Origin of the sequence: Stieleria maiorica (assembly GCF_008035925.1) — a bacterium.
Classification (GTDB): Bacteria; Planctomycetota; Planctomycetia; order Pirellulales; family Pirellulaceae; genus Stieleria; species Stieleria maiorica.
This window is the reverse complement of sequence record NZ_CP036264.1, coordinates 1,679,109-1,909,794: the sequence shown is the minus strand read 5'-3', so window position 1 is coordinate 1,909,794 and position 230,686 is coordinate 1,679,109. Positions and strand designations below refer to the sequence as shown.

Genomic DNA, 230,686 nt, shown 5'->3' with positions numbered 1-230,686 from the left:
CGAGCCATCTTTGATCTTGTCCAACGCCGCCTTGGTGACCAGCATTCGCTGCGGCTTGAGCACCGACAGGGCATTCAACTGGCGCACCGGCTGGACATCGACCCCGGGAATGTTCCGACCGCTCTTGTAGACCGCGGCGTCCGCTTCAGCCGTAGCCACAAGCGTGGTGGTCGAACCGAGCCCCAGCTTCTTCAGCGTCAGGGCAAGCTTTGACGTCTTGGGTGCGTCATAACTGAGCTGGTCAATGACCAGCATTTCGCCGTCATCGATCTTACTGCGGATCGCCATCCGGGTCGCACGCTGAAGTGCCTTCCGGGGCAACCGGTAGCTGTAGTCACGGGGCTTGACCGTCCGCGCCACGCCGCCGCCGCGACGGACGTTCGTCCGCTTCGACCCAGCCCGGGCGTGGCCGGTGCCCTTCTGCCGATACATCTTCTTGTTCGTGCCGCTGACTTCACCGCGGGTCCGTGTATTATGCGACCCCTGGCGATTATTCGCCTGGTACATCACCACGGCGTCGTGCAGCAACTGCTTACTGACCCGATCCGCAATTTGAGCGGAGTCAATTTCGTAGGTCCCGACTTCTTCGCCGGACTCGTTGACGATTGAGAGTGTTGCCATCGGGACTAGCCCACCTTGTTCGTTTGACGGATCGAAACCAGGCCACCATTGGGACCGGGGACAGAACCGCGGACCAGCAGCAAGTTGTCTTCCGGCATCACGCGAACCAACTCCAGGTTTCGCGTCGTCACCTTGACATTGCCGTACTGACCTGCCATGCGAATACCCTTGAACAGGCGACTCGGCGAAGCACTGCAACCGGTACCACCCGCATGACGGTGAACCTTCTTGACGCCGTGAGTCGCACGCTGCCCGGCGAAGTTATGCCGCTTCATCACACCAGCAAAGCCGCGGCCCTTACTGGTGCCGGTCACGTCGACTCGCTTGACACCATCAAAGGCTTCGACAGTAACCTTGCCGCCGACCGGCAAATCCGTTTCGCCGCGGAACTCGCGAATAAACCGCTGCGGCTCGCAACCGGCTTTCTCAACAAGCTCAACGCCGGCGTCGGCGCGCTTCTTAGACCGCTTACTATCAAGCTTCGCCACATGGCCACGCTCTGCACGACCCGCAAGGCGACGAGGCTTGTCTTCAAAACCCAACTGGACAGCACTGTAGCCGTCACGGTCAACAGAGCGGATCTGGAGCACACTACACGGGCCGGCCTGAATCACGGTCACGGGAACGACAGTGCCGTCCTCTTCGTAGACCTGAGTCATTCCGATCTTGCGACCAAGTATTGATGGTGACATAGCTCTAGCACCACGGCTTTCGCCGCAGCCATTTATCGCTCGTATCTGGGTTTTGAACTTCTCGCCCCGAACCGGAAGCTTGTCGCCACCTAAAAAGGAGACCGCCAGCTAGGGTTATCGGGAGCGATATCCGTTCATACGGAATACCGGACCTGAAAACTGTTGGGGCATCGACCCACACTGCTCCGCACAGCGAGGCCAAGACGAAAGGTCGCGACAAGCGACGCTTCGCACTATCGGGCCGAAGCTTTGATTTTGATATCCACCCCTGCAGGCAGACTCAGTTTGTTCAGTGCTTCAATCGTCTTCGCGGTCGCTTGGACGATGTCGATCAACCGCTTGTGCGTTCGGATCTCGTACTGCTGACGAGCCTTCTTATTCACAAACGGGCTTGAAAGCACGGTGTACCGCTCGACACGCGTCGGCAACGGGATCGGCCCGTGCACCTCGCTGTGCGTCCGCTTAACCGTGTCCACAATTTCCTGGGCACTCTGATCGAGCACGGAGTGATCGTATGCTTCCATACGAATCCGAATGACTTCGTTGGCTCCGGCTGACACAGTACGTTTCCAGTAAAAAAGAGTGGCGAAACAAGGAACGGGGGCACCCGGCCGCGTGGCCGAGCAAACTCGCGAGACATTTGTCTCACGGGAGGGCGAGAATTTAGGGGCGGCCCTAGTGAGCGTCAACGGCTCTTCGCAAAAACTATCGAAAAGTTTCTCGAAATTGGGTGCGGAGGGATTCTGCGGGGTTTTTCTGGGGATCGGCGTGGCGGAAAACCAAGGGGTCGGGCGATTTGTCCAATCGACATGCATCTTGCGGGCCGGTATCAGATTGGCATGGGTCGCCCCCGCCGCACCAGGCGAGCGCGTTTTTGCCGGAGCGACCGGCCGGGATGCCGGCATTTCAGACAACCTCGATGGAGTAGATGTATCGTGAATCAGCTTGGCGGGCTCTGGCGTGACACCTGGTGGGTGTGGATCGGCTTCGTGGTGCTCACAATCGTCCTGGCGGTCACCGTCGGGCGATTCTTTTACCTGCTAATCCCCTGTTTGCCGGTGCCGTTCGCGTATTTTGCCTTCAATCGTTACGACGAGCAGGGCAACGAGAAAGCGGATCTGTAGGGATCGCTGCCGGGAAGTGGTTCATTGCCGATCGGCCGTTTGGATAAATTGCAAATTGCAAAATGAACATTGCAAATTGGCAATTGGCTTCCGTCGCAACCGGCCGGTGGCGAAACACGAGTGATACCAGCCGATCCCCGCGAGCGTTCGGGCCCCAGCGTGGACCGGAGCCCCATAGGCTGGCGCCCAATGCCATCCACCCTATGAGCCGCCGGCGCTAGCCGCGGGCCTTGGGGTGCCATTCGAAACTTGCAAGGCCCGCGGCTAGCGCCGGCGACTCCGTTTGCGATCGAAAGCAAGGCCCGAGGCTAGCGCCTACGGCTCAGCTTGCGATCGAAAGTGGCGTTGCACGGGCGAATCGCGAGCCTTGACGCCGAGGCTTCAAGGTGCGCTGCATCGTGCTCCCTGTGTGCACAGAGCTCCCTGTGCGTGCGGGAGGCCACCCTTCCTGCTAGGGAGGGGCTGTCTTAACTTATTGCCTAAGGGGCGATGGGCGCTTGGGCTTCTCTAGCGGCGGCGATTCTCGGCCGCGAGGGCGGTTTCCGCTTCGGCTCTCTCGGAATTCGCAATTTGCAATGTTCATTTTGCAATTTGCAATCCTCCTCCTTTGTCCGGAGGCAGCTGAAGAGTGGCGGCCGGAAAAACGGTCGGCCGCGGCCCGCGGAGCCTTTTACCCGAGGCCTTCCTGCCGCCGGAGCACGGGCACGGGCACGGGCACGGGCACGGGCACGGGCACGAAAAAAGGCACCCGCGGCTTGGCCGGGGTGCCTTTTTGCTATCGAGAGCGGCTGATGGGATTCGAACCCACGACAATCACGTTGGCAACGTGATGCTCTGCCAACTGAGCTACAGCCGCATCGCTTTCGAATGAGGGGGAGATTATCAACAGATTCTGAGAATCGGCAAGCCCTGCAGAGAACTTGAGACCGATTGTTTTTGGAAATCGCCTCGAATCTGCTTCAAACGCCCAAAGCGGCGTAAAATCGCTGCGGCGACTTGCCGATTTTGACTCGACCGCGATAGATTACGGGCTTCTCCAGCAAACAAAGCATTTCGCTGCAGCGAAAAATCGCATCGCAGTCGACATAAAATTTTTCCACCCCGTCCCCGTGCAAGGTGCGTTACAGGATGTCCACGTCCATTGATTCTCCCGCAAACGCCGATGAAGCGACCCCACTCCAGCTGGACGTCCAGGTCAGCTCTCCCCAGGCGTGTGTTCGCGACGTTGTCGTGACCGTCCCCGAATCCGAAGTCAAGCGTTATTTGAAGGAAGCGTACGACGAACTGGTCCCCGAAGCCCAGGTTCCCGGCTTCCGAAGCGGCCGCGCCCCGCGGCGTTTGGTTGAAAAGCAGTTCAAAGATCGCGTCGTCGAGCAGGTTAAGGGCAAGCTGTTGATGGACGCCCTGTCCCAAGTCACCGAAAGCCAAGACTTTTCGGCGATCAGCGAGCCCGACTTTGATTACAACTCGATTCCCGATCCCGGCGAAGGCGCGTTCTCGTTCCAGTTCTCGATCGAAGTTCGCCCCGAGTTTGAAACGCCCGACTGGAAGGGACTGGAACTGACCAAACCGGTCGAAACCATCGACGACGAAGCGGTCACCACCGCACTGCAGCGCGTCTTGAAGGACCGCGCCGATTTCGAGGCGACCGACGAGCCGGCCGAACTGGGCGACAAGTTGGTCGTGACGATTCGGTTTAAGGAAGGCGACGAGGTGCTTTCGACCCTGGAAGAGGAAAACATCACGCTCGCTGCGGCACTTTCGCTCAGCGACGGCGTGTGCGAATCCTTCGGCGCCGATGTCGCCGGCAAGAAGGAAGGCGACACGGTCACCACGCCGGTCAAACTCGGTGAAGGTGCCGGCGAAACCGAACGCACGATCACCGCTGAAGTCGAAATCGTCGAAGTTCAAAAGCTGGAAGAGGTCGAACTGACCAGCAACCTGCTGGAAGAACTCGGCGATTTCGAATCCGAAGAGGAACTCCGCGAATTCATCAAGGATTCGCTGGTTCGCCAAGCCGAATACCGCACGCAGCAAGCCGTCCGCCAAAAGGTGACCAACTTGCTGGCCGAGTCGGTCACGTTCGAATTGCCCGAAGACCTGGTCCGTCGTCAAACCAACCGCGAACTGCAACGGCGTGTTCTGGAAATGCGACGCAACGGATTCGACGACACGACGATCCGCGGGATCGTCAACGCACTGCAGCAAAACGCGCGGGCGTCGACCGAAGCGGCCTTGCGCGAGCACTTTGTGCTGGAGCAGATCGCCGAAGAAGAATCGCTGGACGCCGAACCGCAGGAATTCGAAAACGAAATCATGCTGATCGCCCAACAATCCGGTCAAAGCCTGCGACGGACCCGTGCCCGGTTGGAAAAGACCGGTCAAATGGATGCCTTGCGCAACCAGATCGTCGAGCGCAAGGTGATCGAGTTGGTCGTCGAGAACGCCAAGGTCACCGAAGAAGAGGTCTCCGCCGACGCCGACGATCCGACCAGCCAGTCGTACCCGGTATCGCACAGCATCCTGGCGACGAAGGCCGACTCGGAGATCCCGGAAGCGAAGTACGAGGACAACAGTGTTCCTGAGTCGCCGCTGCCGGGGGCATCCGACCAAGAGAAGGACTGATTTCCGGCCGGAGTGTGCGAGCAACGACAACCGATGGGAGTCGAACGGATCGATGGCGTTTTTGTCAACAAGTGTCGGTAGCAGCGCGCTCGGTTCAGGCGTGGACTCCGCCGCTGGCTCAGTCAGCGGCGGGCCGGAACGCTTTGAACTGGTTGACGAAGAGACTTCGATTGGCCGCCACCCCGATTGCAACATCGTTGTCGATGCCGGCGCGGTCAGCCGTTACCACGCCAAAGTCGTTCGCCAGAAAGACCAGTTCACCGTGTTCGATCTGGGCAGCCGAAACGGCACCTTCCTGAACGGCCAACTGCTCTCCGGCGGCCAGATCCTTCGCGAGGGAGACCGCATCCGGATCAGCGACATCGAGCTGATTTTTCACAGCGACAGTGTTCCCGAATTTGCCTCCGGCGGATCCGCGGAAATGACCTTCAGCGGTTCCAGTTTCGGGATCGTGATGGTCGATGACGACTCGGACAGCTCGCGTGTGGTCGCCCCGCAGGTGGAGTTTGAAAAGTCCGGCGACGGCCTGAAAATGCGGGCCACGCCCGAGGCGAAACTCGAAGCCCTGCTGAAGATCAACCGCAACCTCAGCAACACGTTGTCGCTCGATAGCGTGCTGCCGGGCATCCTGGACAGCCTGTTTTCAATCTTCCCTTCGGCCGATCGCGGGTTCATCGTGATGGAGACCGAAGACGGCGGGCTTCAAACCCGTTGGATCAAGACGCGCCAGGCACGCGACGAAACCGAAACCGTGCGGATCAGCCGAACGATCATTCGCCGCGTGATCTCCAGCGGCGAGGCGCTGCTGTCCTTCGATGCGATGCAGGACAGTCGATTCAACAGCAGCGAATCGATCGCCGATTTTTCGATCAAGAGCATGATCTGCGCTCCCCTGGGCGATGCCCAAGGCAACCGGTTCGGCGCCATCCAAATCGATTCGACGCAAGGCCGCGGCCAATTCGTCGAAGAGGACATCGATCTGTTGGCCGGAGTGGCCGCTCAGGCCGGAATCCTGATCACCAACGCCCAAATGCACGAACAGGCGCTGCATCAACGCGAGGTCGAACAGGACCTGAAGCTCGCCACCGACGTCCAGAAGGCGTTCCTGCCCCAGCAACAGCCCGACGCCGACGGTTACGCCGTCGAAAGCTATTACCAGGCGGCCAACCATATCGGCGGCGATTATTTCGATTACATCCAGCTGGCCGACGGAAAGATCGGGATTGTCGTGGCCGACGTCGTCGGCCACGGCGTTGCGGCGGCCATGTTCATGGCCAAGCTGTCCGCCGAGACCCGGTTCTGCCTGGCCGGCGAACCCGACGCCGCGCGGGCAATCGAAAAGCTGAACGACCGGATGAGCGAATTGGGCGTCGATCGATTCGTGACGTTCTTGTTGATCGTCGTCGATCCGGCCAGCAGCCAGGCCACGATCGTCAACGCCGGCCACATGCCTCCGATTTGGCGGCACGCCGGAAGCGGCGAAATCACCGAGCCCGGCGGGGAGGAATCCGGGCTGCCGATCGCGATCGATTCCGGAATGGAGTACGAAGCGGTCAATATCCAAGTCGAACCCGGCGACGTCCTGTTGCTGTACACCGACGGCGTCAACGAGGCGATGGACGCCAAGGACAACGAGTTCGGGATCGAAGCGATCCGTCAGTTGGCCGCGAAGGAACGCGATGCGGGAGCCATCAAAGACCAGATCGTCGATGCGGTGCTCAAGCACGTCGGCGACGCACCACCGTTTGACGACATGTGTCTGGTCGTCATCCAACGGCTCCCGCCCCCCGAGGCTGCCGCAGGGCCCACACCGATCGACACGGTCGGCAACGACGACATCGATACGGCGCTGCGATGAACGTTCGATTGATCGCTCGCTATCGGGGACGCGTTCAAGGGGTCGGCTTTCGCGCGACCGTGTTGTTTCATTCACGGGGATTGGACATCCACGGTTTTGTCCGTAACGAGCCCGACGGAAGCGTGCTGGTCGACGCCGACGGTCCGAAAGGGCAATTGAAGGAGCTGGTCGATCGCGTCGCAGCTCGCCCGGCCGGCTCGATCGACGATTGTGATGTCACCTGGACAGAATCGCTGAAACGGGAAAGTGGTTTCTCCATCGGATAGGCGCCCGCGGTGCAAACGGGTGGGCCTGGCTTCCAGCCTGTCGATCGCCGCATCACCAATCCCGAAACGGCGTGTTGATTTAATCGGTTTCTATGAAAGAACAGGACACCATGGAACAATCCTTTCTCGCCTATCTGAAAGGCCGCACGCGGTCGCTGCCCCAGGTCGATGTCGGAATCGGAGACGATGCCGCTGTCATCCGATCGCCCGCATCCCCGCTGGTCGCCTGCACCGACCAGATCATCGACGGCGTCGACTTCGCCTTCGACGAACACGATTTGTCCGATGTCGGTTACAAGGCGATGGCGATCAACCTGAGCGACATGGCGGCGATGGGAGCGGTCGCGACCAGCGCCCTGGTCACGTTGACGCTGCCCAAACAAAACGCGACGAAGGTTGCCGGTGAGGTCTACGAGGGGATCATCGAAGCGGCCAAGCAATACGATGTCGCCATCGCGGGCGGCGACCTGTCGACCTATGACGGTCCGCTGGCGATCAGCATCACATTGCTCGGTCACGTGGCCGGCGGTGATCCCTGGTTGCGAAGCGGCGCGGTCGAAGGCGACGTCGTGCTGGCCAGTGGCAGCTTTGGAGGAAGCATCGTCGGCCGGCACCTGAGACCGACGCCGCGTCTGGAACTCGCCGCCGCCATCCGCAAGCTGGCCACCGTGCATGCGGCGATCGATGTCAGCGACGGCCTGTCCCTGGATCTGGACCGGATGTGCGCCAGCAGCGGCTACGGTGTCGAATTGGACGTCGACGCGATTCCGATCCACCCCGACGCGATCAAGTTGTCCGCCAAGACCGGCCGCGAACCCTTCCAGCACGCCTGGAGCGACGGCGAAGACTTTGAACTGCTGCTGACCGTCTCACCGGATGACGCCGAGCGATTGGTGACCGCAGATCTACCCGCGCCGTTGACCGCGATCGGAAAAATCGTCGGACGCACCGGGCTGTGGAGAATCCACGAAGGCAAGTATTTGAGACTCTCGCCGCAGGGCTACCTGCATGTGGAATGATGCTGCGGCAGAGCGGTGCAGATTGTTGATCAAAAATGGATTGGTTTTGCCCGCCGACTGACCGGCCTGCCGACATAGTCAGCCGTTTGGCGCCAGCCTACGGGATCAGGGCGTTTTTTCGGAGCATGAGGCCCGTACGCTCGCGCGTGACGGCTGGTCCCACGTGCAATCGGATGAAGTCAATCGGCGTGACACCGCCGGCTGCCCCGCCCACCCGTCGCCCCCCTACGCCGGCTCAATCCCCGATTGCCAGAAGTAATTCGTGTGGACGCCTCCAACAGACAAAACACAGGAATCGGCGATCGGCAAATTTGAAAACGTCCCTGCTTGTCGAAGTTCGACCAACGTCTCGCGAAGCATCTCTCCGACGTATTGATCGTATGCTTCGCCATCGGAATCGGGTTCAATGACGACCTTGCTTCCGTCCTGCAAGGTGATCTTCAACGGCAGGTTCTCACAAGCAAATCGCTCCGTGCCTTCGAACCAGTGATAAAGTTCAAGACGGTCCCCCGTGTCCTCAACAAACTCATGCGCTTCGGCAGCATCGGGGCGCGTATCAAAAACCAGGTCAACGAAGCCTTCGTATTCGAGGTCAAATTCGAGTGCGATCCTTCCGATCGGGTCGCCGGGATCACCCAACGCGGGCGATGGTGATTTGGAATAGCTCTTCACTCGCTTGGTGATGTACTTGCGAATCTTGCGTTGATCCGTCTTCAGATTCAGCCGAGACGTCTTGGGTCGACTGAAGTCTCTCAGGACTTGATCCAGGCAATCCTCGACACCTTGCTTTCGATAATAGTTGTATCGTTGGTGTGCCTCGTACTTTTTCGAGTCATTCCATGAATCGAAGGCCTTCTGGAATTTCGGAAGCCGTTTTCCGGCTGCCTTGTTGAAAGCGGTTTCGAAGTCATTCGGCGGTTGGTTTGTACGCAACATTACACAGAGCCGGGAGGCTTTTGCCTGCTTACAGACGTCGACAAGGCGTCGCAGTGCGTGAAGCGCCGAATCATGATCCGGCGGCGTCGCGTCGTCGAGTTCGACCCAACGGGGAGCGATTGATCCGACATCCTGATTCATCAATGCTGCGATTTCGTCGCGTACTGAATCCGGGATCGCGGCAAGCGTTCGTGTCGCGATCACTTCGTGAGAGGCAAAGCGGGCGTAGACTTCACGTCGGATTTTCCTCCATTCCGAACGATCGTCGATGACGTTTCGATGAATCGCAACGACAGCGACGATGTCGTCGATGCTGACGTTTCCTTTTGGCGTGACATCCAACTCCATCGCATTGCGAACGTCAGCAAGGATCGCGTCAAAGGAGTCCAGACTCGCGACAATGATATCTGATGTCGTGTTCATACCAACGATCCAGCTGTCGTGATTGCTTGCCACTGTCGGGACATCAGGTGCCTGATGGCGTCTGAGATTACGCCGTGCAAATCAGAAGCTCCGAATGCTGAAAGGAATGATACCGGCGCTCGCGCCATTTTCTGCGCACCCCATTTTCTGCGCACCCCATTTTCTGCGCACCCCATTTTCTGCGCACCCCATTTTCTGCGCACCCCATTTTCTGCGCACCCCATTTTCTGCGCACCCCATTTTCTGCGCACCCCATTTTTTGACCACCCCATTTTTTGACCAATCGCGTTCCTCCCCGCTTCAGCCCCGCGCCCGACGCGCATAGCCGGCCCCGACGCTTCGCCAAGACAACCGATAACGATCTTCCAGGCACCACTGGACGAAGGTGTTGCTGTTGGGGCCGGGGACGTAACGGTAAAGCCCGCACCAGGGATACGAGTTCGGTGCGTCTTCGATGCGTTGAGCCAGTTGATCGGCCGGTTCTCCGTGCCACTGGTGCAGCCAATACGCGGGGTGGTTGCGAATGCCGGCCGTCGGGGCCATCAGATTTCGATGCACATGCCCCCAACTGTCCCCGCCGAAGTCCGCGTCCTGCCAGACCTCCCAGCGGTCGACTTGTTCGCCACGACGGACCAGCAGCCAACAGTGTTCGGCAAAGCGAAAGGGGCCGGGCAATCGAGCCGCCCAAAGTTCCACGGTCACCGAAAGCGATGCTGTTTTAGGAGCCGATCTCACCCCGGTCACCCGTTTGGCCGGCGGCGATGTCGGCGGCGAAGCAATCGATCAAGGTGGAAACGTTGGCCATCCGTTCCAGTTCACGGAGTGCGCGAATGCTGCGGTCCAGTCGCGCCAGGGTGATCGGCCGGGCCGAGGCGGCGAAGGCTTCGTCACGCATCGCTTTGCGGAAGTGCCCGACGGCCATGGAAAAGACATCGCGCAGCACGGCACGTTTTTTCGGCGCGTCCTTGCCGGCTTCGTCCACCCGCGTCGTGACGATCCGGCGAATCGCGATCGGGTCGGGGAAGGGCCCCGAAAGTGCACCGATGAAGGCATCGCGGAAGCGGCTGGAATCGCCACCGAGCAGACGCAGCGCCGCCGGGATGTCTCCCGCGGAGATATCGACCGCACGTGAGATCTCCGCCGCGTCGGCCTGGACCTGATGAACCTGGCTGATCAACCGCACGGCGTCTTCATCGCCCAACGGTGCGAACCGGATCACCTGGCACCGCGAACGGATGGTGGGCAACTGTTTTTGCTCGCTGGTCCCGACCAACATGATGACGGCATCCGAGGGCGGTTCCTCGAGCGTCTTGAGCAGGCAGTTAGCACCTTCTTCGTTCAGAAAATCGGCGTCCTCGAGAATCGCAACCTTGCGGCGTCCGCAGTAGGGGCTCAAGCGGATATCGCGGCAGAACCCTTCTTGCATCCGCACTTCGGGGCGACCGATCAACAAGTCGACGGGAATCACCGTCTTGTCGTGCGGTTTGCGAACACGAATCAGATCGGGGTGTGTTTCGGCGTTGACCTGCACACAGGCTTCGCAGGCTCCACAGGGCTGCATCGACTCGGGCGGATTGCGGTTGCACAGCAGCGTCCGGGCCAGCAGCGTGGCGACGCTGCGTTTGCCGATGCCGGGGGGGCCGACCAACAGAAAGCTGCCGCCGAAGCGTTGTTGCCGGATCGAATTGCCGAACCAGGATTCCAGGTGACGGTTCCCGATCAAATCGTTCCAGGACGCGATCATGTGGCCGATGAATCCGCCGCGGCGGGCTGACCGTTGGCGCTGGCTTGACCGTTGGCGCTGGCTTGGCCGTTGGCGCTGGCTTGGCCGTTGGCTTGGCCGTTGGCTTGGCCGTTGGCGCTGGCTTGACCGTTGGCGCTGGCTTGGCCGTGATCGCTGGGCCGGCAACTGCGTTCGTTCACATTTTCCTTTTCGATCTTATTGATCTTGGCGATGCGTTCGGCGTGGCGTCCGCCGTCGAAATCGGTTTGCAACCAGCGGAGCACCAGATCATCGATGGATCGTTCGCCGATCAAGTCGCCGGGCAGACACAGCACGTTGACGTCGTTGTGTCGCCGGCTCATTTCGACCATGACTTCGTCGTAGCAGGGTGCGGCACGGACTCCGGGGAACTTGTTGGCGGTGATGGCCATCCCGATGCCGGTGCCACAGATCAAAATACCGCGATCGGCCTGGCCGTCGCTGACGCGTTTGGCGACCACTTCGGCAAAATCGGGATAGTCGACCGAGGAGTCGCCGTAGGTGCCTTCGTCGAGCACCTCGAACGCGTTGGCGGTCAGGGATTGAATCAGGCGGGCCTTGATCTGCACGCCGCGGTGATCGCTTCCGAGTGAAATTCGCATTACACAGACTCCTCCTTGTCTCCGTCGGAGACTTCAGGAAAAAAGTCGTCGCTTAGACGTTCAAACCATTTTTCCAGCTCGCCTTCCATTTGGTCGGCGCACTGCCGGTAGGCATCGACGGGCATCCCGATCGGGTCGGAGATGTCGCCGCCGTCATGCCGCAAGGTGAACACACGATCGTGCATGTCCGGCCAAGCGGCCAGGATGGTGGCACGGTGGGAACGTGTCATGGTCAGCACGAGATCGGCAACGTTCATGATGTCTTCATTCAACGGTTGGCTGGCATGTCCGGTTAAGTCCAGTTTACGCTCTCCCATCACCTCGATCGATTGCGGGCTCGCGCTTCCTCCGGTCGACGCGGCGACCCCTGCCGATAAAACCCGGACCGCGTCTTCCCGGCCCATCTTTTTTCGCAGTAATTCTCGCATCAGGGTTTCCGCCATCGGGCTGCGACAGGTGTTGCCGGTGCATACCATTACGATAACGGGTTTGACGAATTGGTTCATGGCGGCTCGTTCGATCACTCCTTCACGCAACAGTTCCCAGCGGTTCCCGATCACGCGGGCCACCGTCGACGCCCCACCATAACGAGTTGGGCCGTCGTCGAGCAGCAGTGGTAGCGTCCCGGAGAGTTGTTCCAGCACGCCTTCGGCGGTCGTTTCGGCCGGTTTTCCGCTTAAATTGGCACTCGTCAGGACCAGCGGGGCAGCCATAAATCGGTGGATCGCTTCCAAGATGCGGTGGTCCACCACGCGGAACCCGATTCCCCCGCCCGGGCCGGTGATGCGGCTGCGGACCGACGCGGGCAACTGATGAACGGCCGAATGATCGTTTTGGCACGGGGTGACCAGCGTCAACGGCCCCGGCCAGCAGCGGTGGCTCAACCGCCGAGCGACCGGAGACGCCTCGCAAAAAAAATCTTCGGCCGCCTGCCGGCTCCTCACCGAGATCGCCATCGGTTCTTCGTCGCGGCCTTTGATTTCAACAATTCGCTCCACCGCCTGCACATTCAACGCGTGGGCGGCGATCCCGTACACCGTGTCGGTCGGCAGCGCGACCACCTGGCCTTCGGTCAACGCCTGGACGGTGCGGTGAATGATGTCGCTGGGGTCGTCGGTTTCGCGAAGGTCAAGGACTTTGGTCATGAATACCGACGAATCAGGCTGTCAACTGGTCACACAAAAAAACGCTCGCGGCCGCCGGATCGAATCATCGCTGGGATGGCGGCGAACCTTGGCGGAGCGGTTGTGGACATTGTACGAGCGGCAAAAATAGGTCGACAACCGGACGATTCGGAAAAGCCCTGTAGAATGACGATGCTGCCAGAAAAAACGAGTCGCGGCACCCAAAGCCGATTCCACCGTCGTCAAATAGACACATGAGCCAACCGGACCTGCGACATTCCCCCGCAACGCTGCGCCGTGAAATGCTGCGGCGTGAAATGCTGCGCCGTACCGGACTGATTGCCGCTGCGGCCGTCGGCGCCGCCGCAACCGGATGCGTTCCGGCCAGCGGGCATGGACGAACGGAGTTGGTGTGGGGACGCAGGGGCCAGAGTGCGGGGCGATTTCTAAAACCCCGCGCGATCACCATCGATCGCAACGACCAACTGTACATCGTCGATACAACCGGCCGCATCCAAGTCTTTGACCGCGATGGGAATTGGCTACGGGAGTGGAAAACACCAGAAACGAAGAATGGGCGGCCGACCGGGTTGGCGATTCAGCACCGACGTGCGCCCGAGGACGACTTGTTACTGGTCGCCGACACGCACTACTACCGCATGCTGGTTTACACCCTGGACGGAAGCCGGGTCCAGGAGAAGGAAATCGGGGGCCAGGCGGGCCGCGACCCGGGGCAGTTTGCGTTCGTCACCGATGCCGTTTCCGACCGCGACGGTTGCTACTACATCGGTGAATACGGGGACTCTGATCGGATCCAGAAGTTCGATCCGGACGGCAATTTCATCACCCAGTGGGGCGGCACGGGACGTGAGATAGAAAAATTCGTCCGGCCGCAAAGTCTGGTGATCGCCGGCGACACACTGTGGATCGCCGACGCCTGCAATCATCGCATCCAACGCTACGACATCAGTGGTTCGCAGCCACGCTGGATCGACGCCTGGGGCCGGCAAGGCGAACAGCCGGGACAGTTTCACTACCCCTATGACCTGGCGCTGCTGGGCGACGGAGGGGTGCTGGTTTGCGAATACGGCAACCAGCGGATTCAACGGCTGGCGGCCGACGGCACCCCACAGGCGATCTGGGGGGCGCCGGGATTCGAGATCGGCCAGCTCTACCAGCCCTGGGGGCTGGTCGTCGATTCAAAACAACGAATGCACGTCCTGGACAGCAACAATCACCGCATCCAGCGGACGCGTTTGCCGGTCTAGCCGGCCAGCAATTCGTCCATCGACGCGACCAGGCTCTTGACCGCATCGACGCTCTTTTGGAAGTCGGCCGTTTCGGCATCGGTCAGTTTCAGCTCGATCACCTTTTCGACTCCGCCGCTGCCCATGATCACGGGCACGCCGACGTAGTAGCCGCCGACGCCGTACTCGCTTTCGCACAGGGCGGCGACCGGGATGCAGCGTTTCTTGTCCTTGACGACCGCTTCGACCATTTGGGCACAGGCCGCCGCCGGGGCGTAGTAGGCGCTGCCGGTCTTGAGCAGGGAGACGATTTCCGCGCCGCCCTTGCGGGTCCGCTCGACGATCTCTTCCAGCCGTGCCGGATCGATCAACTGCGTCACGGGGATCCCGCCGACGCTGGTGCAGCTGGGGATCGGCACCATCGTGTCGCCGTGGCCGCCCATCAACAGGGCGCTGATGTCTTCGACGCTGACGCCCAGTTCCATCGCCAGGAACGTGCGGTATCGCGCGGTGTCCAACACGCCGGCTTGCCCGCAGACTTTCGCGCGGTCAAACCCGGTGACCTTCCACATCTGTTGCACCATCGCGTCCAGCGGATTGCTGACGACGATCACGACGGCGTTGGGGCTGGATTTTTTGATCTCTTCGCCGACGCTGGTGATGATCCGTGCGTTGGTGCTGAGCAAGTCATCGCGGCTCATCCCCGGTTTACGCGGGATGCCGGCGGTGACCACGATCACGTCGCTGTCGGCCGCATCGTCATAGCTGGTCGTGCCGACGATTTTGGAGTCAAATCCCATGATCGGCGACGACTGCATCAGGTCGAGTGCTTTCCCGGCCGGCATGTCTTCGGTTTGGGGGATGTCCAGCAAGACGATGTCACCGAGTTCCGCAGCGGCGCACCAATGTGCACAGGTTGCTCCGACGTTACCAGCTCCGATGACGGTGATTTTTGCGCGACGCATGGTTGATTCTTTAAAGGAAAGGAAGGGGGATAGCCTGACAAGCGTCCATCGTCGCCGACCAGCCGCCGCGGTCAAGTAGAGGCAATGTCGCGGCAGGAGCCGTCGCCCAGAATTTCGGTCGATCGACGTGTTCGGTTGCCGCCCCGCCGACCGGAATCAAACGGCCGACGTGAGCCAGTCTGTGATTTTCACAAAAAACGTCCCGCCCGGCGTGATCCGTCACGTCCGGCGCGCCTTTCTATGCAACCCGCCAGTCAAAACGCGGGACAGGCTTCCAGACGTGTCACCGCTGGAATGCTTCCGAACGCCTCCTCGTCTGAACAGACGCCCACGGATTCGTTTCCCCCGATCGCTTCTCTTACCCCAATGAACTCGGAGCCATCCATGCCTGTTCGATGCATCGTGCCCCTCGTGCTGTTCGTCTTCGCCCTCTACACGTCAGCCCCCGCTCAGCAACCCGCACCCGCTCAGGACAAACCGCTGCCGGACGAAATCGACCAACACTTTCAGTATTTGTCCGGAACGTGGGATTACAGCTATCAGGAAAACGGCAAAACCTACCACGGCGTTTGGAGTGTCCGGCGGAGCGGAAACGGTGCGGCACTGCTGAGCCGTTTCCAAGAGGTGGGGCCCGAGGGAAAGGTCTCGGGGAACTATTTGCACGGATGGAATGCCGACTCGAAGCAATTGGTCGACAACTTCGTCAGCGACAAAATCGGGATCGGACAAGCGACCTACACGCTCGTTTCCAAAGACAGGGCCGAAGGACAGGGTGAAAGCACGCTGCCCGATGGAACGCGACGCACGACCAAGCTGCGTTCGGAGTATTCCCCGGACAAGATCGTCTGGACGAATTATCAAACCGTGCTCGCAGGAAAGCCCGAACCGGACCGCGTGTTTACGTTCGTCCGGCGGAAAGCGGATCCTGATCGAGTCACGCCTCAGTCGGCGACCACACGGATCCCCGAAGCGGTGAAAACGCGGATGGCCCGACAAGTCGGGACCTGGACGACACGCGGAGTGCGAAACAACAAAACGTTCGAGGGTCTGTACTTGGCACGCTGGAACGATTCCGAGACCGGCTTGGTGATCACCGGCCGCGAAGGTCACCACGTGCTAAACGGAATGAGCTATTGGGACGACAAGGCCGCCGAAATCATCGAAGTCTGGGCGACGCCCTCGGGTAGTGCCGTGTTGCATTTCAACGAATTCGGAAACGACCGCTGGCGCGGATACGTCGACCTTCGGTACGGTGGTGATCAATCCATCGACGACGTCGGGATCGAACTGGAATTCGAAGATAACCAATTTGACTTTCGCGGCGACGCGGCCGAAGGTAAACCGCCGTTCACGGTCACCAATACGAAGGTCACTCTGAAGCATTCAAAGAAAGCCTTGCAGTCATTCGCAGACCTTCTCGTGGGAGGAAGCTGGGTGAACACCGAACAGGCCCCGGCGGCCAAACACACTTATTCGTGGTTGCCCGGTAAGAAGGTGCTGAAGCTCGAGCGTGACGGTGGAATGTTCCCTGGCATTTCAACCATCGCGGTCCATCATCCCACGCAAAGCGTCCGGTTGATGGAGGTCGACGACGATGGCACCCTTGGCATTGCAACCCTGGACTGCCCAGAACTGGACTCGCAAATGACGCCCGTCCGGCGTGCGCGGACCGCTGAATGCAGGCCGATGTGAGCCGCAAATCGGTTGACCGCCTTTCCGGGCGGGTCCAGCATACATCCAGAGAGTCTCGGTGCATGGCTGAACCATTTTTTGCGGGCACGACTCATGCCGGAAACGACGTCGGTTTTGTTCATTCGTCAGCTGCAGGCGGGCAACGCCGTCGGCCCCTGGCGTCAATTTTGTGAGCTGTACGAGCCGTTTATTCATCGCTGGTTGATCGGACAGCGGCTGTCGGAATCCGATGCCGCGGACATTCGGCAGGAGGTGCTTTGCACGGTTTTATGTCAGATCGCGAGCTTCCAACACAACGGGTCGGTTGGTGCGTTCCGTTGTTGGTTGCGAAGGATCACGATCAATCAATTGCGTCGGTATCGTCGCCGGAAGCGCACCGAACCCGGCGTCGACTTGGACTGGTTGGCAGAGTCGCTTGCAGCGTCGGACCATGAAGTTCACCGGCAATTCGATGTCGAGCACGATCGCTATTTGCTGGCACGGTTATTGGATTCGGTCCGTTCGGATTTCGCCCCGTTGACGATCAATGCCTTTTGTATGACGGCGTTGCAGGAGATGTCACCGGCGGACGTCGCCGATCAGTTGGGGACGACCAAGGCGGCGGTGATCGCGGGGCGATCCCGTGTGCTGTGTCGTTTGCGTGAATCGGCCGAGTCATTTTTTGCCGACGATTCATGAATCGCGTTCGCGGGTGTGTCGAACCGGTTCGCACCTATTCGAGAGGTCGACTTCGGCATCGCCAAGAATCTTGACAACAACGCCCCGGCGATGACCGGTTCGCACGAGATGGTCGGCACGCTTCAGTACATGAGTCCCGAACAATTGAGTGGGAACCCGCAGTGCGACACGCGAAGCGACGTCTATGGTCTGGGGCTGACCTTCTATGAACTGATCGCTTTTCGTTTACCCCTGGAGGCGGCGGAACTGCGCGAGCAGCCCCTGGATGTGGCGATCCGCCGTATTCGAACCGAAGATCCGTTGCTGCCCAGTTTATTGTTGACGCAGTGTGAACTTGGCGAGGGGAACGGCGTGATCACATCGCGAATTCGTCGGCTGCGCGGTGACCTGGATTGGATCGTGATGAAATCCATCGATCGTGATCCGGACCACCGCTACCAATCCGCGGCGATGTTGGCCGAGGACATCCGACGGCACATCGCCGGCGACGTGATCGCCGCGGCGCCACCGTCGCTGAGAATCAAAGCCGGAAAATGGATCCGCAAACATCGCGGCTGGTGCGCCGCCGGCGCCTCATTGGCGTCGCTGGTGGTCATCGTCGGAGGCGTGATCGTCTGGCTCTTGAGTATGACGTTGGCGGCAAACCGGGATCTGGCGCTACGGACGTACATCGGCCAGGTCCAAATCGCCGAGGATCGACTCCGGCGAGGACACACCGCCGAAGCGATCGAGATCCTTCAAAGACTTCGCGACGCCCCATCGCTGTCGCCTTTGCGAGGCCTGGAATGGAAACTGTTGTGGCGGGAAACCCACCCCGACGAGCTGCTGGATCAATTCCCGGCTTTTCACAATGGTGTCGACGATGTCGCGGTCTCCAGCCGATCGCAAGTTGCCGCCTTGTCGCGCAGCGAGCAACGGATCCGGTGCTTTCAGATCGATGCGAACCACCTGCGACCGGACGGACAACTCAGCTCCGACGACTTGCGACTTGCTGCACCCGAGATCGCAGCACACTGGAAACAGCGGGCAACCGGAGCCGATCAGCGGCGTGTCGATTCCATGACCTGGGGACGCAACCCCCAACCCCTGATTTCCTGTCTGGCGTACACTCCCGATGGGACCACGACTCGGGATTGGAGGTGTTGATGCGAGACGGGGTTGGGCAGCATTTCCAACGCGTGGCCACGAACCAACGGAAAGACATCTTGGTCACGGTGTACTCCGGCGGCACGGTCGAAATCGCCACGATCGATGACGATTAGCGTTTTGCCAATCGAGTCCCCCTCAGGATCGAGATGGGCCAATCACTCGAGATCGATCTTGACGGATTCGTAGGCGTTTTCGCGGACCTCGGCGTCTTCCTTGGCGTTGCGACGGGTCCACCAGATGGTGGCGACGATGGCCGCGACGATGGCAACGGCCAGGGCGTACCCGATCACTTGAACTCCGCCGTCCTCCCCGGCCGGCGGAGCCGTGGATTGCCATGCCGACACGACCACCAGTGGGCCGACCTGTTTGCCGCCGCCTTCGCGGGTCATGAATTCGTTCTTGTAGCTCCACAACCGATAGAAAAAACCATCGATCGCGACGGGATGACTGACCATCGCGACGACGGCGCCCTGGTCGCCGAGTTCATTGCCGCCGAGCTGCTCGCTCAGGAAACTCGGCAACGTCGCCGCGACCAGCGTCACCGGATAGGTGCCGCTGATCAGAATCGGATCACCGGTCTCACCTTCGCCACGCGCCAGTTGAATGATCGTGTTGCCCAAGTCGCCGCTGGCATCGATTTGGAAGTAGTGGTCTTGCCCCAGTTGTTCCTGCCGTGCCGGATCGGTCACGCTGACCCGGGTGATCCGCACCGTCGATGCATTCATGCGGATCCATTGGCCGTGATAGTCTTGCGGGGATTGCAGCAAGGCGACCGGCTGAATCGTCAACGGCGTCAGGGGGACGGCCGGATCAAAGGGCTCCGTGTCCAGGTTTTTGGCCGCCGAGAGCATCGAATAAAATGCGTCACCGTCGGCGCTCTCCAACGAGCGGCGATTGCGCGACGCCGCCTCGGCGATGCGGCTCAAGTCCACTCCTTGGCGGGCCAGCAATTTCCAGCCGACGCTCTCGGCCATCGACGGGAACCAGGCGACGCGACCGGCCGCAAACACCTGTTCGGCACTTGACGCATCGATCACAACCGCCATCGCTTTGACGCGATCGCCTTGGGAGATTTTTCCGACCAGGGGCGGTGAAAAAACGGAGATCGAATCTTCCGAACCGGGCAGGGCCAACACCAACTCTTGAAACGTCTTGAGATCCAGAAATTCGGTCAGCGATTCGGGGACATCATACTGTCGCACCGCCGTGATCGTCCCTTCCACTTCGACCGCATCGCCGGTGGTCAGTCCGGCCGCCAGCGTTTGATCACTGATCGATCCCGGTGAGCGCAAGGCCAGCACGTCTTGGTCTGCCTTCCGCAACCGATACAGCAACCGCGACATCTCACCGGCCACCTCGGAGTCGCTGACGGGGAAACAGCCACCGATCCGCGCGGCATCAAAACCGCTCAGCAGGTCGATGGCGGATTCCGCCGTGGCGCGTCGGCCGAAGCACACTCCGCACACCAGCAACGCAATGATCAACAGCGCATTCGATGCGATTGGCGGATCGTGGTACGACGTGAATTGCCCGAGAAACGTAGCTACCTTCGCCAGAAGGTGGATCCTCAGCATCATCCACGCTCTGGCGAGCGTAGCTACGTCAACGTGTCGCGGTCCGGCCAGACACCAGCGCGTCGTTCGTCGCGGCGTTGCGATCATGATTGTGTTCCTTCGTTGGCGGCATCGTGGTCGGCCAGGGCGTCCAGGTCCAGTTTGACATCGTCCCCGGCGTGTTGTCGCAAGGTCCGCGATCGCTTGGCGTCCAGGGCGCTTCGATACATCAAGAATCCCGCCAATGCGATGCCGCCGACGATCGCCAGCAAGACTCCCACCAGCCCGGTCAGGTCACCGCCTGCCGCCGCCGAATCGCCCGTCGCATCACCGCCAGATTGCTCGCCCGACGTCGACGCGAGGCCTTTGGCACCGACCACGCGACCGATCACCACCGGAGCCAGGTCGGCACCGATGGACGATCGGTAGGGCAACCGTTTGATGAACCGACCGACCGCGGCGATCTTGCCATCCGGGTTGTCGGGGTTGGATTGATGGTCCCATTTTCCGTCTGCGGTCAGCGAGTCAGCGATCAAGCCGGGCAACTCGCGCGTCATCAGAATCGTCGGGCGGATCCCGCCGTCGGCCGGGATGATCCACAATTTCCAATAGCTCTCCACGCCGGCACGATTGGACTGGGCCGTCTTCGGCTCGGCCAAGTGCAGTGTGCCGACCAAGCGGATCGTCTGGCCGCGGTAGATCTCGGGCTGTTGCAGCAACGGAAGTGTTCCGGTCGTGACACCACCATCGGAGGGCAAGGCGTCCGACCGTACCAGTCCCAGGTAGAACGCGTCGCTATCGGCGCTGGTCCAAAAGGTGCCGTCGGAGACGCGCCGGGTCGCCGCAGCCTGGAGCGCGTCCAAGGTCGGAACGGCAACGGATGCGATTCGCCCCCACACCCCCGGCGGGCACTCGTCGGCCACGGCACAATCGCGAAGCGTCTGGATCATCGCCAGGAATTCGTCGTGCGTTTCGTGTCCCTGCTGCACCGATGATTGTTGCACCAACTCGGTCGAAGCGTCGAACTGATCGACCGACAATCCGCCCCAGCCCGTTGATGTTTGTGCGGACGACGACTGGATCTTGATCAGCGACTCCGTCCAGGCCCGTTGCAGCGGTACCTCCATCGCATCGACCCACCGTGCGGTGGCACGTCGAATCGCTGCGCCCGACTCGCCCGCACGGGCGTTGACTGTCACGTCGTTGCCCGCCGCAGCGATCCGGTCGGCGGGGGCGCCCGTTTGGGCCGACCTCCCCGTCGGGTCGGCCGCGGGGGCAATCGGGATCCAGTTCTCTTCTCGGGTGTCGAAAAACGTCTGGTACAGGCCGGGGCGACGCGCTTCGCGCATCACCACGACAACCAACAACAACACGACGCCCAGCCGAATCAACCGTCGCCGGCTGTCGGTCGCGCCCGGGACCGACCGATGTTTTTTTGAATTTCCATCCCCTCGCCTGGGGCGATAAAGGCTGGAATCGTTAAATTGCGATGGGATTCGCATGACTCGTCGGACCGGAGGGGGGCGTGCGCTTGAATGACCGCTAGCACGACTTTACGCTAGATTAACCTCTTTCATCAATCTGATCACTTTTCGACAAATCTCGGTATGACGAATTCTTTGCGCCACGGGCGGCCGAAGTTGTGTTCCTACAGGCTGTTCAATCCACCCCGCCGCCTGTCGCTCGTCACGTCCAGTATGCTGCTGGTGTTGGTGATGTCGCACGACGCATCGGCCAAGGGCGAACCGGCCGAAGCCTTCGTCAAACAACTCCGCAACGCCGGTTACTTCGACACCGCGATCACGTATTTGGACCGGGCCGCGACCATGGCCGGCGTGGATCAATCCTTCGTCACCGCGATCCCGCTGGAAAAAGCTCAAACGTACATCGAAACGGCGCTCCATTCACGCAATGCTGCCGATCGAGACATGGCGTTCGCCGACGCCGAATCCGCACTCAGCGATTTCCTGGGCGGCGAAAGTCACCCACGACAAAGTGAAGCTCGCCTGCAGCTGGGCAAGCTGCAAATGATTCGCGCTGCACAATTGCTGGCCGGCGCCCCCGTCGAAACCGAAAAGCAGCAGGCACGCGAGTCCTACTTGGCGGCCGCCAAAACCTTCGACGGCATCGTCAGTGACCTGCGCGGCAAACTGGAATCGATGCGCGGCCAAAAGATCGATCCCAAAGCGGACCCGGAGGCGGCGGCGCTGCGTGATCAATACCGATTCGAGTTTCTGCAATCTCAGCTGAACGCCGCCGACGCGATCAAGCTGGCCGCAAAGACCTATGCCGAACCGGCCGAGCAAGGCAAGGCACAGCTGGAAGACGCCGCCAAGCGATTCGAAGAACTCAACAAGAAATATTCCGGGTACTCCCCCGGCGCGATCGCGCTGTCGCATCTGGGCGAATTGAACGAAACGCTTGGCAAACCGGACGTGGCGCTCGACTACTACCTGCGAATGCTCGAGGAACCGGCCGTCGACCAGCTACGTGAGGCCAAGTTTTCTTCCGCGGCCGGCGTGATCCGAATCAAATTGGCGTCCAAACCGCCGGCCTATCAGGAAGCACTCGACCGCGCCGCGGGCTGGGCCAAAGAGATCCGCCCCAACGAAGAATCCCTGCCGATCGTCCAAGAGTTCCGCATCCAGCTGGCGAAAGCGTATTTGGCCAAAGCGGCCGACGAAAGTTTGAAGAAGGGCGAAATCGGTCGCGCCAAATCCGATGGCCGTGACCTGTTGCGGGCCGCCAGCAAGGTGCCCGGGCCGCACGTCGAACAAGCCAAAGCGATGCTGGCCGACCTGGGGATCGAGCAGGAAACCGAAACCTTGCCGACGGCCGAGCCACCGTCCAGTTTCGACGACGCGTTGGAAAAAGCGACCCAGGTGGTGACGGTGACCAGCGACTTGGAGGAAGCACTGAAGGTCATTCAAGGACAGGAGGAAACGCCGGAACTAAAAAAACAAATCGCAGACATCGAGAAACAGATCCGCGAATCGTACTTCGTCGGCATCCAAGTCTTGCGAGGCGGTTTGGCGATGGTCACCGCCGACACGAATGTCGAATCGCTGAACCAGGCTCGTCAGATCCTGGCGTACTTCCTGTACCAAACCAAACGTCTGCGTGAGACGGTCGTCGTGGGGAATTTTCTGGCACGCAACGCACCCGGAACCGAACTCGGGCTCAAAGGCGGACTGATGGCGCTGACGAGCATGCAAATGCTGTTGAACGAAGTCCCCGAGGATGCCAACGAAGGCTTGATCCGCCAGCTGGAGTCGCTGGGGAACTTTCTGGCCAAAACCTGGCCGGACGACCCCAACGCCGCCGCCGCACAAGGATTGCAGATCCGGCTGTTGCTGAAGAAAGATGACTTCGACGGGGCGCAAGCACTGATCGAAGAAATGAGCGCCGGCAATGAACGGGCCTCCTTCAAACGGCTGCTCGGTCAACTGCTGTGGAACGAATCGATCGTCGCGCGGGCGCAAGAAAACGACGACGCCAAATCCGACGCGTTGCTGGACCGTGCCAGGCAAAACCTGCAATCCGGGCTGGACGAGATCGAAGGCAATCTGGTCGAGGTCGAAGGCATGCAGGCGGCCACCGTGCTGGCCAAGATCCATCTGATGAAAGACGACAGCGCCGCCGCCCTGAAAGTGCTGGACCACTCCAAATACGGCCCGCTGCATTGGATCAGCAAACTCGGCAGCCCCTCGGAATCGTTCACCGGTGAACTCTACAGCACCGAATTGAAGGCGTTGGTCGGCCGGATGCTGGACTCCGATACGCCGGAAACATTTCTGGATCGGATGACCGCCACGATGGAAAAGCTCCGCGGTGCGTACAAGGGCGAAGAATCACAAACCAAGTTGACGCAGACCTACATGCGTTTGGCGGGCGACCTGAAGGAACAACTGGACACCGCCACACCGGCCCGAAAGGTCAAACTGATCGAAGCGTTTCGCGTGATGCTGAAGCGAATCTCCGATGCGACCGATGACACCGCGACGCTCCGCTGGGTCGGCCAGACGCTGATGTCGATGGGCGAGGCGTCGATGGAGCCCGGCCAGGTCAAAGCGGCCGGCCAAGCGGCGGACCTGCTGAATCAATCCGTCGAAACCTTCCGATCGCTGCCCGATCAAAACGATCCGACCACGGCGTACCTGCTGGGCCGCGCCCAGCGGCTGGTCGGAGAGTACAAAGCGTCGATCGATACGTTTGAAAGTTTGTTGAAGGCCAAGCCGACCATGCTGGAAGCCCAAATCGAAGCCGCCAAGGCGTACGAGAGCTGGGCCGGTACACTGCCGCCCAACATCGCCTACAAAGCCTACCGGGCCGCTTTGGAAGGGGCCCGACCGGGAGACGATAAGAAGAATACGATCTGGGGTTGGGCCGAAACCAGCAGCAAGACCAGCAAGCTGATCAACCGCAACGAAAACTTCAAGGAGAAGTTCTTTGAATCCCGTTACCACGTCGCGCTCTGTTTATACCTGATGGGCAAATCCGCAAAACGAGATGCCGACATTCGAAAGGCGATCAAGGTGATTCGAGAAGCCGCGACCTTGTTCCCCGAACTCGGCGGCCCCGAGCGACGTGCCGAGTACAACGCGTTGATGAAGGAAGCTCAGCGCTCCGTCGGGGACGACCCGGTCGGGATCGCCCAACCCGATTCGAACTAGGTTCCTCCCGTCTGACCGGCCGGTGGTTCTACCCGCACCTTCCACCGCCGCCAGCCCCTCGTCACAACATCTTCCACCACTAGCGTTCCAAGAAACTTCGATTCATGACCCAACCCCGACTCCTTCGCTTGGCCCTCGTCGCCGCCGTTTTCAGTTTCACTCTGGCAACCGATCGTGCCCAGGCACAACTCGATCGCGTCTACACGCACGATTCGGGGACCGCCACCAGCGGCACCATCACGTCGGTCACCAAAAACGGCATTCAACTCAAGGTCGGGGCGAACACCAGGAACTTCGTCGAGGACGAAATTCGCAAGGTGGCTTTTCAGGGCGATCCGCCGCCGCTTTCCCGAGCCCGTGAATTCGCGATCGATGGCCAGTACGAACAGGCACTCGATGAATTGAAAGGTTTGGACTTTAGCACCATCTCTCGCGATCTGGTCAAAACCGACGCCGCCTACTATCGGTTGCTCGCACGCGCCAAGCTGGCGTTGGCCGGACAGGGGGATCGCAAAGCCGCGACGGCCGAAGCCATCAGCTTCGCCGGCCAAAACCGCGACTCGTTTCACTTTTATTCGGTTGCAAAGTTGTTGGGCGATCTCGCGCTAGCGCAAAAAGAACACGCCAAGGCGCTGCAGTTTTATAGTGCACTCGCACAAGCACCGTCCACGGAGTCGAAGATCGAATCGCGTTACCTGATCGGCGTCACGATGCTGGAACAAGATGACATCCCGGGAGCGGAAAAAGCGTTTTCGGATGTCGCGTCGGTGGAGGTCAATTCGACCAGCGCGCTGCGGCTGAAAACGCTCGCCAAGGCGGGCCAAGCGGTGGCGCTGGCCAAGGGAGGCAAGGGCAAAGAGGGGTTGGAGCTTGCCGACAAGCTGATCAGTGAACTCAACCCCACCGACATCGAAATGTCCGCCAAAATCTACAACGCCCAGGGGGCCAGCTACGAAGCGGCCGGTGATATCGAAGGCGCCATTTTGGCCTATCTGCACACCCACCTGATGTTCTCCGGCCAACCCGACGCGCACGCCAACGCACTCAGTCGGCTGGTCGAATTGTGGCCCAAAGTCGGACGCACCGAACGCGCCGCCGAAGCCCGACAAGAACTGCAAACCCGCTACCCCGGTTTTGTTAATTAATCCGTGCGATAGGCTTACAGCCTGTCAAATCCCAACGGCAAAGCATCCAGTCAAGAAATAACCCTCCCGTGTGGAGGTCGTGCGGTTTTTAACCTTAGAGATACTAGGCGTTTACACGTTTCACCCCCCTTGGCAGGAAGATTGCTTTGAGGTGGTGCGTTCAGGCAGGCGGTCTGAAGAATCAAAAAGACCCACGGATAGCAGCGCGAACCCACGGATGTGGTACGGCCTGGGATCCGTGGGTTCGCGCTGCTATCCGTGGGCAATCGACCTCCATGTGGTTCAGGGCAGCCGGAGAAATTTGCAAAAACCCCTTAGGATGAAGGACTTGTAAACCGCACGACCTCTGTGCGGGAGGGTCGAGCGTAGCGAGGGGAGGGTTCCCACCGATCATCACCTTTCAAGCATGCCGATGAAACACTCGATCCATCACCGTTCACTTTCTCTCGGCATTTTCGCACTCACCGTGCTGGCCTCTTGGATCTCCAACCGCCACACGCTCGGCGATGACTTGACGGATGCCTTTGCGAAACCAACCACCGTCCAAATCGCGGATCAATCCGTCACGCTGCCCCCGCCGACGCTGGCCGCGGATCTGGATTCCGACGCCCAGCAACGTCGGATCACACCGTTGTTGCGTGGGCTGAGCTTCAAACAGTTCGCCCGCGATTCGGTTGTCGCGCCGGTGCGAATCTACCTGCGATACATCACCAACGAAGCGGGAGATCGTGTGGGGCATGACGTCCACATGATCTTCATCATCCACGAAAGTCTGCAGACCTTCTCCGACCAAAACATCGCCAAACGGCTCAGCGGAGAAGCGTCCGACGACGCCACGGCGCAAACATCATCAGACGTTTCGGCCGAGACGTTACAGAGTCTCGGCATCGACGACGCCGGCCCGGAAGTCCGCTATCGCAACGTCGAATTCGAATTGTTGGACAAGATCCAATTGACGGGGCTGTTGCGGATCGCACAACAATCCTCGGCAACGCAAAATCGAATCGACGTTTCGCTGGTCGAAACGTTCGACAACCGCTGGCGGTTCACCGATGGACGCGAAAGCGATGCCACAGGCAGCAGCGGCGAGTATTCGGGGTTCCAAGGTTGGCTGACAGCGACCTCGTTGGCCGGAATGGATGCGGTGTTCGTCGAAGCACGCTTCGTCATGCATGAACCGAAACGGTGGTTCGCCGGTTCCAACTACGTCCGCAGCAAACTGCCCCTGGTCCTGCAAGAAGCCGCCCGAGACCTGAGACGCCGTTTTAAAGCGGGACCATAAAAGAGGGACGGGGGTGAATGGCACGGGCAGAAGCCAATAGGCTGAGCCGTAGACGCTAGCCTCGGGCCTTACCGCCACGTTGAAGGCGTATCAAGGCCCGCGGCTAGCGCCGTCGGCTCACTAAGGGGTTGATTCGGCGACTGCGTCGGAGAGAGGACCAATAGGACACAGACGACCGATAGGTTCCGTGCGTCCTGTTGGTCCTATCGCGGGGCCCCGGCGATTGCGGCATGCATGAGCGCCACCGTCGAGTAACGCCTTGGACGTGAGCACCGCTCCATCCCCACGTTGCTGTCAGACTGAAGGACTCGCGGAATACCGTCCCCTAAACTTTGTCGTCGCCGATCACCAGCCCCTCGCGATCGGTGACTACCTGCGAACCTGTATCGCCACGGTTCGGCTCGTCATGACACACTTCGGCGTCGCGTCGGATGCCGCGAAGCATGACGGGGAACACCAGACCATGTAACGGCAGCACGCTGTACCAGTAGGCCAAGCCCAGCAAACCGCTGGGACGAAACCGCGCGGTCATGGTGACCCTTGTGGAATGATCATCGATCGGGCTCAATTGGAAATCGAGTTCGGCGTCGCCGGGCAGCCTCATTTCTGCCCGCAATCGCAACTGTCGGTTGGGCTGATGAGCCGTCACCCGCCAAAAATCCACCGCTTCACCGAAATGAAGTTCGTCCGGGTGTCGACGCCCACGTCGCAGCCCCGGTCCGCCGACCAATTGATCCATCCAACCGCGCACCCGCCACAGCCAGCCGGCTCCCCAGTAACCGTGTCCGCCTCCGATTCTTTCGATCACGGCAAAGACTTGTTCGGCAGTGGCGTTGACGACGACCGAGCGTTCGTCGGTCTTGGTCGTTCCGCCGGCCCAATCGGGATCGCCCGGCATCACCCCCGCAGTCGACCAACGTGTTTCGATGTCATGGTTCTCGATCTTTCCGAGCGCTGCATCGAGGGCTTGTTTCACAGTGAATAGGTTCCCCGGCATCAATTCCGTCGCCAAATCGTTCCGGCACACAGTACGGTTGCGAAGTCCTTCGGCAAGCGGCCGTCCGATCTCGCTGCCGACCGGCGTGACCAATGAAATCCACAGCGAACTCAATCGCGGTGTCAACACGGGAACGGGGACGATGACGCGCCGCGGCAGTTCGATCGCCTTGGCCATCGCTTGCATCAATTCGCGATAGGTCATCACATCCAAACCGCCGATATCGATCGTCTTGCCGCGGGTCTCGGGGACACCGATACACTGCACCAGGTAACGCAAGACGTCACGAATGGCGATCGGTTGCGTCTCGGTGTTGACCCACTTGGGCGTCACCATGACCGGCAGTCGTTCGACCAGATACCGCAGGATCTCGAACGACGCCGATCCGGAACCGATGATCATTGCGGCGCGCAGCACGGTGACCGGCACCGTGCTGGTTTGCAAGATCTCCGCCACCTCACGTCGGCTTCTCAGATGGCGGCTCAAATCGGGGCCGAGTTCCCCAAGCCCTCCCAGATAGACGATTTGGCGGCAGGGCGATTGGTCCACCGCCGCGACGAAGTTCTCTGCCAGTTCACGGTCGCGCTGTGCGTACTTGTCACTGGCGGCGATCATGCTGTGCACCAGGTAGTACGCCACGTCGATTCCCCGGACGGCCGCCGCGATCGCCTCGGAGTCTTGCAGGTCGCCTTCATGGACCTCCAGTCGAGCGTGGTCACGCCAGCTGAATTTGGTCAGTTTTTCCTTGTTTCGGACCAGACAACGCACTGTGTGTCCCTCGTTCAGCAACATCCGAACTAGACGTCCACCGACGTACCCGGTCGCTCCACACACAAGAATGGTCAATGAGGTCATGGGAAACGGGCGTTGTGAGCCCAAAGCAGGAGGACGGAGGTAGCTACGCTCGCCAGAGCGTGGCACTCCCAGGAATGCAGTTTCTGGTGAAGACTGACGCGCCGTAGATAGAACTGGATCACGTGCAGTGTAGACGGGAAACAAGACCCACGGATGAACACGCCTTCGGCTCGCATCCCGCACAGTCGACCGATCATCCGTCAATTCCGCGACAGTAAAGTTTTACCAATCCCTGCTGAGACTTCGTGGAGTTCCGATCAACAACCCCGCAGCGACTAAACTCGATTTGGACCGGAGTGGTTTTTGGGTTCGTGTCGATCAGCGAGGCAGGTTGCAATGGGAACTCTACTACGACGCCGCAAACCAAGGATCGATCGTCGGGCACGTTGCCGAAGACAACGGCTGGAGGTGCTGGAGGCACGTCACCTGCTGGACGCCGCGCTGGCTTCCGAGACGACTTTGCCGGACATCGACACGCCTGGGTTTGATTCCGACAGCGTGCTGGTGCGATACCATGCCGGCGCGGCGAATCCGTCAAGCCATCCGATCACCGAGTTTTCATCCGTGCCGGGGCTCCGGCAAGTCGAACTTCCCCAAGGGTTGGACGTCGATCAGTCGCTGGAGTTCTATCGCCATCACCCGGGCGTCCTGTATGCCGAACCGAATCACGAGATTCGGCTTTCGGCGATCCCCAACGACCCCGACTTTGATCGCCTTTGGGGACTTCACAATACGGGACAAACCGGCGGTATCGCAGGCGTCGACATCGACGCGACCGAAGCGTGGGACGTCACGACGGGCGACGCGAGTACGGTGGTCGCCGTCATCGACACCGGCGTCGATTACCTGCATCCCGATTTGGCGGCCAACATGTGGTCCAACCCGGGCGAGATCCCCGGCGACGGGATCGACAATGACGGAAACGGATTTGTCGATGATGTTCACGGGTACGACTTCGTTTCCGGAGGCGGTGACCCGATGGACGACCACAATCACGGAACGCACGTGGCGGGGACGATCGGTGCGGTGGCGGACAACGGGATCGGAGTGGCCGGTGTCAGCTGGAACGTCCAGATCATGGCCGTCAAATTCTTGAGCGCCTCCGGCAGCGGGTCGATCGCCGCCGCCGTGAGCGCGATCGAGTACGCCGTCGACAACGGCGCGACCCTCTCCAATCACAGTTGGGGATTCAACGGCACCGCATCTCAGGCACTCGCCGACGCCATCGAATACGCACGGCTGGCCGATCATGTCGTGATTGCGGCGGCTGGCAACGGCGGGGCAGACCAAGTGGGCGACAACAACGACTCGCGTCCCTTCTATCCGGCAAACTTCCCGCACGACAATCTGATCGCGGTGGCGGCAACCGATCATGAAGACGCGTTGGCGACATTTTCCAATTACGGCGCAACCCAAGTCGACGTCGGAGCGCCCGGCGTGGGAATCTACAGCACGACGCGCAATAACACCTACAGCACGTTCAACGGAACGTCGATGGCGACGCCGCATGTCGCCGGCACCGTCGCGCTGCTGCGGAGCCAACATCGCGGTTGGTCGTACGAAAAGATCCGTAATCGACTTCTCGACACGGTCGATCCCATCGCGGCGCTCGATTCGCGCACCACGACCGGCGGCCGACTGAACGCCGCCACCGCAGTCGCGCCCGATGAAAACGGTCCGGCGGTGATCACACAGGTGCCCAGCGGCGATGTGATGAAAGCGCAAGACCGAATTAAAGTCCGCTTTGACGAACGCATCGAAACAGGCACCTTCACGCCGCAGGACATCGTTGCATTCCACGGTCCGCTCGGCGAGATCGCGGTCACGACCGTCACACCGATCGCCGGTTCGGCCGGACGCGGTTTTGAAATCACGTTCCCAGCACAAACCGCACTGGGCGACTACACGATGACCTTCGGGCCGGCGATCGCGGATCCCTTTGGCAACCCGATGGACCAAAACGACAACGGCATCAATGGCGAATCCAGTGCGGATCGATTTGACGCAACCTTCACGATCGTGCCCGATACGGTCGGTCCGTCTGTCGTCGCGGCGTCTCCGGATGACGCCGTGGATGTTCCGGTCAGCCACGTAAGAATTACCTTCGACGAACCGATCGCGGCGGCATCGTTCACGACCGATCGCATCAGCGATTTCGTGGGACCGGCCGGTCCGATCGGAGTTTCAGGCATCGTGGCGGTTTCACCGACAGAGTTCGACATCGTGTTCCCGACGCAAGATGTACTTGGGACGTACCTCCTGACCGTCGGGGGTGCGATCACCGATCCGGCCGGAAATCTGATCGACCAGGACCGGGACGGGATCGGTGGCGAGGCGGACGATGATCGATACGAGATTCAATTCTCGCTTCAAAAGTGGTTGTACGCCGACGAAGTGATCGATTTCAGTTCCCAGTACACGACAACCGCATGGTCCGCCGCTCAGTCGCTCGGCCCACCGGACACGTTCAGCTACGGCGACCTGCAAACCGCCTGGGCACCGCGATCGGAGAACGGGACGGAAGAGTTCTTGACGGTCGGATTCGCCGAACCGTTGCTGGCCAGCGGCGTGGTGATTCGGGAGACCTTTGGCAACGGGTTCGTCCGAACCATCGAAGCCCGCAACGCGACGACGGGAGAATTTGTCACCGTCGCCCAACCGCAGGACACCAGCGTCCCCGATGTCCCCTTTGATTTCCTGGTCACATGGCCACAGACCGAATATGGCGTCGATGCGATTCGGATCACCATCGATACCGATCACAACCTTGACGCCTACGAAGAGATCGATGCGGTTCAGTTGCGTGGCGTGACGGTCCCCGACACCGATGGGGCTCGGATCCTGGAATCCTCACTCCAAGGCGGCGTCAACGGCCCGGTCGACCGAGTCGAGCTGACGTTTGACGAGCCGATTCTTGATGGAACCTTCACGTTGCAGGACGTGTTGAGTTTCGATGGCCCCGACGGCGCGATCCAGGCCACCGCCGTCCATCGTTTGACCAGCACACGCTATGAAATTCAGTTCCCGTCGCAGAATGCGTTCGGTGATTATTCGCTGTTGATCGGCCCCGATCTGCTGGATCTGGATGGCCGGCCGATGAATCAGGATCAGGATGACATCGATGGAGAACCCGTGGACGATTCCTACCGCGTCCAATTCACCGTTGAATTATGGCAGTTTGCCGATTCGTTGATCGACTTCAGTTCCCAGTACAGTCCGACGTCGTGGTCGGCCGAGCAAGCATTGGGCCAGAGCGACACGTTTGTCTACGGGGATTCACGCCAGGCCTGGGCGCCACGCAAGGCCAACGGCACCAGCGAGTCATTGACGGTCGGGTTTGCGACACCGGTGCAAGCCAGCGGTGTGATCATCCGCGAAACGTTCGGCAACGGGTTCGTCCGTGCGGTTCACGTCCGCGATGCCGACACGGGCATGTTGCATCTGGTTTCCGACGCACCCGACGACAGCCAACCCGGGACGCCGGTGGATCACAACGTCTCGTGGCCGACGACCAGCTACCTGGTTGATGCGGTGCGAATCACCATCGACACCGATCATTCACTGTCGTTCGAAGAAATTGATTCGGTGCGATTGCGAGGGGTCGTGCCGCCGGACGTCACCGGTCCTCGCGTGGTCGCTTGGTCCCCCGACACCGGGCATCCCGGGCCGGTCGATCATGTAGAAGTGACGTTCAATGAACCGATCGACGCCCAGAGTTTTACGGTGGATGATCTCGTCGCGTTTGATGGTCCGGACGGACCGATCGCGATCGAAGCAGTCGAAACGCTTACTCCGACGGTCTATCGCATCGGTTTCGCGTCGCAGACGATGTGGGGCACCTATTCAATGCTGCTGGGGCCAGACGTTTTGGATTTGGCGGGCAACGCGATGGATCAAAACGGCGATGGCATTTCCGGCGACCCATCGGCCGACGCCGCCGAAATCTCGTTCGATTTGGAACTCTGGCAAGACGCGAGTTCGGTGGTCGATTTCAGTTCGCAGTACAGTGCGACGTCCTGGTCGGCCGCACAGACGCTGGGGCCGCCGGACACGTTCGCCTATGCCGACAGTCGCACCGCGTGGGCGCCGCGATCCGCCAACGGAACGACGGAATACCTGACGGTCGCGTTCCAGACGCCGGTGCGGTCGACCGGGGCGATCATTCGGGAAACCTATGGCAACGGATTTGTACGAACGGTGGAAGCCCGAGACGCCGAAACGGGAGCATTCCACGTCGTTTCAACGGATGTCGACGACAGCCAGCCGGGTACGCCGGTCGACTATGTCGTCTCGTGGCCGATGACCGCGTACGACGTCGATGCCTTGCGGATCACGGTCGACACAAGCCACTCGTTCACGTTCGAGGAAATTGATTCGGTGCGTTTGCGTGGCGTGGTCGCTCCCGATACGACCGGACCGCGAGTCATTGCAACAGATCCGGACACCACGCATTCCGGGCCGATTGCCCATGTCGACGTGACCTTCAACGAACCGATCGATCCGGCCAGTTTCACTGCGGATGATGTCGTCGCGTTCACCGGTCCAGGTGGAGCGATCTCGGTCGATAACGTCGTGCAACTGGCCGAAGACAGCTATCGGATCCATTTCGCCACGCAAACCGAATTTGGTGTTTATGCCTACACGATCGGACCGGAGATTGATGATGTCGCTGGCAACCTGATGGATCAAAACGCGAATGGGATCGGCGGGGAGGTCTCTGACGATAGGTATTCATCGTCGTTTGTGGTCGAGCTATGGCAATACGCATCGACCGTGATCGATTACAGTTCCCAGTACAGTGCCTTCGGCTGGTCGGCCGCCGATGCCCTCGGCCAACCGGACACGTTCGCCTATGGTGACGCGCGGACCGCTTGGGCACCGCGTTACGCCAACAGCGGCGACCAATCGCTGACGCTGGGCTTTGACACACCGGTCCATGCATCGGGCGTGGTCATCCGCGAGACCTTCGGCAACGGGTTCGTGCGAACCGTCGAAGTCCGCGACTCGGTCAGCGGACAGTTCCACGTGATGCCGATCGGTCCCGATCCCAGCCAGCCCGGCACACCGGTGGACTATGAAGTCGCGTGGCCGCTGACCAGCTTTACCGTCGACGCGGTTCGCATCACCATCGATACGACTCATTCGTCGGGCTACGAGGAAATCGATGCGGTGCGTCTGAGGGGCGTTCGGTGAGGGCGTGCCCTCCCGCATGGCGAATCCGCGGCTGAGCAATCACCAATGGGCAGAATTCGCATCACTCGGTGGAAAAGCGTATGAAATAGGGGTAATCGGCGTGGAAAAGTGGGCTCCTTCCACCCTGTAAGCAACCTTTTTGCTTCCAAGGTTCCGTCGAGACCCATCGCGATGTCTGTTTTTCTTGCACTCACGATCGTTTGGATCATCGTCACGCTGGTCGGCCACCTCTCCTGGCTGGCCCTGGCGGCACTGTTTCGGGCGATCTTCGGGACAGACGGTCCGCCTGATGTCGTTGACCGGAATGACGATGCCCGGGCGGCGGAGCGTGTGATCAGTCGGATGGCCGAGCAACGGCTGATCAGCCCCGCCGAAGCACGGCGGTTGGTCAGCAAGATCGAAGAACTGGACGAAGTGGCTTGGCGAGTCCCCGCGACGCAGGCCGCGGCCGGGGCGGAACGCGCGTCGTCTTCGGTCAGCGATCAAGAGCGTCACGAGCACCGCACCGACCGGCATCCCGCTCCCGCCGCCGCGTTGAATTCCGCCCAGGATCAGGTATCGGATGCGGCCCCTGAAGACTTGCAGCACAGCGGCGCGACCGAGCGTCAACAAACGCTGGACGAATTCCTGGCGCCACGACCAACAGTCGTCGCAGTGACCGCCGGCACCAGCCCCTCCGGTATGGCCGATCAACCGGCCGCTACCGGCCAGGTCAACACTGCACGGGTTGTCGCATCGCCGCGCGCCTCGCTGGGGCAATCGCTCGCCGAGTTCTTGGCCGCCCACAACATCCGTTGGGGGGAATTGATCGCGGGGTTGCTGATCGTCGTCTGTTCGATCGGTTTGGTGATGAGTCTGTGGACGACGATCACACAGATGCACCGCGTGATTCCCTCGTTGATCTTCTTGACCGGCAACACCGCGATCTTCGGCGCCGGGTTGTACACGCTGTTTCGTTGGCGATTGCAGGACACCAGTCGGGCGACACTGGTGATCGCGACGCTGTTGGTTCCGCTGGGAATCCTGACCGGTTTGTCGACCGGTGGAATCGACAACACGTCGGTGTTGTTGAACGATCCGATCACGATCGTGTCGATCCTTGGTGCCGGCGCGATCTACATCACGTTGATTTGGCAATCCAGTCGTGCATTGGTCGGTTCGTCGACCGCGTTGCCGATGACGATCGGCGTCGCCGGGCCGGCCGCGGTGCTGCCGTTGGTTCCCGCGGCGGTCCGCACCTGGGAGGTGTCTGCCGGGTTCATCGTGTATGCCGGTTCGCTGGCCGTCGCCGCCGCGGTCACGATGTTGATTCCGCGCAACCCCGTGGAAGGAAGCAGAAAAACGCTGAAAGGGAACGCTTCGTGGCGTCGTGCGTTGGTGATCGGCGTCTCGGCGTTTAGCTTGGCGGTGCTCACCGGCTATGTCGCGTTCATGCTGCGTGCTTTTGATACCGGGTGGTTGCGGATCGCCGTTGCGACGCTTACCGGCGTGGTGCTGCTGGCGGCCGCGGCGGGATCGCTTGCCGACGATCGGCGACGTCCGAAACTCGCGCTGGCGGGGACGGTGATGGCATCGCTCGGGTTGCTCGCCGGTGTTTCGCTTTTGATCCCGATGATGACGTCGGCCGGTTGGATTTGGACGTGGGCGCTGACGTTTTCAGTTGCCGCAGGCTTGGCCGCGCTGGTGTTGCGGGATCATCGCTGGACCGTGCTGTCGACCGTCCCGGTTTCGATCGCGTTTCTGTTGGCTTCGCCGTCCTGGGCCAGTGATCTGGCTTGGAATCAACTTCCCGTCTGGAAACGATTGATCGGCGGCGAACCCATGCTGGCATCGCTGGGCATCGGTCTGGTTCTGATGGGGATCGCGTGGGTGATGCGATCGGCCGATCAACGCACGGCGATGCGGTACACCTCCGGGACCTGGCTGGCTTACGCGACGATCAACGCCGGTATATTGACGGTCGCCCCGGTGAGCTGGATGGGGGCAATTCCCGGCGGGGTTCTGCCGGTGCTGTTGGGATCGGCCGTTGTCGCGATCATCTTCTCGGCTGGGCGAATGCCGGAAGGAACCAATGCCGACTTGGTTGCCGGGGTGGGCAGCGCGGTTAGCTTTGCGTTTTGGTTGTCGATTCTGAAACCGCTGGTGATTGGACAGCCGTTTCCGGGGTGGTTGCCGGCCATGTGGACGCTGCTGGCGACCGCGGGCACGGGGATCGCGGCGGCGGAGTTCGTGCTGCGGCGAAAGGCGACCGCGAAGGCATTTCGCATGATCGCATCTGGATTTCTGCTCGGTGCGGCGGCAACGTCGATCGTGTTGGTGATCGACGCGACCGGGGTGGCGGCCATCGATCGGTCCAACACTCAAAAGTCGATCGCGGTGTTGTTTGTCAGCGTGCTCGCCTGGCTGTGGATCGGACTGAGCGATCGCAATCCGCGGCATCTGATGTTCGCCCGAGTGTTTTTGGTCATGACGGCCGTCATGGTGGGGCATTGTTATTTCCATGATTCGCTGATGACCGTGACGGCGTGGCGCAGCGGCGAGGCATTGTGGGCATGGTCGGCGCTCGGTTGGTCCGTGGTCGCCGCGATCGCCTGCCGGGACGCGGGACTCGGCTGGATCAGAAAGCGTTCCAACGCCGGCCCGGTCCCATCACTCGTCGATCGCCTGAATTGGTACGATCCGGGCAAGGAGTCGTGGGATGTTCTCTCAGCGGGTTTGCTGATTCAGACGTCGACGATCTTGCCGGGATTGGCCTCGGCGGTCGGGTTCGGATCGTTGGTGGTCGGCTTCGGCAGCGAGCCGTCGGCAAACCTCTACAACCTGCTGTCCCTGCCGATCGCCGTGTTGGCGGCCGGCGGGCTGGTGTTGCAATGGCGCAACCACGGCGAAGAAGCATTCTTCGGTCAGCGATGGATCCTTCCGTGTCTTCACCTTGCCAGTGTGTTTGTCTGGGTCGGATGGCAAGCCGGGATTCGCATGTTGGTCGATCCGGCGGAACAACTTGTCCTGGCGACTTCGTTGGCGGCGGCCGGTTGTTTTGCGATCGATTTGATACGGCGTGAATCCAAATCAGTTGAACGCGTTTTTTCCTGGGGTGGATCGAACGGCGCCGGCGTCCTGACCGCGACCGGGTTGGCACTGATCGGGATCTCGTCGGTCGCACTGCTGCACAGTGGATGGGTTCCGATGGTGCAGCAACGGTTGCGTCCGGAGTTATTCACTACGGTGTCGGTCGCCATTTGGTGGTCGGCCGGCGCGAGCATGTCCGCCTGGCTGGGGCACCGTTATCGATCGACGGTCCTGGCCGTCGTCTCTGCCGTACTGGTCCCGGCTGTGGTCATCCTGTTGATGCCGCTGTGGTTACCGACCCAGTGGTGGGTTTGGATTCAATCCGCGGCGATCGCAAGTGGAGTCTATGCCGTCACGCTGCGTTTCGTGCCGGTTCGTCGACACCAGAAATCCGATCACCCCATCTTGCCGAGTGCCATTGATGTGTCACTCGTCGGATGTCTGGGCGTTGCCGTGATGACGTGCCTGGGATTAGTCGCGGGCATCGTGCTGGACGAGCCATCGTGGATGCAATTGCACCATCCGGCTGGGCTGACGTTGTCGACAATGGCCGCGATCCTGATTCTGTTTTGGCATCGGCTCGCGGGCGTGGGGCTACGATCGGGTCCGGCGGTCTCATGGCCGATCACGCTTAGTTTGACCTCGGGTCACATCGCGCTGTTGCTGTCACAGTTTGTCGCGTCATCGCTGTCCCCTCAGCAATGGTTGCCGCTGGTTTGGACGGTGGTCGCAGCGGTGTCGGTCGTCGAAAGCTGTCGGGTGGCGTTGGAGCCGACACAAGCCGTTCGTTTCTGCCGCTGGCACGCGGGGACGGTGATCGTCGCGGCGTCGTTGTGGTGCTTCTTGGATGGTTCGGGCAACAGTGACTACACGATCGGTTTGGTCGCGAGCATCGTCGGCGGAATCCTGGTCACGACTCGCGCGGTTCTGGCATCTTGGGAGAATCATCGTGGATTGCCGGTCACCAGACGCTCCACGGTGATCACGCGGGCATTGGGTTGGTACGCGGTCGCGATCGGGTTGGTGTTTGTATTTCAGTTGGTGGAAGCGAATTCGCGATCGGAATTTCTGCTTTGGACGATGTTGATGACCTGGGTGGGATCCTGGGCGATCGTTTGGCGGATGGCCTGCCCCGATAAAGCGGTGGAAGCATCGATTGGACAACGGTTCCGCGGGATGCTGGGCGATAGCGAATTGTCAGTTTTGGTGCTGGCGGCACTGTCACTGGAAAGCTTCGGCGTGATGAGCTCGCCGGTGGACTTCGCGCCGCTGGCGGTCGTTGACGACCCGCTGCTGTGGCTTCGATTGGGCATCGCTTTGGCCGTCGCGTTGTCGGTCTGTTTCCGATACGGGCGACGATCGGTCTGCGAGACGGCGGTGGCAACGGTGCTGGTGTCGGCGACGTTGCTGGGGATTAGGATCGCAATCGGCCAATCGGCGCAACCCCAAACGCTGGTCACGGTGATTTGTCTGGTCGCACCGATGTCACTGGCCGCGATCGTGTTTGCCGCCGCTGGGATCTGCCGCGTGATGAACTTGGCTGCGGCGTCATGGAACGGTCTGGTGCCAGCGGACCAGACCGCCGTCGTCCTTTCGGTCCGACGATTTGCCGATGTGTTGACGCGTGTCACCGCCGCTGCGGTCGTTTTGGTGATCGGGCTGGCCACCTGGTTATTGGTCGACAGCAACTCCGACAGCATCGTACCGGTGGCGATCTGCGGTGTCGCGTTGTTGTCCGCCGCGTTGGCCGAATTGGCCGAGCGGACGGGGCGTGGCGTGATTCGTCACATGGCCGTGTGGGTCGGCCTGGGATCGGTCGCGCTTTTTGCCAGCGTGAACGTCGAACAAGCGTCCTATCCGATGGTGTCGCTTTCGACGCGATGGTTCGTCGGCTGGGTTTTCATCGCGGCCGGATTGTCATTCGTTGTGCCGAAACTGCTCGGTGCGACGATTCTGGAACGCTGGCGGGATGCGATTCGCAGCGGATTCGTGCTGGCGATTTCACTGGCGATCGGATCACTGATCGCGACCCTGGTCCAAGAAGGCTTCGTCCGTGTCGCCGGGCAAACGGATCTGTTGGTCAAGCCGTTGTACTTGGGGATGGCGGCGACACTGGCGATGCTGAGTGTGATGTCCACATTGGCGGGGATCGTGAGCGGCCCGGGATACTCGTACCGCGATGCCTGGAAATTGTCTGACCGACACCGCGCCGCCCTGGTCGTCGCGGCACAGGTCTTTGGCGGATTGACGTGGTTCCATCTGTTTCTGTGCAAAAGCCCGCTGGCAAATTTAGGGCTGCGTGCCTATTGGCCCTACGTGGTGATGACACTTTCGTTCGCAAGCGTGGGGGTCACCGAGTGGGCTCGGCGCCGCGGTGACGAGGTGCTGGAAAAGACGCTCAAGCAAACCGCTTTGTTCTTGCCGTTGGTGCCCGTGATCGGGTTCTGGCTCAGCGGCGCGTGGATGACATCGCTGTTCGGCGAATCGGATGCGAGTCGATGGACTTACATCCAAGGGCGGGTGTCGTATCAGGCGTTGCTGGTCGCGGCGGCTTTGTACTATGGCGTCGTGTCGTTTCTTTGGAAGAGCGGTCGGGCGCGGTTGGTTTCGATCATCATCGGGAACGCCGCGTTGTGGGTGGTCCTGGTTCAAACACCAAACTGGGACTTCCTGTCACATCCACAGGCCTGGTTGATCCCGCCGGCGGTGTGTGTGTTGGTCGCGACGCATTTCCAACGCGAATCACTGGGGGCAAAAACCGCGACCGCGATCCGTTATGCCGCGACGCTGACGATCTATGTGACCAGCACCGCGGACATGTTGATTCAAGGCGTCGGTTCGACGATTTGGGGACCGATCGTGCTGGTCACATTGGCAATGATCGGAGCCGGCGCCGGAGTGGCATTCCGAGTCAAACCTTTCCTTTATTTGGGCACGACCTTTGTGCTGATCGGCGTGACCAGCATGGTCTGGCATGCCCAACAACAGATCGACGCGGTGTGGCCGTGGTGGGTGTTCGGCATCAGCACCGGCGTGTTGCTGATGATCGGATTGATGGCGATCGAAAAGAATAAACCCAAGCTGCACCGGATCGCAACGGCGATGCAGCAGTGGGATACTTAAGGCGTGCGAACCGCGGAAAGGAGGCTGTCCGAATGGCACGGCCTGAAGCGTTGGTGTTCAGGCTTTAGCCGCCCGCTGTCGCTGCAAAGCAGCGACCGGGAATCGCCTAAAGGCTAGACACCAGCGGTTGCGGCGGCAATGCCTGCTCTGATGGAACGATTCGAACAGGAGTCCGTTGCCGAGCGCGTGCCCCTGAGTCGAGTTGCCGCTGTGCCCCATAATGCATCAACGGCGAACGAGGGCCGTGGATTGCCGCTCGCCGGTGATACCATCGGACACAGCGGCGCGTCTTCGCTCGTGCTGACGGGGTGGTCTCAGCGTCGTTCGAAAAACCAAACCGTCCCATGCCGGCGATGCGAACGATTGCCGTGTGCGGCCCGCCACGCCAACGCGCATCGCGACCTCAAGTGATCCAGTTCCTTCATCCGGATCGCTTTGACCTCGTCATCTTCACCATCGACAGACCGCTGCAGATGATCAAGGTCCCGGCTTAATTCTCGCTCCAAAGCTAACGCGTCACGCCGGCGTTCGACGTCCGCGTCGGACAGCTTGGCCTGATTCGATTTGGAGACCTGACTGGCCCATGCGTCACCGACCAACAGGTCCAAGTCTCCGTCCATGTCGTAATCCATCACCGCAATCCGAACATGGCCGGCAGGACGATCCGGACGGAAGTCTTCTTGTTCGGAATCGATCTGTATCAAACGCGGCATACCCGGGGCGACCAGCTCCTTTGCCGGAGCGAGCATCTGGCGTTGCAGCGGAACATCAGTGTCATCCTCACCAATGTTCCGGTACCAGGCGATGCTGCCGTCCCAGCGTCCGACGACTAAGTCGGATCGCCCATCACCGTCCCAGTCGGCGGTCACGCTCGACGAAAACGATTCTTCGCCCCCCGCGGGAGTCATCAATACGACCGGAAGACCGAATCGGGGCTGCCGCGGCGATCCTTCGTTGGGAATGATCCAAACGGTCGTCATTCGAGTCGCCAACAGGTCTTGGTCGCCGTCACCGTCCCAGTCAAACAAGAACAATCTCACGTTGTGACGAAGGCGATTGGCGAACGGCCCGACAGCGTAGGTCAGTTGAACTGGGGAACCGAACGAACCATCGACCAGTCCGGGGAATACATTCAATCGGCCGTCCTTCGATCCGGAAACGAGATCGGGCAGACCGTCACTGTCAAAATCGACGATCTGTGGACCGGCGCCGGTGAAGCAGAATTCGTCGACGCGGGCGTCGCTTCCGTCCGCTCGCAACCAATCGGACGCCCTATAGACCGGCAATTGATTCGAGCCTCGATTGCGAAACCACTTGAACCTCGCGCCCGTGTAGGGATCGTCGCGGTACAACCCGACGACCAAATCACGCACTCCATCCCCATCGAGATCCGCCATCGTCGGCGCCGCGTGCGGCAGGTCCTCGTCGACCAGACGGACCGGATCGACAAGTTCTGCATGAACGAAAACCGGGATCATGCAAAGCAGCGAGAGCAACGCGATCTTCATCGGTAGATTCCTCCGGCAAGGGTTCGACGACTTGATTAGAACCGTTCGGCTCGCGCCCCGCCAATCAAATCTCAAACACCAGACACACTTTGCGGAGCAGCAACCCTACCGTGTGGAGGATGTGTGAAGCGAGGTGCGGGTCGATTCGTGGTTGTTGGGTGCTGCTGAGCCGCACGGTCCCTCCCCGGTGGCCCCCAACCACGAGGATGATGAATACCCACGGATAGCAGCGCGAACCCACGGATCCCAAACCCCATCACAAGCGGAGGGCAAAGTGGTGAACGACCAATAACGCAGAGGTGCAAACCACGCGACAGGTCGAGCTCTACTGGACCAACGATCCCGCTTCGGCCGTGACGAGCGCTTCGTATTGGGCGATTCGCTCGGCGTCGCCGATCCGCCGCAGGTTCTCGGCCAACAGCACATTGTCGGCGACTCTCAGGAACCGATCGTATTTGACGTTTTGTTTCGCCCGATCCGGCGAGGGGCGGTCGGCCAGTTCGCGATACCGTTTGTAATCGCGGTGGTTTTCAATCGCAGCGATAAACTCCTCAGCTCGTGACGTCATCAACTCGACCGAAACGGGATTGACCACATTTTCCAGTTGTGGCCATTTGCGCTTCAGATCGCCGGCGATTCTTCGCCGCAGCGATTCCGACGACGGCCCTTCGTTTCGTCGACGGGACCGTCCGCGTCGGCGGCCGTCTCGTAGCGCCCTCCAGGCGTCGACCAGGCGGTCATTTCCATTCAAACCCAGCTGTTCGGAAAGCCCCTCGAGAATTGCCCGCTGGGTTTTGGTGGCCAGCCCCAAGACGACGTCGTACGGTTCTTCGTTGGAAAGTAGTTTTGAATCCCCATCACTAAACTTGCTGTACTGGCTCAGGAACTCGCCGGAGGTTTTGATGGGCAGGTCGATCGTGTCGGCGGTCAAGATCGTATAAGCGTGCGCCTCATCAAACGAAACGACGCCGTCATGGTTGTAATCGGGCAACTGGATCGGGTCACCGGTCCGCAACCGACCGGACAATGCGGCCCAGAAATAGGTGCTGTATTCGACGTAGCTCGATTCGTCCACTTCAGGCGTGCAACCGGCGGCCGGTCGATCGTGAACGGTTGCGAAGAACGCACAACGTTGCTGCGACGACAGTCCTTGGTCAGGATCGCCACCGTTGTAGATCAATTTGGCAAATCCGCCGGAGTGGCATTGGACCATGATCGCCACGACATTCACTCCGGCCGGCAATCCATCGAGCAGGTCCACAAACTCGCGCATCTTGATCGACGAATTGTTCCACGTCGCGATCGTTGTGTTGTAGGGATCCTCCGAATCCGCACTCTTGTTGCCGTGTGCCGTGACAAATAGCAACAGCCGATCCCCCGACATCATCGTGCTGCCGACTTGATCGAACCAGTTGCGAATGTTGTCCGGTCGTGTACTGCCGCGTACATTCGGGACGCGATGGTTCCGGTAGGACAACCCGAGGGAGTCTTGGTTGCCAAAGAACTCGGCCATCAAGCGATTGGCTTTGGGGACCGATTGCAGATCCATGACCTGCAGGTCGGAACCGTCTGAAGTGCCGTCTGCGAAGTAGACGTCATTGTGGGTCTGGTCCAGTTTCTTTTCGTCGAGAACCCGCTGGAAGAATAAGACGTTGTTCTCCAGTGACGCCTGATTGCCCGCCGGCGCATATCCGCCTCCGATCGTCAGAAAGTAATCCGCCGCCAATCCCAATCGCTCCGTCGCGAACATCAATCCGATCATGCCGCAGAACAAACGAGTCGATTGAGTCAAGGTTCGGCGCATCGATTTACTGCTTGTGCATCACTATGGGATTCGGACCAGCCCGTGGCAGATGTTGCACGGGCCCGTCAATTGTAACCCGGATCGATCACGAGCGACGAATCTCAAATGTCAACGAACACCGACTTCGGCATCGCGGCCGAGCGGAACGAGCTGAATCGCGTTGAACATCGAATAACTGCTGCCGTCGCGATGGCTGATGAATTTCACTTCGTTGCCCTGCCAGACGTCGAAGTCGAACGTGACGTATTGAACGCCTTCGCTCATCGGCTGCTTCCGGTAACCACCGGTGCCGTCATTGGCGGTCGCCTTTTGGCCCAGGCTCTCTGCACCGACCAGCAGTTCGATTCTGGCGTTTTGATCAGGGGCGTCGCCGTGCGCGTACACGTACGCGCGATACCGTCCCGGTTCTAAATCGAACAGCGTGACGTCCAGGTCCTTGCAGCGGCAATTGTCGTAGATGTAGCCGTGAAAAATCCCCGATTGCCCGGCGATCCCCCATGCTCCGTCGTGCCGAGCGATTCGCAATCTGGCTTTGCTGGGACGTTGATCGCTGAATCGCATGAAGTCCTTGGCCGTGGTGCCGACACTGACGAAATTCCAGACGTCGCCGGGTGTCCCGACAACGCCATCGTAGTGCCCCGGGCCCGGATCATGCGCAAAACCGATGTTCAACAGCCGAGATTGCCGGGTCGGCTCGGCCGGCGGCCACGCCAAGTCGTGTTGGCTGAGAACTTCTTGCCGGCCCTGCGCCGTCGCGGCGACACCACAGGCAAGTGACATGAAGATCGCGACAGCGAACTGCAGGCTTCTGTTTCGAGTGAATGGAGAATCCATGGCTTTTCCGTGTAGACATGAGGAACGACGGGGAGTCCAGCGTCTCTAAGCTCGTTCCCGGGCAGAGGAACGCATTGCAGGTAGTAGTGGACGACGCGAGGAGTCCTTGCAGTTTGCGTTACGAATGGACTCGTCGCCTCGCCCACTACCAGAAAACCAGGTTGCGGCCATTAGTAGACAACACGCGACCCGTCGCCGTTGGGGGAAAATCGGCAGAACCAGAAAGCTTTTACATTTGACCGGGCACCGATCAGCGGCGCCGAAGCTGGATTCCTGACAGAACGGCCTTGCCCTGTTTGGGGACTAAACGGACGTGCAACTCGTTTTGGACCGAAACGTTCTTGAGCTCGATCGTCGCGACGGCATGTTCGACATCGCCACCAATTGTCACGTTTTCTTCGACACGTTCGTCTTGGACATAAACGTCGAAAACCCGGACGTTTTGATCGTCCGGTTCGGGATCGGCAAAGATCAGTTCGACGTCGTACTCGTGCATCGCGGCGTCAGCGGTCGACCGACCCGCCTGGTCCTTTTCGCCTTGGATCGTCATTCCCAGTCGCAACTCGGTGATGCCCTCGGCTGCCGACGCCGTCACCCAGGGGCGCTGCGAGGGCGCGGCGCCGGAAGAATGACGTGCAACGAAGCGGGTTTCCGGATTGATCGCGATCGTGAGCGGCGGTGAACTTCCCGCGACGACGGGATGTTCCAGCCACAACGTGCCGTCTTCGTCACGACGATCCCCGGGCGCACCGAAGTTGATCGCCAAGTTCTGAATCGATTCTCCAGGTGACAAGTTCGCCACACCGTTGTGGACACTCCACATTTCGATTTCAGGCATGTGGACCAGTGCCAACGAAGTCTGGTTTTGGTAGGCACAGCTACACGTCCGCGTGTAATCGGGAGCATTCAAGACACCGCCGGCGACGACCAGATTGGACGTGCACCCGGATTTAAAACCGCCCAGGTTTCCGGTACCCGAATCGGTCAGCAAATCGTAGAAACCGGCGGCGCCGGACCGAAACGTCAACAGGTTTTCGCTGGCGATGATGCTGTTGCATCCGTACGCCCGCGTGATCTTCCAAGGCTGCATCTCGCCGGTCAGCGGGTTTTCGACCAACTTTGGTTCTCCGGTTTCCAAGTAAAACGCGCCCGCCGATTCGGAATAAGAATTGGAGTTGGTGATGATCAGATCGTTGTGCAAGATGCAGGGGCCGGAGTACTTTAGCGAAAGGTCGCTCCATTTCACGCGACCGTCGTCGGCGTGGTAGACGGTCATGCCTTCGGCGACTTCGTCGGCCAATCGGTCACTCGCCTTCGCACCGGCCTCGAGCAGCAGATCGTATTGTTCGGAATAGCCCAGCCAGCTGCCAAAGATATTCTCGTGGGCCTCCCACACTTGCCGGCCGGTTTTGAAGTCGAACGCCACAATGCGATAGGTGTCGCTGCGTGATCGACCACGCCGCAGCAAGGCGTCCGCGATTTGCTTGGGCGTGCGATCCAGGCAATAGATCTTTCCACCACCGGCGACGATCCCGTTGTGCCAAAAACTATGCTCCGCGTCGACTTTCCAGAGCTGTTTGCCGCTATGGCGATCAAAGCCGACCAACGCAACGCTGGCCGCGCGATCATAGCTTTTCGATCCGAAACCGGCCTTGCTTGATTTTAACTTTTTATCGCTATCAAACGTCAAACTGTTTCGGCCGCGGTACATTGCAAACCCCAGGCCACCGATCAACACGTCCTGATAGACGCCCAGATAGCCCCATTGCTCTTGTTCGCCGCTGGCCGAGGGCGGAAGCTGGAAATCGGCAATCAACTCTCCCGTCGCCGGGTCCAGTGCGTGACAAACACTTCCTTCGACGATGTAAACCCGGTCGTCGGTCACGACGTAGTTGGTGCCGCGAGCATTCGCGCCGGGGATGTGGACCTGGTTGTACTTTGGATTCAGCGGCAGGTTCTCGTAGGTCTGGTCATAGTAGACGTCAAAGGTTCCAAGGTCATCAAACTCGCGTTTCCAAAGCACGCGCCCGGTGTAGACGTCTCGGGCACTGAGCGAGTTCATGCCTTGGATAAACAGTCGCCCGCCCACCACTTGTTCCGGTGGGCCGTGTCCGTGTCGCGGCAATACATCCATGTTGCTGCTGCCGCCGAACCAAAGCACGCCCAACGGCAGCTTGACTCGTGAGTCGTTCGATTTGACGGTGTTGGCGATGTTGCCGTACTGGTGCGTCCAGTCGGCCGATCCCGGCAGGGCACCGGCACGCCGCACGACGACGCCATGCGTGCCGGCGGTGATGACCGCTTGTTCCAAGTTCATCGCAGCGATGCGCCGGACCAATGTGTCCTGGTCATCCGTTCCGATCAGGACCATCACGCCGCCGTAGGGACGCACACTTTGATAAACGGACTCAATCGCAGCGTCATCCAGGCGCTGGGCGTCTTGGACGAAGACCATGTTCGCGGCGTAACTGGGGCCGCGAAAGGATGCTGGATCACAGTGATGGACCGTGACACGCCCGTAAAGTCCTTCGCCATCGAGTCGACGGCGCACGGGATCGATCGCCGAGGAGTCGGAATCCACGATCGAAAGCTGAACGAACGGTGAATTGGTCGCCAATGCCATCGCAGTCGGGTGATCACAGTCGCCGAACCAGAATGCGTAACCCGATGCGTCGCCGAGCGCCAGTAAGTCGCGAGCCATCTGAGGCGCCTGCACAGAACTGCGTTGCGGTCCAGACTGAGTGAGTTTTGTCGGTTGATCGGTGTAATGACGGCCGTACGCGATCAGATCCCCGTCGATCGAAACGGCAAACAGCTTTCCGTCGGCGACGATCAAACGTTCGATTCGCTTGTCGGTCGGTATCGTTTTCACGATCCTGGCGTCAGCGTTCTGTTCCGGCAACTCGATCACGGAGATTTGGTTCTTCCCTGCCGCGACCAGATGGTTGCCCGCGAGAATTAAATCACCGCTTCCGTCGGCGTCGATCTGCCAGCGGAGTTCTTGATCGGACCGGTAGGCGCGAACAACGTCGCGGTCGTCTTCCGATTCGGCCGAATAAACCCAACCGTTGTGCAGCACGGGCTCATTCGGCATGAACGCGGTCTTGACGCCGTCATCCAAATTGAATGCGCGGGTTCCCTTGTAGCGGGTGTGGACATAAAAGTGTTGATCGTCAGCGGCGACAAACGAACCGCCGGTCCCCTTTCCGCCGGCATTCAATTCGAAGTAACGCAGGTCTCCGTTGCCACGCTCAAACACGGCCGGGACCGAGCGTCCGCCCGGCACGATCAACAGCGACTCGGTCGCGACCAACGCCCCTTGCGGCGCCACGCCGGCGAACGACGGGGCGCTGTGCGGTTGTTTGATGTATTGGGATCCGGTGCGATCGTTGACCCAGCGGACTTCACCGGTCTGAGCGTCCAACGCATAAACAAATGTCCCCATGAAGGGCCAGATGCTGGCGGCAAAGTACACGGTGTCGTCGCGGACGACCGGGCCGCCCCGGGCCGGCCAGGCCGACGTCAATCGTCGATTTCCGATCGCCTGTTGCGAACTCGGCGCGCCGCTGAATTTCCACTGGAGTTTTCCGCTGGCCGCATCGACGCAGTACAAAAAGCCGTCATCGCTGGTGAAATAGACTCGGCCCGCCGCTCCCACCGGCGGCATTCGCACCGGGGCTTCGGTGTAAAACGCCCACAATTCCCGGCCGCTCGCCGTGTCCAACGCCACGACTTTGTCGCTGTCGTTGAATCCGAGGAACAACCGTCCGTCGACCACGATCGGTTCGAAAACGCGATCGTAGGTCATCAGGTCCAGATTCAGCGGATCATCCCAAGCCTGCGATCGGGCGGAAAACGATTTTTCCCACAACAGGCTCAATTCGTCGTCCAGCCGATTGGGACTGGCCGCCGAGCGCACGGCGTCATAACGCCACATCGGCCAGTTTTCGGCAGCACTCACGGGCGAGGTCAACAACGCCAGCGTGGCGAGCAAACAGAACGGGTTCGCGATCCAGCGAGCGGTCATATGAATTCCTGGACGGTCCTAAAGCGGTTGCGTCGGTGTGATGACGCCGATCGTGAGACGACTCCTGCGGCACCGAGCTGTTCGCGCACCGCAGGATCGAAGGGGCGGGTAGGAAGATTTGGGAGGTAGGAAGATTTTAGGGAGTGCGGCGGCGAGGGACAGCCGAATCGGTCCTGTCGATCCGGTTTTCTTGCCATCGATCAGCGACATCTTATCCAAGATCGACTTGGCAATCCGGCGGAAACGACAAGAATGAAGGCGTCTACACATTCGATTCGGATGTTTTCGATTCCGCTAGCAAACTTGCCTATGTTTTTCTCACGATCCCTCATGCTTTCCGCCGCGTTTCTTGGCTTGTGTACCGGACCATTGTGGGGGCAGTCCGGCAGCGACACTTCCTCCGCCCCGGCAGAGCCGGCCGTCAAGATCAGCGATCCCGATATTCCGATCGATCAATTGGAAATCATGGTCAAACCGATGACCAGGGCGGAACTGGAGCGTGAAGCGGATGCATGGTTTTCGCTGCTGCGGGCCAAAGGGGGACAAATCGCCAGGGCGCGGCTCGGTGTGAAGCGAGTCATCAGCGACCAGGAAACCACGGCCGCTGCGACCGTGGCCGAAGACGCCGCTGCGATTCCAGACTCGGGTGACACTTCAGTCGATTCGGGAGTTGCCGCACAGGAAGCCGCCCAACAAGAAGCTGCCGAACAGCAGATGGCGGAGGAGAAACAGACGCTGCTGGAAGACGTCAACGTGCTCCAGGAGCAGCGAACCGCACTGACCGATCGGTTGGAAGTCGTGCTCGATTCGCTGGAGCGCAAGGGCGGCGAGGCCGAGGAATACCGCAGCTACATCACCGCGGTCTCGGGGATCGAACTGGACACCACCGATGTCCAATCGGCGTGGTCAGGGTTTGTCGGCTGGCTGTTGTCCAAAGAGGGCGGACAGCGTTGGGCGTGGAATCTGGCCCGGTTCATCCTCATCGTGTTGGTCACGTCCTTGGTGGCAAAGGTCATCGCAGGCAGCGTCAACTGGCTGCTCGACCGCAAGGTCAAACTGTCTCAGTTGGCCGAACGCCTGATCGCCAACTCGATCAAGAACGTCGTGTTTGTGATCGGATTTGCCGTCGCATTGACCGCCTTGGAAATCGACATCACGCCGATCGTGGCGGCGATCGGGGCGACCGGTTTGGTCGTCGGTCTGGCGCTGCAGGGCACGCTCAGCAACTTTGCCAGCGGGTTGATGATCTTGATCAATCGCCCCTTTGATGTCGGCAACGTCGTCACCGCCGGAGGCATCACCGGGACGGTCGACAAAATGAATTTGATTTCGACGACCTTCCGCACGTTCGACAATCAAACCATTCACGTGCCGAACAATTCGATCTGGAACAACGTCATCACCAATATCACGGCCAACGAAAACCGCCGCGTCGACATGGAATTCGGGATCGGGTACGGCGACGATTTTGAAAAAGCCGAACAGATCATCTTGGAAGTGGTCAAGTCGCACGATCTGGTCTTGGACGATCCCGCGCCGGTGGTCGTCACGCATGCCCTGGCCGATTCCTCGGTCAACATCGTCTGCCGCCCCTGGGCCAAGACGAGCGATTGGTGGCAGGTGAAAACCGACATCACCCGTGCGGTCAAACAGCGGTTCGACGAAGCCGGGATCTCGATCCCCTTCCCCCAACGCGACATCTACGTGCATCAAGTCGCCGCGCCGGCGGAGAAAGCGTAGGGGAGCGTCTCCCCGTACGATGGCCCTTCCGGGCCGTCGGGAGTCTGCCATCCAAGCCACCAAAAGGTCTCGGAGTCCAGACAACTTACAATGGCACCCTTCTCCCCCGGCTTTGCGGGGGAGAAGGGCTGGGGATGAGGGGCCGCAGCGGCCCGGAAACTGGTCGGAGGTTCGGCCCCTCACCCCCAACTCCTCTCCCCAAAACAGATCGCGGTCATCTTCACTGGTCGATCAAAGTCTTTTGCGCGATCTGTATTAGGGAGAGGGGAGCGATGTCCGAGATTGCGAGCAGACTCGTGTAGACACCAATGCCTGCCAGGAGGGTAGATTTGGAAAACCTCACGACCTCCCAAAAGAGGTCTTCGGGCAAGTCTAAATCTGACCCTCCGGCGAGATCTGGGTTGCCAACTCGGCAAACGTTTTCGTTTTCAACTGCGTGTGCGACGCTTCGGGAACGTCGGGAAGCGATTTCAAAAAAGCTTGCCGGGTCGAATCAAAAACATCCTGTGTTCCCTCGGTCACCGACCAGCCGGAGCGGATGAACATGTAGTAGCGCGCGAGCATTCGCAAATTCTTCAATTGTGCACGCGTCAGACGCTCGTTTGATGGATCCGGTCCAGTTTGATGGAGCTGGGCAATCAAATTCAATCGCTTTGCGTCATTGCCGAACCGGACGACATCGCGACGCAACGTATGATTGACTCATCAAAGCACTCGCATGCGGGACATCGCGTCTAAACTGATCAAGCTCCGTCTCCCACTAACGTACCATCGGCATCAGGCAAATGTCAGCATTCGCAGTTCAAAACCACGTCGCCCCTTTTCCGTTTCGTTTGCTGGACCAGACGCGACTCACCTTGCTCGGCGGCCTGTTGGGTTGTGCCCTGTCGTTCAATGCCGCTGGCGCCGCCGCGCAAAACCTGTCGGTTCCCGAAGCCCAGATCGTCCTGTTCACCCCCAGCGATATTCAGCCGCCTCGCTCGGACTATCGCAAGCGGCTGGACCAGTTCGGCCGCTACGCCGAGCAGTTTTTTCACGACGGACTGACCGATTGGGGCTACACGCCGGCCCGGAAAGAGATCTTCACTCGTGGTGACGATGGGAAGATCTCGGTGATTCACGTCAAAGGCGATCTGCCGGCCGCCGGCGGGGCCTATAAAAAACAGTGGATCAGTCGGCAGGTTCACGACAAGCTGAAGAGCGAACACGGCATCAAGATCGCCGGCAACCTGTACTGGATCTTCGTCTACGTCGGTGATCCGCCGGCCAAGCACGACAACTATCGCGGATCGGGCAATTCCAAAGACGGCGGCTGGGCCGTTCTGAATTACACCAACTTGCCGGGGACGATTTCACCGCGCAGCGAGATGGTCTCGCCGCTCAATGACAAACTCACACTCAAGGGTTGCATTCACGAATTCGGCCACGCGCTCGGCCTGCCGCACATCGGGCCGAAGGTGGAACTGGGCAAGGGCAACACCCTGATGGGACCGGTCAACCGGATCTATCGCTATCACAAAATGCCCGATCGAACCAAGGCGTACCTGTCCGAAGCCGGTGCCGCGATCCTTTCCACACATCCGGTGTTTACCGGCAATCCCGCGTCGCGAAGCAAACTTCCACGAACCGGATTTCAACGGCTCACCGCAGACTATGACCGCAAGACTCACGCGATTGTCGTTCGCGGGAAACTGGAATCCGATTTCCCGATTCATCGCATCGTGGTGATCGACGATCGCGACGACAAGATCGGAGGCTATTGGGTGAAGGGATTTGTCGCCCAGGTCGACCCCCAGGCTCGGTTTTCTCTGTCGATTCCGACGCCGGGACGCAAGGGACAATTGAAAATCCTTGCCGTGTACGCCAACGGAGCCTTCACCGGAGATGGCCGGAAACGCGGGATCGAGAGTGCAACTCTGCTGCCGTATTCGTTTGGTCGGTGACGTGCCGTATTTGAATGTGTTTGTTCCTGCTGAAGATCGCCGCGACCCACCGTGCGATCTCCGAATTCAACTCGTTCGGGACGTAGGTCAGACGGACCACGTGTTTCTCGCCGGGGACTTCATGGATCAATGCAGCGATGGCGATCGTGATGCCTTCGCTGCGTGACCCGTCGGCCAACTGCCAGTCATAGTGAAACTGGTGGTCGAATTGGTACCGGCCATACCGCTGCGAAGAACCGGAGATCGAGTGGCTGACCGCCATCGGAGGATCGATCGGGTTGGCGGCTTGAAGCTCCGCGAGCACGGCGGGAATCTGCAGCAGATGACGCCTCAGGGGCGCGTCTAATCCTGCGACTTGATCATCCATTGCCTCGAACGACAAGCGGTGCTGACGGAGTCGTTCATTCCGCAGGGCAACGCGTAAACCCAACGCCGCGACAAGACCGCAAAGCGTGACGAGGGCCAACAACGTTCGCAAACGAAATTTCATGGGCAGGTTCCGAGGGGTGGACCATTGTACGCACACAAGTGTCGCCGGCAAAGATTAGACGCCTTGTCTTGCAATGGGGCTTTCCAGCGGCTACGTTGGACGGAACGCGAACGTGTAGCGACGGAAAAGTCCTTTACGCTGACCACAGGCTGACCATGACTTCATCCTTTTGGCGACGCACGCCGACGTCAGAATCCGTGTCGATCGGGCTCGTGGCGGCCTTGTTCATGTTTGGTTGCGGTCGTGGCGTGTTAGCCGAATCACCCGGCGACAAGGATGCGGCAACCGGCGATCGTGTTGCCCAAACCCTTCGCATCTCGACCGCGGCGGCGCGGCAATACGACTTTCGACTCGCCGGAACACCGCCGCGAAAACTTGAGCTGCACCCCGCGTCCATTTTGAACTGGTCCAATCCGGTCGCCGGAGAAGTCTATGGCAACGTGTTTTTGTGGACCGATCGGGGACGTCCGCAGCTGATCGGATCGATCTTCCAGTGGTATTCGCCGATGACACACGGTTCGCATGAATTCCATTCGCTTTCCACCGAGCCGCTGACGGGTTCACGCGATGGAACCCACGTTTGGGAATCACCGGCCGCCGGCGTGACGTGGCGTCCGGTTCCCGACGCGCCTGCGGTGGCAGCCACGCCGGCGCAACGTCTGCGGCACGCCCGAGCGATCTCCCGCGGGTTTGAGATCGAGAAATTGGACCGGGAAGGCGTGTCACGGCAGTTGCGTCTGCTCGCCCAGCCGATTTTCCGCTACGGCGATGAATCCTCCGACGTTCGCGATGGCATGCTGTTCGTGTTTGTTCAAGGCACCGACCCGGAGGTCTTCTTGATGATCGAAGCGGAAGGCAAGGGGCAACAGCCACAGTGGAACTATGCGCTCGCGCGGATGAACAGCGTGCAATTTGTGGCGTCCTACCAGGACCGGGAAGTCTGGCGGACCGAAATCTGGCCGTGGAGCAAGGTCAAGAACGGAAGGGAGGTGTACACCACCATCGGGCCCTTCGAACTCGCCCCATCGAAGTAGCTCGGCATCCAGCAACCGTTGGTGTTTAGCCTTTAGGCGATTCCCGGTCGCCACTTCACAGCGACTGTGGGCGGCTAAATCCTGCATCCCGGCGATTGCTGAATCCGTTCTGCCTTAAGCCCGCACCATTGGTTTCAGCAGCGTTTTGGGCTGCCGGAACCCTTTTTTAGATTCCATTCGCTTTTGCCATCGGCGTCCGTTACCTTGGAAAGATGCTTCGCGCCTTGCTCGCGCCGCGGGCTAGGCTTTGTCCCTAAACCCGTAGCGGAAGCCGCCAAGGCTTTCGTCTCGCAGCGGTTCACACGGGAAAAGCCGAAATTCTTGGCGAATTCCGCTACCACAGACGACCCTTGCCGGGTTTAGGGACAAAGCCTAGTAAATTAACAGGCCGGCGAAGCCTTCTGCTGCGTGACAGGTTTCAAACTCTTTCCGGAGAAGAACGATGCAGTGCAATGATCGCCGTCGGTTTTTGGCCAATGTGGGACGCGGAATGTTGGTGGGCAGTTTGGGCGTGTCGCTGGCGGAGGATTTGGGAATTCGTTCCGCCTATGCCGACGATCACGACGACCGGCTGACGTTTGGCGACATGGAACCCTTGGTCGCGCTGATGCAGGAGACCCCGCTGAATCGGTTGCAACGCGTGCTGATCGAACGCGTCGATCAGGGGACGGATTTGCCGACGCTGATTGCCGCCGGGGCGCTCGCCAATGCGCGCACCTTTGGCGGACACGACTATGTCGGATTCCATACGTTCATGGCGCTATCGCCGGCGCTGGAGATGTCGTCGGAACTTCCAAGCGAGCGCCGCTTGCTTCCGATCTTGAAGGTTCTGTACCGCAATACGGATCGGATTCAACAATTCGGCGGCTCCAGCGGCGAAGTGCTCAAACGTCTCGATGCGATCAAGCACCAGGGGGATCGCGTCTCGGCAAAGGCGTTGCAAGCGGCAACCCGACGAGGCGACGTCGAGGGCGCGGAGCGGATCATGGCATCGATCGCCGATCAGCCCGCCAAACAGATTTTCAACAAGGTCCAGTTCCCGGTCCAGGACGAAGCGAACGTGCACCGCGTGGTGCTGGCCTGGCGGGCCTGGCTGGCGATCGATCTGATCGGCCAGCAGCACGCCGGCACACTGCTGCGGCAATCCGTTCGCTTCTGTCTCCAGGACTCCAAAACCCGTCTGCAACGGGGCCGACCGGATCCGGAACTTTGGACACTCCTGCCGAAGCTGCTCGACCAGTACAAGCTGCCTGGTAAAGCGATCGGAACGCGTCAGGGAGACGACCGGTGGCTCGACGAATTGGCCTGGACGTTTTTCCGAAGCGACCGAGGTCAGGCCGCCGACGCCGCCGCCCAGGCCCTCGCCGACGGTTACGCACCGGACCAGATCGGCGAAGCGATGTCGGTCGCCGCCAACTTGCTGTTGTTGCACGATCCGGGACGGTCGAAGGATCAGGACGGAGACAAAGTGAAGGGCTCGGTCCACGGCGCTTCGGTCGGCGTCCATGCGTCCGACGCCGCCAACGCGTGGCGCAATATTGCCGCGGTCAGTAATCGCCGCAACACCGTGGCCAGCGTGATCGTCGGCGCCTACCACACCGCCGGCCAAAGCCCTGGTGTTCGCCCGGAGCGATGGCCACTGAAGACGGATGCGGTCGAGGCAATCGACGATCATTCAGAACTGATAAGGACAACCGGTGACGCGGTCCGCGACCGTGATCAGGCACTCGCCGCCGCAGCGGCGCAGCGTTACGGCGAACTGGGCGGATCACCGCGGGCGATGTTTGACGTGCTGCTTTCGTTCGCGACCAGCCAAGACGGCGCGTTGCATGCCGAAAAGTATTACCGTACGGTGACCGAGGAATTCGCCAAGACACGGCCTTCGATGCGTTGGCGTCACCTCGTGGGGTTGGCGCGCGTTTCGGCCAGCGAGTTCGGAACACCCGCACCGGGGTACCAGGAAGCCTGCGAGCTGATCAACGTCGACGCCTAGCGATTCACCGGACCATCGCGGCGTCCCCAAAGAGACGGTTCGTCGCGATCCAGCGACTTCGTGACAGAATCAATTAAAGGTCGGTACAGGGCAAATGGAAGGCGTTGGCGACGGCTTGGTTGGTGATGCGGCCTTGATGAACATTGACCGCCTCGCGTAGAGGGCCGGCAGCGTCGATCGCAGCTTGCCCGCCGATTTCGGCCAACCGGATCACCCAGGGCATGGTCGCGTTGCACAGTGCAAAGGTGCTGGTCCGGCCGACCGCTCCGGGCATGTTGGCGACGCAGTAGTGGACGACTTCGTCGATGATGTAGGTCGGGTTGCTGTGCGTGGTCGGATGACTCGTTTCGATGCAACCGCCTTGATCGACGGCGACATCGATGACCACGCTGCCCGGCTTCATCAACTTTAAATCTTCTTTGCGGACCAGTTGTGGGGCTTTGGCGCCGGGAATCAAGACGGAACCGATCACCAGGTCGGCCCGCTGGATTTGCTCCAAGATGGTGTGGCGATCGCTGTAAAGGGTGTTGACGTTGGCGGGCATGATGTCGTCCAGGTAACGCAATCGATCCAGGTCGACGTCCAGGATCGCCACGTCGGCTTGAAAGCCCGCGGCGATCTTGGCCGCGTTTGAACCGACGATCCCGCCACCGAGAATGGTGATGTGCGCCGGGGGAACGCCCGGCACACCGCCCAGCAAGATGCCGCGGCCCATCTGGGGTCGTTCGAGATACTTGGCGCCTTGCTGAATACTCATCCGACCGGCGACTTCGCTCATCGGCGTCAACAACGGCAATCGCCCTTTGGCGTCGCGCAGCGTTTCGTAAGCGAAACACGTCGCGCCGGAGTCGATCATCGCGTCGGTCAGGCCACCGCTGGCGGCGAGGTGGAAATAGGTGAACAGCAATTGTCCCGGACGGATCATCGCGTATTCTTCCGGCTGCGGTTCCTTGACCTTCACGATCAAGTCGGCTTGACCGAAGACGTCCGCCCCGGAGGCGGCCAGCTCGGCGCCGGCGCGAAGGTACTCGTGGTCGGGCAAACCCGACCCGAGCCCCGCCGAGGATTCAACGATTACTCGGTGTCCGCGGGAGACCAACTCCTCCACACCGACGGGCAACATCGACACGCGGTACTCATCTGATTTCACTTCCTTGGGAACGCCAATGATCATCGATCGCTTCTGGGGTGGGTGGTTCGCAACGTCCGCCGCAACAAGCAGGTTTCGTCATCAAGGTAGCAAAACTTGCGGGCAGCTTGTTGATTGAACCAAAGCCCTGGAATCTAAATGTCCTTGCCAGGCGCAAAGCGTGAACGAGGGGCGCTGAGTGGCCCCTTGCTCACGGTGTGGCCCCTTGCTCACGCGTCGGGCTAGGCTTTGAAGCGTTGTATGTGGTAGCGGAATTCGCCAAGAAATTCGGCTTTCCCCGAGTGGACTGTTGCGAGTCGAAAGCCTTGGCGGCTTCCGCTACGACTTGGGGGACAAAGCCTAGCATCGGCAGCCCTTCGCGCGTCGAAAGCACACGCAGCCTCGCACCTCAATCCACCGCTTGCCAGCGGACCAGCACGGCCAGATGCGGCAGTGCCTCGCCGGAGGTGATGCTGGAGGTCGGGCTGGTGACGGCGACGCTGCCGGCCAGGGTCCAGGTGTTCGCGGCGGTCGCGATGGAGGTCGCCAGTTGGGCGGTTTCAAGCTCCACCCGGTCGATCGATTGCCCCGTCCCGAACGTCGCCGCGACGACTTCTTCGGGGCCCGAGGCGAGCTGGATACCCAGGTGGATCCGCCCGCTCTTGCCTTCGGCATCGACTTCCGGCTTGATCCTTCCGAACAAGCCCAGCAGCGGCGAATAGGTCTCCGGCCGGTACGCGGTCTGATTACCGGTCGTGACATCGATCGATCCGTTGGACCCCACCACCGGCGTCAGCGAAACCACATAGCTTCGACGCAATCCTGACGAAACGGTCGCCACGCGATGGTTGTCACAGCGGAGCGACAGTCGCGCCGCAGACGAGTCATTGGCAAGGGCTTCGAGCGATTCTAAATCCTTGGTCAGATCGGACACCGACTGGTCTGACGCCACCTCGACGATCCGCACATCGACTTGAATGGTCGGGCTAGTGTGGTTGCCGACGCGTAGCAATTCCAGAAACTCGGCGACTTTCGTATGGGTCGCCTCGGTGTGCGTGACAATCATCATCGACGCGACGATGGAGAGCTTACCACCGACGCCATCAAGGTCCAGCCACTGAGTGTTTTCGTTAGAAAGGTGATCGAGCGTCAGTTGCTCGAGCGCTTCGCGGGTCATGCGATTGGGCAGCACGTGAACTCCACCGCCGCCGCCCATGCCGCCCATCCCGCCGGCAAACTGCGGCAAGATGTTGTCGGGGATTCGAAAGAACCCGCCTCCCATTTCCGCCCCCATCCCATCGGCACCACCAAACCCCATCCCGCCGCCGCCAACGGTCGTTTCGGCTTGCTGTGTGTCACCTTGAAGCATGCTGGGCGCATCCAAGAGGTCGGCGATGTTGTAGACCTTGGTGACAAAGTCCGGGGCCGGTTGATCGACGTTGCCCTGGGCCTCAGCCGACCGGGGCCCCAGCGTCAGGCAAGCCAGCACAACGACGGCGATCATCGTGCCGCCCAGCCAAAAGTTCCGGTAGTCGCCGCTGTAACGTTTCGGATTGTTCATGATGGGGTCCTTTGGAGTCTGCGATCCATTGTTGAAGGGTGGGTTGAATGGTTGCAAAGTGAACACGAGCCGAAACCAGGGCCGCACTGAGATCACGACGGTTGGCGGCTTGAGCGAGAAATGCTTTGGCCTGCGGCGTGTTTCGCGACAGCAATGCCAAGTAGGCGGGTTGTTGAAATCGACCGCGCAGGATCATTGATGCGAGCACTTGATCGAGCTGGTTGCCGGGAACCGAAGCCAACAGAAACGCGGCGGCGGTCCGTGCAGGGACATTCCGCTCTCGCATCCGCAGGATCAGTGATTGAATGTGTGACGGGTGCAATTCTCGAGCTGCCGCCGCGACCGCCGACCTCCAGACCGGATCGTGGGCCAGCTCCAACAACAAGTCCGCGCCATCGGGTTCCGGCGTTACGGCCAGAGTTCGACAAAGCAGCATACGTTCGGCGTCGGTCAGCGCCAGCGGAAGCAACTCGATCGCTTGCCGCAGCGATGCGTCGGAGGCCAAACGATCGAAGGCCAGCGCGCGGAGTGAAGGTTGAGCGAGCCAATGACGCATGACGTTGCGTTTCGATTCGGCCGCCGCGGCGCACACCAATTCGAACGCTCTTTCGCGCCGTTGTGGGGCAACCAATTTCGGTACCAACGCGATCGCCGCTCGTTGCGAACGGGCGTCTTGACGGGCCAGAAAATCACACGATTGATGCCACGTGTCACTCTCGAATTCGCCTGCGCGGTCGATGAACGCCGCGAACTGGACCAATTGCCGGGCATCTTCGTCTGGGACCGTTCGTTTAGGAGGAACCGCTGGCTCGAGACGCTCGCCAGACGCAGCCCCGTCGGACATGGCCGCATCGGCCAACTTGGTCTGGTCGCTCGCAGCCGCGGTCGCAGCATCGATCGAGGCGGCCTGTGAATTCGCAGCGGCATCGGCATCGTGAGCAGGAATTGCCTTTTCGTTTACCGGAGCATCGACCGCAGCGAGGTGAGAGCTGGTGGTTGTCGACTTCATCGCCACCCACTGCAGCGTTCCACCCAGGATCACAAACAGCCCCATCGCCGCCAGTGACAGCGTCAGGCGTTTTCGAATGATGATGCGTCGCGCCGCCAGCCCTGCCCACTGTCGCTCACTTGCACGCAACAACGGATCGGCAGCATCGGATCGCCGAGCGTCGGTTGCCGGATCGCTGCGTCGGATCAGTCGGTCGAGTTCATCTGGGTTCATCGCAATCAATCCCGCTGGTCGTCAACGAAGTCCCCTAACAGCTGGCGAAGTCGCTTTCGCGCGGCGTGCAAATTGGCGTGGACCGTTTGCGGTGTGATGTCCAGCAACCGCCCGACCTCGCCTGCCGTCATGTTTTGCCAGACCATCAAACCGAACACCTCCCGTTGACGATCCGGCAGCGACCGCACGGCCGTCGCCACGACCGAACGGATTTCCGCATCGAGCACCTGTTGTGACGGCCCACGCTGCGGTGCGACCAGAGTTTCGCGTTGTCGATCGCCGGGGGCATCGGGCTGTGGATGAAGGTTTTCGGTATCGCGGCGCCGTGCCGCGATCACATCGCGGACGGCATGGATCACGATCCGGGTCAGCCAGGTGTCGACATGCGACTGGCCGCGAAACTTGCGCCATGACTTGGAGGCCTTCAGCAACGCGTTCTGGACCGCTTCGGCCGCAACCTCGTCGTCCCCGGACAACCGTCGGGCGACGGCGATCAGTTTTGGCAAGCCGACCGAGACCGCTCGGGCAAACTCGGGTTCGGTCAGCGATTTTTCCATCGATGCCCGCCGCGTGGAGGTGCGTTGACAGACCCGACGATCGTCAAACAGACTGTCAAACGCGGCATCCATCATGAAAACTCGGTGGTTAGCGACAAACCCTTAGACCGGCCGCGACGGAGCAACCTCAAACAGAAAACCGGCGAAAAATCAATTTTATCCGATCGTCAGGCGACCGGGCTTGCTGATCGATCGGATTCGACGTGCCATCGCCGATGGCGCAGCAACGAAAAAACACCGATGGCAACGGCCGATTCAGGCAGACGCCCCGTCGTTTGGATCGTTGCGGAAATGGGGTAAGAAGATTTCGGAGGTAAGAAAATGGTCAAATGCACGATCCAACGGGTTTACCAATTTTCTTAACTCCGAAATTTTCTTACCTCGTTCCCCGGCCAAGGCGTTGGATAAAACAGAGCTCTAGTCTGTCACGCCACAAAAGAATCGACCAACCCAACAAGCAAGACCATGAGCAAAAAGCTATTTCTATTGTTGCTCGGATTAACACTGTTACTCGTCAATGCACCTGCGGCGGTTGCCCAAGTGCATCATCTGACCATCGGTTTGATCGGCGACTCGACCGTCGCGACCACCTATGGATGGGGACCCGCATTTGAAGAGCAGTGCACGGGGGAGGCGAAGGTGCTTCATTTCGCCAAGAACGGGGCGACGCTGGAATCCTTGTCGAAGCGAATGGACGAGTTACTGCAATACCGACCGGACTACGTGATCATCCAGTTCGGTCACAACGACCAGAAAAAATACGGCCCGGATGTCTACCGAACCAAGCTGACCTCGTACATCCAGCGGGCCAAGCAGGTCGGCGTCAAACCCATTGTTTTTAGCTCCGTCACCCGTCGGAATTTCGGCGACGACGGAAAGATCCAGCCTCGGGTCGCCAACCTGAAAGGCGATTTACCGTCGTTCGCCGCGACGGCCGAAGCGGTGGCGAAGGAGCAGGGCGTGCCGTTCGTTGATCTGTATCGCATCAGTGTGAACCATCACAACACGATCGGCCCCGGGGCTAGTCAGGCTTACAATTTCAACCCGACCGACACCACGCATTTCAGTCCCGAGGGGGCCGACGCGACCGCGAAATTGATCATCGCAGCACTCCGCACGGAGGTGCCCGAGCTTGATCCTTTTTTCGATTGACGCGGTGGCCGAAACGCCTCGCCTTATTGAACCTGCGGTTGATCCAGTGGGACGGCGACGACTCCGTACATGTTGACCAACCCTTCGCGTCGTGCGTGTTCGGTCGGCACGTTCCCGTTGGGTCCGAGCGACACAGCGCCGCCTTGCTTGACGACTCGCTTGTAGATCGAGTGGTTCCGGTCGATGCTGTGCCCGGCGCCCACCTGGGGATTATCGTCCAAACGCTCCCACGTGAATTCTTCGGTTCGCGGCACTTCATCGATCCCGATTTGGTCCCCGGTGTCTTCAAACGTTGCCAGCAACCAATCGGGCGGTTCGACTCGGTTGTCCAGCAACACATAAAGGGTGGCCGGCCGCTGCAGCGTCAGGTCGACTTGAAGATCGTCTGCGACTTTGTCGTTATTGAACGTTTTGATGTAATCGCCGCCGACCAGGTAAGCCGGCATTCCGCCCGTGTCCACTCCGTTCCACTCGTGCGGACGATCGACAAACGCTTCGGCGTCCTCGCCCATTCCACCGGGAACCACTTCGTAAAAGCTGTAAAAGTCATCCCGGACATTGTTGTCTCTGACCGAAGCGATGACGAGTTTCGTCGGATCGAATTCGCGTTGGCCTTGGATGCTGGATCGTTGAACGCTGACGATTCGCGAGAGCGTTCCGTCTTCGCCGACCTGCACCGCTTCTCCGGCATGAATCCGTCGCTTGGATTCCAACTGTTGGTCGGTGCCGGCGACGGGCGTTGTCGTGGACTTCAAATCGACCTCACCATCAAAAACAACGACTTCCGTCTTTCGCCCGGCCAGCCTGACCGAGTAGATCGTGCCGATATCGATCACCTCGGTGGAAGCCGTTTCGACCGCTACGCCCTGCGCCCCTTTCGGGACATCGATCATGATCCCGCCGCGAATCAGACGGACGCGGTCCTTGGAAAGCATGTTGACGGTCACCGGGGCGTCGAGGATCGCGACCGCCCCGGAACGAAAGCTCAGTTTGATCCCGCCCGCGTCCAGCGACACGGTGTCCCCCTGTCGAAAGACGTTCGGCTCGGCAACGGCAGATTGGCCGATCGACCATCGGCTCTGCGGAACAAGCTCGGTGACGCTGCCCAGAACGGCAGCCTTCGAATCTGCGTCATCGATTTGAGCAATCCTTGCACCGGGGCCGTCTCCGGGACGACTCAACCGCCACCACGCTCCCGCGGCCATCAACAGGATGGATGCGGCGATTGCCACCATCCACACCATCGGACGCGTTGAATCCGCAGACGACGGAGACGGCAGGCGAGCGTCTGCATCTTCCAGCTGTTCCTTGAGCAGCGAGGCGACCTCGTCAGACACCGAACCTAAATCCCAGTCCAGCTGGGAATGGACGGTCGTCAGTTCAAAATACGTGCGTCTGGCGAGGTCAGACGAAACCAACAGCTGCGACAGCCGCTCGGCGCCTTCTTCGGTCAAATCACCGTTACATTTTTGCAGCGTCAATTGCCGCAGCAAGTTCATGTCGGGGGATGGTTCTGGTTCAGCCACTCTGGCGGAACTCCTTTATTTATTGGTTGGATTGAATTTGTGTTCGCTTGACGCATTCGCACAAGGCCTCGTGGGCGCGGCCCAAGATCTTGTAAACGGTGCTGATGGGCTTGTCGGACTCCGCCGCAATTTCTTTGACCGACAATCCCTTGGTGTATCGGTCTTCGATGATTCGGCGTTCTTTGCGACCGAGTTTTTGAATACAGGTCGCAAGTGCGTGACGACAATCGTCGGCAAACGACACCGTATTCGGCCATTCGCCGGCGAGCGCTTCGATTGCATTGTCGCTGAAGCAGAGTTTTGACTTTGCCGATCGGCTCCGAAAGCTCCGCACCTCCAGCGATGCAAAGCCGGTCGCCCATCGCATGAATTTTTGATTCTTGTCGTACAAGTGCCGTTTCCGCCAGAGCGCAATGTTGACTTCTTGAAGCAAGTCGTCCGCATCGCCCTGGTGAGGGACGAGGGCAAAAATGAACGCCTTCAATTCTCGTTGGCTCCCCGTCAAGCGAAGGACGAATTCGTCGTCAGAGATCGTTGTCATGATTGGAGCCCGCCTTCATGCGAAAGTCTTGTTCATGCCACGGCAATCGTGCGCCGAACAAGTTGGTTCTCGTTGACGCCTGTCGTTCGCAGCGTGTCGTGGCAAGTGCGACGCTCCGCAGATACTCGTGGTGCAACTCACAATTATGCCAAAAAAACCGGGGAAAAGCAGCGTTTTTATACCTATCGGCCGGGCTTTGTGATCGCAGCACCGCACGCTGGCGTGAATCCGCCTCGCCGGACCCGCGACACGCTTTGAAGAATTCTTTCCATTTTTCATGGAAAAATCAGACAGGGTGATGCGAGTACTTGCAACCGACGCCCGTACGTCTCCTTTTCCTTTTCTCATCTCAAAGGACTCTATTTCATGAACACGGCCAAGCGGAATCAGGGTTTCACGTTGGTGGAACTTCTCGTCGTGATTGCGATCATCGGCATTCTTGTGGGCTTGTTGCTTCCCGCGGTTCAAGCGGCTCGCGAAGCGGCGCGCCGAATGAGTTGCAGCAACAACTTCAAACAGATCGGATTAGCGCTGCACAACTACCACAGCGCCTACAAACAACTGCCGAAACAGATGGGAGGCACGTATGATCTGACCGGCGGCGCAACCGACAGCAACACGAACAATCTAAGTTGGATCCCCGCGATCCTGCCCTTCATGGAGCAACAGGGTTTGTGGGACACCATCGCAAATCCTTACGCCTACAATCGCGACGGCACCACCAGAACGCCGGCCTTTCCTGCGATGGGGCCCTCACCGGTGGACACGAACTACGTCCCTTGGCTGACCCAAGTCCCGATGCTCCGCTGTCCCAGCGACCCGACGGAGAAGATCGGTGTCGAGACCGCCTACACCAACTACGCCGCATGCATGGGCGACTCGATTCACGAAAATCACTATGGCGGCGTCGGTTCGAACGGCAGATCGGACACGTCGACCGGAAACACGTGGAACGAAAGCTACCTGAAACAGTTCGATCGCGGTTTCTTCTTCATTCGTCACACCGCGAAATTTCGCGACATCCTGGACGGGCTTTCCAACACCATCATGTGTGGCGAAATCATGACCGGCAACCGAACCGGCGAGCGACAAAGCCACATGCACCGCGACTCCAGCGTCACCCACTACGGTCCGTCCCACTGGGACACGTTGCTCGATCCGGATCGGCCCGCCTTCTGGGACTTGACCGCCGCCAACGTGAATTTGAACCAACGGCGAGGCACCAACTGGGCCTTGGGACGATGCTTCGACACCGGTTTCACCACCGTCGCGGCGCCCAACGGCCCCTGTGTCGGACGAAATGTTGATCGTCAAGCGAACTGTCCTGCCGGAAGCCGCCACCAAGGTGGATGCCACATCCTGATGGGCGACGGAGCCGTCGTGTTCATCACCGACTCCATCGAAGCCGGCGATCGCTTCGCCGTCCCCGTCGGTTCTCGCAATCCGACTCCCGGTGTCGAAAGTCCGTACGGATTGTGGGGCGCCCTGGGGACCAAGCGGTCTCGCGAAACGATCGAAGAAGCGCTCAATCAATAGCCGCCGACGGTGCCCCTTGACCTGGGCGGGGCCGATGCCTCGTCCAGGTGCATTTCCCCCTTCTCACTCTTCTACCCCTCTTCTTATTTGATTCCGATGTCTGGTAACTCAAAATCTGTGAAACGTGTGCTGTTGTTCTGCTTGGTTGCATCGATGTCCTCTGTGATGGGATGCGGCAGTTCCTCCGGCCCGGTGGAGCTGCAAACCTATGAACCGATCACTGAAGCGGAAATCCAAGTGATCGAGGAACAAAAGGAACGCTTGAAAGACGAGCGTCGGGGCTGAGCGATCTGCCGGTCGTGGAATGTCTTCGCCCGCTCTGATGGTCGGGTGCGGGTGGAGACTCCGCCTACCTTCTGGATCCTTTCAACCCCATGAATGAAGCACACTCGTGGATAAGATTCCTGGTCTGGCCGATGCTTTGCGTCGTCCTGCTGTCGGGCTGTGGAGGTCGAAATTCGGTCGAGCCTGACACCGAATTGATCTCCCTGGCCGCGAGCACGGATGAACCGCAATCCGAGCCGGTCGAATCACGGCAATCGCTCCTCAAGACGGTGCTCGCCGCAATCGATTCCGATGACCTTGCCGCGGCCGACGCCGCGGCGCGGAAACTGTTGATCGCGGACCCGGGCGATCTGCAAGCCCTGATGCTGGCGGCCAAGATTGCAGAAAACCGCGATGACTTTCAGGGCAGTTTGCAGCTCTATCGTGAAGTCATCGAGCGTCTTCCCACGGCGGACTCGGCACCGTTGGATCAATTGGTTGCGTCCTTGGTCCGGTCGGGGCGTGTCTACGACGCGATCGAAGTCCTGACGGCTTGGATCGATCGTTTTCCGAATTCCCCTCAACCCCGATTGGATCTGGCCGGGTTGGCGGTGATGGTGGGTGTCCCCGAAACGGCCATTCCCTCATTGCGTTGGCTTTTTCAACACAACCATGGTGACATGGAAACATTGATGTTGATGGCCAATCCGGCCCGCATCGAACCGGATCTCGAGTTCTGCGAGCAACTGCTTTCTCGATCCGGCCAGGACATTCGGCTGCGTTTCGCTCAAGCGCGCCGTGATGCGATTCAATTGCGGTGGGAACGTGTGCTGGAACAGCTTGAGCCGGTCGTGCGACGCCACCCCAAATTCCTGCACGCCCAGTTGCTGTATGGACGGGCCCTGGTTGAATCGGATCAACTCGCCCAGTTACCGACTTGGATCGACACTCTGCCGGCAGATGTCGAGGAACTGCCGGGATACTGGATCGTGATCGGCCGCTGGGCAGAAACAGCCGGTCGACCCGATGTCGCCGCGCACGCCTTCCTGGAAGTCCAGCGGATCGACGCGACGTCCTTCCCCGAACACTTGGCCGGCCTGCATCGCAGCCTGCTGGAATTGGGACTGCAGAACGACGCCCGCCGGGTCGAACAACAGATCGCGTGGCAGATCGGATTCCGTGATGCGTTCAAAATCTATCTGGATCGCGACAGTGAATCGCAAGTGTCCGCGTTGGCCGTTGCAAATGCCTTGGTCGACTTGGGGCGAATCTGGGAAGGCGAGGCTTGGGCGCGTCACGCGGTCGCATTGCCGAACGATCGCGTCGACGATCTCAAGAGTCGCTATCTGAGCATCCGATCGAAACTGCAACCCAGCACGCCTTGGATCCTGCCTGAATTCAATCTTGCCGCCGTGATTCGATTGTCCGGTGATGCCGATGCCCACAGCCTGATCGGATCGGAACACCGGCGCCCCCAAAGTCCCCGCTCGCTTCGCGTGAAAAGCCGCAGCCCGAGGTTTGAGAATGAAGCGGTTGCCCGTGGATTCATTCACACCTGCGAACTCGCTCCCGATGCGGAGGAGAAAGGACACTGGCTGCACCAGAGTTCGGGGGGCGGAATCGGCGTCATCGACTTCGATTTAGATTCCCGCCCCGATGTGGCGGCGGCGATGTTGGACGGTCGACCGTTGCAGCGCAATTCGTCGCCCAATCGCTTGTTTCGCAACCTCGGCGAAGAATTCGTCGACGTAGGGGAGAGCGCCGGGTACAACGACAGCGGTTTTTCCCAAGGCATCACGGTCGGTGACATCAACGGCGATGGATTTCCCGACTTGTTCGACGCCAACATCGGCCGCAATTGTCTGTTCATCAACAACGGCGACGGCACCTTTCGCGAGGTCGCACAGCAAGTCGGATTGGACGACGACTCTTGGAGCGTTTCCGCCGCGATCGCGGACTTGGATTCCGATGGAAACGCCGATCTGTTCGTCACCAACTACTGCGCCGGATCGCGACCGTTCGAGCAGGCCTGCTTCGAATCCGGTCGCTATTCGGCATGTGCGCCGCTTCTATTTGAAGCTGCCGGCGACCGGGTTTGGAAGGGCGTCGGCAACGGCAAAATGATGGAGATGACAAGTGAGTGGATCTCCCCGACGACACCGGGGCGAGGGCTGGGGTTGGTCGTCGGACAGATCGACCAGCGTGACGGTCTGGACGTCTACGTCGCCAACGACATGACGGTGAATCATCTTTGGTCCCCCGAGAAGCGCGACGGAAAATTCCACATGATCGACATCAGCTCGATACGCGGTGTGGGGGTCAACGGAAAATCCGAATCTCAAGCATCCATGGGCATTGCGTTTGGCGATGCCGATGACGACGGTGACTTTGATCTGTACCTGACCCATTTCGCGAAGGAGTATCACACGTACTACGAACAGGTGACGCCCGGTTACTGGTCGGACAAGTCCTATCCCAGCGGGCTTGCACAGCCCACCGTCCCCTTACTCGGGTTCGGTACCGAGTGGTGCGATTTTGATAACGACGGTGCCAAAGAATTGATCGTGACCAATGGGCACATCGATGATTTCCATCAAGCCGATGTCGCCTATCGCATGCCCGGCCAAGTCTTTCGCCGAACCACGCAATACCGCTGGGAAGAATGCGAACGCGACGACCTGGGCGGCTACTTTCAACACGATCACATCGGCCGGGCCTTGGCGATTGCCGACCTTGATTGCGACGGCCGAAACGACGCCCTGATCACGCACCTTTATGAACCGGTCGCGATGTTGATGAACCGCACACCCGATCCGGGCAGATTTATCCGCTTCAATTTGCAGAGCACTCGAACGCATCGAGACGCCATCGGTGCGATCGTCACGGTGACGATCCAAGGGCGCCGTTCGGTCGCGATGGTGACTGCCGGTGACGGGTACATGTGCAGCAATCAACGGACCGTTTCTTTCGGCGTCGGGCAGGCGGAGTCGGTGGAAGAGGTTTCGGTCCGCTGGCCCTCGGGCCAGACACAGGCGTTCGGGTCCCTGGATTCGTCGAACGAGTACTTGCTCGTAGAGGGATCGGAGGCGTTTCGGTATTGAACGTAGCGTCGCGGACAACAAGTCAGCATTGACGCCGTCGTTCCGACTCCATCGACGCCTCAGATCCGATCCACGATAATTGTCTTAAGAAACGCGCCGCCACATCACTGCGACCAGCCAAAACGAGAAGAAGAGCGTCGCCGTGTTCTCCGAACTCGGCGCACGCGAAAAAGCGAAGCTTTGCCCGCGCCGACCTCGGAGAGGACGGCGACTGTCCAGCCCACTCGAAAACGATGCTGCGGTAGACTACTAGTATCGTTCGGATTTCGAACGCTTCAGTTGATTGCTGCGAAAAAAGGTTGCCCCCATGGCGTCTGCCGGATCTACCGATTCATCTTCGACCAACAAACGCATCATTGTTGTGCTGATCGTGCTTCTTTCGCTGGCGGTCTTGCTGTGTGGCGGTCCGCTGACGTGGTGGTTTGCGCGGCGTTCCAACGCGACCGCCGAGGTCGCCGAGCGCCGCGAGGAGATTCTCTCGCGGGGCTTGCCGATCGACGATGTTTCGATGGAGGCGTTTCGCGCGCGCATGATGGGACACGAGAAATCCGAACGCTGGATGCGGGTGCTGGACGAAATCGATTCGCAGGTGTTCCACGAATCATGCCGCGGCGTCCCGGTGGTCGGTATGACCGAAGATGACGCCGATTACGTGTACGGCACACCCTACCGGTACAACGACGAAGTGCGCCAGTTTCTCGACCAATGGTCCGCCCTGCGCGCCGAGATTCATGAAATCACCGAGGGGACGGGGCCGATCTGGACGCGGGTCGAAATGGAATCCTTCAATACGCTCCTGCCCTACGTCCAATCGACACGCAGCGTGGCCCAATTACTGCAGCTAGAGTTCGAAGATGCACTCCGACGCGACGATCGACAACAGGCGTTTGAGAGTGTCCTGGCCGGTCTTGGTGTCGCCCGGACGCTTGAGAAAGAACCGCTGATCATCGCGCAATTGGTCGTGGTCGCCGTCCATGGGATGGCGCTAAAGCAATTGAAGCTTGCCATCGAGCTGGATCTTTTCGACGAAGAACAATTGAAACCAATCTTCGAGCAGTTGCGTGCCTTGGACGAATTCGGATCACGATACCGGCTGGCGATCGTGGGCGAACGGGCGATGTCGCAGCCGGTGTTCGACGATCTGCAACGTTTCGGCGATAACCTATCGGTACCGTCTGGCGGGTTCAGCCAACGGCCCATCGACGCACTCGCATCCCTCGACGTGATGGCCCAGGCGGAATCGATCGACACGGAGGATCTGTCCGAGTTCTTTGCGCAGACGACGGCACTCGATTCGCAGTTCAGCCAACAGATCGCCCAGGCCGGCTGGCTCAGGCGATTGGAGACCGTGTTGACCAGTCTGACCGTCCCGGCGCTGGGCGCCGTCGGCAAAGCTTTCGCACGGTCCGCGATGGAGAACCGAATCGCAAAAATCGGCGTCGGCCTGCGGCTGTACGAAAAACGCAACGGCGACTGGCCCGACGATCTGGACGTGTTGACCTCCGCGGACTTGGGCATCGACTTCGGCCCCATCGATCCCGTCGGCGGCAACCCGTTCGGATACCGTGTGGTCGACGGTCGCGCCGAAGTCTGGGGCTTCGATCCGCAACTGCCGACCGATGTCACGCCGCCAGAGCCGATCGACGTGTCGTCGCTCTCCGAGCATGAGCAGTACTTGAAGTACTGGTGGTGGACGTTGCCAGCGACCGAGTGATGCTGTCGTCGGGATCTGGCTGTATCGGATCGGTTGATCTACTAGCCCGCAGCGTAAGCAAGGGGCAAGGCGGATCCACTCGCTTGTGTTTCGCGCCGGGCCGGGCAATGCCACCTTGCACAACAAACATCGTGAATCACCGGTCCGTAGCTACCTTCGCCAGAAGGTGGATCCCCAGCTTTTCCACGCTCTGGCGAGCGTAGCTACGCCGAAGCGGATCCCCCGGGAGTTTCCACGCTCGCACCGAGCATCGCGACGTCATGGTCACCGCAAGTATTGCGTGTTGATCCCATAAACGCGGATCGCATTGTCACGCATGCCTTTCTTGACCGCCGCGTCGCCTTTGGTCATTAAAAACTCCTTGACGATTCTCACCACGTCATCGACGCTGCCGAAGTGGGTGCTGACGCCCCAATTGGTCGCAAAGATCACGCGGTCTTCGCCAAACGCCGCAAAACAGGGTTCCAGCACCGGAAGGTACGTCTGCAGGTCCGACGGGGCTTGTTCGACAAAGGGTTTGGTGCCGGCAAAGTTGACGATGCTGGAGATTTTCATGTAAACGTTTTCAAACTCGGCACATCGGGCGACGGCCTGTTTCCACTGGTCGCTGACGACGCCATCGACCATTTGTGCGCGAAAGCAGTGGTTGATTACGATCTTCAGTCGCGGAAAAGCTTGGGCCAATTCGACAACGTCGTCCGCGTGGGCGGAGGCGATCAGCAAGTCGACGACCATGCCCTCCTTTTCGAGTGTTGCGAGATTCTTGCGAGCCGTTTCATTGTTGAGGTAGCCGGCGAGTTCGTCGAACCGAAAACGGTAGCCGTTTAAATAGCCTGATTTCTTGTAGCGTTGATGATGCGTGGTGAAATCGGCGGCAGACAAATCACCCCGTGCGACGTAACCGCAAACCAGGTCCGACTTGGCTTGGTCGAGTAACCAGTCATTGAATTGATGCTGGTCCTGATCAACGGCCTCAACGACCAACGTTGATTGAATGCCCAACCGATCGGCGAGTTCGCGATAGTCTTCGGGGACGACGACCTGGCCCAGCGTATTCTTCGGCTCACGCTTGACCGTCCGGCTCTCCAACGCGATCTGCTCGTGACCCTTGAAGTGCGTGTGCGGGTCGATGATCCAAGGCTGCTGGGCCGAAGCGGTGACGCTCGTCAAAGCCAGGAAAACAAACGCGGCGGCGCGCGGTGAAACTTTCATGGGGATGCTTTGTCTCAATGGGAGGTGTCGTTCACACACGCCTCTTAATGTACTCACGTTCGCCCGCTCATGTGGGCAGCGTCCGGCACCCATCATTCCCACAGATCCCGGGCTGCTCCTCATCCGTGGGTACGCCTTGCCATCCGTGAGACGAACTCCGCCAAAGGTAGATCTCCGGCGTTTCCCACGCTCGCACCGAGCGTCGCGACGTCGAAGAAAGGCGAGACAGCTAGCCGGGCGATCGGTGATCGATCACAATTGTCGCCATGCACGAAATCTTTCAAATCGATCCGAATGCTTCCGAACAGGGACTGTGTGAGCAAATCTCGGCCGCGTGCGAGCGGATGGAGGAGATTTACGCCGACGGATTCTATTCCAAATTAACGGTGTACCGGCACTGGTCCAAGCACAACCCGGAATTGTCCGGCAAGATCGCTCGCCCCCGTGCTTATCGATGGTACTTGCGCCGTGAACTGTTGAAATTGGCTCGACGCGGGGCCGAAATCACGATCACGCGTTCACGTCCGCGGGTGGACCTGAATTCTCCGCAGTTGTTGGAGATGATCGATGAAACCGATTTCGATTTGACTCGTAAGAAAGTGTTCCTGTTCGGCCCCGAACGCAGCGAGCTTTCGATCAAGCGGTTGGAACACTACACGGGGACAAACGCGGAAGATTTCCAGCGTTACGTGCTGTTGACCAATTACAACATGCACATCGCGGCCTTCATCCGGCAGTTCCCCGATGCCGAGCGATCCAACCGTGACGACGTGCAAATGCCGACGCTGCATCATCGCGAAGAAGACAACCGCGGCATCAGCATCGTCAACATCGGGGTCGGCCCCTCCAACGCCAAGAACTTGACCGATCACCTGGCCGTGCTCCGTCCCGACGCGATGTTGATGGTGGGGCATTGCGCCGGCGTTCGAAACCACCAGGAGATCGGGGACTTTGTGTTGGCATCGGGGTACATGCGCGCCGACCATTTGCTGGACGAAGCTTTACCCCCGGCGGTCCCGATCACGCCAAGCTTTTTGCTGAATCGCGCGCTGGCCAACGCGCTCGACGCGGCCGAGTTGCCGTACCGGATCGGCGCGGTGTACACGACGGCTGATCGCAATTGGGAGCTTTCTTTGCGAACGGCATTGGATCACTTGCGGGTCAGCCGCAGCATCGCCGTCGACATGGAATCGGCAACCGTCGCGGCAAACGGATTCCGCTATCGAATCCCCAACGCCACGTTGCTATGCGTCAGCGACAAACCGCTGCACGGACAGCCGAAGCTGCCCGGAACGGCCAAATCGTTCTACGACGAAACCAAGCAGCAGCACTTGGCCGTAGCAACCGCCGCCATCACTAAGATCAAACAGGAGTATCCCGACGGGTTACCCAACAGCGATATTCGTGCGCCCGATGAATCTCTGCTGGAAGGTTCCGATGAGAACTCGGGGGTGAGTTGGTGAGTTGTTTAGGATTGCGGGCCGACCGCTGGGGTTTCCGGCAGCGCGTCGTGAATCGCCCGGATTCGTGCAAGATCCAGTGCCCCCCCCGATTCGGGAGACGCGTTCTCGTGCAACGACCAGATTTCGGTGAACGATGCCGACTCACCCGGCCGCAGCGTTTCGGTCGGTCCGATCGGTTCCAGTTCAACCGTGTGGCCGGTGGCGGGGGTCCACGTTGAAATTGTCAGTCCGGCCAGTTCACAGTAGTTGCGGTCGGGGTAGGTCGGAAACTGTTTGATAAACAATAATCCGCTCGGTTGTTGATGTGCCAGCCAACCGGCATAGCTGTCCATCCCCAGCTTCGGTGACGACGGTGGTCCGATGATCTCCAAAAAGCCGTCACGGATCCGAATGTTGTCATCCTGGGGCGCCATGCGAAGTCCGCCGCCGTCATAGCGGACATATCGATTGGGAAAACGAGGAAAGCCTTCCAGGGGGATCAACACGATGCCCGCTTGGTTTGCGAACGTGCGACTCCAGTGACAGTGCTGGACCGTTCGATCGGAAACATTGACGATGGTCTGGACGCAAACCAGACGCGAAGAATCTGGGGCGAGGGTGAATTCACGCTTTAGCGTGACCCCCGTCTGCTTGCCCGGCTTGCTGACCATCACCAGCGACAACGGTCCCGTTCGTTCCGTCGTCCACTCGCCAAAAAATGACTCGGTCCGTTTCGCGGCAATCTTCTCCGGACCGATGTCGAACCGACCGGCCGACGGAGCAGTGCCGCCGATTTCGGATTCCTCGCCGGTCAACTCATACCGAGAAACGAACAGTGCGTTTTGGCCACGCAGCGAATACTCCAACACGCGACCTCCGACTTGAGGACAAAACACAACCCGCGTCGAATCATTTTCCAACAACGGGCAATCTTGATAGATACCGAAGTCGACCGTCTGCGGCGTTGCGGTTTCCGCTTGGATCGGAGATGCAACGCACAGGGCAAACAGGAACAGCCCGCACAGGCAGGCAGTGCTGTGCAATCGGGTGTGAATCATTGCGGGTGACAGTGGAGGACGGTCGGGGCGGATAGAATGACAGACTGCAAGCCGATCCCATCTTGGTGACAACGACAGGCTGGAAGCCTGTCCCAGATTCTATGATCTACGAACGTATTGTACGCCCTTTGTTGTTCCGTTTTGACCCGGAATGGGCGCACGACCAATCGATCACCTGGGCAGACCGGGGAACGCGTGTTCCCGGATTGATCCGCCTGTCGTCGCGTTTGCACCGTGTGCCCGATCCCAGACTGAACATCGAGGTCGCCGGAATCCGATTCGAAAACCCGCTGGGATTGGCCGCCGGCTATGACAAATCCGGGCGTGCGATCGGCGCGCTGGCGTCACTGGGGTTCGGACACGTCGAAATCGGCTCGGTTTCCGCGTCACCGTCGGCGGGAAACCCGGCCCCGCGGCTTTGGCGCCTGCCAGCGGACGAAGCGATTTGCGTACACTACGGATTGCCCAACGACGGTGCCGCCGAGGTTGCGAATCACCTGGCACGACAGCCGATCACCGTGCCGCTGGGGATCAATCTGGTCAACACCAATCATGGCATCGGTGCAGAAGCCGACAGCGCCGACGAGGTGTTGGACGACTACGTGACTTCGGCGCGGACGCTGCAGCGGCACGCGTCGTACTTCATGCTGAACTTAAGTTGTCCGAACACACAGGATGGACGAGCGTTCTTTGACCAGCCGGGGCATCTGCGAGAACTGCTCGACCGATTGGCGTCGATTCCGATCGACGTGCCGTGCTTCTTGAAGCTATCTCCCGACTGGAACGACGCCGCGATCGATCGGATGTTGCAAACCGTTGATCCGTTCGAATCGGTGCAGGGATTCATGTTCAACCTGTCACCGAGTCGCAGGACCGGACTGTCGACACCACGTGAGGTTTGGAAAGAATGGCCCGGCGCGATTTCGGGACCGCCGACGGCCGATTGGATGGACCGGAGGATCGCAAACCTCTACCGACGCATGGATCGACAACGCTATCGAATCATCGCGGCCGGTGGAGTCCGCAGCGCCGAGGACGCGTACCGGAAACTCCGCTCGGGCGCGTCGCTGGTCCAATTGTTGACGGCCTTGATCTACCAAGGCCCCGGTGTGGTCCGGCGGATCAATCGCGGATTGTTAACAATCTTGAAGCGGGATGGCATCTCGCATTTGCAGGACATCGTCGGTGCCGATGTAGGGACAATGTAGGCATGTTGAGCATGCCATCCGTCACGCACCGCCTTAAGTTTATTGCTGACCAATCCCCTTGCGATCAACACAATGTTGGCAGACTCGTTTCACGGTTCCCCGGGGAGGGTTACTTTGAAAAACCGCACGACAACGTTGCCAGGAATTTCGCGATCGGTATCCGGTCACTTCAGTCGCAGCCACCGCAGCCCATTGAACATTTCGACGTGGTGCGGTTTGACCCGCAGCAACCAGCGGCCGCTGCGGAAGACGACGGTCGATCGCGTCCGGCTGACCGGCTCGTCAAACGTATTCGTCTTGGTCGTCGTGTACGGGGTCCATTCGGCACGGTTGCTGGCCTTGCAGACTTCCACCTGAATCCCCTTGCCGATTCGAAACGACTGCATCGCACATTCCTCCCTGGTTGGATGATCCGTCGAGCATCCACCGAGTCTGCGACACGGTTGGTCAAACGCTATGATGTGCGGCTTCGCGGCTCTCACGGGCAGCCGCCAAACCCCGCCGCGCGCGTTGGAGCATCGTGTCGTCTGCGACTCGATGTGGCTCGCCGACAGATGGGGAAACGATCACCGACGCGGCAACAATCAATGAAGAAAGGGAACTCACCATGATCCACAACTCGATGACAATCGTCTTCCGTCATTGGCTGCCGGCCCTCCTGACGCTTTTCTGCTTTGCGTCTGCCGGACTCGCTCAGCAGTATCAACCGCCTCGGTGCGAGATCGTGCCGTTGGCCGATCATGAAGTGTCACTGCGGATCGATGGCCACGAAAAGTTGCGGTGGCATTATGGTGATCAGTATCCGCGACCATTCTTTTATCCGTTTAACGGACCGTCGGGAGAAACGTTGACGCGGATGGGGCACCCGGGTGCGCAAAACCATGACCATCACCGATCGGTGTGGTTTGCCCATCACAAAGTCGACGGCATCAATTTCTGGGGCGATGGGACGGGAACCAGAATCCGTCAAACCCATTGGTACCGCTATCGCGATGGCGATGATGAAGCCGTCATGGCGACGCACCTGGTCTGGATCGACCAAGAAGGAGTCGAGCGGATGCAGCAAGACGTCGTCGTCGCACTGTTGCCGATCGAGGGCGAGCAGCACGCCGGAGAACACGCGATCGAGTTTCAGTTGACGTTTCGGCCTGGAGAAGGCCGCCAGAAAGTGACGTTGGAGCAAACCAATTTCGGCGTCTTGGCCGTCCGCGTTGCCGCCAGCATCTCGGCCTACTTCGGCGGCGGACGATTGACCAACGATGCCGGCCTACAAGGGGAACCGAAGCTGCACGAACAACGGTCGCGATGGATGGACTACTCCGGGCCGATCGCGGTGCCCGGGTCACAGGGCAGAACGATTGTCGAAGAAGGGATCACCTACTTTGATCACCCCAACAATCCGGGCTACCCGACGCACTGGCACGTGCGTCAAGACGGCTGGATGGGGGCGGCACCGGGCATGAAAACGGCGATCGATGTCAGCGACGAGAGTCCGTTGGTGCTTCGCTACCTACTGTACGCCCATTCGGGACCGGCTGAACTGGAGCGTGCCGAACAGGTGCAGGAAGCTTTCATGAAACGTCCGGGGTTTCGCGTCCGTGCGCCTGGCAAAGACGAACCGCACCGGCAATATGAAGTGGAACGGGTGCGGGAGTGAGAAAGGGGGCAAAACGATGGGGGCAAGACAATAGGGAAGGCAGAATGATGGGGGGCAGAATAATGGGACGATAAATGATGTGAGGATGAATGATGTGGAAAGCCAGCCTAACGTCATCGTACGACCGAACAGCGAGGATTGATCGCACTCGTTATTCCCCCTTCGTTCTGCCCATCATTTTGCCCCATCATATTGCCCCATCGTTTTGCCCTCATCGTTTTGCCCCCTCGTTTTGCCCTCTTCTGCAGCACATCATCATTCTGCCCCGAATCATTCTGCCATCCGATGAAGGATTCAGAGCTACGGTCAAAATGAGATTTGCCATAGACGACCGCCGGACATTGGCGCGGGCCTGCCACTGGTTGGGGATCGCCGGAAAACGTGTTAAAAGTATGGCCGGTTGGATTACTTGAGTTTGTTTCCCGAGAGCACTTCGATGCAGCAACGTAGACTTGGACGCAGTGGAATCGTCGTCAGTGACATCTGTATGGGCACGATGACGTTTGGGCTTCAATGCGACGAAGCGCTCAGTCATCGCATTTGCGACACGGCCTTTGACGCCGGGATCGATTTTTTTGACGCTGCTGAAATCTATCCTGTCCCGCCGTCGGCCGAACGCGTCGGCGTGACCGAACAAATCGTGGGCCGCTGGTTGAAGACGAAACCACGTGAATCGGTGATCGTCGCGACCAAAGTGACCGGCCCCGGTCACGGCTGGTTTAAGCCACCGGTTCGCCACGGAAAGACCGCACTGGATCGAACCCAAATCATTCAGGCGTGTGAAGATTCACTCCGTCGACTCGGCACGGACTACATCGATTTGTACCAGACCCACTGGCCCGATCACGGAATGCCGTACGAAGAGGTGCTGGGGGTGCTGACGGAGCTGCGCGACGAGGGCAAGGTGCGTGCGATCGGCGCCAGCAACGAGACCTGCTGGGGCATGATGAAGGCGTGCTGGGCGGCGGACGTCTGTGACGTCGACCGCTACGAAACCGTGCAGAACAATTTCAGCCTGATCAATCGTCGCTGCGAAAGTGAACTGGCCCAGGTCTGCCGTCGCGAAGGCATTTCGCTGTTGCCCTATTCGCCGCTTGGCGGGGGCGTGTTGACGGGCAAGTACCAGGACGGCCCACCGCCGGGGGCCCGCTTTACCGACTACCTGACCGGCGACGGCGAACGACAAAAGCGGATGGCAAAGCGGTTCGTCAACGACCGCACGCTGGAAACCACCAGGCGGTTGACGGAAATTGCCGAAAGCATCGGCGTTAGCGTCACGGCCTTGGCGGTCGCTTGGAGCCGCCAGCACGATTTCGTCGCCTCGACCATCATCGGCGCCACCTCGGTCGAACAACTCAACGAATCGCTGGAAGCCCGCGACCTGATCCTGACCGACGAAACGCTGGCGCGAATCGATGAGGTGGATTTCGAAATCCCCAACCCGATGACCGAAGACGGGCTGCGTCGGCTGTAGTCGTACCGCGGGCCCGCGAAGTGATCACGGCGCCTCCATCTCAAACGCGCCGTAGGACCAGGTCACCGTTGTCGGCGGGTGCAACACGGTTTGGCCGATGCCTTGGTTGGCGAACTCTCCGTCGACCTTGAACGTCCAACCCTGCGTGGCGTCGGTTTGCACGTCGCCGATCGAATCGACAAACGCGGTCGTTCCGCTGCCCGAGACGCTGACCGGGACTTGATCGACCATCCGCATCACCGATTCCAAGGTCGCCCCGTCGGCGACATCAGGGACTTGGATCGATTGCTTGTCCGTGTCACCGGACCGGATCTCGATGGTGACGACGCCGACATTGGCATCGGCCGCCGGTGGCGGCGGGGTACGATCGCAACCGACAGCGATGAATGTGATCAGGAGGCCGGTCGATAGGTTGAAAAGTGTGCGCATTAAACGAAACCGCCGTTGAGATGCGAGGGAGAATTGTGGGCGCTAATGCCAGCACGCTGCGTAAGCAAGTGGCCGGCGGGGCGTGTCTGAGCGGATGATTGGCCGCTCGCTGACGCGTCCCGCTGGCAGTTCATGCTAGCACGCTGCGTAGGTAAGTGGCCCGGCGGGGCGTGCCTGAGCGGATGATAGGCCGCTCGCCGACCGGCTTGTTGATTTAGTGAGCCGACGGCGCTAGCCGCGGGCCTAGCGGTGCCAGCATCGCCCTTCGAGGCCCGTGGCTAGCGCCATCGACTCACTCTTGTTTCGGTTGCGATTAAATCAACAGACCGTGACACGTCCCGCTGGCGGTGCGCTCAGTTGGTGTGGATCGAACTGCCGTCGGAGAGCTTGCTGAGGAAGTCCGGCATGATGCCGACGTAGCAATTGCAGTGCTTGCAAACGCTGGCCGCGGCACTGATCGCGACGCCGCAACGTGAACACGGACGCAGCTTGGGTTCGCGTTTGACGGGCGGTGCGGGTGCCGCCGGTGCATCACCGAGGATTCGCACCACGGCGGTGTCGGTCACGTCTTGACGCACTTGATATCCGAAAACGAATTTCTCGCTGCATCGCGGGCAGCGGACCGTTTCACCGATCAGATTCGTCCCGCCACGCAGCTTATGTCCGCGTGGGCATCGGCATGTGATTCGTTCTTGTTTATCCACTTAATCGTTCCCCTCGTAATTGATGCGAATCCCTTCACTCTCCTTTCAACCCCGATGATCCGGGCAGGTTTCGGATGGATTCGGGGCGCGGAATCATCCGGCGCCGCCCATTCAGTCGTGGCGGATTCAACCAGACCAGCCTTCCTGCCCGCAAACCCCCGCATGGGTGTCCACGTCTGCTGCATCCTTTCGTCGGACAGGGGTCTTTATCGGACACTGGGCAGCGGTTTCTTTGCGGTGCTAGACTGAACTACACTGACGGAAACCATCCTGCCATAGCACCGGTCGAGCCCCGTGATGAAACCCCGAAATCGCACCTTACCCGCCGCCATTCTGCTGTCCGGTTCGATGCTCTTTTCCGCACACGCGTACCTCGCATGGGGCGAAGAAAAACGTGCCCCGGCGCCAAAATTTTCTGCCGATGCCACCCAAGGCATTTTTTTCGACTCCGTGGGCGATGCGATCCGCGGCGAGCGACCAACCCTGCAAGAGCTGCGAAAGAAAATCGCCCCGCCTGCAGCGGCGGCGTCCACCACCCCCGAGGACGGTAGCAAGGCGAACGCCGGGCCGTGGGACAAGTTGATTTCCCCGACTTCGATCGAGGACGAGATCAAACGGGTGAAATTGCATTACGATTCCGTCGTCACCCAGCCCGGGCCGTTCAAGAGCGGCGGCTACCAGGACGCGCGGTTGGACTTGATGGTGATGAGCAGCCTGTTTGCGATCATCACCGAGTACCAGGGCGACGTGCGGTGGAAGGACGACGCGGCCATCGCCCGCGACCTGTTGGGACGAACGGCGTTCAATTGCAACGCCGGCACCAACCAGGTGTTCAACGAAGCGCGGGCGAGAAAGGACGATTTGCAGGACTTGATGTCGGGCACCGGACTGCGTAGTGGAAAAGCAGAGGAGAGCAACGATTGGGCGTCGATCGCCGACCGCGCGCCGTTGATGGAATACGCCGAAATCTTGAAGGAACAACTTCGCACCGCCACCAACAGTGCCGACGACGTCAAAGCCGAACCGAGCGATGTCCGCCGTCCCGCCGAATTGCTGGCGATCATCGGCCGCATCCTTGTCGCCGAAGGCATGGATGATGCCGATGACGACGACTATGTCGCGTTTAGCAATGCGATGACGAAAGCCGCTCAGGGTGTCACGCGTGGCTTGGAACTGGACGATTACAATGTGATCAGCCAAGCCGTCGGCGCGGTCACCCAGTCCTGCGATGACTGTCACGGCCAGTACCGCTGATCAGCCTTTCTTCTTGAGCGTCATCATGTATTCCACGATGTCGACCAATCCTTGCTGACCGGTGATGTGATGCAGATTTTCCGGCATGATCGATGTGTCGCTCTTCTTGATCGTCACCACCTCTTCGCCGGGGATCGTTCGATCGATCGCATCGGCCGTTCGGATCACGATCTCGTTGTCGGTCTGTGAAATCTTTAGCCCCGTGATCACTTGGCCTTCTTCGGTCAACACGCTGAAGTTTTCATAGTTGTGGCTGATCCCCGCGCTGGGGGCCAACACAGCCGTCAGCATCGCTTCGCGTGAGAGCTTGGTTCCGATCTCGGACAGATTCGGCCCGACGTCTTTGCCGTAGTCATTGACGATGTGGCAGTTGGCGCAAGTTGCTTCGCCCCGAAACAACTTCAACCCCGCCGCAACATCGCCGCGCAGTTGGGCCAATTCATCGATCGGCGGCAACGGTTTGGCGTCCTTCAATGCCGGTTGCGGTAACACTTTGGCGGCAGCATCACGGATGCCGCCGTCCTTGCTGCGTGCCAGCAACGCGCCGGCGACAAGGAACGTGTCACCGACGAGTTTTTTTTCGGTTGCCAATGCGACCAACCGTTTTTCCCCGTCGTTGGATTTCGCCAATCCGGTGACGGCGGCACGGCGTTGGTCGTAAGGACGCTCCGCGTCGCTGACGATTTCGGCAAGGAAATGGTTCGCGCGCCCGTTGCCGAGCAAACCCAGCGTCTCGATCACCGCGACCGCTTGGCCGGTTGAATTCAACCGACGGCGGATCGCTTTGCGTCCGGCGTCCAGTTCCAACAACAATGCGGCCGATTCGACCGCCGCCGATCGGTCGTCACCGACCAACGTTTTGACCAACTGGGTTTCAATCCCATCGGGTTTGAAACGCTTGACCAATCGCATGAACTCCGGCGTCCCCTGGCTGCGTCGGATCTGCCGCATCACCGCCTCGGCGACCGCCGGATCCGACCGATAGTCGTAATCGCTGATCCGCTCAATCGCGCGAACGATCACAGCGTCTTGGCGGGCCTGGGCCTGGTCGGCCCGTGAGTCGTTTTCGGCAGACCGCGCCTGCGGCGGGACAAGAAATAGGAATGCAACGGTCAAAATCAACGAGTGAACTTTCATCGTCATCGGGGGAAGGTGGGGACAACGGTCGGGCAAATATCAACGAACCCAATGCGTTCAGGGAAGTAGACGCTTCAGCGCCGCGTCTCGAACGTCCGCGCCATGAAATTCAAGACTGCGGAAGTAGCGATCGGTCTCGTTCAACGGGCGTTTCGGATCGGCGATCAATGCGACCATCGCATCGGCTGCCTTGGGGGCCCGCACGCGCCACACCAGGTCTCGGCCGGCGGGGGTGTCCCAGCGTCCGTCGACGGCTTCCAGGTAAGCATCGAAACACTCGGCGGCGCGCACGTCGCTGCCGATTCCCAGTGCTTCCAGATACCAACGATCTTGTCCATCGTAGGACGTCGCCAGTTGGGCCCACAGCGACGGCATGGCATCGCTGGTGTCATAACGCAGTGCGACCGCAAGCTCGCGTCGGACCGCCGCGGACGGGTCATCGACCGCATCGGCCAACCATAGCGAGGGTTGGTCGGTCAGCTGCTTGGCCAATCGGATCGCCGTGATTCGGAGATCGGAATTCGCATCGGCCAGTGCCTCGGCGACGTAATGTTCGCCACGTCCATCGATCTTGCCCAGCAACCACAGCGCGCGGGCACGCAGGCGTGGATTCGAATCGGCGTAGAGCTGCAGTAGTGCGGGTTCAGCCTTTGGGCCCATCGCGTGCAGCGACCGCCAAGCCCGCGCCCGCACCGCCAGAGTCGGATTTCGCAGCGCTTCGACGGCTCCGCCGGGCGTCGTGAAATCAAACGTCGGGATCTTGTAATCCGTTCCCGGTGGGGCCAATCGGAACAGCCGTCCGCGATCGGAGTCGCCTTGGCGGTGTCCTCCCACGCCGGGATCGTACCAATCGGTCACGAACAGCGAACCGTCCGGTGCGGTGCAGACGTCGGCGGGCCGAAACCAGCGATCGACGGTTCCTGTCATCAGCGGTTCGATCGTCGCGGAGTATCCGGCGCCGTCGGGTTTGGAGGGGTAGGCGCGAACCATGTTGGGGCCGGGGTCGCAGTGGATGATCTGGTCCCAGAATCGCTCGGGCAACAAGCGGCCTTCGTAAAAGCAGATGCCGCTGGGCGACCCGGCGCCGGTTTGCAGCATGTTGGGGACGACGCCGGGGTCGTTCAGGTGCCAATGGCGGTGCATGATTTCGTCTTCCTGATTGATCCGCGGTTCGCGCCAGCCGCCGCCGGTGATTTCGTCACGATAGCCGTAATTGCCGTGCTCCATCACAAAATTGATTCGGGTGCCACGGTTTCCGTCATCGTCGTTGTCGCTTTGCCAAAGCGTGCCGAACGAATCGACGGTCGTTTCCCAGTTGTTGCGAAAGTTGTGGGCCAGGACTTCGAAGTTGCCCCCGTCCAGATCACAGCGAAACGGCATGCCGCCCAGCAGCGGCGCCCCGTTGTCGACCACCGCCCGACCGTGAATGTCGATGACCGTTTCGCCGTCGGAGTCTTTGACCTGCTCGCCGGTGTTGCCGAAATTCCAGTAGAGTTTTCCGTCGGGGCCGAACAAGAACGAGTGACCGGAGTGGTCGTGTTGCGGATTGCCGACACCGGTGAACATCGCGTTCTTGCTGTCCGGCACGTCGTCACCATCGGAATCGACGAATCGCCAGACGTTGGGCGAAGCGGTCACGATGACATCCGCCCCGGTCGCATTTTCGAGTACGCAAATGCCCATCGCCGAATCGATGTCACGGCCCTGGTAAAACGTCTTGGCATCGTCCATGACCCCGTCGCCGTCGGTATCTTCCAGGATCAGGATCCGATCGCCTTCGGGACGCGATCCCTGGTTGCCTCGATAGTTCATCACGTCACAGACCCAGACGCGTCCGCGCGAATCGATGTCCAGATTCGTCAGGCTGCGGAGCATCGGTTCGCAGGCGGCGAGCGTTGCTTCCAGGCCGTCGGCGATGGTGATTCCCTTGATCGCATTGCCGGGGTCGCGTTGGTCGCCGTCGATTGCATTGTCCGGGGCGCTGCCGAGGGTTGCGGGGGCGGCACCAGAGTAAACCGCCAAACGAACGCTCGTGGTTGCCCCTCCATTCTGGCTCGTTCCGCCGGTGTCCAATGCGCCGGTCACCGTCAGCCGATTGAAACCGGAGGGGAGTTTGAAATGGATCACGCTATCGGCGTGCGTTCCGATGGCATTTTTTCCGATCACCTGGCCGTCGACCGACCAGGGTTTTCCGCTGCAATTGGCGTTCTTCCTGACGCTCCCCCAACCGCTGGTCGCCGATTGCCAGCCCAATTCGACCAGCGACATTGATCCGTCCGGACCGTGAATGGTCGGATCAACCCAGTCCACCCAATCGCATGCAAAGCCGTCTCCGCCGTCGTCAATGATCAAATACAAATCCGACACGCCCTCGATCGACGCATCGATCTCGACACGGTGCCGCTTCGTTTCGCTGGTCAGTCTTCCGGAGAGATAGATCGGCTTGGCGGATTCACGTTCACTCGTCTTTTTTTTTTCCGCCGTCAGCTGAAACCGCTCCGCAGTGGCTTGCTCATCAAAGTCCTTGGGACGGTCGTAGTCTTGATTTTCCAGCAACCGTTTGATCCCGACCGGTTCCTTGCCGAGTGAAGACCCATCCGGACCGATGGTTTCCCCGGCGGTCCAGCGGATCGCGTTGGTCACCAGGCGTCGAACGTCGTCGTTGCCCCAGTTCCAATGGTGATGACCACCGGTGAATCCGAAGGACCGGCCGCCATCAGGACGCTCGTAAGCCCAGGCGACCGTTTGGGGCTCGCCCGCGGCGACGCTTTTGCGGACGTGCGGGTTGCCGCTGTGATCGCCATCGGGTCGCTTCATCGTGTGAGCAGGGGCGACCGCGGACAAGATCGGCGTCACCTTGCCAAGCTCGGTGAATCGTAAGTGGAAATACCACTCATCGTCGGTCGCAAACGGCTGGACGCCACGTGTGATCGCGTGGTCGGGCAGCGACTTGAACTCCGCCACCCAGTGCGGATTGACGCTGTAGTTGATCTCGAAGTGCCCGCCCAGCAGTTCCTCCCAGTCTTTGCCCGATTCGCCCGGCAGCATCTCGACCGCGTAGTGCAAACACACCAGCCCGACGCCTTCGGAGAGACGTTTGCGGAGCTGGTCGCGGTGGTCCATCGCGACGTGACGTCGACCGCCATCGCTGTAGATCACGATCGTGTCCGCTGTGGCGATCTGTTCGTCCGACGGCCAGCCGCGGACCAGGGTGACTTGGGCAGCCTCACTGCTTTGCTCGATCGCGTCTTGCAGGATTCGCAGCCCGGCGAAGTGTTCGTGGGCGCCGTAGCGGTGCGAGGGTGCCCCGGCGACCATCAAGATCTGTTTCTTCTCAGCATCGGCCGCAACCGCGGATGCCGCCAGTCCGCCGGCACACACGCAAAGCATCACTGGAGCGAGAACGAGAACCAGCCGAAGTCGATGTCGACACATCATTTCAAAAAGTCTCAAAAGGCGGGGCGGGGAAGGGGGCGGAAATCGCACAAAGTCGCGGGTGATCGATCAGTTTAGCAACAACCGCAGCAGAGGTGGGGCCACTGGTTTCAGGTTTCGGGTTTCAGGTTTTCACCCGACCTTTTCTTGTCACGCATTTCCTCGTCCGGTTCCCCTGCTCTTGGTCGCGTTTCGACGCCCCCCCAACTCCCAACTCCCAACTCCCAACTCCCAACTCCCAACTCCCAACTCCCAACTCCCAACTGACGCGAAACTTGAAACTTGAAACCCGAAACTTACATCCTGGTTGACTTGGGACGCTCGATGCGGTCGAACTAATGCATGGAAATCGACCGACAACGTATTCAAGACGACTTGCGAGGGATCGTTCGCGGCGACGTGATGTGCGATTCCGTCTCGACGACGTTGTACGCGACCGACGCAAGCATTTATGAAATCCAGCCGATCGGCGTGGTGCGGCCGCGTTCGGCGGCGGACGTGGTCGCGTTGGTGCAGTATGCCAGCGAACAGGATCTGCCGATTCACCCACGAGGCAGCGGCAGCGGCGTATCGGGGGAATCGGTCGGCCCCGGACTGGTGGTCGATTTTTCGCGATACATGCGGCGGATGCAATTCGATCCGCTGAAATCGGTGGCCATGGTGCAAGCCGGCCTGACCATCGCCGAACTCAATCGCAATTTGAAACCACTGGGCCGCTGGTACGGCCCCGATCCGGCGACCCGCAGCATCACGACGATGGGCAGTGTGTTGGCGATCAACGCCTCGGGCAGCCACTATCTGCGTAGCGGTTCGGCCCGCGACAACATCGAATCGCTGCGATTCGTGACCGTCGACGGCGAGTTGCTGGATGTGTCGAAACATCATCCCAACGATCCGGGAACGCTGGGACGTCTGGCGCGCGGATTGATGGAGATTCAAACGCAATATCAAAGCTGCCTGGAACACCTCAACGACGCGCCGCCGGCGCGGGGGGGCTATCGATTCGACTCGCTGGTCGACGATTTGGGACGCGTCGATTTGGCCAAATTCCTGGTGGGGACCCAAGGGACGCTGGGACTGATCGTCGACGCGACGGTGAAAACCGAACCGATCCCCAAGCACCGCGGCGTGGTGATGCTGTTCTTTCACCGCTTGGAATCGGCCGCCCGATGTGCCGTGCGTTCGTTGGGTTACGGGCCGGTGGCGTGCGACTTGATGGGGCGACGGCTGCTGGGGATTGCGCGGGAGACTGAACGACAGTTTGAGAGCGTGTTGCCGCAGGAAGCCGAAGCGATGCTGTTGCTTGAGCTCCAGGGAGATTCACTTGCGGAACTGACCGACCGCATCGAAATCCTGCGTGAAGATCTCTCGCACGGTCCCGATTCGGCCTTCGTCGCCCACGCGGCGACCGATCAAGCGACCCGTGATCGATACTGGGCGTTGTGCCGGCGGGTCACGCCGCGACTGAGTCGATTGAAGGGCCCGGGGATGCCGATTCCGTTTACCGAAGACATCGCGGTACCGGCGGAGAAGTTGCCCGAGGCGTTGGCGGCGATTCAAAAAACCTTGCGTGACAATGAATGCACGGCGACCGTGTTCGCCCATGCCGGCCACGGTCATTTGCATGTCCGCCCGTTTATCGATCTGTCGTCCGCTGACGAACGCAAAAAGATTCGGCTCGTCGCCGAGCAGGTGGCCGAAGTGGTCTGGAAATTCAAGGGGCACGTCAGCGTCGAACACGCCGCGGGGTTGAGCCGCAGCGCGTTGTTGCCGAAACAGTTCGGCGACTTTTGGCCGGCGATGGGCCAAATCAAACGCCTGTTCGATCCGCATCACCGGCTGAACCCCGGCAAGCTGTTTGGCGCGGTGCTTCAGCAGCCCAATGAAAACATCCGTCCGATCGGCGAATCGATCGAGGTGTCCACCGAAACGCGAACACTGATCAAAGCCACCGACCGGATCGTCCAAGTCGCGCGACTGCAAAACAGCGCGGTTCCCGAGCTGCCGGTGCTGCAACAGTGGTCGCCGGGCGAGATGATCGACGTCGTCGCGCAGTCCTGCAACGGATGCGCGCGGTGCAGAACGACGGCACGCTCGGAACGTCAGTGTCCGGTGTTTCGAGCGACGCGAAGCGAAGAGGCCTCTCCGCGGGCCAAAGCGAATTTGTTGCGTGGCGTGTTGAGTGGAAAGATCGACGTTGAAGCACTCACCGGTGACCGCGCCAAAGCGGTCGCGGACCTCTGTTTCAATTGCCATCAGTGCCGCGTCGAGTGCCCGGCGACGGTCAACATTCCCAAAATCGTCGGCGAGCTGAAGGCCCAGTATGTGGCCACCAACGGGCAACCGCTGTCGGACCGATTGCTTTGTCGGCTGGACACCATCGCCGCGATCGGGTCGCGGTTTCCCTGGATCGCCAATCTGCTGATCCGCAACGGATTCTCACGCTGGCTGGCGGACAAATTGTTTGGCTTGTCCGCGGCGCGGGAGTTGCCATCGATCGCATCGGGCAGCTTCATGCGATATTCCTCGCGCCGACGCTGGACGAAACAGCCGGCCGGTGACGGTGCCAAGGTGCTGTATTTTGTCGACCACTACGCCAACTATCACGATCCCGACCTGGGACGTGCGCTGGCGGAGGTCTTGCAACAAAATGGCATTGCGATCTACGTGCCCACGTCCCAGACCGGTAGCGGCATGGCGCGGATCACCGCTGGCGACTTGAAAGGTGCCCGACGGATCGCCCGCAAGAATGTGCGGATGTTGTCCGAAGCAGTCCGATCGGGGTACCAAATCGTCGCGACCGAACCCTCCGCCGTGCTGTGTTTGAAACACGAGTACCCCAACTTGCTGGACGACGAAGACGCCCACCTGGTGGCCCGCAACTCGTATGAAGCGTGCGAGTTTCTGCGCGGGCTGCATGCCGACGGAAAACTCGATCGCCAGTTCCAATCGGTCGACCTGGAATTCGCCTATCACCGCCCCTGCCACTTGCGTGTTTTGGATCCGGACATCGCGTCGATCGAGTTGTTGAATCTGATCCCGGGCATGCGGGTCGATCACGTCGAAGGCGGATGCAGCGGGATGGCGGGAACCTGGGGATTGCAGCGCAAGAATTATCGCAATAGTCTGCGCGTCGGCTGGCCCATGATTTCGGCGATGCGCGGCAGCGGACGGCGGCTCGCCTGCACCGAGTGCAGCGCCTGTAAAATGCAGATCGAACATGGCACCCAACTCCACACCATTCACCCCCTGAAACTGCTCGCGTACGCCTACGGCCGACTGCCGAAGGTCGGCGAGGAACTCGGATTGCCGCCCCGATGAGCGCCACAGTGTCGATGCAGATTTTGCTGTTTGCCGGTGTCCGTGACGCCGCCGGCTGTGACGTCGTCGAAGTCACGGTCGACCCGCCGGCGACCGCGGCGATGTTGATCGATGCCGTCGCGGCACAGGTCCCCGCGGCGGCTCCACTGATCGGCGTCAGTCGGCTGGCCGTCGATGGCCGATACGTCGCCGGCGATCACATCGTCGAGCCTGGCGACGCAGAACTCGCATTGATCCCGCCGGTCAGCGGCGGCTAGGGGCGACCGAAAGCAATGATTGACATTCGCCTGGTACAGACACCGATCGAGCTGTCGGATTGGTCGTCCAAGATCGACGACCCGGACACGGGCGCGCACGCTTGGTTCGCCGGTGTGACGCGGCGGAAAACGACCACCAAGGCCGGGCGCGTCCGCATCACCCAAACGCTCCACTACCAGGCCCATGAATCCATGGCCCTGGTGCAATTGCAACAACTGGCCGAAGAAGCCAAGCGGACCTATTCCCTGGCCGCCGTGGTGATCGTGCACCGCTTGGGCGAAGTCCCCCTGGGCCAGGCGAGCGTGCTGGTCGGATGCAGCAGCGCCCACCGCCGCGACGCCTTTGCGGCACTGCCCTGGATCATGGACCGGCTGAAAGCGGACGTGCCGATCTGGAAACGGGAGACCTTTGCCGACGATTCGACCGAGTGGATTCATCCATGACGCGACGGATCTACTTGGACCATGCCGCGACGTGCTATCCGAAATCGCCGCTCATCCTGGACGCGATGCACGAGTTTTCGACACAGCACGAGGCGGCGGTCGGCCGGGGAGCGTATCGGGCATCGCAACAGGCCGGCCAGATCATCGCGCGGTTGCGGCGCGAGATCGCTGCCTGGATCGGCGCCGCCGACGACCAAGAAGTCTCCCTGCACTCCGGCGGCACGGCAGCCTTGAACGCAGGCCTGCTGGGGATCCTGACAAGCGGAGATCACGTGGTCACGACGGCGGCCGAACACAACAGCGTGCTGCGGCCCCTGCAACATTTGGTCGCCAACGGTTCGATCACCTGGACCGTGGTGCCGGTCGATGCACAGGGTCAAGTCAGTGTCGATGACGTGCTCTCGGCCGTCACACCCCAGACACGCATGGTCGCGGTCGTCCACGCCGCCAACGTCAATGGTGCCGTCCAGCCGGTCGAAGCGATCGGCAGGCGGCTGGTCGATCAGTTCGATCCACCGGCCAAGCCGCTGTTGTTCATTGACGCCGCCCAAACCTTCGGTCACCTGCCGCTTTCGGTCACCCAGGCCCACATCGACGTGTTGGCCGCCCCGGGACACAAGGGAGGCTCCGGGCCGCTGGGAACCGGATTCTTGTACGTCCGCCGCGAAGCCCAAGACCGGATCCGCCCCACCGTGTTTGGCGGGACCGGCACGCGTTCGGAATCGCTGGAGATGCCGAACGACTATCCGGCAAGTTTTGAAGCCGGCAATCTGAACGTCCCCGCCTACGCCGGATGGCTGGCCGGCCTCCGCAGCCGACGCGCTGGCACATCGCCGCAGAAAGCGCTCGAGACATCGCGCGACCTATTGGCCGAACTGGCGAGCGAACTCTACAGGGGGCTGGAACAGGTTCCCGGCGTCCGTGTGATCGGACGCCCCCGCGTTCCCGTCCTGCCGGTGGCCAGCATCGCGATCGACGGGTTTGCGGCCGGCGATGCGGCCATGATTCTGGACAGCGAATTCGGGATCGAAGTCCGCTCGGGGTTGCACTGCGCGGCGTTGATCCACCCGGCGATCAAATCGCCCGACGACGGAACCGTGCGAATCAGCTGCGGCGAAACGACGACACGAGAGGAGCTGGAACTGCTGTTCGATGCATTGGACCAGCTCTGTCGGTGAAACGTAGCTACCTTCGCCAGAAGGTGGATTCCCATTCGGCTCGTTCCATGGCTCCGCCTTGGAACGCAATGCCAGAGTGGCTCCGCCACCCGCGATCATTCGTCGACTCACAGCAGCCATCGGCCGACGAAACACGAGTGACATCAGCCGATTCGTGCAAGCGTTCGGGCCACAGCAGCGTTCGGGCCACATCGTCAGTGGAGACCCGTAGGCTGGCGCCAAACGGCTGATCCCGGCAGGGTTTCGCGGAATCGAAAACGCGACCGAATCGAACGATTTTGAAACAGCCCAGGCGGAGCCTGCAGAACCAATGGCCCAACCGAGCCGACTTGCGTTCTGCCCGCCGGGTCACTCGCCGAACACGACGGCTTGGTACAGGTGGAACGTGCCTTCGCCGTCCAACCCGATCCGCACGTATTGGGCCTTGGTGCCGTCGGGAAAGTCGATCATCCAGTCGCCCTTGAGCTTGTCGGCTTTCCAAACCTGTCGGTAATCCTCACCATCGGGACTGACCCAAACCGTCAATCCTTTGGCACGCGAGTGGAATTGACTGGACAATCGATTCCGCAACAGCAAGTGCTTTAGCGTTGCCGTTTCGTTCAAGCGGATCGTGACGTAAGGCGACTTTGCATCGTGGTCGCTGTGAAAGGCAAAATCGAAACCCTCTCGCCCGACGGGCGTCAGCAACAGATGGGGATCGGAGTTCCAGGAGTTGTTGCCGAAGTGAGGGCCGAGTTTGATCGCGGCGTCGTGAGAGATTTCGACGGCGCCGTTGTGCGTCCGCAGCTTCGGTTCATTGCGATACTTGGCGCTGGTCCAACCCCGGCGAGAGACCTTGGTGATGTCGCGTTGGGAGGACAGGTAAGCGATCAAGTCGAGTGCCTGGATCGGCGCGATTTGTTTCAGCAATCCTTCCGGCATGGAGCTGGCTTTCATCGGTTTTTCGATCTCGATGTCATCGATCGGAATGTCGACTTGCTTTCCGTTGGCGATCCCCAGGGAAAGCGTGTCATCGGTCTTCGCGATCACAAATCCGTTGAAGGTATCGCCATCGACGGTCAGGATGTTGACCGTCTCGTAGCCTTTACTGATCTCGTCGTTGGGCATCACGATCGACCGAATGATCTTTTGTTTGTCGAACCGTGATCCGACGTCGGACAGATCGGGGCCGAACTTTTTGCCCAGGTCACCGATTTGGTGGCAGGCCGAACAAACTTGATTGAACACGTCTTCGCCTCGCCCGGCGTTACCGCCCCGGAGCCCGGCCAAGGTTTCGATGGCCGCGTTGCGGTCTTGCGACGACGCATCGACATCGTCGGCGATTTCCAGGGGAACGACCGCCGCGCCGCCGGGGCCGGACATGCGTTGATATCGCAAAAAGTACGCCTTGGCTTGCTCGGTGCTGCCGGCCAGGAAGTTATCGGACTTTTGGGCCCGCGACCAAGCGGGCTCGAGGGCGTGCAGGGTGTGTTCGAGTGTGTAGTCGATCCAATAATCCATCGGGTGATCCGTCACCGACAATGCCAACTCGGTCGCGTCGGGGGTTTCCAGAAAGCTGATCCCGCGGACGGCTTCCAGACGAACCCGCGGGTGCGGATCCGAGGTCGCGGCGGCCAGATAATCGTGGGCGGCGTCGATCCGCAACATCTCGTTGGTGACGGTATGGATCGCCGCGGCTCGGGCGCGATAGTCGTCCGACGCCAAAATCCGATCGATCAGGTCCGTGTCAACGTTTCGGAAACTCTCCTGAATCCACATCGCTTCGCACAACCGTTGCGGGTCGTCCGTGTCGACAATCCAGTCGGCGATCGCCTCAAACACCTGTTGCTCGGGCCGATCACGCAACACCCGTCGGACGCGATAGCGGGTTCGCAACTCCGGCACCAACAACTGGTCCAGCAGTTCGGATTCGCTAAGTCTTGTCAGATCGACGATGTCCAACAGCGGCTTGTTCTTGTTGACCAAGCGGTAGACGCGGCCATGCGTGTGATCACGGTTGGGGTCACGTTGCGAATACTGCATGTGTCCGATCAACGCGTTGCACCAATCGCCGAACCAAACCGCGCCGTCGGGACCGATTTTCGGATCGACCGGTCGGAAGATCATGTCGGTCGATGACAGCAGGTCTTCGACGCGTTCGCCTTCGTAGCCGGCACCGTCGGACTCGAATCGCAGATTGAATCGCGGCATCCCGTGCATGTTGATCACACAGGCATAAATGAATTGTCCTTGCATGTCGTCGGGCAGATGTCGCGACAACAGAAACTCGTTGCCGACCGCGGGACGCAAGCCGTGGTTATCGAACACGGGCTGCAGCGTTTTGCGTGAATCGACCTCTTTACCGGCCAGCGGCGCGATCCAGTGTTGCTTGGCGTTGGTGCCGTCACCGACGATACCATTGCCCCATTGGTCGAACACCAGGCACCAGGGGTTGCCGTAACCCGGAGTGCGGTAGTGGCTGACCCGCTGGGAAATCGGGTCGTAAACGTAGGCGCCACCGGTATTCTTGTTGCGGAACGGCCCCCACGGTGTTTCCAGGGTGGTCGAAAGCGAGATGCCTTCGAGCATGTGCAGGTTGCCGCCGTGGGAAAACTCCCACGCGCCCATCGTGTGGTGCGTGTCGTCGGTGGCGATGCCGTCGATCAATTGAATCACTTGGTCGGCCTTGTCATCACCGTCAGTGTCTTTGAGGAACAGGATGCGCGGTTCGTCTACGACCAGGACGCCGCCGTCATAAAACTCAAACCCGGTCGGACAGATCAATTTGTCATAGAACGTTTTACAGACGTCCGCTTTGCCGTCACCGTCGGTGTCTTCGAAAATCAGCAGCCGGTCGTCCGGCGGTGCGGCACCGGGTTGCCACTGCGGGTAGTTGGCCATGCAGGAAACCCACAAGCGGCCTTTGGCGTCGAAGGCGATTTGGTTGGGGTTGGCCAGTTCGGGGAACTCACGCTCGGACGCAAACAACCGGACCTCCATCCCCTCGGGAACCGTCATCATTTCGATCGACTCTTCCGGGGTTGGATAGACAAGTTCCTTGGGCTCGCGCATCTCGCGAAAACTGTCGCTCCGGGTGCCAAACATGGTCTCGGGAACGACGACCTGGCCGGTGCCGGAATCATCCGGTCGATCGGCGACGGGGTTGCCTTGGGCGAGATCCCAAACGTATCGGTCTCGAACGGCGACCATTTCACGGATCTTGCGGTATTCACTGGGGAAGGTTTCCGTGTCCCAGGTCCGTCGACCGCCATAGACGTACCAGCCGTTGAGCATGCGATAGTCTTGCAGGTGCAGCCAGGATTTGTCGTTGACCCATTTACGCACCGATTCGAACTGCGATTCGTCAAACGTCGGCGAATCGCCGAACAGCGACCGGTCGAGTAACCGCGCGACCCAGCGGTCACCGGCTTCGTTCAGGTGCAGCCCGTTGATCGTGTATTGATTGCCAGGCTCCGCATCGAAGGCCGACTTGGACTCGGTGAACAGGTCGACGAAGGGCAAACTCTCTTCCGACGCCAGTTTCTCGATCGCATCGCGGTAAATCTTCAACGCCTCGTTCCGCGTGCTCGCATCGGGATGCAACCGATGGCCACTGGACTCAAACGCAATCGGGCTGACCAGGACAAATTGAGCTTTGCCGCCGGAGTAATTCGAGTTCAGCAGCGACAGATAATCGCGATAGGAGGCGACGAACGCGGCCACGGCGGCATCGTCGGTTCCCGCATAGGACTCATTGGCACCGAAGAAACACAGGTAGGCCTCGGGGGCGAAGACCGCCAGCGGGTCATCGATCGTGGTGTAGCTGCCCGGGCGTTGGCGGTTACCGACTTCGTCGGCCGGCCAACAAAAGTTGCGAAACCGAAGGTTTGCCCCCGCGTGACGCAACTGCAGCCGAGTCTCGAAGTTGCCGTACAAATTCATCCGCTCGCCGAGCGAATTGCCGACCGCAGCCAGCTTCAACCCCTCACGAATCTGAAGACGCGATGATTGGGCGGTGGCCCATTGCGACGTCGCCAATGACTGACAGACAACCAAAACCAAAAACAGTGATATCGAACGAGAGCCGAGACGTTTCATGGGGTCCCTGAGATAGGAATGTCTTGGACGAATTACAGGTGGGGTGAAGCAACATAGACGCGGAGCCGATGTTTCGCTTCCCCCCAATATAACCGGCCGCTTCCGATTACTTCTTTTTTTCTCCTCGTTCGCATTAGGAAGCAGCTATGCTTTCGGCGATTACCGATCACGCCACGCGTCGTCCCCACAACGCTCACCACCAACGTCAAAAACAGCACCAAGGAAAGTCATTCATTCATGGGCCCTGATCAGGAAGCAGCCGCCGCACCTAACGCGCACGATGCGCTCGCGCGTCCGATCGGCTGGTTCCGAGCGATCATGATCGGCGCCCTCGGGGCGGGTGTGCTGGCCGTCGTGCTGGTCACCTGGGCGGGGATTCAAAGCGGGCGGTCTCCGGCCGAACGCACGGCGACCAGTTTGGTCATGCCTGTTGCCATGATCTGGTTGTCTCTATTGGCCGCCGCCATTGCCAGTGGTCTGCGGAAGTGCGGGCCGCTGACAATCATCCTCACGGTCGCCTGGTTGACCTTCGGACTCGCGTTCAACGGCCGGGTCGCCGGTCGTTTGCTACGATCACTGGAGTACCCCGCGGCGGCAGATCCGGCCAGCCAGCTTGTACAGCCGCTCGATGCCGTGGTCTTGCTCGGCGGGTTCGCCCACGACAATCGATTCGACGTCCCGCAACTCGGCCACGACGGCCAACGATTGCTACTGGCCGCCCAACTCTGGCACGCGGGAAAAACAAAAACGCTGATCTGTACCGGAACGGGTACCGAGGACTACCGAGATCCGTCGCGGATCGGCCGCGAGCTGTTGACATCGGTCGGCGTGCCCGATCAGGTCATTTTTGAAGTACCTGGTGTCAACACCGATGCGGAGATGATTTATTTGAAGTCCTTTTTCGAGGCCCCCCCGGGCACATGGCTGCAGCTCGTAGGTCCAAATCGCGAGAAACCGAATGGGGCCTCCCGCGGAGGGGTTTCGGTCGGGTTGGTCACTTCGGCAGTCCACCTGTCCAGGGCAATGCGACTGGCGGAAAAACGCGGATTGGAGTTCACCCCCTTGGGATGCAACTTCAACGGACGACCGATCGCCAGACTCTCGCCACGCGATCTGATCCCGTCGGCCGGGGCGGGCCGGTCGTTTGCGATCGCGTTCAAGGAGCAGCTCGCATGGGTTGTAGGCAGGTAAACAGGTTGTGGGAAGGTGACAGGGGGGGAGTAATACCCGCAAAAGGCGCGTTCGAGAACGATTTCGATTGGGAATTCGAGCATGCCACCCGTAGAATAGAGTGTCCGACTAACGGCGGGGCCACTTGAGAGGTGTCTCAGTGTCCGCCAACCTACCATTAAAGGGCCTTAAGGCGGGCACAGTTCACCAGTAGCATTCCTTTTAGTAATAAGATTTCGAGAAAAAAGCGGAAAGACAGTGATTTCTGGGTACTTGGGTGACAATGGTCGATCAAGATCTCCCTCCATGGGTGTGACAAGGCCGTCCAAACGTAGTGAGCGTACCTGTCTCACGCCGGAGATTTCCGTCATACTCTGCGACACCCGGAATTTCATAGCAAAACACTCCCTAAGTGGATTGATATCCAGTCAGGAGGTGTGGGGCGGAGAATGGCTTCACGCCGACATTGTAGTTCTGACGATGAGATCCTTTCGAGGAACAGAGGAAGGCGAACGGTGTGGCACGATGCCATGTGGTCTACACGCTGCCTAACGCGCCGCTTAACGGAGGTGTCGGGCAGTAGGACGTCAAGAGTGGTGTGGTTGGACGACAACCTGAGCACCGAAGAGTTTTATTTTCACATTTCTTACCCCGCCAGCTGTAAGCCCCCATTGTGAGGTGGGTAGTGTTAGCGGGGCACAGAAAATCCAACCCCTGGTAACAAGCAAGGAGATTCTATGAGTAAGAATCTATTAGTAGTCGACGATCATTTGGTCATCCGGATGGGCCTGAAAGCGATGCTGGAAGGAACGGATCTGGTGGTCGCCGAAGAAGCCTGCAATGCGGCAGAAGCCCTGGCAGCAGTGGAGCGTTCGGTGCCCGATTGTGTTTTGATGGACATCCGAATGGACGGCGGCGACGGACTGAACACGCTGGGACGTTTGAAGCTGGACCATCCCGATCTGCCGATCGTGCTCTACTCGGCCTATGACAATCCGACCTACATCGCCCGCGCGGTGGCTCTGGGAGCAGCCGGTTACGTCCTCAAATCCGCTCCGCGTGAGCGATTGATCGACGCCCTGAACACAGCGGCAAGCGGCGAATCGGCTTGGACCCGCGAAGAATTGCGTCGCGTCACCGGTGCATTGGCCACGCCGCGATTGAGCCAAGAATTGGACGTGCCGTTGACCCATCGCGAAAGCGAAGTGTTGCGTCAGATGGCCCAAGGTCTGACCAACAAAGAAATCGCCAAGATGCTGGGCATCAGCTACGAAACGGTCAAGGAACATGTCCAGCACATCTTGCGTAAGATCGGCGTGACCGACCGCACGCAAGCGGCTGTCTGGGCCGTGCGAAAGAACCTGGTTTGACTGGAACGTCAAATCACTGCACCCAAACGGCCGTCTTTGCCTGTTGAAAGACGGCCGTTTTTTTATTGATCCATCATTGGCGATGCCGCCAACGATGACTGGCCGCCCGGTACACCGTCTTGGCGCCCAGCTTTTGGGACAGCTGATCGACGACCTGATCGACCTTGCGCTCGGCTTGCTGTTGCTGCGGATCATCGAACAACGACAACTGCACCGGGCGATCCGAGCCGACCAGGGATCCGAGTGAAACGCCCAACAACCGCACCGCTCGCGGTTCGTTCCGCCGCATTTCCTCCAACAGCTCCACCGCGACCTGGATGACTTTCCCGGTCTGGTCGGTCGGCGCCGGCAAGGTGCGCGATTTGGTGAATGTCTTGAAGTCCTCGCGTCGATACTTCAACGTGATCGTGGACGTCATTCGCTGGCTGCGACGCAGCCGCATCGCCGTCTGTTCACAGAGAAAACAAACTACGCCGTGTAACAGTTCGGCATCGCTCTGGTCGTCCGAAAAGGTGCGTTCATGACTGATTTGCTTGGCGCTTCGGTCCGGGACCACGCCTCGCGAATCGATCCCGTTGGCCAGTTTCCAAAGGTGGTGCCCCCAATCGCCCAGCTTGGATACCAACAACTCGCGATCGTAGTGTCGGACGTCGCGAATCGTTTTTAACCCCAGGCGATGCAGTCGCCGCAGTGCGACCGAGCCGACGCCCCAAAGTTTTTCGACCGGAAGCGGATCCAAAAACGACGTCAGTTCTGATTCCTTGACCACGACAAAGCCGTTGGGTTTGTCCAAGTCGCTGGCAATTTTTGCGACAAACTTCCTGGGAGCGATGCCGACGCTGGCGGTCAGGTGCAATTCAGTTTCGATCGCGTCTTTGATGCTCCGTCCGATCGTTTCGGCATCGCCATGCAACCGCTCCGTACCGGCGACATCCAGGAACGCTTCGTCCAGCGACAAGGGCTGGATGATCGGTGTGAACCGCCCAAAAATCTCACGCACCTGTCGTCCTACGTCGGCGTAATGATCCAGACGCCCCCGAACGAACACGGCGTGCGGACAGAGCTGGGCGGCCCGTCGGCCCGGCATCGCACTGTGAATTCCGTACTGACGCGCTTCATAGCTGGCCGCCGCGACGACGCCGCGCCCTGTCTTGCTACCCCCGACGACTACCGGCTGACCTTTCAATTCCGGATGATCGCGTTGTTCGATCGACGCATAAAACGCGTCCATGTCGATGTGCAAGATCATGATCTGACCGATGAAGGAGGTGCGGACAAGGAATCGTTGTACGACGTCCTTTCTAGGTCGTCGCGTCCGGGGTCCCGCGGACGACGGCCCGGAAGGGCCATCGTACGGTAAGACGCCCTATGCCGAACAAAATCGAACGCGTCCTTCCAAGATCGTCGTTTCGATCCAACGATCATCCCAAGCAAACATCAACGTCGCCAGTGGCTGGCGTGAATCCAACCACGCGATATCGGGCCGGATGACCAACAGATCGGCACGCTGATCCACGGCGATGCGGCCCACGTCGTTCCACCGCAGTGCGGCGGCGTTTCCAGCGGTGATTTGGTGCCAGGCTTCGGCGGCCGACGGGATTCGCACCTGATCATCAACCCCGTGCCCCGCGGCCAGCGAGATCCGCATCGCCGCTTCGATCATCGCCCGTCCGACGCGGACCATGCTGCGTTCAAATCCCGCCCCGATGTCGCTGCCGAGCGTCAACGGGATCCCGTGGGAAAGATGTGAGTGACGATTCATCGTCCCGCTGCCGAGAAAGGAATTCGCCGTCGGGCAATGAGCGATGATGCTGCCGCAGCGTGCCAGTCGGTCTTGGGACTGCGAATCTAAATGGATGCCGTGCCCGAGGATGCTGCGCGGCGTCAGCAGTGCGGCACAGGCATAAACATTAACGTAGTCTCGGCCGCCGAACCGTTTGCCGACCGCGTCACATTCGGCCACCGTTTCGGCCAAATGAGTCTGGACGATCGCGTCATAGGATGCGGCCAACCGCCCCGCATCCTCCAGCAACGCCTCGCTGCAGGAAAGTGCGAATCGCGGCGTGACCGCCGCGGCCATTGGCCTGTCGGGCGGAAATTGATCCAGCGTCCGTGACACCTCGTCGATCAATTGCCCTCTCGGACGCAGTAGCGGCGGCGGCGCGTCCCGATCCATCATCACCTGCCCGATCACGCCGCGAAAACCGATGTCGCGAAACGCCGTCAACGCAGCGATCGTGGCTTCATGGTTGACGGTGGCATAGGCGCAAACGCCGGTCGTTCCCACCCCAAGGCACTGCCTTGCGACGCGATCGATCATCGACTTGGCAAAATCGAGATCGTTCCAGCGTTGTTCGGCCGGGAAAATCACGTCTTTTAACCAGGGCAGCAGCCGCATTCCGGCGGCCCCGATCGAGTCAAATTGGGGGAGATGCAGGTGGGTGTCGATGAATCCGGGGCAAATCAGTGCGTCGGGACCACCGTGATCGACCCGGTTGGACACTTGGCCAAACTCCACGCCGACGATTCGGCCCTCGGCGATTTCCACGACTCCCGGCCGGATCGTCGCGTATCCCTCAGGTTCGGACTGCAGGATTTGGCCGCCAAGAGTGATCATGTTGCTCCGCCAAGGACGCTGAATGGACGAATCGGGCAGAATTCCAACCGGCGCATTATCTACCGGATCGGTACATCTTCCCTGGTTTACCGAAACTTTGGGTTCGTTACTCGTTGTGGCAATCATGCCTGATGGAACGATCCGGTACCAGTATCGCGGTCAGTTTGACTGTAGGGGATGCAACGGGGGAGACGATCACCAGGGATGAGCGGAGGAAGCGCTCTCGGAGCTCCGTTCTGTCTGTTGTTGACCCTGTACGCCTAAAGGTGTTGCCCGTGCACCGTTTGAAAACCATTGTCTCCCCAGTCGCTGCCGGTCTCAGGCGAGCGTTAAGCGTAAAGCTTGTCGCGGCGATTGCCGTGTCGACCGCGTGTGCTCAAACGCCGCACACCCGTCCATCGCAGGTCGCCCCCGGCAGTGGGCCGTCGCGAATGCCGTCGATGAACGCCGAGGCCTACCATCGATACATGCAAGCCAATACCGGAGTGTCGCCCCAAGGGCACGTTCGTACGGTTGCCGCAACAACGCCGGCATCGGCGGTCGCTGATTCTCCGCAATTGCGAAAACTGGCGGTCCCGTCGATCCATGCCGATGCGATCGCAACGGCGCTCAGCCTTCGCTACCAGGACCTGCCGGGAATCACGATTTCGCCCGACCCGGCCAACAGCCAATTGGTGGTGATGGCGCCGGCCAAGGACCAGGCGGTGATCGCATCGCAAGTCAAGTCGCTGGTCGCCGGTGCGGTCCGCCAAGCGTCTTCGGTTTCGGCCGGCCCGATCAGCGTGCGGCTGCAGAACATTTCCTGGCGCGAGTTCGAACGCGACTTGAAACAGGCCGCCGGTCAAGACGTTCCGATGACGACCCGCAACAACGGCAACCAGGTCACGTTCCAGATGAACGTCCCGCCGATGCAAGGGACGTTGGTCGAAGTGGACCGCCGGCAAAACCAAGTCACCGTCCGAGCCCCCGATCCCGCGATCCCCGGCTGGGAAAAAATGATCAGCGCCTTGGACCGAGTGCCCAATCGTTACGACGACGTCACCCAAGTGCACCGCTTGCAAAAGGCGGACATGGCACCGGTGCAACGCACGATGCGATTGTTGCGTGCACTGCGTGGCGATGACATGCCCCAACCCGGTACCAGCGTTTTCCGCAACGCGGTGATGCAAGCCGATCAAGGCAGCACGCCCGATACCGCTGGCCCGCAAGACGGACCATCCGCCGGCACGGAAGGCGCCGGCCCGCTGGGCGATGTGCAAATCGAATACGTTCCCGAACTGGGACAGATCATCGTCAAAGGTGCAACCCGCGACGTCCAGCGGGTGATGGAATTGATCAAGGAGATCGAATCCAAAGCACAACTGACCCAGCCCGATTCCAAAGTCGTCGCGCTTCAGCACGCCGACGCCAATGCGGTCGCCGAATTGCTGACCCAGCTGTACGACGACGTCCTGTCGACGCGTCAAGGTGATGTCAGCATCACATCGCTGGACAGCCCCAACGCGTTGCTGTTGATCGGCCGTGCCGAAGCGATCGCGTCGCTGGAAGAATTGATCCGCAAGATCGACCAGCCCGTCGAAGAAGCCAGCCGGCTGCGGGTGTTCCGATTGCAGAACGCCTCGGCCGTCGACGCCCAGGACGCCATTTTGACGTTCTTCAGCAACCGTCCGGGCATCGAAGAAGACGTTCGCAACGGACTGGGACCACGCGTGCGTGTCTCGGCCGATTACCGCACCAATTCATTGATCGTCAGTGCCGCACCGCGGGACATGACCGAGGTGACGCGATTGATCAACGAGCTGGACGTGGAGAAGACGCCGGCGACGAGTGAATTGCGAGTCTTTCCGCTCAACAACGCGGTCGCCGAAGACCTGGCCACCACCCTGCAAGACGCGTTTGCGACCGGCGAAGTCGCCTCGGCCGGTGATGCCACCGCGCCGTCGACATCCCTGTCGATCCTGACCGTCGACAGCGACGAACGACGGATGGTGGAATCCGGCATCTTGGCCGGAGCCACTATCACCGCGGAAACCAATTCCAACTCGATCGTCGTTCGCGCCCCGTCGTCCAGCATGCCGCTGATCGCCGAATTGATCCGCCAATTGGACAAAGCCCCCGGCATCGACTCGCTGGTCAAAGTGTTCACGATCGAAAACGGCGATGCGGCTCAATTGACCGTATCGTTGGAAACCCTGTTCGGTTCCGATGCGGCGACCAGTGGAACCAGCATCGGTGGTGCCAACGCCGCCGGGCTGCCCTCGTCGACGGCCGCAGCGGAAAGCTCGCTCGTGCCGCTCCGCTTTTCGACCGACATCCGCACCAACAGCATCGTGGCCAGCGGATCGTCGTCGGACTTGGAAGTCGTCGAAAGCATCCTACTGCGACTCGACAGCGAAGGCTTTGCCGAACGCATCACCGAAGTGATTTGGCTGAAGCACAACGAAGCGGTGTTGGTCGCCGCGGCGATCACCAACTACGTCAACGAACGCCAGCAATCGCAAACCACGATCCAGCAGTACCAGCAAGGTCTGGGACCCTACGATCTGTTGGACCGTGACATCGTTGCGATCGCCGAAGAGAACTTTAACAGCATCCTGTTGAGCGTCTCGCCGCGACTGTACGAAGAAGTCCGATTGCTGATCGAACGACTCGACCGCCGCCGCCCGATGGTGTTGATCAAGGTGATGTTGGCCGAAGTCGCATTGGAAGACGCATTCGAAATCGGGACAGAGCTCGGCCTGCAGGATTCGCTGGCGTTCAGCCGCGGCCAGGCTGCCGGAGCCTTCGCGGACACCATCAGCCCGGGTGATCCGGGGTTCAATTTCAACAACGCCGGCGTCCCGGATACCAATGATTTCGGTCAGGGCAACTTGGCGGCCACCACCGTGTCGACCTTCGGGCTCGGACAGAGCAACCCCGCGATCGGCTACGGCGGTTTCGTGCTCAACGCCGCAAGCGAGTCGGTCAGTTTGCTGTTCCGAACGTTGCAGGACGCCGGTCGGGCACAAATCATCAGCCGTCCGCAGTTGATGACCGCCGACAACTCCGAAGCCCTGATCAACGTCGGTCGGCAAATCGCACGATTCCGCGGTAGCACCGTGACCAACAACAACGTGACCCAGAACATCGAAGACATCACGGTGGGATTGATTCTGAACATTCGGCCGCGTGTCGGAAGCGACGGAACGATCCTGATGGATGTCGACGTGACGCGATCGGACCGCGACGAAGGAAACGGCACCGTGGTTCCCGACGGCACCGGAGGAACGGTATTGATCGAAGACATCGTCGACACGACCGCCCAAGCGACGCTTTCGGTCATGAGCGGTCAGACGGTGATCATGGGTGGATTGATTCAGAAGAGTCGCGCCAACAACAGCCGACGGCTTCCGTACCTGTCGAACATCCCCGTCCTGGGCAACCTGTTCAAATACGACTTCGAAGCCGAGCGACGCAACGAATTGTTGGTCGTGTTGACGCCGATGCTGGTCACCGGCGAAGACGACTTGGAGTACATCAAGCAAACCGAATCGAGCCGGATGAGTTGGTGTCTGGCCGACGTGGTGGAAGCCCACGGCGACGTCGGCTTGAGCGGCGGCTATGGCCTGTGGGGACCCGCGATCGGGCCGACGATCTACCCCGACATGCAGCCGACCATCGACGGTGAAATCGTCGTCGGCGAGTTGCCGCCCGGCGTGATCACCGACCAGAAGAAACCCGTCGTCGGTCGGCCCGCCGGAGAATCGATCCTGAATCAGGGATTCGAAACCGAGACGCTGCCCCCGGCACGTCCCGCGGACTCGCTGCCCACGCCGCCACAGCCCGATGTGAATCAGTCGTCGTTCCGGTTGCCCGCCGGGATGATTGGAAGCGAAGGAGATCAAACGCTGCCGGCCAGTTGGATCAAACCGTCCGGGCAGTAGGAAGAGAGAAAACGTAGCCACCTACGCCAGAAGGTGGATCCCTACGCTCTGGCGAGCGTCGCTACGTCAGTGAATACCCACGCTCTGGCGAGCGTAGCTACGCCAGTGCAAGGCACTCTGATCAATACTCACGTTCACGCGATCCATCACCAACGAATTGAAACGATATGTCATACACCACACGCAGCGCCAAAGCCTTGGCTGTCGCCGTTCTTGCTGCCGGATCGCTTGTCGCCGGCGGATGCACCAGCCCGGCGACACGGGGCGATGCCAAACTCGCCAGCTTTTTCGACGCACCGGAATGGATGAAGAAGGCCCCCTGGTCTAAGAAGGAAGACGAGCCGCCGGTTCCCTATCCTGGACCGGTCAAGATGGCCACGACCTGGTCGCCCGATGTGCTGGTTCAAACCGGCAAGACCCCGACACGCGGGTTCGGCGGCCGGCTGTTCTTCTTCGATGAAAAAACCAAAGCGGTTCCGGTCGAAGGCACCTTGACGATCCATGGATTCGAAATGGGGACCGACGGCAACGACGCCCAGGTCAAACCGTTTAAATTCACCCCGGAACAATTCACCAAGCACTTCAGCCAAAGCGATTTCGGGGCCAGCTACAACATCTGGATCCCCTGGGACGCCGCCGGCGGAGAAGAAAAACGCGTCTCGCTGGTTCCCACGTTCCAGACCACCGCAGGCAAGATCGTCCAAGGCAGCCCGACCACGGTGATCCTGCCGGGCCGCAAGGCGGAACGTGCGATGGAAGTGGCAAACAATTATCTGTCGCCGCAATACCGCGGGCACAAGAACGCGATCACGCAACATGCCACGCGTCCCAGCGGACTGGTGACGACCACGATTCGACGTCACACCACGTCGCCGGATGGAACCAACACGTTGCCCAGCGGTTCACTGCAGGACCGCGTCAACGCGATGGCCGCGTCGTACCGAAACGCCACCAACGACGGTGCGACTCCGTTCATCGATGTTCCGTCGACCACGCCGCCGGTTGTGGCACAGACACCCAGTAGAACGCCGGCCGGGGTGATGCCGGCCAGTGCCGTCATGTCCGATCGCGAAAGCAACTCGGTACGATCGGCCGGCGCCGCGGTGACCGCGCCGCGGCGAATCCAATCGCCGGTGAGTTCCACGAGGTAGCGGATTTGCGATGAGCCGACGTCGATCGAAAGCCGAACAGCGTCCCGAGGGACCGCCGTGGCGCGTGCTGATGCACGACGTCATCTTCGAATCGGACACGCCCGCCGGCTGGGTGTTCGACGTCGCGCTGCTGCTTGCCATCCTGATGAGCGTCACGGTGGTGGCGGTCGAAACCATCCCCTCGGTCGCCCAGCGAAATTGGCTGATCTTGGGACGCTTCGAATGGTTTCTGACCTTCCTGTTCACGATCGAATACGGCGCGCGATTGGCCTGCGCCCGCCACCCGCTGCGCTACGCGTTCAGCTTTTGGGGCGTGATCGATCTGCTCAGCGTTCTGCCGACCTACATCGGATTCTTCTTTGTCGAAAGCGACGCAAACTCCTTTGTGATCCTTCGCAGCATCCGTCTGTTGCGTGCCTTTCGCGTGCTCAAGCTGTGGCGGATGATGGATGACGCCGAGGAACTGTCTCAGGCGATCTGGAAGGCCCGGCACAAGATCATCGTGTTTCTGATCGTGGTGTTGGTCGCCGTGACCATCAGCGGCACGTTGATGTACTTTGTCGAAAACGTGATCCCGCGGATGGCCCGCGGCGAAGGCCCGTTGGACGATTCGGAGTTCACCGCCAGCCAATTCGATTCGATCCCCCAGGCGATGTATTGGGCCATCGTCACGATGACCACGGTCGGTTATGGCGACATCGTTCCCAAGACGACGGTCGGAAAGTTCATCTCCGCGACGCTGATCCTGCTCGGTTACAGTTTGATCATCGTCCCTAGCGGATTCGTCACCGCCGAGCTGACGTCGAAAAAGCCGGTCGAACCCAGCGACGAAACCACCTGCCCACGCTGCGCGAGCACCGGGCACCATGATGACGCCGTGTACTGCTACCGCTGCGGAGAGCGACTGTCGGTCGACCAATCCCAGCGGGAAGCGTCGGCGAGCGGCACGTAACACCATCCCTCTCTTCTTGTTCCCCGGCTCCGTCTGGGGAAACACTGAATCGGAGGCTCCGCCTGGGCTGCGCGAAATCATTCGATTTGATCGCGTTGTCGTTCGTAGGATTTTGGCGTCTTCGATTCCGCGAAACCCTCGTGGGATCAGCCGTTTGGCGCCAGCCTACGGGCCTCCATCGGCGCAGGGTCTCCATCGACGCTGCGGCCCGAACGCTTGCGCGAATCGGCTGATGTCACTCGTGTTTCGTCGCCCGATGGATGCGGTGAGTCGAACATCGATCGCGGAATGACTTCGCTTGAATTCTGAACCACCGCAGATTCCAGATTTTGCGTAGTTCAGGCTCCGCCTCAGGGGCCGTGTGGCGGAGCCACTCGGGCATTACGTTCCTAGGCGGAGCCTAGGAACGAGGAGGAGTGCTGGCGTGTGATTCTCGAACCACGCAACATGCTAAACTGCAGCTTTCCCCGCCCGTCGAATCGATTGATACCGATGTCCATGAAACCTCTGTTCCGAATCCTCTCCACGATCCCGCTGCTGTTCTGCTTTTGCAGCCTCGCATCATGCGACCAGCCATCAAAGAACGCCGCCACGGGCGAAACTTCCGCTGCAACCGCAACGGCTTCCGCAAACCACGCCGGTGATTTCGATTGGCCGCGGTTGCTGGGGAAAAACTTTGACGGTGTCGCGGAAACCTCCGGCATCGAACTCGACTGGACGGAAACGCCCGAGGTCATCTGGCGGCTGCCGGTCGGCGACGGATACGGACTGGGGTGCGTGGTCGACGGGCGTTACTACCACGCCGACGCCGTGCGCAGTGACCAACCGCTCGGGCAGCGGGGGTTCATCGAGCGGTTGAGGGCATTTGATTTGAAAGACGGACGTTTGATCTGGTCGGTCGATCGTCCGCTGGAATACCGGGACATGTACGGGTACGAAACCGGTCCGCGGGGGACGCCGGCCAGCGACGGCAAATCGATCCTCACGTTCGGTTGCGACGGCGAGTTGTGTTGTCGCGACATCACCGACGGCTCGCTGAAATGGAGCGTCTCGACCAACCAGGAGTACGGCGTCGTCCAGAACTTTTTCGGCGTCGGGTCGTCACCGCTGATCCTGGATTCGATGGTGATCGTTCCGGTCGGCGGCAGCCCCGCAGAGGACCAACAAATCGCACCGGGACGCCTGGATCGCGTGATCCCCAACGGTTCGGCGCTGGTCGCTTTTGACCTAGCCGGCGGCGACCAGGTTTGGAAATGCGGCGACGACCTGGCCAGTTACAGCAGCCCGCGACCGATGAAGATCGGCGACAAAACGGTGGTGCTGTTGTTCGCCCGCAATCACTTGCTGGCGGTCGATCCGGAGGCGGGCAAAGTGCTGTGGAAACAGCCCCATCGCGCGGACATCCTGGAAAGCGTCAACGCGATGATGCCGGTCGTCGACGGCGATCGGGTTTTCATCAGCGAGTGTTACCAGGTCGGCAGCCGGCTGATGAAGGTCACGCCCGACGGCGCAAACACGTTGTGGCTGGACCCGCCACGGAATCGCCGCGCCCAAGCGATGCGTTGCCACTGGTCGACGCCGGTCTTGGTGGATGGATTCTTGTACGGTTGCAGCGGACGAAACAACCCCGACAGCGACTTTCGCTGCGTGGAACTGGCGACCGGAAAGGTCCGGTGGAGTGACGACCGGGGAATGCGAACGTCGGTCACCCGCGCCGGCGAGCACTTGATCGTGTTGGACGAGTACGGCCGGCTGGAGATCGTTCGCCCCAACCCGGAAAAGCTGGAGATTCTCGCGGAGTACGATTTCGGCGACCAGCTGCAAACCCCCTGCTGGGCGGCTCCGATCCTGGTCGGCGATTCGATGCTGATCCGCGGCGACGGCCACGTTCTTTGCCTGGCGATCGCGACGCGTTGACGCTACACCAATTGAGTCGGGCATGTTAGGATCGGCCGCAAATTGCTGGGCAGCCCCACGTTGAACTCGCTGCGCTCGCCAGGGCGTGGAAAACGCCCAGGATCCACCTTCTGGCGAAGGTAGCGACGTCCCCTCGATCATTTCTGCATTGTTGAAACATTCATGGCAACTCACGAAGAACACGTCCTGGTCATCCCCGCATCGGTCATCGACGCGATCGGCGTGATCGACGGCTTTGAATCGGATGTCGATCGATTCTTGGGACCGATTCTGGAAAGCGACCAATTGTCCTATCGGCCTCGCGGGGCGATGGAAGTCGACCCGAGTTTCAAGCAATTGATTCCCTACGTGGTTCTGGAATGGGCCGACGACGCGGGACAGCGACACGTGTTCGCGTACACCCGCGGCGGAGGCGGCGGCGAAGAACGTCTGCACGCCAAACGCAGCATCGGAATCGGCGGGCACATCAGCCGCGAAGACGCCGCCGACGGCAGCGACGCCTACGCCACCGGGATGCAACGCGAACTGGACGAAGAGATCCGATTGGAAGCACAGTACACCGAGACCCGTGAGGGGCTGATCTATGATCCCTCCAACGAAGTCGGTCAAGTTCACTTGGGGGTGGTCCATCGATTCGTGCTCGATTCCCCGAACGTGACCAGCAACGAAGCCGATCTGGCCGAGGGCGGATTCGTTTCGATCGACCAGCTGCGATCCGAACACCAACGGCTGGAAACCTGGAGCCAGTTGGCGCTCGATGCGCTGTATGGTTGAACGCGTTGTGTCGGTGGGTGTCTCGCCTATAGACGATTCCCGGTCGCGGCGAAACAGCGACAATGGGCGGCTTAAGCCTGGACACCAACACCGATGCCCGTCCCACGAGCGAACGTACGATGATCTACTTGGACAACCACGCGACGACGCCCTGCGACCCCCGCGTCGCCGAGCAAATGATGCCGTGGTTGGTCGAACACTTCGGCAATCCACACAGCACGTCCCACGAAATGGGGCGTCAGGCGAAATCGGCGATCGACACCTCGCTGGGGGTGATCGCGTCCCGGTTGGGAATCGCGGCGGATTCGGTGCTGATCACCAGCGGGGCGACCGAGAGCAACAATCTGGCGATCGACGGCATCTGCCGCCACCCGCGCCAACGTCGGCGCCATGTCGTGACCAGCACGATCGAACACCCGGCCGTTCTGGACGTGGTGGCCAGACTTGAAAAAGACGGCTTTCGAGTGACACGTGTTCCGGTGCATGCCAATGATCACCAGCTTGCCGGACAGATCGATCTGGACCAACTGGCCGCAACGATCGACGATGACACGGCACTGGTTTCGGTGCACTGGGCGAACAACGAAATCGGCGTGATCCAACCGATGGAATCGATCGCCGAAATCGCCCACCGATCCGGGGCGCTTTTTCACAGCGACGCGACGCAAGCGGTCGGTCGAATTGACGTGGATTTAAAACGCGTGGACGTTGATTTGATCAGCGCGTCGGCCCACAAGTTTTATGGCCCCAAAGGTGTCGGCCTGTTGACGATCGCCGGCGGCATGGCGGCGCGCCGTGTCCGATTGAAACCGATGATCGTCGGCGGCGGCCAACAACGAAACTTGCGCAGCGGGACGATGTCGCCGGCCAATGTCATCGCGATGGCCACCGCGCTAGAACTGGCCATCACGGAATCAGCCTTGGTCGCCGAGCGAGTTAGCCAGATGCGGTCGCAACTCTGGAACGGGTTAGTCCAAGGCATCGACGGCATTTCTTCCAATGGGCCACCGGCAAATCCGTCGCGTCGGTTGGTCGGCAACCTGAATTGTCGACTGCCGGGGATCGAAGGCGAATCCTGGATGGCGGCCTGCAGCGACGTCGCCTTCAGCAGCGGTTCGGCCTGCAGCAGCGTCGATGCCAAACCGAGCCACGTGTTGACCGGGTTGGGGCTGAGCGAAAGCGAAGCACGGCGAAGCGTGCGATTCGGGATCGGGAAATTCAACACGCCCGACCAGATCGACCGCGCGATCGATTTGTTGGTCGCCGGCTACCAGAACCTGACCAGATAGTTGCTTGGCCGGATAGTCTCACCCGGTCGGATAGGCGAATGTGATTCGCCAGGTTTTCCCGGTCACCCCATCTCACCTTCGTTTTTCGCGGAACGCAGCAACGGAAAGTCACCACGGATGGCAGAGCGTACCCACGGATTCCTCTCTGGATGACATCCGTGGGTACGCTTTGCTATCCGTGGGCCAATTCAAACCATCTGCGGAAGGGGACGACTTGCTCGCTGAAGAACGATTTGCGTCATCTGAAAACCATTTTGCGTCGCCCCCGGTATCAATGGTGTCACGGTTGTCACAATTCGCGACGGATGAACACTCAATCGGCGTGAGAATCCGCAATACTCCGCATCGTCGGCCCAATCTTCGCTACCGCCTTGCCGATGGTCGGTGCATAATGTGTGGCGATTTCCCACCCGATACTTTTCCCCCACCGATTGCCTACCGACAATGAAATCACCTACCCGGATTGTTTTCCTGGCCGCCGCGGCGCTGCTGGCCGGATTGCTCGTCTCCCCGTTCACCCTGGCCGCCGATCTGAAGCTTCAAAAGGGCGACCACATCTGCCTGGTCGGCAATGCGTTGGGCGAGCGGATGCAGGCCGAGAACGAATGGGAGACGCTGCTGCACACGCGTTTTCCGGAACTGGAACTAGTCGTTCGAAACCTGTGTTTCCCCGGCGACGAGCCGTACATCCGTATTCGCTCGAAAAACTTCGGTGATCCGACCAGCCATCTGACGCACAGCCAAGCGTCGGTCGTGATGTATTTCTTTGGTTACAACGAATCGTTCGCCGGTGAAAAGGGATTGAAGAAATACAAGTCGGACCTGACCAAGCTGGTCAATGAAACCCTGGCGGCGGATTACGGCAAGGGACGTCCACAAGTCGTCCTGGTCTCGCCGATCGCGTTTGAGGGATCCGACGACCCGAACCTTTCCGACGGCAAGCAGCAGAACCAGAACTTGGCCATGTACACCGAAGCGATGTCCGATGTCGCGTCGCAAACCGATGTGGTGTTCGTCGACTTGTTCACGCCGACGAAAGCATTGTTCGAAAAGTCCTCCGAGCGGTTGACGATCAACGGATTTCATTTGAGTGATCGCGGATACGATGCATTGGCCCCGATCCTGGATCAGGCACTGTTCGGCAACGAACTGAGCTCGGCAATCAATCCCGATCTGAAAAAGGAAATCGACGACAAGAACTTTCACTGGTTCCATCGCTATCGCGCGGTCAACGGATATTCGATCTACGGTGATCGCGGTCTGGCCGGGCAAGACGGCGACCGCAAGTACAACAACCGCGACGTGATGGAGCGTGAACGCGCGATCTTGGACGAGATGACGGCAACCCGCGACGCGCGGATCTGGGCCGTGGCCGCCGGCAAACCGGTCCCCGAAACCATCGATGATTCTCAAACGCTGCCGTTCCTCGAGCCCACCACCAACGTCGGCACGCCGAACGACAAGAACGCCAAGGCCGGAAAACTCGGTTCGTTGGAATACCTGCCGGCGGCCGAACAGATCAAGTTGTTCGATCTGGCCGACGGTTTTGAGATCCAATTGGTCGCGTCGGAAGAACAATTCCCCGAGCTGTCCAACCCGGTCGCGTTGAACTTCGACAGCAAGGGCCGCTTGTGGGTCGCGACGATGAAGTCGTACCCGCACTGGAAGCCCAAGTCGCCGATGAACGACAAACTGTTGATCTTTGAAGACAACGACGGCGACCATGCCGCCGACGTCTGCAAGGTGTTTGCCGAAAACCTGCACCAACCGACCGGTTTCGAACTCGGCCACGGCGGCGCCTACGTTTCGCGCCAGCCCGACATCTGGTTCATCAAGGACACCGACGGCGACGACAAGGCCGACGAGGTGACCCGGCATTTGATCGGATTCGACTCGGCCGACTCGCACCACGGCATCGCGGCGTTCGAATGGGGCCCCGGCGGCAACCTGTACTTCGAAGAAGGCACGTTTAAGTTCTCCGCCGTCGAATCGCCCTACGGCGTACGTCGGTTAGCCGAAGCCGGGATCTGGAAATACAACCCGCGGACCGAACGCATGAACGTTCACGCGTCCTTCGCGTTCTCCAACCCGTGGGGATACTGCTACGACAAATGGGGACAAGACTTCATCGGCGATGCCTCACCGGGCAACGCCTACTGGGCCGCCCCGATCAGCGGACACGTCGAGTTCCCCAACAAGCACCCCGGCGGCAGCCAACACCGACGCGTCGCAGAACTTGCCGGCGGTGATCCCAAATACAAGTTCCCGACGTTTTACCCCAAACGGATTCGACCGTTGGCCGGATGCGCGATCGTTTCCAGCCGCCATTTTCCCGACGACATGCAAGGCAACTTCCTGGTCACCAACGTGATCGGAGAACGCGCGATCTTGAATCACAAGATCATGCCCGCTGAAAACGGCAGCGGCTTTGTCGGCAAAGAAGTCGAACCGTTGCTCTCCTGTCGCGACGGCAACTTCCGACCGGTTGATGTTCAATTCGCTCCTGACGGGTCGCTGTACGTCGTCGACTGGCACAACGCCTTGATCGGCCACCTGCAACACAACTTGCGCGATCCCAGCCGCGACCATTCCCACGGACGAATTTGGCGGGTCACACGCAAGGACCGACCGCTGTTGGAACCGGCAAAAATCGACGGCGCCCCCATCGCCGATGTGTTGGAATTGCTGAAGTCGCCCGAGGATCGTACCCGTTATCGCGCACGACGCGAACTGGCCGCGCGCGACAGCGCCCGCGTCCTGGAGGGATTGGATACCTGGGTCGATGGGCTGGACCCGTCCGATCCCAACGTCGAACACCAGCAGATGGAAGCGTTGTGGATGTACCAAACCCACAATCGGGTCCGCACCGAATTGCTGGACAAATTGCTGGCGTCGGAAAACTATCGGGCACGTGCGGCCTGTGTGCGGCTGACCTCACACATGATGCACGCGATCCCCGATCACGCCGATCGATTCGCCAAAGCCGTCCACGATGAACATCCCACGGTCCGTTTGGAGGCAGTGCGCGCGATCAGCTTCCTGGAAGGAGACGAGGCGATCGAAATGGCCCTCGGTGTCCTGGAATACGAGATGGACGACTACTTGCAGTACACGCTGGATGAAACCATGCGTCAGCTGGAACAGTAGGAACTGGGCCTGCTGCAACCGATGACAGACGCACGTTCTTCTACTCGAGCTCCCCTCGCCCCACTTCGGGGAGAGAGGCCGGGGGGAAGGGGAAATCAACGCGTGCGCTGGAGCGAAATTCTTCCGCAATTCTGCAGACTGTGCCCGTCATCCCCAGCCCTTCTCCCCCACAAACCCGGGGGAGAAGGGAGCCAGAATAAAGACGCGAAAACAACACCACCTCCTATCACCTCGACCCTGCCATTCAAACCATGCGTTTGCTTTTATTTCTGTTCGCCGTCGCCCTACTTGAGACCGCCTTCATCGCACCGTGCCCCGCACAGGGGCCCACACCGCCGACAATCTTTCTGGACAAATCGCCGCGGATCGTCGCCTATCAATTGGGACGTCTGGATGACGAACGGTTGTTGCTCGTCCCCCGGTCGACCGATGACGCGAAGTACATTCCGGTCTACGAAGCCATCGTCGGACGTCCCGCGATGGCAGCCGGGATTCGCGAAGAAGCACTCCAGGCGCTCGCCGAATTGAAAGACAGCTCGGTGGCGGCGGAAATGCTTGCGACCATCACCGATTCAAAGCTGGACAGCCCGGACGCGAAACGGTTGGTCGATCTGTTGACCGGATTGATGCTGGAGCGTCCCACGGCCGAATTGACCGCACTCAAGCCTCAACTCTCCGAGATCGCCAGCGATGAAGATGACGGCACGCTGCGTTCGATCGCGATGGCGGGATTGATCGCCGCCGGCGACGCCGCTGCCGCTCAGTCGATCGCCGATTCCGATTCGGACGCCACCATCGCGCTGCTCGACGCGATCCGACGACTGCCGGGCAAAAAGCTGAAGGTCGCTCAGCGTGACGTTGCGATTGCCGCCTTCGAATCCCCTGCGTCAGCGGAAATCAAACTCGTCGCGATCGACGCCCTGTCGCGGATTCCGTCAGACCAATCTGACACCTACCAGCGATTGGTCACATTGGTCAACGATCCCGAAATGCGGATCGCCGTCTGCCGCGGGCTGATGCGATTGCCGGCAGAAGTTTTCCAAAGCGAAAGTTCGTTGGACGCGGCAAAGACCTTGGTCGCGTTTGCCGAAGCGACGCCGGCGGCCCAGCGGACGACCGATGCGTTCATCGATGCCATGCAACTGGTCGATCGCTTGATGACGAAAATCCCGGCCAAAGATGCTCGGGCGTTGCGGAGTCGGCTTCGCGAAGTCACCGTGCGAGTGGTCAAGATCGGGACCGTGGAAGAAGAGATGCGTTACGACGTGCCGTATTTTGCTGTCGAAGCCGGCCGGCCGGTCCAGATTCTGCTTGAGAATCACGATCTGATGCCGCACAACCTGGTGCTCACCCAACCCGGCGCGCTCAAGGGTGTCGCCATGGCCGGTCTGGCCGCCGGACCGGAAGGGACCGGTGGACTGCCCTATGTCCCCGATTCGCCCAACGTGATCGCGGCGAGCGAGATGGTCGCGCCGGACAAGTCGACACGCATCACGTTGACGGCCCCGTCGACGCCGGGCGAGTACCCCTATGTGTGCACGTTTCCCCAGCACTGGTATCGGATGTACGGGGTGATGGTGGTCGTCGAAGACCTGGATGCGTGGAACCAGAATCCGGTCCAGCCGGCCGATCCGCTCGGCAACACCCGATCGTTCGTCCAAGCGTGGACGCTGGAAGATTTCGCGGGCGACTTTGATGACGATCTTCGCGGCCGGACACCCTCGGTCGGGGAGAAAGTCTTCAACGAAGCCTCCTGTGTGGGGTGCCACAAGATCAACAACGTCGGCGGTGCGGTCGGCCCCGATTTGACCGACACGTACACCAAATGGAAGTCCGACCACGTGGGGATCCTCCGCGAGATTCTGGTCCCGTCGCACAAGATCGACAGCAAGTACGCGATGCAGGTCATCCTGACCACGGATGGAAAAACGATGTCGGGAATCGTCGTCGATGAAAACGACGACACCGTCGCACTGCTGACCAACCCCGAAGCGAAGGAGCCGGTGATCATTCTGCAAGACGACATCGAAGTCATCAAACGCAGTGCAACATCGATGATGCCCAAGGCGTTGATGGACCAGTACACCAAGGAAGAAGTGCTGGACCTGATGGCGTACCTCCAATCCGTCGCCCAGTCCGCTGCGAAGTAGATTGCCGTTGGATGACGACTACCGGTAGCGGAAGCCGCGGAGGCTTTCGGTGCCCCGCGGCTTCGCCGACGGTGAGCGAAACTCTTGGCGAGTTCCGCTACGTTAAAACCAGACCTCGGCGTCGCGGTCATCGGTTATAGTTGTCCAATGGCCACGGACAAAATCAATTCGAACGAACCCCCGGTCGAAGGCGACGACGGCTTGGACGAGATTCTGGCAGAGTACCTGCAGCGCCTCGAATCCGGCGAGTCCCCCGATCCGGCAGACTATCTGGCGCGTTATCCGCATCACGCCGACGAATTGTGCAGTTTCTTTCGCAATCACCACTGGATGGGAGAAGGTCCGGCGCCGCAAATCGTCTCATTATGCGGCCAGGAAATCGGATCCTATCGGATTGAATCCGAGATCGCGCGGGGCGGCATGGGTGTCGTCTACCGCGCCCGACAGACGGGGCTCGATCGCTGCGTCGCGGTCAAGTTGATCAGCAGCGGGGTTCTGGCCAGCGAAGAAGAACGCAAACGGTTCCGCATGGAAGCCGAGTCGGCGGCCCAATTGGATCACCCTGGCATCATCTCCATCCATGAAATCGGGACCTGGAACGGCCACGAATACTTTTCGATGACCCTGGTCGACGGGCCGACGCTGCAACGATACGTCGACGACCAATCGCTGGGCGACACCCGGGCCGCCGAGATGGTCCGTGACATCGCACGGGCAGTCGGTTACGCCCACCGAGCCGGCATCGTGCATCGCGACCTGAAACCGGACAACATTCTGATCAACCAGGACGGACGTCCGTTGGTGGCCGATTTCGGACTGGCCAAATGGAGCCAAAAGGGGACGATGTTGACGCGGACCGGCCAAGTCCTGGGGACGCCCAACTACATGAGTCCCGAACAGGCGGCCGGCCGCGCGGGATCGGGTGTGGCGTCCGACATCTATTCACTCGGCGCGATCCTTTACGCACTCATCACCGGCGTGCCGCCACACGAGGGCTCCAATCCCGCCGAAGTGATCCGCAGCGTGTTGCAAGACGAGCCCAGTCTGCCGCGAAGCTACCGGCCGCAACTCTCTCGCGACCTGGAAAACGTCTGCCTGAAGGCGATTCGCTATGAGCCGGAATGTCGCTACCAATCCGCCGACGAATTGGCCGACGATCTGGACCGCTACCTCGCCGGCGACACGATCAAGGCGGCCGGCAGTGGATTGATCGAACGCGTGGCCCGCGAAATCGGTCGCGACCAGCACCAAGATCATTTCCTCCGCTGGCACGGGACGCTTCTGCTGCTGGGCGTGATCATTTTCGTCACCCACGTGTTGATCTTTGTCTTGCTGCGGATGCAGTTTCCGCATTCGATCGCCTATTGGATTCCGCGGCTGACGATGTTTGCCTTGATCTTCGGGACGATTTATCGCGCCCGGGACGGATCGTTGTCCCCGCGCAGCATCGCCGAACGACCGGTGTGGTCGATTTGGCTGGGCTATCTCAGCGCCCTGGCGGTCGTCAATATTTTGCTGTTCCTTGGCGGCATCAATGATTCCGCGCTGTTTCCGCTCGCCTCGGCGCTCAGCGGATTCGCTTTTGTGGCCATGGCCGGTCACATCTGGGGCGGTTCGGCGCTGGCCGGCATCGCGTTTTTCCTGGTCGCCCCGCTGATGGTCTGGTGGCCGCAGATTGCCCCGCTGCTGTTCGGGACGATGTACCTGTTGTCAATTCTCGCGATTAGCCAGCATTACCGTCGCCGCGCCAAATGAATTCCTCTACCGCCGGGGCGGCAGGAACGTGTAGGCTGGCGCGATTGTTGGAATCGTCCAGCTTAGGAACCAAGCGAAACGCGACTCATACGAATGCTCCGTCTGTACGACGTCCTTTCGAGGTCGTCGTCAGGAGTCCTGCGGACGACGGCCCGGAAGGGCCATCGTACTCGAAGAACCGGTCGCCCTAAATCGACACAACGAGATCGAAACATGGACGTGCAATCCCATCGACGCCGCTCTTTCGCGCGGACGGCCTTGGTCGCGATGGCGGTGACCGGCATTACCGGGTGCCAAAGTCTGGTCGAGCGGGGCTGGATCGCACCGCCAGGGCCGATGAATTACCAGCAAGCCAACGCCGTCGTGCATGACCCGTTCCCCCAGGCCGACATCGGCCCGGACGATAAATCCATCCGCCCCCCGGACTATCAGAATCCCTTGTCACTGCCGGTGCGGAACCAGATGAAGAATCAAGTCACACCTTGGTTATCGCCTTAGGGCATGCAGTGCATGCGACCTCGGCGAACGCCACGCAAGGCGTGAAAGACTTGATCGCTACCGAGTCGAAAACTTAAACACGGTTTTCGTTTCGTACTCGTCGTCCGGTTTCAGGATGGTCGACGGAAACGTGGGTTGGTTGGGGCTGTCGGGATAGTGTTGAGTTTCCAAACAGAACCCACCGCGGTGGACATATTTCTTCCCCGACTTTCCGGTCAGCCGGCCGTCCAGGAAGTTGCCACAGTAGAACTGGATTCCCGGTTCGGTGGTTGAAACTTCCAGCACGCGTCCGCTGGTCGGCTCATAGACCGTGGCGGCCAACGTCATCTCGCCGGTTTGGCCTCCCTTGTCCAAGACCCAGTTGTGGTCATAGCCGCCGCCGAATTTCAGCTGTTCGTTATCCGCGGCGATATCGCGGCCGATCGGTTTGGCGGTCGTGAAATCAAACGGAGTTCCCTGGACGGCCGGCGTCGTACCGGTCGGAATCAACGTTTCATCAACGGGCGTGTAACGTCTGGCGTTGATCATCAACTCGTGGCCCAAGATCGTGCCTTCCCCTTCACCTTTGAGATTAAAGTAGGTGTGTTGGGTCAGGTTGATCGGCGTCGCCTTGTCGGTGGTGGCCAAGTAATCAATCTCGATCGCGTTCTCGTCGGTCAATCGATAGGTCACCGAGCAGTTCAAATTGCCCGGGTACCCTTCTTCGCCGTCTTTGGCCAAGTAGGACAGGGTCACTGCGTTGGCTTCGTTGTCGACCTTACCGTCCCAGATGACTTTGTCAAATCCGATGATCCCGCCGTGCAAGCTGTTCGGCGGGTTGTTGATCGCCAGGGTGTACTCTTGGTCGTCGATGGTGAATTTCCCCTTGGCGATCCGATTGCCGTAACGCCCCACGACGGCACCAAAGTACGGTTTGTCGACGGCGTTGGTGTAACTGGCGATGTCGTTGTAGCCCAATGCGACGTCGGCCATCTTGCCGTCGCGATCAGGGACGACGATCGACATGATGATCGCGCCATAATTGGTGATTCGCACGGTCATACCGCTGTCGTTTTTCATCGTGTAGATCTGAATGTCGCCCGCCGTTTCGACCTCGACCGCCTCGGCGGAGAAAGCAAACAATGGGGCAATTGCCAGGGCGAGACAAACGCAACGACACGGCCAGGAGAGCGCGGAGATGGGGTTCATGATGGAGGCGATGAAAAAGGTAGGTAATGAGAAGGGGGAAAGGATTGAGTTTAACGTGGTGAAGGGGTGACCACGGTTTGAGGAAGACATTGCCGGGGGCGACCCCAGCTGATTGCAGCGACCGGCGGCGATCACGCGTGCCGAGCGGAGATCTCAGGCCGACACGCCGGGTTGGATGACCACCTTCATCGCACCTTTCTCGCCGGCATACAAACGTGAAAACCACTCGGGGCCTTCATCAAGCGTCGCCGTTGCCGTGATCAACGGTTCGACCTTGATCGCGCCGCTGCGCATCAATTCGATACACGCAGGGTACTCACCGCAGGACGCGCAGGTGCCAAAAACGTTCAATTCTCGGGTCACAATCGCCTGCAGGGGAACTTCGACGCGGGGTGCCAGGTTGCCGACCAGCGTGATCGAGCCGCCTTTGCGAAGGCATGCGATCGCCGTGTCGATCGTCGCGGTCGCCCCGACGACTTCCAACGCCACGTCCGCTCCGCGACCGCCGGTCAGTTTCCGGACCTCTTCGGCGACGTCGACCTGATCCGCCTTCAAGGCGACATCAGCGCCCAAGGCAAGCGCGGCGTCCAGCCGATCCTGGTCCAGGTCCACCGCGATGACTTTGGCACAACCGGCCAATCGGATCGCTTGGATGGTCAGCAAACCGATCATCCCGCTACCGACGACGACGGCGGTGTCACCCAGCTTGACCGGTGTGCGATTCGCCGCGTGCACGGCCACCGAAACCGCTTCGATCAACGCGGCGTGTTCGAACGGCATTTCCTCCGGCAACTTGTAACAGATGTGTTGCGGCACCGAGACCAATTCGGCGAACGCACCGTGCCGACGGTACTCGCCACAGGAGACGCCCAAGACGGTTCGATTGTCGCACAGGTTGATCTCGCCTCGGCGGCAATGAAAACAGTCGCCACAGGACACCGTCGAATCGAACGTCACGTGATCACCGACGGCAAACCCGGTCACTTCGCTACCGATTTCCGCAACGATCCCCGACGCCTCGTGTCCCATCACCAGCGGCGGGATCCGCCGCCCGCTGCTACCGTCGTACCCGTGGATGTCGCTGCCGCAAATGCCACATGCCTTCACTTGGACCAACAGGTCTTTCGGGCCGATCGTCGGGTTGTCGACTTCGGTGACTTCCAGGTGTTTATATTCTGTCAACAGCATCGCTTTCATGCGTCGAGCTCTCTAGCAGGGGGGGTGGGTGAATGAGGTTCGCACCGTAAGGGTAAAAGATAACCGATGGAACGCAATGAGATGTATCACCGGTGATTTGCGAGCCTTAACCAAACAGGATCGCGATCACGACCGAGATTGTGATCAAAAGAGCTCCCGCGAGGCGTAGAATCATCGTTTTTCCCGACAAATCGGCCTCGCTGCCGCCCCAAATGATCGCCGTCGCCCAGGCCAACAGCACGCCCCAAATGCCCCGCATCGAATAAACGACGTTCACCCGCGGGGCATCGCCGAAGGCGGACAGCGTGAACACGATGCAAATCGCCTGCATCGCGATCAGCAATCCGCCGATCAACAGCGACCGCCGGACCGCGGGGAGCGCAAATTTATCCCGCTGGAATCCGACCAAAAAGACGGTCGAGTAGGCCGCGACGAACCAGAACATGATCGGCAAGAAACGCCCGGAGGACCACGCCGCGATCGGGGACGAGCAGAACCGCTGGACCAACACGTCAAAAATGGAAAACGACGTGCTGGCGGCCATCGCGCTAAGGATGGTGTACCCGATTCGTCCGTGCGTCCCCGCCCCGGTCCACTGCACCAATGCGATCCCGACCGTTGCCAAGACCGCCGCCAACCAAATCGCCGCCGGCAGACTCTGACCACCAATGACCGTTGCCAGGATCGCCACCAGCAGGACCTTCACGCCGAACAGCGGGGCCGCGATCGAGACGTCACCGTGCGTGATCGCGAAAAATGTTCCCATCTGGCCACTGATGTAAAACACCGCCACCAGCGCGGGTTGCCACAGCAACCACGGCTGGACGGGATCGCTTTCAAGCAACCAGAACCCCGAGAACAGCGTCGCGGCCCACAGATTGGCCACCAGTGACACCGTCCATGGATTCGCCCCCTCCAACGTCGCACGCTTCAAAAAAATTAGACCGCAAGCAAACAGAATGCTCGCGGCTAATGGCAACAGCAGGTGAATCGAATCGTCAAGCACGGTGGGATCGAAACAGTGGGATCGAAACGGAGGGAGAGCATTGGTATCTAAACATCTTCTACATCCTCCCCGTGCATTGGCCTGATGGAAATGATGCAGCGACTACCAGACGCGACACGTATCGGAGCCGCAGTTTCACCAGATAAACAAATTCCGGGCCCCCCTTTCCCCCAACAACCTGGCGAGCCCCAGCGAGTCAGGTTGTTGGGGGAGAGGGCCGGGGGGTGAGGGTAGCCTAGCGAACTTGTGATGCTAGGGAAGTGCCCGCTGTCGGTCGATAGGCCGCAACGTACTCATTCACGGACCTCCTCGCAGGTGTACAATCCGTCCATGCACTGCCTCGCCGTCACGATAGAGCGAATCACCATCGCCCGTACCACGATCTTGGCCAGCCTCTGTGCGATCACCACAGTCGGCTTGGTCGGATGTGGCCAGCCGCCTTCGCCTGATCCGATGGTGATCACCGACACCGGATCGGATTTGCGTCATGACCACAAACACTTTCACGGCGATCCACACCGCCATGACCACGACCATCAGGGGACATTCAAGGGAGCGCACTCGCACCCTCATGGGCACGCCCATCGGCACGCGCCGGCACCCCATGGTGGCGTCATTGTCAGCCTGCGGTTGACCGGCCGGCAGGGTGCGTCAGCCAACCAATCGCCGGTGCCGCTGCGGCCACACGTCGAGATCGTGACGGGTTTGCCGGAGCGGCTGAGGTTTTATTTCCTCGCCGAATCCGAAAACGGCCGTTGGAACCGCTGGGACCTCGGGCCGTCGCCGCCGACCGTCGTTTTCACCGCGGGGACCACGCCACTGCATCTGGAATTGACCACGGCCCCCGACGAAGATGGCTACACGGCGCCGCTGTCTGCCGATGTGCAAACGTTGTTTGCCGGGGCGGAGTCAGATATTCCGCTGACCGAATGGGTGATCGACGCCGCGGGGAATTCGTTTGACATTTCCGGCAACGTTGTTTTTCGGCAGGGTGAACTGGACGTCCTTCTAGACTAATCTGTCACCTTAACGAAACGTGTCCGCGTCGTCGGTAATGTTTCTCATCGTCCACAGCCCGCGATTGTTCCATCATGCCCCAGCTACCTTCCCGCCGATCTGCGTTCACTCTCGTCGAACTGTTGGTCGTGATTGCGATCATCGGAATCCTGGTCGGATTGCTGCTGCCGGCGGTCCAGGCGGCTCGGGAAGCGGCCCGGCGGATGTCGTGTCAAAACAATTTAAAGCAACTTGCGCTCGGACTTCACAATTACGAATCGACGTTCAAAGTTCTTCCCTCAGGCTACTTGCACAAGCCCGGTCCCCGCGGCACCGCGATGGAGCCGGCCAATCACATGGGCCTGGCTTGGGGCGCGGCGATGTTGCCCCAATTGGAGCAGAGCCAGGTCGCGATCCTGTTCGATTACAACCGTCCGATGTGGGTGCCGGAAAACCTGGACGCCCGCGAGAAACCGTTGGAGGTGTTTTTGTGCCCCAGCGATACCTATTCCGCCGACGCGTTCGTGATTCGCGACGACACCTCCAACCCGGTCGAACGATACGCGGCAGCCAGCTACGCCGCGAACTGGGGGCCGGCGGACGCCTCGACCAATCTGGATGACACTCCGACGGCCAGCCGAGGCGTCTTCTATCGCAACAGCCGCACCCGTGTTTCGGCGATCATCGACGGGCTATCCAACACCCTGGCCTTTGGCGAACGCCACAACGGGCCGATTCCGATGAGCCAAACGACGGCCGGCGGACACAGTGCGTTTGAGAACGTTTGGAGCGCGGCGATCCGAGACACCGACGAATTAGACGATGACCACGGCCACATGGTGCTGTTCGAAACCCAGTTTCGGCCGAACCAGAAAGACGGCGACGACAAAGGTCTGGCCGCACCCCACGTCGGACTTTGTCAATTCGCGTTGTGTGACGGTTCGGTCCGCGCGATTACTGAACACATCGACGCGGATCTCTACGATGCCCTGGCCACACGCCACGGCAACGAGGTCGTCGAAGACTATTGATCAGACTGGCCAATGAATCTGACGCCGCGCGAATCAGTGAGATCTACAATCACTACGTGCGGACATCGACCTGTACGTTTCATCTGGATCCGGAATCGGTCGATGATCGGCTGGACTGGCTGCGGGCACACGACGATCGCCATCCCGTGACGGTCTTTTGTGTTTCGGGCGAGGTGGTCGGCTGGGCCTCGCTGACCCGGTGGCACCCACGCCCGGCCTACAGCGAAACCGCCGAGGTGTCATTCTATCTGGACCACCGGTGGCATCGACGCGGCATCGGACGAACGCTGTTGACGGACCTGATCGATCGAGCGTCGTCGCTCGGTTTTCATGTGTTGATCGGCGGCGCGTGCACGGAGCACGTTGCGAGCATGGAACTGCAAAAGTCACTGGGCTTTCGCGAGGTCGCCCGATTCACCGAAGTCGGACGAAAGTTCGACCGCTGGCTGGACGTCGCGTACTTTCAATTGACGCTAAACCAATGACCCCCGAACGGATCCAGTCGCTCCTTGAGACCTATCGTGATGGGCTGCTGGAGGACACGTTGCCGTTCTGGATCCGGCACGCTGTCGATCGCCGGCACGGAGGATTCATCACGTCGTTGGATCATGACGGAACCGTGATCGACACCGACAAGGGACTTTGGCAACAGGGGCGTTTCACTTGGTTGCTGGGCGAACTTTATAACCAGGTCGAACCTCGCCAACAGTGGCTGGACCTGGCGATTGCCGGCGCCGACTTCATTGAAAAACACGGGTTCGATCCGAGCGACGGTCGGATGTGGTTCCACGTCACCCGCGATGGCGGGCCGATTCGTAAACGACGCTATGCGTTCAGCGAAAGTTTTGCGGCGATCGCCTTCGGTGAATTGTTCAAAGCTACCGGACGATCACGCTACGCCGACTTGGCACGACAACTCTTCGGGCGATTCATCGACCACAATTTGGATCCAAAAAACACGCCGCAAAAATTCACCGACACCCGGCCGACCCGAGCTTTGGGGTTCCCGATGATCACGATCGCGACGGCACAGGAGCTGCGTGATTCCATCGGATTGCCGGACGCCCAAACGTGGATCGATCGCAGCATCGAAACGATTCGCCGATACCACTTGAAACCGGACTTGAAATGTGTGATGGAAACGGTCGGCGGCGACGGTGCGATTTTGGACCACTTTGATGGCCGAACGTTGACGCCCGGGCATGCGATCGAGGGCGCGTGGTTCATCCTGTGGGAAGGCAAGTTGCGCGGCGACGAAGAACTTGTCCATCTCGGTTGCCAGATGTTGGATTGGAGTTGGCAGCGGGGCTGGGACAGTGAACACGGCGGAATCCTCTATTTCGTCGACCTGCGAGGATTGCCGGTCCAGGAGTACTGGCACGACATGAAGTTCTGGTGGCCGCAGAATGAGACGATCATCGCCACGCTGCTGGCCTATCAATTGACCGGCGACGCGAAGTACGCGACCTGGCACCAGCAGATCCACGACTGGGCGTACGCGCACTTTCCGGATCAACAACACGGAGAATGGTTCGGTTACCTGCACCGTGACGGCAGCATCAGTTCACGATTGAAGGGCAACCTTTGGAAAGGGCCGTTTCATCTGCCGCGGATGCAGTTGACATGCTGGCGAATCCTGAACGAGATGCGAGTGGGATAGGCGGGCACCGGCTCACCGGTATGCAATGCCAACAGGCCGGTCAGCGACCGGCCCGCCCCTTTTCACCCTCACTTGTTCCCAGGCTCTGCCTGGGAACACGCTTTTCTAGAGGCTCCGCCTCGCGTCGGACCGCGACATGTGGCGGAGCCACCGGGGAATTGCGTCCCAAGGCGGAGCCTTGGAACGAGGTCGACGTGCTGGCGAATCCTGAACGAGATGCGAGTGGGATAGGCGGCCACCGGCGCACCGGCATGCAATGCCAGCGGGACGCGTCAGCGACCGGCCCGCCCTTTTCACCCTCACTTGTTCCCAGGCTCTGCCTGGGAACACGCTCTTCTGGAGGCTCCGCCTCGCGTCGGACCGCGACATGTGGCCGAGCCACCGGGGAATTGCGTCCCAAGGCGGAGCCTTGGAACGAGGTCGACGTGCTGGCGAATCCTGAACGAGATGCGAGTGAGATAGGCGGGCACCGGCTCACCGGAATGCAATGCCAGCGGGACGCGTCAGCGACCGGCCCGCTCCATTCACCCTCACTTGTTCCCAGGCTCTGCCTGGGAACACGCTTTTCTGGAGGCTCCGCCTCGCGTCGGACCGCGACATGTGGCCGAGCCACCGGGGAATTGCGTCCCAAGGCGGAGCCTTGGAACGAGGTCGACGTGCTGGCGAATCCTGAACGAGATGCGAGTGAGATAGGCGGGCACCGGCTCACCGGAATGCAATGCCAGCGGGACGCGTCAGCGACCGGCCCGCTCCATTCACCACTTGCCCACCGCCTTCAGTCCCTCGGTTTGCCAAACATGGACACCGCCGGTCTGCCCGGAGGCGAACACACGGTCACCACCGGCACTGATCCCCAACGTAAACAGAAAATCGCCCGCCGCTGATGCCGCGGCAACCGAACCACCGTTGTTGGTCTCATGCACCCGCACCTGCCCGTCGGCACAGCTACTGGCCACACGGGTGCTGTCGCCCAGGAACTCCACCGCGGTGACCTCGTCGGGGAACCCGCCGATCGTGCGTTTCTGTTGCCCGGTTTCGGTGTCCCAGGTTTTGATCGTCCCATCGGCGCTGCCGCTGGCGATCAACCGTCCGTCCCGTCGCCAGGACAGCGACAGAACGTGATGCGTGTGTCCGTCGAGTGCACCGACGACGCCACCGGTCTGAACGTCCAACACGCGGATCGTCTTGTCGGCCGACGCGGTGGCCAGCAGTCGCTCGTCGGGCGAAAACCGCACGCACAACACCGTATCGCTGTGCAGATCGTCGAATCGACGCAACACGTCACCGTTAGCAACTGCGACGACCAGAACCTGGCCTTGGCGACTGGGGATCCCGCTGCCGATCGCGATCGATTGACCATCGCCACGGAAATCCAACGTCGTCACGCGATCGGAAATCAAATCCGATCCCACTCCGCCGATCGTCCGCTCCAGCGTCCATTGGTATCGTCGGTCGAACACTTGAGGCGGCGCGTTGCGTTCGTTGATGATCATTCGATCTTGATCCAGGAAAAACGCATCGGCCGACTCCGTGCCGCGGAAAGGTTGATGCAGGCGATGACGTTCAAGCGGTTTTCCGTCGGCCAGTTGATAGGTCCGCACATCGCCGTCGACATCGACGACCGTGACCGTCGCCTCATCCAGTGCGATGGACGCGATTGCGGCGGAATGACTTTGGCGCTGGACCAGGGCGCCGTGCTGATGTCGCAGATCGGCCAAGCGATTGTTTCGTATCCGCAGCGAATCCTGGTGCGCGGGAATGTTTGCGGCGGCTTTGTCACGCGTCTTGGTTGCCGTCACCAAGGCTTGCTCGCGTTCGGCGACATCAGCTTGCTTCTTCTGCACCTCCGATTCCACCGCAGCGAGAGACTCGCGTTGTTTAGCCAATGCCGCCTTGGTCGTCTCCAGCTGTTTTACTGCCTCGGTCGCATCCGCTTTGGACTTCACCAGGGCTTGATCGGCGTCGGCGCTGCGTTTAGTGACCGATGCCAGTTGTGTCTTCTTTTCCTCGACTTGTCCTGCGATCTCCTGGGCCGACTGTTTCGCGGCGGCCAAGATTCGGTTCGCTTCGTCGGCTTTGGCCTGGGCCAATTCGACTTGCGAGAGCGCGGCCGCGGATTGTTTTTCCAGCGGCTGCAGTTCGGCTTTTAGCGATTCGATCTCGGCCTTGCTTTTCGCGATCAACGCTTCGGCATCGGCCGCAGCCTGATTGGACGCATCGATCTTGGCCTGGGCGTCTTTGATACCCTGCTCGCTGCCGGCGATCTGTTTCGCGACGTCGTCTCGCTGCTTGGCTTTCTCGTCAAATTCCTTAGCGGCCTTTTCACGAGCCTCGTTCACTTTGGCCAGCGCCGCCTGCTCGTTTTCCAGCAGCTTCTTCAGCTCGTCCGTCTTGCCCTCCAGCGTCTTGACCCACGCCTGCTCGCGTTGAACGTCTTGGTCCAACGCCGCGATCCGAAGCACTGATTGGATGTCCCCGGTCAGCGTCCTTTGCAGTGATCCGTCTTCCAGATTCCACAACTTCGTGGTCCCACCTTGCCCGCCGGTCGCGAGGGTCTTGGACGGCGGGTCGATCGCGAGGGATTCGATGGCCGATCCGTGGTCCAGCTCGACCGCGATGTCACCGGAAACCACGTCAATCGTCTTAGCGACACCCGACGCCGTGCCGACGACAAGCTTGCCGGGGCCGAAGAATAAGATCGCGGTGGCGTCCTGGATCGACGCGAGGGCCGGCGACGGGTGTGGTTGATCGTTGTTAAAGAGTCGAACTTGCCCATCCGTACCGAGCGCGGCGGTAAAGTCGGATTCGCTGCTTTGCGCCAGGCACTCGATCGCATGGTCCAGTTTCACCCGCGCCACCAAGGTTCCCGAGCGAGCATCATGGATTCCGATGTCGCCGTGATCATATCCGACCGCAAGTCGCTGGGGATGGGACCAGGCGAGGTCCGCCACCGCGCCAAGACTCTTGATGCTGGCGCGTTGTTCCGACGACGCGAGCTGCCAAATTTCCACATCACCGATCGCATTGACCAGCGCGAGCGCAGACCGATCGGGGCTGATCGCGGTCGGTCCGACGGCATGCCGTAACGCGGGCGGGATCTCGGACGCGATCGGCTGACGCTTCCAAATCCGGACCGTGCGGAAACCACCGGTGGCGATGCGATCACCGAAGGGTGAGAACGCGATCGCTTGGATCACGTCGAAGTCGGCGACACCCGCCTGCGAAAGGTCTGCGTCAACCAACGTGCCGCGAAGGGTACCTGTTTGTGCGTCGGCCAGTTCCACTCGATTGGCATGGCCCACAGCGATCAAACGATCATCCGGGGAAACCGCCAGCGCGTAACTGTTGCGGACCGAATCGTCGATCGGCTGCCACTGGATCACATCCTCGGCCGACAAATCATCGATCACAGCCCCCTGTTCGATCCACGTCCGCAACAACGAGAGTTCCGCCTGCGTCAAACGCTTGGCCCCCACCGTGTTGTCCTCCGGCGGCATCGGGTCATCGTCATCGCTAGCCCGAACGTACAATAAACTCGATTCGGGTTGTTTCGCGACCAGCAACGCCCCACTGTCTCCGCCGGCATCGATCGCCTTGCGACTCTCCAGCGACAGCCCCCCCTCGGCTTGCCCCGCGCGGTGACAAGCCAGACAGTTACGCTGCAAAATCGGTGCAATGTCGCGAGCGTAGCTGACCGATCCGGCGGGATCGGTTTGTTCCGCCGGTGCAGGCGAAGCGAGGAAGCAGAGTACCAAGACGATTGGTAATGATCGATCACGCATCATGACAGCGGGAAGGGGCGGGAGGTGGGGCTTCACTGGACTTCCAGTGTGATCGCCGGGAGCGGGACATAGATGGTAAAATCTCGAGCGGCGGTTTGTGTTTTTAGCGTTTCGATCCGCTTGTCGGCTTCCGCGATGGCTTTGTCGATTTCCGCATGCTGATCGGAGCGACTGGGATCGGCCCGCAGCGTCTTCAAGGCGTCACGGTACTCGGTTTCACGTGTCAGTGACTGCGGGTTGACCGCAAACTTGACCTTCGTTTCGCCTTGACCCCAGAACGTGTAGGTCCCGGCCGCCGCATTGTTCTTCACGTCGATCGTCCACTCTGCCTCCGATTTGTCCTTGGCAATCGTCAACTCAGCGACGCTGACACCCGGCGGCAAATGCTGAGCCCTCAGGACGATGTTGTCCGCACCGCCGTCACGACGCGTCACTTTGATCGGAACCGTGACCTTGGTGCCCTTCATTGCCGTGACAACATCTGGAGTAGCCGTGGCGATGCTGATCGGAGACGTGTCGATTTCCGACGACCCGATCTGTAGCCCATCGATCAGTCGCACATGTGCGGTAGGCCGATAACCGTCTTGCTGCCAGATGACCGACGCGGCGCTGGCGATCCGCGATTCCGTTTGGCCGTCCCGGTTGGCTTCACCGATCACCTGAAGCGGGGCGTGCTGTGTCGGCGTCTGGTCCGACGCGGTGATCACCAAGTCGGCATGGTTTTGGTTGGCCGCGATCCAGCTGGGTCGACAACTCAATCCAACGGGAAGATCCGGGATCGAGACTTTGATCGGCCCGGACATCTGATTGCGATAAACAAACACACGAATCGTCGTCGCGCCCCCACGCATCAGATGCGATCCCGACGGCTGTGATGTCTTGGCATCCTTGTGCGGATAGACGTGGTAGGCCAACAGGTGCCAATCCTGTCGGGGCGGGCCGATGGCGAGTTGATATCGCTGGACATCGCCGAGCGATCGACCAGTATCCAGGTCTGTGACGGTGATCCGATAGTCGCCGTCTTCGGGCGGTTGAAACCGCAGGACGGGATCACCGCTGGCAAGACGAATGATGCTATCGGATAGGTTGGGGCCGTCTTCGGCCGTTGCGACGCGTTGCCAAGTGACTGCGCCCGCTGCGTCGACGCTTCCTCGGTCGATGATCAGCCGGGCATCGGTGGGCTGGCCGATGCGATCCGAGACGACTTCGATTTGAACCGGCTGTCCCTTGACCAATTTGCAGTGGTAGTGGTCGCTGTCATCGGGGCCGTCAAAGGTGGCTTCCACCAACGCAGGAATCTCAAGTTCGACCGCCGCGTCCGATTCGTCGGCCGCGACCGGATCTTCAGTTTGTATGTCATGCGTCTGTACGTCCTGCGTCTGTACGTCCTGCATCTGCACGCTGATCGATTTCGGAAACTCCGGTTCAAGGTATGACGGTGTGGCGGAACCTTCGACCACATTCAAACCATACTGGAACGCCGCGCCGCCCCGAAACAAGGCGTCATGCACCGCGACGGTCACCACGCCGCTTTCGGTGGCGGTCCAAGTGAGTCGCAGATCCGAGTAGTCGCTTCCGATCCCGCTGGCCAGCGTTCGCCCCTTCGCATCAGCAATCGACAGTGCGCCGATCAATTGCGAGTCGACCGCTTGTGCGATCAACCGCAACGTGTACTGCGTTCCGGCATTGGCGGAGAACGAAAAATAGTCACGTCGCTGGGGCGAGGCATGTCTGCAATACGTTTGCCCCGATTCGATGGGTGTTGCCGTCGACGCATCACTTCCCACCGCCGAAACGACCTGGACGCCGTTTTGAACCACGACCGAGCGCGGGTTGGAAATCCCAAAGCGGCCGACCGCGCGGGCTTCATAACGTCCCGCCGGGACATCGGACGCGACCGCCACACTGAACTTTCCGTGCTGTGGCACCCCAGTCGTGGTCAGCGGCCGAGGCGGTCCCTTGACCAGCGTGGCGGTGATGCCCGGATGGGAAAAAACGAGTTCGACAACTTCGTCGGTGTTCGCCCCCTCGGTGACCGTGACTTCGTATGTTTCCCCGGGTGCATAAAACGATTGGGACAGCGATCGCAAAGCGATCACGGGCAGTTGTGCATTCAGTTTGCCACCGGAAATCCCGATCAAGACGCACAGGGAGATCAACCCGCAGTGCAGGGGGCGGACTGCGACGCGCGCACCGGCGCCGCAAAAAAAGGGTCGATGTCGCATCAGTGGTTAAACAGAAACTCTTTGGAGTTCACGAGGGCCCATATGAGATCTTCCCAGGGCTCTTTTTGATCGTGGCGATCCCCCAAATAGCTCAGCGTCGACTTCAGCTCTCCGTCGGTCGGTTCGCGACTGAACGCCAGCAGATACAGCTCTCGAATTCTCTCTTCGATTGCACGTGATGCGTCGGCGGCATACGCAGCGGCACGTCCCTGGTCGTGCGTCAGCTTTTTCTGCATCTGTTCGGAATTCAGCAGATGCAAACTCTGAGCCAGGTTGGCTTCCGAAGACCGCTCGCACTCGCACGCGGTCTTTGAATCGGGTTGACCAAACACGGACAAGAAATACGAATTGAACCCCGTGTCCGGCAATTCCACCGCCCGCGTTCCGGCCGGCATGCCGGAAAAACTGGTCGACGCACCGGTGACGGCGTCGATCGAATCGAGCAACGTTTCCGCTTGCAATCGCTTTGGGTAGTACCGCGAGTGGCTGCGGCGATCGATCAGGTTGTCTCCACTCGCGTCACTGGAGGCACCGTACACGTCGGAATTGCAGATCAACCGGACCAGCGATTGAAGGTCATAGCCGGATTCGACGAAGGCCGCTGCCAACGCATCCATCAATTCAGGATTCGATGGCGGATTGGTCACGCGCAAGTCGTCTTCGGGTTCGACCAAACCGCGGCCGAGAAAATGTTTCCAGTAGCGATTGACCAGGGCTTTGGCAAAGAACGGATTCTCAGGCGAGGTCACCCAATCGCTCAGTGCCCGGCGAGGATCGGTCGCGGCATCGGCTTGGACCGCTTCGGCATCCAACCCCGCGGGTGACACCGATTGCCCCGTCTTTGGATGCTTCGCCGACGGGGCGGCGATGCGGGTCACAAACGTCACATCGGTGCCCTGAGTCTTTTTGGAGATCGTGCTGAAGAACGCCGACATCCGCGCGTAGTCTTCTTGGCTCCACTTTTCATAAGGGTGGTGATGGCAGCGAGCGCATTGGATCCGTTGGCCCAAGAACAACTGGCTGATGTCTTCGACGCGTTCGTTTTGGTCGGTCACTTGCGACAGCCATGCGGTCGCCGGGTTGCTGAACAACGAACCGCTGGCGGTCAACAATTCGTCGACCAGTTGGTTGTAAGGTTTGTTGACGCGGAACGCTTCTTGCAACCAATGATGAAACAGCATGTTCGACACTTGCAACGCCCCGCCGGTGCGGCGGTTGCGCAAGATCACGCCCCACTTGCGGGCGAAGAACGCCGCATAATCGTCGCTTCCTAGCAGTCGATCGACCAAGCCGGCGCGTTTATCCGGCGCGTCATCGGCGAGGAATGCGTTTGTCTCGTCCAGCGTCGGGATCCGACCGGTCAGGTCCAGCGTCACACGCCGCAAGAACGTCGCGTCATCGCTCGGCGGCGAAGCGGGGATGCCCAGCGAATCGAGTTTTTTGCGGACGAATCGATCGACAACATTGGCGGGCTGGCCGGCCGACGAACCACCGGCATCGGCGATTTCGGTCGCCGCATCGATCCGCAACGGGATCTCGGCGCGGAACACCGTCACATGTCCCTGGTAGCGTGCCATCACCGCGACGTCGCCGACCAATTGGCCGGTTCGAACAAGCCCCGTGGCGCTCACTTCGGCCATCTGCGTGTCGTTCGATTCGTAAACCGCCGCCCGGGTGACGTCTTCGACCGAACCGTCACTGAAGGTGGCGATCACGGAGATCTGTTGCTCGCCGTCGCCGGCCATGCGTCGGACCTCGGGGTAACAGCGGATCGATTGAACCGCCAAGATTTCACCTTGGTCATACGGCATGCCCTGGGAAATCCAGCGACGCAGCACACGGTACTCATGCGAATCGCGATCCGTTCTCGCTCCGCCCCCGTGCGGCATCGCATTGATCGTTTTCATCAACAGTAAACTTCGGTCCGGCGACGCCAGAGAAACGCGACGCCCGCGCGACTCGGCAACCAACCGCTTGTGATCTTCGTGTGGTTCAAACCCGAGCAAAGAAAGTCGAAATCCGTTTTGGCCGGCGATCTTTCCGTGACAACCGCCGCCGTTGCAGCCCAACTTGGTAAAGATCGGAACGACCTGTCCGCAAAAGCTGACCGGTTGCGTATGCCCGGTGCCGGAAACGTCCAGCGTTGCCGTCGCGTTCTGGCCGTCATCGGCGGTCGCCGACACCGTGACAGTGCCATCGGCAAGCGGCGTGACCAGCCCCGTCGAATCGATCGAAACCAGGCCCTCCGGTGACGCAGAAAAATCCACGCGCCGCGTCCAATCGGTGGTCATGCCATTGGGTTCGGATCGTGACACGATCAGCTGCAGCCGCGCGTCGATTCCGACCAGTTTCGTCGCCGCGGCACCGTCGACGTTGTCGATGCGGAGCGATTGCCGGGCGGCGGAATCGGTGGCAGCGGAATCGGTGACGGCAAGGCAGACGATCGCGGCGAGCCCTAACAAACAAGGCGCAAGTCGAAACCTTGCGCCGCCTTTCAATGCGTTTCGACTCATGCGACCAACTCGGCGATCGGGTCACTGTCGACCAGGAACTGAGGTCGTCCGGTCGGATCAGCGATGGTCGTCGAGTGCGTGTCGATGCCCAGCGTGTGATACAGCGTCGCAACCACCTCTTGCATGGTCACCGGTCGCTCGACCGCCTCTTCGCCCATCCGGTTGGTCGCGCCGATCGCCTGGCCGGTCTTCAGTCCGCCGCCGGCCAACCACGCACAACTGACCTTGGTCCAATGATCTCGACCGGCGTTGGCATTGATTTTTGGGGTTCGCCCGAATTCGCCCCAGACGGCGATGGCGACATCATCCAACATGCCACGTTCGTTCAAGTCGGTCACCAGCGCGCTCAAGCACTGGTCCAATTTGCCGCCGTGATCGCGGACCAGATCAAAGTTCTGGCCGTGGCTGTCCCAACGTCCGTAGCTGAGGCTGACGACGCGGACTCCGGCTTCGACCAATCGACGCGCGATCAATAGCTGATCGTTGCAGGTCGGTGCGCCGTCGTATTGGTAGTTGTAGGGCTTGCCGTCCCCGTATCGGGCGACGACTTTGGGATCTTCTTTGGACAGATCCAATGCATCGACCAGCTTGCTGCTGGTCAGCACATCGAGCGCTCGTTGGCCGAACGCATCCATCCCCTCCATCGCGCCGGTGATGTCGATGTCGCGGCGCATCGTGTCCAATTCCGAAAGCAATTGGCGGCGATCTTGCAAGCGATCAAATGAGATCCCTTTCAATGTCATGTTCTGCATGCCCGGCCCGTCTGGCTTGAAGGGCGAATAGGCCGAACCGAGAAAACCGGCTTGTCCGGAATCGGACCAGGGGACGTGACGTGTCGGGGCGGCAAGTCCGACGAACGGTGGCACCGAGGGATCGACCGGGCCGAACAACTTGGCCGCGGCGGCGCCGATGGAAGGTCGTCCGCCGAGGTTTTTCAGTGAGTTGTTTTCCCAACCGGTGAAGCATTGAATCCCGTCGTGCCCGCCTCGGCAGCCGACCACGCTGCGGATCACCGCCGACTTGTCCATCAACGCGGCCAGTTTGGGAAACACCTCACAAATCTGGATGCCCGGGACGTTAGTCGCGATGGGCTGAAATTCACCGCGGACCTCACTAGGTGCCTCGGTCTTGATCTCCCACATGTCTTGATGGGGAGGACCACCGGCAAGAAAGATGTTGATCACCGATTTGTGTGACCGCGGCGACGACGAGGACGCTTCGGCGCGGTAGAGATCGGCCAGCGAAAGGCCGCCCATTCCGAAAGACAGTCCGCCGATCTTTAAAAAGCTTCGCCGGTGTTGCCCATCGCAATAGCGACTGGAGGGACCCTTGATCGTTAACATGATCAGGCCGGGGTAGGGGGGAGGGATGATTCAGGTGGGACCCGGGCAGAACAAAGGTGAGCTGCCCGAGCGAGGCATCGCGTCCCAGTATAGCCGCGTAAAGGGAAACTATGCAACCTTTTAGCAAATGCCCCCCGGATAGAGATGCGTCGACGGCAAACGGCATTCAGTTCTGCTCCACCGGATCGCATGTGACCTGTCGTCCATTGACAGGTCAACGTAGCTACCTTCGCCAGAAGGTGGTGTCCCGGCGTCGTCCACGTTCTGGCGAGCGTAGCTACATCAAAACGACATTGATGCCACTAGCGCGACGGCAAATGCAGGAACGGTGCACCACGCTGGTAGGAGTCGTCGTCGGCCTCCGAGGGGCTTTCGATCGGCATCGTCTCGGTCATCCAGCTCATGTCTTGCACTTCCTGGATCGACGTGATCTTGTCACGGACCTTCATCAAGGCGTCTCGAACCAGCCCGGCCCCGCCGGCGCGGATGATCGTGCGGATTTCCGATTCCTGTTTGCGTTTTTGGATCGCATCGCTCAATTCGTCATCGATCACGACCGCTTCGAAGACGCCGATCCGGCCTTTGTACCCCGTTCCACGACAATGTTGGCAGGACCTGGGGCGAGCGATCGTGGTCGGGACCACCAGGTTGTGGGATTCAAACAACGCTTGCTCCTGTCGGGTCACCGGGCTGACCTGGCAACAATGCGTGCACAACCGTCGGACGAGTCGCTGGGTGATCACCCCGGACAGGTTGCTGGCCAAGGTGGCCGAATCGATTTCAAAATCCAGCATCGCCGAGAGCGTGGACGACACGTCGCGCCGGTGGATCGTGCTGAAGGCCCGTTTGCCGCAAGACGCCGCGTGCATCGCGACTTTGGCACCTTCCTGGTCACGGATCTCGCCGACAAACACGACATCGGGATCCATCCGCAAGATCGTCGACAGACCGGCGGCCATCGTGAATCCGTGTCGTTGATCGACATCAATTTGGCGCATGAAGGGGACGATCAATTCGACCGGGTCTTCGATCGAAATGATGTTCTGTTTTTCCGAAAATAGTACATTCAAGATGGAATAAGCCGTCGTCGTTTTCCCCGCCCCGGTGGGACCGCTGATCAAGACGACGCCGGACCGCCGGTGCAACATGCGGTAAACCGAGGCAAAGGAGTTTTGGGACAGCCCCAATTCGCTGAGCGGCCGGCGTGATTGTTCGTAGTCGATCAATCGCAACGCGATCGCTTCGCCCTGGGCGACCGGTGCGGTTGTGATCCGCACTTCGTGTGTGGAGATCGAATCGGGCAAGTCCAGGCGACTTTCGGCGGGCCGGAACGGATCGGACAAACTGACGTTGGCCATCAGCTTCAATTGCTTCATCGCTTGCGTGGCGATGTTGTGATGCATCGTGCAGAACTGCTGCATCTTGCCATCGACGCGAAAATGCACGACGTGTTCATCGCGTGACAGCGGATCGATGTGGATGTCCGTCGCTTCGGCTTCGATCGCCCGACGCAGCAAGCTGATCGCCGTCGTGGTCTCTTCCGCATCACCGCTGTTTTCGTTGACAGGATGGGCTTCTTCGACGGGTGCCGGATCGAGAGACCAGTGCCCCCGATCGGTACTCGGATCGCCGTCCGCTTCCTCAACGGAGTCGCCGTCAGATTCCGCTTCATTCCAGATCAAGATGCCTCGCATTTCCAATTGCGTGACCAGTCGTTCGGCCTGTTCGGCGGGCAATTCCAATTCCGTCTCGATCGCCTGATGCAACCGCTTCAGCGTCTCTTCACGCTCCCCGGCCACGGGGTCCTCAAGCAACGTCTGCAGAACGGCGGACGCGCGATGGATTTGATTCGATTCGCTGCGATTCTCAAACGGTTCGACCACCACCGGGATCGGCAGCACGTCGAGCAAGCGATTGACGATTCCGCGATACTCCTTTTTGCCCGACGCCGCGACACCTCCCGGGGCGATGACGACCAGATTGATGGCATGATCGCGAACATAACCGGAGACACAATCGATCAGCGTTCCGCGCCGAATGTCGCGTATGACCGAGACCTGTTCGTTGGAGATCTGGAGCGAGGAAAGTTTTTCACGCGCCTGTTGCAATCGTTTTTCGCTGCCGAAGCGGGGAATCACCTGCGGAGCGACGACATGCAGCAGGTGCAATTCCGCCTGGTAGCGTCCCGCCATCGCCAGGGCTTCGGCGTACTGGGATTCCGCGGACGTCTCGACGTCAATCACGGTGAGGATGCGGCGCAGATTGATCATCGGAATCACTCGATCAGAGTATTGGGAAGCTCAGCTCATCAGGGAGATCGATCATGGTCCATCGGCGGTCGGTTTGAATCGCCTCACGAGTGTGACCTCATTGCCTTTGGCGTTGAAAGCAACTTGATCCATAAACGATCGCATCAAACGAACGCCGCGGCCGAGACCGCCCTCAAACGGTGTCAAATCATGTTCATCAGGCAGTTGGGCAACATCGAACCCGGGGCCTTCATCTCGGACGACAAACGTGACCGCATCGCCGCTGACGTGCAGGCTGACGAAGATCACCCGATCTCGGTACGGCGGTTCGGTCGACCGACTGCAAAACACTTCGCTCTTGGGGTTGATCCCGTTGCCAGCCACTTCATCGGTGAGTTCGTAATTGCCATGCACCAAAGCATTCAACAACGCCTCCTCCAGTGCCAAGCTGATTCGGATCGTTTCGGTCGCGTCGCAGATCCCCAATCCGGAAGTCGTCTTCTGCACCAAGTCGACGAACTGTGGGATCAGGGTGATGTCGCTGCGCAGGTGAAACGTCAGCTCCGCGTCTGCCAAACATTTGACCACACCCCCGTAGGGATGGCCGGCGTGCTTGAGCAGCAGCACTTGGTGAACGGTATCGGAAAGCCGTTCGGTCAATTGCAGTTTCGGGACGAAGCTGGCCGCCCCGACTTCCAACGCTTCGATAGCGTTGGCGGCCGATCCCATCGCGGTCATCACGATCACCGGCACCTCGGGGGCCTCCTGGCGGATGCAGCGGACCAGCTGCAATCCGTCCATCTCCGGCATCATCAAATCGGTCACGACCAGATCCGGAGCCTGTTGCCGGATCGAATCCATCGCCTCGGCACCCTGGTTGGCAAAACGCAGCTCAAACTCGCGATCATTCGACAAAACCCCTTGCACCAGCGTCTGATCGACCCGTGAATCGTCCACGACCAAAATTGTTGTCATCTTCAATCCGCGCGTTCGGAGATCTCGAGGGGGAAAGATCGGGATCGCCCCCGCATCCTGGCGGGCGGCCCACAGCGAACCCCAGTTTATCGCATCTGCATGGGCGGCTGCCGGGTCGGCAGCCTGGATCGCGACTCGAAACACGGAAATTGCCAGCCCTGTTTCTTCGGCCACTTTGCACCTTGCGGCGGCTCTCGGACCACGGCCAGTGGCGGTCCGCAAACCCCTCCGCGAGCCCCCTGCTAATGGATCGCCGGTTAGTTGACAGCTACGGCCAAGTAATCAATATTAGACTTCTCGATTCCACCCGTCCGCTTTGGTCTGGTTACTGGAGACGACCAAAGGATGGAAGAAACAAACATCAAAACCGTAGGTCGATTTGAGCTCAAAAAACGGCTCAAACGTGAAGGGCGTCAGACCGTCTATCTCGCCTACGATCCGCACCTGGATCGAGATCTGACCATCCGGATCGCTGATTTCTCGGGCTTGGATCCCCAAGTCCGTGCCGATTTCGACGCCCGCGCCCATGCGCTGGCCAACTTGCGGAATGCCCATCTGTCGGCCGTCTTGGATTTTGGTCAAGCCGATGGAGCCGATTACTTGGCCACGACCCTTGTCGACGGCCCCAACCTGCGAGAGATCACAGCCCAGAACGCAGCGATCGAACCCAAGCAAGCGGCGTTGATCGAACCCCGGCAGGTCGCATTGCTGGTCGGCAAGCTGGCTCTTGGCGTCAGTCAAATGCACGCCGCGGGACTGGTCCACGGATACCTGTCGCCCGAGGCCGTGGTTCTGGAAAAGAACGGTGAACCGGTGATCGCTGACCTGGGCATGCCCGGGATGCTGTTGTCGGAGGAAGACGGCGAATCGGCCGAGTTCCGCAACGAGTATGCCGCCCCTGAGGTCTCGGTCGGATCCGGAGACGCCGTGCGTCCTCAATCCGATGTCTACTCGTTGGCCGCGATCGGGTTCTTCGTGCTGACCGGGCACGCCCCGAAATCGGCCGAAGAGGTGTTTCAAAATGCGCTGTACGCCGGCCTGGACAAAAAGGCCGCCGAACTGTTCAAACAAACGTTCGCCAAAGCGTTGTCGTTTGGCGCCAGCGAACGCTACGCGTCGGCACGTGAATTGGCCACGGCGATGGACAGCCTGTTCCGCATGACGCCGCTGACCACGCAAACCCGTGATCAGAAAAGCCCCGAACCGGCAGCAAAAGAAGAAGAAGAAGAAGAAGAAGAAGTCGCAGCGCCGGAATACGAGCAGTTTGATCTGCAGGAAATCGACGGCGCCCACGTCGTCCATCTTCACGATGCGAGCGTGCTGTCGACCGAGTCGCTGGTCCAAACCAAGCGTGAACTGTTCGCGATGGTGGACAAGTCCGATCCGAAACGTCTGATTGTCAATTTCGCGTCCGTACGGTTCTGTTCCTCCGAAACCGTCGGAATCCTGATCCAATTGCACTCCGAACTCAAACCACGCCAGACGCGTCTTTATCTGTGTGGGATGCGTGAATCGATTCGCGAGGTGTTCCGAGTTTTGAATTTGGATGGGACCGTCTTCGAAATCCGCGGCACGGTCACCAACGCACTCAAGAGCGCTGAATGATTTTCCCACAATGATGAAGCGTGGTCGTCGCATGCCACCGGGGTGTTCATTTCTGTGGATCGATCCGCGTAGTTCTCGATGATGGACAATCAGCCAATCCAATCGGGCGCTGCCGCCGACGACCGGTTTCTAATTCTGGTCGTCGAAGATTCCCGCGTCGATGCCATGGTCGTGCACGAACGTTTGGAAAGCGACGGGCGTTTCACCGTGACCGAAGCCGCGACGCTGGCCGAGACACTCGAGCGACTCTCCAGCGGCCTCACCCCGGACGCCCTGATCCTGGATTTGAACCTGTCCGATTCGGCCGGCCTGGACACGTTCCGCCGAATCCACGACCCGTTTCCAGACCAGCCGATCGTCATCTTGACGGGCGAACACGACGAATCGCTCGGCATCACGGCGATGCGACTGGGTGCCCAGGACTATGTCGGCAAGTCTCAGTTGGACGGCGAGGTGTTGGTCCGGTCGCTGCTCTATGCGATCGAACGACACAAGCGACGATTGGTCGAGCATCGTCAACGGACGGTCGATCGCGAATTGCAGTTTGCCAAACAGATTCAAGAATACCTGTTGCCCAACGATCCTCCGGAGATCCCCGGATTCGATGTCGCAGGCCGCTGCGTGGCGATCGATTCGACCTCCGGAGACTTTTACGACTTTATCGACCACGGCGACGGCAAGTGGGACATCGTCCTGGCGGACGTCTGCGGACACGGGATTGGACCGGCGATGATCACCGTCGGTACGCGACGATTGTTGCGTTCCACCGCAGCGCTGTACGAAGACGTCGGACAATTGGTCACGATCGCCAACCACGGGATTTGCGAAGACACCTTCCAATCACTTTTCGTCACGCTGTTCTTTGCCAGGCTCGATCCCGCCGCCATGCGATTGACCTACGTCGGCGCCGGGCACCGAGGGTTCTTGATCGAAGCCGACGGCCGGTCCACCGAGTTATTAACCCACGGCATCCCGACCGGCGTCGACCCGAACCACACCTACCAGATCGATGGCAGCGTCGAACTCTCGTCCGGGCAGATCGTCTTGCTGATGACCGACGGAATCTGGGAAGCGCGCGGCGACGATCATGTCGCCTTCGGCAAAGACCGTGCGGTGGACGTCGTGCATCAACATCGCGAGAAACCGGCCTCGGAAATCGTTTCCGAATTGATCGCAGCAGTGACCGCATATTGCGATCCCGATCCGATTAAAGATGACGTCACGGCGGTCATCGTCAAACCTCGCTGATTCCACGCTCGGCTGGCAGCGTCAATGTGAATCTCGCTCCACCCCATTCACTTTCGGACACCGCCACCGCCCCGCCGCTTCGTTCGGCAATCCGCTTGACCAATGCCAACCCCAGCCCGGAGCCGGCCTGCGTTCCGTTCTCGCTTGCCCCGCCGGCGAGTCGCTGAAAGGGCTCGAACACCGTGTCGCGATCGGCCGCGGCAATACCTTTGCCGTCATCGTCAATCACGCAACTAAGCTGGTCGCCAGATTCGGTCACGGAAACGACAACCTTGGATGCCGCGTATTTTCCGGCGTTGCTGATCAAGTTACCGATCGCCCGTGCGATGGCGCTCCGATCACCGTTGATTTCAGCAACCGCCCCAGGGATCGCATTGCAAAACTCGACGTCACGGTACAGCGGGGCATGAAACTCGATCAACTCGGAAACCAAATCCCTAACGTCAAAGGATTCGCTGCATCGGGACTCGGATTCCCCGTCGGCACACTCCGCATCCAGCCGCACGTAAGTCAGCAACTCACCGACCAAATCGTCCAACTGATCGGTCGCGACTTCGATCGACGCCAAACGTTGCCTTCGTTCGGCATGATCATCCGCCGACGCAATCAGTTCCGTGGCAAACCGGATGCGAGCCAGCGGAGTACGCAGCTCGTGCGAAACTGTTTGCAGCAACTCACGCTGTGATCGCAATAGGTTCTCTACGCGATCGGCCATGGTATTGAAGGCTTCCGCCAGCGGACCACTGTGCCGAAATCTGCCGTAATCGATTCGTGCACTCAAGTCACCGCCGGCGATGGCGAGCGCCGTTTTCTCGACACCACGCAGCTGCTTGCTGACCGGATGCAACAAAATCGCAATCCCGATCGCGGTCAACAAAAACACTCCCCCCAGCGCGAAGGAAAGCTCTGCCTGACTCGGCCGGTCGAACCTCGGCAGCGGCCCGAGTTCGACCAGATAGGGCGTTTCCGGGATGGCCGTTTCAAGCCGATCGTAATAGAGGATGCTTTCGCCGCGATCCAAACGCTCGGTCGACGCCTGGTCCATCGGACGGTTCTCGCGCGAGACTACACGGATCGGATAGTCGAATTGACGTTTTAGATACTCCATCGTTTCGGGAAACCCCGCTTCACCACCGGCGATGATTCGATCGCGGGCCAAACGCCCGCTGCCGGCAAAGATGTCTTCGATCACGGGAATGTTCTCTGCGACCGAACTCTTGCGAAACACAACGGTCTGAATCAACCAGGCGGAGATCAAGATGGCGATCACCCCCAGATAGAATCGCAGAAACAATCGCGTCATGGCGTCACATCATTTGGCAAAGAGATATCCGACGCCGCGCACGGATTTGATGCGGGTCGGCTGGTGGGGATCGTCGCCCAGTTTGCGCCGCAACCGCGAGACGCGCAAGTCCAACGAGCGATCCATGCCATCATAGGGGATTTCCAAGAGATCGACGTACAACTCCTTGCGTGAGACCACCGTGCCGGCGCGACGAGCCAGGTATTCGATCAAGTCGAATTCGGCGGTCGTCAGCTCGATCGACCGATCCCCGACCCTGACGCCGCGACTGCCGGGGCTGATGCTCAAGTCGCCCACCACGATCTCTGCCGAAGGGGCGACCGAATCGGATGAACCGGAATCGAATCGGCGCAGATGAATCTTCAACCGAGCGATCAGGGCATTGGGACGCACCGGTTTGCTCATGAAGTCGTCCGCCCCGGCTTCCAACGCCACGACTTCATCCATCTCGTCCCCTCGCGCGGTCAACACGATGATCGGGCCTCCGAACTTGGGGCGTACACTCTTACAAACACTGAAACCGTCCGCCCCCGGCAGCCCGATGTCCAAAATGATCGCGTCATAGGTTTCGGACTCGATTCGCCCGATCGCGGCCGATCCGTTCGCTTCGACCGAGACGCGGTACCCCTTGCCGGTCAAAAAATCTTTCATCATGCCGGACAACTCGGCGTCGTCCTCGACCAGCAGCAAATGGTGGGGTTCTTCACTCATGCATTGCTTCCTTCGTCAGCGTGCAACGCGAACTGCCCCACCGCTTTGCACATGAAATGTTGCCAATCGCCGTTCCCACGAAACTACCTTCGCCAGAAGGTGGATCCACGTACCTACCTTCGCCAGAAGGTGGATCCGCAGGGATTCCCATGCCCCCGCCAGCGTTGCGATCCACATTGGGTACCGATCGGTAGCGAAGATTATATTGGATGCAGCCTCCCCCATTTTGAACAAAACAATGCTGAATCTCGTTCGATCCCTTTTGTTTCTCCCGATGATCGCGGCTGTTTTGCTTTGCCGCGCTGCCGAGCCACCGATCACCGCCGTCGTGTTTGCCCCCGACGGTTCATCGCTGGTCGCGAGTTCCCAGGCCGGCGTGGCCGTCTACCGCTGGCCAGACCTCAGCCCGCAACGAGTGATTGAGGTGTCCTCGCCCAACCTTCACGACCTTGCGTTTGCCCCCGGCGGCGAACGCCTGGCCGTCGCCGGCGGAACTCCCGCGGAAAACGGAACCGTCGAAATTCTTTCTTGGCCGGACGGGGATTCACTGAGGATCCTCGACGGACATTTTGATTCCGTGATGGCCATCGACTGGTTGGACGATACCCGACTCGCCTCGGCCGGCCTGGATCACAACGTGCTGCTTTGGGACACCACCACAGGCGAACGATGGTTGACGCTGAAAGGACACTCGCGAGGCGTCTTGACGATCGAGCATCTTGACGCCCCGGGGCTGATCGTCAGTGCGGGGATCGACCAAAGTCTTCGTGTCTGGGAGACACAAACCGGCGCGCTTGTTCGCAACATGGCGATCCATGTTCAACCGGTCGGCTGTGTCGCGTTACGTCCGTCCAACGCCGGGCTGCCGATGATCGCCTCGGCCAGCGACGACGCGACCGTGCGGTTTTGGCAACCGACCATCGGGCGCATGGTGCGTTTCGCCAGGCTACCGTCCAAACCACGGCAAATCCGCTGGCTGCACGACGGGTCCCACGTCGCAGCCTGTTGCGACGACGGCAAGGCGTATTTGATCCACCCCGAGACCGTTCAGGTGACGGCGATCGGCGAGGGCATCGACGGGCCCGCCTATGCGATCGCCATCGCCCCCTCCGGCCGCAGCGTCCTGGTCGGCGGAACCAACGGCGCGCTGACGCAAATCGAATTGCCATAACCTTTCCCCACCCGCCATCTCCCCATCATCCTCCCGCCCCATCATCCTCCCGCCCCATCGTTTTGCCCCCATCGTTTTGCCCCCATCGTCTTGCCCCCATCATTCTGCCCCGAATCATTCTGCCCCATCATTCTGCCCCCAATTTGCATCGTCACGCTGGCATGGTTATCTTCGCCTCTAGCAGACGTGTCTCGAGACGGGCGGCAACGTTTCATTAAAAGGCCCAGCCATGACCCTGTTCCTGAGTGCTTCGGTCGGACGCCGCGGCGTCAATCAACACAACGATGTCTTGGGCGTGCAGGACGCGATCAATCAAGTGCCGCTGGACGAAGGCGGTTCGCCGGTACCACTGGACAAAGATGGCAAATGTGGACCGAAGACGATCAAGGCGATTCAGCGTTTCCAACTTCATCATTTCGGCTGGGGCGGCTGTGATGGCTTGATCGAAGTGGGGAAGCAAACCTATTTGAAGCTCGTGCTGTACACGCTTCCAGAACTAAAACTCCCACCGCCGGTCAAGCGGAGCGAACCGAAGTCACTGAAGTTCACCATCATGCGTGAAAACGCCAATGATTCCTTCGGCGCGAAAAACCGCGACCATTACTTCGAGATCCGATCGGTTCCACACAACTTTTCGAGCGTCTATTTTTTGGGACGTCAGCAAGGCCTGCACCCGCGTCCCGTCCCGTCGCGTTTCAACGGTCATTTCAGCATCTTCAAAACGAAACGCGCGATCACGACGAAGGAATTTGAATCTCAAGCGGTCTACTTCACGCGAGAGAAACAGGGCAACACTTCCGACAGTCACCTGACACTGTTTCTCGAATCCGGCACGATCCAGATTCCCATGGACGCCCACCTGATCGGCCCCCAAGGCATCGTGTCGGGAGGACACCCGGGGACCAGCACGTTCCGCTCGGGGATCTTCGACTTCGTCGCATAGATTGTCGCTCAAGCGCACCCCATCATTCTGCCCCCATCATTCTGCCCCCATCATTCTGCCCCCATCATTCTGCCCCCATCATTCGGCCCCATCATTCTGCCCAAGCCCTCCACCCACCTCCGCGAGAACTGCCATGCGAGTTGCTCCCGTTTCGATGTCATTGCTAGTTGCAACCACCTTCTTGTTGAATGCTCACGCCGCCGATTGGCCCCAATTTCGCGGCCCCGGCGGTCAGGGCGTGACGCATGAAACCGACCTGCCGCTGGTCTGGAGCGAAACTGAGAACGTCGTGTGGAAAACGGAACTCCCGGGACACGGCGCGTCCAGCCCGATCGCACTCGGCGACCGCTTGTACCTGACCTGCTACAGCGGGTACGGCATCGATCGCGAGAACCCCGGGCGGATGGAAGACCTGACGTTGCATGTGGTTTGCTTGGCCAGCGACGGGTCGACGATTTGGGATCAGCACGTCCAACCCAAACTGCCCGAATCGGAACGCGTCCGGGATCACGGCTATGCGGCGGCCACCCCCGTCACCGACGGCGAATCCCTGTACGTCTTCTTCGGCAAAACGGGCGTCTTGAAATTCGACCTGAAAGGCAACCAACTCTGGCAGGCCGACATCGGCGACAACACCCACGGCTGGGGATGTGGCACGTCGCCGATCCTGTATCAGAATTTGGTGATCGTTAACGCCAGTGTCGAAAGCGGTTCGCTGGTGGCGATCGACAAGAGCAACGGGCAAGAGGTTTGGCGCGCCGATGGGATGAAGGCTTCGTGGAACACGCCACACTTGGTCGACGTCGACGGCGGCAAGCAAGAACTGGTCGTCAGCGTGAAAGACAAGATCTTGGCGTTTGATCCGGCGACCGGCGATCCCTTGTGGAACTGCGACGGCATCCAAGACTACGTCTGCCCCAGCATCGTCTCGCAAGACGGCGTCGTCTACGTGATCGGCGGGCGGACCTCGCGAGCCATTGCGGTCCGCGCCGGCGGTCGAGGTGACGTCACCGACACGCACCGATTGTGGGAAGCCAAGGCGGGAGCGAACGTCGTGTCGCCCGTCATCCACCAGGGCCACCTGTATTGGGTCAGCGACCGCAACACGATCGCCTACTGCGTGCGACTGGCCGACGGCGAAGTGATGTACGCCGAGCGGTTTCGCGGCCAGCCCTATGCGTCGACCCTGGTCGGCGACGGCAAACTGTACGTCGTGACGCGAAACGGAGGCACCTATGTGTTGGCCGCCAAACCGGAATTCCAGCAACTGGCGCACAACCGGCTCGACGACCGTAGCACGTTCAACGCCAGTCCGATCGTCGCCGGCGGCAAGCTCTATTTGCGCAGCGACAAAAACCTGTATTGCATCGGCAAGTAAGTACGACGGCCCTTCCGGGCGGTCGCCGCTCTAAGTACGACGGCCCTTCCGGGCGGTCGCCGCTCGCTGCGAAGCAGCGACAGGGGGAATCGCCTAATGGCTAGACACCAACGGTTGGAGATCGCCTCAAGGCTAAACACCAACGGTTTCCGCCCCCTGCGCTCACTCCGCTCTCACGTCACGGTGTCGCGGGACCGCTTCGACCTTCGCCAACTCGGCACGTAGTGATCGCACCATCTCTGGATACTGATCAACCAGATTATTCGTTTCTCCGATGTCATCGGCCAAGTTGTAAAGTTGGCCTTTTGAGATCTCGGATTTGCCCTTCGTTCCGCGATCACTGAACCCGCCCGATCCATCCCCGTCGATGAATTTCCAATCCCCGCGCCGAATCGTCATCAGTCCCTTGCCGCTCTTGAGCGCCAGCGACGTCCTCTGGGGCGCGTCGGACGGTTTGCCGGTCAACTCACCGAGAAAACTGAAACTGTCCGGTCCGACATCCGTCTTGTCCTTGTTTTGGTAGACCTTCGATCCGGTCAATTCATCCGCAGTGGCCAAGAAATCGACGAAACTGATCATTTTTCCGCTGGCCGATCCTGCCGCGACGACTCCCGGCCAACGCACAACCATCGGCATCCGGTGGCCGCACTCCCAGGCGTCGGCTTTCATGCCGCGCAAGTCGCCCGAACTATCGTGCCCGAATCGTTCGACATCGGCTTCGTACCAGACCGGTCCGTTGTCGCTGGTGAAAATCACCATCGTGTCGTCGGTCATGTTCGCCGCGTCGAGCTGTTTGAGCACCTTGCCGATCATCGCGTCGACCATCATCGCGAAATCACCGTACATGCCCGCGCCCGACTTGCCCGCAAACTCCTCCGACGGCAACCATGGCGTGTGCGGTGCGGGATAGGCCAAGTACAACATCAACGGTTGATCGCGGCCTTCGTGAGAGCGAATCACCTGACAGGCCTCTTCGGTGAATCGCGGCAGTACGTCTTCCAATTGCAACCCCGGTGCGATCCCACCGGCGCGCCAAAACGCCCCTTGGATCGGCGACCAGCCGTCGCTCTGATTGGCGGCAATCGAATCCGACGGCGGTGCGACCGCCATCCGGTCTCGGATGTAAAAATACGGCGGGATGTCCGTCGACGCCCGGATGCCGAAGAACGAATCGAACCCCCGATCGACAGGGCCTCCGGGCAACGGTTTGTCATAACCGTCCTCGTCAAATCCCACGTGCCACTTGCCGACCATCGCCGTTCGGTATCCGGCATCCCGCAGCAGCGACGGTAACGTGACTTCGCCGGGCTCGATCAGGGCCTGTTTGGGCCAACGCCCCACATTGATCCGGAACGGGTAACGTCCCGTCATCAACCCATAGCGCGACATGTGACACAGCGGTCCAGAGGCGTGTGCATCGGTAAAACGCATGCCCGCGGCCGCCAAGGAATCGATGTTCGGAGTCGGGATCTTGCTGTCGGGATTGAAGCACCCCGGATCCCCGTAGCCCATGTCATCGACCAGGATTAACACAATGTTCGGCAGTTCCGCGGACCGAACGTTTTCAAAACAGCCGAAACAAAAGAACGCGACCAAAGCCAGGCAGAGGAATGGTTTTTCAAAGACAGTCATGGTGTCAGATCAGCGTGGCGGGAACATCCGGTCGGAGACGAACAGCCGCAACATTCTACCCGGCGACCGTGCCAATCGCATTGTTAACGGCGATTCTGCGGCCGATTTCTCGCGGGTTGATACTGCTTGAGCGAGACCGGATCGGATGTTGCTTTTGAAAGGCGATAGACCAAACGCAGTCCATTTTCCCTTGCGTAAGCGAGCAATGCGTTTCCGCCAGAGGGCACCAGCAATCCAAAATTGGTCTTCGATTGATGAGTGACGATGTTTTCAATCTCCGTGTGATCGGCGACTCCAGTTCACCGCTTTGGTCTGCCTAGCTGGACAGCCCCTTGATGCGTAGCTACGCTCGCCAGAGCGTGGAAAATCCCAGGGATCCACCTTCTGGCGAAGGTAGCTACGTTCGACCGGCGATTCACGGTGTTTCTTGGGCAAAGTGGCGATGTCCAGCTAGTCAACATCGCCGTGTGACGTGACACCCTCCAGTGGTGGCGGCGTAATGATGACTGCCACGTACGGGATCGGCTCTTCGGTCTTCATCGGCTTTCGCTCCTTGCCCACCAGAATCTGCACGGAGCCAACCGCTCGACTACCCGGTTCATCCGCCAGCGCGATGTTCACCTCTAAGCCGCCCGGCGTCCAGCCACGAACGTTGACCAACAAGCGCCCCTCCTTTCGCTGCGGAATGTCTCCGCCGACGGGGCAATAGACGGTTCTGGCGAAACGACCGCCATCCCAGACGCGATTGTCGACAACATCGTCCTCAAGAAGCCCGTCACAAACAGGCACCCAGTCTGTGACCGCAAAACATTCGGTCTCGCCCAACTTCCTGAGCTCCTCAGCAACCCAAGACTCAACGACAGGGCCGTCCTGCTTGGGAGTGTGAGACGTGACGGGGATGATGACTTTGACGAACACCTGGTTGAACTGTCGCCATGTCGGCGGCTTCGGTGGACGGTCCTGAGCCGGTCCCTCCGCAGCATTGGCTGCGAACATGCTGAAGACCAGTAAAGAAACGAAACTTAATCTAGAACGTCTCATTTTGTACCTCACGCTTGCCGTGACCTAGCGGTGATGAAAGACCAACGACTTCATCAAGCTGACCTCGCCGCTGGTCGCGGATCGGATTGTTATCCACCAGTTTTGGGCGGGCCGACCCAGAAATGCGGGTTGAGGGCGATTTCCCATTGATAGCCATCCAGATCGGCGAAGTATCCCGAGTAGCCGCCCCATTCGGTGTGCGCAGCTGGCTTGGTAATTTCGGCGCCGTACTCCGAAGCCCGCGAAAGGATCGCTTCGACTTCGCCTTCAGATTCGACATTGTGCGCAAGAGCGAATCCGGCGAATCCGCTGCGGTCGGGAGAAACGCCCGCGTCATCTGCGAGTGACTCCAGCCCATACAGTCCGAGCCAAGTGCCGTTGAGGGTAAAGAACGCAACTTCAGGCGGCGATTCCATTTTGGGAAAACCGAGCCCGTCACGGTAGAAACGGATCGCCGCGTCAAGATCGCGGACGCCGAGTGTGATCATGCTGATTCGCGTATCCATGCTTTATTCGTGTTGAAGGGGTTCAGCCGGGGAACACATCGCGAGCGATCCACGCATGCGGAGCAGCAGGAAACGATCGTGCGTCAGAATTTCGCCGGTCCGCCGGTGGGCCGGTCACAGAAGTCGATTAGAGTGGATCCTGGAGGCGAGTGCCAGTTTCTCAGCCCCGGACGAATTCGAGTTGCGTGGCCGGGAGACGGTCAATTTCGACGGCAGACGAATTTGACACTCGTGAAGCAGGCCATTCGTCTGCCACATCATTCGTCTGCCACATCATTCGCTTCGACCACACCATCCGAACCGCGAATGAGCACTGAACGATCGTCATGGAAACGGTGCGGTCGTGCGGTGGGAATTGGTCGACGAGCGTTGAGAGCAGTAAAGCAAACGAGCCCGTAGGCAGCAGCCCAAGCGAAACCGAAGATTCCAAATCCAATCATGTCGTCCCAGGCAGTCGCATAAACATCAACCTGAACGCTCCCACCGCTTCGTTGCATGGGATTGTATGCGTTGATCGCAGCGTATTGCCCAAGCGAATACAAGTACGACCAAACCAGTGAAACGGAGTAATGCACAACCATCGCGATTGATGTACCAAGACGGAGGCGGAGGTGAAGGAGGCAGGTGATTGCAGTTGGCGAAAAGTAGAGGAGCAACGGCCACTGGGAACCCGATGGACTTGCGAGTACGGGAAACGCAGCCAAATGGACTGCGATCAGTGCGGTGATCGCAAACAAGTCGACAATCCGGAAACCCCGATGCCCCGCTGAATTCACCAATGGAAGCTCAGAACCAGTCGCCACCTCCAAACGCAGCGCAGTCTCACATCGCGGGCATTGCATCAGCCAGAACGCTCCATCATTGATCGGAGAACGAATTGCGATCGATCCGCGCATGCAGGGGAACGAAGATAGATCGTGCGCCAGAAATCTGTCGGCCTTCGGATAGCCGACTACGGGACTGGATTAGAACGGATCCTGGCGGAGCATGCCAGTTTCTCAGTCCCCGGCGAACTCAAATTGTGTGGCCGCGAATGGTTCCACCCACGAATCATTCGCTCCCTTTTGGAGTTGCTAGCAGTCTCGCTTCGGACATTCACCGAACGTTGCCGGGTGCCAACGGATCGGCGCGTTAAGGACACAGGAAGGGAGCGGGAGAGACTAAAACGCAGAGGCGCAGAGGATAAGGCACTCAATTCCGTATCTCTGCGTCCTCTGCGCCTCTGCGATTCAAAATCGTGTGCGAATGGAGCCACCCAACGCTGAGAATGATGCCTACGCGATGAATTCAATCACGGGTGCCGAATCGCGAATGACGTATCCCAGCATTCAAGCGGGCACCATGGTATTCATAGCAGTCGCGTGTTGGCCACCGATGTGATGGATGGCACCAACTGCGCGATCACTTGAGGTCAGGCGAGCCGCCGAGCTTACGGCGTACGATCCATCAACTTCCTCGGGCGAAATGAGATGGTGGTCCAATCATCGTGACCTGTATTTTCATCGTTCTCGACTTCCACAGCAACGAATGCGTCCAGCGCAGGCAGAAATTCCAAGTACTCAATCTTTGGGTAAGCGTATTCAGCGTGTACGCCCGATTTGCACTCTTGCTGGTGTATCAACTCGCTGTTTGTGAAATTCGATAGTTTGATCCAGCCACCGGTGTTGCTGAATAGAGTTGATTCATCGATGAACGCCAGGCTCCGCCGCGCGGTAGGCCTAAAGGGCCGGCATAATCGGATCTCATGACGGCCCGATAGCGATGGGAACCGGAACACTGTGTCAGCCCGTGGGGACTTGAGCAACGCGTGGAATCCGTCCCGGTGGCTGACCGGCCAGCTGATTTACTCCGATCCCACGTGGGATCAGCCGTTTCGCGCGAGCGTACGGGCATAAACGATTGAGAAAATGCACCGGGCCCATAAGCTCGCGCCAAACGGCTGATTAAATCGACAGGCCGCGACACCACCGGCAGACACTCTACCGACCCTCCGGGCCTCAGACACATCGCCCCACATTCGTCTGCCACATCATTCGTCTGCCACATCTTCCACATCGGGCGCAACAAGCAAACCGCGGATGAATGAATAACCACAGAGGGACACAGAGAAGAAATGGGCCGTCAGGCTTCGGTTACGATGTCCTTGTCTTACAATCGTCGCCGCAATTCGCAAAAGCCTGCCGTTCTAGGCGACTACTATCCCGGCCGCATCGGTTGATGGCATTGCTATCTGGCGATTATTGGGCTCAGTGCTCATCCTTCATCGACAACAAGTCGATTGTACCCGTAGGGGTTGAAAAAGAAGTCATCTTGTTCATATCGATCGCACGGTACACGCCTGATTATCCGCCGCGGACCTTCGTTTCGCAATCTGAAACCTTCGCCATCGAGAACCGGGCGGTCCGGCTTGTCCGCAACGAGATACAGCCCCATCAAATCAATCCACTGGAGTGCGGTTGAGAACGCGAGCGAATCGTCGATTTCCGTATCGCGTTGTCCGAGCAAATGCATACCGATTGAGTATAGCGTTGCACTTGACGTATCGTGGATGGCGCGCTGGACCCAAGCCCAATAAAGTGTGGCGGATGCCGAGTGCGCATCATTACGTTCAGTTGCGATAGAATATTTGCGACCGAGTTCGATCCATCGCTTTCGGCCGTGGGCCAGCCCGGCGCTTTCGCTTTTGACGGCTAAGCCGCCCTGATTGAGGAGCGTAACAGCAAGGAGAAGTGTTCGTGCGGAGATACTCTCGGCGGCCGCTTTCGATATTGGCGGTGACAGAATATAGGCCACAGCCGTATGCGTTTGAATATTGTCCCAATCCTCGGCAGTGATGGTTGGATCAAAGCGGTCCATCGACGCTTCGAACGCAACGACCATTCGCTCGTCGGGCACCAACTGGGAGTATTCTCCGTCAAGCGTAAAGTCGTCACCGCAGGTAGCGACCGCGGATTGAACGACACTAAAGTCGCGCCATCGCCCGAGAACACAGATTACGTGGCGTGGGAGAACATCCATGGTACATCGTGGCGGGTTTAGCGAGAGAACGGCCGCTGCCACCCCGCAGCGACCAAGTGACTGTCCAATGGAGTTCCGCCCTTTCCGCTGCTCGGCTGCACGCCTTTGTTTTGCCTTTCGCCGGCTACTTTACGGGTTCCAGCCAGATCATGATACCTGGATTCGGCTTTGACGTTGGCGATCTAATGGAATCATGTTTAACAACGACGTGACGCAGCAGAGGAATGACCTTGGTGCTGTCGACAATTCGCGATGTCGTGCTGCCGAACCGCGTGCGAAAGAACGCCGTGCCATCGAGCCACTCGTGATCACCGTTTTGCAGTGCACACGTCATCGTTGCGTCGGACGTCCGGACCGATACAGCCCAAACGCCATCGCCACGCAGGTACAGCTTGGCTTCAACGAGATTTTCGCCAACGGGCAACGGATCGTCGAAGTAAGCGAGGTTTTCTCCAGCATTAACCTGTGTGCGAGGAAGAGGAATCACTCCCGCATCTGTTATTCCAATCCTCAGTTTTAGGTCGGCGGGCATGTGAATGCGCCATCGCCAGCAATCCTGTTCGGCGGTGGGAACAGCGAGTAAGCTCACCGCCGTCTCGTCCTCAACCGTTAGCACTCCGAGTTCGTCGCGAAGGCGCTTGTTTTCTGATTTCGTCACACGGAGTTCTGCCGAAGTGCGCAGATGCGATATGGCGATGCCAACGATCACCATTGTCCACATAAGCGAATCGATCGAGAATCGAGGTTTGCGCATAACTAAAAGTGATTGGCATAACGTTGCGGATCACGCGGCCGCGGCGAACGATTCACTACTCCAACAACCACGACTCCGCGGCTCGTCGTGAGCGTACCACGGCTCCACCTTGTACACGGCATCCGTCAGTTCTGGGGGACGGTCGCCGTTCACGTATCGGAATCGGATCGATTAGATGCGAAAATGCGTTTTGCAATCCAAACGTCAAACGACCGCCTTAAACTGAATCGAGATTTACCCGATTTCTGCTTCTCATTCATCGCACACTCCGTCCCCGATTCCGGGTACAGCCAAATTGAAATCGGAGTTGCGTATGACCAGCGTACAGCAAAATCGCCATATTTTAAAACGTCGGATCCGCCAATTTGTGTCAAGTTGCAACAATCGCGATCGGCCCAATCGCATTCATATCGTATCGCCAAACATTCGACTGAACTGTGGACATCTGATCTCCCAACGTGCAAACATCGTACGACTGCTTCTTCACGTTCGTGGCGAAAGGAGCTGCAGAGCAATTCCAGCGTCAACGTGCATTGCGTTCCTTTGTGCCTGAGGACCATCAGCTGGTCCAATGAGAGTTCGAGCCCTGTCGCTTCTCCGCTCTCATCTCCGCTTTCACAGAGCCGAAATACATTGAAAATGTTGGGCGTCACAATCGTGTTTCCAGCTTCAACGGCAGAACATCAGCCATAACCGGGCGACGAAGTTCGATCGTCTACTTGAATTTCGCGAGATTCGCCGTTCCGGTTCACGGCTTTGTTCTGTCGCATTTGAGCCAGTCCGCTTGGCAACTCGCTCGCTCTTTCTGATGCTACCATTCGGGTGAAGCTAGCCAAACAGTCCCATCGTCGGTCCCATACTTGTGTCGCCCGATTCCGGCAATCGTTCCGTTAGCGCGGATGGCCAGCACGAGGTTCGAATCGCCGAGTCCGTAAGCGTGCTCAGCAGGACGATCGATGCGGACTTCTTCGGTTGGCTCCGGCACGATCCGCTGATGCACGACAGAAATGTGATCACCGATCGTGACGTAGGGAGCCAGCTCCTCGAGTTTCTTCTCGGGTGTTGATTCAGCAAGCAGAATCGACTCAACGGCCGCCCTTGCCCTCGCGTTCGGCTCAACCAAGGTGAATCCTGTGATCACCACGATGCAAACGCATGCCGCGAGGAACGCGAGAACCGTAATCTTGCGATGTCCATTGAGAGAGTCGGTCATTGCCTTCGATCTGAATGGGTTGGAGACTTTGCGACAGAACGTTTGCAACCATTCGGACGCGACGAGAGATTGTCCATTTCCGAATCGCCCGAATCTGCGCCTCGGCTGCATTGCGTGATTCACGTACGCCGCTGCGCGGCGGGAGATTTTGGGAGTACGGGACCTTGATAGAAGGAGCGGTTCACGGTGAACCGTTTCACACACTCCTTCCTCAAGGAATTTCCAATGTCCAATTCTAACAATCGTCGCCACAATTCGCAAAAGTCTGCCGCTCTGTGCGCCTACTTTCCCGAGAAGCTTCGCCAAAAACTCAGCGAAGACCTGCAACTCTTCGGCACGGCCATCCGGTTGGACGAGCTGCAACTTCTGGAATGGATGCATCTGGGCTGGGTGTACCGGCTGGCCAGCGGCCACGCCCCGCAGTCGGAACGCATGGTCAACGAATCGCAGTGATGTTAGGATCTGTTACGACCGGCGGAAACCAGTTGGATGGATTTGCAATCGGTTCGACGTGCTCCATCGGATGAAACAGTGCGTATTCTGCTCCACCCGCGTGTTCGAAATACTCGAATGTAGTCGAATGTTGGTCGTTGAACGCCGAGTGGCCCCAAATACGATTTTGAAAAAATCCAAAACCATTCGGATCGTCTGGGCAACGATCAACTCAGTAAAAGTGAACCCACGTTTCACGATGACAGCACCTGTTTCCGCAGAACGTTACCGGTCACCCGGTCCGCGCGGGTGATCTTCCGTTTTCGATACAGCTCGACTCGCGGACTCGGGTGCACCGGATGGTTCTGCTGCCGGCCCCTGAAATAGGGTGGGGGCATTCAGGCCCCAGCGAATTGCGAGGATGCGATCGGCGGGAATTGCTAATCGAACCTGGTCAGACTCAGCAGACTGAATAAGCACGTAATCGTCTCCGACATGAAGTACTGTCGCCGGCGCATAAAGGGGCGACCACTGCACTGCGAGCTCCGAAGCATCCATACGAGGATCTTGTGTTGATTTGAGTCTAGCTGCAGCCGCTGCAACGGCTGGGTACTTTCTTGAGAGTTCTGCGATCGGCATCTTACGAGCGTCGAGCTCCATCTCGAATCGCTCTTGGGACCAAGCGACAACCTCGATACGCTGGCCGGGTGTCGTCGCTGAATTGTACCCAACGTGCATTCCTGGGGTAAGCAAACCGACAAGTCTCTTGGGAAAGACATCGTCAGGAACGGCAATGCCAGCACAGTAGCTCAAACACGCGAGAAGCAATGCAAGTCTTTGAACCATGATCGTTTCCTTGAGCAGAACGTCGGTGGTCACCGCGTCGGCGTGATAGACCTGATTTCAAAACAAACTCAACTCGCCGACTGCGGTGCACCACTTGGTTCACGCGGATCGGCCACGACGACAGCTTGAGCCATCGTCGCTGATGGCCAGTGTACTCGACCGGAATCGCCAAGGAAAACCGAGTCTCCAAACAGCAGTCGGCGCGTCAGGTGTCGGCTGTCAGCGTTGCATTCAACAGGCGTCGGTTTGTCGACTTCGGCCGAGTCGACCGTGCACCAAGTGAGACAAGAATCTCGCAAAGACGCCAAGCCGCAAAGAAACGGGGTCCAATCTTTGCGGCTTGGCGACTTTGCGTGAGGCCCTTCCAGCAAGTACGTCAGCGCACCTGTCGAACCCTGACTTCAGGAGCGAATAACAGGAAACAGAGGCCTGATGAATCCCGGTGGGCGCAAGCTCGGGTACTGGCATTATCGTTCATCGGTGTTCATTAGCGGTACCAAAACGCCGGAAACACGAACCGCTAATCCACGCGAATGAACGCGAATCTCGGAACCCGTTTCAAGCAGTCGAGAGCGTGAACGTCAGCCGTCACCGGGCACGGCGAGACGACTTTCCATTTGTGAAAACGCGCAAGCCGTGCTCCGTGTGCACGGCATTGTTCTGCCTCTTTTATGCGAGCGGGTAGCCCGTCTCAGCAACAACCTTCCTCAGATTCGCTAGCGAAGCCTTGGAATTTAGAGCAGCTAGTTGAGTGTCCGACAACGGTTGATTCTCAAATACGTTCGCAACAACGTCCCCGACAACATCGACCTCGTAATTCTCTTCTAGCCAATCGGCGAAATCAACAGCCGACATAAGCATCCGCGACAAGAGATCATTTGATCCGTCGCCGTACAAATCATCAGGGTACTCGATGTTGTCGGTACGCCAAGTTTCCCCCGATGCAAGCCGCCAAACGACGAATGTAGTGGATGCAATGTCAAAAGCCGGTTCGTTAAGTGAAGCTTGGAATTCAGCAGGAACGCTCGAAAGCAACTCGGGCCAAAGTTCCGGTGGGTCCGTGCGGTATGGTGACATTGACGATTCGTGCGCGAAACCGATTATGCAGCAACCTACGGGCGTAAAGTGAGCAAACAGCTCGTCACCCGATCCATTCTTGACTGCGCCCATTTGTTCAGAGCGACCCCATTTGGGATGGAATGCATAGTCTGATTCGCCGTATTCGTTCGCGAACACAGACTCAAGTGCGGCCATCTGCTGCAACCGTTGACGCAAGCCCTCGATCGTCGGCAATGTCGATAGATCGCGTGTCGAAATCAAAGTCGAATCATCTTATGGCAGAACGGTAGGCGTAACCGGGAACGCGCGGGAAAGTCTCTAACGGCCAAATCGCTCGACTCGCGTTCTCCGGTTCACGCGATGGTTACCCGTTTTTTGCGTCGATCGCCAGGATTGCCAGTAACGCTAGCGTACCATGATGATCGGAAGTGCGAGCATCCCGGACACGATGAACCAAACGGGCAAAGTGAAAAATGCGAAGACAGTAGGCGATAGAAGCGGTCTCTTACGATGCAAGAGCCGAAACGCGCGAAACCAAAGGTATCCGCCGACCAACCAACCAAAAATCAAGAACAAGGCAGGCAGCGAGTTTGGTGCGTCAGATTCGGCGACGCCAGTAAGGGTGTCGACAAATAGATCGATCACACCGAGTACCGGGAACACGATGACGGCGAGCCCGAACGTCTTCAGCGGCGTGGCCGGGAGGAAAGACGGACCGGGGATGGGGTCGATCTGTGGCGAGTCCTCTTCGTTCGGTGGACGATAGGGATCTACGTTCAAGGTCGTCTCACGTTGATGGTCGGTCGGATAACGGCCGCCGTCACCTGGCACGAGCGGGAAAACTTGAACTCACAACGGACTCGAACGAGTGCCCAGGTGCACGGCGCTGTTCCTCGGATCTCATCCGTTTCTCGGCGGCAGTGTTGGTGGCGACCGATGCACAGAGGATACCGCGGCGTAAGCGACGAAGCAATTCTTTGTCTGCGAAATGAGCGGCTCGGATCTGGCGGATCAATACAGCGGTGGTTCACCACGAAACACACGAATGACACGAAACCAATGGGCGTTGTGGTAACCGGAAAGTCTGACGTGCGTTTCAAGGGAACCCAGGGACAGGTCCGTCGCGGCGCGGAACAAGTCTCCAAATACGTCAGCCAAGGGGCGGTGGCGAACCAAAGCAATCGGGCCAAACGTGCGGCATCGATCAATCGCCCGAAACCGTCCGACGGCCAAAGATCAACGCGGATTCCGTTGGCCGAAAGAGCACGATGCTCGAACAATCGCCCCAGTAAATCCGTCAACTCGGGTCGACGTCCGGAGCTGCCCGTCTGCTTACGAGGAACGGTACGGATCACGCGGCCGCGGCGAGCGATTCACCACTTCAACAACCACGACTCCGCGGCTCGTCGTGCATCCGATGGTTATTTGCTGCTGCGGTCATCGGTGGCGCACTGGATTCGATCGACCGTGATCTCATTGTACGTGAATAGCCAGTCGATTGCTTTGGACAAGTCATCCGTCACACGGATCACACCGTCCGGATCTACGCCGCCGACGATGTTCTGTATTGTATTCTCGAATCGCCATTTGGGTGCGTCGTGAAGTATCCATCGACCGACATTGAGTCGAATTCGATTCTCGTCCCCGAGGAAAATGTAGCCATCTTCGCAGTGATCTTTGGCGAACGGCCGATTGGGTTCACCAGTCGCACCTGAATGCTCGTCCGTACCACATGCCTCATCTAGTGGAAAACCGTAAACACCAACTAAGCGGCCGTGGTAAGTCACCTTCCAGTAGGGTTGGTCGAAATCGGACGTTGGCCCAGTGAGCTTCGGGATGGCGTTAGGTTTGCGGAAGTAATGCGCAACCGTTAAACAGTTTGAATGAAGTGCTGCGTACAGCCCAAGCTCTCGGAGTCGGATCGCAGACTTCGCGAGTAATTCTTCGGTCGACATCGAGTTGCTTGATGCAAATAACGATTCGGATCACGTGGCCGCCGCGAACGACTGACCATTTCAATAAATTCAACTCGGCGGCTCACGTGCATCCGCTGGTTCGCCGTCTCGCCCTGCTTCGGCCGAATTGACGTGATGGCGTGCGGATTGCCGAAACGCCAGTATCGGTATAGGCGTCACTGCGATCAACACGACACCAAAGAATATTGATCCGCCAAGATCGCTTGGGTCGTAGGCCGAGAATGAAGCCCAAGCGAAAAATGCAGCGAGGCAACACCCCCATCCAATTGTCAAGTTGCGGAAAGCCGGGGTAAAGTCACGCATTCCCAGCCAGATGGTGGCGCAGCCGAGAATGAGCATTGCAAATCCTGCTGCGATCAAATGGAGCCCGGCCTGCAAACCAGAGAGAATCGTCAACGGCCCTGTTGCAGCATAAAGAGCTCCAACCAGGATCAACAGAGGTTTGGCTGGATTCTTCGGGTCAACTACTGGAGTGTCGTTCGCACACGATGTTGATGCAGCATATGGATTCACAGTTTCATCAATCGGCGAACGGCGGGCATAACCGAGACGCGGCGAACGACTGTCCACTTCAAAGCTCTCGACTCCGCGTCTTCGGTTCATGCCATGGTTCTGCATTTCTTCGTGTCGCCCACCGACAGACTGGACGCTCACATTGAGTAGTGTACCAGCATCAGCAAGTTCAACGCACCTCCGAATGCGATTCGTTTGTAGCCCCGATAGTATGCTTCTCGCCGTCTCATCGAGATCGTCTCGGGACCAAATGAATTCCAAATCCGTTGGCGATACAGAGGCAGCTTTGAATATGTCAAATCGACAACGCCGGCCAGGTAGAAAATGAACATCACCACAAGGTTCAGAGGATAGCTGGCGACCAGAAACATCCCGAGCATCACGATGATCGGAAAGTGCAGTAGCACGTTTGCAGTTAGTTCGTGTTTTCTCATTCAGCCTACGGATGACTTACGAGTGGGCGATGGACTTGTATTGCAGAACGACCGGGATCAGCGGGCGGCGGGAGTTGACATTGATCTCATGAGAAACCGCACCACCACCGCTCCGTTGCATCCCATGGTTCGCCGCCATCCTATTGAAGTCCGAGATACACACGGAGTATATCAGCAAAGAACGGGGCAAGAGTATCGTGGATCTTGATCGGTTGTGAGTCCTCGTCGGCATTGTAGCGATCGAACTCGTAGACGGGTGAGTCGTCGGATCCCAGACAATCCATCGCAAAGACCGCACGAATGTCGTCAACCGCAAAAACGATGCGAGGCGTTACAGCAATTGGTGGCTCGCCATCAAGCGGATCAATCTCAGCGATTGTGTTATCGCGGATCTGGCTGAGGGGCAGAATCATGCCAGTGTTGATGAGGCGATCAGAATCGAACGACATCAACCTGCGATAGTAGCCAGGGAACTTGACGCCGAGTCTTGATTCGATGGCGTCAAATTCCCCATCTGCATACCCGCGATGTCCAGGTAGGTCGCGGAACATTTCGAGAACGGCATTGTCCGTAAACGTGCTCATTTCGGGGGCGGATTATCGATACGCTTGGTCGGCGAACGCCCGCCGTCACCTGGCACGAGTGGAAAAACTTGATCTCAAAACAGGCTCGATCGAGTGCTCAGGTGCACGGCATTGTTCCTCGATTCTGACTGTCTTCGTATTGCTCGGGCACGTCGTGTGACGCGGGCTGGCGGACTCAGGATAGCGTGACGGATCAGCCCAGGCAAACTATTGGGCGGCATCGAATCGTTTCATCACGAAGGGCCAATGGACACGGAACGCAGCGCTGAGCCACCGTCGGCACAGCGATGTTGAAGCGGCCCTGCGGTCGACCACACGCCAGGTCCGTTGCGGCGGGTACGACCGCTGCCAATTCGCATCAGGCGACGTTGCGACTCAAAGCGCGATGGAACGTCATGCGGCATCGATCAATCGAGCGAAACATCCCGATGCCGCAGCTCAAAGATGCATGCGTCCACCGAACGAGCGAGACGTTCAAACAATCTGACCAGTAAATCTGTCAACGCAAATCGACGTCTTGAGTCGTCTCGTTCTTTACGAGGAACGGTTGCCGTCACCGAGGACGGGCGAATGACCAACCACTTCAAAACCGTTGACTCCCGTCCTTCGGTGGACGGCATGGTAATCGCAGTTCTGGCATCTGTTTGCAACTCACTCGGAATCTTCATCTACTTCGATTGAGAACTCGACTGACCGATTATTGAGAAAACGTTCCCCATCGATTTGTGTCGCTGCCTCCATATAGAGTGCCCGGACGTCATCATTTGTTAGTGGGTGCAACGCTTGATCAAGCGCGGCGGACACAAATCGGTGCAAACTACGGAACAAAACAAACATCTCGCCAGTTGTATACTCGGAACCCGATTCGGGTACAGCAGAAATCCTGATTACCAATTCACGGCCCTGAACTGTGATGTTTCTAGTCTCTAGCCTTGGCTGGTCTACGGCATGTCCGCCGATAAGTTCCTGCATGTTCTTATGGCCATTAAGAAATCGGAGTGGCTCACCATCCTCATTCAATTCGTCCATTGCTGGTTGCTGTGAGCATCCGGCAAAGCACCCAAACGCCGAATGGATCAGCAACAACAATGCTACAGTACGTATCATCTTGCAGGATTAGCCCCAGTTGCTTGCGATAACGGCGGCGATCACCGAGCGGCGGGAGACAACTCTCCACTTGAGCAACCGCACCACCGCCGCTTCGTGTGCATCGCATGGTTCGTCCACGTCTTCGTGTGGCCAGCTGAGGCAACATCGGACGCAAGGACTAGCCACGCAATGAGTCATCGTACCAAACGTCTTCGTGTCCATCTGCATCAATTTGAAATCGCCATCCGGCGGGAAGGCACATGTATGGAATTGCAATCTCGCAGTGTTTGCCGAGGTGAGTGACACAGAGCGGTTGGTAGAATGTGGGATCATCGGATGGATCATCACCGCCGTAAATGTACCAGCCCGATGTTCCGCTCAACGCAGGAACGCGCAGTCCATTGATTGGTGTCAGTCCCAGTGTGTGGAGCGCGATTCCCAGTCGATCGTGACGCATTAGGAGCTGCGGATGCGTCTCATTCTTTTCGCAAATCGCAAGTTGGCTTGGCAGTGGCTGAAGTGTCGCCATCAGTTGATTTTGTTGGACGAACGACGGCGGTAACGGGGCCGCCGCCAAAAACTATGTTTTCAAAACCAACGTTATCGACGGCTCCCGTTCACCGCATGGTTATGCCACCGTTGTTTCGCGCCATTTGCGGAGAGCCGCTCTGACGTTCTGAACAATGGAATGTTCATTTTCGGGACCGACAGCTTGTTGTACGCAACTGAAGACGTCCACGACAGCTGTCACATTATTAGCGGCGTCGTCCAGCCAGTCGTGTAGCTTTACTGCATCCTCTGGTGGGTTGCCCCAACCTTCGGGATCGTACCCTGCAACGATCCATGCCATAACGGCGGCGTCTCCGAGAGGTGTATCGGCGGATTGCGGTGGATTGCGTGTTAGCTTCCACCATAGATCGCCAAGTTCTCGTAAATCTTCTGTGCCCTTTTTGCTGTTGTCCCACACATGCAGTTCAGCAAGGACGTTGTTTACGAATGGAAGATCAGGGCTTTTTGGAGGAGTCAAACGCACGGCTGTTTCAACCGCAGCCATCGAGGCCATTACGGCGGCGTCCTTTCCGAGTTCGATGAGAGCAACCGCCCAATCAGCCAGTTCGCCTGTGGGCAACGGGCGGTCTGGAAACCATAGAGCCTGCTCCAGCACGGAATCGCGTTCCGTCGCCGATAAACCGGTGACGAGTGGTTGACGGGACTCCCCGTCTCTTCCGAGCGCGCGGTCAACAGCTTCGCGGTCCATGGTGTTTTGTGGCATAACGAAACGAATCACGCGGCGACGGCGAAGGACGTGAACACAGGACAAACTCAACTCCGTCGCTCGCGTGCATTCGCTTGTTCTGCTTTCTTGAGTTTGCGAGCGGCGGAGATCTGGGCGTTCGTAGGCGAGTCACCGTTCACGACGAATCGCTCATCCCGGTGTAGATAGTGTAACAACTGCTCATCCGTGAATGCTACGTAGTCGTCCAGCCAAAGTTCCGCCTGGAGATCGAATAGTGATCGAGGTTTGCGTTTTGTTCGGAGAAATGCGTAGCAATCATCCGAGACGCCAGGGCCGAGTCGTACGATGCTTGGCGGTTCGGTCCAATCAAAATCAGCTTCAGTTTTTCCGAGTGCAAACAATGCGTCAAGAATGTGGTGCGAGAACATTCCCACGCCGGGGTGACGACGTTCCAATGTCGCCCCAAACTTGATCGCGTCGGTGAAGTCGCCGTTAAGAACAAAGCCTGCAGAAGACGCTCGGCGGCATAAAGATCGTTCGGTGCACGCTTCACTTCGTCCTTGCAGTATGCCACCAAGCCGGCGTAATCACGCCGGTCGTGAAAATGGCAGTGATCTTCCCAGGATTCGAAGTCTTGCATCTCGTTCATAGCAGAACGTTAGGGTTCAGCGGGGCCGCGCGAACGACTCACCACTTCAAAAACATCAAACCGCGGCTTCCGTTGCAACCCATGGTTCGCCGCGACGCAGGCGGCAGCAACGGCTTGCACGCCTCCTCGCCCAAGCCTAAGTGGACAGACGGTGGGTGACAACGAACCGGGCAACGTCAGTCCGTATCGGTATTGATTCGTCGATTCCTAGCACCACGAAAAACAAGGAACGCCGACAATGCAACCATCAACGGGGCAACGCCAAAGGCCAGAATCTGTGCAGTAGTTGGTGTGATGGAAATGCCAAAAAGATAGAGTTCAGGATCGTAGGTTGCGTAGCGACGGCCAGACGCCATGCGACGATTCATGTCGCTGATCGAGTACGCCACGCCGGGCCCCGCAATGATCAGCCCGGTCAAGGCGGTCAATGAAGCCGCAACAAAGAGCGGTGTCGACTTCCGACGATTTGATGTCGATTGCGACGGGGGATGGTATGGATTCACCACTGTGTTTGTTTCTGTCGGCGAACGCCTGCCGTAACCGGGCGGCGACGAAAGATTTTCCATTTCAAAACCGCCCGACTTCGCCGCTCCGGTTCACGGCTTTGTTCGTCGGATTCGCGTGTCGCATTCAGTATGTCACATCGCCAACGTTTTGCAAAAACGACTCATTTCCAGCTTGATCAATTCCCCAGAGTTCCGCGCGGTGGCCACCGGCAAGTGAGCCCCAATACAAACCCCACACGATTAAAGCGGGAGTAACATCAGCATCATGCTGCACGGCCATGTCTTGCAGCCAGAATGAATCGGACGGCGGATTCAACTGAGCGTCCCAATCCTGAAAGACGTACCACCAAGAATCTTGATCTGTTTCTTCGGCGTCGTAAAAGCTTCGCCACTCGGTCAATTCGACGGGAGTAAGGAATACCGGGTTCCGGTAAGTGGAAGGCCATTCGGCAGCTACGTACGAAAGCATGTGAATCGGTGCAGTAAAAAAAGCGGCGGTGAAATCGCCACGGCATGGAACGCGTTCAGCATCGCGTATCTTTGGTTCAAGAATGCGTCTTGTTGCAGCGTCGAATACGTCAATTGCGGCCGGGTCGGGAAAAGGCGTCTGCCGCCGTTTTAAAGCTACGAAATCGGTCAATCTCGGATACCACTTGTCGAACAGTTGCGATTCTTTTGTTTGCTGTGATAAGGCGAACTGCCCAAATTCCAGCCCTTCCTCATCAACGATCCACTGGAACCCGTTACGATCAAGGCCAAGCCGATCGATCTCAGCGCACATTTCGGCAGTCAGGAATTCTTTCTTCTTGCGCGGATTCAAAGAGCGGATAATCCTTGACCACAAAGTATGTGTCTCTCATTCCGACAAACGATTGTGGTCACCACGTCGGCGCGGGTGACGTGAACTCGAATCCAAACCCAACTCGCCGACTGCGGTGCACCACTTTGTTCGTCCGCATTTTGCATCGGTGAAAACCCGACAGTCAAATGTATCAATGCGAATGGGGAGTATCAAGTTTCCGTTTTGCTCGTTGCATCGGAATCGAGTGATGCATCAAGCCCAAAAAGAAATCGCGTCAGCTTAGAGGACCGCGTACAAAGAATGACCCCAAACACCGTCATCACTGCACCGGAAAACCAACTCGCGAACTCAGGAGGATCAAACGGAATTTGATCTGAGTATCGACTTGCGAGAAATCCCCAGACCAACGAGGTGATACCTTGAAAAACCATCCACATCCCCAGCAACTTGCAAAGCACGTTGAATAGCGAGCGTTCAGACATGAAGGGCTCCAAATGTCGGGCTTAGTGTTGCATCCGGCTCCATTGAACGGTGGGCCCAATACCATGAGATGTGAGGCGCGCTGAATGGAACATGAACAGGCATTCGCTCAGTCGGACGAACGTCAGCGATCACGCGGTCGCCGCGAGCGATCATCCACATCAATAACCACGACTCGGCGACTCGTCGTGCATCGCATTGTTACGCGAATCTGCGTTCGACACGACGACCGAAAGTACATCGCTCCAACACGTCTTCGATCTCCCACGCCAGTCTTGCAACTCCGCAGCCAACTTAACCTCATCTTGAGACGGGTCAGCCTGGATGCAATTGAATGCTGAACTCCCCGGCATCATCATCGACCACTCGATTGGCAATGAACCGGTCATGTAGTGACCGCCTTCAGATGGAAGTGGTTCCCAAACCCATTCAGTCCAGCTGAAAAGTCGATTGCTAGCGCGATACCAAATAGGCCAAAAAGAGTTGTTCGTGACCTCAACGTATATGAGCGGGGGAGGATCGCCTTCAAAAACCCACAGTGGGTCAACATTGACCTCGTCGCACCTGTCCTCAGTCACCACAGCGAACGAGACTTTCGGATGAAACGGAAGAATGAAAGCGAAGGAAATCGCGGCTATGGGGACCGCAAGTATCAGCGTTAGTAGTCGATAGCGAAACCGTCTCTTCATTTCTTCGCGTAACGGCGGCCGTAACCGGGCGGCGACGAAGGATCTACAATTTCAAAACCGCCCGACTTCGCCGCTCCGGTTCACGGCTTGGTTATCGGACTTTCTTGAGTGTGCAGTGTTGGCGTGCTTTACGCAGTCCGTCGCGATTCGACAAACAGCATCCAAAGGCCAACCGCAGGAGCAGCGAATAGCACCATCAGTGTTGCCATTGGAGAGGATGGCCAATTCATACTCGCTCGCACGGCATCATTCGCGAAGAGTGACGTCGCAAACCAAGTAATTGGAATCGTGAAGGCGAGCACGCCAATCAATGTCAACATGCCGGAAGCTACGCATATGTGTGCGCGGCGACGCCAAATCATCACAGCCGCCGTCATCGTCACAGCAAAGCACACGATCGGCACGATCGCCAAACCAGTTTGGCCAAATCCGATTAGGAAGCAGGCAATGATCGCCATCCATGCGCAACTGCCAATCGCACCGCCAAACCAACCGCTAGCGTTCCATCGAGATTGAGATATGTCAGTGGCGATACCCATCGATGCGTTCATTAGCGTTCGCTCCCCTTGGTTCATGATTTGTGGTGTGGCTTTGTGTCTGCCCGATAACTTGTTTATTACCCGGTCTCGCTGGCCGGAGGTCTTATCTGCCGCCTTATCCCCGGGTCGATAAGATTTTGGCGGTCCTATCCCCGGCTCGGCGATAAGTGTTCTCCGAATTATCCTGCTTTCTGAAAAAGATTGCAATCCGTTGGGGATGACCCCACCCCTCCGCAGCGAGATGCTGGTCCGCAGCGGGCTTCGGAGCCAATTTCGCAGAGGGGGCGGGCCGATGGCGATGCAAAAGGGTGGCGGAGGGCAGCGGGCCGGGAAGCAAGCGGACGAGAAGCCGGACTAGGCGTTGATTTGGCGTCAAAAGCTGGCAACCTTTCACGGTACCGGCGGCGATTCGAGCTGGCGTTTTGGCCAATCCGATGTGATCGAATTTCTGGTCGACCAGAAAAAGAAGGGCGCGCCGGCTTGGAAACGTTTGAAGATTGCCGAGGCGCTTTCGGATTATCAGAAACGCTTTCATCGAGACAGCGGCGAGCGGCTGGAACGAAGCGGTCGAGCGCGCCGGGATACTGAAACGCATCACATCGCACGCGTTTCGTCACAGCTTCGCGACTCATCTGTTGAAAGACAATACGGACATTCGCGACGTGCAAGAGCTGCTGGGGCGGATGGTCGTCGGCGTTAGGGGAGTGGTGGGCGCGGCAAAACGATGGGGAGAAGGTGGGCAGAATGATTCGGGGCAGAATGATGGCGCGGGCGACCGGGGGATGATGGGGTTGGTTGGCCGGCGGTGGGGAGTTTTGGCAGAGGACCGCGTGGCGGTCCGGGGGACCGTTGAGGGTGCCCGGTGATCGCTGCGCGGTCAGGGGGAATAGTTGGGACAACGGTTCTACATTGACCACACCAGTGTAGAACTATTGTCTCAATTGTTCCCCCCTCAGCCGTCTCGGCTGAGAGGATCGCGGCGGGTGGCCGCGGTGCGGCCACAGGGAACAGTTGGGGACAACGGTTCTACATTGACCACACCAGTGTAGAACCATTGTCTCAATTGTTCCCCCCTCAGCCGACTCGGCGGAGAGGATCGCGGCGGGTGGCCGCGGTGCGGCCACAGGGAACAGTTGGGGACAACGGTTCTACATTGACCACAGTAGTGTAGAACCATTGTCTCAATTGTTCCTCCCTCAGCCGTCTTGGCTGAGAGGATCACAGCGGGTGGCCGCGGTGCGGCCAAAGGGAACAGTTGGGGACAACGGTTCTACACTGGGCACAATAGTGTAGAACCATTGTCTCAATTGTTCCCCCATCAGCCGACTCGGCTGAAAGGATCGCAGCGGGTGGCCGCGGTGCGGCCAAAGGGAACAGTTGGGGACAACGGTTCTACACTGGGCAACGGTTCTACGGTGATCGGCGGTGTTTCCAGAGGTACTTGGCGAGGGAACTGAGGCCGGCGAATTTGTAGCTCGGGTCGACGTAGTGCTCGATGACGTAGAACGCGAAGTAGTAGGCGCGGCAGAATGACCAGATGCAAATGCACAACAACGCCCACTCGGTCAGACTCGGCAGGCGCGCGACAAGTAATGCGGTCGAGAGTACGCCGAGCACCAAAAACAGGATGCCTTTGGCCCAGATCAATCGGGGATTCTGCAAGTCGCCGAAGATCGTGCCGGTGTGAGAGGCTGGGGACGGTTCGTTGTGCTGGGGATCGGGCATGGAGGGTAGCGACTGGCTGGATAGCGACACTTCGCCCGCTGTTGAATGGAAGACGGACGGGTGTTGGTACGTGATGGGCCGGCGTTAGGGTCGTGCGAGTGTCGCCATCGCGGGGTCGCTTTGCCAGAGATACAGGAACGTCGGCATGGTGCTGCGGTCCAGCCCGGGGACGCGCAGCGGGATCAAGGAGGACAACACGGGCTGATTGGGCGACACGTCCAACGGCGTGTACGCGGGGTCGTTCTCGCGGCGATACATCACCACGCGGTCGTCGGGTTTCAACCCGGCTTGCTGCCTGGCTATCTCGATCGCCGTGTCGATGTACCCGACACCGTCGACCAGCCCCATCGCATGGGCTTCGCCGCCCGTCATCACGCTGCCGTCGGACCACTGCTCCTGTGACGCGGTCACTTGGGGACGTTTCGAGTTGATTTGGTCGATCAACCGCTGGTGAAACGAATCGGCGATCCGCTGCAGCATCACCAATTCGTCTTCTTCGATCGGACGCTCGGGCGTCCCCGCGTCGATCTTTTCGCCACTCTTGATCGGCGAGGACAACACGTTGAACTGCCCCATCGTGTCTTGCAAGTTGTAGACGTTCAAGATCACGCCGATCCCGCCGACGATGCTGGTCGGGTGCGCAATGATCGCGTCACAATGATTGGCCAAGTAATACGCGCCACCGGTCCCCACGGTCATGATGCTGGCGATGATCGGCAGCTCGCGGTCTTGCTTCAGCTTTGCGAGCTGGTGACACATCATGTCCGACGCGGTCACGCCGCCGCCGGGAGAATTGATCCGCAGCACGACGGCTTTGATGTGCTTGTCTTGCCGGATCGCTTCGACCTTTTCATGAAACAGCGCGACCGGGTTTTCTCCCATCGTTCCGATGCCGCCGACATTGCGATCGACCAGGAAGTCGTCGACGTCGATGACGGCGATTTTTTCGGTCCGGATCGGTCGGCCGGAGACGACGACGGGTGTGAGCGGTGTCGACCGGCTGTTGGGGTTCAAGCTGACGGTCGTTTTTAGTTCCCCCATGTCCAGTTTTCCGTCAACGGTCATGTCGCCGGTCATGTCGAACCCGCCCGCCATGTTGACGGCGCCGTTGTGGCGGAACACTTTGCTGCCACAGCCGGTGCAGAACAGCAGGGTCAGCAGGAGGAGCAGGGTGGTTGGACTGGCTCTCTCATCCCCGGCCCTTTTCCTCGGCAATGCCGGGGGAGAAGGGAGCCCGAGTAAGTTGTTAACTCGCTTCAAGGCGCCGACTTGAAACGCATTTCTGGTGTGGCTCCCGACGCATCGACCGCGGGCTCCTGAGGCGGAGCCTCCAGAGATCCCCGTTCCCAGGCGGAGCCCGGGAACGAGACATCGCGGGGAGACTTGCCGGGCCCCTCGCTTACGCGTCGGGCTGGCATGGCTGCGTGGGTTTGGGTGCCTGGTTGTTGCCGAGGCCGGGCCGTTGGATGCGTCCGCGTTGTCGATCGGGTGCGAGTTCATGGTGCGGGTGAATCGACAGGCGGGGTGAAATCGGCGAAACTGGCCTCCGCCGGCGACAATTTGGTTGTGGGAATCGTGCGGACGACCGCCCGGAAGGGCAATCGTACAGTGATTCTGCTCGACGGCCCGGAAGGGCCATCGTACCCGGGCATGCGGCCGTCCTCATTCGGACAGTCCCTTGTGCCGGTTTCGGGGTGCCCCCTGCAACACCAATCCGACTTTTTTGCGACGCACGATGCGATTTACCTCGCTGATTCTGAAAAACCTGACTCGCCGGCCCCTGCGGGCGGCGCTGACTCTGATCGCGCTGACCATGGCGGTCGCTTCGGTCGTCGCGCTGCGCGGGATCGCCAACGGGTTCACCGAGTCGTTCACGGAAATCTATCAGTCGCATTCGATCGACATCGTGGTCTCTCGCCAGGGGACCGCCGACCGTTTGAGCAGCAGTGTCGCCCAGGAGGCGGCCGGCCAGATCGAACAGTTGGAGGGCGTGGCCAAGGCGGCGGGCGTGTTGCTGGAAACCCTGTCGCTGGAGGACCAGCAGATCTTCGGCGTTCCCACGCTGGGAATCGCCGCGGACAGTTGGCTGAGGGACGATTTCCGCTGGATTAAACGACGCCCCGCGGAAGCTTCGCAATCCCCCCCGCCGAATCAACTTTCGCTGGGGATCCATCTGGCCGAGCGGTCGGGGCTTTCGGTCGGCCAGACCGCGATGATTTTTGAAGAGCCGTACCTCGTGGCCGGCATTTTCGAAAGCGAAAGCGTTTGGGAAAACGGGTCGCTGGTCATGCCGCTGGACCAGTTGCAAGCAATTTCAGACCGCACCGGGCAGGTCACCTACATTAACGTGGTGCTGGAACCGACGGTCGATGGCGATCATGCGCGGTCGATTGTCGACCAGATCCATGCGATCGATGGTCGACTTCACGCCATGACGACCGAGGAGTTCGTGGGCACGGACACCCGCATGCAACTCGCCTCGGCGATGGCCTGGATGACCTCGATCATCGCCTTGGCGATCGGGGCGATCGGCACGCTGAACACGATGATGACCAGCGTGTTGGAGCGGACGCGTGAGATCGGCGTGCTGCGTGCCGTCGGCTGGCCGCGCGGGCGTGTGATCCGAATGATCGTCGCCGAATCGGTCGTGTTGGCGCTAGCGGCCAGCGTTTTGGGCGGTGTTTTGGCGATCGTTGCCACCGATACGATGAGCCGGCACCCCGCGGTTCGCGGCGTGCTGGTTCCCGCGATCGATGGCGGCACGCTGCTGGAAGGAACCGTGTTGGCAGTCTTGATCGGGTTGCTCGGCGCTCTGCTGCCGGCCAAACGCGCCGCTTCGGTGATGCCGACCGAGGCGCTGCGGAGCACGTGAGGGGCGATTTCTGCGAGTACGATGGCCCTTCCGGGCCGTCGTCCGTTGGACTCGGTGCGACGACCTAGAAAGGACGTCGTACAACCCGCACGCGACGCTCTGGAAAGGACGTCGTACAACCGCTCGCGACGACCTGGAAAGGACGTCACAGACCGATGTGGAACGGCAGTTGCGTGTGCATTTGGGCAGGATAGCACGGTTGGCCGGCCATCCAACCAAGTTTCTCCCGCCCAACGTCCGATGGAATAACTTGAGTACGTCTTAAGCGATGCGCCCCGATTGCACGCAGGGGTTCATGCGGCCGGACGCTCAGACACTGTGACTTTCAAACACTGTGATTCGCTGTGATTCCGCCGAGGATCGTGGATCGGACGCACGGACGCCTACCATTTCCAGACTCTGCACCAGTGATCAAGCCCGTGATGACCGACTTTCAACCGATTGCTATCATCGGCATGGGATGCCGCTTCCCTGGAGGGTGCGATAGCCCCGAGAGCTATTGGAATCTGCTCGAATCGGGACGCGATGCTATCAAATTGACTCCACCGGACCGCTGGAGTCTGGAGAAGTTTTACGCACCGGGGCAGGCACGTCTGGGGAAAACGCAAAGTCGCTGGGGCGGGTACGTCGACGGAATCGATCAGTTTGACCCGCAGCTGTTCGGGATCTCGCCACGAGAAGCGGCATCGATGGACCCTCAGCAGCGGCTGTTGCTGGAGACGGCGTATCGGGCAACCGAGGACGCGGGCATCCCGCTGGAATCGATGGCAGGGCGACCGGTATCGGTCCACGTCGGGATCTCCAGTTTCGATTACGCCGTCGCCGCGCTCAGCCCCCGTGACCGCGGCGTCATCGGACCTTACAGCAATACCGGCGGCAGCAGCAGCATCGCGGCCAATCGGATTTCGTATTGTTTCGACTTGCGCGGCGAGAGCGTTGCAGTGGACACGGCGTGCTCGTCGTCCTTGATCGCGATGCATCTGGCGTGTCAAAGTCTGCAATCGAAGGCCAACCACATGGCGCTTGCCGGCGGCGTCAACGCTTTGATCTTGCCGGATTTTTTCGTCGCGTTCAGCCAGCTCGGGGTGCTTTCGCCCGACGGACGGTGCAAGACGTTTGACGCGGCGGCCAACGGTTACGTCCGCGGCGAAGGCGCCGGGATGGTGCTGATGAAGCGGCTGGACGACGCCGTGGCCGACAGCGACTCGATCTATGCGGTCATTCACGGCTCGGCGACCAACCAAGACGGTCGCACCGACGGGATGACGGTCCCGAGTCAATCGGCACAGCAAGCGTTGATCCGGTCCGCCCTTCAAACCGCCGGCCTGGACGGTCATGACATCAGCTATGTCGAAGCACACGGAACCGGGACACCGATCGGGGACCCGATCGAAGCCCGCGCGATCGCGAATTGCTACGGCCGCAACGACAAAGACGCAGGCGTCTGTCGCATCGGAAGTGTGAAGACCAACATCGGTCACCTGGAGGCCGGTGCGGGGATCGCCAGTGTGATGAAGGTCGCATTGTCGCTGAAACATCAAACGATCCCGGCGCACTTGAACTTGGAAACACTCAACCCGGAGATCGAGTTCGACGCCAACGGCTTGCGGGTTCCGCGGAACACCGAACGTTGGGATTGCGACGGACCACGGTTGGCCGGCATCAACGGCTTTGGATATGGCGGTGCCAACGCCCACTTGATCCTCGGGCAACCGCCGCAGCAGACGCCTGCCCAGTCAACGCCGAAGAGTGACGGTGCACCGATCTTGCTGCCGATCTCGGCGCACGACAAGCACGCGTTGGCGGAGACGGCATCACGTCTGGCCGACTGGATCGATCAAGGCAACGGCACGCTGCCGGCGATCGCGGCGACCGCCGCACGGCGCCGAACGCATCACGACTGGCGCGGCACGGTGGTGGGAAGCGAGCGCAACCAGTGGGTCGGGCAGCTGCGTGACATCGCGGCCGATTGCGACGCCCATGCCACACGTGTGCATCATCCGTCCCGCGGACGGGAAACGCCAGCGCCGCCGATCGCGTTTGTCTGCAGCGGACAAGGCCCGCAGTGGTGGGCGATGGGACGCGGGTTGCTGGAATCCGATCCGATCTTTCGCGCCTCCATCCAGCGCTGCGATCGAGAATTCGCCCAGCACGTCAGCTGGTCCTTGTTGGACGAATTGACGCGAGGTGAAAACGAATCGCGGATGAACGAAACCGCGATCGCTCAACCGAGTCTGTTTGCGTTGCAGATCGCGTTGGCGGCTGTGTGGGAATCCAAAGGGATACGCCCGTCGCTGGTCGTCGGACACAGCGTGGGGGAAATCGCTGCGGCGCACCTGTCTGGCGCCCTGGATTTTCACGACGCGTGTTTGGTCGCGATTCATCGGGGTCGCACGATGGACGCCGCGACCAGCAAGGGTGCGATGATTGCCGTGGGGCTTTCCCGGCAAGAGATCGAGCCCTGGATCGCCGATGTGACCGAGCACGTTTCGATCGCTGCGATCAACGGGCCGTCATCACTGACCGTGTCGGGGCGTGACGTCGAAATCGAAGCAGTGGCAGAGCGGCTCGATCAAGCGGGGATCTTTTGCCGACGTTTGGAAGTCGAATACGCGTTCCACAGCCCCCAGATGGCTCCGGTCCGCGACGAGCTGTTGAAGTCGCTGGCGGGGATCCGACCACAACCGTCGCACACGCCGATGGTGTCCACGGTGACCGGCGGCGTCCTTTCGGGTCCGGAAGTCGATGGCGAGTACTGGTGGAAGAACGTTCGTCACAGCGTTCGTTTTGCCGACGCGATGGACGTGCTGGCCGACCGCGGCATCGAGCTGGCGATCGAAATCGGCCCCCATCCGGTGTTGCGTTATGCGATCGCGGAGTGTTTTGCCGATCAGCAACGATCGATTTTGGCCGTCGCGTCACTCGATCGGAAAAAAGACGACGCCACGGTCATCGCGGATTCGATCGGCCAGCTGTACGCGTGGGGTTATCCGATCGATTGGACGTTAAACTCGCCGGCCGATGACGACTTCATCAAATTGCCTGCGATGGCAATGAACCAACAATCGCTGTGGAGTGAATCGTTTGATTCAAAGTCCGGTCGGATGGCAAATCCGGGTGAACCAATCCTGGGACAGGTCATCGGTGGTCCGCAACCGGGCTGGCAGACCCGTGTCGATCTTCGGATGCAAGAGTCGTTGGCGGACCACCGAGTCCGCAACGCGTGCATGATGCCGGCCGCGGCAATGTTGGAACTTGCAATCACCGCCGAGAGCGTTGTCGCGGAATCCGATGCGGTCTCATTGAAACGATTCCGAATGCAGAATCCATGCATGCTGAGCGAGGAATCGCCGGTGCGGGTTCAGATCGATCACGACACGCCGCGACGCCAGATTTTGCTTTCCAGCAGCGGCATCGATCAAGCGAATTGGCAGACGCTGGCGACGGTCGACGCCAGCAGCATCGCCAGCGTGGAGCGAACGGGGCGCGAGGCACTGGAAGACGCACGGCGTCGGTGCACCGAATCGATCTCGCCGGATCGTCTGTACAAGTATTGCGATCAACTGGGGCTGAACTACGGGCCGCGGTTTCGCGGGGTCACGCAGGGTTGGCGAACACCCTATGAAGCGATCGTCACGGTCGAATTCTCCAATGCCGATGCAAGCGCCAACGGTGCAGATCCGCTCGGCGATGCCGCAGCGTTGCTGGACAGTTGCTTTCATGGCATGATCCTGGCCAGTCCAGTGTTTGACGCCGAAATCGACCGACTGTACCTGCCCCAACAGATCGCGTCGCTGGATGTCTTTCACAAGTCCACCGCGCCGCTGACCGCCCACGTGAGATTGTTATCCAAAGACGACTATCGCATGGTCGCCGACATCGACATCTATGACGTCGACCAAAACCACTGCGTCGCGATTCGCGGGTTCGAAAGCGTTTCGGTCTCGGGGGCAAAGGCGGAACGATCGATCAACGAATTGTTGTACCGTTACGTTTGGAAACCTTCCGCCCAGGCCGACGCAGCGACTCCCGAGACACCGATTCCCGAGACAGCGGCCGCCGAGACCGGCCAGCGGAAATGGTTGGTGTTTTGCGACCAGAGCGGATTGTCGAGCAATCTGTTGGCTCGGCTGCCGATCAGCGACAAGATCATCACGGTGCAACACGGATCGAGTTTCAAACGCCTGCGTGACCATTCATTGATCATCGATCCGGAGAACCGCGAACAATTCGACCGGTTGCTGACCGACATCGGTGATGGCGTGACCGATGTCGTCTACTTGTGGGGACTGGATTCGCCGGACAACGTGGAATTATCGGTCGACGTGTTGAACAAGTCGACGGTGCTGACCACGCTGGCGCCGATGCACTTGGCGGCGGCCTGGCAGGCGGCGGCTGATTCGGGGATTCAATCCAACGCGGCACGGCTTTCGATCGTGACGCTTGACGCACAGCCGGCCGACGGAGGTGCGCCCGATGAGGGGGCGGCGCCGATTTCGGTCGCCGCCGGCCCGCTGATCGGTTTCGGTCGGGTGATCGCCGCCGAATGTGGTCGGCTGAAAACCCGGCTGGTCGACCTGTCATCGGGCGAAACGATGATTGCAAAGGACCTGTCGGACGAATTGGTCAGCCGGATCGATGACGAAGACGAAGTGATGCTGCGAGATTCGATTCGCTGGGTCCGTCGCTTCGTTCCGGCCGACGAATTGCCGCTTCACCCGGAAAGTCGACGACGTGCTGCGAGTGTGTTGCGATGCGGGGAAGCGGCATCGATCGATCAACTGCGATACGAGTCCGCGGCGCCACAGCCACCAGCCGGCGGCGAGGTCGAAATCGAAGTCCTGGCGACGGGATTAAATTTCAGCGATGTGATGAAGTCGTTGGATTTGTATCCGGGATTGCCCGACGGCCCCGTCTCGCTGGGTGCAGAATGCAGCGGGCGGATTTCGCGAGTCGGTCCCGACGTGACAGAATTCAATGTCGGCGACGAAGTGTTCGCGGTCGCGCCCGGGTCGTTTGCCACCCACGTGATCGTCAACGAGCATTTGGTCGCCAAGAAGCCGCCATCGGTTTCGCATCAACAAGCCGCAACCATTCCGATCGCGTTCCTAACAGCCGAATACGCGTTGAACGAGTGCGCGCTGATCCGCCGCGGCGAGAGCGTGCTGATTCATTCGGCCAGCGGCGGCGTGGGGATCGCGGCGATGCAACTGGCAAAACTCGCCGGCGCGACCGTGCTGGCGACCGCGGGTACCGATGAAAAACGCGAGTTCGTCAAACAGCTCGGTGCCGAACTGGTGATGAATTCGCGCGACCTGGAATTCGCCCGCCAAACGCTCCGGCAGACCGACGGGGTCGGGGTCGACGTGATCCTGAATTCGCTGCCCGGCGAAGCGATCCCGAAAGGATTGTCGATTCTGAAAACCGGCGGCCGATTTTTGGAGATCGGCAAACGCGACATCTATGCCGACGCGTCGTTGGGGCTGGAGACGTTCAAGAACAATTTGGCGTTGTTTGCCATCGATTTGGATCAACTGTTTCGAGAGCAGCCCGAACGGATGGGGCGGATGCTTCGCCAGCTAGCGGCGCGGTTCGACAGCGGAGAACTAACGCCATTGCCGGTCACGTCGTACGATGCCGATGAAACGCGCGAAGCGTTTCGGTTCATGCAGCAGGGCAAACACATCGGCAAGGTCGTCGTCGATTACCGCAGCGGTCCCTCGGACGTGTTTGCCGGAAGCTATGAACCGTTGTGTCTGTCCGACCGGCGGACGTACTGGGTTGCCGGCGGGTTGGGCGGATTCGGATTGCGCGTGGCGCGGTGGTTGATCGACTGCGGTGCCAAACACTTGGTGCTGGGAGGCCGCAGTGCGGACGTTCCCGCCGAAACACAGCAGACGCTGGATCAGTGGACGGAGGCCGGGATCACGGTCACCGTGATTCCCGTGGACCTGACATCGACCGCTGCGGTGCGATCGGCCGTCGATCAGATCGATCGTGATTGCCCGCCGCTGGCGGGCGTCTTCCACACGGCGATGGTTTTGGAAGACCGTCTGCTGGTCGATATGGACCGCGAAACGCTCGAGCGTGTGCTCGGCCCCAAGGTGTTGGGTGGTTGGAACCTGCACGCGGCGACCGAAGACCATGACCTGGACCATTTCGTTTTGTTCTCGTCGCTGTCGAGTGTTTTCGGGCATGCCGGACAAGCCAACTATGCCGCGGCCAACGCGTTGCTGGATTCGCTGGCACACTACCGTCGATCGATCGGCATGCCGGGTCTGGCCGTCAATTGGGGACACGTCGGCCAGGTCGGTTATCTGGCCCGGCGCGGCGAATTGAGCGAGCGACTGGAGCGTCAGGGCGTGTTGACGTTTTCCGCCGACGAAGCGATGCAGTGCTTGGAACAGGCGATGCAAACCGATGTCGTCCAACAAAGCGTGCTGCGAATGGACTGGACGCGGTGGCGGGGGCTGGGCATCACCGGCGACGTCTCGCCCCGTTTCGCTCATCTGTTACGCGGGGTCAGCGAAGAGGCGACCGGCGGCGACCGACTGGCCAGCGCCGCAGAGGTTCGCGCGGCGAACGCCGAGGCACGCGGCGCGATGGTTGCTCGAATCATCGGATCCAAGGCCGCGTCACTGTTGGGAATCGCCGCGGACAAGATGCCTTGGGATCGTCCCCTGCTGTCGATGGGCCTGGATTCGCTGATGGCCGTCGAGATGCGAAACTGGATCGAAAGCCGACTGGAAATCGATTTACCGATCTCCGAATTGATGCGGAGCGAAAGTCTGCGCGAGGTCTGCCGAAGCGTGTCGACAATTCTGGAAACGGATTCCGAACAAGCGACACCCGACGTCACCGACGGTGCCGAGACGAGCGGTGCGACGGCGGCCGAGTTGCTGCATCAATTGCCCCAGATGTCCGATGCCAGCGTGGACGCGTTGCTGACCGATTTGTTAAGCGGCCCAACCCCCGGACAGCCCAGTGAGTGATGTGTTGCAGGGCCTGTCACCGCAGGAAAAACGCGAACTGCTGGCCCGCTTGCTAAAGGAAAAAGCGGCTCGACAAGAGGAACGTCTTGGGCAGTCCTCACCGGAGGAAATAAATCGTTCGACGGAGTTTCCGCTATCGGCTGGGCAGCAGGCGTTGTGGTATGACTTTCGTCGTGCACCCGATGTCACCGCTTACAACGTCGCGTTGCCGTCGCGGTTTCGTTCGCACGTCGACCTGGATGCGATGCGGCGATCGGTCGAGGAACTGGTGCGTCGGCACAGTGCGCTGCGGACGGTGTTCGCCGAGTCGGATTCGAACCATCAACCGGTCCAACGCATCCAGGCGACGTTGCCGCCGGAGTTTCGCGTCATGGAGACTCCGGGGGCGAGTCGGTCTGAACTGGTCGAATGCGTGACCGAACAGATCAACCGTCCGTTTGATTTGACGCGTGGCCCGCTGCTTCGACTGGCGGCCTTTCGCGTCGCTGCCAATGACGTCGTGATCGTAGCGACGACGCACCACATCGTGGTCGATTTCTGGTCCTTGATTTTGATCATGGACGAAGTCCGACAACTTTATCCAGCGTTTGCGAGCGGACGCAAACCGAACCTGCCACCGGCGCCGTCCAACTACGAGCGGTTCGTGCGCGGGCAATCCGAATTCGTCGCCAGCGATCGGGGCAGCGAGATCGCATCGTATTGGCGGGATCAACTTGCCGGCGTGGCGCCGGTGCTCGAGTGGCCGACGGATTTCCGTCGCCCGGAACGATTCACGCACCGCGCGTCGATGTTGCCGCTGAAGTTTCCGCCCAAAACAGGTGCCAAGATCACGTCGCTGGCGCGTCGATTGGGCGTCACCGGCAACGTCGTCGTGATGTCATTGCTGCAGGTGCTGATCGGACGGTTTGCCGACCAAGACTCGTTTTCGATCGGCACACCGTTCTCGGGTCGTCGCCAGCGTGAATTCGAAAAGACGGTCGGCTTTTTCGTCAATCTGTTGCCGATCACGGTGGACCTTTCGGGAAACCCGACGCTGGAACAGTTGGTCAAATCGGTCGGTCGAAACATGATCGATGCCTTGGCCGGCGAAGCGCTGCCGTTATCGGAGATCGTACGCAACAGCGGCATCGGGCGTGACCCCCGTCGTCACCCGCTGTTTCAAGTCTCCTGCACCTTCGAAAAATCACAACTCGCCAGCGAACAAGGCCGTGCGGGGTTCGTCATCGGCGACGACCACGTGTTCGACGACTTCGCCGGCCTGCGGCAAGAGAGTTTTCCGGTCCCACACACCAGCTGTCGCTTCGACGTCGAGTTCGTGTTCGAATTCGAAGGCGACGAACTTCGGGGCATGATCTGTTACTGCCGCGATCTGTTCGAGGTCGACACGATCGATTCGATGGCCACGCAATTGGTCGTCTTAGCCAACCGTCTGATCGACGCCCCCAGCCGGCCGGTGAAACGCATTCCTTGGCTGGAACCTCAGTCGATTGGCCATGACGACGCGAATGACGAACGCGAGTCACTGGTCGACCTGCTGGCCGAATCACAACACCCGATGGTTGCCGACGCGAAACGGTTTGCGTCGCATCTGAAGCAAGTCGGTGTCCGTCCTGGTGGCTTCGTCCCTGTTTGTTTGCAGCGTGGACATGACGCATGGATCGGGATTCTGGGCGTGATGTATTGCGGCGCGACACCGATTCCGATCGACGCGGATCAACCGGCGGTTGCGCCGGACATGCTGCGACGCGACGCGACGATCAATTATGTCGTGGCATCGCCCAACAATCCCTGGGCCAGAGAGCTCGGTGCGACGATCGTCTCGGTGAATTCCGCCCGAATTCAAACTCCATCGTCGTTGCCAACCGTTTGCCCCAAAGACATCGCCTACGTGATCTACACCTCGGGTTCGACAGGACGTCCCAAGGGAGTCATGGTGTCGCACGCGGCGATCACCAACGCGATGCGTTGGCAGTCACGTGCGACACCGTTTTCGGCGTCCGACCGTGCGCTCGTGCTGCTGTCCCATCAGTTCGATGCAACCTTGGTGTTGGTATTGACGGCGCTCGATCAGGGCGCATCGCTGGTCTGGCCCGACGACACCCGCAACTTGGATTTCGATCGGCTAATCGATCAGATCGTCCGCGATCGAATCACGATTCTGCAAGCCGTCCCCAGCATCCTTGGCCCTCTCGCATCCCATCGCAGATTCGCCGAGTGCACCAGCGTTCGTCAGATTTGGACCGGCGGGGAATCGATGCCGACGGAGCTTCCGGCGCTGATTCACTCCAAACTCGATTGTGAACTCTGGAATTATTACGGCCCGACCGAAGCGGCGTGCCAAGTCACGGCTCATCGCGTGACCGGTGACGAAACGCCGTGTCGCATCCCGATCGGACGAGAAATCGACGGCGTTCATGTTCACCTGGTCGATCACCAGCTCGCCCCGCTTCCGGTGGGCGTCGCCGGCCAGATCGTGATCCGCGGCAAAGGGTTGGCGGAGGGCTATTTGAACCAGCCGGAGTTGACCGAAAGGGCGTTTGTTACGGCGGAGCAGATTCGTGATCCGCAAGGGAATCGCTGCCGAGTCTATCTGACGGGCGATATTGGGCGACGACGTGGCGATGGGACGATCGAGTTTCTCGGACGTGTCGATCATCAGGTCAAGGTGCGCGGCTATCGCGTCGAACTGGAAGAGATCGAGCGGGTGATCGAACGCTTCCGGCATGCCCGACGCGCGGCGGTGAAAGTCGTCCAACCGGGAACCGCGGGTGAACGACTCGCCGCCTTCGTCGAAGGCATGGACGCCTCAAAACTCGACGCGTTAACGCGCCACCTGACTGCGAGTTTGCCGCCGTACAAGCGTCCGGCGTCGATCGATCTGGTCGACGCGCTGCCGCTGAATTCCAACGGCAAGATCGACCGAAAACGGTTGCCGCAACCGGCCGGCGAAGCGGCGACGGCTGGAACGGTGGCACGGCCTCGTTGCGAGCTGGAACGTTTTTTGGAACGTCGTTTCGCCGCGGCGCTCGGGCAAGATTCGATCCCGAACGACGTCAACTTTTTCGAAGCCGGTGGAACGTCGCTGCAGGCGGCGGTTTTGACTTCGCAGCTGTCCGACGAATTCAGTTTCTCGATCCCGACGTCGCTGTTGTTCGATTTGGGCGACGTCCGTTCGGTGGCGACGCGATTGGTGCAGTTGCATCCACAACCGATCAGCGAGCGTTTCGGTGGTGAATCGATCCGCTGCTGCGGCACGGCGGCGTCGACGAATCAGACGGATTCGTTGTTGGTCGAATTAAAACCTTCCGGGGATGCCGCACCGGTGTTTATGATTCACCCGCCCGGCGGCATCGTCGTCTGTTATCGCGAATTGGCGAGTCTGCTTCCCAAGGACCAGCCGATGGTTGCGGTTCGATCACGGGGTTTGCACGGGGAGGAGCGTTTGCCGAGCACGCTTGGTGAAATGGCCGGCGACTATGTCCGCGCGATCCGTCATCGCCAACCGTCCGGACCATACTTCATCGGCGGCTGGTCGCTGGGCGGCGTGATCGCGTTTGAAGTCGCCCGCCAGCTTGCCGCCGAGGGCGGCGACGTGGAGGGGTTGATCCTGTTGGATTCGACGGTCCCCGAGCGAAGTGATCCGGAATCGGCGTCGGCGGGATTGGAGTATGGGCTGGAACTGTCGCTTGATCAGCTCAGCGAGCTTTCCGATGACCAGCAGTTGCCGTTTTTGTACGAGCACGCAAAACGCTTGGGGATTTTGGAAGAGGACACGCCGGCGGAAGTCGTGCAAAAAGCGATTGCCGATCTGCAACGATTGTTCGCCCACCACGTCGAACTCTGTCAGGCTTATGCGATCCGGCCGCTGGACGTGCCCGTGTTGTTGCTGCGGCCGAATGATGTTCCGGGGCAAGCCGACGCGCGTCCCGATCGCGGCTGGGGGCGTTGGACCGGCGACGTCACCGTCCACACGGTCAGCGGACACCACCACAGCATGGTGAAGTCTCCCGGAGCGGGTGAGATCGCGGGGTGGATTGCCGGGTTTGTCGCGTCGCGCGGGTGACGGTTTCTTGGTCTTTTCTCAGGGCGAGTGGGTGAACAGGTGGGTAGGCAGAATGATACGGGGCAGAATGATGGGGCAAGACGATGGGGGCAAAACGATCGCCGTCCGATGTCGTGACACTCACAAGTTTCGGCCGGTGGTTTTGACAGCGTCGGTTCCTGACGTTGTTTGTCCGATCAGTCGTAGACGCCAGCCAACGGGTCTCTCATCATTCTGCCTCGAATCATTCTGCCGTCCCTTTGCTGACTCTCACCGACCGGACAAGACACCGTGGCCGGATGGAGTGGCCGCTCGCTGACGCGTCCCGCTGGCATCCATGTCGGCCGGGGTGATATCAGATTAGAAATCGACCCAGCGGCCGTTCTGGACACGGCTGGTGCCGACGATGCTGCGGTGTTCCGGTTTGATGATCTTGGGCGGAATGTTGACGCGTTTGAAGTATTCCGGATCGGCTTTCTCGAAACGTTTGACGGCCTGTTTGACCGACTCACCGGCTTCCAAACGAAGTAGCATCGGGACCATGTTTTGAGAACTGCGTTGCCAGAGCGTGTTGCCGCCTTGGACGATCTCCAAACTGGCGCGGTACGGTTTCAAGTTGACCGTTTCCCCTTCGCTGCGAAATGATGCTCCGATAGGACGGAAGGTCAGCACTTGTTTTTCACCACGGGTGATTTTCGCGACCACCTTGATGTCTGAGTCGGGAACGACTTTCCAACCGGCCTTTTGGACCGCTTGGCGAAGCGCGTCCTCCATCACCTGTTCGTCGACACCCGCGATGCCTTCGACTTCCAGCGAGACCTTGCCACCGGGACCGAGCAGCAACATGTCTCTTCCGGCGCTTTTCAGTTTCTGTTTGACGTCGGCGATCGCACCGTGGGGCAGCGGCAGACTGGTGATCATGGCCGGCTTTGCATTTTTGTCGACGCAAACGTATCCGCCGGGGACCGTCATCTCTTTGGCCCCCGAGGGCAGATGGTACTTCCAGACCGCTTGGGCCATCTCCAAATCGATCAACGCGAACTGGGTGAGCAACGCATCGTCACCGACCCAACCGACCAGTCGACCGACCGGCGTTTCGATCGTTTCTTCCATCTCCGTTCCGGCCGATTGCAGGTCCCATACCGCCACTTGATTGCCGGCCCCCATCGCCAGTCGGCTGCCGTCGGGGGAGAACCGGACTTCGGGAGTCAATGTTCCCGGAAACGGAATCTTGCCGACCAGTTCGGCCTTGGCAACATCGATCATCTGCGTTCCGCCGCTGACGCTGATGGCCAGAAAACGCCCGCCCGCGCTGACGGCGACCTTTCCGGTTGCCGGAACACGTTGGATTTTGAAGTGGCATTTCCCGTCATCGAGCGACCAACAATAGATCGATGAATTGACCTGGACGATCGCCCGCGTCCCATCGATCATCACCGCAAATTCCGCCTTCGGTTTGAATCCCGGTTTCTGCCACTCGGGTAAATGCCACCGTGCGACCACCGTCGGGCTGCCGCCGGACAATCCGTCCATGACCGCCAAATCACCGCCACGATCCGAGGGTGAATCGACGCCGATCATGGCCACCGAACGGTCGTAGTCGACGTTGTGGTCCAACAACAAAAACGTCTCGTCGGACTCAAAGACCATCCGCGGTTGGCCGGCGCTGCCGGCCAAGAAGACGTGCCCGAAATGGGCGGGGCTGACCGCATTGCCGTTGCGATGTGTCGAGACCCCGAACACCGGCCCGGTCGGGTCAACGACGATCGGCTGGGACACACGGGCATAGGCGTCGAGTGGCTCGATCGGTCGCGCGAATTCGACAAACTTGAACCCCGCCGGCCCCGGATCCGGCTGCACCGCCGGCATCGTTTGGTCGATGTTGATGTAGATCTCCGGCCCGTCGGTCGGCAACTCTTCGGTGGTGCTGCGCTGCGGGAACGAAGCGGATTGTGACGGAGCCAGTTGGCGGTCCGACGTCGACGCCGCCATCGGCTCCCCACCGGCAAACGGATTCTCCGGCTCGGCATCCAACTGTCGCACGTACTCGCTGTCGGCCTCGCTGAGCACGCTGAGCGGCACCGAGATCACGCGACCGTCGCTCTTTTGCAACTTGACGTGCGTCGCGTTGTGGTCGACCAATGTGGCACGGACCTGGAATTTGCCTGTTTTGTCCGTCCACTGACGCGATTGAGACTGAGCGAAACCTGTCGCAGGGACGAGGAAAACCAGAACGACAAGCACAACGACGCAGCGGAGATCGACCAGACGCATGTCACGGGTTCCACGATGGGGAAGATCGGAGAAGCGAGAGCCGCCGATTATAGCTTTGTTTCAGGTTGGGTGTTTCAGGTTTTCGAGGCCGCCCAACATCTTCTTGTCACCGATCTTCCTCCCAACTCCCAACTCCCAACTCCCAACTCCCAACTCCCAACTCCCAACTCCCAACTCCCAACTCCCAACTCCCAACTCCCAACTCCCAACTCCCAACTCCCAACTCCCAACATGAAACGTCACTCCATCCGGAACGTTTCTTTGACTTCGGTGTATTCGCGGCGTCCGACGCGAGCGATGGTGTGGAGGGATTTTTGGTCGACGAAGTCGTCTTGGATGTGGATGTAGACGACGTTGCCGATCACCAAGTTGGCTCCGGCAGGTCCGGTTCCCAGCGCGATCGCCGAATGCAGCGTGCATTCCATCGCGGCGATGGCGGATTGCACGCGCGGCGGTTTGACTTTGACCGAGCTGGCCGGCTGGACACCGACGTGCTGGAATTCATCGATTTCCGAGCCCACTTCGTCGCTGCTACGGTGCATCGCTTGGGCCACCGGCTCGGTCACGATGTTGACCACAAACTGGCCGGTGCGGCGGACGTTTTCCAGCGTGTCTTTGGGCAGCCCCTGGGCGTTGTTGGCCGGGGCGAAGCAGACGGTCGGCGGATTCGCACCGACGCCGCTGAAGAACGAAAACGGGGCCAGGTTGGCAATGCCGTCGACCGACAGCGTCGAAACCCAAGCGATCGGCCGCGGCGTGATCAGTTGCACCATCCGCAAGTAGGTTTCTTGCAACGTCAGTTTTTCGACATCAAATTCCATTTCGTTCTCCCCCGATGTCCACGGCCATCAATTGCTGCTGAGCAAGCCGACCATGGTTTCGTGCATCGGCTTGGTCGCAGTGACACAGAACTTGGGCAGCCAATCGTCCAGTTCGGATCCGTCATAGGCGGTCAGTTGGGCGCCCGCTTCACGTGCGATCACGATTCCGGCGGCGGAGTCCCAGGCACAGACGTTGGTCGCCCAGTAGCCGTCCAGGCGTCCGGCGGCGACGTAGCACATGTTGAGGGCGCAGGATCCCAGGCGACGCAGCGAGCGGCAGCGTTCCAGGACTTTCACAAAGCGGGCGACTTCCGGCGAGTCGCCTTTGACGCCGGCGGGAAAACTGCAGGCGATGAGCGCTTGTGACAGGTCTTCGCAATCACTGGCCCGGATCGGCTGGCCGTTCAACTGGGCGCCGGCACCGTCGACGGCGGAATAGAGTTCGTCGGTGACCGGGTCCAGGATCACGCCCAACCGCATCTTGCCGGCATGGTACAGACCGATCGAAACGGCAAAGGACTGCAAGCGATGGACGTAGTTGACGGTGCCGTCGAGCGGATCGACGACCCAACACGGCGGCGCGTCGGCATCCCCGCTGCGAACCGCCGGCGGCGGATCATTCTCGCCCTCTTCTTCGCCGACGAAGGCGTAGCCGCCGAAGGCGCCCATCAGGATTTCGCGGATCGCTTTCTGCGATGCCAGATCCGCGTCGGTGACCAAATCTTTGGGGGCTTTTTCCGAGACCTTGCGGTTCTCCCATCGGCTCAGCAATTCCACGGCACCCGCCTTGGCTGCCTTGATCGCCACATCCAAGTGTTCTTGATTCACAATTCGATTTCGAGTCGTCGGAGTTCTTCCAGCCACAGCCGGATGTCGTTGTTGTACTCGGTCGACATGTCACCGATGACCAATTGTCGATGAAATGCCGCCGCACCGGTATCGACGTGCTCGGCGGCCTCGGCATTGGGAAATCGCAAGTTGGGGTCCGGCGAGATCAATCCGACCAAAAAATTCATCAGCAAGTCGTTGCGACTGATGTCCGCGGGCAACACTTCTTCCAATCGCGACGGCAGGGCGAGTTTGGCCTGAACGAGATCACGCAGACTTTCATTTCCCGCAAAAATGTTTCGTCCGCTGAGCAGTTCGATCAACACGTAGCCGACACTGGCCAAATCGCTGCGTGGGGTCGCCAGCTCGTTTTCCAAGATCTCCGGCGCCGCGTACATCGGCGTACACTCGCGTTCGCGGGGCGGATTCTTGTATTCGATCGCCGAACCCAAGTCGATCAGCTTGGTGTGACCACTGCGTTTGAGCATGATGTTAGCGGGTTTGACGTCGCCGTGCACGATGCCTTCGCGGTGCAGCGCCGCCAGTGCCGCCAAGCATTCACGCATGATCGCCACCGCGATCCCGGCCTTGAAGCGCGAATGATCGGGGCCTTTGGTGATGATCACATCGTTGATGTACTTGAACCGCCGCGTGTCCAAATGTTGCCCCAGCAATTTCAGACAACTGGGGGCCAACAGTTGGCGGAGGTCATAACCGTCGACCCATTCCATCATCATGATGCGAATGCGATGTCGCTCGAAAAAGTTTTGCACCGCCAACAGGTTGTCGTGCTGGATCAACGCGACTTTGGAGGCGATCGTCGCGATCCGCCGCATCGCTTCGTCGTACGCGCGAGCACTTTGGTAGTGTTCCGGCGAGAACACCTTCATCGCAACCGGAACGGTGAAGTCGTCGGTCCCGCGATACTCGGTCAAATAGACTTCGCCCTGACCGCCGCGGCCGAGCAGACGAATCATGTGATGGTGCCCGGTCCAACTGACCTTCTGACGTTCGATCAGATGGTCGTACCAGTGAACGAGCTTTGCGTCACCGCTGGTGTTGACGGTTCCCCGGAAGGTGACCGTTGGGTTGGGTTCGAAGCGTGTAGTCGATTCCATCGTCGCGACGGTCCGTCGTTTTACGAATAGCGAGAGGGCAAAATCAAATGCGGCACGCTGCAGGTCTTTCCGTGTTGGCTGGCCGGCTACATTTGGACACTACAGTCTACACCGCCCGGGCAAAAGCAAAAGGCGAGAGTTTCCCCCAAACCCCGCACTCGCGGGTAACCGCAATTCAAGTCGGCTTGCCGTGACGGCTGCTGCGGGCGAGCCGGTGAAGGTCCTCGCGGCGGGTCAGAAACCCCCAGTTAAGTGCGCGATCTTGCTCATACTGCTTGCCTAAGGTCAGCGCCACCGACGCTTTGGCCATTTCGTACCCCAAGTAGAACGCATGGCCGCGGTCCACATTGTCGGAAATCGGGTTCTGCAACAGCCGCTCAAACAATCGAAACGGATCCTCGTCGCTCAGATGCAATTGGCGCGAGACCAAATGAATCACTTCGTCCTGGGCGAATAATCGATAATTGTTGTCCTTAATGGCCCGAGACAGGCCCTCAAGCGTCGCTTCGGTGAAAGGGCTCAGCTTGCGATCGCGGAGCAACACCAGTTGGTCCGACAGATTCTTCGGCGGAATTCCGTTCTTGACCGACGCATGCACCAACCGCCGGGCATGATCACATTCGCGGACCGATGACCGAGCCCAATTGATCACCTGGGTGGTCAGGACACTTTGGATCCCCAGTTCCTGGCAGAGGCCCAACAGCACGGTGTTGATGCCGGCCGAATCGGCATCGGTCAGCTCGGTGACGTTGCCGATCCCCATCATCATCGGCAGCTGCGGATAACGCTGACGCACCGTCGAGTAACGCACGATGCTGGCGGCCAATCCCGATCCGATCGGTTCCAAAATCGGGTCCAACCGCATCGGAACGTTCCGCTGCTTGAGGTACGCGATCGTTTCATCCAGACTGGTCAGATCGGTCGGCGAATCGGGAATCACAACGACTTCGGCGCCCCATCGCGGTGCATGCTCGCGATTGTGGGAATTCACGCTCAACACCAACGACGCACCGGCACGGCAAGCGGCTTCGGCTTCCCAAGGGTCAAAGGTATCGATGGAGACCTGAATCCCGCGCGAAACGAGCGCGTCGACGTAGTCCGCAATGGATTCAAACCGTGCGGCGGGATCACACCCGACATCAATTCGATCCGCACCGTCATCGACAAGCTTTAAAGCCGTCGCGATGAACTCGTCGCGATCAAGCCGCGGGGCATGATTGATCTCCGCGATGATTTCGATGTCGTACCCACTGAGATCGACTTCGGGACGTTTTTCGCCGAATAGTTCGGCCATATCGCGGCAATCGTTGGGACCGACGACAACATCGACGGCGACTTGAGAGCGAAGTGTTTCGATCCCCACCTCACAGAAACCGGGAACAATCAAATGTGTCGCTTGTACGGGTAAGTCCAGCTTGCGCGCGATCCACTTGGGCGTCATCAACGCGGCAACGGTGATCGGCATCACTCCGATCGAATACTCAAACGCATGTCGCACCGCAAGCGCATCGACGACCTCGCGAACGGCATTTTGGGCAAGCGTTCCGGTGACGAAATGCAAGTGCGATGGTTCGCGGAGATCGATAACCGATGGCATGTCGCAAAGACCGATAGAAAGGAAGTGTTCGAACGCTCACGCGTCGTCGAAACAGAGTCAGCATCATCAAGGTTAACCGCATTCGCGTCAGTCGCGTGTTCAACCTGTCGTTCAGGTCATCGATTGAAGCCAAAGATCGGCTCCGATAACAGCTTCAAAACGGCGTATTTTTTTCTAATCGATCACGCAGTCGCTCTTGACTGATGTGTGACAACGCGTACAACATCATTAAGCGAGAGATTCGTGTACGAAGTAGGTGTTGCAATTTCGATTGAAACATCGCTTTGTCGTGGCCGGGATCTCTCGTTTTTTTATGCGCGGTGAATTCGTGACGATCACTGTTCTTCGAACGCATCAAGTGGCAGGGGCAGCGACGGATGCGTTGCGGTGTCGGCGTCACACTGCAAGCCTCTTCCACATCGCTTGTTGCCAAATGTGCGAATCACTTCTCATCGCAATGGCCCCGTTCATCACTTTAACGTTGCCGACCGACGTATTGGGCACTTCGAGACGCCTTGGATCACGACGCCTTGGATCACTGACGGTTAAAAGCGATGGCTGAATCAGACATCAAGTTGCTTTGGGAAAGTGATCTCGCGGTGGCGGTCGACAAACCGGCGGGACTCGCCACGCAAGCTCCGGCGGGAATCGACAGTTTGGAAAGCCGACTTCAACGTCAATTCGATCGCCGTGACAGCTACCTTGCGTTTCCGCATCGACTGGACCGCGCCGTCAGCGGTGTGATCTTGGTCGCATTGACCAAGAAAGCTGCTCGACTGCTTTCCGCCCAGTTCGCAAGCCGCAAAACCCGCAAACAGTACTTGGCGGTGGTCGAAGGTCGAATCGAGGTGGGCCGATCGAGCCCTCAGCAGTGGGACGACTTCGTTCGCAAGCTGGAGGACCAGCCGCGGGCAGAGGTCTGTGACGAATCCGCGCCGCATGCCAAGCCGGCCCGAACGATCGTCAAAACACTGGCACTGGACACTGTGGCCGATCGCAGCCTGTTGGAGCTCAGCCCGATCACCGGTCGCATGCACCAATTGCGAGTGCAAACGGCATCACGCGGCCATCCGATCGTGGGTGATGAAATGTACGGTGCCGCCGGCAGTGCGACTGGCGGTGCGGCGAATCCGCACACCGGGCGGATCCTGCTGCACGCCCACGGATTGGAGTTTCACGATCCGTCCAACGGCCGTTTGGTGCGGGTCGAATCGCCGTGCCCGTTTGAGTTTACGTCGGCGTGATCGAGCTTTCGCCTCACCCTCGTTCCAAGGCTCCGCCTTGGAACGCAAGGCAGGTGTGGCTCCTGCCACACACACCGCGTGATGAGAGGCGGAGCCTCTAGAAAACTCCGTCCCCAGGCGGAGCCTGGAAACGAGTGGAATCCCACTCCGCCCTCGTTCCAAGGCTCCGCCTTGGAACGCGAGGCACGTGTGGCTCCTGCCACACACCCCGCGCGTAATGAGAGGCGGAGCCTCTGGAAACCCCCGTCCCCAGGCGGAGCCTGGGAACGAGTGGAATCCCACTCCGCCCTTGTTCCAAGGCTCCGCCTTGGAACGCTTGGAACGCAATGCAGGTGTGGCTCCTGCCACACACCCCGCGCGTAACGAGAGGCGGAGCCTCTGGAGAACCCCGTCCCCAGGCGGAGCCTGGGGACGAGACGTGATTGGCGGAGATAGCGACCTCGGCGAACGGCGGATCATCGGCTAAGGTGTTGCGCTCGCAGCATTTCCACGGTTGACCCCGCGTTTAGCGCGTCTTCACCTGCCAAACCCGATCCGTCCCATGACCCGCCTCGGCGCCGTTTCCTACTTGAACACCAAACCGTTGATCCACGGGCTGAAAGAGGCTCTGGGGCCTGGTGATTCGTTGACGTTGAATCTGCCCAGCCGACTGGCCAGCCAGCTGCGATCGGGCGAATTGGACGTGGCGTTGATCCCCTCGGTCGAGTACTTCCGCGGCGACGGCTACCAAATCGTTTCCGATGCGGCGATCGCCTGCCGCGGACCGGTTTGGAGCGTGCGGTTGGTCAGCCGAGTCCCGGTCAAGAACATCCGCCGGCTGGCGTTGGACGAAGGCAGCCGCACCAGCGCGGCGATGGTCCGCGTGCTGTTGTGGCAGATGTACGGATTGAAACCCCAGACGACCGTGTTGTCGATGGAACAGTCGCCCGAATCGGTCGATGCAGACGCGGTGCTGATCATCGGCGACCGGGCGATGCATCCCGAGCGGGGGATCTACAATGAGATCTGGGATCTGGGCGACCGCTGGTGTCGCTACACCGAAACACCCTTTGTGTTCGCCATGTGGGTCGCCCGGCCGGGGATCAACACCGAGGGCTTGGTCGACATCCTGCAACGCTGTCGTGACGGCGGCGTGGAAGCGATGGAATCGATCGCACAGACGCACGCGGCCGCACACGGGCTGACCAACGAAGACCTGTATCGCTATTTTGCCGAAAACCTTCACTTCCAACTCGGAAACGCCGAACTCGAGGGGCTGCGCCGCTTCCGCGAAGGATGTGCATCACTCGGCTTGCTCGACACGAAAACGACTGGCTCGACACAACCAACGCCTGGCTCGACACAACAAACAACGGAACGGATCGATTAACGATGATCACTGACATTTTGGACAAAGCGGTTGCCGGCGAGCGTCTATCGGCCGCGGAAGGGCTGACGTTGCTGGAAAGCCACGACCTGGCGGCCATCGGCGCGGCGGCGGACAAGGTTTCGCGGCGGATGCACCCCGAGCCCTACCGGACCTACAACGTCGACCGGAACATCAACTACACGAACATCTGCACCGCCGTGTGTCACTTTTGCGCGTTTTACCGCGGCCCCAAAAGCGACGAAGGCTATGTGTTGCCGCGTGAAGAGCTGCTCCGCAAGGTCGAAGAGACCGTGGCGCTGGGCGGCAACCAAATCTTGATGCAAGGCGGGCTGCACCCCAAATTCAAACTCGATTGGTACGAAGAACTGCTCTCGGACATCAAGACCGCGTTCCCCTCGGTGAACATCCACGGATTCAGCCCGCCGGAGCTGTACCATTTCACCAAGGTCAACAACCTTCCCATTGAAGACGTGCTGACGCGGCTGAAGGCGGCCGGCTTGGGCAGCATTCCCGGCGGCGGGGCCGAAATCCTGGTCGACCGTGTCCGCAACGAATTGACACGTGGGAAAGTCGACACGGACAACTGGCTGAACGTGATGCGTGTCTGGCACAAACTGGGCGGCATCAGCACCGCGACGATGATGTTCGGACACGTGGAAACGTTGGCCGAACGCATCGAGCATCTTCAGCGGATCCGTGACCTGCAGGACGAAACCGGCGGATTCACCGCGTTCATCTGCTGGACGTTCCAGCCCGACAACACGGACATGAGTCACATTCCGGCCAAGGGATCGTTTGAATACCTGAAGACCCAAGCCGTGTCGCGGTTGTTCCTGGACAACGTGCCCAACATCCAAAGCAGCTGGGTCACCCAGGGGTTGAAGATGGGCCAGCTTGCGATGCTGTTCGGCGCCAACGACATGGGCAGCTTGATGATCGAGGAAAATGTCGTCGCCGAAGCCGGAACTGTCCACTTCATGTCGCTCAACCAAATCCGCCAGGCGATCGAAGAATTGGGTTTCCAGCCGCGTCAACGAGACGTGTTTTACCAGCTGGTCGACGAGGAATTGGAGCAAAAAGCGGTCCAGGCCAACGGGCACACCGGGCCGAAAGATTTGGTCCAATTGGCGGTTTAGGATAAACTTGCGGCATGTCCTTCCGCGTCGAACTCGCTGTTTACAACGGTCCCATCGACTTGTTGCTCTACCTGGCCCGCCGCCAGGAGGTGAGTTTGATGGAGATCTCGCTGGCGAAAGTGATCGACCAGTACGGCGAGTATCTGGAGCTGCTGCAGGAATTGGACTTGGCGGACATCGGCGACTTTCTGGAGTTCGCCAGCATCTTGGTGGAACTGAAAAGCCAGGCCGTGCTGCCCCAAACGGTCGAGGAGGACGAGGAAGACGAGCAGATCGAAGATCCGCAATCAGAACTCGTCGAACGGCTGCTGCAATACAAAGAGATCCGCGACGCCGCAGCGGTCTTGGACGAGATGGCCGGCCGTTGGCAACAGCGTTACCAGCGGATGAGCGACGACTTGCCGCGGCGGCGGATCGACCCCGGCGACCAACCGATCGCAGACCTGGAGATTTGGGACTTGGTCAGCGCCTTCGGGCGGATCATGCGCGAGTCGGCCGGACCGCCGCAAACCGAAGTCATCTATGACGACACGCCGATCCACGTCTACATGCAGAAGATCCATACCCGGCTTGCCGATCGACCGCGGGTGGCGCTGATGGATCTGATCGAAGGCGGCATTCACAAGTCCGCATTGATCGGATGGTTCCTGGCCACGCTGGAACTGACCCGCCACCACGGGGCGGCGGTCGAAGAGGACGAGGCCGGGGACATCGTGATCGTCAAGACCGGCCACTACAGCGACGACTTGGCGGTCAACGAAGTCGACAACTACGGCAACGACGGCATCATCGCCACCAACCTGCCCAGCCAACCGCGGTAGCGGTTGTGGGGCAGGGCGCGGCCGGGGAGGAGCGATCGATTGATATCAGCCGGTTCGCGCAGCGCTACGGATATAGACCATGCGGGGATCAGGTAAGAAGATTTCGGGGTAGGAAAATGTTGGTGTTCACCGCCCAATTGATCCGGCTCATTTTCTTACCTCCAAAATTTTCCTACCTCTCGTCTTCGTGGCCTCTCCGGGCCGTCGCGAGTAAAACTCGCCGCGACGACCTAGAAAGGACGTCGTACAACGATCCGCTGACCGGCTCCCGCTCAACAAGCTGGAAGCCCATCCAACCGGTCAGATCACTTGCGCCCTGTCGGGATGAACGGGTCCAAGCTGCTTAGCCCGTTGCCGTCACACTCGGCGGCAAATCGATAGCCGAGGCTCGCGATTTCGTCTGCAGCTGCCGTCAACTCGGCTTCGTTATTCAGCTTCAGCCGAACGCCCGCGACGACGTCCAAAATCTGATTCAGGATCGGCTGGTCAACCTTTGCCGCGACGCTTTGCAATCGCTTTTTGGCCCGATCGGCGCGCTGTGCGACGGTGATCGCAAAGGTGGCTTTTTGTGTCGCGATCGCCGTCGCCCGCAACGACGCTTCCAGCTCGGCGATCATCCCGGCGACGAACATCACCCGCAGTTGCTCGGGCGACCGCGTCGCGTTGGACTTGCCGTCGCTGTTGACAAAGTTGTGGCGGATCGTCCCTTGGCTCCACGAGACGAATTCGAAATCGAGTGACCCGGCGGGATGGCCGCCGACGTTGACCAATTCTTCATCCGCAGTGGTGTGACAGCGCAAGCAGCTTTGCGCGACCAGGTACAGATTGGTCGGATTGCGCATCCCGGCCTGGATGCTCGTTGTGATTCGCTCGGCGCGGTGAGCGGGCGATTCCGTCAGACGCGTGACCGACTGGCCGCCATAATGGTGATGCAAATCCAGCCAGTCTTTGGCGGCACCGTGACAGGATTCGCACGAGACGCCGGCGACCACATGAGGCGAAGCATCGGGGCCGTTCGCGGACGGATCGGATTGCGTGGTGTAGTGGCAAGCGACGCAGCGACCGGAATGTTTGATCGAGCGGAGGCCCAGCTTGGAAGCGATCTGTTTGGCTTCGGGGGTGCGATGCAATTGATCAAAGGTCGTCGCATGCGGCGTCGTCTGCCAAACCTTGACCTCCGACGCGTGACATTTCACACAGGCATCGTGACCGACCACCCTGGCCGGGTCGGCGGGGGTAGCCCGCCCCAGCCCCTGGCCGGTTGTCGGCGGGGAGTTGCGTTGGGCGGAAACCCAACTGGTTTGCGCGTCGGCCGAAATCGTTGTGATGACAGTCAGGGCGACGAGTGTGGCGAGGGCGATGCTGTGGCGACGGGTCATGTTGCGTTGCGAAAGTCTTGGCGGCGATCGGATCGTCAGAATTCGAATAATCGGCTTTCCCATCGATCGCATGGATCGGGATGGACGCCGGAATTGAAGCCTACGTTACGGAATCTCGTTAAACCGTCGGCGATCCCGTCGGACCATCCACTTTGTGTTCTCAGACGCTATGCTAGTGGTGCGCCTCGCCTTAAGATTCGGGCACCCGGTAGTGGACGACGCGAGGAGTCCTTGCAGCCGGCAATCCGAAGGGACTCGTCGCCTCGTCCACGACCCGAAAACCGAGTTGCGTCTTCGCCGATACGTTCCGAGGGTCGCCGTGTTCTCTGAACTCGGTGCACAACAAAGCGAAGCTTTGCCCGGCGCCGACCTCGGAGAGGACGGCGACTGTCCAGCCCGCGTTTCTTCAGCCGATCAATTCCACGATGCCTCGAAGCCGACTCGGTCCGCTCGCAATTGAATCCAAACTTGGCGACCATCCGTCGACCAGTTCGGTTTGGCGTGCGATCCACGTGCAGCTGAAAAAGTCGATCGCGGTCAAGGTCTTCTCGGCCCCGTTCGGCAGCACACCGGAGGCACGCCGGTTGTTGGCCGACGAATGGGAACGACTGAAGACAATTTCGCACCCCGGCATTGCGAAATGTTTCGGCGGAGGCTTTGAAGAAACCGACGCCTACCTGGCGTATGAGCTGATCGAGGGCGAAACGCTCTCCAGCCAGATCGAGCGAGCGGGTCGACTGTCCTGGGAAAACGCCTTGGAAATCGCCCAGGGGATCGCCGACGCGTTGGAGTACCTGCACGGCCAGGGCGTGGTGCACGGGGCGATTTGTCCCGACAAGGTGATCGTGACCGGATTCGCCCCCGTGCTATTGGACCTTCGCATCGATCGATTCGGATCACCGTTTCGCACCACCCGTCCGCCTTCGATCGATCAAGTCGCACGCCAACCGCCGGAGGCGATCGCGGAGGCGGGGGGAAACGGAAATCCGGCAGCGCCGCCGCAGGCCTCGGCCGACTTGTACGCGCTGGGCGTGTTGCTCTACCAAGCGATCACGGGGCGGTTACCGGTCAGTGGTGAGACGATGCAGGAAGTCCGCGAGAACGTGCAAAGCGAATCGCCGCCGACACCGGCATCGATCGTGCTGCAGTGCCCGATTTGGTTTGACAAACTGATCATGCGGTTGTTGGAGAAAGACCCGGCCAATCGACCGCCCAGTGCAACGGCCGTCAAGTTGGCATTGGCCGAGGTCCGCAAACGCGCCCTGTCCCGCACCAGTGTCGCCGAACACACCAGCAGCGGATTCAGCCCGCTGCAGGTCACCAGCCAGCAAGACAAGGACGAGGCGCGGACATTGCTGGGGCGAGGGGTGATCGACCTGAACGCGATCGAGCCCGAGGACGAGGTCCCGGACAACGTCGTGTGGCACGACCAACCGTGGTTCCTGTTGGGCGGATTGGTGTTGTTGCTGATGCTGTTGGGCTACGTCGCCTGGCCGGCCAGCGAGGCGTCGCTGCGAGCCGAGGCGGAAAAGCTGATCGCGATGGACACACGCAAGGCGTTGGCCGAAGCCGAAGACGAACCGCTACGGGAGTTGCTGGTGCGATTCCCGGATGGTCCGCACGCCGAGTGGGCCCAACTACAAATCGACCTGATCAACGTTAAACAGTTCTTGCATCAGCTGTCGATCAAGATCAAAAACAACCTACCGATCAAGAACCAGGGCGAATTGCTGCACAAGCAGGCACAAGAGTTTTCCGCCAACGGTGATTTTGCCAAGGCGATCGACAAGTACCACAGCATGGTGACGGTGTTGGGCGACGACCCGGACTACGAAACCGCCGTCAACGCGGCGCGCTATCAGATCGCGGCCTTGGAAGAGAAGGCCGCCGGCGAAAGCGACGCAGCCAAGATCATCCGCGCCCGCTTGGAGGAAGCCGATCAATTGCTCGCTGACAATCAAGTCGTCGAAGCCCGCAAAATTTGGTACAGCCTGGTCGAACTGTACGGCGACAACTCCGACCTGAAACCACTGATCGACATCGCCCAGCAGCGGCTCATGGAAAACCAATGAGTTCTTCCGCGAAGCTGCGCCCTGCATTAACAGGATATCAACACTCTTCTGATACGCTCTGCCTCAGATTCAAGGGATCGGTAGTTCATCGACTCCGCAAGGAGCGGTTCCGCAAGGAGCAGAGGCGTTATTGGCATGAGTGGGATCTCACCGTTGTCGGTACGGACGTTACTCGTCAGTGACGTCCACTTGGGATGCAAGCACGCCCGCACGGAGGAATTCCTGGAGTTTCTCCAAGGCTATCGCCCGGAAAAACTGTTCCTGGTCGGCGACTTCTTCGACGCCTGGAAAATCAATTCCGGTTGGCATTGGACCGAACCCTGTGACCGCATCATCCGCCACTTGGTCGATCTGGTGCAGCAAGGGACCCAACTGCACTACACCCCCGGCAACCACGATTCATTCCTCCGCGAAGCCTCGTTTCGCAGCGTCATGCCGGCGGGGTTTCCCGATGTCAGCATCGCCGACGAGTTCATTTTTGAAACGCTGCATGGCTGGCGATTCCTGGTCACCCACGGCGACCTGTTCGACTTTTTTGAAACCAAGGCGCAGTGGATCTCCAAAGGCAGTTCCTCGTTCTACGACGCCTGCCTGAGTTTCAATCGCTGGGTCAAGAACCGTTTTCTGGCCCACGACCGAAACCCCTACGGTGCCTGCGCGGTGATCAAGGGACGGGTCAAACGCGGCGTCAAATTCATCAGCCGTTACGAAAACAAAATCATGCACCATGCCTCGCAAAAGGATTGCGATGGCGTGATCTGCGGTCATATCCACACGCCGGTGATGAAACGGTCCGAATCGGTGCTGTACTGCAACACCGGTGACTGGGTCGAAAACTGCACCGGACTGGTCGAATGCCACAACGGCGATTTGCAATTGGTCAGCCGCTACGGCGACTCTCAAACCTTGCACCTGGGCCAGCGAGGATCCGACCCGCCACCGATCGACGATTTCCAACCGGAGTCGATCGCCGATGCACCGCTGTTTGATGCGGTGGCCCCGTGTCACGACCGCGAGTGCGTCGTGTCTTCGATCGAATGACACCTTCAACAAAACATCAAAGCATCCCCAAGGGAAACCATCGGAATGATCAAGGAATGGATAAGCAAACGCTGCTTCGACGCGGTCCATCAACGCAATCTGGTCTACAACACGTGCTGGGAAGACCCGCGTCTGGACCGCCAAGCACTCGATTTGGGCCCAGACGACAGCGTGCTGGTGATCACGTCGGCCGGCTGCAACGCACTCGACTACGCGCTGCAGGCTCCCAAAAGCGTGCATGCGGTCGACGTCAATGCGATGCAAAATGCCTTGCTGGAACTCAAGATCGCCGCCATCCGGACGCTTCCGTACGATGATTTTTTCGAGGTGTTTGGCAGGGGTGTGCACCCGAATTGGAAGACCCTGTATCACAACCGGGTTCGTCCGGCACTGCGGCGGGACGATCGCGCGATTTGGGACCGGCGCATCAATTTCTTCGACGGCACCGCGCGGCGCAACAGTTTCTATTTCCGCGGCACGTCCGGCTTTTTTGCCTGGATGATCAACGGCTACCTCAATCGCCCCAAAGGCTTGCGTGAATCGGTGCTGGAAATTCTGTCGGCCGAAACGGTCCAACAGCAAGCCGAGATCTATGATTCGTGCGGCGTTTCCGAACAACTGTTTTCGAAGCCGATGCGGTGGGTACTGCGTCGTGACACGACACTCGCGATGCTGGGCGTCCCACGCAGTCAACGTCTGCAAATCGATCGCGGCTATCCCGGCGGGATCGGACGCTTCATTCAGGATCGAATCGAAACGGTCTTTAAAAAGATCCCGCTGAAAGACAACTACTTTTGGCGTGTCTATTTGACCGGCAGCTACACACCGACCTGCTGCCCGGAATATCTGACGCGGCACGGCTTCGACCGACTTCGCGCCGGTTTGGTCGATCGCGTCAGCACGCACAACAACACGGTCGAGTCGTTTCTACGCGTCCACGATGCACCGATTTCGCGATTCGTTCTGCTCGACCACATGGACTGGTTGTACGAACGACACCCCGATCTGTTGGCCTCCGAATGGCAGAGCATCGTCGACCGCTCGGCCGACAACACTCGCATCCTGTGGCGCAGTGCCGCTCTGGACGTCGACTTTGTCGATCCGTTGACGGTCCGCTCCAACGGCAAGCGAACCTGCCTGGGCGAATTGCTGCGGTACCAAAAGGAGTTGGCCGCCGAATTGCATTTGACCGATCGCGTCCACACCTACGGCAGTTTTTACATCGCCGACCTCAACGGTGTCGCGGCATGACCAGCACGGGCGTCACGAAATCCACCGGACTGAACGGAACGATCACCACGGCAGATCAATCCGTCGACCAGAACACGGCTGCCGGAAAACCTTCCTGGGCAAGCGATCTGCGTGTGATCTGGCACCTGCTGGCTCACCCGGTGCGTGGAAAAACGCATGCCGAGCGGCTGGAGAGTTTTTATAGCGGCCAAGCCGGTGATTACGACTCGTTCCGTGCACGTTTGTTGCACGGTCGCGACGAACTGATCGATTCGCTGGACTTTCCGACCGCCGGGGTTTGGGCCGATCTGGGGTCTGGGACGGGCGAGAACATCCTTCGGGCCGGCGGGCGCTGTAGGGAGTTAAGGCAGATTCATTTGGTCGATCTTTCGTCCTCGTTGTTGGACGTCGCCCGCGATCGACTGGGCGGCGCCGGCGTGGCGAATGCCCAGTTTTCGCTGGCCGATGTGACGCAATGGGACCGAGAGGAAGAAAGCGTCGATCTGGTGACGTTCTCCTACTCCCTGACCATGATCCCCGACTGGTTCAAGGCCATCGAATTGGCCCATCGAGTTTTAAAACCTGGCGGGGTCATCGGCGTCGTTGACTTTTATGTGTCGCGAAAATACGCGACCCACGGGCATCGCCAACACGGTTGGCTTCGCCGCTCGTTTTGGACGCATTGGTTCGGAGCGGACAATGTCTTCTTGAGCCCCGACCACACCGCCATGCTGCATCAAAAATTTGACGTGACACGCTTCAGCGAACGGCTGGGACGTGTGCCTTATTTGCCGCTCGTTCGAGCGCCCTACTATTTGTTCGTCGGGACCAAGCGAGCCACGAATGCCGGTTGAATCATTTGCCGCCGCGACGCTGGAGCATCCCGTCGGCAATCACGCTTGGACGGACGTGTCGCGTGTCAACGCCGGCGGTGGTCAGACGCCCAACGGATCCGCCGCCGGTTCCGACTGGACACGGCTGTGCCAAGGGTTCCTGCGCTGTCATCGCAGCCCGCTGAATGTGGCCTGTCATTTGGTGACGACGCCGCTGGGGCTGTTCGGCCTGTACGCGTTGCTGGCTTGGGCCAGTCCGATGGCGTCTGCATTGATCGCGTTCGCGCACATCACGGTGGTCGTTGCGTTCGCCCCGGCGTCCATCGCCTGCCTGCACGCGATTGCCGTCGGCGTGATCGCTGTGATGGCGGCTTGGCTGTCGCTGGGTGTTTGGTGGTCCGTCGCTGCGGTTGCCGCGGGGTACGTCGGACAAGACCTTGCGCACTGGTTGACCGCCGAGCCAACTTTTCAAAGCACGTACAAGGATTCACGTCGCTGGTGGCGGCAGTTCATGGAACACTCCGTGTTACTGTTGCCGGTTTTGATCGTGATCGCGGGGCGCTGGCGTCAGTCGCCAGTTCGTTTGCTGGTGGCCCGCAAGGCGGTGCTGAAAACGAAACTGACCGACCGCCAGGACAAAGCCGACTTCGATGCCATTCTGAACTGGGTCTGCGGTCAACAGGTTGACGTTTCGCAAAGCACACACTGGTGGCAGAGCGACTTGTCAGGTGCCGGTGGAGCTTCCTTCGGGCGACTGGCCGATTCGCCCCAATTGATGTCGATGATCCGTTCCTTTCACGGCAGCGGCTATGACGTCCGCCCGGTCTTGGGGATAAATGAGTTGTACGTCACCGGCCCGCCGAAAACGACGTCCTCGGACACCGTGTTCTACATGGGTCACGTCGACGGCCCCTGGGCGATCTTTCCGGGGGCAAGGTTGTACCGCTGCATGTTGGCGCTGAACCAGAACCTGGAAGTCACCACGCACTATCCGATGTCCAACCCCGAGTACGACGTGCCGGAAAGTCATCGGCTTCAGCACGGCGACGCGATTGCGTTCGACTTCAATCGCGAACTGCACTACATCACCCGCAGCGCTGACCCACAGCAATCCGAACCACGGGTCAACTTGAAATTACATTTCGTCGCTTACCCGCGTTCGATGCAGTGGTATGGATGCTTGTTGGCTCGGTTGACCACGTGGTACGACATCCGCGCCCGAAATCTGTTTTTAAAAACGATTCGCCCCGAGGGGATCTGGCCGGCCATCAAAGCCCGCTGGGTGTTGGCATGGACGCGTCTGTTCGAGCAAGCCGTGCGGTTCTTCGGCTGGACCAATCTGGCCTATGTGACGATCGCGCTGGTGATCAGTGCCGCCGCCGGCGAGGCGGCTGTCTTCCTGGCCGCGACCAGTTTCATTCACTATGCGATCTACATCGGGACGCTGCAGGAACGCACCCCGGTCTCTTTCGGCACGTTCCGTCGCGATGCGATGTTCTTCAAGACCGTGTCGATGTCGCTGTTGCTGGCGTTTTACGCCATGCACTTCGACCGCGACTTCGGATCATTGGCGCTGGTCATCGGTGGATTCGCACTGGCCGGATATGCGGCGCACGTCCTGGGGATGCGACGGACGTTGTTTTCGGCAGAACTCGGTTTCGATCCGCCGGAACGAATCAAGCGATTTCCCTTCGGCACGATCCCCCACCCGATGATCGTCGGGGCGATGACGGGGATCGGCGGGATGGCACTGTCGGACGGCTTTCGCAACCAATACGGCTGGCTGATCGCCGGCCACTTGGTTTGCTACGCCATCGTTTTAGTCCATGAGATCTGGCACACACGACGACGGGGTGTTTGCCGTTGAAACGTAGCTGCCATCGCCAGAAGGTGGATTCCCGGGGTTTCCCACGCTCGCACCGAGCGTAGCGACATAATGTTCAATTCCCCATCGCCGCGGAAAGTTGTTCGGCCAACATGGCTTGGGGGATTTCCACGGTCACCGACACGGTCTTGCCGCTGCGGTTGATCGAGACCGATTGCAGGTAGTTGGCTGCCAACGCCATGCCGGGATCGGTTCCGTTTTGCGCCATGGAATTGATCATCGCGACGGATCCTTGGATCATCTGACGCAACTGTTCGGCTTGACCGTCCACTTGAGTGACGAAATCGACCGAGGCTCGCAGGCTGGTGCCTTGGTCGGACAGCGTCAGGGCGGCGGTTTGGATCATTTCCGCGGCGGTCGAGAAGGGAGGTTCCGAGACCGCGGCTTCGGGCAGTGTAAACAGGTTGATGTCGACCAGATTGCCCGTCGCCAGCGGCAATCGACGCGACAACTCGGCTCCGGTTTGCCCGTCGAAATGATCCAACACCTGCTGGACCGGCTGGGCGGCCAGACCGGCAATAATTCGTTTGGTTCCGTTGTCAGCGGTGTGAATCGATCCGAACAATCGGTCGCCGTCCAGAACGACGCTATGGATTTGATAGTCGCGATGGATGCTGCTTTGGTACTCGGGCATCGCCAGCAGCAATCCTTCCAGGTTGCCGGTCGTTTTCTCCAGTTCGATGATCACGCAAACACTCTGCGGCGGGTTTTCAAAGTCGCTGCACAGGACGGTGATGCGTTTGGCGGCGGCGATGGGATCAAAACCGAGTGCATCGATCATCTCGGTTGCCGACGCCGATTCGGGATCGTTCGCCAACGACGCGGAGATGCCGCTTTGAAAACCACCGACCAGCTGCTGGCCGAGCGGGTTGGCCTTCACCCGATCCAAGTCGATGTTGGCGGCCAGCTGAACATCCGCGGGGACCAGGATCGATGGTGGGGCGGCGACCGTAAAACCGGCGATAAGGGCGGCGATTGTGAAAACAACGAAATTGAAACGACGCATGATGATGGTGCTCGCATTAGTGGATCGGTGAACTCAAAAGCCGCGTCCGGTTGGGGGGGAGCGGGGGACGTGCTTGGCAAGCTTTGCTCGCCGACAATCGGGGGTTCGGATTCACCGTCCGAATTTCAAAAAAATCACGCGTTTCGCCCGGGAAAAGCGGGCCGCGGGGGTGACCGTTGTCCGTCGACCCTTTCGAAATTCCCGCAAAGGCGGTACCTTTTGCGGCTGACCGAAATGAAATCTTCTTCCTCTAGCGACGAAACAGACCACGCAAAATGAGTGTTGCATCGACTGATCTCGCGACCCTAGCGGTCGACACCATTCGCTCCCTCAGCATGGACGCGGTCCAAACCGCCAACAGCGGTCACCCCGGGACACCGATGGCGCTCGCCCCGATCGCCTATCAGTTGTTCAATCACACGATGCAATACGATCCGGCCCAGCCGCATTGGCCCAACCGCGATCGCTTCGTTCTGTCCTGTGGCCACGCCTCGATGTTGCTTTACAGCACGCTGCACCTGGCCGGCGTCAAAGCGACCGACAAAGACGGCAACGTGCTGGACGAGCTGTCGATCAAATTGGAAGACATCAAGAACTTCCGTCAGATCGGCAGCGTTTGTGCCGGGCACCCGGAGTACGCCGAAGCCGCCGGAATCGAAACCACGACCGGCCCGCTGGGTGCCGGAGTCAGCAACAGCGTCGGGATGGCGATCAGCGAAAAGTGGTTGGCCGAAAACTACAACACCGACGATCACAAGTTGTTCGATTACAACGTCTTCGCCCTGTGCAGCGACGGTGACTTGATGGAAGGCGTCGCATGCGAAGCCGCCTCGGTCGCCGGTCACCTGAAATTGGACAACCTGTGTTGGTTGTACGACGACAACAGCATTACGATCGAAGGTGACACGTCGTTGTCATTCTCCGAAGACGTCGGCAAGCGATTCGAGGGCCTGGGCTGGAACGTCGTGCATGTCGCCGACGTCAACGAGTTGTCCAACCTGGCCGACGCGATCGAGAAGTTCCGCAGCTGCACCGACAAGCCGACCATCATCATCTGCAAGACGATCATCGGTTGGGGTGCCCCGAACAAACAGAACACGCACGGAGCCCACGGCGCACCGCTGGGCTGGGACGAAGTCGAACTGGCCAAAAAGGCGTACGGTTTCCCGCCGGAAGAAAAGTTCTACATCCCCGACGGCGTGGTCGAACATTTCGCCAACAACCTCGGCCAACGCGGCGCCGCCGATTACCAGCAGTGGAACGAAACCTGGACGGCCTACAAGAGCGCCAACCCCGAAAAGGCGGCCGAGCTGCAGGCGATCTTCGACGGCAAACTGCCCGAGGGCTGGGACAAAGATATCCCGGAATTCGAAGCCAGCGAGAAAGGTGACGCGACACGTAACAGCAGCGGCAAGGTGCTGAACGCGATCGCCAAAAACGTGCCCTTCATGATCGGCGGTTCGGCCGACCTGGCACCGAGTAACAAGAGCGATTTGACCTTCGAAGGTGCCGGTGATTTCCTGCCCAATCAGTACGGCGGTCGCAACCTGCACTTCGGAATCCGCGAACACGCGATGGCGGGCATCGTCAACGGAATCTGCCTGTCGGGCCTGCGTGGCTATGCGGCGACGTTCTTCGTGTTCACCGACTACATGCGTGGCGCGATGCGATTGTCGTCGATCATGCACCAGCCGATCCTGTACATCCTGACGCACGACTCGATCGGCGTCGGCGAAGACGGACCGACCCACCAGCCGGTCGAACACCTGTCGGCGTGCCGCGCCATCCCGGGCTTGAACGTGTTCCGCCCCGGAGATTCCAACGAAGTCGCCGAGTGTTATCGGGCGGCGATGCAAATCACCGACCATCCGGCCGCGATGGTGCTGTCACGCCAGAACATGGCCACCTTGTGCCGCACCAAGTACGCCCCCGCGTCGGGATGTGCCAAGGGCGGCTACGTGCTGGCCGACTGCGAAGGCACACCGGACGTCATCTTGATGGGCAGCGGCAGCGAGCTCGGCTTGTGTGTCACCGCCGCCGAAAAACTGACCGCCGCCGGCAAGAAGGTCCGCGTGGTCAGCATGCCTTGCATGGACCTGTTCGCCCAGCAAAGCCAAGCGTACCAGGATCAAGTTTTGCCGCCGGAAGTCACCAACCGTGTAGCCGTCGAAGCGGGACTGAGAATGTCGTGGGACCGCTGGATCGGGCTGCAAGGCAAGTTTGTCGGCATGTCCGGCTACGGGGCCAGCGGACCGTACTCCAAGGTCTACGAACACTTCGGTATCAACGAAGACGCTGTGATCGCAGCAGCCGGCGGCTGAACGGCCTGTTGAATTGATTGAGTTAGCCGATAGGCGCTAGCCTCGGGCCTTACAAGTCTCGAAGGGCAATCCAAGGCCCGCGGCTAGCGCCGTCGGCTCATAGAGTAGATGACATTGGACGCTAGCCTACCGGCCCGTGCGTTTTCTTGATGTTTCAGGCCCGTACGCTCGCGCGTTCGCGGCTATCAGAATCAATCAACAGGCCGCGACGCCGATGAAGATTCCGAATCAGCAGAACCGACCCTTCACCGGTGCCAACATGACGCCGATGATCGACGTGGTGTTTCTGCTGATCATCTTCTTCCTGGTGTCCAGTCACCTGGCACGCCAGGAATCGCGGTTGCCCGTCGACTTGCCCGTCGCGGCGACGCATCAGCCGCTGAGTGTCGACCCGGTGTCGTTGACGATCACGGTCAATCGCGAGCGTCAGATCATGGTCGGCGGAAACGCCGTCGACCTTGCCGGGCTGGACGAGATTCTGGCCGACGTCGTCCGCCGCGACGGCGAATCGGCTTCGCTTCGGATCCGCACCGACGGCGCGGTGCCGTACGGAACGGTCGAACCGATCTTGAAAGCGTCTTCCCGGCAGGGCTTGCTGGACATCAAACTGGCCGTCAAAGAGCAGACCGTCAAAGAACAGGGGTAGGGCGATGCGATTGCCCCGTCATGATCGAACCGGTTCGCTGGAAGTCAAAATGACGCCGATGATCGACGTCGTCTTCTTGCTGTTGATCTTCTTTGTCTGGACCAGCAGTTTCGAAACGCCCGAGTACGATCTGCCGAGTGCGCTCGCGGAAGTCCCCGCCGGGGGCAGCGAGGCCAACACGGACCAACCGCCGCCGACCGAAGCGTTCGACGAGATCGTGGTGAAACTATTGGTGCGTGGCGGATTGCCGGTCATCGAGTTCGGCGGCCAGCGGATTGAATCGGTCGACGTGCTGCAAGAACGATTGGCGGAAGTCATCGCGTTGGGCGTGCAGCCGCCGGTGATCATCGATCCGGAGGCCGAGGTGACGATGGAGCGCACCGTGGCCGCCTACGACGCCGCCCGAGCCGCCGGTGCGGACCGCGTCCTGTACGCCACCGCGGCAGAGTGATTGTGGCGAAGGGGGCGATCGAACGACGTCGTGAGGGTAACCGTTTTGTTGCACCGCGCCACCGGGGGCGATATCCTGGCCCTTCTTGAAAATTCAACTCTGAGAAAGCGAACGAAACCCATCATCGGAATTTCAGGCGGCCCCCATGCGATTGACAGCTCGTGCTTCCGTTTTCTGCGTCATGTTTCTGGTCGGATCTTGTCCCGTGAGCGCGCAGAGTTTTACGTTTAGAGAGGTCCTCCATTCCGACACACAGGTCCCCGGATTCGGGCCTAACTTCACGGGATCGTTCATTCACGCTGACGGCGACGAGGACGTGTTTGTGGGATCCGGGTTCAACCCGACAACGAACCAGAGCGAGTTCGGGATCGTTCGCCGCCACACCGATGGCACCTTCACGACGCTACTTGATCACAACACCATCGTCTCTCACCCCGTCTTTTCTGGAACAACGACGTTCAGTTTCGTCGATGCGATTGATGTGCTTGAAAGCGACGTGTACTTCAGCGGTCGCGTCAGTTTTGACAACCACCTTTACCGTCTCGGTTCCGACGGCACGCCGCAATTGATGGAACAGTCCGGTACGGCTCCGAGCACTTTTCGACGTTTGCGTGCGCTGCCCAACGGAGACGTCGTGATTCACGGCACGGGGACAAGCTCGGTGTTTAATAACCCCGGGTTCTATAAGAATTCAAGCGGAACCAATACAACGATCGCCGACCGAAACACCGCGGTCCCGTCCGGCACAGGGACGTTCGACATCGACAGCTTTCAGAGTTCCCGCGGCGATATCGGCAAGAACGGCTCGGTCATCTTCCAAGGCACAAACGGCGCCGGCCTGTCGGGCATCTATTCTGACCGTTCGGGAAGTCTGGAAAAGATCGTTGACACCAACGACGTCATGCCCGGAACCGGAGAGCAGTTCTTTGGGTTCGCCGACCCAACGATCGCGAACAACATCGCCTACTTCGCCGCGGCGACGGTGAATCCGAACGACAATCGCATCGGATTTTATTCGGTCGACGAAGAGGGAAACTTTGATACGTTGGTCAACAACGCCACTCCCTATGGCAACGACCAGTTTCTTAATTTTGACGTCTTCTCGCTGGCGGTCAGCGGGGATGCCGCCGTGTTTCAGGCCGTGACGAACAATGACCCGGAAGTGGCGGCCTACTACAAGTCCGGTTCCACGTTCAGCGAACTCGCTCGCGTTGGCGATCAGATCGATGGCCGGGAAATCTCACTCATCGCCGGATCGTCTGCGGCCGAGGATGGCGAGTTTTATATGTCGTTCCGGTTTACCGACAACACGGCCGGGACCTACCGCGTCGCCGTGACGGCAGTCCCCGAACCATCCGCATTCGCGTTGATTGCGATTGTCTCGGGCGTGACGGTGTGTCGAAACCGCCGACGTGGTCGGCGCGTTTGAAGACAATCGTCATGTAGAACCATTGTCTCAATGGTTGCTCCCCTCAGCCGTCTCGGCTGAAAGGAGCAAAGCGGGTGACCGCGGGGCGGTCACGAGGGAACAGTTGGGGACAACGGTTCTACAATGCGATTTAGCGGCGATACTCGTTTAAGAATCCGCCGCGTGAGGCCGTCTCGGTGCGGGGGTTGAAGATCTTGCGCGTGCGGTGCGGGGCGTAGGGTTTGACCGTGGGGTGAATCGCTGCCTGGTCAGGCGACTCGATGATGACTTCCCCCGGCGGCGGTCCGTAGCTCTCTGTCATCACGCCGCCGCAATTGCATCCGCCTTCGCAACCACATGCCGGCTCGAATCCGCATCCGGGCTCGATCCCACAGGCCGGCTCGAAGCCACAACCGGGTTCGATGACGCCACAGTCACAGGCACCTTCGCAGCCACAGGCCGGTTCGACGATGCAGCTGTCGCATCCATCGCAACCGCTGGAGCAGCTCGGTGCGAAACCGCGGCGGGTCGTCGAGACCGGTCCCGGATCGCAACCGCAACGGTATCCCCAAAGTGATCGGAAGCCGGTAAACACGGATCGGCACTGGCCGCAGCTTTGCCCGTTGTAATTACCGCAGGAATCACAGGGATCGACACAGTCGGCCGGATGGTTGATCCACGGGTCGACGTACAGTTCGCCGCATCCGGTGCAGGAGTTGCATCCGCCACAGGAAGCGTCGCCGCAACTGGAATCGCAACCGCCGCTGAACCCCGGGCCGCCCATGGGGCCACAACATCCGGCTCCCATCGGTCCGACGCATCCCGTCATGGAGACCGTGATCCATCCAACCAGCAACAATCCAAACACGCGTGACATCATCGTTATCCCATGAAACGAAATCGCTTGCGAATCCTTTGCCAAAAGCTCTCGCACGCCTTGTGATCCAAACCGACAACAGGCGACTGACACGCCATGTCTAGGGTCGTCATCGTCAACGCAACCGTCAAAGTTGACTAAAACTGTTTAAACGGATCGCTTCATTTGCCATCAAAGGGTGTTCGGCGATCACCCACCGCGGGAAAAAATGCGTCTTCCGCTGCGATTGGCGATTTGCGTAGTGTTCGGCGTCAGACGAGATGGGCCTGTCCGGGCTGGATTGAAACCCGCAAGGCCTGTTTCACGAACCGATGTTTCACGGACACCGTTCCCCGCCACAGAGTAGCTTTGCACATGCGATCTGCAGCACCACTCGACGAGCCTTCTCGCGACGACGAACCGCCGCGATCGTCAGCGGAGTCGTGTTCGGATTCTCAGGCCCTCACCTCCTCCCAAGCCCCGGCGGTGCGATTGGTCTATCCACAGACCGAAGCGTCCAAAGACGCCTTTCGCGTCAACGCGCTGCTGTGGTTTGCCGGGATGTTGTTGCTGTCGGTGCCGATGGTCACGCTGATGGACATCTCCGTGGCACGATGGTTTGCCGGAGATCCGTTACCGAGGGAGTTTCGCAGCGGCTTGGAGTTGATGCAGATCTTCTCGCACGGCAGCGGGATCTTCTTGGTGCTGTTCGGGATCTTTTTGATGGCTCCACATTGTCGCTGGCACTTGCCTCGACTGGCCACGCTGGCACTCGGTGCCGGAGCGATCGCGACGTTGGCCAAGATGTTTGTGTTGCGACCGCGCCCGACGGGGTTGAACTTGGACGTCGCGTCGATCGACTCAGCCTGGCTGTGGGCGTTCGATTGGACGCTCTCTCAAGTCGCCACCTTTGACGCCAGCACACGTGCCTTTCCCAGCGGCAATGTGGCGACGGCGACGGCGCTCACCGTGGGGTTGTGGATCGTCTTGCCCCGTGGGCGTTGGTTATTCGCGGCGATCTGCTTGGGCACCGGTCTACAACGACTGGCCAGCATCGCCCACTTTCCAAGCGATATTCTCGGCGGCGCCGCATTCGGCCTGATCTGGGCCTACGTCTGTTTGCACCCCCGATTGCTGGGCAATCTGTTTGACAAGATGCAACCCGAATCGGAACCACGTCGACGACGACGTCAACGGAACAACGACGACGCAGACACGACCACCACCGGTCTGGGCAAGGTTGCCGCTTAAAAGCGATGGCTGGGAGGCCATGGACGCGACACACGTTGTCAGACTTTCTAAATCCCTTGCATTGAGGGGTCGTGTGATGGCGATGGATAGTCACCGTCCTCGCCGAGGTCGGCGCGGGGCAATGCTTCGCATTTTGGGACGCCGAGTTCGGAGAACACGGCGACCCTCTGAAACATCGCCGAGGACAAAATTTAAGCGGCGGTAGACGACTATCGGTGGGTACTGACCGTTCTTGTGGTGCGGCGACTTCGAACCTTGGTCCACACCGCCCCGGCGACGATTAGCAGCGCCGGCGCTGCGGCCAACCTGCGAACACGTGCACGGGTGTCGCCGGTTTCGGCAACCACGGCATCCGGGTCGCCTTGTGCCATCGACGCGGTCTCGACCGGCACCGCAGCCGCCGCATCCACCGGTTCGACCATCGGGCGATAGTGTGAAACCGATTCCGCGGCACCGATCACCGCGTCGTCGGATGCACCGCCGAACTCGAACACCAGGGCAACCTCCAGCGATGTGACAGCCGCAAACATCGGTGCTTGGCTGTGGCTGGCGTCGGCGGTTGCCGAGGTCACGTCCGGTCCCAGCCCATCGGAATCGACGATCGATTCATCCGGCTGACGATTTGCTGAATCATCGTCCCGGCGCGACACGGTGTCCTCCCCTGGCGGGGAGAGACGTTGGATGTTGGTCACGAAGAATTCTGATTCGGACGGCAAACGAATCTCCGACGGATCGAGCTCGTTGGCCACCAACTCGGCCGTCGTCGACAATCGAATCACTTCGCCTTCACCCGGCAATCGATCCGTCAACCGTTCGGTCGGCGCGTCAACCGAATCTGTTTCGACGGCATGCGAGCTGAGTTTGCGAGGCAGCGTTTTGGACGTGGGACGAATCGTCTGATCCACGCGTTCGACATCATCGGGTGCGAACGGATCGACCGACGAAAGGTGCGCAAGCGTGGGCATCACGGGGCTGGGGATGATTTCCAGCGGCGACAATCCACTGTCGGCCGGGTCGGTCAGTGGGAACGAATCCACCACCCCATCGCCGCGATCGATTTCGATGGAGATCGAATCACGGCCGGACAAGCCATACTCCGCATCCAACGCAGCCCCGAAACGACCATCGGACAAGATCGCATCAACCAACGCCGACCTGAGTAACCAATCGTCCTGCGCGGTCCACAGGTCTTGCAATACGATCCGATCCCCTGGCGTGCTCAAGATCCGTCCGATACTTAATCGCAGGGTGTCGTTGGATCGACCAGCGACCGGTTCCAGACGCACCACCATCGCCTGGTATTCGGGAATCGACGGATGGTTGGACGCCAAGCTGACCATGAAGTCGACCGCTTCGAGCTCGGGCCCGGCGAGCAGGTTTCGCGTTTCGAGACGTTCCAGCGTCAGCGGTCGGCCGCGGCGGCGGTCATTTCGCTTTCGACGCCCGTCGGATGGATGACGTGCTTGGGTCATTGGGATGGTTCGACAGATGTGAATTGATCGGCAAACCGCATGACCTTTTGTAAGGTCGGATCCTTTCGTTTTGATTCGAGATCATCAAGTCCCGCCGCGACGGCCAGCTGCCACGTTTGCACCGTTTCGTCGATCCAACGGTGACGTGGCGACAGCGATGATTCACCGTCGCCGACGGCAGCTTCGGCAAGCTCCAGCGTGACTCGATACAAATGATTCGGATCATCGCTCCAAAGTTCGCGCCGCCGGAGTGCGACCTCGCCCGCCTGATCGTATTGTCCTTGGCGTCTCAAGAACCGTCCGTACTTCACGTAGCTGGCGCTCAGCCAGACCCGGAAGTCTTGAACTTGTGGCGAACGCTCCACGGCCCAACCTTGGTGCTCGATTGCATCATCGTAGTATTTTCGCGCCGCCTGGGAATCAGAATTCTCCAAAAGTGGTGCCAGATTCGACAGCACGCCCCCGAGCTGGGCTCGGTAATGCGGGGACAAGGGAGACGTGCTGACCAGCTCGTTCAACAAGGATTCCGCCTTTTTGAAATGCGAGATCGCGTCGGTCGACGCCGCCTCGGACGACAACACGACTTGGCCCAGATTGTTGTGGGCGACCGCCAACTGTTCCTTGAAGCGACTGGACGTTGGCGCACGCATGACCAGCACCTGTTGGACATCGATGGCTTCCTGATAGGCCTTGAGCGCCTCGTCGGTCCGACCGCGGCGGTTGAAGATCGCACCACGGTGGTTGTAACAGGTGGCCAATTCGGACAGCGCCGCCAAATCATAGGGCCGCTGCTCGGCCAGTTTCTTGTGCAGGGCGATCGCCAGTTGGTTGTAGCGGTCGGCGGCATCCAAATCATTGCTGGCAAACAGGAACGACAACTGCGCATAGGAAACGGCCAATTCGCGTTGGTATTCCGCATTGTCGGGATCGATTTCGATCAGTTCCGATTGCATGTTGATGGCTTTTTCGTACGTCCGGCGTGACTGCAACGTGTTTCCGGCGGCGCGTTCCAGGTTGCCGACATTGACCAAAGAGGCGATCCGCAAATGCTTGACCTTCAAATCGTCTTGGTCGGCGGTGTCCAGTCCGTCGATGATCTGGTGTGCCCGTTGGTATTCCCGTTCCGCTTTGGGAAAGTCGCCTTGCTGGAACGCGAGTTCGCCGAGGTTGTTGTGACAGACCGCAAGATCATGGCCGATCCGGGCGTGATTGGGGGCGCTTTCTTGTTCGTCACTTTGCAGTAATTCTTGGTAAAGCTGGATCGCGGTTTGGTAGCAGGTGACCGCCTCGGAAAACCGCCCCAGTTGACGATGCATCGACGCCATTTGGGTGTTGCACAGTGCCAGGGCGAATCGCATCGACGCGTCGCCGTCCATCTGCTCGGCGAACGATTGGTAGTCAGCCAAGGTTTCTTGCATGATCGATTGGCGAACCGTCTCGGTCCCTGGGACGGCGGCCAGCTTGGTGGCCAGTCGCATTCCGAAACGGTCGACGACATCGATCGCCTTTTGCAGATTCAGCTGAGACTGCTGGAAGTTCGATTCGGCGGTCTGAAGCGCCGCTTCCGTTCGGCTTTTCTCTTTGGACAGCAACATCGCGGCACTGCCGGCGGTCAAGGTGGTCAGCGTCAGCACCGCGACGATCGACGCGACCAGCGTGCGGTGGTGGGTGGCCCATTGCGAGACGTGGTCGATGACGGTGGGGCGTTTGGCAAGCGGCGGTTTACCGGCCAGGAACCGGGCCAGGTCGTCGGCCATGGCGGCGGCCGATTGATAGCGATCGTCGCGAGGTTTTTGGATCGCTTTCAGCACGATCGTTTCCAAGTCAATCGGGATCGACGGATTCAGCCGCCTGGGACGTTCGGGATGTTGGCGTTGGATTTGATCGAGCATCGTCACACGATCGGTGGCGTTGTGGGGTGGTTCCAAGGTCAATAGTTCGTACAGGGTGACGCCGAGGGAATAGACGTCGCTGATGTGGTCGACCAGGCTGCCGCGTCCGGCCGCCGCCTCGGGACTCATGTAGCGAATCGTCCCCAACAGATCCCCCGTCATCGTGATGGTGATGCTGTTTTGGCAACGTGCGAGCCCGAAGTCGGTCACCCACAGTTTTCCTTGTTGGTCGATCAACAAATTGGACGGTTTGATGTCGCGGTGAACGACGCCGAATTCATGGGCATGTTCGATTGCCGTGGCCGCTTGGCGGATCAATTCGGCGGCAGCGGTCATGTGACCGTGGGACCGAATGCTGCGGAGTGTCGAAAAGACACCGATCGGTACCGTGCTGCTGGATGCATTGGCGTCGTCGTCGCGGCGGGCGTCGCGCGACTGCCTCTGTTGGCTGATCGCCCTGAGTTGGCTAATCGCCTTGTCCAGCGGCTGGCCATCGATGAACTGCATGCTGTAGTAGTGGACACCGCGATCGCATCCGACCGAATGAACGGGGACGATGTGGGGGTGGTGCAGTTGGGCGGCGGCTTGCGCTTCGTTTTTGAAGCGAATGATCTGGCGTCGGTCCAGGACGGCGGCGAAGGGCAACACTTTCAACGCGACCCGCCGACCGAGCGACTTCTGCCGCGCTTCATAAACCACGCCCATGCCGCCGCGGCCGACTTCGCGAAGGATTTCGAAATCGCCGAGTTCGTTTTCATTTGCGTCGTCCGTGTCGTCCGACCGGTCTTTCGGCCCCAGTTCCGCGGTGGCGTGATGCACAAAGTCCAGCCCGCGCAAGTACCAACGCAGCGGCTCGGCCAATTCGGGATGGTCCTGAATCAACGCGTCCGGATCGCAGGGGCGGCCTTGTTCCAACTCGTCCAGGTAGGATTCGAGAATTTCCGACAGCCGCTCTTGTTGCTCCGGCGTGAGGGCATCGAGCGGATTGGCCGCCAGTGTTGCCGCCACGGCATTGCCCGCGTCGACCGCCAGATCGTCGTGTACGCCGTCAGGGTTCCCGCTCGATTGATGGGTGCGAACGATATGGTTCATAGCACGCCTCGCGATTCGAGCCGGACGCGCAGCTGGGCGATCGCCCGCATCCAAAGCATCCGCACGGCACCGGCGGATCGCTCCATCCGCGCGGCGACCTCGGGGAAGGCCAGCCCTTCGATATGCCGCAACAGAATCACCTCGCGGTAGTCGTCGGGCAGTTCTGCGAGTTCATCGGCCAACAGCAGGCTGGCTTCATGGTTCTGCGCGTCGGTGCTGGGCGTTAGTCCCGGATCGGCAATGATGGCGACCAGCCGCGCCGTCGACCGCTCCAGGGTGGCACCGACGTCATCGAGCGAAATTTCGCGGCGAATGTCGCGTTTTTCAGCCAACACGTGTCGTTGGATGATGTGTCCGAGGTTGTTGACCAAGATCTTTCGCAGCCAAGCGAGAAACTCCTCCGGGCAGCTGCCGCGGAATTTCGAGAAATCCCGATGGGCTTCCAACAGCGTGTCCTGGACGACATCCGACGCGCTGGTCCTGGCTTGTAGCTTTTGATCGAGCTGCGTTCGCGCGATCAATTTCAGATAGTTCAAATACAGTTGCAGTAACCGGCCCAGGCAATCGCCCTGGCCGTTCTGTGCTCCGGCGAGCAGTTGATTCGCTTCACTGGTGATGAGATTGCTCATCTGGGTTGACCGCTTGGAAAAACTGGGCGAAACGCCATTGATGATTTTGGCCCGACGGATCGGCACCTGTCACGGTGATTTTTGTTTTTTTGGCGGCGTGTCGCAGCAGTCCCCCGGTGTTGCTTTACTCGGGTGCGTGTCAGAACTACCCTTTGGGAGCTGCCCGACGTAGCACGCTTCTCGAATCGTATGATTGCAACCGATGATTGGACAATGGCTTCGAATCCGAGACTTCGTCTCGATTTGCACACTGGCGCTGACCGGCGTCTCCCACGCTGCCGTTGCGACGGTGATGTACCAAGGATCGGCGGGGGAATTTGTCACCCAGGGGCAGACCGAAACGGTCCGCTTTGACTCCAATGAAGGAGGCGTGATTACGATCGCTCAGCTGTTTCCGGTCGACGGCCAACCGACCGTGCTGGACTTCAATTTGAACAGGACCGACGGAACGCGTGTCGCCGTCCGGTTTTCCTCCACACAGTTAGGCGCCCCATTGGCGGTCGGCAACTACACCGATGCGGTCCGAAATCCGTTTCCCGAAGTCCTTCCCGGATTTGATTTTGCCGTCGGAAATCGAGGGTCCAACGAATACAGGGCCGACTTCACGATCACGCAACTTAGCTACGACACCGGCGGCATGCTCAGCACCTTTGAAGCCACCTTCGACGCCGAAACCGCCCCCGTTCCGGGCACGATCATCGGCTCGATTTCGTACACTGCGGTGACAGCAATCCCCGAACCCTCGGGTTTGCTTCTGCTGGTCACCCTGGGCGGAGCCGGCTTTGTCCGAATGCGGAGGAGGGGGGATCGCGGCCTAGTAATCTACCGCAACTCGAATTGCGGGTAGACGATGCGTCCCGAGCGTCGCCGTGTTCTCCGAACTCAGCGCCCACAAAGCGAAGCTTTGCCATGCGCCGACCTCGGAGAGGACGGCAACTGCCCGACCCCGGATGGCGAAAAACCGCCACCTAAGCACCCTCTGCCGGGCCGAGTAATTCCCGCAATCCGTCCCCGTTTTGCGTGACTCGGGAACTCCATTACGCGTCTAAGGGTATGGTTGTGCCTGGAAACGGCGCGGGGCGAGCCTTCCCAGACGCGTCGTCCTATCCATTTTCCCTTTTCCGAGTTCCATACGTGATCGCTGATTCCACATCTGAGAACCTTTGCCGGCGCGTTCAGGCGTCGGTAGAACGTGTCGTTGAGGTCAAGAGTTTTTCCTGTTCCGTCGAAAATGGAAAACTGACGCTGCGTGGTCAGGTCAACACGCGTGACGACGCCCTCCTGTGCGCCGTCGTGGCACGGAGTGTGCCGGGAGGCGAGTCGGTGGTCAATGAAATCACCGTGATCGGATAGGAGTCTACCGCAGCTCAGTTCTCGCACTTGACGATGCGCTGCGACAGTCGCCGTGTTCTCGGAACTCGGCGATCGAATGAGCGAAGCTTTGCTCCGCGCCAACCTCGGAGAGGACGGCGACTGCCCAGCCCGATCGAAAACGAAGCTGCGATAGCCTACTCGTGCGCTGACGGCTCATTCAGATCGACTTCGGCCGATGACGACGCTTCCCGCGACGGCAGCACGGACAGGATTTGCTCGGGTGCGATCACGACGACGTAGTGGTTGCGTCCGTCTTCGATGACAACGCGACGGGTCTGGGGGGCGCCGAGCGGTTGGCCGGTGAAGGCCAACGGGGACAACTGAATTTCTTGGGGGCCGACGGGCAGTTCGGCGCGGAGCACCTGGATTTCACGTGGCAGCAATCCCCAGCATCGGGTATCGGCCTTTTCGGTCGCGCTCCAGGCGTTCATCGCTGCAAAGGTGAACACGGCAGCGGCGTCACCGGTCAGACCGAGTGAATGGGCGGTGGCGACGACACTGGTTTCTTTCAGCACGCGGCGGACGACGGCGCGGGCGATCGTCCACGGCATTTCGGCCTGGACCTGTTCCGTCGCCAGCTGGCCGACATCCGTGATCGTCTGGGTCGCACCAAGTAACTCGCCGCCGAACGAAACGCCGATCGCGGCAACGTCGCTGGGCGGAACCTCGACTTGCGGGACCTTGACGCTGACCACGTTGGGCAGCACCGGTTCGTCGTCTTCGTCTTGCTGGTGATTGTGAAGCGTCCGCAGGAGGGTCGATGCGATTTGCAGCGACGTCGTGGTCGTCGGAGCGGTGGTTTCCACCAGCCGCGGCCCATGTCCGACCAGGGCCAAGACGTACACGACGCCATGTCCGGCGGCGCTGTGGGCGCCGCGGTTGGCCCGCGCGATGTCCTCCACCGCCGGTGCAAATTCCGGTTGGATGTTGCTGACCAGCCGAAACGCTCGCTCGGCGTCGTCATAGTTTTGATGCGTCGCTTCTCGCAGCGCGCCACTCAAGTAGGGTGCCAGCGCGACTTGTTGAACAAAGGTCGCGGAGTCCTCCTCGGCGGCGATTCGATCCAATTCAGCCTGGCGGGCTTGGGCTTGCAAGCAATACGCCTCCGCATCGGTGGCATCGCCGGCCAGGGAGCAGAGCGCCAACATTGAGCGCAATAGCACTTGTTCATAGCCGGCCAATTGGAAGGGCCGCACGCGGTCGTCGACCGCCAGTGAGGCGGCGTCGCCAACCGAAACGTTCGGCGGCAGGGTGTCGAAGTGGTCGCGCAGGGTTCGCATCCGCGATTCCGCAGCAGCAAGGTTGCCCTGGGCCAGTTCGACCATCGCCAAGTCGAGCTCGCTGGATTGCCGTGTCTGTTTCCGCCCTTCGGCAAGTTCACGAAGCGCCGTGTCGGCCGCTTCAAGATCGCCCCATGCATAGGCATCGCGGGCTTGAACGATCGAAACCTTGTTCGACCGACAGCCTGAAGCGACGAAAACGGCAATCATCAACACGACAGCCAGCCGGCGAGCGGATTGAATCCGATCACGCGTGGAACCAGCCGGGACGCGCGAGCGTGCGGGCCCGAGCTGATCAAAAACGCACCACGGCCCGTGGGCTCGCACCCATCGGCTGATGAAACCAGCTGGCGGTAGCGGAGCAGGCCGATCACTTGCTGCAACAGCGGAGCCGCGACGCAACTTGCTCACCCATCGGCCTGATCGAAAATGCCATAGTTCCACCATTTGCCGGCACGCGATTTGGAGTACCCCTTGCGGATCTTGGCCGACTCTTTCAGGAAGTCGCCGGTGTGCACGTTGACCATTTCCAACGTCAACGTGTAATCGCGTTGGCTGGTCTTGTTGCGATCGGTCGTTCCGGTGGTGATGTTGGCAAACAGCAGGTAGTCGACGGGCGTACCGGCTTTGCCCAACACGGCGGCGAACGCCTCGCGGTTGGCCGGCAGGAACAAGGCGTCCGGACGCAGACGGGTTTCGCGAAGTGCGGTTTGGACCATCCGCCGGCTGATGCCTCGGAAATCGCCGTTGGAATTAATTTGCGAGTCGATTTGCTCGTAGAGCTGTTCTTTGAAATCCCCCAGCTCCTCGGCACTCTTGTTTTCGATCCCGACAAAGCAGACGTTGGCCGGAGCGGCGGTGAGCGTTTGATGGGCGACTGCCGGGTCGACCGGCAATCCATCGGCCGTCGACAGCTCCGGCCCGTTCAATCCCTGCACCGGCTGCCCCGAATGTGCGGCAAATGTGACCGGCTGGACGGTCGGCGGGCAGCGGGACAGCAGTTTTGCGACCGATTCTTCGACCAGCGGGTTCCAGGTTGCGGCGCCCGCGGCGTGGCTGCCGACCAGATCCTTGTCGTCGTTGGCGAGCAGATGGCCGTATTGGCGGCCGGCACATCCCGCGGCTGCGGTCAGAATTGCCACGATCACGACCACGGAGGCCGCCGTTGCGGTCGGCCGCATTGGGGTTGTCTGTTGCATGCTGATTGAATGTCTGGGGGTTGGATTCGGTCCCGACGAAGTTCGAAACCCCGCGCTGGGGGGCCAGAATTGCCGTTAGGGCAAAGAAAATTCGCCGGAGGCGACTTGCCCGATAGTGTGGACCTATCAAAATGTGCGTCCGCCGGGCCAGATAGATCCGCTACCTGAATCACAGCAGCGATCCATCACGCTGGCGGCATACCGTAACTATCGGCACCGCACCGTCGGCTGGTTGACCTGTTGCGGCCGTAAATTTGCTGTCGGGAGACTTGTTTATCCGCCCCAGCATCCCCAGATACCCACGTATTTTGTCATTCGCGTGGCCTGTCGGATCGAGGATCCGCCGACAGAAGATTGCTCCCCCCTCCCCCATTCATCGCAATTCCGGTTTCATCCATGAGTGTCGCTCTCGCCGTTCCACCGGTCGCCAATCCCGAAATCGAGAACGCGAATTCCCCCACGGCGGATGAGCTTCGCCCCCTTGGCCCGTCGGTGACGGATTGGACCGCCAGCCCCATCGCGTCGGACGACGACGATGACGACCTGGATGACGACGACGATGATGATGGCTTCGACGACGACGATGACGCCGGCGGCGACGACGTGGACGATGGCTTCAATGACGGGCTGGATGAAGACGACGACCTGGATGACTTTGATGACATCGACGAAGACGACTTCGATGACGACTTCGATGACGATTTCGAAGAAGAACTCAACGACGACTACGAAATCGAGATCGACGACGAAATCAGCGACGAGTTCGGTTTAAGCACCGGCAAAGACGACGAAGATGAAGAGGACGTCGACCTGGACGATTTCGACGACTTCGAAAACGTCTGACGGTCTCGCCTTAAGAATCGGGTCAATGGTAGTGGACGACGCGAGGAGTCCTTGCGGCTGGCAATCCGAAACGACTCGTCGCCTCGTCCACTACCCGAAAACCGAGTGGCCTACTGCCGAGCCGACTCCTGCAAAAACACGGATCGCCCCAGCGGCCGCAGGCCCTGGTTCATTTGCCGATACGTCGCTTCGTCTTTAAACAGCCACAATATTCGGGTGCGAGTGTTTTTCGGCTTGGGCGGAACCGGCGCGTAACCGTCGGTGAACACGACCAACCCGTCATAGTCACGATGCTGGTCAATGAACTCCATGACGGGCGCAAAGTTCGTTCCGCCGCGACCGGTGACTTCGAAGGTACTGCGCGCCCGTCGCAGCGTGACCGGTTCACCGCGAATGTCTTCGTCGAACCAAATCACGTCAACCGATTCGACGCCATAGCGAAAGAAGTGGCTGATCACGGAAAAGCCCAGCCGTAGATCGCGGTGCCCCATCGATCCGGAAACATCGACGGCGAACAACAACTTCGTTGTGAAGTCGTAACGGCTGCCCATTTGGGCGAATCCATAGCGGCGACTCGGTTTCATCCGCGTCAGCCGGCGGCGCACCGAAAGCACGCTTTGTCGAAAGTTGCGGAGTACACCGCGATAGTCCAGCTTGGGATGCAGCGTCGCCAGCAACTGCTCTTTGGCCGCGCCACCGACCGTGCCCCAGCCGTCCGTTTCGGCCGCTTCGCGGACCGCGGCGTTGATCTCGTCGCGTTTGAGATCATCGTTGTCCCACTGTCCCGTGTTCTCCATGCCGACTTGATCGGGGTCGCTGTACGATTCCAGCGTGTTTGCGGCATCCTGCTGTGCGTTCGCTTCCGCGCTCGGCTGGTCGACTTGTGAATCGTCGTCTTGCGGTTCGTCTTCTGGGGATTGCGGTTCCTGTTGGTCGTCACCTGACTTGTCGGCTGCGTCGGAGGACGCTTGCTCGGGTTGATCGTCGGCCGACTCTTCCTCAGCCGATTCGTCGTCGCTGCCGCGTTCGGCGAGTTCCCGGTAATAGAACTCGAAGTATTGGTCGTCGTAACGCTCGTCGCCAAACACCTCTCTGGCACGCGGGATCGGTAGCTTGGTTCGCAGACATTCTTGAACACTCAGATTGCTGGCCAGGTAGGACAACTCGGCCTTCGGTTGCTGTCTGCCGTAGGGATGTCCCAGCAGAATCCTCATTGCTTCAAACCCCAACACCGATCGCAGTTGGTCGCGGCGCAGGGACCGGACGAAATCAGGATTGAATTCGATCCGGCCGTGGCCGACACGAATCGTCGCGATGCCGGCGTGTTCGACGACATCGTGCATCGTCCAGGCCGCGAACAACAGCGGTTCGGTCAGGAACCAGCCTTCGACCACCTGCGTGATCCGCTCGCGCGCCGTCGACTTGGCAAACGACGTGCTCATTCGATACGGATCCCTTCCATGTAACCGGTCAACAACTCGGTCAGCTCGATCGACTCGGAGATGAACTCCATCACCGATTCAAACTTGGGCTTACCCAATATCGAAACGAGATGGGCGACCGCTTCATCCAGCTTTCGTTTCCGCAACAGGTTCAGATAGCCCAACAACCCCTTGCGCGCCTGTTCCTCGCGTTCGACCGGGCATTTCCCGCTGCTGATCCACACCAGAATCTGTTCGTTCAATAACAACAATTCGCCCAGCGGCATTTTGCCGAGCGTCTTGCGATGTTTGCTCAGCTCCAACAGAACATCCGCGGGGGAAACGGGCAGCGGCGTGGCCAGGCTGCGGCGAAACGCGTTGGCGGCGGCCGAACCGACGATGCCGGCGACCAGTTTGATGTGTGCCCCCTCCAGACTCTCGATCGGTTCGATCAGTTTTGACACCCGCGCCCAGCCACGTCGATCGGGCGTCTTGGCCAGCCCCGACAGCGGCTCGTCGGTTTCGCCGCCGATCCCGTGTCCGTCCAAGAATTGCGGCTGTTTTTGAATGAAGCGGGTGATCCGCGAATCGACGTTCTCGCGTTCAGCCCACAACAGCCAGTCTTCGACGGTCGGGGCAAACTCGTACAGGTTGAAGCGCGAGACCAACGCCGGGTCCAGGTCGGTCAACTGGTACTCGTCGCCTTCGTTAACGGCGGAGACGATCACGCTGCCGGCGGGAAGCTTCTTGCCGGCCAGCGTTTTGTTGAGGGCCAGTTCCATGACCGACTGCAGGATCTCGGGACGTGCCCGATTGAGTTCATCGAGAAACAGCACGATCGGCTGGTCATCGTGCGGCCACCAGAACGGCGGCAGAAACTCGCTGCGGCCGGTGTGTTCGTCCTTGTGAAGCAGCCCGATCAGATCCCCCGGGTCACTCATCTGGCCCAGAAAGAACGGCACAACGGTCATCCCACGACCGCGAAAGTGATCGGCAATGATTTGCGATTTACCGATGCCATGGCGCCCCACCAGCATCACGTTTTGCTCCGAGGGCGTCAGTTCCCAAAGCTGAATCAATTCACGAGCGTCGACACGAACGGCCAAGGGGAGATCTCCATCGGGATGAACAAATGCGGGCTATCGGGCAAACGTAGCTACCTTCGCCAGAAGGTGGGTCGGGTACGTTTCCCACGCTCTGGCGAGCGTAGCTACGTCAAACTCCGTAACGTCTGGGTTAGTTGGCTATACTGTACGCTTCGGGGCAACGTTTGTCGCAGGCCCTTTGGCATCGTGCGGCGATCAGATTTCTGCCCTCGCCGCTCCCGACGCAATGCTGGACGTCCGCGAACTGTTCGAAGGCGACTGAGCCCCGCGCAACGTCAACGAACGGTTTCCAGCAGCGGAGCTCTCAGGTGGCTTGTTATTTTCATCGAATCGCACGTGGGATCAGCCGTTTCGCGCAAGCGTACGGGCATCAACGATTGAGAAAAATACAACACCGCCCGTAGGCTCGCGCCCAATGCCACTTACTTTATAAGCCGACGGCGCTAGCCGCGGGCCTTGGATTGCCCTTCGATACTTGTAAGGCCCGAGGCTAGCGCCTACGGCTCAGTTTATGATCGAAAATAGGTGGCTTTGGGCTCGCGCCAAACGGCTGATTAAAACAGCATGCGGTTGGCGTTTACCAGTACGACGCGATATACGATCCACTGCACCTTCACAGCGTCTCGTGCTCGATCCAGGTGACATCCCAGGGCAACCGTCCGACCGGCATGATTTTGAAACGCAATCCTTCGGCGTACAGTTCACGCAAGGATTGGATCGTCACCCGCAGCTTGGGCAGCATCTTTTCGAACTGCTTGAAGGGCACGCTGATTTCCATCAAGTCCTGTTTCGACAATTTGACGAACAGTTTTAATTTGACCGTGTCGCCGCTGGTCGCAAAATCAAACTTCTCCTCCTTGGCCAACTTCTTGACCTGGGCGATGATCGCCTTGGATTTGAACTGGCGGACCTTTTCGCGTTTCTTTGCCCCCGCTTGGCGTCGTGCATAACGTTCCAGCACATGCCGGACGAAGGTCTTGATTTCGTCGATGTCGCTGACCGGCGCGCTGTGCTGGCTCTCGCGGAATCGATACGAGTGAATCGTCAGTCGACTCTCACTGTCGTATTCCAACCGCAGCTCGTCACTGCGCCAGTATTGCCCGGCCGTGTTCGGTTCGGGGATAGTGAACCGGCACAGGGTCCGCGAGCGGGAATCCTTGTCGCCGGGATGCTGGGTGACGTGCACCCCGTCGATCTGGGCGACCAGCTTCTGCCAATGCTTGGATTCCTGCAGCATCTTGGTGCGGTCGACCACGATCGGCGACTGACCGGAAAAGTCTTCGCGAAACAGTTTTCGGATCGAGGGCGGTGGCAGTTTCATCCGCGGTATCCTGGGGCGGCAAAAAAATAAATTCCGCGTTTGGAATATTTGCTTGAAGGAATCCGTTTCTGAAATCCTGATTCCCGCAGTGATGCTAGCGTCCGAGCGAACCGGAGTGTATTCGCGATCGGATTCCTTCGAGCAATGTCCACTTGGCTTCTGGTCGAAGCGAACACACGTTTTACCCTTCGTCGGTTCGTCCGCTCACGAGGGGGAGTGTTCGACCACCGGCATCCTCGCTGTCGGGAGAGGTGCCCACACACCGCAAATTGCCACACACCGCAAATTGCCACACACCGCAAATTGCCACACACCGCAAGTTGCCACACACCGCAAGTTCATTGTACGGTTCGTTTTCGACGAGCTATCGACTCGTTTTCGCCGACTGGAACTTATAAGAGCAAGGGAGTTTGACGGCTTCGATCGATATCAACCGTGATTGAACCATCGTTCGGTGCGGATACGGTACGCTCCCTTGCTCTTATAAGTTTGCCAAACGCGGAATTTATTTTTTTGCCGCCCCCACGAAATCCGCTTGCGGTTGCACACGACGGCGGTCTGTCGACTTCCAAGCCGGGTCAAAAACGGCGACACTACGCCGATGAGCGAACTATCAGATCAATTTGACGCCCCGGTAAAGCGTTTCGACGTCGGGGGGCATGCGTTGGCCTACCGTGACGTCGGGCCGACGGCTGGCGAGTCGGACTCGGCCGCCGCGCCGCGACCGACCATCCTGTGCGTGCACGGAAACCCGACGTGGAGCTACTATTACCGCGGCGTGGCCCAGCGGTTCGGCGCGGATTATCGGGTGATCGCGGTCGACCACATCGGTTGCGGCCACAGTGACAAACCCAGCCAAAGCGAGTTCGCGTACACGCTGGCCAATCACCAATCCAATCTGGCCGCGTTGATCGAACACTTGGACCTGTCCGATGTCGTGCTGCTAGCGCATGACTGGGGCGGGGCGATCGGGCTGGGGTCCGTGGTCCGTTGCAAGCCGCGGTTTCGAGGCATCATGTTGCTCAACACCGCTGCGTTCCCTCCGCCGTATGTTCCCTGGAGGATCGCCGCATGCCGGATTCCCGTCTTGGGCACGCTCGGCGTCCGCGGCGTGAACCTGTTCGCCAGAGCCGCGATCACGATGGCGATGAGCCGCAATCGGATGCGTCCGGCGGTCGCCGCAAATCTGCTGAAGCCCTACGACAGTTGGGCCAACCGAGTGGCGATCGATGCCTTCGTTCGTGACATTCCGCTGTCGAAGGCGGCGCCGACCTATCAAACCTTGGTCGACCTGGAAAACGCCTTGCCGTCGTTGGCCGATCTGCCGTCGCTGTTGGTCTGGGGGATGAAAGACTGGTGTTTTCGGCCGGAGTGTTTGCGACGATTTCAATCCGTCTGGCCGTCGGCAAGCAGCGTCGAAATCGATGACGCGGGGCACTATGTCATCGAAGACGCGCCCGGCGAAACGCTCGCTGCGATCGGGCAATTTTTGGATGACAAGATCCGATGACCGGCGGCTTGGCATCCATTCGTCTGGCCTGCACGTGCCCCGCCGACGCGATCCGCTGGGCATGTGTCTTGGAAGCGACCGCGCCCAAGGCGGGTAACGTGTATCCGGGACGCGATTTTGAGGACCTGTCCTACCTGGATTTTGTCACCGCGGCTGAATTGGCCGCGTCGGCCTTTGATCCCCGACCGTCGTCATTCAGCCACGGCGTGCTGGAGGCTTGCGGCAGGACCGCCGAGCGACTCGGCACGAACGTCAACCTCGGAATCTTATTGCTGCTTGGGCCGCTGGTTCAGACCGACGCCGCCGCTGGAGAATCGCCGCTGAACCGTGCCCAGTGGCGCGACCGTGTGGTTGCATGTTTGGACTCGTTGACCGCCGAGGATGCGGATCGCTTGTACGCCGCGATCAATGTCGCCGCACCGGGCGGGATGGGGCAGTCCGATGAGATGGATCTGAGCGGACCGCCACCGGAAGATTTTCTGGCGGCGATGCGGCATGCCGTGTCGCGCGATCGGATCGCCAAGAATTACGCGGACGGGTTTGCAGATTTCTTTCATCACGTCGTGCCGCTGGTCCACCAAAGTCTGATCGATGAAGGCGACTGGATGGGCGGATTAACGCTGGCCCATTTGCGGTTGCTTGCCGCGGCCCCCGACACGTTGATCGCGCGGAAATTCGGCGAGGACGTGGCCCGTGAAGTCCAGCGCCGGGCGCGGTTTGACCACCGCGACGGAGAGCAACGCGAGGCCTTCGATCGCTATTTGCGAACCGGTACACTTGATCGCCAGGGACAATCTTCTCGGATCAATCCCGGCACGACCGCCGACCTGATCGCCGCAGCGGTTTACGTCTTACTGCGCGAAGCGGTGTAGCAGAACTGCTAGTGGTCCGCAGCAGCTCCGTTTTCGATTTGGCTGGAAAGTCGCCGTCCTCTCCGAGGTCGGCGCGTGGCAAAGCTCCGCTTTGAGGGCGCCGAGTTCGGAGAACACGGCGACTCTCCCAACTCCCAACTCCCAACTCCCATGACACAACCCACCTACCGAGTCGACGTCACGAAGGAACAGTTCGTGTTTTCGGCGGCGCACTTCATCACCTTTGCCGGCGACATTTGCGAGCGGATCCACGGGCACAATTACGGCGTCCGTGCCTCGGTGGAAGGCCCCTTGGATGAGAACCGTTACGTGGTGGACTTCATCGCGCTGCGTGACGCGGTACTGGAGCAGACCTCGGCACTGGACCACCATGTGATTTTGCCGCGGGATCACGCCGAGATCAAAATCCGCAGCGACGATCACGAGACGACCGCCAAATTCCGTGACCGGCGTTGGGTGTTTCCCAATGAAGACTGCGTGATCTTGCCGGTGGTCAACACGACGGCTGAAGAGATCGCACGGGTGATCGCCGAACGGGTGCGGGAAAAAACGAAAGCCAAATTCGGCGACGCGTTTGACTGGATCGAAGTCGCCGTGGATGAAAACCATGGCCAATGGGGTGTGTGCCGGTTGCCGTGGAAGTGACACCGATTCGAGACGCAAGCCGAGAGAATCACGATGACAATCAAGATGCTGTTCTTGTTAACTGTCATGTTTGCCTTCGCATTTTTCAGTATCGGATTCGTCAATCTGCGGACCAGCAATCATCTTCTCATCCCACCCCGACTTCAGATTTCCATCTTTCTGGCGTTTCAGTTTGTGTGGCTGGCAGCGAACACGTACTTCGTCACACTCTTGCAGGAGGCGTGGAAAACGCCACCCGGAACGGCACGCCAACTGTTGCGGGCCGCTGCCGTCGTCTCCTGTGTGACGCAGTTTTTTCTTGTTTGTTTGATCACCCCAACGCTCGCACAGTATTGACCGGTGATGTCTGAAACCGTGTTTGGAACCTGATTCTCTCTCATTGGTCGTGGGGAATTGGTGTGCCGACTGAATTGCGTTTCGTCGGCGCCACAGTGAGTGCTCGGTTCGCCAAAGGCGATACGATGGTTTAATGAAAGGGGCCCAGCAGGCCGTGTGATTCAGTTGACCGGGTCCGACAGCAGGACGATCATCTGTTTCCCGGCAGCTTCGGCATAGCGTTCCAAGGTCGCCAAGGTGGAATTGGCGTCCTCGTTGTATTCAGGACTTAACCGCCGACTGTCGCTGCGAAGCAGCGACCGGGAGTCGCCTAAAGGCTAGACACCAGCGCTGATGCCCGTGCCATTCCCCTGAGCGCGCAAGCTCCGCAGCTCTTCATCCAATCGTTCGATCGCCCCCTCAGGGTCGTACCACCAGTCGCGTGACCAGACGCGGAGGATGTTCCAGCCCAAGTTCTCGAGCACCCATTGGCGTGTCTTGTCGCGGTCTCGCGCGGTGGCGGAATTGCGATAGTTTGCGCCGTCGCACTCGATGCCCGCCAAGTAGGTGTGCGGGTCGCTGGGGTCGCGGACGGCCAACGCGATGCGAAACCCGGACACGCCGACTTGCCGCGTCACGTCCCAGCCACGGGTGCGCAGCCGATCGGCGATCGCGGATTCCAGCGACGGGAGATCGCCGGCCGTGTCTTGAGGCAAAGGATTCGACGGCAGCGAGGATGATTCGAGACGCTCGAATTCTGTGGCTCCCTTTTCCGCAAAGGCCAAGAACGCTTTCAGATCCCGAACCCCGCGTGACTTGGAGTTCTCCGCCGGCAATTGATCGGCGGTGAACGACGAAAACACGATCAATTCTTCACGGGCACGGGTCACGGCGACGTTCAACCGTCGCTCTCCCCCGTCGCGATTAAGCGCCCCAAACGTCAACGGCACTTTTCCCGATTTACCGGGTCCAAAGGTGATCGAAAACAGCATCAAGTCCCGCTCGTCGCCCTGCACGTTTTCCAGATTTTTGACGACCGTCGGTTCGATCCGATCGTCGCTGAAGAACCATTCCAACGTCGGATCGTCACGCTGTGCCTGGTCGAACAGATCCTGGATCAGCGTTTGTTGCTGACTGTTGAACGTGACCACACCGAGCGTTTTGCGGTCCTGTTCGGGCAACTCCAGCCACTGTTTCATCCGAGCGACCGATTCGGCGACGATCGCTTCGGCTTCGATTGCATTGGTGCGTGTCTTGCCGCGGTCGTACTCCGAGTGCGGCAGGTGTCGCAGCGAGACGGCGCTGTCGGTCGTTTCGGGCGAAGGAAACGTGACCAGTTGGTTGTCGTAGTAGTGATGATTGGAGAACGCGATCAACGACTCGTGCCGGCTGCGGTAATGCCAGTTCAATTGCAGTGTCGGCAACCCGGACGCCTTCGCTTCATCCAGAATGCTTTCCAAGTCGCGCTCGTAATCCTCCAGCTCCTCGTCGTCTTCGTCGTCATTGGATTTGCCAAAGAAGTTTGTTGGCGGCAACTGATTCGGGTCGCCGACGATAATCGTTTGTCGCCCGCGAGCGATGGCGCCAATGGCATCCCAGGTCGTGATCTGCGACGCCTCATCAAAGATCACCACGTCAAAGGGCGGCTGGTCGGCCGGCAAATACTGAGCGATCGAAAGTGGCGACATCAACAAGCACGGTGCCAACGAGGCAAAGTGCTCTGGCATCATCGAAACGAGCTCCCGAATCGACTTACTGGGACGTTTCAATCCGATCTGGTGGCGCAGCATCCCCAGTTCCGACTTTCGCGGCACTTCACTTTGTTCGGGCAATCGATGGGCGACCGATTTGCGCACGCGACCAGCCGCCGCTTGCCGAGCCTTGGCATCCAGATCGACAAAGCCGCCGATCGTGTTCTCGTGCTGAAATCGCTGGAAGTCGCGGAGCACGTCGTCCGAATCGATCACCCGCGGCAGCCACCAGCGGACGTAGGCCAACCGAAAACGATTCGGCACGTCTTGGTGAGGAATCTCGCCGGTTTCCGTCGCCGCGACGATGGGGGACATACCGACTTCGCAAGCCCGACTTCGAACCGATTGCCATGCCGTCCAACGTTGCAGCTTGGTGCGGTTGGCTTCGATCCGCCGCGCCATGGCGACTGAATCGGTCAAACATTTTGTGGATTCCGCGGGGTACGCCCGACTGCCGGCCAGGTGTTCGAAGTGCCCCGCCGCCGTGTCGAACGACTCGTAGCTGCGTGAGAACTGTTTGGCCGTTTCGAATAGCGGATCGTCCGACGATCGGTTTTGCAGGAAGGGCTTCAGGATCTGACGAAGTGACTCGAGTTGCGAGGCTGAATTCCGGTAGGGCCACGCGCACCGCTGAACCAAATTCAACAGTTCACGGCAACGCTCGAGGTGCTGATCGACCGATGCGGTCGCGGTGTGCCGGTGCTGCCAAAGATGGTCGCGACTGGCCAGAGGGTTCCGATCGATCTTGGCCAATTCCCGCTGCATCGTCCGGATCGGCTCGAAGTCGTTCGACGGATCGGCGACGCCCAGTCGGGCATGACTTTGCAGCGACTTGATGACGGCGCGTTTGCGCAGATACGACAGGGGCCAGTAGGACTCCAACGCAACGTTCCAGTCCCGTTCCAACTGATCGACGGGAATCCCTTTCAGGTTGTCATCATCGAAAGTCAGCGAGCACTGTGCAGCGGCGGAATCGAAGGCGTCGATCGCGTCATCTAGATCCTTCAAGTGCCCCGGCAATTCGTCCAGTTGGTCATCAAAGACGGTCTGATAATCGACGTCGGCGGTCGCGGCCAATTCGATGGCAAGCCGGTGGAGGTTTCGCAAATGTGACGACGAAGCGTCAACATCGTCGCCGGTCATCTCCAGCCCCAACGCGTCACAAAACCGGGCCAGTTCGGGCCGGAAGGCATCGATGGCGGTGCACAGGTTTTCGCAATGGTCGAGCAGTTCGCGTTCCCATTGCATCGACCACTGCGTTCGGGTGACCGCATCGAGCGGATCCATGTCGGCGACGGCGCCGAAGTTCAATGCGATTTCATCGGCCAACCGCTCCATCCATTGATACGCGTGTCGGTCGTGTTGGTCATGGTTGGGCCATGACAATCGAGGCGTTTCGACGGATTCGCCGGCCACCGAAACTCCGATCGCTTGATAGGCCGTCCAGCCGTTGGACGCTTGGCGATGGAGCGAGCGGACGTAGGCGTTCAATTGGTCGCGTGACAGTTTCAGTTCTTCGCTGATCGTTTTCCAATGCGTGCGGCCTTTCCGCCCGCCGCTTTGCCACGCCTGATCAAGCTGCTGTAGAAAACGCTTTCGTTCGGCCTTGTTGCTGTGCAATTCCACGCAAAAATCGCCCAACCCGTTTTGCTCGAGTCGGCGCTGAACGACGTCCAAAGCAGCCGTTTTTTCGGCAACGAAAAGGACCGTTTTTCCACCCGCCAAACACTGGGCGATCATGTTGGCGATCGTTTGACTTTTGCCCGTCCCGGGCGGTCCGATCAAGACAAAATCGTGGCCTTCGGCGGCGGCCATCACGGCGGCCAACTGTGACGAATCGGCATCGAGCGGATGGATCAAATCGATCGGATCAAACCGCCGGTCCATTTCCGTTTGATCGGGAATCGAAATTTCCACCGCGCTCTGGAAAGCCGTTTCGGGATTGCGGACCAGGTGACGGACGACTCGGTTCTTTTCCAATTGGTCGCTGCGATCGACCAGATCCTTCCACATCAGATACTTGGCGAACGAGAACGATGCCAGTGCCGATTCGTCGACCACTTCAAATCCCGGCAGCTCACGGATTTCGCGACGAACCATGTCCAAGACGCGAGGGACATCGACACCGTTCTTGTCCATCGGTAATTCGGATTCGAATTGTGACAGGTCACAATCGAAATCGCGTTTCAGTTTCTGGATCAACGTCGCGTTGAACCGCACGTCGTCTTCGTGATGCGCCAACCGGTAGGCCGAGTTGGCGTTCTTGCGCAACAATTTGGCGGGGACGAGCAGCAGGGGGGCACGAAAGGATCGCGAGTCGCTCGGCCGTTCCTTCCAGCGCAGGAAACCGACGGCCAGATACAACGTGTTCGAGCCGCCTTCGGCCATGTCGTTGCGTGAACTGCGGTAAAGCGTCACCAAACGCTTGGCCAATTCCTCGCCGCCGATCGTCGCGCAGACTTCATTGCGTTCCAATGCGGCTTTGGCATATTCGATTTCCAGATCTTCCAGCTTGGTTTTCTGGTGATGGGCGACGTCGCGTCCGGCGGCGACGTTGGCATCGGGCAACGAGACCAGTTTCAACCGTTTGCCGCTGGACAGTCGGTCTTCCAGCTTGGAGACTTCGGGACACAGGAACGGGATCGTCTGTTTGGTCGATTTGAAGTTCAACAACCGGTTGCGCAGCGTCAGGTCCAGCAACTTGCGATGCCAGCGATCGATGCGTCCTTCCGGAGTCGTCGGTTTGGGCTCCGCCGACTCCTCGATCGGCGACGGTCCGGAGGGGGGCAGCGAAAGCAGTGGCCTCGACCGGGAGGCTTCGGATTCACTGGAGTCCTCAGGCTCTTCGCCGACCGACGGCAGCGGTTTGATCTT

The 230,686-nt window shown here is 59.7% G+C and carries 166 protein-coding genes, 1 tRNA gene and 2 pseudogenes (2 of these 169 only partly in view); 81 read left to right on the top strand and 88 right to left on the bottom strand.

Annotation, left to right across the window (positions count from 1 at the left end):
- The 3 genes from rplD to rpsJ all read right to left on the bottom strand — a co-directional run.
- Positions 1 to 621, bottom strand: partial view of a 50S ribosomal protein L4 gene (gene rplD / locus Mal15_RS06385; RefSeq protein WP_147866999.1) — the 5' portion only. The gene continues 24 nt to the left of window position 1, outside the view; 621 of the gene's 645 nt are visible here — the first part of the coding sequence; the start codon lies at positions 619 to 621; the stop codon falls past the left edge of the window.
- Positions 622 to 626: 5 nt separating this feature from the next.
- Positions 627 to 1,280 carry a 50S ribosomal protein L3 gene (rplC, locus tag Mal15_RS06380; protein ID WP_233903311.1) on the bottom strand — a complete coding sequence of 218 codons (654 nt, stop codon included), beginning with the start codon at positions 1,278 to 1,280 and terminating at the stop codon, positions 627 to 629.
- Positions 1,281 to 1,546: 266 nt separating this feature from the next.
- Positions 1,547 to 1,873 carry a 30S ribosomal protein S10 gene (rpsJ, locus tag Mal15_RS06375; RefSeq protein ID WP_147871869.1) on the bottom strand — a complete coding sequence of 109 codons (327 nt, stop codon included), beginning with the start codon at positions 1,871 to 1,873 and terminating at the stop codon, positions 1,547 to 1,549.
- A 375-nt stretch (positions 1,874 to 2,248) separates the two neighbouring features.
- On the opposite strand from rpsJ, the gene Mal15_RS06370 reads away from it, so the two are divergent.
- Positions 2,249 to 2,437 (top strand): hypothetical protein, encoded by a 189-nt coding sequence (locus Mal15_RS06370; protein WP_147866997.1) that lies wholly within the window; start codon positions 2,249 to 2,251, stop codon positions 2,435 to 2,437.
- Between the two features lie 783 nt (positions 2,438 to 3,220).
- On the opposite strand, the gene Mal15_RS06360 is transcribed toward Mal15_RS06370, so the two are convergent.
- A tRNA-Gly gene (locus Mal15_RS06360) sits at positions 3,221 to 3,293 on the bottom strand.
- A 272-nt stretch (positions 3,294 to 3,565) separates the two neighbouring features.
- Between Mal15_RS06360 and tig the strand changes: the two genes are divergently transcribed.
- The 4 genes from tig to Mal15_RS06340 all read left to right on the top strand — a co-directional run bounded on the left by tig (position 3,566) and on the right by Mal15_RS06340 (position 8,205).
- On the top strand, positions 3,566 to 5,062 hold the full coding sequence (gene tig, locus Mal15_RS06355; RefSeq protein ID WP_147866995.1) for a trigger factor: 1,497 nt from the start codon (positions 3,566 to 3,568) through the stop codon (positions 5,060 to 5,062).
- Positions 5,063 to 5,114: 52 nt separating this feature from the next.
- Entirely contained in the window at positions 5,115 to 6,920 is a 1,806-nt protein-coding gene (locus tag Mal15_RS06350) for a SpoIIE family protein phosphatase (RefSeq protein WP_147866994.1), read from the top strand.
- Entirely contained in the window at positions 6,917 to 7,186 is a 270-nt protein-coding gene (locus tag Mal15_RS06345; protein ID WP_147866993.1) for an acylphosphatase, read from the top strand. The genes Mal15_RS06350 and Mal15_RS06345 overlap by 4 nt, the downstream gene beginning before the upstream one ends.
- Positions 7,187 to 7,296: 110 nt before the next feature.
- The gene (locus Mal15_RS06340; protein ID WP_147871868.1) at positions 7,297 to 8,205 is read left to right on the top strand and encodes a thiamine-phosphate kinase; all 909 of its coding nucleotides are present in this window, start codon (positions 7,297 to 7,299) and stop codon (positions 8,203 to 8,205) included.
- 225 nt (positions 8,206 to 8,430) lie between these two features.
- Here Mal15_RS06340 and Mal15_RS06335 read toward each other — a convergent pair whose 3' ends face one another.
- From Mal15_RS06335 to Mal15_RS06310, 5 genes and pseudogenes are all read right to left on the bottom strand, one after another.
- On the bottom strand, positions 8,431 to 9,564 hold the full coding sequence (locus Mal15_RS06335; protein ID WP_147866992.1) for a hypothetical protein: 1,134 nt from the start codon (positions 9,562 to 9,564) through the stop codon (positions 8,431 to 8,433).
- 300 nt (positions 9,565 to 9,864) lie between these two features.
- Positions 9,865 to 10,266: a DUF3750 domain-containing protein gene (locus Mal15_RS06330; RefSeq protein ID WP_199773810.1), complete on the bottom strand. Its 402-nt coding sequence runs from the start codon at positions 10,264 to 10,266 to the stop codon at positions 9,865 to 9,867.
- A gap of 16 nt (positions 10,267 to 10,282) precedes the next feature.
- Positions 10,283 to 11,308, bottom strand: coding sequence for a DNA polymerase III subunit (locus Mal15_RS06325; RefSeq protein WP_147866990.1), 1,026 nt, complete (start codon positions 11,306 to 11,308; stop codon positions 10,283 to 10,285).
- A gap of 188 nt (positions 11,309 to 11,496) precedes the next feature.
- Positions 11,497 to 11,928 (bottom strand): annotated as a pseudogene (rpiB, locus tag Mal15_RS06315) (ribose 5-phosphate isomerase B); the annotation flags it as partial.
- Positions 11,928 to 13,073, bottom strand: a complete 1,146-nt coding sequence (locus Mal15_RS06310) for an L-threonylcarbamoyladenylate synthase (RefSeq protein ID WP_147866989.1) — start codon at positions 13,071 to 13,073, stop codon at positions 11,928 to 11,930. The gene Mal15_RS06310 and the pseudogene rpiB, both read right to left, overlap by 1 nt.
- Between Mal15_RS06310 and Mal15_RS34880 the strand changes: the two genes are divergently transcribed.
- A complete protein-coding gene (locus Mal15_RS34880) occupies positions 13,072 to 13,203 on the top strand; it encodes a hypothetical protein (protein WP_261344590.1) in 132 nt (43 codons plus the stop codon). The two genes, Mal15_RS06310 and Mal15_RS34880, sit on opposite strands and share 2 nt — an antisense overlap.
- 103 nt (positions 13,204 to 13,306) lie before the next feature.
- Complete coding sequence (locus Mal15_RS06305; RefSeq protein WP_233903310.1) at positions 13,307 to 14,320, top strand: NHL repeat-containing protein; 1,014 nt, start codon at positions 13,307 to 13,309, stop codon at positions 14,318 to 14,320.
- Here the strand turns inward: Mal15_RS06305 and mdh are convergent.
- Positions 14,317 to 15,264: a malate dehydrogenase gene (mdh, locus tag Mal15_RS06300; RefSeq protein WP_147866988.1), complete on the bottom strand. Its 948-nt coding sequence runs from the start codon at positions 15,262 to 15,264 to the stop codon at positions 14,317 to 14,319. The genes Mal15_RS06305 and mdh overlap by 4 nt on opposite strands.
- A gap of 384 nt (positions 15,265 to 15,648) precedes the next feature.
- Here mdh and Mal15_RS06295 point away from each other — a divergent pair, with 384 nt between their 5' ends.
- The 3 genes from Mal15_RS06295 to Mal15_RS06285 all read left to right on the top strand — a co-directional run bounded on the left by Mal15_RS06295 (position 15,649) and on the right by Mal15_RS06285 (position 18,780).
- The gene (locus Mal15_RS06295) at positions 15,649 to 16,956 is read left to right on the top strand and encodes a hypothetical protein (protein WP_147866987.1); all 1,308 of its coding nucleotides are present in this window, start codon (positions 15,649 to 15,651) and stop codon (positions 16,954 to 16,956) included.
- A 93-nt stretch (positions 16,957 to 17,049) separates the two neighbouring features.
- A complete protein-coding gene (locus Mal15_RS06290; protein ID WP_147866986.1) occupies positions 17,050 to 17,634 on the top strand; it encodes an RNA polymerase sigma factor in 585 nt (194 codons plus the stop codon).
- A 15-nt stretch (positions 17,635 to 17,649) separates the two neighbouring features.
- The gene (locus Mal15_RS06285) at positions 17,650 to 18,780 is read left to right on the top strand and encodes a serine/threonine protein kinase (protein WP_167546659.1); all 1,131 of its coding nucleotides are present in this window, start codon (positions 17,650 to 17,652) and stop codon (positions 18,778 to 18,780) included.
- Positions 18,781 to 18,938: 158 nt separating this feature from the next.
- On the opposite strand, the gene Mal15_RS06280 is transcribed toward Mal15_RS06285, so the two are convergent.
- Complete coding sequence (locus tag Mal15_RS06280) at positions 18,939 to 20,444, bottom strand: hypothetical protein (protein ID WP_147866984.1); 1,506 nt, start codon at positions 20,442 to 20,444, stop codon at positions 18,939 to 18,941.
- Entirely contained in the window at positions 20,441 to 21,838 is a 1,398-nt protein-coding gene (locus Mal15_RS33940; protein WP_167546658.1) for a hypothetical protein, read from the bottom strand. The genes Mal15_RS06280 and Mal15_RS33940 overlap by 4 nt, the downstream gene beginning before the upstream one ends.
- A 105-nt stretch (positions 21,839 to 21,943) precedes the next feature.
- Between Mal15_RS33940 and Mal15_RS06270 the strand changes: the two genes are divergently transcribed.
- The 3 genes from Mal15_RS06270 (at position 21,944) to Mal15_RS06260 (ending at position 27,436) form a co-directional block, all read left to right on the top strand.
- Positions 21,944 to 25,009, top strand: a complete 3,066-nt coding sequence (locus tag Mal15_RS06270) for a hypothetical protein (protein ID WP_147866983.1) — start codon at positions 21,944 to 21,946, stop codon at positions 25,007 to 25,009.
- Between the two features lie 104 nt (positions 25,010 to 25,113).
- Positions 25,114 to 26,154 carry a tetratricopeptide repeat protein gene (locus tag Mal15_RS06265; protein WP_147866982.1) on the top strand — a complete coding sequence of 347 codons (1,041 nt, stop codon included), beginning with the start codon at positions 25,114 to 25,116 and terminating at the stop codon, positions 26,152 to 26,154.
- Positions 26,155 to 26,566: 412 nt separating this feature from the next.
- Positions 26,567 to 27,436 carry a hypothetical protein gene (locus tag Mal15_RS06260; RefSeq protein ID WP_147866981.1) on the top strand — a complete coding sequence of 290 codons (870 nt, stop codon included), beginning with the start codon at positions 26,567 to 26,569 and terminating at the stop codon, positions 27,434 to 27,436.
- Between the two features lie 325 nt (positions 27,437 to 27,761).
- Here the strand turns inward: Mal15_RS06260 and Mal15_RS06255 are convergent, their stop codons facing one another.
- Complete coding sequence (locus tag Mal15_RS06255; RefSeq protein ID WP_147866980.1) at positions 27,762 to 29,288, bottom strand: SDR family oxidoreductase; 1,527 nt, start codon at positions 29,286 to 29,288, stop codon at positions 27,762 to 27,764.
- Positions 29,289 to 29,624: 336 nt separating this feature from the next.
- On the opposite strand from Mal15_RS06255, the gene Mal15_RS06250 reads away from it, so the two are divergent.
- The gene (locus tag Mal15_RS06250) at positions 29,625 to 34,481 is read left to right on the top strand and encodes a S8 family serine peptidase (RefSeq protein ID WP_147866979.1); all 4,857 of its coding nucleotides are present in this window, start codon (positions 29,625 to 29,627) and stop codon (positions 34,479 to 34,481) included.
- Between the two features lie 171 nt (positions 34,482 to 34,652).
- A complete protein-coding gene (locus Mal15_RS06245) occupies positions 34,653 to 40,673 on the top strand; it encodes a hypothetical protein (RefSeq protein WP_147866978.1) in 6,021 nt (2,006 codons plus the stop codon).
- A 314-nt stretch (positions 40,674 to 40,987) separates the two neighbouring features.
- On the opposite strand, the gene Mal15_RS06240 is transcribed toward Mal15_RS06245, so the two are convergent.
- From Mal15_RS06240 to Mal15_RS06225, 4 genes are all read right to left on the bottom strand, one after another.
- Positions 40,988 to 42,181: an FG-GAP repeat domain-containing protein gene (locus Mal15_RS06240; RefSeq protein ID WP_147866977.1), complete on the bottom strand. Its 1,194-nt coding sequence runs from the start codon at positions 42,179 to 42,181 to the stop codon at positions 40,988 to 40,990.
- A 325-nt stretch (positions 42,182 to 42,506) separates the two neighbouring features.
- Positions 42,507 to 43,943 carry a hypothetical protein gene (locus Mal15_RS06235; RefSeq protein ID WP_147871865.1) on the bottom strand — a complete coding sequence of 479 codons (1,437 nt, stop codon included), beginning with the start codon at positions 43,941 to 43,943 and terminating at the stop codon, positions 42,507 to 42,509.
- Between the two features lie 150 nt (positions 43,944 to 44,093).
- Positions 44,094 to 44,819: a hypothetical protein gene (locus Mal15_RS06230; RefSeq protein ID WP_233903309.1), complete on the bottom strand. Its 726-nt coding sequence runs from the start codon at positions 44,817 to 44,819 to the stop codon at positions 44,094 to 44,096.
- Between the two features lie 250 nt (positions 44,820 to 45,069).
- Positions 45,070 to 48,846 carry an outer membrane protein assembly factor BamB family protein gene (locus Mal15_RS06225; protein ID WP_147866975.1) on the bottom strand — a complete coding sequence of 1,259 codons (3,777 nt, stop codon included), beginning with the start codon at positions 48,844 to 48,846 and terminating at the stop codon, positions 45,070 to 45,072.
- Positions 48,847 to 49,176: 330 nt separating this feature from the next.
- Here Mal15_RS06225 and Mal15_RS06220 point away from each other — a divergent pair, with 330 nt between their 5' ends.
- Positions 49,177 to 50,586, top strand: a complete 1,410-nt coding sequence (locus tag Mal15_RS06220; protein ID WP_233903308.1) for a mechanosensitive ion channel family protein — start codon at positions 49,177 to 49,179, stop codon at positions 50,584 to 50,586.
- A 372-nt stretch (positions 50,587 to 50,958) separates the two neighbouring features.
- On the opposite strand, the gene Mal15_RS34540 is transcribed toward Mal15_RS06220, so the two are convergent.
- Positions 50,959 to 51,150 (bottom strand): hypothetical protein, encoded by a 192-nt coding sequence (locus Mal15_RS34540; RefSeq protein WP_233903307.1) that lies wholly within the window; start codon positions 51,148 to 51,150, stop codon positions 50,959 to 50,961.
- 221 nt (positions 51,151 to 51,371) lie between these two features.
- On the opposite strand from Mal15_RS34540, the gene Mal15_RS06210 reads away from it, so the two are divergent.
- Positions 51,372 to 52,529 carry a zinc metalloprotease gene (locus Mal15_RS06210; protein ID WP_147866972.1) on the top strand — a complete coding sequence of 386 codons (1,158 nt, stop codon included), beginning with the start codon at positions 51,372 to 51,374 and terminating at the stop codon, positions 52,527 to 52,529.
- Here the strand turns inward: Mal15_RS06210 and Mal15_RS06205 are convergent.
- Positions 52,462 to 53,019: a hypothetical protein gene (locus tag Mal15_RS06205; RefSeq protein ID WP_147866971.1), complete on the bottom strand. Its 558-nt coding sequence runs from the start codon at positions 53,017 to 53,019 to the stop codon at positions 52,462 to 52,464. The two genes, Mal15_RS06210 and Mal15_RS06205, sit on opposite strands and share 68 nt — an antisense overlap.
- 155 nt (positions 53,020 to 53,174) lie before the next feature.
- Here Mal15_RS06205 and Mal15_RS06200 point away from each other — a divergent pair, with 155 nt between their 5' ends.
- Positions 53,175 to 54,053: a hypothetical protein gene (locus tag Mal15_RS06200; RefSeq protein WP_147866970.1), complete on the top strand. Its 879-nt coding sequence runs from the start codon at positions 53,175 to 53,177 to the stop codon at positions 54,051 to 54,053.
- Between the two features lie 442 nt (positions 54,054 to 54,495).
- Complete coding sequence (locus tag Mal15_RS06195; RefSeq protein ID WP_147866969.1) at positions 54,496 to 56,046, top strand: hypothetical protein; 1,551 nt, start codon at positions 54,496 to 54,498, stop codon at positions 56,044 to 56,046.
- 73 nt (positions 56,047 to 56,119) lie between these two features.
- Here the strand turns inward: Mal15_RS06195 and ald are convergent, their stop codons facing one another.
- The 4 genes from ald to Mal15_RS06175 all read right to left on the bottom strand — a co-directional run bounded on the left by ald (position 56,120) and on the right by Mal15_RS06175 (position 60,587).
- Positions 56,120 to 57,220, bottom strand: coding sequence for an alanine dehydrogenase (gene ald, locus Mal15_RS06190; RefSeq protein WP_147866968.1), 1,101 nt, complete (start codon positions 57,218 to 57,220; stop codon positions 56,120 to 56,122).
- 364 nt (positions 57,221 to 57,584) lie between these two features.
- On the bottom strand, positions 57,585 to 58,736 hold the full coding sequence (locus tag Mal15_RS06185) for a hypothetical protein (protein ID WP_147866967.1): 1,152 nt from the start codon (positions 58,734 to 58,736) through the stop codon (positions 57,585 to 57,587).
- A complete protein-coding gene (locus tag Mal15_RS06180) occupies positions 58,627 to 59,958 on the bottom strand; it encodes a hypothetical protein (RefSeq protein ID WP_147866966.1) in 1,332 nt (443 codons plus the stop codon). The genes Mal15_RS06185 and Mal15_RS06180 overlap by 110 nt, the downstream gene beginning before the upstream one ends.
- 5 nt (positions 59,959 to 59,963) lie before the next feature.
- Positions 59,964 to 60,587, bottom strand: a complete 624-nt coding sequence (locus tag Mal15_RS06175) for an RNA polymerase sigma factor (protein ID WP_167546657.1) — start codon at positions 60,585 to 60,587, stop codon at positions 59,964 to 59,966.
- Positions 60,588 to 60,980: 393 nt separating this feature from the next.
- Between Mal15_RS06175 and Mal15_RS06170 the strand changes: the two genes are divergently transcribed.
- Complete coding sequence (locus Mal15_RS06170; protein ID WP_147866964.1) at positions 60,981 to 61,667, top strand: rhamnogalacturonan acetylesterase; 687 nt, start codon at positions 60,981 to 60,983, stop codon at positions 61,665 to 61,667.
- 23 nt (positions 61,668 to 61,690) lie between these two features.
- Here the strand turns inward: Mal15_RS06170 and Mal15_RS06165 are convergent, their stop codons facing one another.
- A complete protein-coding gene (locus tag Mal15_RS06165; RefSeq protein WP_147866963.1) occupies positions 61,691 to 63,193 on the bottom strand; it encodes a FecR domain-containing protein in 1,503 nt (500 codons plus the stop codon).
- 19 nt (positions 63,194 to 63,212) lie between these two features.
- The gene (locus tag Mal15_RS06160) at positions 63,213 to 63,734 is read right to left on the bottom strand and encodes a sigma-70 family RNA polymerase sigma factor (protein ID WP_147866962.1); all 522 of its coding nucleotides are present in this window, start codon (positions 63,732 to 63,734) and stop codon (positions 63,213 to 63,215) included.
- Between the two features lie 366 nt (positions 63,735 to 64,100).
- Here Mal15_RS06160 and Mal15_RS06155 point away from each other — a divergent pair, with 366 nt between their 5' ends.
- From Mal15_RS06155 to Mal15_RS06140, 4 genes are all read left to right on the top strand, one after another.
- Positions 64,101 to 65,270, top strand: coding sequence for a DUF1559 domain-containing protein (locus tag Mal15_RS06155; RefSeq protein WP_147866961.1), 1,170 nt, complete (start codon positions 64,101 to 64,103; stop codon positions 65,268 to 65,270).
- A 96-nt stretch (positions 65,271 to 65,366) separates the two neighbouring features.
- A complete protein-coding gene (locus tag Mal15_RS06150) occupies positions 65,367 to 65,555 on the top strand; it encodes a hypothetical protein (protein WP_147866960.1) in 189 nt (62 codons plus the stop codon).
- Between the two features lie 89 nt (positions 65,556 to 65,644).
- Complete coding sequence (locus tag Mal15_RS06145) at positions 65,645 to 68,635, top strand: FG-GAP-like repeat-containing protein (RefSeq protein ID WP_147866959.1); 2,991 nt, start codon at positions 65,645 to 65,647, stop codon at positions 68,633 to 68,635.
- 307 nt (positions 68,636 to 68,942) lie between these two features.
- Positions 68,943 to 70,349: a hypothetical protein gene (locus tag Mal15_RS06140; RefSeq protein ID WP_147866958.1), complete on the top strand. Its 1,407-nt coding sequence runs from the start codon at positions 68,943 to 68,945 to the stop codon at positions 70,347 to 70,349.
- Between the two features lie 264 nt (positions 70,350 to 70,613).
- Here the strand turns inward: Mal15_RS06140 and Mal15_RS06135 are convergent, their stop codons facing one another.
- Positions 70,614 to 71,561, bottom strand: a complete 948-nt coding sequence (locus tag Mal15_RS06135; RefSeq protein ID WP_167546656.1) for an amidohydrolase family protein — start codon at positions 71,559 to 71,561, stop codon at positions 70,614 to 70,616.
- A gap of 266 nt (positions 71,562 to 71,827) precedes the next feature.
- On the opposite strand from Mal15_RS06135, the gene Mal15_RS06130 reads away from it, so the two are divergent.
- Positions 71,828 to 73,024 (top strand): phosphorylase family protein, encoded by a 1,197-nt coding sequence (locus Mal15_RS06130; RefSeq protein ID WP_147866956.1) that lies wholly within the window; start codon positions 71,828 to 71,830, stop codon positions 73,022 to 73,024.
- 5 nt (positions 73,025 to 73,029) lie between these two features.
- Here the strand turns inward: Mal15_RS06130 and Mal15_RS06125 are convergent, their stop codons facing one another.
- Entirely contained in the window at positions 73,030 to 74,061 is a 1,032-nt protein-coding gene (locus Mal15_RS06125; protein ID WP_147866955.1) for a hypothetical protein, read from the bottom strand.
- Between the two features lie 101 nt (positions 74,062 to 74,162).
- Here Mal15_RS06125 and Mal15_RS06120 point away from each other — a divergent pair, with 101 nt between their 5' ends.
- Positions 74,163 to 75,269 (top strand): quinone-dependent dihydroorotate dehydrogenase, encoded by a 1,107-nt coding sequence (locus tag Mal15_RS06120; RefSeq protein WP_147866954.1) that lies wholly within the window; start codon positions 74,163 to 74,165, stop codon positions 75,267 to 75,269.
- Positions 75,270 to 75,433: 164 nt separating this feature from the next.
- Here the strand turns inward: Mal15_RS06120 and Mal15_RS06115 are convergent, their stop codons facing one another.
- The gene (locus Mal15_RS06115) at positions 75,434 to 75,655 is read right to left on the bottom strand and encodes a hypothetical protein (RefSeq protein ID WP_147866953.1); all 222 of its coding nucleotides are present in this window, start codon (positions 75,653 to 75,655) and stop codon (positions 75,434 to 75,436) included.
- Between the two features lie 221 nt (positions 75,656 to 75,876).
- Between Mal15_RS06115 and Mal15_RS06110 the strand changes: the two genes are divergently transcribed.
- A complete protein-coding gene (locus tag Mal15_RS06110; RefSeq protein ID WP_233903306.1) occupies positions 75,877 to 76,926 on the top strand; it encodes a DUF6807 domain-containing protein in 1,050 nt (349 codons plus the stop codon).
- Between the two features lie 436 nt (positions 76,927 to 77,362).
- On the top strand, positions 77,363 to 78,400 hold the full coding sequence (locus Mal15_RS06105; protein ID WP_147866952.1) for an aldo/keto reductase: 1,038 nt from the start codon (positions 77,363 to 77,365) through the stop codon (positions 78,398 to 78,400).
- A 24-nt stretch (positions 78,401 to 78,424) separates the two neighbouring features.
- Here the strand turns inward: Mal15_RS06105 and Mal15_RS06100 are convergent, their stop codons facing one another.
- Positions 78,425 to 78,829: a DUF4430 domain-containing protein gene (locus tag Mal15_RS06100; protein ID WP_147866951.1), complete on the bottom strand. Its 405-nt coding sequence runs from the start codon at positions 78,827 to 78,829 to the stop codon at positions 78,425 to 78,427.
- A gap of 353 nt (positions 78,830 to 79,182) precedes the next feature.
- Positions 79,183 to 79,533, bottom strand: coding sequence for a hypothetical protein (locus Mal15_RS06095; protein ID WP_147866950.1), 351 nt, complete (start codon positions 79,531 to 79,533; stop codon positions 79,183 to 79,185).
- Between the two features lie 297 nt (positions 79,534 to 79,830).
- Between Mal15_RS06095 and Mal15_RS06090 the strand changes: the two genes are divergently transcribed.
- A complete protein-coding gene (locus tag Mal15_RS06090; RefSeq protein WP_147866949.1) occupies positions 79,831 to 80,787 on the top strand; it encodes a hypothetical protein in 957 nt (318 codons plus the stop codon).
- Here Mal15_RS06090 and Mal15_RS06085 read toward each other — a convergent pair whose 3' ends face one another.
- Both Mal15_RS06085 and Mal15_RS06080 read right to left on the bottom strand, forming a co-directional pair.
- Complete coding sequence (locus Mal15_RS06085) at positions 80,788 to 81,924, bottom strand: c-type cytochrome (RefSeq protein WP_167546655.1); 1,137 nt, start codon at positions 81,922 to 81,924, stop codon at positions 80,788 to 80,790.
- Positions 81,925 to 81,981: 57 nt separating this feature from the next.
- Positions 81,982 to 85,362, bottom strand: a complete 3,381-nt coding sequence (locus tag Mal15_RS06080; RefSeq protein WP_147866947.1) for a PVC-type heme-binding CxxCH protein — start codon at positions 85,360 to 85,362, stop codon at positions 81,982 to 81,984.
- A 339-nt stretch (positions 85,363 to 85,701) separates the two neighbouring features.
- On the opposite strand from Mal15_RS06080, the gene Mal15_RS06075 reads away from it, so the two are divergent.
- The 4 genes from Mal15_RS06075 to Mal15_RS06060 are packed head-to-tail and all read left to right on the top strand — an operon-like array spanning position 85,702 to position 90,559.
- A complete protein-coding gene (locus Mal15_RS06075) occupies positions 85,702 to 88,680 on the top strand; it encodes an anaerobic glycerol-3-phosphate dehydrogenase subunit C (RefSeq protein WP_147866946.1) in 2,979 nt (992 codons plus the stop codon).
- Complete coding sequence (locus tag Mal15_RS06070; protein WP_147866945.1) at positions 88,677 to 88,937, top strand: MoaD/ThiS family protein; 261 nt, start codon at positions 88,677 to 88,679, stop codon at positions 88,935 to 88,937. Before Mal15_RS06075 ends, Mal15_RS06070 begins: the two co-directional genes overlap by 4 nt.
- A 15-nt stretch (positions 88,938 to 88,952) precedes the next feature.
- Positions 88,953 to 89,381 carry a molybdenum cofactor biosynthesis protein MoaE gene (locus Mal15_RS06065; protein ID WP_147866944.1) on the top strand — a complete coding sequence of 143 codons (429 nt, stop codon included), beginning with the start codon at positions 88,953 to 88,955 and terminating at the stop codon, positions 89,379 to 89,381.
- The gene (locus Mal15_RS06060) at positions 89,378 to 90,559 is read left to right on the top strand and encodes an aminotransferase class V-fold PLP-dependent enzyme (protein ID WP_147866943.1); all 1,182 of its coding nucleotides are present in this window, start codon (positions 89,378 to 89,380) and stop codon (positions 90,557 to 90,559) included. Before Mal15_RS06065 ends, Mal15_RS06060 begins: the two co-directional genes overlap by 4 nt.
- A 348-nt stretch (positions 90,560 to 90,907) precedes the next feature.
- On the opposite strand, the gene Mal15_RS06055 is transcribed toward Mal15_RS06060, so the two are convergent.
- On the bottom strand, positions 90,908 to 94,636 hold the full coding sequence (locus Mal15_RS06055) for a PVC-type heme-binding CxxCH protein (protein ID WP_147866942.1): 3,729 nt from the start codon (positions 94,634 to 94,636) through the stop codon (positions 90,908 to 90,910).
- Positions 94,637 to 94,873: 237 nt separating this feature from the next.
- Here Mal15_RS06055 and Mal15_RS06050 point away from each other — a divergent pair, with 237 nt between their 5' ends.
- Together Mal15_RS06050 and Mal15_RS06045 are read left to right on the top strand one after the other, a co-directional pair.
- Complete coding sequence (locus Mal15_RS06050) at positions 94,874 to 95,827, top strand: YdcF family protein (protein ID WP_147866941.1); 954 nt, start codon at positions 94,874 to 94,876, stop codon at positions 95,825 to 95,827.
- A 716-nt stretch (positions 95,828 to 96,543) separates the two neighbouring features.
- Positions 96,544 to 97,176: a response regulator gene (locus tag Mal15_RS06045; protein WP_147866940.1), complete on the top strand. Its 633-nt coding sequence runs from the start codon at positions 96,544 to 96,546 to the stop codon at positions 97,174 to 97,176.
- Between the two features lie 73 nt (positions 97,177 to 97,249).
- On the opposite strand, the pseudogene Mal15_RS06040 reads toward Mal15_RS06045, so the two are convergent.
- Both Mal15_RS06040 and Mal15_RS06035 read right to left on the bottom strand, forming a co-directional pair.
- Positions 97,250 to 98,443: pseudogene (locus tag Mal15_RS06040) on the bottom strand (DNA polymerase IV); the annotation flags it as partial.
- A gap of 99 nt (positions 98,444 to 98,542) precedes the next feature.
- A complete protein-coding gene (locus Mal15_RS06035; protein WP_167546654.1) occupies positions 98,543 to 99,793 on the bottom strand; it encodes an amidohydrolase family protein in 1,251 nt (416 codons plus the stop codon).
- 440 nt (positions 99,794 to 100,233) lie between these two features.
- On the opposite strand from Mal15_RS06035, the gene Mal15_RS06030 reads away from it, so the two are divergent.
- The 10 genes from Mal15_RS06030 to Mal15_RS05985 all read left to right on the top strand — a co-directional run bounded on the left by Mal15_RS06030 (position 100,234) and on the right by Mal15_RS05985 (position 117,349).
- A complete protein-coding gene (locus Mal15_RS06030) occupies positions 100,234 to 103,716 on the top strand; it encodes a secretin N-terminal domain-containing protein (RefSeq protein ID WP_233903305.1) in 3,483 nt (1,160 codons plus the stop codon).
- Between the two features lie 167 nt (positions 103,717 to 103,883).
- Positions 103,884 to 104,867, top strand: a complete 984-nt coding sequence (locus tag Mal15_RS06025; protein WP_147866937.1) for a relaxase family protein — start codon at positions 103,884 to 103,886, stop codon at positions 104,865 to 104,867.
- 10 nt (positions 104,868 to 104,877) lie between these two features.
- Positions 104,878 to 105,819: an ion transporter gene (locus Mal15_RS06020; protein WP_147866936.1), complete on the top strand. Its 942-nt coding sequence runs from the start codon at positions 104,878 to 104,880 to the stop codon at positions 105,817 to 105,819.
- Between the two features lie 492 nt (positions 105,820 to 106,311).
- Positions 106,312 to 107,736: a PQQ-binding-like beta-propeller repeat protein gene (locus Mal15_RS06015; RefSeq protein WP_233903304.1), complete on the top strand. Its 1,425-nt coding sequence runs from the start codon at positions 106,312 to 106,314 to the stop codon at positions 107,734 to 107,736.
- 162 nt (positions 107,737 to 107,898) lie between these two features.
- A complete protein-coding gene (locus Mal15_RS06010) occupies positions 107,899 to 108,510 on the top strand; it encodes a phosphoesterase (RefSeq protein ID WP_147866935.1) in 612 nt (203 codons plus the stop codon).
- Between the two features lie 62 nt (positions 108,511 to 108,572).
- Positions 108,573 to 109,799: a cysteine desulfurase family protein gene (locus Mal15_RS06005; RefSeq protein ID WP_233903303.1), complete on the top strand. Its 1,227-nt coding sequence runs from the start codon at positions 108,573 to 108,575 to the stop codon at positions 109,797 to 109,799.
- 444 nt (positions 109,800 to 110,243) lie between these two features.
- Positions 110,244 to 112,946 carry a PVC-type heme-binding CxxCH protein gene (locus tag Mal15_RS06000; protein WP_147866934.1) on the top strand — a complete coding sequence of 901 codons (2,703 nt, stop codon included), beginning with the start codon at positions 110,244 to 110,246 and terminating at the stop codon, positions 112,944 to 112,946.
- Between the two features lie 251 nt (positions 112,947 to 113,197).
- A complete protein-coding gene (locus Mal15_RS05995; RefSeq protein WP_147866933.1) occupies positions 113,198 to 115,096 on the top strand; it encodes a c-type cytochrome in 1,899 nt (632 codons plus the stop codon).
- A 147-nt stretch (positions 115,097 to 115,243) separates the two neighbouring features.
- Positions 115,244 to 116,851, top strand: a complete 1,608-nt coding sequence (locus Mal15_RS05990) for a serine/threonine protein kinase (RefSeq protein WP_147866932.1) — start codon at positions 115,244 to 115,246, stop codon at positions 116,849 to 116,851.
- 213 nt (positions 116,852 to 117,064) lie between these two features.
- Positions 117,065 to 117,349 (top strand): hypothetical protein, encoded by a 285-nt coding sequence (locus Mal15_RS05985; RefSeq protein WP_233903302.1) that lies wholly within the window; start codon positions 117,065 to 117,067, stop codon positions 117,347 to 117,349.
- 57 nt (positions 117,350 to 117,406) lie between these two features.
- Here the strand turns inward: Mal15_RS05985 and Mal15_RS05980 are convergent, their stop codons facing one another.
- From Mal15_RS05980 to Mal15_RS05970, 3 genes are all read right to left on the bottom strand, one after another.
- Complete coding sequence (locus Mal15_RS05980; RefSeq protein ID WP_147866931.1) at positions 117,407 to 118,537, bottom strand: aldose epimerase family protein; 1,131 nt, start codon at positions 118,535 to 118,537, stop codon at positions 117,407 to 117,409.
- A gap of 153 nt (positions 118,538 to 118,690) precedes the next feature.
- Positions 118,691 to 119,725, bottom strand: coding sequence for a galactitol-1-phosphate 5-dehydrogenase (locus tag Mal15_RS05975; protein ID WP_233903301.1), 1,035 nt, complete (start codon positions 119,723 to 119,725; stop codon positions 118,691 to 118,693).
- A gap of 115 nt (positions 119,726 to 119,840) precedes the next feature.
- Positions 119,841 to 120,740 (bottom strand): DMT family transporter, encoded by a 900-nt coding sequence (locus Mal15_RS05970; RefSeq protein WP_233903300.1) that lies wholly within the window; start codon positions 120,738 to 120,740, stop codon positions 119,841 to 119,843.
- Positions 120,741 to 121,070: 330 nt separating this feature from the next.
- Here Mal15_RS05970 and Mal15_RS05965 point away from each other — a divergent pair, with 330 nt between their 5' ends.
- The 4 genes from Mal15_RS05965 (at position 121,071) to Mal15_RS05950 (ending at position 124,427) form a co-directional block, all read left to right on the top strand.
- A complete protein-coding gene (locus Mal15_RS05965; protein WP_147866929.1) occupies positions 121,071 to 121,757 on the top strand; it encodes a hypothetical protein in 687 nt (228 codons plus the stop codon).
- 74 nt (positions 121,758 to 121,831) lie between these two features.
- A complete protein-coding gene (locus tag Mal15_RS05960; protein ID WP_147866928.1) occupies positions 121,832 to 122,767 on the top strand; it encodes a DUF1559 domain-containing protein in 936 nt (311 codons plus the stop codon).
- Positions 122,764 to 123,252, top strand: a complete 489-nt coding sequence (locus Mal15_RS05955; protein ID WP_147866927.1) for a GNAT family N-acetyltransferase — start codon at positions 122,764 to 122,766, stop codon at positions 123,250 to 123,252. Before Mal15_RS05960 ends, Mal15_RS05955 begins: the two co-directional genes overlap by 4 nt.
- Complete coding sequence (locus tag Mal15_RS05950; RefSeq protein ID WP_147866926.1) at positions 123,249 to 124,427, top strand: AGE family epimerase/isomerase; 1,179 nt, start codon at positions 123,249 to 123,251, stop codon at positions 124,425 to 124,427. The genes Mal15_RS05955 and Mal15_RS05950 overlap by 4 nt, the downstream gene beginning before the upstream one ends.
- Before the next feature lie 755 nt (positions 124,428 to 125,182).
- Here Mal15_RS05950 and Mal15_RS05945 read toward each other — a convergent pair.
- The 6 genes from Mal15_RS05945 to Mal15_RS05920 all read right to left on the bottom strand — a co-directional run bounded on the left by Mal15_RS05945 (position 125,183) and on the right by Mal15_RS05920 (position 137,514).
- Positions 125,183 to 128,209: a WD40 domain-containing protein gene (locus Mal15_RS05945; protein WP_167546653.1), complete on the bottom strand. Its 3,027-nt coding sequence runs from the start codon at positions 128,207 to 128,209 to the stop codon at positions 125,183 to 125,185.
- A gap of 32 nt (positions 128,210 to 128,241) precedes the next feature.
- Positions 128,242 to 130,434, bottom strand: coding sequence for a hypothetical protein (locus tag Mal15_RS05940; RefSeq protein ID WP_147866924.1), 2,193 nt, complete (start codon positions 130,432 to 130,434; stop codon positions 128,242 to 128,244).
- The gene (locus Mal15_RS05935; protein WP_147866923.1) at positions 130,434 to 132,947 is read right to left on the bottom strand and encodes a DUF1549 domain-containing protein; all 2,514 of its coding nucleotides are present in this window, start codon (positions 132,945 to 132,947) and stop codon (positions 130,434 to 130,436) included. Before Mal15_RS05935 ends, Mal15_RS05940 begins: the two co-directional genes overlap by 1 nt.
- The gene (locus tag Mal15_RS05930; RefSeq protein WP_147866922.1) at positions 132,944 to 134,290 is read right to left on the bottom strand and encodes a DUF1501 domain-containing protein; all 1,347 of its coding nucleotides are present in this window, start codon (positions 134,288 to 134,290) and stop codon (positions 132,944 to 132,946) included. The genes Mal15_RS05935 and Mal15_RS05930 overlap by 4 nt, the downstream gene beginning before the upstream one ends.
- 302 nt (positions 134,291 to 134,592) lie before the next feature.
- Complete coding sequence (locus Mal15_RS05925) at positions 134,593 to 136,560, bottom strand: ATPase, T2SS/T4P/T4SS family (RefSeq protein WP_147866921.1); 1,968 nt, start codon at positions 136,558 to 136,560, stop codon at positions 134,593 to 134,595.
- 51 nt (positions 136,561 to 136,611) lie between these two features.
- Positions 136,612 to 137,514 (bottom strand): ATP-binding response regulator, encoded by a 903-nt coding sequence (locus Mal15_RS05920; RefSeq protein WP_147866920.1) that lies wholly within the window; start codon positions 137,512 to 137,514, stop codon positions 136,612 to 136,614.
- Positions 137,515 to 137,859: 345 nt separating this feature from the next.
- Here Mal15_RS05920 and Mal15_RS05915 point away from each other — a divergent pair, with 345 nt between their 5' ends.
- Positions 137,860 to 139,119, top strand: coding sequence for a protein kinase domain-containing protein (locus tag Mal15_RS05915; protein ID WP_147866919.1), 1,260 nt, complete (start codon positions 137,860 to 137,862; stop codon positions 139,117 to 139,119).
- Between the two features lie 81 nt (positions 139,120 to 139,200).
- Complete coding sequence (locus Mal15_RS05910; RefSeq protein WP_167546652.1) at positions 139,201 to 140,367, top strand: PP2C family protein-serine/threonine phosphatase; 1,167 nt, start codon at positions 139,201 to 139,203, stop codon at positions 140,365 to 140,367.
- Here Mal15_RS05910 and Mal15_RS05905 read toward each other — a convergent pair.
- Positions 140,354 to 141,670: an ATP-binding protein gene (locus Mal15_RS05905; protein WP_147866917.1), complete on the bottom strand. Its 1,317-nt coding sequence runs from the start codon at positions 141,668 to 141,670 to the stop codon at positions 140,354 to 140,356. The two genes, Mal15_RS05910 and Mal15_RS05905, sit on opposite strands and share 14 nt — an antisense overlap.
- A 9-nt stretch (positions 141,671 to 141,679) precedes the next feature.
- On the bottom strand, positions 141,680 to 142,381 hold the full coding sequence (locus tag Mal15_RS05900; protein WP_147866916.1) for a response regulator transcription factor: 702 nt from the start codon (positions 142,379 to 142,381) through the stop codon (positions 141,680 to 141,682).
- A 274-nt stretch (positions 142,382 to 142,655) separates the two neighbouring features.
- Between Mal15_RS05900 and Mal15_RS05895 the strand changes: the two genes are divergently transcribed.
- The 3 genes from Mal15_RS05895 (at position 142,656) to Mal15_RS05885 (ending at position 145,873) form a co-directional block, all read left to right on the top strand.
- The gene (locus Mal15_RS05895) at positions 142,656 to 143,552 is read left to right on the top strand and encodes a WD40 repeat domain-containing protein (RefSeq protein WP_147866915.1); all 897 of its coding nucleotides are present in this window, start codon (positions 142,656 to 142,658) and stop codon (positions 143,550 to 143,552) included.
- A gap of 229 nt (positions 143,553 to 143,781) precedes the next feature.
- Positions 143,782 to 144,495 carry a hypothetical protein gene (locus tag Mal15_RS05890; protein ID WP_147866914.1) on the top strand — a complete coding sequence of 238 codons (714 nt, stop codon included), beginning with the start codon at positions 143,782 to 143,784 and terminating at the stop codon, positions 144,493 to 144,495.
- Between the two features lie 133 nt (positions 144,496 to 144,628).
- On the top strand, positions 144,629 to 145,873 hold the full coding sequence (locus Mal15_RS05885) for an outer membrane protein assembly factor BamB family protein (RefSeq protein WP_147866913.1): 1,245 nt from the start codon (positions 144,629 to 144,631) through the stop codon (positions 145,871 to 145,873).
- 162 nt (positions 145,874 to 146,035) lie between these two features.
- Here the strand turns inward: Mal15_RS05885 and Mal15_RS05880 are convergent, their stop codons facing one another.
- The 7 genes from Mal15_RS05880 to Mal15_RS05850 all read right to left on the bottom strand — a co-directional run bounded on the left by Mal15_RS05880 (position 146,036) and on the right by Mal15_RS05850 (position 154,037).
- Positions 146,036 to 147,505, bottom strand: coding sequence for a sulfatase family protein (locus tag Mal15_RS05880; protein WP_147866912.1), 1,470 nt, complete (start codon positions 147,503 to 147,505; stop codon positions 146,036 to 146,038).
- Between the two features lie 450 nt (positions 147,506 to 147,955).
- The gene (locus Mal15_RS05875; RefSeq protein ID WP_147866911.1) at positions 147,956 to 148,501 is read right to left on the bottom strand and encodes a hypothetical protein; all 546 of its coding nucleotides are present in this window, start codon (positions 148,499 to 148,501) and stop codon (positions 147,956 to 147,958) included.
- Between the two features lie 134 nt (positions 148,502 to 148,635).
- Complete coding sequence (locus Mal15_RS05870; protein WP_147866910.1) at positions 148,636 to 149,052, bottom strand: VOC family protein; 417 nt, start codon at positions 149,050 to 149,052, stop codon at positions 148,636 to 148,638.
- Between the two features lie 257 nt (positions 149,053 to 149,309).
- Positions 149,310 to 149,789, bottom strand: a complete 480-nt coding sequence (locus Mal15_RS05865) for a hypothetical protein (RefSeq protein WP_147866909.1) — start codon at positions 149,787 to 149,789, stop codon at positions 149,310 to 149,312.
- A gap of 1,516 nt (positions 149,790 to 151,305) precedes the next feature.
- Positions 151,306 to 152,070, bottom strand: a complete 765-nt coding sequence (locus Mal15_RS05860; RefSeq protein WP_147866908.1) for a hypothetical protein — start codon at positions 152,068 to 152,070, stop codon at positions 151,306 to 151,308.
- Between the two features lie 124 nt (positions 152,071 to 152,194).
- Positions 152,195 to 152,824 (bottom strand): hypothetical protein, encoded by a 630-nt coding sequence (locus tag Mal15_RS05855; RefSeq protein ID WP_147866907.1) that lies wholly within the window; start codon positions 152,822 to 152,824, stop codon positions 152,195 to 152,197.
- A gap of 811 nt (positions 152,825 to 153,635) precedes the next feature.
- Entirely contained in the window at positions 153,636 to 154,037 is a 402-nt protein-coding gene (locus tag Mal15_RS05850) for a hypothetical protein (protein WP_147866906.1), read from the bottom strand.
- Between the two features lie 225 nt (positions 154,038 to 154,262).
- Between Mal15_RS05850 and Mal15_RS05845 the strand changes: the two genes are divergently transcribed.
- A complete protein-coding gene (locus Mal15_RS05845) occupies positions 154,263 to 154,490 on the top strand; it encodes a hypothetical protein (RefSeq protein WP_147866905.1) in 228 nt (75 codons plus the stop codon).
- Positions 154,491 to 154,754: 264 nt separating this feature from the next.
- Here Mal15_RS05845 and Mal15_RS05840 read toward each other — a convergent pair whose 3' ends face one another.
- The 16 genes from Mal15_RS05840 to Mal15_RS05770 all read right to left on the bottom strand — a co-directional run bounded on the left by Mal15_RS05840 (position 154,755) and on the right by Mal15_RS05770 (position 165,884).
- Positions 154,755 to 155,348, bottom strand: a complete 594-nt coding sequence (locus Mal15_RS05840; RefSeq protein WP_147866904.1) for a hypothetical protein — start codon at positions 155,346 to 155,348, stop codon at positions 154,755 to 154,757.
- Between the two features lie 636 nt (positions 155,349 to 155,984).
- A complete protein-coding gene (locus Mal15_RS05835; RefSeq protein WP_147866903.1) occupies positions 155,985 to 156,608 on the bottom strand; it encodes a hypothetical protein in 624 nt (207 codons plus the stop codon).
- Positions 156,609 to 156,779: 171 nt separating this feature from the next.
- Entirely contained in the window at positions 156,780 to 157,154 is a 375-nt protein-coding gene (locus tag Mal15_RS05830; RefSeq protein ID WP_147866902.1) for a hypothetical protein, read from the bottom strand.
- A gap of 231 nt (positions 157,155 to 157,385) precedes the next feature.
- On the bottom strand, positions 157,386 to 157,532 hold the full coding sequence (locus tag Mal15_RS33935; protein WP_167546651.1) for a hypothetical protein: 147 nt from the start codon (positions 157,530 to 157,532) through the stop codon (positions 157,386 to 157,388).
- A 263-nt stretch (positions 157,533 to 157,795) separates the two neighbouring features.
- Entirely contained in the window at positions 157,796 to 158,329 is a 534-nt protein-coding gene (locus Mal15_RS05825) for a hypothetical protein (protein WP_147866901.1), read from the bottom strand.
- A 69-nt stretch (positions 158,330 to 158,398) separates the two neighbouring features.
- Positions 158,399 to 158,953 carry a hypothetical protein gene (locus Mal15_RS05820; protein WP_147866900.1) on the bottom strand — a complete coding sequence of 185 codons (555 nt, stop codon included), beginning with the start codon at positions 158,951 to 158,953 and terminating at the stop codon, positions 158,399 to 158,401.
- Positions 158,954 to 159,000: 47 nt separating this feature from the next.
- Positions 159,001 to 159,270, bottom strand: a complete 270-nt coding sequence (locus Mal15_RS05815) for a hypothetical protein (protein WP_147866899.1) — start codon at positions 159,268 to 159,270, stop codon at positions 159,001 to 159,003.
- A 167-nt stretch (positions 159,271 to 159,437) separates the two neighbouring features.
- The gene (locus Mal15_RS05810; protein WP_147866898.1) at positions 159,438 to 159,881 is read right to left on the bottom strand and encodes an SMI1/KNR4 family protein; all 444 of its coding nucleotides are present in this window, start codon (positions 159,879 to 159,881) and stop codon (positions 159,438 to 159,440) included.
- Between the two features lie 651 nt (positions 159,882 to 160,532).
- Entirely contained in the window at positions 160,533 to 160,910 is a 378-nt protein-coding gene (locus tag Mal15_RS05805) for a hypothetical protein (RefSeq protein WP_147866897.1), read from the bottom strand.
- Between the two features lie 238 nt (positions 160,911 to 161,148).
- Positions 161,149 to 161,499: an immunity protein Imm33 domain-containing protein gene (locus Mal15_RS05800; RefSeq protein WP_233903299.1), complete on the bottom strand. Its 351-nt coding sequence runs from the start codon at positions 161,497 to 161,499 to the stop codon at positions 161,149 to 161,151.
- Between the two features lie 99 nt (positions 161,500 to 161,598).
- Complete coding sequence (locus Mal15_RS05795) at positions 161,599 to 162,228, bottom strand: hypothetical protein (RefSeq protein ID WP_147866895.1); 630 nt, start codon at positions 162,226 to 162,228, stop codon at positions 161,599 to 161,601.
- Between the two features lie 211 nt (positions 162,229 to 162,439).
- Complete coding sequence (locus Mal15_RS33930; protein ID WP_167546650.1) at positions 162,440 to 162,856, bottom strand: hypothetical protein; 417 nt, start codon at positions 162,854 to 162,856, stop codon at positions 162,440 to 162,442.
- 176 nt (positions 162,857 to 163,032) lie between these two features.
- Positions 163,033 to 163,422: a hypothetical protein gene (locus Mal15_RS05785; RefSeq protein ID WP_233903298.1), complete on the bottom strand. Its 390-nt coding sequence runs from the start codon at positions 163,420 to 163,422 to the stop codon at positions 163,033 to 163,035.
- A 64-nt stretch (positions 163,423 to 163,486) separates the two neighbouring features.
- Positions 163,487 to 164,182, bottom strand: a complete 696-nt coding sequence (locus tag Mal15_RS05780; RefSeq protein ID WP_147866894.1) for a hypothetical protein — start codon at positions 164,180 to 164,182, stop codon at positions 163,487 to 163,489.
- A gap of 191 nt (positions 164,183 to 164,373) precedes the next feature.
- A complete protein-coding gene (locus Mal15_RS05775; protein WP_147866893.1) occupies positions 164,374 to 164,646 on the bottom strand; it encodes a hypothetical protein in 273 nt (90 codons plus the stop codon).
- Positions 164,647 to 165,461: 815 nt separating this feature from the next.
- Complete coding sequence (locus Mal15_RS05770) at positions 165,462 to 165,884, bottom strand: hypothetical protein (protein WP_147866892.1); 423 nt, start codon at positions 165,882 to 165,884, stop codon at positions 165,462 to 165,464.
- 424 nt (positions 165,885 to 166,308) lie between these two features.
- Between Mal15_RS05770 and Mal15_RS35070 the strand changes: the two genes are divergently transcribed.
- Both Mal15_RS35070 and Mal15_RS35065 read left to right on the top strand, forming a co-directional pair.
- Positions 166,309 to 166,572, top strand: a complete 264-nt coding sequence (locus Mal15_RS35070) for a hypothetical protein (RefSeq protein ID WP_390623546.1) — start codon at positions 166,309 to 166,311, stop codon at positions 166,570 to 166,572.
- Positions 166,454 to 166,738, top strand: a complete 285-nt coding sequence (locus tag Mal15_RS35065) for a tyrosine-type recombinase/integrase (protein WP_390623525.1) — start codon at positions 166,454 to 166,456, stop codon at positions 166,736 to 166,738. Before Mal15_RS35070 ends, Mal15_RS35065 begins: the two co-directional genes overlap by 119 nt.
- 544 nt (positions 166,739 to 167,282) lie before the next feature.
- On the opposite strand, the gene Mal15_RS05760 is transcribed toward Mal15_RS35065, so the two are convergent.
- A complete protein-coding gene (locus Mal15_RS05760; protein WP_147866890.1) occupies positions 167,283 to 167,597 on the bottom strand; it encodes a hypothetical protein in 315 nt (104 codons plus the stop codon).
- An 84-nt stretch (positions 167,598 to 167,681) separates the two neighbouring features.
- On the bottom strand, positions 167,682 to 168,719 hold the full coding sequence (locus tag Mal15_RS05755; RefSeq protein ID WP_167546649.1) for a S49 family peptidase: 1,038 nt from the start codon (positions 168,717 to 168,719) through the stop codon (positions 167,682 to 167,684).
- Between the two features lie 613 nt (positions 168,720 to 169,332).
- On the opposite strand from Mal15_RS05755, the gene Mal15_RS05750 reads away from it, so the two are divergent.
- From Mal15_RS05750 to Mal15_RS05740, 3 genes are all read left to right on the top strand, one after another.
- Positions 169,333 to 170,469: an ABC transporter permease gene (locus Mal15_RS05750; protein ID WP_147866888.1), complete on the top strand. Its 1,137-nt coding sequence runs from the start codon at positions 169,333 to 169,335 to the stop codon at positions 170,467 to 170,469.
- 422 nt (positions 170,470 to 170,891) lie between these two features.
- Entirely contained in the window at positions 170,892 to 177,461 is a 6,570-nt protein-coding gene (locus Mal15_RS05745; protein WP_147866887.1) for a type I polyketide synthase, read from the top strand.
- Positions 177,454 to 181,524 (top strand): non-ribosomal peptide synthetase, encoded by a 4,071-nt coding sequence (locus tag Mal15_RS05740; protein ID WP_147866886.1) that lies wholly within the window; start codon positions 177,454 to 177,456, stop codon positions 181,522 to 181,524. The genes Mal15_RS05745 and Mal15_RS05740 overlap by 8 nt, the downstream gene beginning before the upstream one ends.
- A 339-nt stretch (positions 181,525 to 181,863) precedes the next feature.
- Here the strand turns inward: Mal15_RS05740 and Mal15_RS05735 are convergent, their stop codons facing one another.
- The 5 genes from Mal15_RS05735 to Mal15_RS05715 all read right to left on the bottom strand — a co-directional run bounded on the left by Mal15_RS05735 (position 181,864) and on the right by Mal15_RS05715 (position 188,141).
- Positions 181,864 to 183,777 carry an SHD1 domain-containing protein gene (locus tag Mal15_RS05735; protein ID WP_147866885.1) on the bottom strand — a complete coding sequence of 638 codons (1,914 nt, stop codon included), beginning with the start codon at positions 183,775 to 183,777 and terminating at the stop codon, positions 181,864 to 181,866.
- Positions 183,778 to 184,016: 239 nt separating this feature from the next.
- Positions 184,017 to 184,598: a flavin reductase family protein gene (locus Mal15_RS05730; protein WP_147866884.1), complete on the bottom strand. Its 582-nt coding sequence runs from the start codon at positions 184,596 to 184,598 to the stop codon at positions 184,017 to 184,019.
- A gap of 27 nt (positions 184,599 to 184,625) precedes the next feature.
- Positions 184,626 to 185,426: an inositol monophosphatase family protein gene (locus Mal15_RS05725; protein WP_147866883.1), complete on the bottom strand. Its 801-nt coding sequence runs from the start codon at positions 185,424 to 185,426 to the stop codon at positions 184,626 to 184,628.
- Complete coding sequence (locus Mal15_RS05720) at positions 185,423 to 186,544, bottom strand: serine/threonine protein kinase (protein WP_147866882.1); 1,122 nt, start codon at positions 186,542 to 186,544, stop codon at positions 185,423 to 185,425. The genes Mal15_RS05725 and Mal15_RS05720 overlap by 4 nt, the downstream gene beginning before the upstream one ends.
- 175 nt (positions 186,545 to 186,719) lie before the next feature.
- Positions 186,720 to 188,141, bottom strand: a complete 1,422-nt coding sequence (locus Mal15_RS05715) for a DUF6513 domain-containing protein (RefSeq protein WP_147866881.1) — start codon at positions 188,139 to 188,141, stop codon at positions 186,720 to 186,722.
- 554 nt (positions 188,142 to 188,695) lie between these two features.
- On the opposite strand from Mal15_RS05715, the gene Mal15_RS05710 reads away from it, so the two are divergent.
- The 4 genes from Mal15_RS05710 (at position 188,696) to Mal15_RS05695 (ending at position 192,711) form a co-directional block, all read left to right on the top strand.
- Positions 188,696 to 189,385 (top strand): RluA family pseudouridine synthase, encoded by a 690-nt coding sequence (locus tag Mal15_RS05710; RefSeq protein WP_147866880.1) that lies wholly within the window; start codon positions 188,696 to 188,698, stop codon positions 189,383 to 189,385.
- A gap of 541 nt (positions 189,386 to 189,926) precedes the next feature.
- Entirely contained in the window at positions 189,927 to 190,754 is an 828-nt protein-coding gene (locus tag Mal15_RS05705) for a menaquinone biosynthetic enzyme MqnA/MqnD family protein (protein ID WP_147866879.1), read from the top strand.
- A gap of 2 nt (positions 190,755 to 190,756) precedes the next feature.
- Complete coding sequence (mqnC, locus tag Mal15_RS05700) at positions 190,757 to 191,890, top strand: cyclic dehypoxanthinyl futalosine synthase (RefSeq protein ID WP_147866878.1); 1,134 nt, start codon at positions 190,757 to 190,759, stop codon at positions 191,888 to 191,890.
- A gap of 14 nt (positions 191,891 to 191,904) precedes the next feature.
- Complete coding sequence (locus tag Mal15_RS05695; protein WP_147866877.1) at positions 191,905 to 192,711, top strand: segregation and condensation protein A; 807 nt, start codon at positions 191,905 to 191,907, stop codon at positions 192,709 to 192,711.
- Positions 192,712 to 193,016: 305 nt separating this feature from the next.
- On the opposite strand, the gene Mal15_RS05690 is transcribed toward Mal15_RS05695, so the two are convergent.
- Positions 193,017 to 194,153, bottom strand: coding sequence for a cytochrome c family protein (locus tag Mal15_RS05690; RefSeq protein WP_233903297.1), 1,137 nt, complete (start codon positions 194,151 to 194,153; stop codon positions 193,017 to 193,019).
- Positions 194,154 to 194,515: 362 nt separating this feature from the next.
- On the opposite strand from Mal15_RS05690, the gene Mal15_RS05685 reads away from it, so the two are divergent.
- The 5 genes from Mal15_RS05685 (at position 194,516) to Mal15_RS05665 (ending at position 201,133) form a co-directional block, all read left to right on the top strand.
- Positions 194,516 to 196,162, top strand: a complete 1,647-nt coding sequence (locus Mal15_RS05685) for a serine/threonine protein kinase (protein WP_147866875.1) — start codon at positions 194,516 to 194,518, stop codon at positions 196,160 to 196,162.
- Positions 196,163 to 196,297: 135 nt separating this feature from the next.
- On the top strand, positions 196,298 to 197,203 hold the full coding sequence (locus Mal15_RS05680; protein WP_147866874.1) for a UDP-2,3-diacylglucosamine diphosphatase: 906 nt from the start codon (positions 196,298 to 196,300) through the stop codon (positions 197,201 to 197,203).
- Between the two features lie 45 nt (positions 197,204 to 197,248).
- Positions 197,249 to 198,454, top strand: coding sequence for a DUF3419 family protein (locus tag Mal15_RS05675; RefSeq protein WP_147866873.1), 1,206 nt, complete (start codon positions 197,249 to 197,251; stop codon positions 198,452 to 198,454).
- A complete protein-coding gene (locus Mal15_RS05670; RefSeq protein WP_147866872.1) occupies positions 198,451 to 199,287 on the top strand; it encodes a class I SAM-dependent methyltransferase in 837 nt (278 codons plus the stop codon). The genes Mal15_RS05675 and Mal15_RS05670 overlap by 4 nt, the downstream gene beginning before the upstream one ends.
- Positions 199,277 to 201,133 (top strand): methyltransferase, encoded by a 1,857-nt coding sequence (locus tag Mal15_RS05665; RefSeq protein WP_147866871.1) that lies wholly within the window; start codon positions 199,277 to 199,279, stop codon positions 201,131 to 201,133. The genes Mal15_RS05670 and Mal15_RS05665 overlap by 11 nt, the downstream gene beginning before the upstream one ends.
- Positions 201,134 to 201,206: 73 nt before the next feature.
- Here the strand turns inward: Mal15_RS05665 and Mal15_RS05660 are convergent, their stop codons facing one another.
- Entirely contained in the window at positions 201,207 to 202,157 is a 951-nt protein-coding gene (locus tag Mal15_RS05660; protein WP_147866870.1) for a hypothetical protein, read from the bottom strand.
- 275 nt (positions 202,158 to 202,432) lie between these two features.
- On the opposite strand from Mal15_RS05660, the gene tkt reads away from it, so the two are divergent.
- The 4 genes from tkt (at position 202,433) to Mal15_RS05640 (ending at position 207,004) form a co-directional block, all read left to right on the top strand.
- Positions 202,433 to 204,478, top strand: coding sequence for a transketolase (gene tkt, locus Mal15_RS05655; protein ID WP_147866869.1), 2,046 nt, complete (start codon positions 202,433 to 202,435; stop codon positions 204,476 to 204,478).
- Between the two features lie 214 nt (positions 204,479 to 204,692).
- Positions 204,693 to 205,124 carry an ExbD/TolR family protein gene (locus tag Mal15_RS05650; RefSeq protein ID WP_147866868.1) on the top strand — a complete coding sequence of 144 codons (432 nt, stop codon included), beginning with the start codon at positions 204,693 to 204,695 and terminating at the stop codon, positions 205,122 to 205,124.
- A 4-nt stretch (positions 205,125 to 205,128) separates the two neighbouring features.
- Positions 205,129 to 205,575 carry an ExbD/TolR family protein gene (locus Mal15_RS05645; protein WP_147866867.1) on the top strand — a complete coding sequence of 149 codons (447 nt, stop codon included), beginning with the start codon at positions 205,129 to 205,131 and terminating at the stop codon, positions 205,573 to 205,575.
- Between the two features lie 205 nt (positions 205,576 to 205,780).
- On the top strand, positions 205,781 to 207,004 hold the full coding sequence (locus Mal15_RS05640; protein WP_147866866.1) for a DUF7453 family protein: 1,224 nt from the start codon (positions 205,781 to 205,783) through the stop codon (positions 207,002 to 207,004).
- Positions 207,005 to 207,134: 130 nt separating this feature from the next.
- Here Mal15_RS05640 and Mal15_RS34530 read toward each other — a convergent pair whose 3' ends face one another.
- Positions 207,135 to 207,860, bottom strand: a complete 726-nt coding sequence (locus Mal15_RS34530; RefSeq protein ID WP_233903296.1) for a hypothetical protein — start codon at positions 207,858 to 207,860, stop codon at positions 207,135 to 207,137.
- A 354-nt stretch (positions 207,861 to 208,214) separates the two neighbouring features.
- On the opposite strand from Mal15_RS34530, the gene Mal15_RS05630 reads away from it, so the two are divergent.
- Positions 208,215 to 209,090 (top strand): phosphatase PAP2 family protein, encoded by an 876-nt coding sequence (locus tag Mal15_RS05630; protein WP_147866865.1) that lies wholly within the window; start codon positions 208,215 to 208,217, stop codon positions 209,088 to 209,090.
- A 209-nt stretch (positions 209,091 to 209,299) separates the two neighbouring features.
- On the opposite strand, the gene Mal15_RS05625 is transcribed toward Mal15_RS05630, so the two are convergent.
- From Mal15_RS05625 to Mal15_RS05615, 3 genes are read right to left on the bottom strand one after another with little or no spacing between them, the layout of a single operon-like run.
- Positions 209,300 to 210,562, bottom strand: a complete 1,263-nt coding sequence (locus tag Mal15_RS05625) for a hypothetical protein (protein ID WP_147866864.1) — start codon at positions 210,560 to 210,562, stop codon at positions 209,300 to 209,302.
- A complete protein-coding gene (locus Mal15_RS05620; RefSeq protein WP_147866863.1) occupies positions 210,559 to 213,546 on the bottom strand; it encodes a serine/threonine-protein kinase in 2,988 nt (995 codons plus the stop codon). Before Mal15_RS05620 ends, Mal15_RS05625 begins: the two co-directional genes overlap by 4 nt.
- Positions 213,543 to 214,175, bottom strand: coding sequence for a sigma-70 family RNA polymerase sigma factor (locus tag Mal15_RS05615; RefSeq protein WP_147866862.1), 633 nt, complete (start codon positions 214,173 to 214,175; stop codon positions 213,543 to 213,545). The genes Mal15_RS05620 and Mal15_RS05615 overlap by 4 nt, the downstream gene beginning before the upstream one ends.
- A 202-nt stretch (positions 214,176 to 214,377) precedes the next feature.
- Between Mal15_RS05615 and Mal15_RS05610 the strand changes: the two genes are divergently transcribed.
- Complete coding sequence (locus Mal15_RS05610) at positions 214,378 to 215,022, top strand: PEP-CTERM sorting domain-containing protein (protein ID WP_147866861.1); 645 nt, start codon at positions 214,378 to 214,380, stop codon at positions 215,020 to 215,022.
- Positions 215,023 to 215,309: 287 nt separating this feature from the next.
- A complete protein-coding gene (locus Mal15_RS05605; RefSeq protein ID WP_167546648.1) occupies positions 215,310 to 215,528 on the top strand; it encodes a BON domain-containing protein in 219 nt (72 codons plus the stop codon).
- Between the two features lie 155 nt (positions 215,529 to 215,683).
- Here Mal15_RS05605 and Mal15_RS05600 read toward each other — a convergent pair whose 3' ends face one another.
- Together Mal15_RS05600 and Mal15_RS05595 are read right to left on the bottom strand one after the other, a co-directional pair.
- Positions 215,684 to 217,039 carry a hypothetical protein gene (locus tag Mal15_RS05600; RefSeq protein WP_233903295.1) on the bottom strand — a complete coding sequence of 452 codons (1,356 nt, stop codon included), beginning with the start codon at positions 217,037 to 217,039 and terminating at the stop codon, positions 215,684 to 215,686.
- Positions 217,040 to 217,236: 197 nt separating this feature from the next.
- Positions 217,237 to 218,028: a penicillin-binding protein activator LpoB gene (locus tag Mal15_RS05595; RefSeq protein WP_147866859.1), complete on the bottom strand. Its 792-nt coding sequence runs from the start codon at positions 218,026 to 218,028 to the stop codon at positions 217,237 to 217,239.
- 396 nt (positions 218,029 to 218,424) lie between these two features.
- On the opposite strand from Mal15_RS05595, the gene Mal15_RS05590 reads away from it, so the two are divergent.
- The gene (locus Mal15_RS05590; RefSeq protein WP_233903294.1) at positions 218,425 to 218,871 is read left to right on the top strand and encodes a hypothetical protein; all 447 of its coding nucleotides are present in this window, start codon (positions 218,425 to 218,427) and stop codon (positions 218,869 to 218,871) included.
- A 110-nt stretch (positions 218,872 to 218,981) separates the two neighbouring features.
- Here the strand turns inward: Mal15_RS05590 and Mal15_RS05585 are convergent, their stop codons facing one another.
- From Mal15_RS05585 to Mal15_RS05575, 3 genes are all read right to left on the bottom strand, one after another.
- Positions 218,982 to 220,313: a DUF2201 family putative metallopeptidase gene (locus tag Mal15_RS05585; RefSeq protein ID WP_147866858.1), complete on the bottom strand. Its 1,332-nt coding sequence runs from the start codon at positions 220,311 to 220,313 to the stop codon at positions 218,982 to 218,984.
- Positions 220,310 to 221,398, bottom strand: coding sequence for an AAA family ATPase (locus tag Mal15_RS05580; protein ID WP_147866857.1), 1,089 nt, complete (start codon positions 221,396 to 221,398; stop codon positions 220,310 to 220,312). The genes Mal15_RS05585 and Mal15_RS05580 overlap by 4 nt, the downstream gene beginning before the upstream one ends.
- A gap of 613 nt (positions 221,399 to 222,011) precedes the next feature.
- Positions 222,012 to 222,719: a hypothetical protein gene (locus Mal15_RS05575; RefSeq protein ID WP_147866856.1), complete on the bottom strand. Its 708-nt coding sequence runs from the start codon at positions 222,717 to 222,719 to the stop codon at positions 222,012 to 222,014.
- 601 nt (positions 222,720 to 223,320) lie between these two features.
- On the opposite strand from Mal15_RS05575, the gene Mal15_RS05570 reads away from it, so the two are divergent.
- The 4 genes from Mal15_RS05570 to Mal15_RS05555 all read left to right on the top strand — a co-directional run bounded on the left by Mal15_RS05570 (position 223,321) and on the right by Mal15_RS05555 (position 226,082).
- Complete coding sequence (locus tag Mal15_RS05570) at positions 223,321 to 224,229, top strand: alpha/beta fold hydrolase (RefSeq protein WP_147866855.1); 909 nt, start codon at positions 223,321 to 223,323, stop codon at positions 224,227 to 224,229.
- The gene (locus Mal15_RS05565; protein ID WP_147866854.1) at positions 224,226 to 225,101 is read left to right on the top strand and encodes a triphosphoribosyl-dephospho-CoA synthase; all 876 of its coding nucleotides are present in this window, start codon (positions 224,226 to 224,228) and stop codon (positions 225,099 to 225,101) included. Before Mal15_RS05570 ends, Mal15_RS05565 begins: the two co-directional genes overlap by 4 nt.
- Before the next feature lie 150 nt (positions 225,102 to 225,251).
- Positions 225,252 to 225,746 (top strand): 6-pyruvoyl trahydropterin synthase family protein, encoded by a 495-nt coding sequence (locus tag Mal15_RS05560; RefSeq protein WP_147866853.1) that lies wholly within the window; start codon positions 225,252 to 225,254, stop codon positions 225,744 to 225,746.
- Between the two features lie 33 nt (positions 225,747 to 225,779).
- Positions 225,780 to 226,082, top strand: coding sequence for a hypothetical protein (locus tag Mal15_RS05555; protein WP_147866852.1), 303 nt, complete (start codon positions 225,780 to 225,782; stop codon positions 226,080 to 226,082).
- Positions 226,083 to 226,399: 317 nt separating this feature from the next.
- Here Mal15_RS05555 and Mal15_RS05550 read toward each other — a convergent pair whose 3' ends face one another.
- Positions 226,400 to 230,686, bottom strand: the 3' portion of a protein-coding gene (locus Mal15_RS05550; protein ID WP_147866851.1) for a DUF4011 domain-containing protein. 1,035 nt of this gene lie beyond the right edge of the window; only the last 4,287 of its 5,322 coding nucleotides appear in the window; its start codon lies beyond the right edge, outside the window — the gene reads right to left on this strand; its stop codon occupies positions 226,400 to 226,402.

Coding starts and splice junctions, on each gene's coding strand:
- Mal15_RS05705 (WP_147866879.1), top strand. CDS start 189,927: ATGACCCGCCTCGGCGCCGTTTCCTACTTGAACACCAAACCGTTGATC.
- Mal15_RS05875 (WP_147866911.1), bottom strand. CDS start 148,501: ATGTTCGCAGCCAATGCTGCGGAGGGACCGGCTCAGGACCGTCCACCG.
- Mal15_RS05855 (WP_147866907.1), bottom strand. CDS start 152,824: ATGCGCAAACCTCGATTCTCGATCGATTCGCTTATGTGGACAATGGTG.
- Mal15_RS05850 (WP_147866906.1), bottom strand. CDS start 154,037: ATGACCGACTCTCTCAATGGACATCGCAAGATTACGGTTCTCGCGTTC.
- Mal15_RS06015 (WP_233903304.1), top strand. CDS start 106,312: ATGTCCATGAAACCTCTGTTCCGAATCCTCTCCACGATCCCGCTGCTG.
- Mal15_RS05935 (WP_147866923.1), bottom strand. CDS start 132,947: ATGAGTCGAAACGCATTGAAAGGCGGCGCAAGGTTTCGACTTGCGCCT.
- Mal15_RS05750 (WP_147866888.1), top strand. CDS start 169,333: ATGCGATTTACCTCGCTGATTCTGAAAAACCTGACTCGCCGGCCCCTG.
- Mal15_RS05870 (WP_147866910.1), bottom strand. CDS start 149,052: ATGGATACGCGAATCAGCATGATCACACTCGGCGTCCGCGATCTTGAC.
- Mal15_RS05675 (WP_147866873.1), top strand. CDS start 197,249: ATGATCAAGGAATGGATAAGCAAACGCTGCTTCGACGCGGTCCATCAA.
- Mal15_RS05965 (WP_147866929.1), top strand. CDS start 121,071: ATGCACTGCCTCGCCGTCACGATAGAGCGAATCACCATCGCCCGTACC.
- Mal15_RS06115 (WP_147866953.1), bottom strand. CDS start 75,655: ATGCAGTCGTTTCGAATCGGCAAGGGGATTCAGGTGGAAGTCTGCAAG.
- Mal15_RS06055 (WP_147866942.1), bottom strand. CDS start 94,636: ATGAAACGTCTCGGCTCTCGTTCGATATCACTGTTTTTGGTTTTGGTT.
- Mal15_RS06065 (WP_147866944.1), top strand. CDS start 88,953: ATGATTGACATTCGCCTGGTACAGACACCGATCGAGCTGTCGGATTGG.
- Mal15_RS06075 (WP_147866946.1), top strand. CDS start 85,702: ATGGAAATCGACCGACAACGTATTCAAGACGACTTGCGAGGGATCGTT.
- Mal15_RS06145 (WP_147866959.1), top strand. CDS start 65,645: ATGAATGAAGCACACTCGTGGATAAGATTCCTGGTCTGGCCGATGCTT.
- Mal15_RS05905 (WP_147866917.1), bottom strand. CDS start 141,670: ATGACGCGATTGTTTCTGCGATTCTATCTGGGGGTGATCGCCATCTTG.
- Mal15_RS05650 (WP_147866868.1), top strand. CDS start 204,693: ATGAAGATTCCGAATCAGCAGAACCGACCCTTCACCGGTGCCAACATG.
- Mal15_RS06310 (WP_147866989.1), bottom strand. CDS start 13,073: ATGACCAAAGTCCTTGACCTTCGCGAAACCGACGACCCCAGCGACATC.
- Mal15_RS06090 (WP_147866949.1), top strand. CDS start 79,831: ATGAAACCCCGAAATCGCACCTTACCCGCCGCCATTCTGCTGTCCGGT.
- Mal15_RS06345 (WP_147866993.1), top strand. CDS start 6,917: ATGAACGTTCGATTGATCGCTCGCTATCGGGGACGCGTTCAAGGGGTC.
- Mal15_RS06210 (WP_147866972.1), top strand. CDS start 51,372: ATGTCAGCATTCGCAGTTCAAAACCACGTCGCCCCTTTTCCGTTTCGT.
- Mal15_RS05995 (WP_147866933.1), top strand. CDS start 113,198: ATGCGTTTGCTTTTATTTCTGTTCGCCGTCGCCCTACTTGAGACCGCC.
- Mal15_RS05690 (WP_233903297.1), bottom strand. CDS start 194,153: ATGGGAAAGCCGATTATTCGAATTCTGACGATCCGATCGCCGCCAAGA.
- Mal15_RS05800 (WP_233903299.1), bottom strand. CDS start 161,499: ATGGCGACACTTCAGCCACTGCCAAGCCAACTTGCGATTTGCGAAAAG.
- Mal15_RS05715 (WP_147866881.1), bottom strand. CDS start 188,141: ATGCCATCGGTTATCGATCTCCGCGAACCATCGCACTTGCATTTCGTC.
- Mal15_RS05665 (WP_147866871.1), top strand. CDS start 199,277: ATGCCGGTTGAATCATTTGCCGCCGCGACGCTGGAGCATCCCGTCGGC.
- Mal15_RS06035 (WP_167546654.1), bottom strand. CDS start 99,793: ATGATCACTCTTGGCGGCCAAATCCTGCAGTCCGAACCTGAGGGATAC.
- Mal15_RS06105 (WP_147866952.1), top strand. CDS start 77,363: ATGCAGCAACGTAGACTTGGACGCAGTGGAATCGTCGTCAGTGACATC.
- Mal15_RS05595 (WP_147866859.1), bottom strand. CDS start 218,028: ATGCAACAGACAACCCCAATGCGGCCGACCGCAACGGCGGCCTCCGTG.
- Mal15_RS06020 (WP_147866936.1), top strand. CDS start 104,878: ATGAGCCGACGTCGATCGAAAGCCGAACAGCGTCCCGAGGGACCGCCG.
- Mal15_RS05630 (WP_147866865.1), top strand. CDS start 208,215: ATGCGATCTGCAGCACCACTCGACGAGCCTTCTCGCGACGACGAACCG.
- Mal15_RS06100 (WP_147866951.1), bottom strand. CDS start 78,829: ATGCGCACACTTTTCAACCTATCGACCGGCCTCCTGATCACATTCATC.
- Mal15_RS05610 (WP_147866861.1), top strand. CDS start 214,378: ATGATTGGACAATGGCTTCGAATCCGAGACTTCGTCTCGATTTGCACA.
- Mal15_RS06140 (WP_147866958.1), top strand. CDS start 68,943: ATGGCGTCTGCCGGATCTACCGATTCATCTTCGACCAACAAACGCATC.
- Mal15_RS06245 (WP_147866978.1), top strand. CDS start 34,653: ATGTCTGTTTTTCTTGCACTCACGATCGTTTGGATCATCGTCACGCTG.
- Mal15_RS06170 (WP_147866964.1), top strand. CDS start 60,981: ATGAGCAAAAAGCTATTTCTATTGTTGCTCGGATTAACACTGTTACTC.
- Mal15_RS33940 (WP_167546658.1), bottom strand. CDS start 21,838: ATGCGAATCCCATCGCAATTTAACGATTCCAGCCTTTATCGCCCCAGG.
- Mal15_RS06205 (WP_147866971.1), bottom strand. CDS start 53,019: ATGAAATTTCGTTTGCGAACGTTGTTGGCCCTCGTCACGCTTTGCGGT.
- Mal15_RS34530 (WP_233903296.1), bottom strand. CDS start 207,860: ATGTCACGCGTGTTTGGATTGTTGCTGGTTGGATGGATCACGGTCTCC.
- Mal15_RS05805 (WP_147866897.1), bottom strand. CDS start 160,910: ATGGACGAATTGAATGAGGATGGTGAGCCACTCCGATTTCTTAATGGC.
- Mal15_RS05560 (WP_147866853.1), top strand. CDS start 225,252: ATGACACAACCCACCTACCGAGTCGACGTCACGAAGGAACAGTTCGTG.
- Mal15_RS06070 (WP_147866945.1), top strand. CDS start 88,677: ATGAGCGCCACAGTGTCGATGCAGATTTTGCTGTTTGCCGGTGTCCGT.
- Mal15_RS05890 (WP_147866914.1), top strand. CDS start 143,782: ATGACCCTGTTCCTGAGTGCTTCGGTCGGACGCCGCGGCGTCAATCAA.
- Mal15_RS06010 (WP_147866935.1), top strand. CDS start 107,899: ATGGCAACTCACGAAGAACACGTCCTGGTCATCCCCGCATCGGTCATC.
- Mal15_RS05555 (WP_147866852.1), top strand. CDS start 225,780: ATGACAATCAAGATGCTGTTCTTGTTAACTGTCATGTTTGCCTTCGCA.
- Mal15_RS06305 (WP_233903310.1), top strand. CDS start 13,307: ATGAGCCAACCGGACCTGCGACATTCCCCCGCAACGCTGCGCCGTGAA.
- Mal15_RS06080 (WP_147866947.1), bottom strand. CDS start 85,362: ATGATGTGTCGACATCGACTTCGGCTGGTTCTCGTTCTCGCTCCAGTG.
- Mal15_RS06325 (WP_147866990.1), bottom strand. CDS start 11,308: ATGATCGCGTCCTGGAACGATTTGATCGGGAACCGTCACCTGGAATCC.
- Mal15_RS06350 (WP_147866994.1), top strand. CDS start 5,115: ATGGCGTTTTTGTCAACAAGTGTCGGTAGCAGCGCGCTCGGTTCAGGC.
- Mal15_RS06175 (WP_167546657.1), bottom strand. CDS start 60,587: ATGGATGCCGCGTTTGACAGTCTGTTTGACGATCGTCGGGTCTGTCAA.
- Mal15_RS05720 (WP_147866882.1), bottom strand. CDS start 186,544: ATGGAATCGACTACACGCTTCGAACCCAACCCAACGGTCACCTTCCGG.
- Mal15_RS05575 (WP_147866856.1), bottom strand. CDS start 222,719: ATGAAACTGCCACCGCCCTCGATCCGAAAACTGTTTCGCGAAGACTTT.
- Mal15_RS06005 (WP_233903303.1), top strand. CDS start 108,573: ATGGGCGGCTTAAGCCTGGACACCAACACCGATGCCCGTCCCACGAGC.
- rplC (WP_233903311.1), bottom strand. CDS start 1,280: ATGACTCAGGTCTACGAAGAGGACGGCACTGTCGTTCCCGTGACCGTG.
- Mal15_RS05845 (WP_147866905.1), top strand. CDS start 154,263: ATGTCCAATTCTAACAATCGTCGCCACAATTCGCAAAAGTCTGCCGCT.
- Mal15_RS06025 (WP_147866937.1), top strand. CDS start 103,884: ATGTCATACACCACACGCAGCGCCAAAGCCTTGGCTGTCGCCGTTCTT.
- Mal15_RS05825 (WP_147866901.1), bottom strand. CDS start 158,329: ATGTCGACCGAAGAATTACTCGCGAAGTCTGCGATCCGACTCCGAGAG.
- Mal15_RS06225 (WP_147866975.1), bottom strand. CDS start 48,846: ATGACCGCTCGCTGGATCGCGAACCCGTTCTGTTTGCTCGCCACGCTG.
- Mal15_RS05910 (WP_167546652.1), top strand. CDS start 139,201: ATGGACAATCAGCCAATCCAATCGGGCGCTGCCGCCGACGACCGGTTT.
- Mal15_RS06030 (WP_233903305.1), top strand. CDS start 100,234: ATGAACGCCGAGGCCTACCATCGATACATGCAAGCCAATACCGGAGTG.
- Mal15_RS05600 (WP_233903295.1), bottom strand. CDS start 217,039: ATGATTGCCGTTTTCGTCGCTTCAGGCTGTCGGTCGAACAAGGTTTCG.
- Mal15_RS05785 (WP_233903298.1), bottom strand. CDS start 163,422: ATGGAAAATCTTTCGTCGCCGCCCGGTTACGGCAGGCGTTCGCCGACA.
- mdh (WP_147866988.1), bottom strand. CDS start 15,264: ATGCGTCGCGCAAAAATCACCGTCATCGGAGCTGGTAACGTCGGAGCA.
- tig (WP_147866995.1), top strand. CDS start 3,566: ATGTCCACGTCCATTGATTCTCCCGCAAACGCCGATGAAGCGACCCCA.
- Mal15_RS06110 (WP_233903306.1), top strand. CDS start 75,877: ATGATCCACAACTCGATGACAATCGTCTTCCGTCATTGGCTGCCGGCC.
- Mal15_RS05695 (WP_147866877.1), top strand. CDS start 191,905: ATGTCCTTCCGCGTCGAACTCGCTGTTTACAACGGTCCCATCGACTTG.
- Mal15_RS05735 (WP_147866885.1), bottom strand. CDS start 183,777: ATGCGTCTGGTCGATCTCCGCTGCGTCGTTGTGCTTGTCGTTCTGGTT.
- Mal15_RS06340 (WP_147871868.1), top strand. CDS start 7,297: ATGGAACAATCCTTTCTCGCCTATCTGAAAGGCCGCACGCGGTCGCTG.
- Mal15_RS05660 (WP_147866870.1), bottom strand. CDS start 202,157: ATGCGTCGTTTCAATTTCGTTGTTTTCACAATCGCCGCCCTTATCGCC.
- Mal15_RS05615 (WP_147866862.1), bottom strand. CDS start 214,175: ATGAGCAATCTCATCACCAGTGAAGCGAATCAACTGCTCGCCGGAGCA.
- Mal15_RS05570 (WP_147866855.1), top strand. CDS start 223,321: ATGAGCGAACTATCAGATCAATTTGACGCCCCGGTAAAGCGTTTCGAC.
- Mal15_RS05565 (WP_147866854.1), top strand. CDS start 224,226: ATGACCGGCGGCTTGGCATCCATTCGTCTGGCCTGCACGTGCCCCGCC.
- Mal15_RS06290 (WP_147866986.1), top strand. CDS start 17,050: ATGCCGGAAACGACGTCGGTTTTGTTCATTCGTCAGCTGCAGGCGGGC.
- Mal15_RS05915 (WP_147866919.1), top strand. CDS start 137,860: ATGGAAGAAACAAACATCAAAACCGTAGGTCGATTTGAGCTCAAAAAA.
- Mal15_RS06240 (WP_147866977.1), bottom strand. CDS start 42,181: ATGAAGATCGCGTTGCTCTCGCTGCTTTGCATGATCCCGGTTTTCGTT.
- Mal15_RS05945 (WP_167546653.1), bottom strand. CDS start 128,209: ATGCGTGATCGATCATTACCAATCGTCTTGGTACTCTGCTTCCTCGCT.
- Mal15_RS05895 (WP_147866915.1), top strand. CDS start 142,656: ATGATCGCGGCTGTTTTGCTTTGCCGCGCTGCCGAGCCACCGATCACC.
- mqnC (WP_147866878.1), top strand. CDS start 190,757: ATGATCACTGACATTTTGGACAAAGCGGTTGCCGGCGAGCGTCTATCG.
- Mal15_RS06280 (WP_147866984.1), bottom strand. CDS start 20,444: ATGATCGCAACGCCGCGACGAACGACGCGCTGGTGTCTGGCCGGACCG.
- Mal15_RS05960 (WP_147866928.1), top strand. CDS start 121,832: ATGCCCCAGCTACCTTCCCGCCGATCTGCGTTCACTCTCGTCGAACTG.
- Mal15_RS06155 (WP_147866961.1), top strand. CDS start 64,101: ATGAACACGGCCAAGCGGAATCAGGGTTTCACGTTGGTGGAACTTCTC.
- Mal15_RS06195 (WP_147866969.1), top strand. CDS start 54,496: ATGCAGTGCAATGATCGCCGTCGGTTTTTGGCCAATGTGGGACGCGGA.
- Mal15_RS05990 (WP_147866932.1), top strand. CDS start 115,244: ATGGCCACGGACAAAATCAATTCGAACGAACCCCCGGTCGAAGGCGAC.
- Mal15_RS33930 (WP_167546650.1), bottom strand. CDS start 162,856: ATGAACGAGATGCAAGACTTCGAATCCTGGGAAGATCACTGCCATTTT.
- Mal15_RS06135 (WP_167546656.1), bottom strand. CDS start 71,561: ATGAAAGTTTCACCGCGCGCCGCCGCGTTTGTTTTCCTGGCTTTGACG.
- Mal15_RS06045 (WP_147866940.1), top strand. CDS start 96,544: ATGAGTAAGAATCTATTAGTAGTCGACGATCATTTGGTCATCCGGATG.
- Mal15_RS06335 (WP_147866992.1), bottom strand. CDS start 9,564: ATGAACACGACATCAGATATCATTGTCGCGAGTCTGGACTCCTTTGAC.
- Mal15_RS05980 (WP_147866931.1), bottom strand. CDS start 118,537: ATGAACCCCATCTCCGCGCTCTCCTGGCCGTGTCGTTGCGTTTGTCTC.
- Mal15_RS06120 (WP_147866954.1), top strand. CDS start 74,163: ATGATCTACGAACGTATTGTACGCCCTTTGTTGTTCCGTTTTGACCCG.
- Mal15_RS06085 (WP_167546655.1), bottom strand. CDS start 81,924: ATGAAAGTTCACTCGTTGATTTTGACCGTTGCATTCCTATTTCTTGTC.
- ald (WP_147866968.1), bottom strand. CDS start 57,220: ATGATCATTGGCGTTCCCAAGGAAGTGAAATCAGATGAGTACCGCGTG.
- Mal15_RS06200 (WP_147866970.1), top strand. CDS start 53,175: ATGACTTCATCCTTTTGGCGACGCACGCCGACGTCAGAATCCGTGTCG.
- Mal15_RS05710 (WP_147866880.1), top strand. CDS start 188,696: ATGGCTGAATCAGACATCAAGTTGCTTTGGGAAAGTGATCTCGCGGTG.
- Mal15_RS06000 (WP_147866934.1), top strand. CDS start 110,244: ATGAAATCACCTACCCGGATTGTTTTCCTGGCCGCCGCGGCGCTGCTG.
- Mal15_RS05885 (WP_147866913.1), top strand. CDS start 144,629: ATGCGAGTTGCTCCCGTTTCGATGTCATTGCTAGTTGCAACCACCTTC.
- Mal15_RS06180 (WP_147866966.1), bottom strand. CDS start 59,958: ATGAACCCAGATGAACTCGACCGACTGATCCGACGCAGCGATCCGGCA.
- Mal15_RS05585 (WP_147866858.1), bottom strand. CDS start 220,313: ATGAGCACGTCGTTTGCCAAGTCGACGGCGCGCGAGCGGATCACGCAG.
- Mal15_RS05680 (WP_147866874.1), top strand. CDS start 196,298: ATGAGTGGGATCTCACCGTTGTCGGTACGGACGTTACTCGTCAGTGAC.
- Mal15_RS05900 (WP_147866916.1), bottom strand. CDS start 142,381: ATGAGTGAAGAACCCCACCATTTGCTGCTGGTCGAGGACGACGCCGAG.
- Mal15_RS05860 (WP_147866908.1), bottom strand. CDS start 152,070: ATGGATGTTCTCCCACGCCACGTAATCTGTGTTCTCGGGCGATGGCGC.
- Mal15_RS05620 (WP_147866863.1), bottom strand. CDS start 213,546: ATGAACCATATCGTTCGCACCCATCAATCGAGCGGGAACCCTGACGGC.
- Mal15_RS05770 (WP_147866892.1), bottom strand. CDS start 165,884: ATGAACGCATCGATGGGTATCGCCACTGACATATCTCAATCTCGATGG.
- Mal15_RS05940 (WP_147866924.1), bottom strand. CDS start 130,434: ATGCGACATCGACCCTTTTTTTGCGGCGCCGGTGCGCGCGTCGCAGTC.
- Mal15_RS05920 (WP_147866920.1), bottom strand. CDS start 137,514: ATGACAACAATTTTGGTCGTGGACGATTCACGGGTCGATCAGACGCTG.
- Mal15_RS06295 (WP_147866987.1), top strand. CDS start 15,649: ATGCCTGTTCGATGCATCGTGCCCCTCGTGCTGTTCGTCTTCGCCCTC.
- Mal15_RS05930 (WP_147866922.1), bottom strand. CDS start 134,290: ATGTTAACGATCAAGGGTCCCTCCAGTCGCTATTGCGATGGGCAACAC.
- Mal15_RS06220 (WP_233903308.1), top strand. CDS start 49,177: ATGCTTTCCGCCGCGTTTCTTGGCTTGTGTACCGGACCATTGTGGGGG.
- Mal15_RS34540 (WP_233903307.1), bottom strand. CDS start 51,150: ATGCTCGCGCGCTACTACATGTTCATCCGCTCCGGCTGGTCGGTGACC.
- Mal15_RS05925 (WP_147866921.1), bottom strand. CDS start 136,560: ATGATCAATCTGCGCCGCATCCTCACCGTGATTGACGTCGAGACGTCC.
- Mal15_RS05670 (WP_147866872.1), top strand. CDS start 198,451: ATGACCAGCACGGGCGTCACGAAATCCACCGGACTGAACGGAACGATC.
- Mal15_RS06185 (WP_147866967.1), bottom strand. CDS start 58,736: ATGAACAATCCGAAACGTTACAGCGGCGACTACCGGAACTTTTGGCTG.
- Mal15_RS06125 (WP_147866955.1), bottom strand. CDS start 74,061: ATGATTCACACCCGATTGCACAGCACTGCCTGCCTGTGCGGGCTGTTC.
- Mal15_RS34880 (WP_261344590.1), top strand. CDS start 13,072: ATGAATACCGACGAATCAGGCTGTCAACTGGTCACACAAAAAAACGCT.
- Mal15_RS05795 (WP_147866895.1), bottom strand. CDS start 162,228: ATGGACCGCGAAGCTGTTGACCGCGCGCTCGGAAGAGACGGGGAGTCC.
- Mal15_RS06230 (WP_233903309.1), bottom strand. CDS start 44,819: ATGGATTCTCCATTCACTCGAAACAGAAGCCTGCAGTTCGCTGTCGCG.
- Mal15_RS05975 (WP_233903301.1), bottom strand. CDS start 119,725: ATGCTGTTGACAGAATATAAACACCTGGAAGTCACCGAAGTCGACAAC.
- Mal15_RS06265 (WP_147866982.1), top strand. CDS start 25,114: ATGACCCAACCCCGACTCCTTCGCTTGGCCCTCGTCGCCGCCGTTTTC.
- Mal15_RS05985 (WP_233903302.1), top strand. CDS start 117,065: ATGGACGTGCAATCCCATCGACGCCGCTCTTTCGCGCGGACGGCCTTG.
- Mal15_RS05760 (WP_147866890.1), bottom strand. CDS start 167,597: ATGCCCGATCCCCAGCACAACGAACCGTCCCCAGCCTCTCACACCGGC.
- Mal15_RS05590 (WP_233903294.1), top strand. CDS start 218,425: ATGAGTGTCGCTCTCGCCGTTCCACCGGTCGCCAATCCCGAAATCGAG.
- Mal15_RS06260 (WP_147866981.1), top strand. CDS start 26,567: ATGAAACACTCGATCCATCACCGTTCACTTTCTCTCGGCATTTTCGCA.
- Mal15_RS06270 (WP_147866983.1), top strand. CDS start 21,944: ATGACGAATTCTTTGCGCCACGGGCGGCCGAAGTTGTGTTCCTACAGG.
- Mal15_RS05685 (WP_147866875.1), top strand. CDS start 194,516: ATGCCTCGAAGCCGACTCGGTCCGCTCGCAATTGAATCCAAACTTGGC.
- Mal15_RS05810 (WP_147866898.1), bottom strand. CDS start 159,881: ATGAGCACGTTTACGGACAATGCCGTTCTCGAAATGTTCCGCGACCTA.
- Mal15_RS05625 (WP_147866864.1), bottom strand. CDS start 210,562: ATGACCCAAGCACGTCATCCATCCGACGGGCGTCGAAAGCGAAATGAC.
- Mal15_RS06060 (WP_147866943.1), top strand. CDS start 89,378: ATGACGCGACGGATCTACTTGGACCATGCCGCGACGTGCTATCCGAAA.
- tkt (WP_147866869.1), top strand. CDS start 202,433: ATGAGTGTTGCATCGACTGATCTCGCGACCCTAGCGGTCGACACCATT.
- Mal15_RS06050 (WP_147866941.1), top strand. CDS start 94,874: ATGGGCCCTGATCAGGAAGCAGCCGCCGCACCTAACGCGCACGATGCG.
- Mal15_RS06255 (WP_147866980.1), bottom strand. CDS start 29,288: ATGACCTCATTGACCATTCTTGTGTGTGGAGCGACCGGGTACGTCGGT.
- Mal15_RS05645 (WP_147866867.1), top strand. CDS start 205,129: ATGCGATTGCCCCGTCATGATCGAACCGGTTCGCTGGAAGTCAAAATG.
- Mal15_RS06250 (WP_147866979.1), top strand. CDS start 29,625: ATGGGAACTCTACTACGACGCCGCAAACCAAGGATCGATCGTCGGGCA.
- Mal15_RS05775 (WP_147866893.1), bottom strand. CDS start 164,646: ATGTCTGAACGCTCGCTATTCAACGTGCTTTGCAAGTTGCTGGGGATG.
- Mal15_RS05950 (WP_147866926.1), top strand. CDS start 123,249: ATGACCCCCGAACGGATCCAGTCGCTCCTTGAGACCTATCGTGATGGG.
- Mal15_RS06130 (WP_147866956.1), top strand. CDS start 71,828: ATGCACGAAATCTTTCAAATCGATCCGAATGCTTCCGAACAGGGACTG.
- Mal15_RS06160 (WP_147866962.1), bottom strand. CDS start 63,734: ATGACAACGATCTCTGACGACGAATTCGTCCTTCGCTTGACGGGGAGC.
- Mal15_RS05820 (WP_147866900.1), bottom strand. CDS start 158,953: ATGAACCGAAGACGCGGAGTCGAGAGCTTTGAAGTGGACAGTCGTTCG.
- Mal15_RS05730 (WP_147866884.1), bottom strand. CDS start 184,598: ATGGAATTTGATGTCGAAAAACTGACGTTGCAAGAAACCTACTTGCGG.
- Mal15_RS05745 (WP_147866887.1), top strand. CDS start 170,892: ATGACCGACTTTCAACCGATTGCTATCATCGGCATGGGATGCCGCTTC.
- Mal15_RS05880 (WP_147866912.1), bottom strand. CDS start 147,505: ATGACTGTCTTTGAAAAACCATTCCTCTGCCTGGCTTTGGTCGCGTTC.
- Mal15_RS06235 (WP_147871865.1), bottom strand. CDS start 43,943: ATGATCGGATTGATGTTCGCGACGGAGCGATTGGGATTGGCGGCGGAT.
- Mal15_RS06150 (WP_147866960.1), top strand. CDS start 65,367: ATGTCTGGTAACTCAAAATCTGTGAAACGTGTGCTGTTGTTCTGCTTG.